Origin of the sequence: Pseudoduganella sp. LjRoot289, from assembly GCF_964252925.1 — a bacterium.
In the GTDB taxonomy this organism is placed as follows: domain Bacteria; phylum Pseudomonadota; class Gammaproteobacteria; order Burkholderiales; family Burkholderiaceae_D; genus Rugamonas.
Window position 1 is genome coordinate 3,693,897 of sequence record NZ_CAXUPN020000001.1, and the last position, 230,686, is coordinate 3,924,582.

Below are 230,686 nucleotides of genomic sequence, written 5' to 3' on the forward strand. Positions count from 1 at the left end.
GATCACGACGGCGGCAACGCCCAGCGTCAGCATCAGGCTGCGCGCGCTTTCAAAGCTCTGCCTGGCCTCCTCCGCGCTCAGCTCCATCTGCTTCTTCTGGAACGCCACCAGCGCCTTGACGTCGCTTTGCAGCGCGTCGAGCGCCGGCAAGGTTTCCGCATTAAGTGCGCGCACCGCTTCGTCGCGCTTTCCAGCCTCGAGCAATTGCCGCAGGCGCGTAAAGGAGACGACATAGGCGGCCCGCTCTTCCTTGATTTTTACCATCAGGGCCTTGCCCTCCGGCAGATACACGAGGGCATCGAGTTTCTCCAGCGCCGCCGAGATGGTCTTCTTGTTGGAATCGATGTATTCCAGGATCTTGGCCGCTTGCCCCTTGTCTGCCGCGACAAACAGTTCCATGGTCCGGCGCGCGTTGGCGCGCGCATAGGTATCGACTGTCGTCGCCGCCTCGGCCTTCGCCCAGTCCTTGCCCGCGATTTTTTCCGTGACGCTGTTCAGCTGTTCCAGACGGCCGATAGCGATCACGATCGTTGCCGCCAGCAGCAGCAATACGATTGCGAACCCGAGTCCGAGACGGACGCCCAGTGTGAGGAATTTGGACATGATCAAACGCTCCCTTGATGTACTCCAGGCGGCCTGGGCTCAGGCGACCGATGGTGCAGTCGGTGATGCAATTCGATGGTAAGCATGAAGAAGGCGGTACCGCAGGTATCAGCACCATGTAGCTGTTGCGAGCCCCTGTGTGGCGTAGCCCGGCAGGCCAACGCCATGGACATAATCTATTGTGCCGCAGAAATTTCGCTCAATTCTCTCCAATTATTACTTTGCAAGCCAGCGGATGCGGCGCTGTCGTCTGCAGTCGGCTCGCTCCGCGCGCAAATTGGCAGTTGCATTTCCGCCACAGCCCGGTCGGCGAACAACGCGCCGACCGGAGGCACGATGAACTCTCCGCGCACTGTCAATTAAGAAAACCTTGGCCGCGACCTAGGACCGCCGCGACCACGGTTTGCACTTGGTTCAAATTTAAGCGCGCGGCTTGTTACATCGGGAACACAACGCACACGCGGGACATGCGATGCTCAGAAGCGATAGCGCAGCGCGACGCTGGCGGTGCGCGGCGATTCCGGGCGGAACGAGGCCACGCCCCCCGCGCCCACCACCGCGCCCAGCCTGCGCACGTCGGCCAGCGAGCCCTGATCGATGCCGCCGGATGGTGTGATCTTGTTGAACAGATTGCTCACGTTCAAGCCCAGGCTCAGTTCCGGCGTCAATTCATAGTTCAGGAATGCGTTCACCAGCTGGCGCCCCTTGACCTTGAAGTTGTTGCCGTTGTTGGACCACACCGCCGTCTGCCCCACAATCACGGCGCCCAGGGTGAACGCGCCGGCCGAATAACGCGGCGCGATGGTATACAGCCAGTCCGGCGTGCCGCCCGGAACGCCGCCCACCGTGCTGGCGCCGCTGGCCTGCCCCACCAGGTCGCGCGTGATCTTGGCCTTGGTGTAGACGGCGTTGGCGTTGAGGCTGAAGTTGCCGGCGCTCAGCACGCTTTCCAGTTCCAGGCCGTCCGCCTTGTAGCCGATCAGGTTGAGCTTGGGACCGACCGTGCGCGTCTGGTCATAGTCGTACTCGTTGACGGTGGCATGGAACACGGTGGCGAACACGCCGTACTTGCCCCAGCCTGCGCTGCCCCGCAGCTTGGCTCCCAGTTCGCTTTGCTTGACGGTGGCGACGGCGGCCTCCTGCGCGCCGGGGGCCAGGGTGCCTGTCACCGGGTCGATATTGGACGAGTACAGCAGCCGGTCCGCGATCGCGCGCCCGCCCTTGCTGGTGCGGGCGAACACGCTCAGGTCGCGCGAGACGCGCCAGTTGGCGCCCAGCGAATGCGAGGTGTAGCCGACCGCGTAGGCAACCGGACGCGCGTGGGCCACGTCCGCCACCAGCACGTTGCGTTCGGCGCCGGCGATCCGCCCGTCCCCGTCGACGTCCAGCCCGCCGGCCAGCGGGACCGGCACGGCGTACTTGCCCGAAGCGCGCATGCGGTCATGGCGCAGGCTGGCGTCGAAGTCGAAGTCGCCCGCCTCCATGTTCAGGGACAGATAAGGCGCATTGACCTTGTAGTGCGCATCCACATCGCGCGCGCAGCAGCCGCCCCACTGGTTGTTGTAGCCGGTGAGACCCATGCTGGTGAGCGGGGTGCCGGCGGCGTTGCGCACGTCGATCAGCGCGCCGTCGCGCCCCACTTCCGTCAAGCGCTCGCTGATGGCCCATTGCTGCACCACGTCCTGCCGCGCGTGGTACAGGCCGGCACGGGCGTTCAGCTTGCTGCCGCCCAGGCTGAATTTCTTCGACAGGCTGATGTCGTTGGCCATATGGTCCATCTCCGGCGCCAGGGTGTTGATGGCGGCGTTCTGCGACATGTAGCCGGTGGCCAGGTTCGCTTGCGTGACGGCCTGTCCGGCACGGGGGCCGTTCGCGTACACGGCGGACGACCCGGCGCCAAAGCCGGCCAGGATGTCGGCCAGCGAGTTGAGGTTCAGGAACTGGGTCTGGAAGGACGACGCGTTGCGGGACAGCTTGAATTTTTCGTCGAGCGTGAAGCCGTGGTCGAATTCATTGTGCAATTCAAGGCCAACGGCGCGCGATCTCATCGTAATGCCCTTGCCCAGGCTGGCGGCACTGATGGCCGTGCTGCCCGGCCCCACCACCGGCACCGTGCTGTTGAACGGAGAAGACACAGCGTCCTTGCTGACATCGAGGCCGGGGATGGCCGAGAAGCCGCCGACTGTATTGCCGGCGATGCTGACGAAGGCCGGCATGGAGGTATAGGTGGGCGCCTTCTCGTCCAGCAGCTTGAAATTGAGACGCACGTAGCCCTTGCCGCCATTGAAATCGTGCGTGAGGTTGCCCTTGAGCTGGTAGCCTTCCAGCGCAGTGTAGCCGGTGCGGCGCGGCCCTTCGCCGCTGCGGTAATAGCCGCCGACGTGGTAGCGCAGGTGGTCCGACAGTTTGCCGCCGACATCGCCGTCCACCCGGGTTTCCTTGTAATTGAGGCCGCGCGTCATGCCGATGGTCCCGCCCTCCTCTTCCCCGGTCTTGCTGATGAAGTTGATCACCGCGCCCGGCGCGTTGGACGCGAAGGTGGAGGCGGAACCGCCGCGCACGGTCTGGATGCGGTCGACATTGGCGTCGTAGCGGATGAAGTAGTCGTTGTTGGCGAAATTCATGTCGCCGAATTCCACCACCGGCAGGCCGTCTTCCTGCAACTGCACGTATTTGGAGCCGCCGGACGAGATCGGCAGCCCGCGTACCGTGATGTTCGAGTTGCCGCCCGGACCGGCCGAACTCTCGGCCCGCACACCCGGGATCAAGTGCAGCACCTCGGCCTCGCTGCGCGGACCGAAATCGGCGACTTGTTGGCTTTCAACATCCGAAACGGAGACCGAACTGCGCATTTTCGACTTGCCCGCCGGGCTGGCTGTCATCACCACGGTGTCAAGCCGCAGCGCATCCGGCGCGGCGGTGGCCGGCGACTCCTGCTGGGCGTGCGCCGGCACGGCGATCAGGGCGGCGAAAGAAGAGGATGCAAGCAGTGCTGCAATCGGTTGCAGACGCAAAGCGGGACGGCGGCCTGGTGGATGGGTAGTCATAATGGTCTCCTTGATTAGATTAGTTATGGTGGTTCGTTATCGAACAAACACAGATTAGCGCGCATGCTCGTGGATTGCAATCGATTGCAGTGAGCTATCCATAATCGTCATAGCTTAGTTAAGAAGACATATAGCTCCCCGTTTTTGGCTGGGGTAGGATATCCATATCGATATACAATCGATTGCAAAATCCAATAAAGGAGACCCCATGACCACACTACGCCACTGGATCGCGTGCCTGAGCGGCACCATCCTTCTGCAGCACGCTTATGGCGCGGCCGGCGCCCCGCCCGGCCGCATTACCATGCCGCAAGCACGCTTCGCCACCGGCGACGACCCGCGCCGCGCTCAACCAGACTTCGACGACAGCAGCTGGGCCACCATCGACACCAAGCGCAACTATGAGAAACAGGGTTTCGAAGGCTACGACGGCTATTCGTGGTACCGCATCCACGTGACCATCCCCTCCTCGCTCAAAGCCAGCAGCGACTGGCCCCAGCGGCTGCGGGTCTACCTCTCCGGCATCGACGATGCGGACGAGACCTGGCTGAACGGCGTACCCATCGGCAAGACCGGCCGCATGCCGGATGCCCCCGGCGGCTTTGACGGGCGCTGGCAGGCCGTGCGCGACTATCACGCCGACCTCTCGAAAGTGCCGCTCCGCTGGGACCGGGACAATGTGATCGCCATCCGCGTTTATGACGGCGTGGGCGGTGGCGGCTTCCACCGGGACGTGCCCTCGATCAGCATCCCCAACCGCGCGGACGGCCTGCGCTTCGGTCCTGAACGGGCGCAGTTCGATTTCCGCCGGGACGGCAAAGTGGCTGTCTCGCTCAACGCCGCGAACGACTTCCCCACCCGTCAGCGCGGCCGGATGGTAATGGAGCTGTTCGACCAGCGCAGCGGCAAGACGCTGCAGCGCCAGGCCCAAGCATTCACCCTCGCCGCAGGCCAGTCGCGCACGTTGAACTGGGTGCTGCCCACCGGTCCCGGGGTGGAGGCGCGCCTGCGCTACGTGGACGCGCAATCCGGGCACAGCATCGCCTCCCGGCTGCCGCTGCCCTACCTGCTGACGCCGCCGGACAGCGCCGTGCCCGCCATTCACGGCGCCAGCGTGCTGGGCGCGCGGCCCGGCACGCCGCTGGCGCACCGTATTCCCGCCACCGGCAAGGCGCCGCTGCGCTACTCGGCCGCCAAGCTGCCCGCCGGCTTGACGCTCGATGCCGCCACCGGCGTCATCGCAGGCACCGTGCCCGCCGCCGGCAGCTATCCCATCGAACTGCGCGTGGAAAACACGGCAGGCGCGGCCAGCCAGGTGTGGACCCTGGAAGCGGGAGACAAACTGGCACTGACGCCGCCCATGGGCTGGAACAGCTGGAACGCTTTCGGCGTGAACGTAAGCGACGCGCAAGTGCGCGCGAGCGCGCGCATCCTGGTCGAATCAGGGCTGGCCGCAAAAGGCTGGTCTTCGGTGAACATCGACGATGGCTGGCAAGCCGCCGCCCGCGCCAGCGATGGCGAACTGCCCGGCAACGAGCGCTTCCCGAACATGCCGGCCCTGGGCCGCTACCTGCACGGCCTGGGCCTGCGCTTCGGCATTTACTCGTCGCCGGGACCGGCCACCTGCGGCAAATACCTGGGCGCCTACGAGCACGAGGCGCAGGACGCCGCCACCTACGCCAGTTGGGGCGTGGACTTCCTGAAATACGATTTGTGCAGCTACAGCGACATGATCGCCAAGACGCCGACCCGCGCGGCGCACATGCTGCCCTACCAGAAAATGGGCGAGGCGCTCAAGGCGCAACCGCGCAGCATCGTCTACAGCCTGTGCCAGTATGGCGAGCAGCAGGTGTGGGAATGGGGCGCGGACGTGGGCGGCCAGGCTTGGCGCATGACGGGCGACATCCTCGATACCTGGGACAGCGTGCTGGAAACAGGCTTCAGCGCGGCGCCCTACACCCAGCACGTGGCGCCCGGACGATGGAACGACCCGGACATGCTGGTGGTGGGCCATGTGGGCTGGGGCGATCCCAAGCCATCACGGCTGACACCCGACGAACAGTACAGCCATATCAGCCTGTGGAGCATGCTGGCGGCGCCGCTATTGCTGGGCAATGATTTGACGAAGCTCGATGCCTTCACCATGAACCTGCTGGGCAACACTGAAGTGCTGGCGATTAACCAGGATATCCTGGGCCGCGCCGCGAGGCGGGTGCAGGACGGGGACGACTGGCAGATCTGGGTCAAGCCGCTGGCCGACGGCCGCAAGGCGATCGGCGTCTTCAACATGGGCGACAAATTCCGCCGCATGCGCATCGACCCGGCCCTGTATGCCAAAGGGCAATCCGGCCTGCCCTACCAGGCGCGCGACGCCTGGCGGCAGCAAGCGCTGGCAAGCACTGGCGGCGCCATCGACGTCGAGCTGCCAGCCCACGGCGTCATGCTGCTGACCGTGCGGTGATCGCGCAGGGCATGCCAGGCCAAGACAGGCCTGGCGCGCCCTGCGGTTGCCGACGCCCCGAACCTTGCCTGCATGCCGCCCAGGGCCCGCTGGCAATCGCTGGCCGCCGAGCGGCCAGCTACATCACCATCAAACCCATCTCCCTGAGCACGCTGGCCGCCTGCGCGTGCGAGATGACGGCGCCTCTGAACATCTTGGCGTCGTTCAGCTTCAAGCCGCCGATCTCGGCGCCGCGCAAGTCCGCGTTATCGAATTTGGCGAGCTTGAGCAGCGCATCGCGCAGGCTGCCGCCTTCAAACACCGCGTCCCGGAAGTCGCACCCGGACAGGTCCGCATCCGAGAAATCCAGGTTCTTCAGCTCGGCTTTTCTGAACGAGAATCCGCGCAGGTCGGCGCCCACCAGCAGACTGTCTTCAAACGTGGTGCCCAGGTGCGACACTTCCTCGAACGAGGCGCCGGTCAGCTTGCAGCCGCGATAGCTGGCCGAGGCCAGCTTGGCCCTGCGCCACTTGGTATTGTTCAGGTCGCAGCCCTGGAAGCGCGCGTCGACCAGGTCGGCGGCCTCGAAGTCGGCTTCGGCGGCGCGGCAGCGCAGCCAGCTGCTGTGCGACAGCTTGCAGGCATACAGCACCGCCGCGTTGAACGTGCAGCGCTCGAAGGTGCACGATTGCAGGTCGAGGCGTGACAGGTCGGCGTCGGTGAAATCGCAGTTGGCAAAATGCCGGATCGATTGCGCGAGGTGCTGCGACAGCTCCTCGCGGCTAAGGGTGAGGTCGGAAATCATGGTGGCACCGAGTATGCCCGCAAGCGAGACAAGCCGCCAGTCTAGCCAAATCGCGGGATTTCTGAGCAAATCGCGTCATGCCTCGACGGCTTTCGGCCAGGGGCGAGCGCCATCGCGCGACATGCGTTACTATTTCAACAAGCAACCCGGGAGTTCCTTGTCCCGCCCCGACCTACCCTGACTTTTGGAAATCACCTATGCCGATTGAATTGATGCTCGCATCGCCGGTTGCGCTTCCAGCGCAGTCCGGCGTCATCCACACTTACGAATCGGTGAATCTCGCCGATGCGTTCGCGATTCAGCTGCCGCTGGACGCTTCCACCGACCCGGATTTGCTGGCCCGCTTTATCTTCGAGCACCAGCCTGCCTGGATCGGAAAACTCATGAACATCCGCGACGCGATCGTGGCGGGCTTCGGTCTGAAAACCGCCAGTGACCTCGCCGCGCTCGGCGGGGAGGCAAATCCAGGCCGCGTCGGCATCTTCAAGGTCTACAGCACCAGCGGGACGGAGATCGTCCTGGGGGAAGACGACAAGCACCTCGACTTCAGGTTGTCGATCCTGTGTTCCAGCGGGCCGGCGCCCGACAGCAAGCGCATGCTGACCGTCACGACGGTCGTGCACTGCCACAATCTGCTGGGACGCGCTTACATACTCGCCATCGCACCCTTCCACCGCCTGGTCGTCAAAGCCAGTTTGCGGCGCGCCGCGCAAATCGGCTGGCCTCGGCGTCATCCGGACAACTGACGAAAAGGACGCGCGGCCGCTTTAGCGCTTCTTGAGTATCGACCCCAGCACGCCACGGATAATTTCGCGGCCGACTTGGGAGCCGATGCTGCGCGCGGCCGACTTCACCATGGCCTGCACCGCCGTGTCGCGCTTGCCGGTCTTACCGAACAGGCCGCCCAGCACGTCGCCGAAGATCGAACCGCCGTCCTCCGATCCAGCCGGCGCGTCTCCCTGCCGAGGCGCCGGCGCCGGGGCTTCGCGCCGCGCCGGCGCGGCGGGCACGTTCTCCGCCGGCTCCGCGCGGGTGGCAAGGCGGCTGTTCAGCTTTTCGTAGGCCGACTCGCGGTCCACCGTCTTCTCATAGACACCAGCGACCACCGAGGCGGCGATGGCAGCCTTGCGTTCGTTCGCGTCGATCGGCCCGAGCTGGCTGGCCGGCGGCAGGATGAAGGCGCGCTCCACCATCTGCGGCGCGCCCTTGTCGTCCAGGAAGGACACCAGCGCCTCGCCGACGCCCAGCTCCGTGATCACCTGCGCCACGTCGAGCGCAGGGTTGGGCCGGAAAGTCTCTGCGGCGGCCTTGACGGCCTTCTGGTCGCGCGGCGTGTAGGCGCGCAGCGCGTGCTGGACGCGGTTGCCTAGCTGGCCCAGCACGGTGTCCGGAATGTCGAGCGGGTTCTGCGTGATGAAGAACACGCCCACGCCCTTGGAGCGGATCAGCCGCACCACCTGCTCGATCTTCTGCAGCAGCGCCTTGGGCGCCTCGGCGAACAGCAGGTGCGCCTCATCGAAGAAGAACACCAGCTTCGGTTTGTCCAGGTCGCCCACCTCGGGCAGGTTCTCGAACAATTCGGACAGCATCCACAGCAGGAACACCGCGTACAGGCGCGGCGAATTCATCAGCTTGTCGGCGCACAGGATATTGACCACGCCCTTGCCGCCGGCGTCGGTCTGCAGCAGGTCGTCGATGTTGAGCATGGGCTCGCCGAAGAACCGGTCGCCACCCTGCTCCTCGATGCCGATCAGCCCGCGCTGGATGGCGCCTATGCTGGCGGCGCTGATGTTGCCGTAGCTGGTCTTGTAGTCGGCCGCGTTGTCGCCGACGTGCTGCAGCATGGCGCGCAAGTCCTTGGTGTCGAGCAGCAGCAGGCCGTTGTCGTCGGCGATGCGGAACACCAGTTGCAGCACGCCTTCCTGCGTGTCGTTCAGGTTCAGCATGCGCGCCAGCAGCAGCGGGCCGAGGTCGGACACGGTGGCGCGCACCGGATGGCCCTGCTGGCCGAACACGTCCCAGAAGGTGACCGGGCACGCGGCCCACTGCGGCGCCTCCAGTTTCAACGCCTCCAGCCGCTTGCCCATCTTCTCGCCCAGCGTGCCCGCCTTGGCCATGCCGGACAAATCGCCCTTGACGTCGGCCATGAACACCGGCACGCCGATGTCCGACAGCGACTGCGCCAGCTTTTGCAGCGTGACGGTCTTGCCGGTCCCGGTCGCGCCGGTGATGCAGCCATGGCGGTTCACCAGGCTGGACAGCATACCCAGCGTCAGCTGGCCGTTGGTGGCGATCGGAAGGGAGGTCGGCATGATCATTCTCTGGAAATGACGGGAAAAATGATCATACATCAGTAGGCGCCGGCGCTGGAAAACACGTTCCCACCCATTGCTGCCGCAGTGATCGGCGCCGCGAAATCAGGCGATGCCGCCGGCGCTCTCGCGCACCGCGCCGCACGCGCCGTTCACGCCGTGGACGCGGTTGCGGCCCTCGTTCTTGGCCCGGTACAGCGCCGTGTCGGCCGCCAGTATCAAGTCATCGATGGCGGCGCCGTCCGCAGGGATGCAGACCGCCACGCCCAGGCTGAGCGTGACCACGGGCGCCACCGGCGAGGCAGGGTGGGCAATGGCCAGGGCCTCGCACGCGGCGCGCACTTCCTCGGCGATGGCTTGCGCGGCGGCGCGCTCGGTGCCGGGGATCAGCAGCACGAACTCCTCGCCGCCGTAGCGCGCCGCCAGGTCGCCCGCGCGCCTGGCGTGGCTGAGGAACACCCCCGCCACGGCCGCCAGGCAGCGGTCGCCCTCCTGGTGGCCGAGCGTGTCGTTGTAGGACTTGAAGCTGTCGATGTCGGCGATCACCAGCGCCAGCGGGGTACGGCTGCGGCCGGCCCGGTTCCATTCCTCGTGCAGCACCTGGTCGAAGCGGCGGCGGTTCGCCAGCCCGGTCAGCGCGTCCATGAACGACAGGCGCGACAGGTGCTCGTTGGCCTGCCTGAGCGCTTCGGTCTTTTGCGCCACCAGGCGTTCCATCTCGGCGTGCCGGACGCGCAACTGCCGTACCCGCAGCCGGAACAGCGCGAACACCAGCGCCGACAGCGCCGACAGCGACAGCGCGATGAACCAGTAGGTCTGATAGAAGAATGGCTGCACCGTGATCGCCAGCCCCGCCCCCGGATCGCTCCAGCGCTTACCGTCGATGGAGGCGATGACGCGGAAACGGTAGGCGCCATGCGCCAGGGCGGGGAAGGAGACTTCGCGGCTGGCGCCCGCGTCGATCCAGTCCTTGGCCAAGCCCTCCATCTGATAGCGGAAGCGCACGCGCTCGGCGTTGAGCAAGGTCTTCGCGCTGTACTGGATGGAAATCGTGGCCGGGCCGGGCGGCAAGGTCAGCTGTGGCGCAAGGCCGGCTTGCGCCTGCGGCGCCACTTGCCGGCCGGCGCCATTGGCGACCAGGCGCTCCAGCCGCACGGCGGGCGGCTGGTCCATATCCGGCAGGTGCCGCGGATCGACCGTCACCAGGCCCTTGGCCGACGGCAGCAGCAAGCGGCCTTCGCTGTCGATGGCGCTGGCCGGCTGCAAGCCGCCCGCGAACGTAGTACTGCGCATCGATTCGCCGGGGCCGAAACCCACCGACGTCACGCGCGCCAGCCGGCCTTCGGCGAAGGCGTCCAGCTCGCTGCGCGCGACGCGGTAAAAGCCCCGGTTGCCGGTCACCCACAAGTGGCCGCCGGCGTCTTCCGCGATGCTCAAACTGGTGCCGTCCCACAGCCCGTCGGCGGGCCGGATGCCGCTCAGGCGCTCGCCGCGCAGGCGGTTCAAGCCGTCGCCATTGCTGCCTATCCACAGCGTTCCCGCCGCGTCCTGGTACAGCGACATGATCCAGTTCGACAGCAGGCCGTCGGCCATGGTCAGGGTCTTGAAGGCGCCGTCGCGGTAGCGCACCAGGCCTTCGCCCGTGGTGCCGAACCACAGCGTGCCGCGCTTGTCCTGCAGGATGGACGAGACGCCGCCCGACGGCGCGCCGGCATCGCGCACGGCCGCGAAGCGCTTGCCGTCCAGGCGCGCGATGCCGGACTGGGTGCCGGCCCAGACCATGCCCTGCTTGTCCTGGAACAGGACCCGCACTTCCGAGCTGGGCATGCCCTCCTCGCTGCCGTACAAGTCCACCTTTCCCGCGTGCAGCCGCGCCGCCCCGCCGGTGTAAGTGCCAATCCACAGCGCACCCTCGCGGTCCTCCATCAGGCTGGAGATTTCCTCGCTGGGCAGGCCGTCTTTTTTCCCCAGCGCCGTGATGCCGCCGGCGTCGATCCGGTTCAGGCCGCCCCCGGCGGTGGCCGCCCAGACCACGCCGTTGCGGGCCTGCAGCACGGAACGGACATTGTCGTGCGACAGCCCTTCCGGTATGCCCAGCACGCCGAACGCCCGCTCGCGCAAACGGGCCAGGCCGTTCACCCAGGTGCCGACCCAGACGCTGCCCTCGCCATCGGTCTGCAGCGACCAGATGTGGTCGCCGGCCAGGCCGTTGCTGCTGGCCAGCGCGCTGAAGCGCTCGCCCACCATGCGCACCACGCCCGCGCCCCAGGTGCCTATCCACAGCGTGCCGTTGCGGTCGCGCGTCAGGCCGGTCAACTGGTCGGTCGGCAGGCCGTCGGCCACGGTGTAGACCTTGATCTTGCCTTGCTGGACGCGCGCCAGGCCGCCGCCGGCGGTGGCGGCCCACACGCCGCCGGCCGGATCGGCCAGCACGGAGCGCACCTGCAGGTGGGGGAAGCCGTTGTCCGGATTCAGGGTCTCGAAACGGCCGCCTGCGTACGACACCAGGCCGCCGCCCGAGGTGGCGATCCACAACACGCCGTCCCGGTCGAAGGTCAGCGCGCGCAGGCGGTCGGTGGGCAGGCCGTCGGCTTGCCGGAAATGCTTGGCGACGCCCTTTTCCCAGCGCACCAGGCCGTTGTTGGTGGCGGCCCACACGGCGCCGTCCGGCGCTTGCGCAAACGCCCACACCCGCTGGTCGCCCATCGGCGCGGCCGTGAAGACGGCGCGGAACTTGCCGTCGCGGTAAATGGCCGCGCCCTTGTTATGGCCTATCCACAGGTTCTGCTGCGCATCCTGCATCAGGCCGAGCACGGGCTGGGACGCGAAATCGGCGAATTCGGCGGCGCCAAACGTGGTGAAGCGCGCGCCGTCAAAGCGGGCCAGGCCGCCGAGGGTACCTACCCACAAATAGCCGTCGCTGGTCTGCAGCAGCGCGGCCACCGCGTTCTGCGGCAGCCCCTGCTCGATCTGCCAGCCATCGAGCCGGAACTGGCTCAGCGCCTTTTCCTGCGCCAGGGGAGAATCCGAAGACGAGGCGGACGCCGCCGGCGCGGCACCCGCAGCGCCAACCGTGCCCAGCGCGCAGGCGCAAGCAAGCGGCGCAGCCAAGGCCCGCAAGTTGAATTTGAGCCATGCCAATGCTGCGCGCAAACCGTCTCCTTTATGTATAGCAACATGATACCGTATGGCGGCGGCATCTACACAGAGACGTAAGGCTAGCTTTGCAAGGCCACCACAGGCTTGAGGCGCATGGCGATGCGCGCGTGGCGCGCGCCGGCCAGCGCCACGATGGCCGCGCCGATCGCGAAAGCGAACGCCAGCGTCCACAGCCCGATCGCCGCGTGCTCGGTGTACCCGGCCAGGTAGCGCATGATCGCCACGGCCGCGACCGGCAGCCCCAGCGCGGCCGGCAGCACCAGCATGACGCCGAGCTGCCTGGCGATCAGCTTGCCGATGTCCCGCCGCCGGGCGCCGTACAGCTTGCGCAGGGCGATCTCCGGGGTGCGGCGCTGCACCGCGTCGGCGGCCAGCACATAGGCGCCGATGGCGGCGATCAGCAGCGCGATCACGGTCGCCACCGCCAGCAGGCGGGACAGGCGCCCGTCGTCCGCGTAGTTGGCCGCGAAGATGTCGCTGGCCGCGCGCATCTCCAGCGGCGAATTGGGGAAGTACCTGGGCCACACGGCCCGCACGGCGCGCTCCACCTCGGCCAGCGGCGCCGTGGTGCGCACCGTCAGCGTGGTGCCGCCGGTCGACAGTTCGTAGGCCGCAGGGTGCGGCGCCTCGCGCAGCGAGTGGAAGCGCAGGTCGGGCGCGATGCCGACGATGCGCCTGGCCTTCAGTTCGCCGTTCGGGCCGCCGCTGGCCGCCCTCGACAGCAGCAGTTGCCCCACCGCCTTCGCCGGCGACCCGAAACCGAGCCGCTGCGCGGCAAGCGCGTTGATGACGACCGTGCCGGTGCTGTCGTCCGTGTCCGCCTCCGCGCTGAACAGCCTGCCGCTCACGGGCAGCACGCCGTGCAAGGCGAAAAAGTTCGCGCTGACCGGCCGCACGTCAACCTGCACGCTCTCGCCGCCTTCCCGCTTCATGCCCGTGCTCCACTGGTTCCTGCCGCGCCCCACGGCGTCGGTCGAGACAGCGACGCCGGCAACGCCCGGCTCGCGCGCCAGCGCGGCCATGAAGCCGCGCGCCTGGGCGCTGCGCTTCACCATGTGCATCTCCGGCAGGTCCAGCACCAGCAGCGGCGCGGGATCGAAGCCGGGCGAGGCGCCGATGGCGAAACCGGTTTGCCATGCCACCGCCATCGTGTAGCCGGCCAGTCCCATCGCGGCGGCGATCTGCACCGTCGCCAGGCATAGGCGCAGGCGCCGGCTGCCCGGCGGCTCGGCGTCCGGCCGCCCTGAGAGCGCCTGCGACGGCCGCACGCGGAAGGCGACCCATGCCGGATAGAGCGCTGTCAGCAAGCCCAGCGCCACGCCGATCAGCACGGCGCCGGCGGCATTGTCCATCGACAGCATGCCGTTCAGGTCGCGCTGCATCAGCACGGAAAACAGCGGCAGCGCCAGCCAGGCCAGCAGCAAGCCGACGGCCGTCGCCAGCAGCGACACCAGCAGCGATTCGGCGACGAACTGCAGCGCCAGCCGCCCCGTGCCCGCGCCCAGCACCTTGCGCATGCCGATCTCGCGCTGGCGCCGTATCACGCGGATGGTGGCCAGGTTGGCGTAGTTGATCCCCGCCAGCAGCAGGATCAGCAAGCCGACGGCGGCCAGGCCCGCCACCACGGCGGCGTCGCCACGGTCGGTCTCCAGGGAAAAGAAATTGGCGCCCGCGTCGCGGTCGAAGTAGGCTTCGCGCAGCGGCGACAGCTGGACCTCCATCACCTTGCGCCCGGCCAGGCGTTCCCTGGCGTCCGGCGGCACGTTCTGCACGGCGGGCGCCTGGTCGGCTGCCCGCTGCAGCGCGGCTGTCACCGTCGCCAGCGGCGCGCCCGGCTGCACCCGCACCAGCAGCATGCCCCACCAGCCGCCCGCCCCCGTCAGCGCCTCGTCCTTCGCCTCCTTCGGCACCACCACGGACGCGGCGCCGTTCAGCGCTTCGAAGCGGATGGTGGTGTTGGATGGCGGATCGCGCAGCACGGCGGCGATGCGCAGCGTGGCCACCTGCTCCTGCACGCTGCTGGCGCGCACCGTCCGCCCCAGCACGTCGGCGGTACCGAACAGGCGGACGGCGGCCCCTTCCGTGATGGCGAAGCTGCCGGGCTGCTCCAGCGCCGCGCGCAGATCGCCCTGGATGGCCTGCAAGCCCATCATGCCGGCGAAGCCCGGCAGCACCGTCAGGCTTTTCAGCTTGCGCGGCAGACCGTCCGCCTGCACCGTCAGCGGCAGCCAGTTGACATAGCCGCTGACGCCGGCGACGCCCGGTGCCGCCAGCGCGGCATGGCGCAGCAGCGTGGGCGCCTGGTCGAACCAGGTGCCGCCTTCGCTGGTGTTCTGGCGCTGCTTGAGCACATACACGTTGCCGGCATCCGGCACGTGCGCGTTGTACTGCCACGAATAACGGGCAAAGCCAAGCAGCAGCAGGCAAGCCGCCAGGCCGACGCCCAGCCCCAGCACGGAGACCAGCGAAAACGCCGGATCCCGCACCAATATACGCAAACCTATCCGAAAATCCTGTCGCTTCATCATCCCTCCGGCATCGCGTCCAAAACCATTTCCTGAGCAAAGGCCGTGCCAAGGCTGCAGGGCGCGCCGCGCCGGGCGTTCCGCCGGCCGCGCCGCGCACAGTGTCCGGATTCGGACATGGTCCAGCGTCCGCTTTTGAACAAGGCATCATAATGCAAGCGCAGCTGCAGGTAGAATGGCAGCAAGAGCATGCGTACAAAGGAGATCGAATGGTCAGCTTATTCCGCCGCCTGGCGTGCTACCTGCTGCTACTGCCACTGCTGTGCGCACAAGCTGCGCGCGCAAGCGACGCCGCGCCGCTGCAGATTGTCACCGGCGACCTGCCGCCCTTCGCCATCGAAGGCCAGCCGCAGCGCCCCGGCCTGCACGTCGAGATCGTGGAGCAGTTGCTGCGCCGCGCCGGCAGTCCCGCGAAAGTCGGCTTCTATCCCTGGGCGCGCGCCATCGCGCTGACCCAGCACACGCCGCGCACCGCCATCGTGCCGCTGACCCGCACTCCCGAACGCGAAGCGCACTTCACCTGGCTGATGAAGCTCGACACCCAGCATTTCGTGTTCATCAACCGCGCCGGCGCGCCGCCGGTCGGCTCGCTGGAGCAGGCGCGCAAACTGCGCATCGTGGTGCTTCGCGGCTCGCCCAACCTGGCCCAGCTGATGAACCGGCAGTTCACCGAGGCGCAGATCGTCCAGGTCGCCAAGGTCGAGGACATGATCAAGATGGTCGAGCGCGGCGTCGTCGACGCGCTATACGGCGGCAACGTCATCAACATGGAAAAGATCCGCTCCAGCGGCCGCAACCCGGCCGACTTCCAGGTCGGCATGCTGGTCGAATCGGCCGACATGTGGCTGGCCGGCGGCAAGGACTTCGGCGACGCCGGACAAGCCGCCTGGCAACGCGCCTACGACGCCATGCTCAAGGACGGCACGCTGGCCCGCCTATACCGCAGCTATGGGGTCGCACTGCCCTAGCCCTTGTGGCTGCGTGCGCATTGCCAAGGCGGTCTTGCCCGCCGTGGCGCGGCATCCCGCGGCGCATCGGGCGATGCGCCGCTAGTCTCCTCGCTTAGTACCCCACCTGCTTCAGGTATTCGGCGCGCGCGGCGAGCGCGGTGTCGGCGAAGTCCGAGAACAGGCCGTCCACGCCGAGCGCATAGAACTGCTTGTACTCGGCCTTCGGGGCGCCCTTGTAATCGGCCGCCAGGCGGCGCTGCTCGTTGCGGAAAGTGTAAGGATGGACGAACAGTCCGGCATTGTGGGCGTCCGTCACCAGGGTGGTGGGCGCCAGGGTGCTGGTGTCGGCCTCGTTCACCTTGCCGTCGCCATTCACGTCCGCCACTTTGCCGTCCGCACCGACCGTGCCCCTGACGCTGACGATGTAGCGTTTCCAGGGGCCGATACCATCGGCATAGGTCTTGATCTCGGCCAGTCCGGCAGGCGTGACCATGGCGCTGAACAGGCGCTTGTCGCCCGCCTGCGCCCAGTCATAAGGCCGGTCATACGGCGCCGCGAAGGTCAGCGCGCCGGTTTTCAGGTCCACGTCGTCCGCATCGATCAGCTGTACCAGCTTCACCGTGGATCCCTTGCCGCGCAGGTATTTCAGGCTGCCCGGTTCGAAGCTCTGCAGGTATACCGGCGCGCTACGGTCATTCCAGCCGGCGGCGGTCAGCAGCGCCAACAGCTTGTCCTCCAGCGGCAGGCCCTGCTGGCGGTGGAAGGTGGGGTTCTTGGTTTCCGCGTACAGCGCGATCGGGCGTCCACTCTTCTTGATCATGTCGATCACTTCCTGGATGGTCGCGATCTTGTACTTGCCGTTGAATTCCTGCGGGCGCTCGGCGTCGGTGGAAATGCCGCCCAGCGTCTTGATTTCGGCCAGCGTGAAGTCACCCGCGAACCAGCCCTCCTGCACCTCGCCGTCCACGCTCAGCGTGCGCTTGCGGTCGGCGAATTCAGGGTGCTTGGCCACATCGGTGCTGAACGCCAGGTTGGGGTCGTGACGCGCGATCAGCACGCCGTCCCTGGTGGAGACGATGTCGGGTTCGATGGCATCCGCGCCCTGCTCGATGGCCCTGGCGTAGGCTTCGACGGTTTCCTCAGGCAGCGTGCCGCCCGCGCCGCGATGCGCGACCACCAGCGCCGGCTTGCCGTCCAGCGTAGGCAAGGAAACCCAGTCGCCGCTGCCGCAGGCGCTCAACACGGCCGCCATGCACGCGGAGGCGAGGCCCGGGTTCAGTTTGCGCAGCTGTACATATAACATTTCCACCCCTTGATAAATTGTTAATGGGGCGGATTTTAAGGATGCAAAATGACAGGCGCGTGAAATGCGTTATCGTGCGCGCAAAAAAAAAGGGGGGCAGCGCGAAGCTGCCGCCCGGATTTAGCGCAGCGCGGCGGCGCTGACGACTTTCGCCTCGCTCCAGCTACCGTCGGCCATGCGCTGGCGCGGCTGCGCGATCAGCACTTCGCCGCTGGCGTCGTCATCGCCGATGAGCTTGATCGTCACCTTCAGCGCGCGGTCTGCCGCGACGAAAGTGTTCGGCGAGGCGGCCACCATCTTGTGCATGCCTTCCTCGTCGATCTCGCCGTACAAGGCGCTGCCGTGGCCGAAGCTGCGCAGGTGCAGCACCTTGCCGTTCGACAGCGAGTAACCGCCGCGATAAGGGCTGGTCTCTTCGCGCGACAGGTGCAGCGGGGCGGCAGGCAATTCGATTTTCAGCATGCTGCCTGGTACGTTCACCGTCTCGTCCTGGCCGGTCGTTTGCGCGGCGGCGGTCAGGGAAATAGCGCCCAGCATTGCGGCGAGAAGAAATTTTTTCATGATGTGGCCCATCCATAGAATAGTGTGATTCGATGAGAACTGCTCGGGCCGGCGAACATCTGCGTGTGGCCGGGTTGATGTCACTTTAGACAGGCAGCCGTACCGAAACAAGCCGCGCGGGATGGAATGCATTTTTGGGGGGATGAACTGCACGAAACGCCGCCCTGGCGGAAAAACCAGAGGCGGCGCCGCCTGCTTATTTGAAGCGCTTGGGATGGCGCTTGCGGTTGACCGTGTTCTGCTCCTGCAGCATGGAGTCGACCCGCTCGGAGGCCTGGCGCGACAGCTGCTGCGCCAGCTCGATATCGGGGAAGAACTCCGGCAGGCGGTAGCCCAGCCAGGCATAGGCGGAGTACAGGCGGCAGGTATCCTCCACCTCCTGCAGGGACAAATAGGACAGCGCGAAATCGTCCGCCTTCAAGCGCGTCTGCTTCGCGCGCGACAGCGACATGGCCCAGTGCTCCCAAGCGCGCTGCAAGGACATCACCTTGCTCGACACTGGCACCAGCGACAGCGTGAACTTGTCGGCCACCGACAACGGCAAACTGTCGAGCCACTCGGCGCGCGTGCTCTGGTCCTCGGTGATGCGCGGGTAGAAGAAGCCGTCCGGCACGTCGATGTTGTGGACGAAACGTTTCAGCAACTTGGCCAGCGCGGTTTCGCTGGTGACGGACGCGATGCGGTGCAGATGCTCGAGCGTGGGCGCGACCGAGAAGCCGCTGGTGTTCAGCGGCGCCAGTTTCTCCTTCAGCAGCGCGCGCATCACCTGGTGCGTGTCGTCGTCGTAGCCCGCCACCAGGCCTTCCTCGTGGATGCCGTAGCGCCCCGCCCTGCCGGCGATCTGGCGCGCCAGCGCGGCCGAGATCTCCTCTTCCTCGACACCGTTGTATTTGACGCTGGTGGTCATCACGATACGCGAAATCGGCATGTTCAGCCCCATCGCTATCGCATCCGTGCCCACCACCACGTCGGCCTGGCCGTCGCGGAAACGCTGCGCCTGCGCGCGCCGCACCTCCGGCGACAGGTTGCCGTACACGGTGGCCACGGACAGGCCGGCCTCGGTCACCATGTCGCGCCACATCAGCACTTCGCGGCGCGAGAAGGCGATCACCGCGTCGCCCTTGCGCAGGTTGCGGATCTTGCGCACCGACGTCGACTCCATCGACAGCGGCGCCTTGCGTTTCAACACGTGCACCTCGAGCGGACATTCGAGCCGCTCGGCCAGCGCCTCGATGGCGCGCCGCGCTTCCGGCGCCCCCACCAGGTAGACCGTGCGGGCCGGCGCGCCGCAAACGGCGGCGGTCCAGGCGGCGCCCCGGTCGCGGTCGGCCAGCATCTGGATCTCGTCGATCACCGCAACGTCCACCGGGGTGCGGGTGTCGAGCATCTCCACCGTGCTGGCGACGTGGGTCGCGTCCTCGGCCAAGCGGCGCTCCTCGCCCGTCACCAGGCTGACGGCGAGCGGTTTGCCGTGCTGGGTGAACGCCTGCAGCCGCTCGTAGTTTTCCAGCGCCAGCAGCCGCAGCGGCGCCAGGTAAATGCCGCTGGGCGCCTTGGACAGCGCCTCGATGGCGCGGTGGGTCTTGCCCGAATTAGTCGGCCCCAGCAACGCGATGAAGCGGCGCGGCATGCGGCGCGCCACGTCGAAGGAATCCGGATACTCTGCCAGGTTGATGCTTTGCTTGGTGCGCTCGGCGTGGCGCTCCTCGGTCTGGCGTTCGATCGCATGGTCCAGGCGCTGGCGGATGCGGTCGAACACCTCGCCCGCCATGAGCGAGGTCTGCATGTCGGCCAGCGTGTGCAGGAAACTCATCGCGTCCAGGCTGTAGTCCTCGGCGGCCGCCGCCATCTCGTGCGCGAAGGCCAGCACGTGCTCGCGCAAATCGCCGATGGCCTTGTCATTGCTGCGTTCCCGCAGCAATGCGCTGCGCGCCTCGGTGTCCATCTTGCGCCACTTGGACGGCTTGGCCAGCACGCCTTGCGCCGGCACCAGCTCGTAAGGCACGGACAGGCCCTCGGCCTCGACCACGCCGGCGAAGCGCAGGAAGACCCGGCCCTCCATCTTCACCAGGCTCACGCCCTTGTCCGCCAGGCCCAGTTGCCGGACCAGCAGGTCGTCGTCGCCCGCGTCGTGTTCTTCCATGGAGCTGCTCATAGTCTGTCGCTAGTGGTGGTTGAGGCCGAGTATACCAAGGCTGTACAATCCCGCCATGCCATACACCATTGCCGCCGCCGTTCACCACGAATTGATCATCAAGAAGAGCCGCTTCATCGCCTGCGTCCAGCCTATGCCGGACCGTGCTTCCGCACAAAAAGTGGTGGCCGGATTGTGGGCCGAGCATCCAGGCGCGGCCCACGTCTGCTGGTCGCTGCTGGCCGGCGGCCAATCGGCAGCCGTGGACGACGGGGAACCGAGCGGCACCGCCGGCCGCCCCATGCTGGACGTGCTGCGCCACCAGGACCTGGAAGGCGTGCTTGCCACCGTGGTGCGCTACTTCGGCGGCGTGAAGCTCGGCGCGGGCGGCCTGGTGCGCGCCTACACCGATTGCGTGGCGCAAGCCTTGCTGGGCGCCGAAAAAATCGCCATCGTCAAGCTGCGCACGCTGCGCTGCGAAGTGCCGTACGCGCTGGAGGGCCTGATGCGGCGCGAGATCGAACTGGCCGGCGCGCGCCTGGACGGCGTCGAGCACGCCGATCTGGTGCGCTTCGAATTCAGCCTGCAGGACAGCGCAGCCGTGGCCATGACGGCGCGCCTGGGCGAGACCGGCGGCGGCCGCATCGCCTGGCTGGACGAAGCTGAAACCGACGAGGATTGAAATGCCGAGGGTGAACGATGCGAGTTGAACTGGTCTCCGAGCCGCAGTACGCGTCTCTTGTCGCACTGCTATGCGAACTGCACACTTATTACAATGAAGGCTCTTCGGTTTCGCCCGAGACTGTGCGTTCTTACCTGGTCGAGGAGCTGCTCGCCGCCCACTCGCCGCTGCGCCTGGCCGTCGCCTTTCAGGACGACGGCCAGGTACTCGGCTTTGCGGCGGTCTCGCTAAGCTACTCGCTGGTCGATCCCAGCCCGGGGAAGCGCCGGCAGTGCTGGCTGAAGGAGCTGTATGTGCTGTCGTCCGGGCGTAGCCTGGGCGTGGGCAAGGCGCTCATGCAGTGGGTGGCACGGTACGCGCTTGAGAACGGCTGCTGCCGCATCGACTGGCCGGTCAAGGCCGGCAACGCCAGGGGCATCGCCTTCTACGAAAGTCTGGGCGCGGAACGGGTTGCCGACAGGCTCAGCTACAGGCTGTCCGGACCACGCCTCGGCGAACTCGCGGGCACAGGCTAAAAATTCGACTTGAAAACAATCCTTGTCGAATCGCGCCAGCCGGTCTATAATGCCGCCTCTTCGGGTCGTTAGCTCAGCTGGTAGAGCAGCGGACTTTTAATCCGTTGGTCGCAGGTTCGAATCCCGCACGGCCTACCACGAATACAGGGCGCCTCGAAATACCTGTCGTTCCGCATCGGCGGACCGCCGCGCAGGCGGGAACCCATACTTCGCATGCTCAGAGGCGTAGCATGGATTCCCGCTTGCGCGGGAATGACAAATTAGCGGTTATTCGAGGTTCCCTACAGTTGTACAGATCAGGCTTACCTGCTTCGGCGCGTAAGCCTTTTTTGCGCCCAGGCATAAAGCAAGCTATGAAAAGCATTCGTTTAGAGAAAATAAATTTTCGGGCCACAAGAGAGCGTGGGGATGAATTGGAGCAGCATCAATTGGCGGAACGGGCATTCAAGGTACTACGCCCGCTCTATGGCCATCTGACAGACACCGAATACACCACGATATTGGACCATGTGATCCGCGACACAACACCGGTGGTCTTTCGCGGACTCTTCATGATTGATGATGATGAGCGCGATCTGGGCTTGATTGGCGTGCGCATTGGCGAGACCACTTACCACGGCCAGACCATTGCGCATTTGACAGTTCATCTTGGGCTGCACCCTGGGGCCAGAGGTGAAAAACATACTGCAAAACTGATCTGGCAAGAAATCTTCCGGTATCGATTAAGACATCCTCTTCGCCCGTTTTTTATTATCGACACACCCATTTCCGCTGCCAGTTACCGAAAGATGCACAAAGGAACGGCGCAGATTTTTCCAACGCCAGGCAATCCGATACCCGAACATCTTTGGCCCTTGTGTGAGTTTATTGCAAAGGAAAAAGGATGGCTGCCTATTGAAGGATGTCCAAAAGAAGCGCGCTTTGTCAATCGCCCTCTCACAACTTTGTCGGTCAACGACACCCGCCCGGAATCTCAAGACTATCGTTCTACTGCACGCTGGTTCAACGAAACGACTCAAGGTGTGCCGGGTAGTTCAGTCATGGTGATTGTTCCCATCACCGTATCTAACATGGTGATGTCCACGCTTAAACAGATAAAGAATTACATCCAGAAAAAATAAGTCCCTACCGCTGGAGGCGCGCGGGCGGCTTCGTGGACATCGATTTGTTCCGCGCGCTACGCCGATGCGCGCTCGTCCTCCGGGAATAGGCACTTACCATTGCGCAGCATTTTCTCAAAGGCTGCGGCGGGCACCGGCTTGCTGAAGAGATAGCCCTGCATTTCGTCGCAGCCGTGCCGGTTCAAATAGGCCAGTTGATCGGGCGTCTCGACGCCTTCGGCAATGACGTTCAGCTTCAAGCTATGCGCCAGCGAAATAATCAACGCCACTATCGCCGCGTCGTCCGTGCCTGTTGCAATGTCGCGTACGAAGGACTGGTCGATTTTGAGCACATGGATGGGGAATCGCTTCAGGTAAGACAGGCTGGAGTAACCGGTGCCGAAGTCGTCGATGGACAACTGCACCCCGATCTCATTGAGCTCGTCCAGCACGCCGACCGCGCGTTCGACATCGGTCATGACCAGGCTCTCGGTCAATTCGATTTCCAGGTCCTGGGCCGCCAAGCCGGTTTCGTCCAGGGTGTTCATGATGGACTCGGCCAGATTTTTTTGGGCAAACTGGCGCGCTGACAGGTTGACCGCGACCCGTAAGCGGCCCAGGCCGGCGCGCTGCCATGCCAGGTTCTGGGCGCAAGCGGTGCGTATCACCCAGGCGCCTATGGGCACGATCAAGCCGGTTTCCTCGGCCAGGCCGATGAAGCGCGCCGGAGGGACCATGCCGAGCTCTGGATGGTTCCAACGGATCAGGGATTCCATGCCGACGATGCGGCCGCTGCGCAAGTCCACCTGGGGCTGGTAATGGAGTTCAAATTCATTACGTTCCAGCGCATGTCGCAATTCGCCCTCGAGCCGCAAGCGTTCAAGGTTGCGCGCATCCATGCCCGGGGCATAAAACCGGAAGTTGTTGCGCCCGACTTCCTTGGCGGAATACATGGCGATGTCTGCGTGCGTCATCAAGGTTTCCCCATCGGCGCCGTCGTGCGGGTGGACCGCGATGCCCATGCTGCAAGTCGTCACAAATTCGTGCCCTTCGATCATCATCGGCTGTGCCACGGTATCCAGGATACGTTGCACCACAGTTGCGGACAGGCTGCCGCTACCGTCGATCCGTTCGGGCAGGACCAGCACGAATTCATCGCCCCCCAACCTGGCCACCGTGTCCGATTCCCGTACCGCGGACTGCAGCCGCGCCGCGACCTGCTTGATCATGGCATCGCCGGCCTTGTGGCCCAGACTGTCATTGACCAGCTTGAAACGATCGAGATCGACGAAGATGATCCAGATCGGCGACGGGGAGCGCGTGGCCGTCGCGATGGCCTGTTTCAAGCGATCCTGTAGCAAGGCGCGGTTGGGCAAGCCGGTCAGCGTGTCATGGCCGGCCTGATGCTGCAGCAACGCTTCCAGCCGTTTATGCTCGTCGACGGAACGCACCAGGCTGTCGTTCATGTCTTTCAGCGCTTGCAGCAACTGGCCCGTTTCATCGTGTGAGGTGACCTCGATGCGGCTGGTCAGGTCGCCGGCGGCAACGGTTTGGGCGATCTTGAGCGCTTGCTGCAGCTGCCGCAACAGGGCGCGCGCAATGACGATCCCGAAGCCCAGCGTCAAGCAGAGGCTGAGCACGCCGATGGCGATCCCGGTGCTCACGGCCCCGTCGGCATCGCTGGTGGCCTGGCCGATGGTGCCGGTGAAGCGTTTGTCGGCGCGATCCCTGAAGGCGAACAAATCCCGGCGGTACGTGTCGAGCTTGGCCGACATCGCTTGCAGCGACTGCGGATCAGGCGCGCCGCTCTTGTTCATCATCCGTTCCGCAACTTCGCGGGCGGCGCCGTAGTACGTATCAAATTCGGCGGTCAATCGCTGAAATTCTTCGGCATGGTCGGCATCGATGTCACGCAACCTGGCATAGTTGGCGCGCACCTTGACGGCGATCGCCGCTGCAGCATCGAACGGGTCTGTTTCTCCGGAGCTTGCGGCATCGTTGAGTTGTTCGATGATCTTGTCGAGGGCGCCGACATTGTCCGTGGTGATTTCCAAGACCGGGAACTGCACGTCGCGCAGGTTGGCCAGCCGGCTGTTGTTGTGCTTGAGGACGACGGTGGACGAGCCCAGATAGACCAGCAGGCAAATCGCAGCGATTGCAAGCGGGAACAGCATTTTCCACAACAGTGGCAAGCGTCGCAGGATTTTCACGGCAGCGCCCATATCGCAGGCATCCCCAGCTTCACGGCCGTGGATGAAATCGTTTTCACGTCCGGCCGGTTCTTGACCGTCGTTTCCTTTACCTCGGCCGCAAACGCCGGTATCTGTTTCTTCTTCATATTCCTTGCTTCCCAAAAACAGCGTGAATTTTACGCTACATTGCAAAGTGGAATTGCGGGAAGATGACCGTTTTGAGCTTGCTCCCGCAGCAAGGATGTCCTTTATCCATATGGCCTACGTAGTTTCCTTACATGAAGGTAAGGATGGGCTGCCGCTTGCCCTACAGCAGCCCGAATGACTGCGAGCTCCCGGTTGCAACCATGAGCCCGGACGGCTTCGTGGACGTCGATTTCTTCCGCGCGAGCGACGCCATCAACGCAGGGCGACGTTGACGGCGCGCCCGTCGTAGTCTAGTTCGACGGCCTTGACTACCGCCGCGGTGCCCACGCCCACGCCGGGCCCGACCAGGACAACCTTGAATCGCCGCTTGGCCGCCATGCCCGGATACTTGCCTTGCCTGGCCCCGATCAGGAGCCGGCCGTTGCGCTGGTCCCAGCGCATCCCGACCAGGGCATACTCCCCGCGCTCGTAGCCCCATCCCTCGTCCGCGTCTTCATACAAGGTGTAGCTGCCGTCGCTGCCGGGATAGACGCGCAGTTCGACCGGCATATCGCGCTGTTGCGCCGTATGCTGAACCTCCGGCCCCATCGGGATGATGGTGCCGGCACGGACATGCAGGGGCATGCGGCCGATCGGCGCATCGGCCTGCACCGTGCGTCCGCCGGAAAGCGCCTGCCCGGTCCAGAAATCGATCCACCGGCCTCGCGGCAAGTACACCTCCCGCGACTTGGCCACGCCATTGACGGGCACCGAGTCGGCGCCGTAATACATCGGGAAGGTGACCGGGCTGACCATCATGCCTTCGCCGAAAAGCATCTGCGATGCCAAGCCGTGCGTGCGCTTGTCGTCGGGATAGGCAAACGCCACAGGACGGATGAAGGAGTCTCCCTTCAGGTACACCAGCCCGGCTTGCGAATAGACATAGGGCAGCAGGCGATAGCGCAGCCGGATGGCGTCCAGGATCGCGTCATGGAACGGCGTACCCGGCTCGCCGAAGTGCCACGGCTCGCGCGGGGTGTCCGTGCCATGGCTGCGGAACATGGGCAGGAAAGCGCCGAACTGCATCCAGCGCGTGTACAGTTCGCGGTAGCCAAGGTCGGCCACACCGCCCGGATAGTCGCCCTTCCAGAACCACTGCTCGCGCGGACGGACAAAGAAGGCGCCGATGTCGACCGAGACGTACGGCAGTCCGGAGGCGCTAAAGCTCTGCATTGCAGCGACTTGCTGCGCGAACACGGGCCAGCGGGCCGCGATGTCGCCGGTCCAGATCATGGCGCCGGTGGCCTGGCTGCCGGCATAACCGGAGCGGGTCAGGTTGACCATGCGCTTGTCGGGGGCGGCCTGGCGCCAGTTGCGCAGCATGCCCTGGGAGGCGGCCAGCGCATACGCGTTAAGGTATTGCGGATCGATCACGCGCGACAACGCGGCTACATTGATCTGGTCGGCATCGCGCGGACGCGTGCTGCCGCCCCAGTCGCCCACTTCCGGCTCGGTGGAATCGGTCCACCAGCCATCCATGCCGTGGCGGCCCAGGTAGTGCCATACATTGCGGAAATAGACGTCGGCCGCCCTGGGCTGGAAAAAGTCGACGTAGTTGCTGCCCGCGCTGGTGTAGCCCCCATCCTGGAGCTCTTTGCCGGGCGGGTCGAGCGGACTGGGATTGGGCCAGATCGAAATCATGACTTTGGCCTGCAAGTCGTGGACCGCCCCCGTCATGGCGGACAGGTCGGGATAGTGCTGCGCGTCCGGCACCGGGCTGCCCCAATGGCCGGGTTGCCAGTAGTTCCAGTCCTGGACGATCACGTCGAGTGGAATCCGGCGCTGGCGGAACTGCTTGACGGTGGCGACCACCTCGTCCTGGCTCTGGTAACGCTCCTTCGACTGCACGTAGCCGAACGCCCATTTGGGCAACGGCACAGCGGCGCCGGTAAGCTGGCGGAAACCGCCTACCGCCTGGTCCATCGACGGCCCCAGGACGAAGTAGTAGTCCAGGTCGTCGACCACGTCGCTGCTCACGGCCATACCGTCCTTGCCGTCGGTGAAGGACATGGCGCTGTAGGTGTCGAACAGGATGCCGTAACCGCGGGTGGAGACGATGAACGGCACCACCACCCGCAAGTTGTGCTGGTACAAACGCTTGCTGGTGCCGCGCAGGTTCAAATCGGCAGTCTCGTCGAAGCCCAGACCGTAGAGGGCCTCGTCGTCGTCCAGACGGAAACGGGCCGTGGCCTTCCAGGCCATGCGGTCCTGCTTCTGCTGGTAAGTGCCGGCCACCTGACGCTCGCCGTCGACCGTATGGACGGTTTGCACGGTAGCAGGATCGGCCACCGATTTGATCACCGGCACCGCTTCCAATGCGCGCGGCGCCGCCGCGTCCTCGCGCAGCAGCCGGCGGCCGGCGCCATCGGAAAAGCGAATGGCGCCGGTCGCGCGATCGAACGCTACGCTCAGCCGGGCGGACTGCAGGATGCGCTCCGCCCCTTCGTCGCGCAAGGTGATCCGGCCCGGCCGCTCGGCCACGTCGGCGCGCATCCGGCTGGGCTTGGCGGACCACTGGGCGTTGCGCGAGGCCGCCACGTGCACGATCCGGTCCGTCACGAAGCCGATCTTGATCCGCGTGTCGCCCACTGTTTGCTCGATCGTGGGCGCCGGGCCCGCTGCGGCCTTCGCCTGCAAGGACAAGGCAAGGCCCAGCGTGAACAGCACGCGCATCCATCGGTTCTTCATTCATTTTCCTTTAGGGGGTCCAGCGGGGGGATCACGCGCCAATGGTATTATATAAATAAAAAACAATCAAGCACGATCGAACGCCCGCCGGCATGGCGTCAGGAGCGCTCGATGATGGCGCCCCCCGCCTCTTCCCATTCCACCAACGGCTGGTGTAGCAAATGCTGCACGGCTTCCAGGTCGTCCGCCTGCACCGCCGTCACCCCGTACCACCCGTTACGGCCGCCGCTCTTCACCAGATACAAGGCCGCATCGGCAAGCTCTCCGACGGCCTGCCAGTCCAGCATCTTGGGGAAATGGCAGGCGAGCGGGAAACAGGCATAACCGATCGAACAGGTTTTCGTCAGCGCGCCGCCGTTCGGCAGCACAAAGGGCTCGTCGGCGACGGCCGCGCGCGCGCGTTCCGCCAAGCCCGCCGCGCGCTCGCGCCGGGTGCCGCGCGCGACCACCAGGAATTCCTCGCCGCCCCAGCGGATCACATAGTCGCTCTCGCGGAAGATGGTCCGCAAGCGGTGCCGCATCTGGCACAGCACCGCGTCGCCCGCCACATGCCCATGCTGATCATTGACCAGCTTGAAATGGTCGATGTCGATCAGGAAAAAGATCAGGTCGCCATCATCGGTTGGGCCCTCGGGCCGGCGCCTGCGGTCCTCATGGCGGCGTACGGACAGCGCGATGTCCGCCTCGATATGCTCGGTAAGAAAGCGCCGGTTGTGCAGGCCGGTCAGCGGATCGGTCAGGCTGGCCAGTTCCAGCGCCTGCGACTTCAGCGCCAGCGCGACCGTCACTTCCTGCAACTCGGCGGTCCGTTCGGCCACCCGCAACGCCAGCTCCTCCTCCCGGCCCCGCAGGTGCAGCGTGCGCCACTGCACCACGCCCAGCACGGCGGCGCCGGCCAGCCCCAGCATGCCCAGCCTGGCCCACCATGTTTCCCACCAGGCCGGCAAAACGTTCACCGCCAGCGACGCCACCGCATCGCTCCACATCCCGCTGCGGTTGCTGCCCTGCACCTGCAAGGTGTATTCGCCGGGCGGCAAGTTGTCATAGCTGGCCACGCGCAAGTTCGCGCCCGTCTCGCGCCAGCCGGCTTCATACCCTTGCAGCCGGTAGCGATAGCGGTTGAGTTCGGGGTAGCTGTAGTCGAGCGCGGAAAATTCGGCGCCGAAGGAACGCTGCGGCGGCGCGATGTCTATCCTTCCCGCCGCGGGCAAGTCCACCGGCTGCGCGCGGACCGACAAGGCAGTCAGCACCACGGGCGGACGATACGACCAGGGCGTGTACTTATCCGGCTCCACCAGCAGCACGCCGGCCGAGCCGCCGAACAGCATGCGGCCGTCGCGCAATTGCGCGTAGGCGCGGAACCAGCCGGTCCCGATATCGACGCCGTCGGCAACGTTCAGTTCGTCATAACGCCGGGTGGCCGGATCATGCACGCCCCGGTGGGTCCATATCCTGCCGGACCGGTCGCGCAGCAAATTGGCGCCGATGGCATGCCCATCCGGCCCCTGGTTGTCGATGACCAGTGTGTAGCGCGCCTGGTCGCCGTCAAACCGGTCGACCCGGTAACGGCCGCCATCGCCATCGATCCACAGCCCGTCCGCATCGGCCAGCATGCCTTTCACGGCGTAGTTGCTGTCGGCCGCGCCCCCCGTGGCCGCCAGTTTGTGCGCCGTGCCGCTGGCGGTGTCGATCCGGAAAATGCCGGCGGCGTTGCCGGCCCAAAGGCGTCCCGCCGGATCTTGCGCCAGGGCGTCGACATTGCCGCGCATCGGGCCGCCGCGCGCCAGCATCACCGGTGTCAAGACGGCCTCGCCCCGCGCTTTGCGCAGCATTCCGTTGCCGCTGCCGACCCATAAAGTGCCATCGCGATCGAACAGCACGCGCCGCACATTATGCCCGACGATGTCGTGGCGGCGGATGAAACGGCGGTCCTCGTCGAATTCATACAAGGCCCCTTCACTGCCGATCCAGGCATGACCGTCAGGTCCCTGCGCCAGAGCGCTCACCCTGGCGGGCGAACCGCCGCGTGCGGGCTGGCCGGGAAGCACGAAGTCGCCGGCGCGCCGCAATGCCCGGTCGAGCACGGATATGCCACGCTCGCCGCGCCCCAGCCAGATTTCTCCATTCCGCATTTCGGCGATGGCGCGGACGGGAATACCATCCCATGGATCGTCGGGCGCCGACCTCAACACCGAAATGCCGGGCCGCGGCGGCACATAGCGCTGTACACCACCGCCATACATGCCGATAAACAGCACGCCCGACCGGTCGCGCACAATGGCCTGCACACCCGACGACGCCAGCGAACCTATCCGTCCGGCCATGTGCCGTATCCGTTGCTGCACCGCGCCGCTGTCGGCAGCCCGGATTTCAATCCCGTTCGACCGCCCTATCCACATCTGCCTGCCATCGGCGTCTTCGATGGCGCTGACCGTGCCGTCCAGCTCAGTGCCCCCCTCCGCCAGCCATTCGGCCTGCCCGGATGCCGGATCCACGATCAGCAAGCCGCCAGTCACCGTGCCGACCCACAAGCGGCCCGTGCGGTCTTCGCGCAGCCTGGATACACCCTGCCGCGCCAGCTTCGCCTCGTCCCTGGGATCGCGCAGCACCGGCTCGCAGCGTTCGGCCGCGCGCGCCTTGCGCACCAGTCCTTTCGCCCCGCCAACCCACAGGTCGCCGCGGCTATCAAGCAGCAATGCTGCAATCACGTCGCCCGGCAGGCCGTCTTGCGCGGCGCGCCTGTGGACAAACGTGCCCGTGGCCGGATTGAAATGATCCAGTCCACCGCCCTGCATGCCGATCCAGTAACCTTCGGCACCGTCGGAGATGATGGTGCGCACCGAACCTTCGGCCAACGACCGCGGGTTCTTCGGCTCGTGACGGTAAAACACGGAGCGCCCGGTGCGCGGATCCAGCGCCGCCAGGCCGACCGTCGCCAGGCCCAGCCAAACCCGGCCATCGCGCCCGCCCGCGATCGCCCCGACCGAACCGATGACCTCGGCAGCGCCATCATGCTCCTTCAGCGGAAACCTGACGAAGTGATAACCATCATAGCGGGCGACGCCGGTCGCCCCGCCCGCCCAGACATAACCTTGGGCATCGAGCGCCACCGCCGTGACCACCCCATCCATGATGCTGTTGTTCGTGAGCGCCTGAATGAATTGGGGCTCGGAAAGATGCTGAGCGCTGGCACCTGCCATGGATGCCTGGAAAATCACGGCGAACAGCAGCGGCCGCATCCAGCGGGCCGCCCAGCCTCCGGTTCCGATCGTGTATTGCCCTCTTTCAGTCTGCACTCTTCCTCCGCAAATGGCGCATGCGTCAGCCTTGCACGCACACTGTATCCCATCTGCACATTGTGAAGGAAACCGTTGCCGCTCACAACGGTGCTTGCCTTCCCGCCCCTACGCGCCGGCTTCGACGGTAATGCGGACGAACAATTCGTCCGTGACCGAAGGCACATACTTGCCGACGCCGAAGTCGGACCGCCGCAGCATGGCCTCGGCATCGAAGCCGGCCTTGGTTTTCTTCGTGACCGGGTCGGTGCTGATCTTGTTGATTTTCCCGTTCAGCACCACCGGCCTGGTCACGCCGTGCACGGATAGATTGCCGCTGATTTTCAGCGTGCCCATCGGCCCCTTCTCGATGCCGGTGCTCGCGAACGTCACCTCGGGATATTTCGCGGCGTCGAGGAATTCATCGGTCTTCAGGTGCTCGTCCAGCGCTTCGACACCGGTCCGCAAGCCGTCCAGCGCCAGTCTCACGGTGACCGATGATTTCGTCAGGTCTTTATCGTCGAGCACCAGCTTGCCTTCGATCTTTTCAAACCGGGCGACCGGATTGGAGAATCCGAAATGGTTCCATTGAAATACCACGGCGCTATGGCGGGAAACGATCGCCAGGTCTTCCGCGCCGAATGCGGGCAAGCCGGAAAGTAAAGACAGGGACAGCGGCAGAGACAGAAAAACAGCTTTCATTAAATACTCCTGGTTGTATTGAACTACGAAGCGCGCACGCATAATGCACGGGTACCATATGGCGCGAATTTGAATGTCTGATTGCGCGTTCCATTGACCAGCAAGACGCCCCAGACCAGGACAGGCGACGCTTCGCTGCTGTCCTTTTTCAAATCGGTGCCGCTCCAGTACCAGTTGCCGCTCAATGTAAACAAGGGCGGCACCTTGCAGCTGGCGTTGCCGCAGGCGGCGCTGTCGCCGTCCCTCCGCGCCTGCTCGTACAGACCGGACAACTCGTCCACAAGGGGGAGCCGCCAGCCCGCCCCCAGCCTGGCGCAGTACGCCTTCGCCTCCTCCCAGTTCACTTCCTGGCCGTTATCGGTTTTTGTCCAGCTTAGCTTGGTCGAGTCCTGCGCGAGGACGGCATTGCCGAGATCTTTCCAGCCAGCCATGCCTTCCGCCTGGCTGCTGTTCGCAGTGCAGGAGAAGGCCAAGCCTAGACAGCTGACCCAACGGGAAAAATTATTGACGGACATACTCTGGCTCCTGTTCGTAAGGTGAGCCGGTACGATGCCGCCTGGCCATCCGGAAGTCCTGAAATTGCCCTGAAATTGCGCTGAATTGCCCTGAAATTTCCCTGAAACTGTCTGAAATCGGCGCGCGCGGGCTGGGCTATAATGGCAAGCTGCCAAAATAACAAGAAACCACGGGACCGGATGGACACTTTAACTATTGCAAAGCTGCGCGTGGGCGCATGGTGCGTCGATACCGCGCTCGGCGAAATGACGCGCGACGGCGCAAGCGTGCGGCTGGACCCGCGCACCTTGCGCCTCTTGCTCTGCCTGACCGGGCGCGCGGGGGAGACTGTCAGCGCGGACGAACTGCTGGGCCAGGTCTGGCCCGGAGTCGTCGTCACGCCCGATTCGGTGTACCAGGCGATCGCGTCGCTGCGTCGCCTGCTGGGCGACGATGCCAAGCAAGCCAGCTATATCGTCACCGTGCCGCGCCAGGGCTACCGGATGGTGGCGGCGGTCGGCCCGTGGATAGAGCCGGGCGAGCTTGCACCTGGCGACATTGACGCAGTGCTCCCGCCGTCCGCGCAGCACGCCGGTGTGGCCGCACGGCCGCTGCCCACCCCACGTAGCCGCCGCGCATTCATGCTGGCGGCGAGTATTCCGGTCGTGGCCGGCATTGCATTCTGGATGTCCGGCACGCAGCCGACCAAAGCGGTCCCTTCGGCCAATACCCAAGCGGCGCAATATCAGCAATCCATCGCGGTACTGCCGTTTTCGGATTTAACGGACGGCATGGGACATGAAACTTTTGCCGATGGCATGACCGAAGAACTGATAGGCCGCTTCAGCAAGATTCCTGGCTTCAGAGTGCCGGCGCCGACCTCCTCCTTTTATTACAAGGGCAAGCAAAAGCCGGTCGCTGACATAGCGCGGGAATTGGGCGTCGCCTATATATTGGATGGCAGCGTGCGCAAATCGGGCAGCACTCTGCGCGTCGCCGCCCGTTTAATCAAGGCCGATAACGGTTTTATCATCTGGTCCGAAACGTACGACAAACCGGTCGATGATTTATTGATGGTGCAGGACGACATCGCCGGCGCGGTAACGAAAGCCTTGAAGGCGACCATCAGCAACGGCGCCGGCGCAGCGCAGAGCGGAACGGCGCCGGCATCGTGAAACGCCGGCGCCGCCGAAGCTAGGCCGGAATCCGCGCCAGCAAGCCGACGGGCCGGACACCGCCTGTCCCGCCGCCCAGGTCGAAGCGCGCCACCGCGCGGGCCAGCAGGACCGACTGTCCGCGCAGGCTTTCGGCCGCGGCGGCGGCCTGCTCCACCAGCGCCGCGTTCTGCTGCGTCATATCGTCCATGTGGTCCACCGCCCGGCTGATCTGCCCGATGCTCACGCTCTGATCCCGGCTCGCCTCCGAGATCTGGTCCACCAGCGCGGCCACCCGCTGCACCGAGTCCTCCATGTCGCTCATCGTGGTCGCCGCCTCGTCGGCCAGCTGGTGGCCACGGTCGACCTGCGTCACCGAGGCGGCGATCAGCAGCCGGATTTCCTTGGCCGCGTCGGCGGCGCGCTGGGCCAGTGCGCGCACCTCGGCGGCCACCACCGCGAAGCCGCGCCCGGATTCGCCCGCGCGCGCCGCTTCCACGGCCGCGTTCAGGGCCAGGATATTGGTCTGGAAGGCGATCCCGTCGATGACCGAGATATGGCCGGCGATCTTGTCCGAGCTGTGCTTGATCGCGCCCATGGTGTCCGACACCCGGGCCGCCACCACGCTGCCCTGCATGGCGCGCGCGCGGGCCGCGCCGCCCGCCTCGCTGGCCTGGCGCGCGTGGTCGGCGTTGCCGCTCACCGTGGCAGCCAGCTCCTGCATAGCCGCAGCCGTCTCCTGCAGCGATCCGGCCTGGCGCTCGGTGCGCACCGACAGGTCGGCGTTGCCGGCCGCGATCTCGCGCGAGGCCAGCAGCACCGCCGAACTGCTGCGGCTGATCTGCGCCATCGCGTCCGCCAGCGTGGTCTGCATCAGTTTGAGCGCGCGCATCAGCTGGCCCGCCTCGCCGCCGCCGGACACCTCGCCGATAGTCTCGTTCAGGTCGCCGGCGGCGATGGTGTCGGCGATGCGGGCGGCATGGCGCAGCGGCGTGGTGATGGAGCGCGTGATGTAGAGCGCACAGGCCGCGCCGGAGCACAGCGCCAGCAGGCCGGCCGCCAGCATGCCGGCCCGCGCCGTCTGGTAATGCGCGCGCGACGCGTCGCGGGTGCGCGCCATGGCCGCCTGCTCGCTGTCGGCCAGCGTGCCGAGCCGGCCTATCCAGCGCGCGTGCAGCGGCGCGAAGTCGGATTTCAGCAGCGCCGCCGCGTCGAAGTAGTTGCCGGCCGCGACCGCGCCCTGGACGCTGGCCAGCGCCGGCGCCAGGTCGGCCCGGCTTTGCCGCGCCGCCGCCAGCGCCGCCGCGTCGGCGGCCGCGCCCCGCAAGGCGCGCTCGGCGCCGTCGTAGGCGGCCAGCAGGCCGACCACTTTGCCGGCCGCCTCGGTGCCTTCCTGCGCATCGGTCGGCGCCGCCAGCTGGCGCAGCGCCAGGGCCAGCGCCGCGCCGTTGTGGCGCATCTGCAGCGCCCCGTTCAGACTGCCGAGCCGTTCGCCAACGATGTGCTCCGTGTCGCCCTGCAGCGCGGCCATGCGCCACAAACCGATGAGCAGCAAGGCGCAGGCGCACAGCAGCACCAGGCCGAAACCGAGCGCCAGACGCGCGCCTATGGTGAGATTCGAAACGATACGCATAATCATCTCCCTTGGCGCCGCGCTGGCGGCGCCGTGCTTAGCCTGCGAGGAACCTCAATTGACCACGATGGACACGCCGCGCCCGTGCATGCCCAGGCTGATCGTTTCGCGCGGCCGGCGCTGCCGCTCGACGTGGGGGCAGACCACGAACAGTTCGCCGATTTCGGTTTCCAGCGTGTACTCGTAGAAGCCGCCGAGATAGGTCGACTTGAGCACCTGGGCCTTCAGGCCGAACTCGCCGGACTCGCCCACCCGCCACGCCTCGGGACGCACCGCCACCTGCACCGGCCCCGGCAGCAGCGAGTCGGGCGCGCGCCATTCGAGCGGCCCCAGCTGCACGAAACCGGCGCCCGTCACGCGCGCCGGCAGCAGCAGGGCCTCGCCCATGAAGCCGGCCACGAACTCGCTGTTGGGCCGCTCGTACAGGTCGGCCGGCGTGCCGGCCTGGGCGATGCGGCCGTCGCGCATGACGATGATCTGGTCCGACACCGCCAGCGCCTCGCTCTGGTCGTGGGTGACGTAGGCCACCGTCAGGTTCAGGCGCTGCTGCAGCGCGCGGATCTCGTCGCGCATCTGGCGCCGCAGCCTGGCGTCCAGGTTGGACAGCGGCTCGTCGAACAGCAGCACGGCCGGCTCCAGCACCAGCGCCCGCGCCAGCGCCACGCGCTGCTGCTGGCCGCCGGACAGCTCGCCCGGCCAGCGCGCCTCGTAGCCGCCCAGGCCCACCGTGGCCAGCGCCACGTCGACCCGCTGCTTCATGCTGGCGCGCCCCACCCCGGCCACCGTCAGGCCGTAGCCGACGTTGTCGAAGATGTTCATGTGCGGGAACAGCGCGTAGCTCTGGAACACCAGGCTGACGTGGCGGTCCGCCGCCGACATGGTGGTGACGTCGGCGCCGTCGATGAGGATCTGCCCGCTGCTCGGGCTCTCCAGCCCGGCGATCATGCGCAAGGTGGTGGTCTTGCCGCAGCCCGAGGGCCCCAGCAAGGTGGTCAGCGTGCCCTTCGGCACCGTGAAGTCTATGCCCTTGACCGCCAGCGGCCCGCCGCTGGTATAGCCCTTGGTGATGCTCTTGAATTCGATTCCCGGCTTCATATCGTGCTCCTGTCTCGTCTCGTTGTTGTTGTCCTGCGCCTTACACCGCGGTCGCCGCCAGCGCCGGCCCCGCCTCGGCCTTGGCGCCGGTCCCTGCCGGCGCCGTGCGCCGTCCCAGCTTGCGTTCGCCCACCAGCCACTGCACCAGGCCGGTGGCCGACAGCATCAGCACGGTCAGCACGGTGCAGTAGGCCAGCGCCACGCCGTACTCGCCGTTGCCGACGCGGCCGATGATGAAGGTGGTGGCCAGCTCGTACTCGGCGCTGACCAGGAAGATCACCGACGACACGGTGGTCATGGCCCGCACGAAGCCGTACACCAGCGAGGCCACCAGGGCCGGGCGCAGCAGCGGCAGCATCACGCGCCGCATCGTCGTCAGGGTCGATGCGCCCAGCATGGACGAGGCCTCGTCCAGGCTCTTGTCGATCTGCTTCAGGGCCGCCGAACCGGCGCGTATGCTGACCGGCAGGTTGCGGAACACGAAGCACAGCAGGATGATCAGGCCGGTGCCGGTCAGCTCGAACGGCGGCACGTTGAAGGCCAGCACATAGGCCACGCCGAGCACCGTGCCCGGCACCGCGAAGGCCAGCAGCGCGCCGAACTCGAACAGGTTGCGGCCGCGGAACTGCACCCGCGCCAGCAGATAGGCCATCAGCAGGCCCAGCACGGCGGTCAGCGGCGCGGCCATGCCGGCCAGGCGCAGCGTGGTCCACAGCGAATCCCAGCCCGCGCCCAGCCAGACGATGCCGTGGTCCCACTCGAAGCCGAAGGCGGTGCGGAAATGCTCCAGTGTCAGGCTGAAGTCGCGCCCCCACAGCTTGACGAAGCCGCCGGCGAAGGCGAACAGGTAGATGACAGCGGTAAAGCCCAGCCACGGCATGGCGATGCCCATCGCGACCCGGCGCACCGGCGCCGGCAGCGGCGGCGGAATGCCGTTGTCGCCCTTGCCCGACATGCTGGTGTAGCTGCCCTTGCCCAGCGCCATGCGCTGCAGCACGAACACGGCCAGCGCGAAGGTGCTCAGGATCAGCGCCAGCGAGGCGGCGCGGCCCTGGTCGAGCTGGGCGCCGACGATGGCGAAGAAGATTTCGGTCGACAGCACCGAGAATTGCCCGCCCACCACGATGGGGTTGCCGAAGTCGGCCATCGATTCGATGAAGCCGACCAGGAAGGCGTTGGCCAGGCCGGGGCCGAGCAGCGGCAAGGTGACGGTCATGAAGGCGCGCATCGGCTTGGCGCGCAGGGTCTGGGCCGCCTCCTCCAGGGTAGGCGCGATGGACTGCGCCACGCTGCGCATCATCAGGTAGGCGATCGGCGTGAAGGCGATCATCTGCGCCAGCCACACGCCCTTGGCGCTGTAGAACCAGCGCGACGGCTCGATGCCGAACAGCTGCTCGAGCGCCTGGTTGACCAGGCCGGCGCGGCCGAACAGCAGGATCAGGCCCAGGCCCACCACGAAAGGCGGCGTGACGATGGGCAGCATGGACAGCACGCGCACCAGCGGCTTGGCGCGCACCAGCGAGCGCTCGGTCAGCAGCGCCAGCAAAGTGCCCAGCATCGTGGTGCCGGCGGCGGTGGCCAGCGCCAGCGCCAGCGTGTTCCACGCCACGCCGCAGCTGGCCCGCCCCTGCAAACAGCCCAGGTTCCAGGCCCGCTCGCTGGCCAGCCGCGCCCAGGCGTCGGCGGCGCTGAAGCGGCCGCCCTCGTCGAGGAAGGCGCCGGACAGCGATTTGAGCACCGGCGCGGCGATGAACAGCAGCAGCAGCGCCGAGCACAGCAGCACTGCGCCGGCGACGAATTCGTTACCCTGGAAAAAACCCAGGCGGGCGATGCCGATCGCCATCAGCATCAGCAGGGCCAGCAGCACCAGCGCGCCGCCCCAGCCGAGGCCGAACTGGCCCACCGGCAGCGCCAGCGCACCGGCCTGCAGCGAAGGCCAGACCCAGCCCTGCGGGCCGATCGCGAAGCCGGTCCCCAGCAGGCCGGCCAGGCCGGCGCCGCCGCTGAGCGCGAGCAGCAGGCCTTGGGCGCGGCGGCTGCGGCACAGCAGCGCCGGCAAGGCCGCCCAGGGCGCCGCGAGCGGCAGCCACAGCCAGTGGCGCTGGTGCACCGTGGCCTGCAGCCAGCCCATGGCCGCGTCCATGCCGCCGAACACGGCGCTGTAGTTGTGGAGCCAGGTGCTGTCCTGCATGGCGTACCATGGCAGCAGCAGCGAGGCGGCGATGGCGAGCACGGCCCAGCCTAGCGCCGTATCGCTAAGGAGTTTGTTCTGTTTCATTTGTGTCTTCCCGAGTGCAGGCCTGGGCCTGGTATTGCCTCGCGGCGCGGCGCCGGTGGCGGCGCCGCTCCCTCAACGACCGCTCAGTTGGCGCCGCCGTTGACTTCCTTCTCCCAGCGTTCAAGCAGGCGCTTGCGCTCGGCGGCTTTGCCGTATTTCTCGAAGTCGTAGTTGATCAGCTTGATGCGCTTGACGTCCGGCACGCGCGCATCGACCTTGGCGTCCTTGTTGGCCGGCAGCTGGAACTGCTTGGCGGCCAGGCCCAGCTCCTGGGCCGGCGCCGTCAGCGCCCAGTCGTAGAACTTCTTGGCGTTGACCAGGTTGCGCGCGCCCTTGATGATGGACATCGAGCCGACCTCGTAGCCGGTGCCCTCGCAGGGCGCCGAGCTCTTCACCGGGAAGCCCTGCATCACCTCGCCCGGCACGTCGTGGATCCAGCCGACCGCGATGGTGTTCTCGCCGTGCGACACGTTCTTCAGCGGACCCGAGCCGGAGCGCGGGTACTGGCTGATGTTCTTGTGCAGCGCCTTCAGGTAGGCGAAGGCCTTCTCCTCGCCGGTGATCTGGACCAGGGTGGCGATGGCCATATAGGCCGTGCCGGACGAGTTCGGATTGGCCATCTGCACCTCGCCCTTGTACTGCGGCTGGATCAGGTCCATCCAGCACAGCGGCGCGGCCAGTTTCTTCTTGGCCAGCAGCTCGGTGTTGTAGGCGATGCCCAGCGGGCCGGAATAAATGCCCACCGTCTTGTAGCCGGACTGCTTGGCCTGGTTCACCGCCCACTCGCGCAGCAGGTTGATGTTGGGCGACTGGTAGGCCAGCGTCAGGTCTTTTTCGGCCGCCTGCAAATGCGGGTCGCCGGTGCCGCCGAACCAGACGTCGGTCTTCGGATTGGCGCTCTCGGCCGAGATCTGCGCCAGCGCCTCGCCGCCGCCCTTGGCCACCAGGTTGACCTTGATGCCGGTGGTGCGTGAAAAGGTGGTCTGCACCAGGCTGCACCATTCGGCCTGCACGCCGCAGATCACGTTGAGCGTGCCGGCGTCGGCGTAGGCGGGGGCGGCGGCCAGCGCCAGCAGCGGCGCGCCGAGCGCGCTGAAGAGTATCTTGTTCATATCGTCTCCTGTTATCGGTGCAACGCTTAGAACGCGTAGCGCAGGCCGGCGCCGATGGCGCGCGACTTGGCGCCGGTGGCCGGGCCGACGCCGCCGGCGTCGAAGTCGTACTTGCCGCGCGACTCGTTCTTGACGATGGCGGCGAAGGTTTCGAACAGCATCTGCGGGTTGATCAGGTACTGGTAGGCGATCACGGCGTTGGTGGCGCCGGTGTCGGCGCCGTTGCACGCGCTGCCGTTGCCGTAGGCGCAGCGCACATCGCTGCCCACGCCGTAGCCGCCGTACACCACGTGCTCGCCGAACACGTGCTTGGCGCCGAGCACCACGCCGCTCTTGCTCAGGCGGGTCTTCGCCGTGCCGGTGGCGTTCGGGTCGCTCAGGCGCATGCGGTCGTAGCCCAGCGCCAGGATGGTGCCGGTCGGCAGCGTGTAGCGCATGCCGAAGCGGAAGTCGCGGTCGCGCGTCTTGCGGTCGGTCGAGCCGTTCAGCGTGCCCTTGTCGTCGCGCACCTCGTGCGAGAAGCGCAGGTCCAGCGGGCCGGTCACGTACTGCAGCCCCAGGCTGTAGCTCTTGTCGTCCAGGTGCGGGCTGGTGGCGGTGCCGGCCGCGCTCTTGTTCTCGTTGGCGCTGAAGTAGACGCGCGCCGACAGGCCGTGGAAGCGGGCCGACTCGAAGCCCAGCGTGTTGTCGAAACGGACATTGAACTGCGGGCCGGTGACCGACTGGCCGCTGTTACCGGACAACATGCCCTGGTTGTCCTGCACGCCGGCGCCCATGGGCGAGAAGTCGGCGGTGCCGCTGTTCCAGCGCGCCGCCGCCGTCATGCGGCCCAGCTTGACGGTGCCGATGTCGGCGAAGGAAATGCCAACGAACACATCCTTGGCGCTGCCCCACATGCCGCCCGTGGTGCCGCCATTGGCGTTGTCGATCGAAATGCCGGTGGTGTATTGCGCCAGGCCGGTCATGCCCCGGCCCAGCGGGATGGAAGCCTTGATGCCCAGTTCCGAGCTGACGTTGCTGAGGCGGAAGCGGCCCGGCTTGTCCTGCGCCGGCACGGCCGCGCCGACCGCGTCGATATGTTCGAACTGCGCGTCGGCCACGCCGTACACGGTGGTTTGCAGCCCCGACTGGGCCTGCGCCCCTTGGGTCGTTGCCAGGCATACGGCCACGGCGGCGCCGGCCATCATCAAGCTTTGCTTTTTCATTTTTTGTCTCCAAGCATGGGACGCTCTCGGCGTCCTCTAGTCCATTCGAAGCGTCGGACGCCAGGGCGGCCGACCGGTGATCGCTGCGTCCGCCGAACCCGGCGAGCCACACGATTGAACGGAGTCTAGGGCAGCCCGGCCGAAATTGCGAACCAGAAAGTTGCAAAACAGCCCCGAATCTTGCAGCCCGCTTTCAGCTTCCTTTCAGATCGCTTTCAGTCCGGGCCGCCGGCCGCGCCCCCGGCGCCGCCCGGGATTAAGCTGCATGGCAGACAAAGATAGTGCTAACAGATAATATTCGAAGGCATACAATATGAGCGCCCCCAGCTATCGCAGCCACTTCACCCCACCGGCCACCACCATGAAGATTTTGCTTGTTGAAGATGATGCAGACATGTCCAAGGCGCTCACCCGGGCGCTGGAAAAGCGTGGCTTCCAGGTCACAGCCTGCGGCGACGGCACCCAGGCGCTCAAGCTGATACGCGACGAAGTGGGCGACCTGGTGATACTGGACTTGAACATCCCCGGCCTGGACGGCCTGCACATCCTGCAGCGCAGCCGGGCGCAGGGCATCGCCACCCCGGTCATCGTGCTCACCGCGCGCGGCGCCGTGGGCGACCGGGTGGCAGGCTTGAACGCGGGCGCCGACGACTACCTGGCCAAGCCCTTCGACCTGGAGGAACTGGAGGCGCGCATCCGCGCCCTGCTGCGGCGCAAGGGCGGCGAGGAGCCGCAGCAGAAATGCGGCCAGTTGCGCTTCGAACGCAGCTCGGGCGCCTTTTACCACGGCGAACTGCCGCTCGAATTCACGCCGCGCGAACAGGCGCTGCTCAAAGCGCTGATGGTGCGGCCCGGGCACGCGGTCAACCGCGAACGCCTGCTGCAGCTGGTGTTTCCGGACGACGCCAACGTGCAGGTCGAGGCGATCGAGGTGGTGATCCACCGGCTGCGCAAAAAGCTGGTGGTCACGCGCACCGAGATCATGACCCTGCGCGGCCTGGGCTACCTGCTGCGCCCGCAAAGCGCGCCGGCCGCATGAGGCCCGCGGCGCAACCGCGTTCGCTGCGCCGCTACCTGCTGGCCGGCATCATCGCGCCGATCGCGCTGTTCATCGCCGTCGACGCGGTCAACCTGTACCGCAGCGCGCTCGACTCGGCCAACACCGCCTACGACCGCATGCTCGTCACCACCGCCTACTCGATCGGCGACCAGACGGTGATCGCCAACGGGCGCCTGCTCTCCGAGGTGTCCTTCGCCACGCTGGAGGTCTACGAGGCCGGCTACTCGACCCGCATGCTGTACCGCATCAGCGACCGCCAGGGCCGCTACATCGCCGGCGACCGCGACCTGCCGGCCTTCCGCCCCGCCCAGCGCAGCTGGCCCGCCGTGCCGGCGCTGCTGAAGGTCTACGAGGGCCGCTACGGCAACGCCGAAGTGCGCATCGCCGCCGTGGCGCAGCCGTCGAAGGGACACCTGCCCGAGGACGACGTGGTGATCCAGATCGCCGAACCGCTGGCCTTCCGCCAGGGCGTGGTGCGCGACATCCTGTGGGGCACGGTGCTGCGCCAGACCCTGCTGATGCTGATCGTGGCGGCGGTGACGCTGGTGGTGGTCGCGCGCGCCCTGCGCCCGCTCGACAGCCTGCGCGCGCAGCTGAACGCGCGCCAGGAGGACGACTTGTCGCCGCTGAGCACGCCCCTGGCGGCGCGCGAGCTGCAGCCGGTGGTGGCCGCCTTGAACGAGCTCATGAGCCGCCTGCACCGGACGGTGGACCTGCAGCAGCGTTTCGTCGCCAACGCCTCGCACCAGCTGCGCACGCCGCTGGCCGTGCTCAAGATGCAATTGCAGTCCGGCGTGCGCGGCGACGTCGCGCCCGAGCTGGCGCTGCGCGAAATGGGCGGCACGGTCGAGCGCGCGACCAACGTTGCCAACCAGCTGCTGTCGCTGGCCCGCATCGAGCAGATGCGCGGCAAGGGCACCAGCGAACGCTGCGACCTGGCCGTCATCGCGCAGGAGGTGGCGATCGACCTGTCGCCGCTGATCTCGGACAAGAACCTGGACTTCGAGCTGGAGGCCGGCACGGCCTGGGTCGACGGGCGCGACTGGATGGCCAGCGAGATGGTGTCCAACCTGCTGCACAACGCCATCCGCCACACGCCGCCCGAATCGCGCCTGGGGATACGGGTGGCGCAGCTGGCGGACGGCGTCGAGCTGTGCGTGTGGGACAGCGGCCCGGGCATCGCCAACCAGCACGAGCTGCGCGTGTTCGAAGCGTTTTCCGGCTGCCACAGTTCGCAGGGCGGCGGCCTGGGCCTGACCATCTGCGCCGAGATCGCCGACTCCATGGGGGCCGGACTGATCCTGTGCAACCGCGGCGCGCCCGGCCAGGTGCAAGGCCTGGACGCGCGCGTGCGCTTCCAGCGGCGCGGCGACGGCATTCGGTCCGCCGCCTGAGGCGGGACGTCTGCCACGGCCTGCGGCAGACGTGAAAAGGGCCGCAGGTTTTTCAACGCTGCGGCCCGACTGTGCCCCGGTGTGATCTCGCGGCGCGGCGCCGTCTCCGGCGCAGCCCCGCGCGTCAAGCTCAGCGCGAGATCGAGTTGCTGCTCATGACATTCAGGCCCGCATCGTAGGTATAGCCGGCCGCGGTGATGCCGGTGATGGTGAACTTGAAGGTGCCGGTTTTCTTGCTCGCAGCCGAATCGATGGTGGCCACGCCGCTGGCGTTCGTCAGCCCGGTTTTCGCGCCACTCACCAGGCCGCTCCAGCTGCCGGCCACGGTCGCGTTCGGAATCACATTGCCGGCCGCGTCCTTGACGGTGACTTTAGCCTGCGCATAGCCCTGCATGCGGTTCGGCGACACCAGCGACATCGCGATGGCGCTGGCGTAGATCTTCGGCTGCACCGTGGTCGCGCTGATGGCGACCGTGCTGCTGCCGCTGAAGCCGGCGCTGTTGGTGACCTTCAGCGACGCGGTGTAGCTGCCGCCCACGTTGTACACATGGCTGGCCGTCATGCCGGCCGCCAGCGGGGTGCCGTCGCCGAAATTCCACTCGTAGCTGACAATGCCGGCGGCGTCGCTCGAGGCCGCACCGGAGAAGGACACGTTCAGCGGCGCGGGGCCGGAAGTCGGGCTGGCGCTGATGACGGCGACCGGCGCGCCGCCCACCGTCAGCGGCGCCGACAGCGACACCGAGTAGCGGCCGATGCTGCCGTAGGCGCTGTAGCCGGTGCCCAGCGGATCGCCCAGTCCCGAGCCCTCGATACTGAGGAAGTAGGTGCCGGCGGCGGCCAGGTTGACGGCGATGCTGCCGTTCAGCGCGTCGGCCGGGTTGGCTTCGGCCACCAGGTTGCCCGCCGCGTCGCGCAGCTGGATCAGGATGTCGAGGTTGGGGCTGAGCTGGAAGGGCTTGGCGTTGATGGTCACCGTGCCGGCGCCCGAATTGAAGCTGAACATGTCGACGTCGGACGGCGTTTCGATCACGCCCAGGATGTCGTAGGTGTTCATGCCGCTGACGGCGGTCGGCGACAAGGTGGCGGCAGTGGCGATGGTGTTGCCGAAGTCATCGGCGGCGAACGTCACACCGTTGTTTTGCATGACCAGGTAGTCGTCTTCGGTGTTGTTCGCGTTGAGGTATTCGCCCTTGCTGAACTGGACCAGTTCCTTGTTGTAGCCCACGCCCATGATAGGCGCCCAGCCGGTCGCGCCGCTGCCGTGGCCGGCGTAGTAGCCGACCGTGCTGGTGCCGTCGTGCGACAGGCCGAGGTTGTGGCCCACTTCGTGCGATGTCGCTTCGGCGATCGCTTTCTCGCCGTTGCCCAGCTTGTCCTGGAAGATGAAGGCGGGCTTGTTGGCCTCGCTGGTCGCGTCGAACACGCCCACATAGGCGAAGCCGCCGCAGCCGCAGTCGCCCTGGACCGTGCCGGCGGTGAAGTTCTTGGTGATCACCGCGCGGGTGCCGTAGGTGTCGTCCAGCGACGAGGTGCGCGTCATCTGGTCGACCGGCGGCTCCTCGGTGGTGACGTCGACGTCGAACGCCGCGTAGTCCTCGGCCACCCGGCGCCAGATATTCTGGATCACCGTCAGTTCGGTGGCGCTGAAGGTGCCGGGCAATCCGTCGAGGTCGAAGGCGGGGCTGACGATGCTGGTGATGCCGTAGCTGGTGTTCCAGGCGGTGCCGGTGGTGGTGTGTCCGTTGAAGTCGAGGTAGATCTTGCGCTTGGAGCTTTTGCGGGAGTGGAGCAGAAAGGTCTGGTCGGCCGGGTACACCGCGCCGCTCTGGGCCACATCGGACGGCGACGCTGTCAGGCCCTGCTCGATGAAGAACAGTTTACCGTTCTTGTCGATCCAGGCCGAACGGTCGCTGCGCAACTGGGCGCGCAAGGCGTCGGCAGTCTTGCCGTAGTGGGCGGCGACGGCGGGCAGGTTGGCGCCCAGGTTGGCGATGGCTTTCTCGCCATTGCTTTTGGCGGGCAGGTTCAGCAGCGGCATCGGCGGCTTGGCCGGATGGGCCTGGTTCGAACGCTTGGCGGCGGTTTGCGCCAGGGCGCTTTCCGGCAGCGCCAGCGTGCCCAGTGCCAGGGCCGCCAGAGCGGTGGCGACAATCTTTTTCGTAACAGCCTTCGGCATGGTGAGCTCCCTCGGTAATGCTGCAATTGAACGACTTCAGGCGGCTAATATACCAAGGAAAAGTATCCGCAAGGCAATAAATATCGAGAAATTGTGAAATTTTCGCGCGAGTGTGCACTCATGAGTTCCCTTTCAATATAGACCAAAAAGGTCACGCTGTTGTCGCCAAATCACGAGAATTGACAAGGTGCTATGATGTTCTGGGAGTCATTAAAAACAGACTGAGCGAGGAAACATGCACTACGTACTGATCTACGATTACACGGCCGACTATATGGAACGGCGCGCCGAATTCCGCGATGCGCATTTGAAATTGGCCTGGGATTCGCACGCGCGCGGCGAGCTGCAAGTGGGCGGCGTGCTGGCCGAGCCGGTCGACGGCGCCCTGCTGTGGTTCAAGGCCGCTTCGGCCAAGGTGGTGGAGGATTTCGTCGCGGCCGATCCCTACGTGGCTGCCGGACTGGTGAGCAAGTGGCGCGTGCGCCCATGGCTGACGGTGGCCGGCGCCATGGCCGACCAGCCGGTCTACCCGGGCTAGAACACCCGGCCCTCGCGGCGCGCGGCGGCCAGCAAGTTAGCCAGCAAATTAGCCAGCAAAATACAGGCCCCGGCCAGCAGCATGGCGTAGCTGGCCGGTTCCGGTATGGCGCTGATGTACAGCACCAGCTGTGTGCTTTCATCAAACGACAGGCCCTGCCAGTTCACATACGCGGCGTTGCCGGAAATGGCAACGTTCGCCAGCGAAAAACCCGCCATATTGGTCTGGCGCCCCAGCGCGGCAAGGGGATGGAAGGCGTGATCCAGATTGCTCACCACGAAGCCATTGTATGAACCCGGCAACCAATAGGCGCTGGTATTGAAATGATTGATGATGATCTGCGTGTCGGTGACCGTCAAATCGAATACTCCGGCGACATTGCTGAACAAGGCGCCGTCGCTGTCGACCAGTTGCGCGGCGAAGCTTGCGGTGGGCGTCGCCAGGTCGGGATAATAATAGCGGAGGGAAACCTGGTCGCCCGCCGTGCCGGCATGCGCGCTGAAACTGCAAAAAAGCAAGACCGCGTACAGCAGGCGTTTCAGCGTCGTCATGGCGACCTCCAGTCAGGGAACTGGCATTTTATGCTTGCGGAACCGGCCTCGGCGCCACCTTGCCTGCCGGCCATGCCGGTTTGGCTTTTCAACGCCGATCTGTTACCTTTGCGGCGCCGCACCATACTGACCTGACCACGGAACACCATGCCGCCCACTTTATTTACGGCCGACCAGATAGCCGCTCTGCTGAAAGCGCTGCCCGACCCCGCTTTCCTGCTGACTCGCAGCGGACTGTACTCGGCCATTTTCGGCGGCGCCGACATCCGCTATTACCACGAGAGCAGCTACTTGATCGGCAAGACCTTGACCGAGGTGCTGGTGCCAGCCAAGGCCGAGTGGTTCCTCGGCGAGATCCACAAGGCGCTGGCCACGCGCAGCCTGCACGTGGTCGAATACGGGCTGACCGGCAGCGACGTCAAAGGCATGGAGAACGAGGGACCGTTGCAGGCGATCTGGTTCGAGGGCCGTATCCAGGCGCTCGATTTCCAGGTCGATGGCGAGGACGCCGTGCTGTGGGTCGCCAGCAATATCACTGGTCGGCATCAACTGGAACAGCAGCTGCGGCTGCAAAGCGAGAGCGACGAGCTGTCGGGCCTGTTCAACCGGCGCAAGCTGATGGCGACACTGGGCGAGCAGCACAGCGTGTTCAAGCGCTATGGCACGCCGACCGCGCTGCTGATCTTCGACATCGACCATTTTAAAAACATCAACGACCAGTACGGCCACCCATTCGGCGACAAGGCCATCCGCGCGGCGGCCGACGTCTGCCGCGACGAGCTGCGCGCGACCGACTTCCCGGCCCGCCTGGGCGGCGACGAGTTCGTGGTGCTGATGCCGCACACCGGCCGCACGCAGGCCGAACCGATCGCCGAACGGCTGCGCCTGCGCATCGCCGAGGCGCTGCTGCGGCTGGGCGCGCTGGACGGCGGCGCCACCATCAGCGGCGGCCTGAGCGAATTTTTGCCCGGCGACGCCAATGCGGAGGAAGTCCTCAAGCGCGCCGACGAGGCGCTGTACCGTGCCAAGCGCGGCGGCCGTAACCGGATACTGAGCGTATAGTGACTCCATGACTCCATCAAGACTGGCGCATACGAAGGCGCAACACGGGAGAGCGACATGAAATGGGAAGGCAACCGGGAAAGTGACAACGTCGAGGACAGGCGCGGCGATGGCGGCGGCGGCGGGGGCGGCTTCGGCTTCGGCGGCCGCTCGATCGGCATCGGCACCGTGGTGCTGGCCCTGATCGGCTCCTATGTGTTCGGCGTCAACCCGCTCACCATGCTGAACCTGCTCAGCGGTGGCGGCGGCCCCGTGCCGGTGCAACAGCAGCAGCAGGGACAGCCGCAGGCCCATCCTGCCGACCGCCAGGGCAAGTTCGTCTCCACCGTGCTGGCCGACACCGAAGACGTGTGGTCCGCCATCTTCCGCGCGCAAGGCGCCAGCTACGTCAAACCCAAGCTGGTGCTGTTCAGCGGCAGCACGCCGACCGCCTGCGGCACCGGCCAGTCTGCCGTGGGGCCGTTCTATTGTCCCGGCGACCAGAAAGTCTATATCGACCTGAGCTTCTACCGCACCATGGAGCAACGCTTCCACGTCAACGGCGAATTCGCCCAGGCCTATGTGATCGCGCACGAGGTGGGCCACCATGTGCAGCACCTGAGCGGCATTTCCGACAAGGTAGACCAGCAGCGCCGCCGCGCCTCCGAGCGCCAGGGCAACGCGCTGTCGGTGCGGCTGGAACTGCAGGCCGACTGTTTCGCCGGCGTCTGGGCCTTCCACGCCAACCGCGCGCGCAGCATCCTGGAACAGGGCGACATCGAAACGGCGCTCAGCGCCGCCACCGCCATCGGCGACGACGCCCTGCAGCGCCAGTCCCAGGGCCACGTGGTGCCGGACTCGTTTACGCACGGCAGTTCCGAGCAGCGCGTGCGCTGGTTCAAGCGCGGCATTGAAAGCGGCGACACCGGCCGCTGCAACACCTTCGAGACGCAGCAGTTGTAGCGGCCCCAAGCCCTAACGCAGGGCCACCCGCATCAGCCGATCCGGCGCCGGCTGGCCTGCGATGCTTTTGCCCGGCACCACCATCAGCAGTTCGCCGCCGACGTCGCCGTCGCCGTCGAACTCCAGGCGCACCTGCAGTTTGCGGTCCAGCGCCACGAAAGTGTCCTTGCCGGTGACGATGATCTGGTGCGCGCCCTCGGCATCGACTTCCGCAAACATCCTGGTGCCGGAGCGGCTCAGCGTCAGCGTCTGCCCGTTCGACAAGGAATAGCCGCCCTTGTAGCGGCCGAATTCGGCCGGATCCATATACCGCCCCGGACCGGGCGCGGCAATCTGCAGCGGCGCGGGCGCCGGTATCGTCACGGTATCGCCTTGCTGCGTCGTCTGCGCGCCGGCCAGCGGCAGCGTCGCGCCTGCGCAAGCGCCCAGCAGCGCCACCAATAGTATTTTTTTCATGATATGCACCATCCCTAGATAGCCAGATTGAAAAAGCGGCGCCGGCCTTGCTGCGGCCGGTCGAAATCAGTGTAAGCATTCATTATTTTCCGCGCGTCATCCAATCGGATGAGGCATGCACAGCGTCGCGGTGGAACCATGTATCAACGCGACCAGCTCGCCTTGCCGCCCGGTCCCCGTCTTGCCGTAGACCCGGTGCAGATGGGTCTTGACGGTGTTCACGCTGACGCCGCTGGCGGCGGCGATCTCCTCCAGCGAGTCGCCGGCCGCCAGCGCCCGGCTCACCGACGCTTCCGCCGGCGTCAGGTCGAACAGCTGGCGCAGCACTTCGGCCGAGGCGGTCACCGCTCCGGGGTCGCGCGCCATGACGATGGCGCAGGGCTTATGGCCCAGCGTGCCGTCGGGCAGCGCAAACGGCGCCACGGTCAGGGTCAGCGGCAGGCGGCCGTGGCGCGGCAAACTCAGCGATTGCGGGGGCGGCGCCTCCGCCGGCACGCCGGGCGCGCGGCCGCGCATGGCCCCGCGCACCATGCGCGCCAAGGTGCGCGCGCCGTGCGAAGCGGTCTGCACCAGTTGCGCGCCGCGCAGGCACAGCGGCGCCTCGGCGCCGAACAGCGCTGCCGCGCTGGCGTTCGCGTACAGCACCGTCAGGTCGGCGTCGAGCAGGAACACGGCGGTGGCCAGCGCGTCCAGCGCCGTCACGCTGCAGTGCTCGGCCAACCCCTGGTGCGCCAGGCGGCTGCGCAGCTGCAGCGCCCGCTCCAGGTGCGGCAGGAAAGCCCGCACACAGGCCTTGTCCTCCTCGGCGTAGTTGCCCAGCGCGCCGGCGCGGTGGATGCCCAGCACGCCCAGTTCGGTAGGCGACACCGCGAATACGGCGCCCACCACGTAGCACGCCCCGGCCTGTTCGCTGGTGGCGGCATAAAATCCGGTGGGATCCAGGGCCGTGTCGCCGGGGATGTCGGCGCTGGCGAATACCTGGGACAGTTCGAGCTGCCGGGCCTTCTGGGCCCCTAAGCCGCACTGCCAGTCTTGCTCCTCGTAGGCGGTCAGCGCTACGTCGTCGAGATTCGCGCTGCGGTCCAGGAAGCGGGCTTCGCTGGCGGCGGGCTGGACCATCACCGCCGCGCTGCTGGCGCCGAAGGCGGCGGCGATATCGTCGCACAACCCGGGCCAACGGTCTTCATGCAGGGCCGCGTCGTACAGGCGGCCGATCAACTCGTACTGCAAAGCCAACTGCTTCTCCAGCATAAGCACCTCCTTGCCGCCAGTCACTCAGCAACTTATAGCTTAGGCCGCGCTGCGGCAAACATCCACCTTAAAAGCATCCAAGCGTATTTCTTTTGATGATGGCGGGCGGGCCGGCGCACCGCGAACCGTATATGTGGCACCGGCGGCTGCGCCAGCGCTCGCACCAGCTCGCGAAGCCGTGCATACTGTTGCCATCGATAACACAGCAGGCATGCCGCGCGCATGCCCCACACCGCCATGACCGCCGACACCACGCCCCCGTCCGCCCATACCTTTGCCGCGCTGCGCCCGCGCCTGTTCGGCATTGCCTACCGCATGCTCGGCATCCGCGCCGACGCCGAGGACGTGGTGCAGGACGCGTGGCTGCGCTGGGACCGCGGCGAGCAGTCCAGCCTGCAGTCGGCCGAGGCCTGGCTGGTGACCATCGTCACCCGGCTGGCGATCGACCGCCTGCGTGCCGCCAAGGCCGAGCGCGAAGCCTATGTCGGCTGGTGGCTGCCGGAGCCGCTGGTCGAACTGGACGAGCGCACGCCCGAGGCCCAGGCCGAGCTGGCCGGCGAGCTGTCGGTGGCCTTCATGTGGGTGCTCGAGCGGCTGGCCCCGGAGGAACGCGCCGCCTTCCTGCTGCGCCAGGTGTTCGACCACGACTACAGCGAGGTGGCCGCCCTGCTCGGCAAAAGCGAGGCGGCCTGCCGCCAGATGGTGCACCGGGCCCAGCAGCGCGTGCAGCAGGAGCAGCCGCGCCAGCAGGTCGGCCGCGACGCCCACCGCAGCCTGCTGGCCAAATTCCTCGAGGCCGCCCGCAGCGGCCAGCCGGACGCCATCCAGGCGCTGCTGGCGGAAAATATCGAGCTGGTGGGCGACGGCGGCGGCAAGGTGCCTTCGTTCCTGGAAATCGTGCACGGGGTCGAACGCATCGCCGAACTGTACTGGGGCATGCTGGCCAAATTCCCCGGCCAGGTGGCCTACCGCGGCGCCACCGTGAACGGCGAGCCGGGCTTCCTGCGCTACGTCAACGGCAAGCTCGAATCGGCCCAGGCCATCCGCACCGACGGCAGCCGCATCACCGGCATCTACGCGGTGCGCAATCCGGACAAGCTGGCCGGCGTGCCGCAGACCTTGCCGGCGTAAGAACTTGCGCCAGCCGGGCCCGGCCGCCATATTCTCTGCTACACTGCGCGGCCATGCTCATTTAACAACTGATTCCGTATTTCATGCCGACCGACGACTACAGCGCCAACACATCCACCACCGCCAGCCTGCAGCCGGGCGGCCAGGCCAGCGCCGCCTTCGAAGCACAGTTCGACAGCGACTGGTTCCGCGTCAGCCTCACGGCGGGACGCTTCTACACCTTCGGCCTGGACGACGGCGGCAGCCGCAGCGCTTTGCAGCTGGCCATGGTCGACGCATCCGGCAACTACCAGTCCTTCAGCTCGACCAGCACGACGACAGGTGTCACCGGCACCTTCCGTCCGTCCGCCAGCGCCGACTATTTCCTCGCCGCCAGCAACTACAGCGCCTTCCTGCAAAACGTGCCCTACACGATCACCGCCAGCAGCGGCACGCCCGACGACACCGGCGACACGCAGGCGGCCGCGCGCGCCATCGCGCTCGACGAAAGCGTGAGCGGCGCCTTCGAGGGACCGCAGGACGTGGACCAGTTCAAGCTCGCGCTGCAGGCCGGCACCACCTACACCGTCAGCACCACCTGGGCCTCGGACAACGGCAGTTCCTGGTATGGCGGCATTGCGGTCAGCGGCCCCGACGGCGCGGTGCAGTCCGGCTCGCGCAGCAACTTTAACCAGGTTTCCTTCACCACCGGCAGCGCGGGCGACTATTACATCAGCGCCGGCAGCGCCTGGGGCACGGCGCTGGGTAGCTACACCCTGCTCGCCAGCGCCGCCGCCGACGACCATGGCGCCACCGTCGACAGCGCCGGCGCGCTGGCGATCGGCACCAGCACCGCCGGCAAGCTCGAACTACCCTACGACCGCGACTGGTACGCGGTATCGCTGCAAGCCGGCAAGACCTATTGGTTCACCCTGAGCGGCGGCGCAGCCAACGATTACATCGGCGGCACCCAGCTCAAGCTGCTCGACGGCGCGGGCCAGGCGCTGACCACGCTGAGCGGATCGCTCGGCTATCTCGGCTCGGTGCTGATGCCCTGCGTGGCCAGCGCCAGCGGCACCTATTACGTGGAAGTGGCGGACCAGTCTTCCGGCAGCGGCGGCTACACGCTGAAGGCCCAACTGGGCACGCCGGACGACCGCGGCAACACCGTCGCCGCCGCCGGCACCCTGGCGCTGGGCACGGCGTTCAGCGGCAAACTGGAAATCCCGGCCGACAAGGACGTCTTCAAGCTGGCCGTCAAGGCCGGCACCAGCTATGTACTGGAACTGACGGCGCAAAGCGCAGCCGACGCCGCCGGCTACACGCTCGACGCCCAGGATGCCAACGGCGGCTACGTGCAGACCCTCGCCTACAGCTCGGCCACGGCCTCGGTCTACAAGACCTTCACCGCCGGCTACACGGGCGACTTCTACCTGACGGTGGACCGCTACGCCGACGACCGCGCCAGCGCCTACACGCTGAAGGCCAGCCTGCCGGCCGCCGACGACTACGCCGCCAGCAGCGCCACCGCCGCCGTGCTGCAGCCCGGCGGCGCCTTCAGCGGCAAGACCGACTACGCCGGCGATGTCGACTGGGTCAAGCTGAGCCTGAACGCCAACGATAAAATCGTGTTCCAGCTGCAAGGCCTGGCGGGCACGGCGCTCGAGGCGCGCAGCGCCGCCGGCTCCTACGCCTATCTGAACACGCTGTACGGCGCCGGCCCCGGCTATTACTCGCTGACCGCCGACGTCGCGGGCGACTATTATCTGGCGGTCACGCCGCCGCAGCAGGAGAACACGGCGCGCACCGGCGCCTACACGCTGCAAAGCTATGTGCTGACGAGCGACAAGACCGGTCCGGCCGTGCTGTCCTACAGCCCGGCCAGCGGCGCCGCGAACGCCAGCCTGACCGGCAAGATCGTGCTCAACTTCGACGAGCGCATCATGCTGGGCCAGAGCGCCATCACCCTGCTCGACAGCACCGGCGCCGCGGTGGAGACCTATTACGGCTCCTACGACAACCACCTGCAGCTGAGCGGCAGCACGCTGCTCATCGACCCGGAGGCGCCGCTGCGCGCCGGCACCACGTACACGCTGCAACTGGGCGCGGGCGCCATCACCGACCTGGCGGGCAACAACCACGTCGCCAGCACCGGCTACAGTTTTTCCACCGCCGCGAGCGTGCCGCAGGGCGGCGCCGGCAACGACTACCTGACCGGCCTGGGCACCGCGCTGCGCCTGGAGGGCGGCGCCGGCGTCGACACGGCGGTGTACGCCGGCTCCCTGTACAACTACCGCGTGGTCCACGTCAGCAACGAATCGAAAGTGACCAACCTGGCAAGCAGCCCCAACGGCAACGGCGGCGACGTGCTGACCGGTGTCGAGCGCCTGCTGTTCCGCGACAGCGCCGTCGCGCTCGACCTGGACGGCGCGGCCGGCCAGGCCTACCGCATGTACCAGGCCGCGCTGAACCGCACCCCGGACAAGGCCGGCCTGGGCTACTGGATCGCCCAGCTCGACAGCGGAATCACGCTGGCCCAGGTGGCCGACGGCTTCATCGGCAGTGCCGAGTTCAAAACCCTGTTCGGCAGCGCACCGGGCGACGACAGTTTCGTGCGCAGCCTGTACACCAACGTGCTGCATCGCGCGCCGGACCAGGCCGGGCTCGATTTCTGGCTCGGCAGCCTGAGCGGCGGCCTCGGCCGCGCCGACGCCCTGGCCAGCTTCAGCGAGAGCGCGGAGAACCAGGCTGCCGCCATCCAGGTGATCGGCAACGGCTTCGAATACACGCCCTTCGGCTGAATTCGGTGACATTGGGAGAGATTTAACCGGAGGCAACGTTGCTATAATTCAACGTTACCCTTCACTCTCTCCGCAGCCATGGCCCTGACCGACGACTACCCAGCAAATTCCACCACCGCCGGCGCGCTGCCCGCCGACGGCCAGACCAGCGGGGTGTTCGAAACCGTTGGCGACAGCGACTGGTTCAAGGTCACGCTGACGGCCGGCTCGCTGTACACCTACAACCTGGCGGCGCCGTCCACGTCGGGCACCTACACGGTGACGACGCTGAGATTGCTGCGCGCCGACGGCAGCTACGTCGCCGGCGGCTCGGAACTGAGCGGCGGCGCCGTACTGTATTACAAGCCTGCCGTCAGCGGCGACTACTATGTACAGGCCGGCAAGCAGTACGGCGCCAGCGACGAACTGGCTTACACCTTGAAGTCGAGTTCGGTCATCGACAGCGTCGGCGACACCGACGCGGCCGCCCAGGCGATCGCGCTGGGCCAGAGCGTGAGCAGCGCGCTCGAAGGGGGATCGGACGTCGACAAATTCGGCTTCGACGTGCAGGCCGGCGTCACCTACACGGTCAGCGCCAGCCCGGCCGCCGGCGGCAACCCGCTGTCCATCAGTGGCCCGTCCGGCACCACGGCCGGCGCCACCGGTAGCGGCAGCGGCAGCTACTCGTTCACCGCGTGGACCAGCGGCACCGCCTATGCCGCCATCAGCCCTTACTACTCTTCCAGCACCGGCGTGCAGCCGTACACCATGACGGTCACGGCGGCTGCGGACGACTACAGCGCCAACACCTCTGGCGCCGGCAAGCTGACCGTGGGCGCCAGCACCGGCGCCAAGTTCAACACCATCAACGACCGCGACTGGTTCGCCGTCGACCTGCAGGCCGGCAGCAACTACTGGTTCACGCTGACCGGCGGTTCCAGCTACTACAGCAAGCTGAAATTGTTCGACGGCAGTGGCAAGGAAATGGCAGCCACGGTCACCACCGATCCCCTCAGCGGCGTGCCGCTGCTGGCGGTCACCGCGTCCCAGGCCGGCACCTATTACCTGGAAGCGAGCGACACCGGCTCCGGCATCGCCAGCTATGCCGTCGCGGCGCGCCTCGGCGCCCGCGACGACCACGGCAGCAGCAGCGCCACCGCGACCGCGCTCAAGGCCGGCGTCGCCGCCAGCGGCAAGCTGGAACTGGCCAGCGATACCGACGCTTTCAAGCTGGCGATGAAAGCCGGCACCACCTATATAGTCGAACTGGCGGGGGACGCCGCGAGCGCCAACAACCTGACCCTGGGCGGCAAGACGAACATCTCCGCCCTGGACTGGTATACCTATTCCGTGGCCGGGAAGGCGGCCTACCGCGTCTTCACCCCCAACCAGGACGGCGACGTGCTCTTGACGGTCGGCGAGAACAACACCTACCGCGCCACCGCTTACACTTTGAAAGCCTATATCCCGGCCAATGACGACTATATGGCCGGTAGCGGCACCTCCGGCGTGCTGGCGATGGGCGGCAAAGCCAGCGGCGCGCTGGACTTCGCCGGCGACCAGGACTGGATCAAGGTCAGCCTGATCGCCGGCGGCAAATACATGTTCCAGCTGGCCGGCGCCGTCGGCGGCGGCGGCACGCTGGAAGTGGACAGCTACGCTGGCACGCTGGCGCTGTACGACGCCAGTGGCAGCTTCCAGCCCCTGGCAACCATGAGCGGCATGAAAGCCGGCTACTACAGCGCCACCGCCAGCAAGAGCGGCGACTACTACCTCAACGTCGCCCCCTATCGGTACAGCAGCACGCCGCTCACCGGCAGTTATACGCTGCACGCGACCGACCTGAGCGGCGACACCACCGGGCCGGCCGTGACGGCGTTCTCGCCCGCCAAGGGCGGCACCGGCGCCAGCCTGAGCGCCAACATCGTGCTCGGCTTCGATGAGGCAGTGCGGCGCGGCGACGGCCTGATCCGCCTGCTTGACAGCAGCGGCGCCGCGGTGGAAACCTTCAACAGCTACAGCGGCGGCACCGCCACCGTGTCCGGAAACACGCTGACTATCAACCCCGCCGCGCCGCTACGTCCGAACACCGAATACACGCTGGAACTCGCGAACGGCAGCCTGATCGACTTGGCCGGCAATAAATACGCCGGCAGCAGCAACTACAGTTTCACCACGGTGGCGGCCGTCGCTGTGGGCGGCAGCGGCAACGACACCATGGTAGGTCTGGGCAACGGGCGCCGCCTGAACGGCGCCGACGGCATCGACACCGTGGTCTACGCCAACAGCAGTTCGAACTACACGGTGATCCACATCAACAGTGAAACCAAGGTCAGCCAGTACAGCGGCGGTGCGCTGGGCGACATGCTGTCCAATGTGGAGCGGCTGCTGTTCTCCAACACCAGCGTCGCGCTCGACATCGACGGCAGCGGCGGCCAGGTCTACCGCCTGTACCAGGCCGCCTTCAACCGGGCGCCGGACAAGTCCGGCCTGGGCTACTGGATGGCGCAGATGGATGCCGGCGCGCCCCTCAAGGACGTGGCCGGCGCCTTCATCGGCAGCGCCGAATTTCAGAAACTGTACGGCAGCGGCCAGAGCGACGCGGCCTACATCACCAGCATGTACAGCAATGTGCTGCACCGCGCACCGGACCAGGCCGGCGTGGCCTTCTGGGGCGACAGCCTCGCGCAAGGCACCTCGCGCGCCAATATGCTGACCGACTTCAGCGAAAGCGCCGAGAACCAGCTGGCCGCGCTCAAACTGATCGGCAACGGCTTCGAGTACACGCCGTACGGCTAAGTCCGGTCAATGGCATGCGCTGCGCCTATGCCGACGCGTATCCGGACTTGCCAGTCGCGCTGAAATAAACAGCGGTGCACAGGCGGGTTGCGCTGCGCGTTCGTAACAATTGCAAGAATTATTTTGCGGCTGGTGACAAAGCGCGCATTTTGCCGCCCCCCGTTTGTCATATCCTTACAGCAATTCTGTTACATCGCTGATATTGCATGCCAAACTCTTCCGAACTGACGGCCGCCAGGCTGCCCTCCAGCTACCGCGTCATAGCGCAAGGTCCGCAGCCCGGCCACACGCCCGAGCAGGTGACGCAGCGGCTGGCGGCGCTGTTCAGGCGCAGCGGCGAACAGATGCGCGCCCTGCTGACGGCGCCGCGCGCCATCATCAAGAAGCAGGTCGACTACGCCAGCGCGCTGCGCTACCGGGAGGCGCTGGAGAGTTGCGGTTGCGTCTGCGTCATCGAAGCCGAGGCGCCCGACTTCAGCGCGCTGGTACTGCAACGCTTCGCCAGTCCGGGCATCGGCATCGTCCTGAATGCGCCCGAAGCCTGGCGCGCCAGCAGCGAAGGCCACGTCTACCATCTGTTCGATCTGGACCATGGCAGCCAGTTCAGCGCGATAGGCGTACCCAACAGCAGCCTGACAGTGCAAGACTGGAGCGAGCTGCGTGTGCGCAAAGTAGCCGAGGAGATGCCCTGGCTGAAGCAGGTCAAGCGCCCCTACAAGCTGGAAGGCGAGAATTGGGGCGGGCACACGCAAGGCCTCGCCGCCGAATACCGCGGCACCTTCCCCGGCAAGGACGAGCCCAGCCACTATCTGTTGCTCAGCCTGTGGACGCGGCGGGCGCTGTCCTGCCTGACGATCACCGCCCCGGCGGCCGCCTTCGACGCCGACGACGCGCTCTACCGCTGGCTGCTGCAGACCCAGCTCAGCGTACAAGAAACCCCGCCCGGCCCGGTCCGCGACGAAGCCATGGCCCGCTGGCTCAAGTACAACAAGCTCCCCGTCCCCGCCAACACTGCACGTATGCAGGCCTGACCCCACCCCTGGGGTCAGGCCTGCATTCGTGCATTTTCAGGCATGTTCATCTATCAGGAACCTGGCATCTGCCTTGTTTTTTCGGCTGGGGTCAGGCCTGCAATCGTGCAGCGTTGGCGCAGTCGGGGGCATACCATGCGCGAAAACGCACGAATGCAGGCCTGACCCCAGGGCTTAATGCATCCGGAGTTGGCCGGGGTGGGGGGCGCCTGGGGCCACGCGGAACACGCTGACGATGCGGCTCAGCGTGGCGGCCTGCTCCTGCAGGGCGGAAGCGGCAGCGGCCGCTTGCTCGACCAGCGCGGCGTTTTGCTGCGTGACGTTGTCCATCTCGACCACCGCCGTATTGATCTGCTCGATGCCGGCACTCTGCTCGGCGCCGGCCGCCGCAATCGTGGCCATGATGCCGGTGACGCTGCGCACGCTGGCCACCACTTCATCCATCGTACTGCCCGCTTGCTGCACCAGCTTGCTGCCGGCGGCGACCTTGCCGACCGAGTCGCCGATCAGCTCCTTGATCTCCTTGGCGGCCGAGGCGGAACGCTGCGCCAGGGTCCGTACTTCGCTGGCGACCACCGCAAAGCCCCGCCCCTGCTCGCCCGCGCGCGCAGCTTCCACCGCCGCATTCAGGGCCAGGATATTGGTCTGGAAGGCGATGCCGTCGATGACGCCGATGATGTCGACGATCTTCTTCGACGAGTCGTGGATCGAGTCCATGGTGTGCACCACCTGCCCCACCACGTCGCCGCCCCGCACCGCCACGTCGGACGCCGCCGTCGCCAGCTGGTTGGCCTCGCGCGCGTTGCCGCTGTTCTCGCGCACCGCGCTGGTCAATTCCTCCATCGACGAGGCCGTCTCTTCGAGCGCGCTGGCTTGGCGCTCGGTGCGCTCGGACAAGTCCTGGTTGCCGCTGGCGATCTGGCCGGTGGCCACGGCGATGGTGTCGGTGCTGCTGCGCACCTGCGTCACGATCTGCACCAGGCTGTCGCGCATCAGCTTCATCGCGTGCATCATGCTGCCCTGGTGCGCGGCATCGGTCTCGACCTCGACCGTCAAATCGCCCGCCGCGATGCGTCCCGCCACCATGGCGGCGTAGTCGGGCTCGCCGCCCAGCTGGCGCAGCAGCTTGCGCGCGATGATCAGCGCCGCTGCCACGCCCACCAACACCGCCACCGCGCTCAAGCCCAGCATCAGCCCGCGCGCCGCCGCGTAGGCGCGCGCCGCCTCGTCCGCGTCCTCATGGTTGCGGCGCTTTTGCAGCGCCACGTCTTCGTCCATCGCGTCCTGCCAGCGCTGCGTCGCGGGACCGGCCTGCTGCACCAGCACCGCGGTCGCCTCGTCGTCCTTGTGGGCCAGCGCCAGCTGCGCCACCTGGTCGTTCAGGCGCCGCGCCACGGCGCCCGCCTCGTCGACGCGGCTGCGGATGGCCTTGGCTTCGGCTATGCTGGGCATCTTGTCGAGTTCGGCGGACGCGGCGGCATAGCGCTCGCGCGCCGCTTTCATCAGCGCCAGTTCGGCCCGGATGGCCGCCTCGTCCGTGAGCAGCACCGCCGTGCGCGTCACGCGCGCGACCACGTGCACCGCCTCCGACATGTCCTGCACCAGCGCCAGCTTGGCGACGTTGCCGTGCACGATACGGTCCAGCCGCTCGTTGATGCGGCCCATGCTGAACACGCCCAGCGCGGCCACCAGCACCAGCAGCGCCAGCACCATCCCGAAGCCCAGCGCCAGCCGGGTGCCCACCTTCATATTCGCTGCAGCCATAGTCGCCTCCTGAAAACAAATATGGAAATGCTGAAATATTCCGTGCGGCAGCCCTGCCGTGCCGTGCGGCGCGCCGGGTTTGCCATTAAAATGGCCCGGCGCCGCTTTCCCAATAATAACAACCTCGTTCACACACCATGGCAATTAATGTAGCTATCAACCTGGCAGCAGCAATCGCCCTGCTCGCTTTCATGGTCCGCCAGCAAAGCCGGCACGCCAGCTTCACCGTGCGCGTATTCACCGGCCTGGGCCTGGGCGTGCTGCTGGGCGCGGGGCTGCAGGCGCTCTACGGGGCGGCCGATCCGGTCGTCAAGACCACCGGCGAGTACCTCGACATCGTCGGCACCGGCTACGTCAAGCTGTTGCAAATGATCATCATGCCGCTGATCATGGTATCCATCATCGCGGCCATCCTCAAGCTGAAGAACGCGTCCTCGCTCGGCAAGATCAGCGCCCTGACCATAGGCACACTGATCGCCACCACCATCGTGGCGGCCGGCATCGGCATCCTGATGGCCAGGCTGTTCGACCTGAGCGCGGTGGGCCTGGCGGCCAACGCGGCCGAGGCGGCGCGCGGCGCCTATCTGCAGGGCAAACTGGGCGATGCGCAAGCCATCTCGCTGCCCAATATGCTGATCAGCTTCATCCCCGCCAATCCCTTCCTCGACATGACGGGCGGGCGCAAGACCTCCACCATCGCGGTGGTGGTGTTTTCCATCTTCATCGCCGTGTCCGCCATCGGCATCCACGACAAAAAGCCGGACCTGTTCGCCTCCTTCGAACACTTCATCCAGGTCGCGCACGCCATCGTGATGCGCATGGTGACCCTGGTGCTGCGCCTGACCCCGTACGGCGTGTTCGCGCTGATGGCCACGCTGGCGGCCACCTCCAGCTACGCCGACATCCTGCACCTGATCAGCTTCGTGCTGGCCTCCTACAGCGCGCTGATCCTGATGTTCTGCGTGCACCTGGCGCTGGTCTCGGCCGCTGGCCTCAATCCGCTGCGCTACGCGCGCAAGATCTTCCCGGTGCTGGCCTTCGCCTTCACCTCGCGCTCCAGCGCCGGCGCGATACCGATGAGCGTGCAGACGCAGACGCGCCGCCTCGGCACGTCCGAGGGCATCGCCAACTTCGCCGCCTCCTTCGGCGCCACCATAGGCCAGAACGGCTGCGCCGGCATCTACCCGGCCATGCTGGCGGTGATGATCGCCCCCACCGTCGGCATCGATCCCTACACGCTGGGCTTCATCGCGCCGCTGCTGGCCATCATCGCGGTCGGCTCGGTGGGCGTGGCCGGCGTGGGCGGCGGCGCCACCTTCGCCGCGCTGATCGTGCTGTCGTCGATGAACCTGCCGGTGGCGCTGGCCGGCCTGCTGATCTCGATCGAACCGCTGATCGACATGGGCCGCACCGCGCTCAACGTCAGCGGTTCCATCGCGGCCGGCGCTGTCGCCAGCCGCGCGCTGGGCGAGACCGATATGGCCGTGTTCAACGGCGACGCCGACCTGGGCGAGGAAGCCGACAGCAAGGCGGCGTAGGGCTAGCCCACCTCGTTATACACAAGTCGGCCCCATGACGTTGGCCGCTGGAATTTCCGTTTACATTCAGTGAGTTAGCGCCGGGCTTGTAAACTGCCGCGAAATCGCGTTTACTCTCGTCTTTTGCGTGGCGCAATTGGCAAACGGATCGACAAGCTGGACGGAAGCGGAATTTGGGCAACTCGATCTGGGCGATGCGCGCCTGAACCGGCGAGCGAGGACACTGATGGAAAGTATGGCTGCGGCCCCGACGGCAAGCGTGCCGAAGGCGTGCAACGGATGGGGCGAAACGATGGCAGCATATCGCTTCTTCGACAACGACAGCGTGGAATGGCAAGCGGTGCTGGAACCCCACTGGCAGCAGACCGAGCAGCGGATGGCGGCAGAATCGGTAGTGCTGTGCCTGCAGGACACGACGGAATTGGACTTCAATGGCCAGCAGGCCAAAGGCCTTGGCCCACTGAGCTACGAGGCGCAGCGCGGCATGTACCTGCACCCGACCTACGCGGTAACGACGGCGCGCGAACCGCTGGGGATTTTGGACGTATGGATGTGGGCGCGCGAACCAAAGAAGGAAGATGGCAAGCGCGGCGGGCCGAAAGAGAGCCTGCGCTGGATCGAGGGTTACGAGCGGCTGGCCGAACTGGCGCCGCGTTTGGCATCGACGCGCCTGGTGTATGTGGCCGACCGCGAAGCGGACATGATGCCGTTGATGGCGCGCGCCCAGCAACTGGGCATGCCGCTCGACTGGCTGGTGCGCGCGACGCACAACCGCTGCTTGCCCAACAGCGAGAAGCTGTGGCCCCACACTACGGAAGGGGCGGCGCTGGGCGAGATCGAATTCATGCTCGCAGCCCGGCCAGGCAACAAAGCGCGAATCGTGCGCCAGCACCTGTGGGCGCGCCGTGTCGAACTGAAGGCGGGTAAGGGTAAAACGGTGCAAGCGACCTGCATTGTGGCGCGTGAGTACGGCGCGCTGGCTGGCACGAAAGCCATCGAATGGCGCCTGTTGACGAACAGAGTGGCCACCACGGCGGCCGAGGTGGCTGAACTGATTGACTGGTACCGGGCTCGCTGGGAGATCGAGATGCTGTTCAACGTATTCAAGGCCGGCTGCAAGGTTGAGCAACTGCAGTTGGGCAGGATCGAGCGCATCGAGCGCGCGCTCGCGCTGTACTTGGTGGTGGCGTGGCGGATCGCTTATCTGATGCGTATGGGCCGCACATGCCCCGACCTTGACGCCAGCCTGTTCTTCGATCCCGATGAAATACAGGCGGCCTATTTGCTCAACAAGAAGCGACCGCCGACGGCACCAACACTGAACGAAGTCGTACGTATGATTGCTCGCGCCGGGGGATTCCTGGCGAGAAAAGGCGACGGTGAACCGGGGGCCAAGACCATTTGGGAAGGCATTTGCGATGTTCGGGCCTCGGCTCATACGATCAAGACATTACGCGAAATGGGGATGCTGGCAAGTTGTGTATAACGAGGTGGGGCTAGCCAGGCACGCCTGCGCCATCCTTTTGCAAATTCGACTAGCATGGACCGCACTTCATCAGTATCGGCGGAGCGGTCGGCATGGAACAAAAGTGGCCTCAACAGATCTGGCTCGTACGGCATGGGCAGAGCGCGGGCAATGTGGCGCGCGAGGCCGCCGAGGCCGCGTCGCAATTCCTGATCGACATCGCGCACCGCGACGTCGACGTCCCGCTGTCCGAACTGGGCCGGCGCCAGGCCGGCGCGCTGGCCGCCTGGTTCGCCGCCCTGCCGGCCGGACAGCAGCCCGAAGTGGTGCTGCACTCGCCCTATGTGCGCGCCCGCGACACGGCCCACGCCGTCATCGGACAGCTGGGCAGCGAGGGGCTGACCGTGGTGGCCGACGAGCGCCTGCGCGAGAAGGAGTTCGGCATCCTGGACCGGCTCACGCCGCTGGGCATCGCCGACAAATTCCCTGAACTGGCCGAGCAGCGCAAGCATGTCGGCAAATTCTATTTCCGTCCGCCCGGCGGCGAGAGCTGGTGCGACGTGATCCTGCGCCTGCGCAGCGTGATCGACACCATCACCCGCGAATACCGGGGCGAGCGCGTGCTCATCGTCGGCCACCAGGTCATCGTCAACTGCTTCCGCTACCTGCTGGAGCGCATGGACGAAACCGCAATCCTGGCGGTCGACCGCGCGGCCGACGTGCCCAACTGCGGCGTCACCTCCTACGTGTTCGACGCGGCGGCGGGCAAGCACGGCAAGCTGGTGCTGCAGAGCGCCAACTTCGTCGCGCCGCTGGAGCAGACCGGTACGCCCATCACCGCCAGGCCGGACATGCCGGCCGCCCCGAAGTCCTGATTGCTGCCCGGGAGCGCCATGGCCAACAGTAAAACCTACGCCATCGACATCAGCATGCGGACGCTGCGCGAGTGGCCGCTGCCCATGCCCCATTTCGACGGCGACAAGGAAGTGCGCGGCCACGTGCTGATCGTCGCGGGCTCGCGCGAGATGCCGGGCGCGGCCCTGCTGGCGGCGACGGCGGCCTTGCGCGCCGGCGCCGGCAAGCTGACCGTGGCGACGGCAGCCAGCGTGGCGCCGCACCTGGCCATGGCGCTGCCCGAGGCGCGCGTGATGGCGCTGGCCGAAACGGCGGCGGGCGGCTTTTCCATCGAGGCGGCGCGCAGGCTGGGCGAGCTGGCGCACAAGGTGGACGCGTTGCTGGTCGGCCCGGGCATGCAGGACGAGGCCGCCAGCGCCGAGCTGGTGCGCGCCCTGCTGCCGCGCTTCGCGGGCCGCAAGGTGATACTGGACGCGGCCGCGATGGAACTGCTGCGCCCGCCCGCCGAACAGCCGCTGCTGGCCGACCCGGTGGACTGCGAGCATTTCCGTTTCGAGGAAGCCGTGCTGTTGACGCCGCACGCGGGCGAACTGGCACATCTGTGCGGCATGGACCGGCAAGCGGTGATGGGCGACCTGCACGGCACGGCGCAGCGGCACGCGCGGCGCTGGAACGCGGTGCTGGCGCTCAAGGGGCCGCTCACCGTGGTCGCCGCGCCCGACGGCGAACTGTGGGAGCACCAGGGCGGCAATATCGGCCTGGCCATCTCCGGCTCGGGCGACGCGCTGGCCGGCATCATCGCCGGACTGGCGGCACGCGGCGCGGTGCTCGAGCAGGCCGCCGCCTGGGGCGTGGCGCTGCACGCGGCGGCCGGCGAGCAGCTGGCGCTGCGCTATGGGGTGCTGGGCTACCTGGCGCGCGAGATTTCGGCCGAAGTCCCGGCCCTGCTACGCACGCTGGCGCCCGCCTGAATTTTTGCGGAACCTAAAACGTCGGCACAAGTCCAATTTACGGGTTGAACTCTGGGTGACCACTCTATTTCACTTACCATGAAAGGAAGCACCATGAAAACATTGAGCACCACCACCGCGCTGCTGCTGAGCGCCGTCCTGGCCACGGCCACGCTGGCAGGCTGCAAGAACCGCAGCGCCGATTCCACCGGCACCACGGACAGCACCGCCGCGCCGGCGACCACGCCGTCGACCGTGACGCCCAGCACCACGCCGGGCATCACCACCCCAAGCACGACGCCAAGCACGACGCCCGACACCACAACGCCGTCGACCACGCCGACAGACCAGAACGCGACGCCGACCACGCCACCCAGCAGCGGCACATCGGGCACTTCCGGGACTTCGGGAAGCTCCGGCTCGGGCACATCAGGCACTTCAGGCACATCCGGAACCTCGGGCACGTCCGGGACCTCGGGTACGTCCGGGACTTCGGGCACGTCCGGCTCGGGCACCAGCGGCACCAGCGGTAACAACTCCACCACCACGCCGCCACGTAACGGGAAATAATAAAAAAGCAGGCTGCCCTTGTGGGACAGCCTGCTTCGCCGCGTCCTGAAAAAACCGCTCAGTACCGGTATGGCCCACCGCGCCCGGCGCTTGCAAACGGGGCAGGCCATGCAAACGGGTCTGCTACGTGCCGGGCCTGCGCACCAGGACCCGAAGGCCCTGCATCACGAGTTCAGGCGACCGGTTTCAAGCCGGAGCCGCCACGCCCCGTCAGCTTCAGCACCACCCACTTCAGCATGCGGTAGACCATGCGCACGAACACCAGCGTCAGCAGCGCTTCGACCAGCGTCATGAAGAAAGCCACGATGGCCGGCCAGCGTGCCGCGCGGCGGCCGAACTTGGCCATGGCGCGGTCGCGGGCGATCTCGATGCTGTCGTAGAAGGTCGGCACCACCAGCAGGGTCAGGATGGTCGAGGTGATGGTGCCGCCGATGATGGCGACCGCCAGCGGACGGTAGAACTCGCCGCCCTCGCCCAAGCCCAGCGCCACCGGCAACATGCCTGCGATCAGCGCGAACGTGGTCATCAGGATGGGACGCAAACGCATGCGGCCGGCGTGCATCAGCGCGTCTTCCCGGCCGTAGCCCTCTTCCTCGCGCTTGCGCGCCGCGTCCAGCAGCAGGATGGCGTTCTTGGCCACCAGGCCCATCAGCATGATGATGCCGATGAAGCTCATCAGGTTCAAGGTGCCCTTGGTCAGCAGCAGCGCCAGCACCACGCCGATCAGCGACAGCGGCAGCGACAGCATCACGGCGATCGGCGCGGTGAAGGAGCCGAACTGCATCACCAGGATCAGATACATCAGGCCGATGCCCGCCAGCAGCGCGACCGTCATCGCGGTGAACAGTTCCTTCTGGTCCTTGCCTGCGCCACCCAGCGACAGGCCATAGCCCGGCGGGAAATCGATTTCCTTGGCCAGCTTCATGGCGTCGGCGGTCACTTCGCCGGTGGAGCGGCCCTGCGCGTTGGCGGACACGGCGATCAGGCGCTTGCCATCCTTGTGCGTGATGGTGGCCGGGCCCTTGCCCATGGTGACGCGGGCGATCTGGTCCAGCGGCACCATCTGGCTGGTGCCGGTGACGGCGATCGGCAGGCGTTCGATGTTCTCGGCGCCGGTGCGGTCCTCGGGGTGCAAGCGCACCGCCACGTCGCGCGATTCGCCGGTCGGATCGACCCAGTCGCCCACTTCGATGCCGGCGAAGGCCACGCGCAGCGCTTGCGCCGCGTCGCCCGCCGAAATGCCCATGGAGTTGGCCAGGCCGCGGTCCAGTTCGATCTGCAGCTCGTCCTTCGGGTCCTGTTCGGACAGGCCGACGTCCACGGCGCCCGGCACCTGGCGCAGCTTGTCCATATAGGCGCTGGTGATGGCCATCAGCTTGCGCGTGTCGGGGCCGGTGAATTCGACCTGGATAGGCTTGCGGCTGCCGTTGCTCAGGTCGTCGAGCACCACGTATTCGGCGCCCACCAGGCCGGCCAGCTTCTCGCGCAGCTCGGCGGCGGCTTCGGCGGCCGAACGCTTGCGCTCATGCTTCTTGCCCAGGTCGACGTAGATGCGGCCGCCGCTCAGGTTGATATAGCTGTTGGTCTTCGGCTTTTCAGCCAGGGTGCGCGAGATCTCGGCGGCCCGTTCCACTTTCAGGCGCGAGTATTCCAGGCTGCTCGAGGACGGCGTGCGCACATCGATCATGATGGTGCCGTAGTCCGACTGCGGCAGGAAGCTGGTGCCGCCGAACTTGGCGTGCAGGCCGATCGCGCCGGCGAAGGTCAGCACCGCGATGGCGGTCATCCAGCGGCGGTGGTGCAGCGCCCAGCCGATCACATTGCCGTAGCGGTCGGCCTGGTGGTCGAACCAGTCGTTGAAGCGGGCCAGCACCTTGCTGATGCCCTTCTTCGGCGCGGTGTGGTGGTCAGGCGGATCGCCCCAGAAGGCCGACAGCATCGGGTCCAGCGTGAAGGAGATGAACAGCGAGACCAGCACCGAGCAGGTGACGGTCAGCGCGAAGGGACGGAACCATTCGCCCGACACGCCCGGCATCACGGCCACCGGAATGAACACGGCCATGATGGAGAAGGTGGTGGCGGCCACCGCCATGCCGATCTCGGCCGTGCCTTCCAGCGCGGCCTTGCGGCGGTCGGACCCCATCTGCATATGGCGCACGATGTTTTCCCGCACCACGATGGCGTCGTCGATCAGCACGCCGATCGCCAGCGACAGGCCGAGCAGGGTCATGAAGTTCAAGGTGAAGCCGCACAGCCACACCGCGATGAAGGCGGCGATGACCGAGGTCGGCAGCGACAGCGCGGTGATGAGCGTGGAGCGCCAGGAGTTCAGGAAGGCGTACACCACGAAGATGGTCAGCACGGCGCCGAACACCAAGGACTCGATCACGTTGTCGAGGTTGTTTTCCGATTCCTCGCCGCCGTCCTGCGTCACTTCCATCTCGGTGCCGGCCGGCAGTTCCAGGTTGATGGCCTTGACCATCTCGCGGATCTTGTTGGCCACCGAGACGGTGGACGCGTCGCGCGAGCGGGTGACGGAGATGCCGACGTTGGGCTTGCCGGTGCGGATGCTGACGTTGTTGATGTCGGCGAAGCCGTCCTCTATCGTGGCCAGCTGGCCCAGGCGGATGATCTCCTCGCCGCGGCGCTTGACCACCACGGCCTGGAAGTCCTCGGGGCGTTCGATGCGGCCGACCAGGCGGATGCTCTTCTCGTCGAGCGCGCCGCGCACCTTGCCGACCGGGGCGTTGGTGTTCTGCATGCGCAGCGCGTTGACCACCTCGCCCACCGACACGTTGTACTCGCGCAGCTTCTCGGCGCGCAGCAGCACGCTCAGCTCGCGCCGCAGCGAACCGTTGACCGTGACGTTGGCCACGCCGTCGATGCCGCGGAAACGGTCGGCCAGCTGGTCTTCTGCGATGCGCGAAATGGCCGCGTGGCTCTGCGTCTTCGACGACAGCGACATCTGCATGATAGGCTCGGCCGAGATGTCGAGGCGCTGCACGATGGGTTCGCGCATCTCGGTCGGCAGCTTGTAGCGCACCGAGGCGATGGAGTTGCGGATCTCGTCGGTCGCCTCGATCAGGTTCTTGCTGAAGGTAAACTTCATCTGGATGCGGGCCTGGCCTTCGGACGCGGTGCTGCTCACCTCGGTCACGCCGGTGATGCTCTGCATCGACTTTTCCAGGCGGTTGACGATTTCGCGCTCGACCGTCTCGGGCGAGGCGCCCGGGTACGGCACGGTGACGAAGATCATCGGCACCTCCACGTCCGGGCGCTGGTTGACGCGCAGCTTGGACAGGGCCATCAGGCCCAGGCACATCAGCGCGATGATCACCACGATGGTGGCGATCGGCCGCTTGATACTGAAATCGGATAAGAACATGGCTTAGTTTCCTTTGCTGACGGCGGCCGGCGTGGCCGAGGCCGAGGCCACCGCCTTGGGCGCCGCCATTTCCACTTTCTGGCCGTCCTTGAAGTTCGAGCCCGGCGTGCGCATCACCACGTCGCCGCTGGACAGGCCGGACTTGATGCTCCAGTAGCCGCTGCGGTCGTCGCGCTGGCCGACCGTGATCGGGGTCTTGACCAGGGTCTTGTCCTTGACGCGCCAGGTGTAGCTGTTGTCGCCGTTCAGCACCAGGGCCGAGTTGGGCACCATCAGGGTCGAGGTCAGCTCGGCCTCGACGCGGCCTTCGGCGTACAGGCCGGCCACGCGCGGCTGCGATTTCTCGTTGAAATCGACCAGCACTTCGACCTGGCGGGTGACCGGGTTGGCGGCCGGGTCGACGCGCTTGACCTTGCCGGTGAAACTCTGGCCCGGATAGCCGTTGATGCGGAAGGCGACCGGCTGGCCGATCTTGACCACGCCGATCTTGTCGGCCGAGACCAGGCCCTCGAAGCGCATGCTGGTCGGGTCGATCACCTTGATCAGTTCCTTGCCGATCTGGGCGGTGTCGCCGTTCGACACCTTGCGCTCGCTGACCACGCCGTCGAACGGCGCGCGCACCTCGGTGCGGGCCAGCTGCTGGCGGGCCGTGACGGCGCGCGCCTTGGCGGCGGCCAGGTCGCTCTGGGCGTTGTTGCGGCGGATTTCAGCGTCCTCCATGGCCTGGGCCGAGGTCATGCCCGAGGCGCGCAGCGTCTTCTGGCGCTCGAGCATACGGTTGGCCTGCTCCAGCGACTGGGTCGACGCGCGCAAGGCTTCGTCGGCCGAGGTCATGCCGTCGCGGATCGAGGTCGCGTCCAGGCGCACCAGCAGGTCGCCCTTCTTGACGGTCTCGCCGTTTTCCTTCAGCACCTGCAATACGATTGCGCTCACCTCGGCGCGCAGGTCGGCCTTGCGCTCCGGCTGCACCGAGCCGGTGATGACCGGGCCGGACGCCAGCGAATTCGACTCCACCGTCGCCAAGTCTTCCGGCGACGCCGACAGGACGGCCGGCGCCTTTTTGTCGGCGGCCTTGGCGGCAGCCGGGGCGTCCGCCTTGGCCGGTTCCTTGTCGGCCTTGCCGCAGGCAACCAGTGCTGAAGCGACGGCTAAGGCCAGGAGGGTTTTGCGCAACATAGAGAGTTCTCCGAAAATATTGTATAGGTGCGGAATTTACAAAAAACCACAAGTGGCGAAGTATGTGGAGTGCAACTTGTGATGTCAATCAGAGTGGGACGGACTGCGGGAATCTACGGCTGAAATGCAAAAAACGGGAGTGAACGGCGGATGTATCGCGCCGGACGCAGCACTTTCACCGATTGAAGAGCAGATTGATCAGGTGCCCCATGGCAATGCCGGTGGCCAGGCCGCCGCCGATTTCAACCAGCGTGTGGCCCATGCGTTCGCGCAGCCAGGTGTGGGCCCCGTCGTCCTTGGCCAGGCGGTTGATGGCGGCGGCCTGGCGGCCCACGTGCTGGCGCAGGCTGTTGGCGTCGATGATGACGATGAAGCACAGCGTGACAGCCACGCCGAAGGCCGGATGGTTCATGCCCTCGCGCAGGGCGATCAGGGTCGCCATGCTGGACACCACCGCGCTGTGGTTGCTCGGAAAACCGCCGTTGCCGACCAGGTTGAAAGCCCATTTACGCGCCTTGGCGCTATTGATCAAAAATTTGATCGGACCGACAGCGGTCCATGTCATGACAGGAGTAAGCAGGTAAGCGAGATCCATCGTGAATTCCTTTGTGGCAATCCGTCCATTATCGCAGAATGACTGTGGACGGCGGTAGCAAGTAATATAAAATCGGCACGCTCATATTTAAGGAACCACATGAAACATTTCAGAATTTCTTTCTTCGTCACCGTCGTGCTGATGGCCGTGGCCGGCTGGTGGGGCTATAGCCGGGGCGGCAGCGCCGGCCTGTTGTCGGCCCTGTGGATCACCGCCGTGCTGGGCGTGATGGAGGTCTCGCTGTCGTTCGACAACGCGGTGGTCAACGCTGCCGTGCTCAAGGACTGGAACGCCTTCTGGCAGAAGCTGTTCCTGACGGTCGGTATCGTGGTCGCGGTGTTCGGCATGCGGCTGCTGTTCCCGCTGCTCATCGTCTCGGTCGCCACCGGCCTGGGGCTGGGCGACGTGTGGAACATGGCGCTCACCACGCCGGACGAATACTCGCGCTACCTGACCGGCGTGCACGCCGAGGTCGCGGCCTTCGGCGGCGCCTTCCTGCTGCTGGTCTTCCTCAACTTCCTGTTCGACGAGGAAAAAGAGCTGCACTGGCTGGGCTGGCTCGAAGCCAAGCTGGGCAACTGGGGCAGCAACGGCCTGGCCACCCTGCTCGCCCTGCTCTCCGTGTTCGCCTGCGTGGCGCTGGTGCCGGAAGCGAAGAAACTGAGCGTGCTGATGGCCGGCGTGGTCGGCGTGGCCGTCTATGTCGGCGTCGACTGGATCAGCGGCCTGCTGGAGGACGAGGAGCACGACCCGGCCACCGGCGTGGCGCTGGCCAAGGGCGGCATCGGCGGCTTCATGTACCTGGAAGTGCTGGACGCCTCCTTCAGCTTCGACGGCGTGATCGGCGCGTTCGCGATCACCTCGGACGTGGTCATCATCATGCTGGGGCTGGCCATCGGCGCCATGTTCGTCCGTTCGCTGACGGTATTCCTGGTGCACAAGGGCACGCTGGACGAATTCGTGTTCCTCGAGCACGGCGCGCACTACGCCATCGGCATCCTGGCGCTGATCATGCTCGCCAGCGTGAAATACCACATTCCCGAGTGGTTCACGGGCTTGTCCGGGGTCGCTTTCATCGGCGTGTCGCTGTGGTCCTCGATCCGCCACCGCCGCAGGACGGCGGGGGAATGATAAGATCGCAAGGTTGCCACCAAATCAGCAAAAACACATGAACAAACCTTCACGCATCAAATACGTCCTGCTGGCGCTCGTCCTGGGCGCCGGCCTGCTGTTCGCCGGCTACACCTGGATCGCCTTGCAAGTCTCGTACTCCGAGGGCGAGCGGGCCGGCTACCTGCAGAAGTTCTCGAAACGGGGCTGGATCTGCAAGACCTGGGAAGGCGAGCTGCTGCTGACGTCGATGCCGGGCGCCATCCCGGAGAAGTTCCAGTTCAGCGTGCGCGACCCCGAGCTGGCCAGGCAGCTGATGGCCGCCACCGGCAAGCGCGTGCTGCTCAGCTACGCGCAGCACAAAGGCGTGCCGACCGAATGCTTCGGCGAGACCGAGTACTACGCCGAACGCGTGCAGGTGCAGCAGCAGCCCTGACCGCCAGCGGCTACGGGCCCGCCAGGGTCCGCAGCGCCGCCTTCATCTCCAGGCAAGTGTCGCGCAGCGCAGCCGCGAAGCGCGCGACACTGGCCGACTCCGGCCGGTGGCTGGGCAGCACCAGGCTCACCGCATACGGTATCGACACCGAAAAGCGCCGGATCGCCAGCCCGCGCGGCGCATACTCCAGCGCCGTCAGCGGGTTGACGATGGCTATCCCCACCCCCAAGTTGACCGTCGCGCACACCGCGCTCGCGCTGTGCGTCTCCACCACCATGCGGCGCGCCACGCCCAGCTCGCGGAACAGGCTGTCCGTGCGCAGGCGGTAGGGATCCTCGGGCGCCAGGCACACCACGTCCTGCCCCTCGAAGTCCCGCGGCGCCAGCACGGCGCGTCCGCACAGGGGATGATACGCAGGCAGCACGCACACCACATCCTCCAGCAGCAAGGTTTCAATGACGGTGCCAGGCGGGGCCGCCAGGTCCTCCGTCAGGCCGAGGTGATAGCGCTGCGCCGACAGCGACTCCTGCAGCGCCGGCGCCTCCTGCGGCGCGATGCTGACGCCGATGCCGGGATGGCGTTGCCGCGCCAGCTGGCACACCTGCGGCAGCAGGCCGTGCGAAAACGCGGGCAGGCAGGTGATGCTCAGCTGGCTGTGGCGGTGGTGCCGTATGCCGTCGGCCGCGCTGGCGATGCGCTGCAGGCCGACATAGCTGCGCTGCACCTCCTCGAACAGCAAGTGGGCCTGCTCGGTCGGCACCAGCTTGGCGCCGGCACGCTGGAACAGGGTCAGCCCGGTGACGTGCTCGAAGCGGCTCAGTTCACGGCTGATGGTGGGCTGCGAGGTGCGCAGCACGGCGGCGGCGGCCGTGGCGCTGCCGGTGGACATCACCGCCCGGAAGATCTCCACATGTCTGAAATTGAAATTCATGCGCCAAAGCATATCAGATATGAATAGGATGCCGATAACTTGATATTTTTAAATCAAGACGCGTCCCGCCATACTTTCCCCATCATTGAAGCACCAACCAAAGGGAAAACATGGATCACTTCAGCTATATCGACGGCCGCCTGCACGCCGAGGGCGTGGACGCGCACGGCATCGTCGAACGGTACGGCAGCCCGGTGTACGTCTATTCGGCCCGGACCTTGCGCGACCACGTGGCGGCGCTGCGGCTGGCCTTCGCGCCGATTGCGCCCCTGATCTGCTTCTCCGTGAAAAGCTGCGCCAACCTGAGCGTGCTGCGGCTGCTGTCCGAGGCGGGCTGCGGCATGGACGTGGTCAGCGGCGGCGAACTGTACCGCGCGCTGGCGGCAGGCGTGGCGGCGGACCGCATCGTGTTTGCCGGCGTCGGCAAGTCGGAAGACGAAATCCGTTACGCCGTCGAACAAGGGGTCTACCTGTTCAACGCGGAATCGGAAGGCGAACTGAGCCGGCTGGACCGGGCGGCGCTGGCGGCCGGCAAGCGGCTGCGCGTGGCCGTACGGGTGAATCCGGATGTGGCCGACGCCAGTACGCCGGCCAAAACCGCCACCGGCGGGCGCCAGACCAAGTTCGGCGTGCCGCTGTCGCGCGCGGCTGCGTTGTTCGCCCCCGGCCGCTACCCCGGCATCGACGTGTGCGGCGTGCACGTGCACCTGGGATCGCCCATCCAGGATGTGCAAACCTATCTCACCGCGATCGGCCGCATCGAGGAACTGGTGGCCGAAGTGGAGCGCGCCGGCGGCCGCATAGACACGGTCAATATGGGCGGCGGATTTCCGGCGCAGTACGGCAGGCCGGCTGCCGGGCAGCGGGAAGCCGGGCAGGACGGGACCGCGCCGGGCGCCGGGCACACCGCAGCGCAGAAGGTCGGGCTGGCTGGACTGGAAGCCGGGCAGGAAAGCGCGGCGGCGGACGCCAGCGCCTTGGCCGCCATGGGGCGCGCGATCTGCGAACGCCTGCGCCCGCTGCAGGCGCAGGGCAAACGCTTCATCATCGAACCGGGACGCTCCATCAGCGCCAACGCCGGCGTGCTGCTGACGACCGTGGAATACGTGAAGCAAGGCTGGGACGCCCTGATCACCGTGGTCGATGCCGGCATGAACACCCTGCTCAGGCCCAGCATGTACGGCGCCGAACATTTCATGTGGCCGGCGCAGCACGGCAACCATAGCGGACACTGGAGCGCGCTGGCCGGGCCGAATGGCTACGACGCCGTCGACGTCGTCGGGCCGATCTGCGAAACCGGAGACTATTTTGCGCTGGGCAGACCGATGCCGCCTATGGCGAGCGGAAGCGTGCTGGCGGTGTTTTCCTGCGGCGCCTACGGCATGAGCATGGCGAGCCAGTACAACGCGCGCGTGCGGCCGGCCGAGGTGATGGTGGATGGCGCGGAAGTGCGCGAGATCCGGCGGCGCGAGACCTGGGCGGACCTTGTCGCGCACGAGCTGGACGGCCTGAACGGCCCGGCGCGGGCCTAGGCAAGGTTCAACGCGCGCGCCATACCGACGTTACCGACTCCGCCGTTTCCTTCAGGCGGCCGATCACGTCGCGGGCCATGGATTCGGACTGCTCGTGCTCGGCGCGTGCGCGCGCCGCAGCCAGCGTGGCGGCGAAGGCATTTTCTTCAGTCGCCGCGCCTTGCGCCGCTCCGGCTTCCATGGCGGCGGCCACTTTTTCTTCCAGCGCATTGAGCGCGTTCTGCGCGGCGTGCTGGCGGCGGGTTTCCAGTTCCAGCAGCTTCTGCTTGGCCGCCGTCATCGCCTGCGTGGTGTCGGCCAGCTTGCGCTGCATCGCGGCGTGTGCCCTGGCCGCTACGACCAAGGCTTTCTGCTCTTCGGTCTTGTCTTGCGCCGCCTGGGCGGCGGCCTGTTCGGCCTGCTCGCGCTGGCGTGCCAGTTCAGCCTGCTCGTGCTCGGCATCGGCGCGGGCGCGCAGCGCGGCGGTGGCGGCCTGCTCGGACTCCAGACGGCTTTCGATCGATTTGGCGGCGCGCGCCTCGGCCGCGTTGGCGAGACGCTGCTGGGTCAGCTTCTGCTCGATCACGGCCAGCGACCGACGCTCGGTTTCGACGAATTCCTGCTCCGCTTTCAGCAGTTCGGCGGCTTGCGCGGCCTTCTCTTCTTCCACGCGGGCGCGCTGCACGTGCACTTCGCTCAGTTCGACCGCCAGGCGGGCCTGGGCGGCGACGGCTTGCGCCGCCAGGGCTTTCTGTTCGGCTTCGACGGCAGCCTGCCCGGCCAGCGCCTCGATGGCGGCGGCTTCCTTCTCGGCGGCGTCGGCCAGCGCCTGGTCGGCGCTGCGCTGCAGGCGCTGCGCCTCGGCCTGCTTCTGTTCGGCGGCAACGCGCGCGGCGGCGGCCACGGCGGCGGTTTCCTCGGCTTCCAGGCGGTCTTTCAGGGCGGCGATGGCTTGCTGCTCGACTTCGGCGCGGGCTTGTTCGGCGGCCAGCAGGTCGGCGGCGCGGGCGGCTTTTTCCTCGGCCAGCGCGGTGGCGGTGTTCTGCGCTTCGACCTGGGCCGACAAGGCGGCCACTTCGGCTTGCTGGGCGGCGTTCTGGGCGGCGGCCAGTTCGACGGCGGCGCGCGACAGCGCAGCACGCTCATCGGCCAATTGGGCGGCGCGCTGCTGCTCCAGGCTGTCGGCACGGGCGGCTTCGGCCGCGGCTTGCTCGGCAACCTGGCGCAGATGAGCCTGCTCCATCGCCTGCGACTCGGCCTCCAGCTTGGCCAGGGTTTCCAGTTCAGCCTGCTGCTCGGCGTCGAAACGCGCCAGCGCCACGGCGCGCAGCTGGCGGTCCACTTCGATGCGTGCTTCGGTGGCGGTGATGATGCGCGCGTCGGCGTCGCGGCGCGCCTGTGCGCTGGCGGCGGCGACCGCTTCCAGCCGCTCGCGCTGCACGGCGGCGTCGCGGATTTCCTTTTCGGTCTGCAGGCGCAGGTGCAGCGATTGCGCCGCGCTGCGCTCGGATTCGGCCTTGGCCAGCGCGATGGATTCGCGCTCCTGCTCCAGGTGGGCCAGCGCGCGGGCTTCTTCCAGCGCGCGCGCCTCGGCGGCGGCGCGGCTGAAGGCCGCTTCCAGCGCGATCTGGTCGGCGCGCTCGCGCTGCACGGTCAGTTCCAGCGCTTCGGCTTCAGCGGTGGCCAGCGCGTCGGCGGTCTGGCGGGCGCCGTAGGCGTGGCGTTCGCGTTCGCGCGCCAGGGTCGCCAGGCGGGCGTCGGCCGAGGCGATGCCGACCATTTCTTCGCGCGCCGCCTGCACGGCGGCCAGGCGTTCGGCCGCCTGCAGGCGGGCTTGCTCGGTTTGTGCGCTCAGTTCGTCGGCGGCGCGGGCGGCCTGCTCAGCCAGTTCGGCTTCGGTGGCGATCTGCTCGGTGGCGCGCTTGCGGCTTTCTTCTTCAGCGCGGGCGCGCTGCTCGGCGGCGATGCGGATCTGGGTGTCGGTGACGGCGCGCGCGCGCAACTCGGCGGTTTCCTGCTTGACCGCTTCCAGCCGGGCCACGCTGGCCTGGGCAGCGGCGCGCAGGCTTTCCAGGCGCTCGCGGTTGGCGGCGATGGCTTCCTCGGCGACCTGGGCGCTTTGCTGGGCGGCGGCGGTGGCGGCGGCGTCGATGGCGGCGCGGTCGTCTGCCAGGGAGCGGGCGCGCGCTTCGGCGTGGGCGCGGCTTTCGGCGGCGCAGGCAGCCTTCGCTTCGGCTTCGACCCGGGCGATGGCTTCCTTGATGGCGCTCATGTCCATCGGGCCGCGCTGGGCGGTATCGGCGGCCTCATGCATCGGCAGTGCGGGCGCGTCGTTTGCGGACGGTGCGACTTCGATCGTTTGTGCCAGTTGTGCTTGCATGAGAGTTCTCGCTAGTTCGACGGTTGATTCGGGATTTCCGAGTCATCATTATCGAATAGCGGGGGGCGCGGCAAGACCGCGAGCAAGGCGGGGATTTCCCGCCAATTCGCCGCTTAGACCGGCAGCGGCGCCTCGTCCATGAGCGCGACCTGCTCGCGCAGCTCCAGCACCCTGTCCTGCCAGTAGCGCTGGGTATTGAACCAGGGGAAAGCGACCAAAAAGGCCGGATCGTCCCAGCGGCGCGCGATCCAGGCCGAATAATGGATCAGCCGCAGCGTGCGCAGCGCCTCGACCAGGTGCATCTCGCGGCTGTCGAAATCGCAAAAATCCTCGTAGCCGGCCAGGATGTCGCCCATCTGGCGCACCTGGTCGTGGCGCTCGCCGGACAGCATCATCCACAAATCCTGTACCGCCGGCCCCATGCGGCTGTCGTCGAAGTCGACGAAATGCGGGCCCGCATCCGTCCACAGCACGTTGCCGCCGTGGCAATCGCCGTGCAGGCGCAAGGCGGCCACGTCGCCCGCCCTGTCGTAGCAGTGCCGCACGCCGTCCAGCGCCTGCGCGCTGACGCTGCTGTAGGCCTCCAGCAGCTCTGGCGGGATGAAGTTGTTGGCCAGCAAATAGTCGCGCGGCTCGACGCCGAAAGTGGCCGGGTCCAGCGCCGGCCGTTCGCTGTAGCGCGCCAGCTTGCCGACCGCGTGGATGCGGCCGATGAAGCGCCCGGTCCACTCCAGGGTGGCCGGATCGTCCAGTTCGGGCGCGCGGCCGCCGTGGCGCGGGAAGACGGAGAAGCGGAAGCCCTGGTATTCATGCAAGGTCTTGCCGTTGACTGTCAGCGCCGGGACGACGGGGATTTCGCGCTCGGCCAGTTCGGCCACAAAGGCATGCTCTTCGAGGATGGCGGCGTCGCTCCAGCGGCCCGGGCGGTAGAACTTGGCCACCAGCGGCTTGCCGTCGTCGATGCCGACCTGGTAGACCCGGTTTTCATAGCTGTTCAGCGCCAGCAGGCGGCCGTCGCCGTACAGGCCGATGCTGTCGAGGGCGTCGAGCACGCAGTCGGGACTGAGGGCGGCGTAGGAGTGGGTGTGGTCGCTTGTCATGCCCCCATTGTAAGCGCCGCCGCATTCTTCCGCCCGGAAGAGTGCGGCGCAGCGTATACTGGCGGCTTCAAATAGAAGGATTAAGTATATGCACCTCGAACAGCCTCTGAGCGAAAAAGAATTCGACGAATTGGACAATTTCCTGCTGTCCGACCGCAGCCCGGAAGATTCCATGACCATGGATCACCTGCATGGCTACCTGACCGCGATCGCCATCGGCCCCGAGCCTATCATGCCGGCCGAGTGGCTGTCTCGCGTGTGGGGCCCGGACGGCAAGGATGCGCCCAAGTTCAAGAACGCCAAGGATGAGGAACGCATCGTCAACCTGATCATGCGCTTCATGAACGAGGTGCTGGTGACGTTCGAAGTGGCGCCGAAAGAGTTCGAGCCGCTGTTCGTCGAGCACGAGGTGGACGGCCAGGTGCTGATCGACGCAGAAGCCTGGTGCTGGGGCTTCTGGGAGGGCATGGAGCTGCGCCCGGGTTCGTGGGACGCGATCTGGGACTCGGAAGTGGGCGACCTGATGCGCCCCATCTACCTGCTGGGCGCGGACGAGATCGAGGAAGACGAACTGCCGCTGGTGGAAGATCCGGTCAAGGCGCACAAGCTGGGCCAGGAACTGGAAGCGAATTTGCCTGCCATCCACAAGTTCTGGGTGCCGCGCCGCAAAGCGCCGGTCACGACCCTGGTGCGCGACGAGCCGAAAGTCGGCCGCAACGACGACTGCCCTTGCGGCAGCGGCAAGAAGTACAAGAAGTGCCACGGCGCCGAAGGCGCGACCGACACCGGTGCTGAATAGTCCCTGGCCTTAGCCTGGGTTCAGTTCCAGCTTAGCCTTACCTCACCCGCCGGCATCGCCGGGCTGCGCTCGCGGCCCGCTGCCCGGCGGGTTTTCCCCGCCTGACATTTCTTGCCTCCCCCTCACCCGAGCTGACAATTTTTGTCCGTTCCGCCCTTCCCCCCCGCCCTTGTTGAATGTTCAAGCTGCAAATTTTCGTCACTTTTTGCGTGGCATGCAAATTGCTGTTTGGAAACAAGCATCCAACAACAAGGAGAACCTCATGCAACGAACACAATGCCGGGCCTGGGCTGCGGCCTGCCTGATGAGTCTGGCGGCCAGCAGCTGGGCCGCCACCGCCACACTGGAGCATACCGCCCGTGGAGAAGTCGCGCTGGGCAGCAAAGTCTGGTTCCTGGGCAAAGTCGACGGCGTCGGCACCTTCATGAAATTCAGCGTCAACGGCGTGGCAGGCGGCAATGCCGTGTACGGCACGCTCAATTCGCAGAATGGCGAATACAAGGCGCCGGCCGCAATGCCGGAGAACCGCTATATCACCATCACCGGCACTACCTCGGACAAGCTCACCGCAAGCGCGACGCTGAAGCTGAAGATGACGTCCACCACCACGACCAGCCCGACGCCTACGCCTACGCCGACGTCTACCCCAACGCCTGCGCCCGTGCCGGTCCCGCTCGGCGAGCAGCCGGCCACCGATCCAGCCACCATCGCCGCCGCGCGCCTGCTGGAGCAGGCCACCTTCGGTTCCACCACGGCCGAGATCGCCAAGCTCAAGGCCCTGGGCCAGGCCGCCTGGCTGGCACAGCAGTTCGACATGCCGGCCAGCGCCCTGCCCGTCGCCGCCGACCTGAACGCGCTGCGCGCGAACTGGTATCAAAACATGGCCGGCGGCCAGGACCAGCTGCGCCAGCGCATGATCTTCGCGCTGTCCCAGCTGTTCGTGGTCTCCGCCGACAAGAATCCCTACGCCAGCGAAATGCAGCCCTGGCTGACGACGCTGTCCGCCAACGCCTTCGGCAACTTCAACACCCTGCTGCGCGAAATGTCGCTCAACCCCTCCATGGGCAAATACCTGGACCTGGGCAACAGCAAAGCCCCGGCGCCGAATGAAAACTACGCGCGCGAAGTGATGCAGCTGTTCACCATCGGCCCTGTCATGCTGAACCAAGACGGCAGCGTGCAGACCGACCGCAACGGCGACGCCATCCCCGCCTACGACCAGAACCGCATCGGCGACATCTCGCGCGCCCTGAGCGGTTGGACCTACGCCGGCACCAACGCCACCGGCGCCAACTGGGAAAACTTCAGCGGCCCGCTGCAGCCGCGCGAGCGCCTGCACGACAAGGCCGGCAAGACGCTGCTGATGGGCACCGTGCTGCCCGCCGGCCAGAGCACCGTGCAGGACTTCGACGCCGTGATGGACAACCTGTTCAACCACCCCAACCTGCCGCCCTTCATCGCCATCCGTCTGATCCGCTCCTTCACCAGCAGCAACCCCAGCCCGGCCTACATCGAGCGCGTGGCAAACGTGTTCGCCAGCGGCCCGGCCGGACGCGGCGACCTGAAAGCCACGCTGAGCGCCGTGCTGACGGACGCCGAAGCGCGTCAGGATACGCCCAGCGCCAGCCAGGGCAAGCTGAAAGACCCCGTGCTGCACTCGCTGAGCCTGTTCCGCGCGCTGGACGCCACGGTCGTCAATCCCACCAATGCCTTCTGGGAATACGGCCTGCTGGGGCAAAAGCTGCTGAACGCGCCCAGCGTGTTCAACTTCTATTCGCCGATGACCGGCCTGCCAGGCACGCCAGGCCAGTTCGGCCCCGAGTTCCAGGTCTACGCGCCAGCCCTGGCGATCGCCCGCGCCAACTTCCTGTACCGCTTCCTGTCCGACGAATACAAGGGCATGGTCGCCATCGACATCGCGCCCTACGTGGCCGCCGCCGGCGACGTCACGACCTTGCTGAACCTGGTGGACGCCAGGCTGCTGCAGGGCCGCATGTCGCCCGCCGCGCGCACCGCCATCGCCTCCTCGGTCAGCGCCACCACCGACAAGACCCAGCGCGCCCTGACCGCGCTCTATTTGACCGCCGCCACTGCCGAATTCGCAGTCCAGCAATAGGAGAACAAAATGAGCAAACAAAACCTGTCACGCCGCGGCTTCCTCGGCATGGGCGCGCAAGCCGGCATGCTGGGCGCGCTGTCCTCGCTCGGCCTGTTGAATGCCACGCCTGCGCAAGCCGCCGTCGGCGACTACAAGGCGCTGGTATGCCTGTACATGTTCGGCGGCAACGACGGCAACAATATGATCGTGCCGCTCGACAGCGTGAACTACGCCAAATACAGCGCCATACGCGGCGGCCACGGCCTGGCCCTGTCGGTCGCAGCCAAGACCCTGGTCGGCGAACGCAGCGCGCGCCTGCAGGCGGTGGCGAATCCGGTCGAGCAGCCTTTCGGCTTCCACTACGGCATGCCGGAACTGGACGCGCTGTACGCGCAGGGCCAGGTTGCCGCCGTGCTGAACGCGGGCAGCCTGCGCCAGCCGCTGACCAAGGCGCAATACCAGTCCGGCCTGTCAGTCCCGCCGCAATTGTTCTCTCACCCGGACCAGCAATTGCAGAACCAGGCCGGCACGCCGTCGCTGGCCGGCACCGGCTGGGGCGGCCGGCTGGTCGACCTGCTCGGCACCGGCGGCGACCTGGACGCGGTCGCGCTGGGCGGAGGCGGCCTGTTCGTCGAAGGCGTCAAAACGCACGGCAACCTGATCCCCGCCAACGGCCAGCTGAACCTGGCGGGCATGAATTTCTGGCCGCAGGCCGAGGCCGACAAGCGCCGCGCCGCGCTTGTGGCGCTGCTGTCGGCCAACAATGCCAACATGATGGCCGGCGCCGCCAACCGCACGCTGCTCAACGGCATGGAACTGGTGTCCGACCTGAAAGCGGCCACAGGCGGCGCGGCGCTGGCCACCACCTTCCCCGGCTACAATCTGGCCCAGCAACTGAAGACGGTGGCGCAGTTGATCCGGTTGCGCGCCACGCAAGGGCCGGGACGGCAAGTGTATTTCGTATCGCAGGGCGGCTTCGACACGCACGGCGGCCAGGCCTACCAGCAGTTCGACATGCTGCGCCAGGTGTCGCAGTCGGTGGCCGCGTTCCAGCTGGCATTGGCCGAGATCGGCGCGCAGCAGCAGGTGACGACGTTCACCATGTCCGATTTCGGCCGCAGCCTGCAGCCGAACAGCGGCGGCACCGACCACGGCTGGGGCAACCACCACCTGATCGTCGGCGGTGCGGTCAAGGGCGGGCTGTACGGCCAGTTCCCCGACTTCACGCTGGGGGGCAAGGACGACGCCACCGGGCGCGGCGTCTGGATACCGCAGATCTCCAACCAGCAATACGGCGCCACCCTGGGCCGCTGGTTCGGCGCCGACGACGCCATGCTGGAAACGCTGGTGTTCAAGAACGAGCTGAGCAATTTCCCGCTCAAAGACCTCGGCTTCATGGGCTAGTCCAACTTGCTTGAGTGGACCCGGTACGCCGGGGCCACTCAAGTGACCGTTACAGTACACGTGAACAAAATACGCCTGGCGTCATGATCACTGTGCGGCCGAACCGCCCAAGTTGCAGCAGACCAGCTCGGCGATCCCCTGTGACCAGGTAGTCCGCATCGCCCGCCTTCGCCATGGCGAGCAGGAAGGCATCATCGGGATCGTCCGTCTCAATGTCATCGCCAAGGTATTCAAGAACCAGGGCGCGATGCAGTTTATTGATCATTGTTCCCACGCGGGAAGGCTGCAGAATCTTGCGGAATTTCGGATAACGGCTGGCTCGCCGCATTTCATTTAGCTGTACCTGCGACGTAACCACTTCAAACTTGGCAGCTCGCCATGCCCGGTAAATGGCATCTGGAGCACCATGTGGGGAAATAAGTGCCGACAACAAAACGTTGGTGTCGAGCACGACACGCATCAGCGCCTACGTGCCCATTGCACAGCTTCATCGACGGCTGCTGCCAAATCACGTTCGCTAACATTGGCGTTGGACGCCTTGGCCTGTTCAGCAGTCAACTCCAATAGACGCACGCGGACGGCTTCTTCGACAAAGCGCGCCAAGTCACCACTGTGATCTCCACCGTAGCTGGCCAGGAAAACCCGAAGTGACTGATCGGTATCTGCCGAGACCTCGATGCTCCAACAAACCTGTTCCATTCGACACTCCCATAGTCCGACATCGGGTGCGGACGTTTATATGGTTATACACCGTGGCAATCGTACTCTCAATAGGTTCGCAGCATTTCCAGGCAACGGCGCATCTTGGCTTGCGCAGCATCAAATCGGCTGTCTGCGGCCGGCGGTTTCTAATCTGCGCCCCCTCGCCGCGCGCAGGCATACAATCGCTGTAAGGGCAACTTCCGGCGAGTGTGCGATGGGGCATGACGATTATCAGCAGCGCAAGCAGCAGTGGCTGGCGCAGATCGAGGAGTTTTACAGCCAGGTGCAGCTGTGGCTGGAACCGTACGCCATCAAGCACCAGGTGAAGTACGACTTCCACAGCGTGCTGCTGGCTGAGGAACTGCTGGGCAGCTATGCCACGCGCAGCATGGGAATCAAGCTGGGCCGGCAGCACGTGGTGCTGCGCCCGGTGGGGGCCATGCTGGGCGCCAGCGGCGGCCGCATCGACCTGGAGGGCCACCGGGGCAAGGTGTGCTTCGTTCAGCCGAACTTCGGCACCGGCTGGAAAATCGCCACCAAAGACGGCGAATTCCCAGCCTATGAGGATTTTAACGAGGACAACTTCTTCGAGGCGCTGCTGGAAGTATCCAGCGACTAAGACCAGCGCCCGCTCCCTGTCTCACTTGGCCTCACTTAGCCTTACTTGGCCGGGGCCAGCACGATGGCGCCGCCCTTCCACATGGCCATCAGCGCCATGCCCGCCTTGATGGCCTCGTGGTCGTCCTTGGCGTAAGGCTTGGTGTAAGTGGTCACCGCACCGCCCACCGGGGCCGCCAGGTTCTCCAGCGCCTCCTTGATTTTCACGCCGTCCGTGCTGTTGGCCTGCTTGATCGCGGCGGCGAGCAGCAGGATCGCATCGTGCCCGCCGGCGGCTGCCGTCGGATTGACGATGTGGGCGCGCTTGTACTCGCGGCGGTAGGCCTCCTCGAAGGCGCGCGCGGCCGGGGACGCCGCGCCTTCGACGAAGGTCTGCGGCGAGGCGGCGCCGTTGCCGGCCGCGCCTGCAATCGACAGGAAGGATTCCATCGCGTTCGGCCACGAACCGACCAGAGGCAGTCCCATGCCCAGCTTGGCGTTGCCGGTGGCGATCTGCCCCTGTTCCGGGCCGATGCCGTACACCAGCAACACTTGCGCGCCGGCTTCCTTGGCCTTCAGCAACTGAGCCGTCATGTCGGTGTCTTTCAGATTGAAGGTCGCGTCGGATACGGGGCGCAAGCCGTGGCTGGTCAACTGGGCCACCATGTCGCCGTGCCCGCCCACGCCGTACGGGGTGGAATCGGACAGCAGCGCGATCTTCTTGTAGCCTTTCTCGAGCGCGTAATTGACCATCATCTGCGCCTGCAGCGTATCCGACGCCTGCACGCGGAAAGTGTAGTTGCCTTCGGGGGCCGCGGCGTAGGTCCGCGTCAGCTTGGTGCCGGCCGACGCCGGGATCACGTTCGGGATCTTGGCCGCCTGCATGTCCTTCTGGTAAGACGCCACCACGCCGGTGTTGACGCCGCAGGCGCAGGCGACGATGCCTTTGGACATCAGGCTCTGCATGTTTTGCGAGGCCTTCTCCGGCTTGGCCTCGTCGTCCAGCTCCACCAGTTCCAGCTGCCGTCCCAGCACACCGCCGGCGGCGTTGATGGTCTTGACGGCCAGGCGCTGGCCGTCGCGGACCGACACCCCCATATTGGCGGAGCCGCCGGACAGTGGCAACAGCGCGCCGATCTTGATAGTCTCGGCGGCGCTGGCAGCGCCCGCCAGGCAAAGAGCGGCGATGGCGAGGGTGGTTTGCGTGCGTTTCATAACGTATCCTTTTGCGTTGTGGTTAGAAGGTGCTGCGGGTACGACGTGGATGGCGGGCATGGCGCTGCCCTCATGACAAATACGAGGCGACCAGGCCAGCATCGGAGCCCAGTTCGGCCGAGCTGCCGGACATGACAACCGCGCCGCGCGCCAGCACGTAGCCGGAGTCGGCGATGGCCAGCGCGCGGCGTGCGAACTGCTCCACCAGCACGATGGTCAGGCCGTCTTCTTTCAGGCCTGCGATGATCGCGAACACGTCGTTGACGATGTTCGGGGCCAGGCCCATGGACGGTTCATCGAGCAGCAGCACGCGCGGGCGCAGCATCAGCGCGCGCGCGATGGCCAGCATCTGCTGTTCGCCGCCGGACAAGGTGCCTGCCAGCTGGCCCGAGCGTTCACGCAGGCGTGGAAACAGGGTGAACATGCGTTCCAGGTCGGCGGCAATGCCGTCATGGTCGTTCCGGGTGAACGCCCCGAGTTCGATGTTTTCCCGCACCGACATCGGGCCGAACACCTGGCGCCCTTCCGGGCAATGGGCGATGCCGGCGGCAGCGACCTGGCAGGCGGCCTTGCCGGCCAGTTCCTGCCCGTCGAGCATGATGGAACCGGTGGTGTTGCGTATCTGGCCCGAGATGGCGCGCAATGTCGACGACTTGCCGGCGCCGTTGGCGCCGAGTATCGCCACGATGCTGCCTTGCGGAATGGCGAGCGTGATGTCGTGCAGCACGTGGTTGTCCTCGTAGCTGGCGTTGACGCCGGTAAGCGTGAGCGCGTTGGCCGGCGCATGGACGGGCGCGGCATAGCGCGCCGCGGGCGCCATGGATGGCAGTGGCTGCAGTTGCAGCGCCGGGTTCATGTTGGCATTCATGCTGGCATTCATACTGATATCCTCTGAGTTGCCGCTGCGGCAGCGGCTGGGTTGGCTTGGCGCGCGCTTCAGGCGCCCAGATAAGCTTCCTGCACGGCCTGGTTGGTCTGGATCTCCTGCGCGCTGCCGCGCGCCAGCACCTGGCCGAAATTGAGCACGGTGATACTGTCGGACAGCTCCATGACCACGTCCATGTGGTGCTCGATCAGCACGATGGCGATGCCGTGTTCGCGGATCTGGCCGATCAGGCGTTTCAGCGCCGCCAGGTCGGCGCCGCGCAAGCCCGCCGCAGGCTCGTCGAGCAGCAGCAGCTTGGGATTGGTGGCCAGCGCGCGCGCGATTTCCAGGAAGCGCTGCTGCCCGTAGGACAAGTTCCTGGCCAGGCCGTGCGCGTGGGCTGCCAGGCCAACCGTCCCCAGCAGCGCCATGGCGCGCGCCGTGGCATAGGCATCGATCGAGTGGTGCATGCCGGCCAGCACGTTGTCGAGCACCGACAGGTCGCCGAACACTTGCAGGTTCTGGAAGGTGCGCGAAATGCCCAGCGTGGCGATGCGGGTGGTGCCGGCGTCGGTCAGCGGGACGCCGTCGAACAGCACGCTGCCGGTGGTCGGCTGGTACAAGGCCGTGAGCACATTCATCGTGGTCGATTTGCCGGCGCCGTTGGGGCCGATCAGGCCCATCACGCTGCCCGAGCGCACCGAGAACGACACGTCCGTCATGGCCTGGAAGCCGCCGAAGGCCATGGTCACGCCGCGCACCTCGAGCAGCGGCTCGTGCGCCGCCGGCGCGACCGCGCGGATGCCGCTGCCGTCCTCCGGCGCTACCGATTTGTGCGCCGGCACATAGGCCGGCAGCAAGCCCATGACGCCGTTGCCGAGATAGGACACCACCATCAGCACGATGGCGCCGTAGATCGCCAGCCGGTGCTCGTTCAAGTCCTCGACGCCGTAGGCCAGCGCCACCAGGCCGGCCGCAAACGCCAGCGGCACGGCCATGCTGCCCAGGCCGGCCGCGCCGCGCCGGCGCCAGCGGGCCGCGCCGACGCCGGCCAGCACCCCCAGCACGGCGATGGCCAGCGCGCGGAACGCGACATGGCTGCCCAGCAGGTCGGGGAACACCACCACGATGGCGGCGCCCAGCAGAGGGCCCGACATCGACTTCTTGCCGCCGAACAGGGCCGCCATCAGGAACATCAGACTGGTCTCGAAGCCGAAGGTGTCCGGGAACAGCACGCCCTGGCTGTACACGTAGAGCAGGCCGGCCAGGCCGCCGAAGGCGCCCGACAGCACGAAGGCCAGCTGCTTGTGGCGCGCGGTGCCGATGCCCATGCAGTCGGTGGCGATCGGCGAGTCGCGCAGCGCCTCGAAGGCGCGCCCGGTCCGCGAATGGACCACGCGGTGCGCCACCCACAGCGCCAGCGCCAGGCATGCCAGGATCAGGTAGTAGAAATGCCAGGCGCCCAGGCTGTGGCCGAACAGCGTTTGCGGCTCCAGCTGCATGCCGCTCTGTCCGCCGGTCACCTCGGCGGTCTGCGACAGGAACACATAGACGATGCGGCCGAAGGCGAAGGTGGTCAGCACCAGGAAGGGGCCGTTCACGCGCAGCAGCGGGAAGGAGATCAGCCAGGCCGACAGCGCGCCGACGCCGATCGACAGCGGGAAGGCCAGCGCCAGCGGCAACCCGGCGTGCAGGTTCATCCAGCCGGCCGCGTAGGCGCCCATGCCGAACAGCGCGGCGTGGCCGACACTGACTTCGCCGGTGTAGCCGGTGACGAAGTCCAGGCCTTTGAGGGCGATCGCGTACATGCCGATCAGCGACAGCACCGTCACCACGTAGCCGGACGGCTGCAGCACGGGCAGCGCGAGGGCTGCCAGCACCAGCGCCACCATCGTGACGCCGATATCGTAAGGGAAATTTTTAAGGGTCATCGTATGCTCGCTCAGACTTTTTTGATGACGGCCGAGCCGAACAGGCCGGTCGGACGGAAGGACAGCATCAGCAACAGCAGCACCAGGCCGGGGATCTCCTTGTACAGCGAGGACACCGAATAAGCGGTGACCGCGTCCAGCACGCCGATCACCAGGCCGCCCACCAGCACGCCGCGCGCCGAGGTCAGGCCGCCCAGCACCGCCACCTGGAAAGCCTTCAAGCCCAGCACCACGCCCATCGAGGCGCTGGTCGTGGTCAGCGGCGCGATCAGCAGGCCGGCGATGGCGGCCAGCGCGCCGGACAGGGCGAACGAGCCGGACACCACCCACGCCGCGCGGATGCCCATCAGTTCGGCAGTCGAGCGGTTGATCGCCACCGCCGCCACCGCCTTGCCGTAGCGGGTCCGGGCCATGAACCACGCCAGGGCCAGCACCGCCGCCCCGACCGCGCCCATGGTCAGCAATTCCATCGGCAGGATGCGGATGTCGAACAGCACGAAAGGCGTGGAAGAGAACGGCGCGGCCACGGCCAGGTCGTCCTTGCCCCAGATCGCCTCGAACACGTTTTTCAGCACCAGCGGGCCGAGCGCGATGGTGCCCAGTATCCAGCCCGACTCGGAACCGCGCTTGAGGGCCGGAGCCACGGCCGCGTGGTAGGTGAACAGGCCGAGGGCCGCGCCGGCGATGGCCACCAGCGGCACGGCGCCCCAGTAGCTGACCAGCGGCGCCAGCGTGAAGGCCAGCAGGCCGCCCAGGGCCACCGCCTCGCCCTGGCCGAAGTTGAGGGTCTTGGAAGTGCTGTAGGTGGCCTGGTAGCCCAGCGCGATGACGCTGTAGATCAGCCCCAGCACCATGCCTGAAAAGACCACTTGCAATAGATTGCTCATCGTTGCTCCTTGTGACGGGATGCACCGCTCCGCGCGGCCGGCGTGACGCCGCCCGCGTCCCGATGGCGCAGACCCGAAGGTGAGGTGAAGTTGAAGGCGCGCTAGCCGCGCTGGCGCTTATTTATAGATGCCGGAGCCGACGATCAGGTCGCCATGGCGCTGCACATAGCCGGCCTTGCTGTCGACCGACTTGGTCACCGGATTGGGCCATTGGTATTCCACCCAGCCCTTGCCGGCGGGGCCGCTGGCGGTCTCGATGAAACTCTTGACGATGTATTTGCCGGCGCCGTCGCGCAATTCGAGCAGATTGCGGCCGACCATCTTGGGATTGACGCCGTGGGCGACGGCGGTGCCCTGCATGTCGTACACGTAGATGTACAGGTCGCGGTCGTGGAAGGTGGTGTTGGCGGGGTTGGCGAATTCGGCGTAGGCTTTTTCCTTGCCGTTTTCCTTGAGGTAGGCGATGGCCTTCTGGGTCATGGCGACCGCCTCGGCGGCGGTGCCCTTGTCGGCCGCGGAGGCGGGTGCCAGCGCGCACAGCGAGACACCCAGCGCGGCTGCGCAGATGAGCTTCTTCATATCGTTGTCTCCATGTCGGATTTATTTTTATGGGTGCTTTTTTGCAACCCTGTTCCGAGTATGAAGCGATATTCCGGCTGTGTCGTCAGTAGCAATACGCAGACGACGCGCAGACGATGCGCAGACAATACGCAGACAATACGCAAACGCCCAGGTCTGCGTACGCCATGCTTTACAGCTTGATGAAGTGCTCGCGGTAGTACTTCAGCTCTTCGATGGACTCGGTGATGTCGGCCAGCGCGGTGTGCTTCTGGTGCTTCTTGAAGCCGGACACGATCTCGGGCTTCCAGCGCTTGCACAGCTCTTTCAGGGTCGACACGTCCACGTTGCGGTAGTGGAAGAACGCTTCCAGCTTGGGCATGTACTTGACCATGAAGCGGCGATCCTGCCCGATGGTGTTGCCGCACATGGGCGATTTGCCGGACGGGACCCATTTCTTCATGAAGGCGATCAGCTCGGCTTCGGCCTGCTCTTCGGTCACGGTGGACGCCTTGACGCGCTCGGTCAGGCCGGAACGGCCGTGGGTGCCCTTGTTCCAGTTATCCATCTTGTCCAGCGTTTCATCGGATTGATGAATTGCAAACACCGGGCCTTCGGCCAGGAAATTCAGATGCATGTCGGTGATGATGATGGCCACTTCGATGATGCGGTCGGTTTCCGGTTCCAGACCCGTCATTTCCATGTCCACCCACACCAGATTCATCTCATTTGGACGCTGCTGTGGAGTAGTAGTTGGGATTTCGGTCGCTTGTGACATAATTCTCTCTTGGCCTAAACAATCCGCCATTTTCTCACAGGCATAGAATGTATTCACACGCGTTTTCGATTTTGTTCGTTTCTTTCCTCGTTCTGACGCTGGCCGTACGGTTCTGGCTGGGCTCGCGCCACATCCGCCACGTGCTCACCCACCGCGCCGCCGTGCCCCCCGAATTCGCTGAAAAAATCCCCCTGCACGCCCACCAGAAGGCGGCCGACTACACCATCGCCAAGACCAAGTTCGGCATGCTGGGCATGCTGGTCAACGCCGCCGTGCTGATTGGCTTCACCCTGTTTGGCGGCCTGCAATGGCTGTCGGTCGAGGTCTACAAGCTGGCCGGCCCGGGCATGGGCTACCAGATCGGCCTGCTGGTGGCCTACGCCGCCATCTCCGGCCTGATCGACCTGCCGTTCGACTATTACAAGCAATTCCGCATGGAGCAGCGTTTCGGTTTCAACAAGATGAGCCGCGCGCTGTTCTTCATCGACATGGCCAAGGGCGTGGCGCTGGGCGCGGCCATCGGCCTGCCGCTGGTGTGGGTGGTGCTGACCCTGATGGACAAGAGCGGCGGCCTGTGGTGGCTGTACGCCTGGCTGGTGTGGAGCGGCTTCCAGCTGTTGATGATGGTGCTGTTCCCGACCGTCATTGCGCCGCTGTTCAACAAGTTCACGCCGCTGGCCGACGAGTCGCTCAAGGCGCGCATCGAAGGCTTGATGCAGCGCGTCGGCTTCGCCTCCAAGGGCCTGTTCGTGATGGACGGCTCCAAGCGCAGCGCGCACGGCAACGCCTACTTCTCCGGCTTCGGCGCCAACAAGCGCATCGTCTTCTTCGACACCCTGCTGTCGCGCCTGGCGCCGCAGGAAATCGAGGCGGTGCTGGCGCACGAACTGGGGCACTTCAAGCTCAAACACATCATCAAGCGCATCGCCATGATGTTTGCCATCTCGCTGGCCTTCCTCGCGCTGCTGGGCTGGCTCAAAACCCAGCTGTGGTTCTACACCGGCCTGGGCGTCGATCCGCTGGTGCTGCCGGGCGAGAGCAACAGCGCCATGGCGCTGCTGCTGTTCATGCTGGCGCTGCCGGTGTTCACCTTCCTGCTCGGCCCGCTGACCTCGCTCAGTTCGCGCAAGCACGAGTTCGAGGCGGACGCCTTTGCAGCCCGCCACACCGATGCGCGCGACCTGGTGTCGGCGCTGGTGAAAATGTACGAGGACAACGCCTCCACGCTGACGCCGGACCCGCTGCATTCGGCCTTCTACGATTCCCACCCGCCGGCCAGCGTGCGCATCCGGCAATTGAACCTGGCATCCCAGTGAACCTGGCGGCCAGTGAGGACAACATGATGACTACCTCGACGATACTCTCCGCAAGCGAACTGCAGGCGCTGCATTGCGCGCCCGCCAAGGACGCGCTGGATCCGGAAGAAGCGCGCCGCCTGGCCGCCCTGCTGCCCGCCTGGCGCCTCGAGCACGGCAAGCTGTGCCGCAACTTCGGCTTCGCCAACTACTACCGGACGCTGGCCTTCGTCAACGCGCTGGCCTACGTCACGCACGCCGAAGACCACCACCCCGAACTGACCGTGACCTACAAGGACTGCATGGTGCGCTACGATACCCATTCCGTGAACCAAGGCCAGGGCGGCCTTTCGCTCAACGACTTCATCTGCGCCGCCAAGGCTGACGCATTGGCGGAGCGCGCATGAGCAAGCAGGTCAGCAAGCAATCCCAGGAAACCGGTCTGACCGGCATCGTCATCGCCGCCCACGGCCGCCATTACCTGGCCGACGTGAACGGCGAGCGCGTGCAGTGCGTCACGCGCGGCAAAAAAACCAATGTGGCGGTGGGCGATATCGTCCAGCTCGCCATGACCTCGCCCGACCAGGCCGTGATCAACGCCATCACCGAGCGCAAGACCCTGCTGTACCGCTCGGACCAGTACAAGTCCAAGCTGCTGGCGGCCAATGTGACGCAGCTGTTCATCGTCGTGGCCACCGAACCCGGCTACACCGACGACCTGGTCTCGCGCGCCACCGTGGCGGCCGAGGCGGCCGGCATCGAGGTGCACCTGATCCTCAACAAGGTCGATGTGACCGAATCGCTGGAGCGCACCCGCGCCCGCCTGACGATGTACTCCAAGCTGGGCTACCCGGTGCACGAAGTGTCCGCCAAGGGCAATCCCGCGCACGCCGTGGCCACCCTGCAGCCGCTGCTGAAGGGCAATTCGTCCATCCTGATCGGCCAGTCCGGCATGGGCAAGTCCTCGCTGATCAACCTGCTGGTGCCGGGCGCCGACATCGCCGTGCGCGAAATCTCGGCCGCGCTCGACACCGGTAAGCACACCACCACCTTCACCCGCCTCTACACCATGCCGGACCTGGGGCCCGACACCGCCATCATCGACTCGCCCGGCTTCCAGGAATTCGGCCTGTACCACCTGAGCGAAGGCATGCTGGAACGCGCCTTCCGCGACTTCAAGCCCTACCTTGGCGGTTGCAAATATTACAACTGCCGCCACCTGATCGAGCCCAGCTGCCCCATCCTGGACGCCGTCAAGGCCGGCGAGATCTCCCGCATCCGCCACGATCTGTACGGCCAGCTGCTGCACGAATCGGCGCAAACCTTGTATTAAAAAAACAATTGAATTGACAACTACTCAAAAAGTCCATTGCGCCTTTCAATGCTCTGGAGCATGATTGGAACGATAGACACCAATCTAGGGTAGTGACATGGACATGTTCGCAGCCGACGACGACGTTGCGCAGTGGGAGGTATCGCTCCTTCCCTTGCGCGGCGCCGCGCGCCTGCCGGTCCTGGTGCCGCTGGCCTGGCATTTGCGGCAGCGCGACAGTGAGCGCGCAGACGCCCTCGCCGCCGAGGCGCTGGCGCTGCTGCCGCAAACCCATCTCGACCCGCCCCCCCAACTGTCCATCGCCGCCCGCCTGCATCTGGTGCAGGCCGAAGTGCTGTGGCTGCGCGGCGCGCTGGACGCGGCCGAAGCGCTCGCCCATGACGCCTTTGCGCAGCTGTGCGCGCTGGACAACCACGCCGGCTGCGCCGATGCCCACTGGCTGCAGGCCTGGATTGCCGTCGACCGCGGCGACCACGCGCGCCGCGACCGCGAACTGGAACTGGCCATGGCCGCCGCCGGCGCCGCGCGGGATCCCGAGCGCGCCGGCATCGCCGAAGCGGCCATTGCGCGCTGGGCCATCCTGCGCGACCCGCACTGCGCAGCACAGTGGGACATGCGCATCGGCAAAGAGGTGCTGGCACCTTCTCCGGCCGCCGCTGCCTGGATCAGCGACTACCTCGGCATCGCCGCCAGCCAGGCCAGCGATTTCGGCAGTGCCGCCGGCCACTACATCCGTTGCTACGAGTCGGCGCTGGCAAGCGGCCAGCTGCGCGCCGCCATCACCGCAGCCACCAACATCGGCGAAGACTTCACCATCCTCAACGACCACCACGCCGCGCTCGAATGGATGCAGTGCGCGCTCGACCTGGCGCGGCCCACCGGCTGGCCGCGTAGCGTGGGCGCAGGCCTGATGCACACCGCCGACACCATGCGCCGCCTGGGCCGCCTGGATGCGGCCGAGGAACTGCTGCAGGAGGCGCTCGAGATCATGGCGCCGCTGTCGGGCGCGCGCAGCTACGCCATCGCCTTGCAGTACCTGGGCGACCTGAAACTGGACCAGGGCCAGCCCGCCGCCGCGCTGGACGCCTTCCAGCGCCTGGCCGGCCGCGCCGACGCGCTGCAGCAGGCCGACTTCCAGACTGTGGCGCGGCGCGGCCAAGCCCACGCGCTATCGAGCCTGGGGCGCGCCGAGGAAGCGCTGCAGGCGGCGCACGAGGCGGTGCGCCTGGCGTCCGAACAGCACAATGCTCACAACCACATCGCCGCGCTGCGCGTACTGTCCATCATCCACAGCCGCCACAGCCTGCCCAGCCCCGACGGCATGACGGAGCTCAACGCCACGCTGCACTATCTGCACCAGGCGCTGGCGGTGGCGTCCACCATCGACGGCTACACCCTGCCCGGCGACCTGCTGGACGCGGTGGCGCACGAATATGCCGGCGCCGGCAGCTACCGGCAGGCTTACGAGATGGCGCTGGCGGCCAGCGCCGCGCGCGAAAAAACGCATAGCCAGGAGGCGACCAACCGCGCCGTCGCCATGCAGGTGCACCATCAGACCGAGCACGCGCGCGCCGAGGGCCGCTACCACCGCGAGCTGGCCGCGTCCGAAGCGCGCCGCGCCGAAGTGCTGCAGCAGACCAGCGCCACCTTGGAGCGCTTGTCGGCCATCGGTCAGGAGATCACCACCCACCTCGACGCGGCCGCCGTGTTCCAGGCGCTGGACCGCCACATCGCGGCACTGCTGCAGGCGGACACCTTTGCCATCTACCTGTGCGATCCCGGCTGCGAGACCTTGACACGCGCCTACGGCATCGAAGCCGGCAAGCCCTTGCCGGCCAATGTCATCCCCATGTCGCACCCGCATTCCTACTCCGTTTTATGCCTGAGCGAGCGGCGCGAAGTCTGCGTGGACGACCTGGCCAAGGGCGAATACAGCTACGTCATACCCGGCACCTGCCCCAACCACAGCGCGCTGTTCGTGCCGCTGCTGGTGGGCGACCGCGCGCTGGGCGTGATGACGGTGCAGTCGCTCGCCGTGCGGGCCTACGGCGAACGCGAACGCTTGATCTTCCGCACCCTGTGCGCCTATGGCGCCATTGCGCTCGACAACGCGGAAGCCTACCGCCAGCTGCAGGACGCGCAGACCCAGCTCGTGTCGCAGGAAAAGCTGGCCGCACTGGGATCGCTGATGGCAGGCGTTGCGCACGAGCTGAACACCCCGATCGGCAACAGCCTGCTGATCGCCAGCACCTTGCAGCAGAAGACCGCCGAGATCGAAGCGCAGATGAACGGCCCGGGCCTGCGCCGCTCCGAACTGGCGGCGTACGTGGCCGACGCGCAGAAGGCGTCCGAACTGGTGATGCGCGGGCTCACCAGCGCGGCCGACCTGGTCAACAGCTTCAAGCAGGTGGCGGTGGACCGCACCACCGAGCAGCGCCGCATGTTCAACCTGCAGCAGGTGACGCACGAAGTGGTGGCCACGATGATGAACCGCATCCGCAACGCCAACCACAGCATCGAATACGACGTGCCGGACGCGCTGGCGATGGACAGCTATCCCGGTCCCTTCGGGCAGGTGCTGGCCAACTTCATCAACAACGCCCTGCTGCACGCCTTCGACGGCCGCCAGCACGGCCACATGCGGCTGGCCGCCAGCGCCAGCGAAGGCCGCGTGACGATCACCTTCAGCGACGACGGCGGCGGCATCGCGGCCGAACACCTGTCGCGCATCTTCGATCCCTTCTTCACCACCAAGCTGGGCCAGGGCGGCAGCGGCCTGGGGCTGTCGATCAGCTACAACATCGTGACCTCGCTGCTGGGCGGCCAGATCAGCGTCGCCAGCAGCCCCGCCGGCACCGCCTTCACCCTCGACCTCCCCCTCACCGCGCCAGAGCACGACGACAGCGGCCCGGTGGCGATTTACCACTGAGCCGGTACGGGCGCCAGCGCCAGAGGCTCCGTTTCACGGCATCACGTGGGTGTGGTAGATCTTGCTGACTACCGTCCACTTGCCTTCGACCTTGAGCAGGTTGAAGAAATCGGTGAAGCAGAATCCCGACACATCGTTGCTGTCGATGCGCGCGCTGGCGGCAGTACCGGCGATGTCGATGCTGGCGATCACGCTCCGGGCTTCGGGCGACGCACGGAAGTCACTGTCGATGGCGTCGAACAGGCCCTGGATCGCCCCGCCGCTCAGTTTGCCGTCGGCACCAATGCCAAAAATGGTCGCCTGCTCGCTGAAGGCCGGCTTCATGATACTGCCGCTGGCCAGCTGGCACCCCTCGATATACTGATTCAGCACCTCGACGACGGCTTTGTACTCTTGGACATAAATAGGTTTGTTCATGATGTTGCTCCTTGTTGATGGGGAAAAGACCGCTACGCTTACTTTTTCAAAAGCGGTGCCGGATGCCCATATTGGCCAAGCGCTCATTGCCCTTGCGTTCATGCGACATCCAGGCCGCGCTGGTGTACAGGGCTGTGCGTTTCGACAAGTCGTGGATATAGCCCAGCCCGAACTGATGCGCGTCGGCCTGCGCGGACCTCCTGTCGCGCAGCGTGACGTAGGACACCCTGATACTGCCGGCGCCGGCTGCAGGAATACTCGCTCCCAGCAGTTGATTTCGCATGTCCGTACCTGGCGCAATAAGGCCGCCGGGCGCGGTGACATTCCGGTTCCAGGCGTAAGCCGCGTAGAGCCTAATGCCGCCGAAATTGACGTTGCCGCCCACCAGCGCGGTGCTGCCGCGCGCATCGCCCGCCGCGTTGGCGGTGCTTTGGTAGGTCGCCACCGTATCGAGCTTGCCGCCCCGGTAGCCGCCGTAGCCCGCCAGCGTGCGCCCCGCCGCGCTATTGCCCGCAGCCTCCCCCGGCGCATACTGCAACTGAGCGCGCCAGCCGCCCGCCTCCAGGCCGTAGCTGAGCAGATTGTTGGTCCGGCTGCCGGAGTAATTGATCAGCCGCACACTGTCCGGCGCCAGTCCATTGCCAAAAGGATCGAATACATCGTTGTTCGCATACACCGGCGTGCTCTGCCTGCCCAGCTTGAGCATGCCGTAGGGCCCCGCCAACCCGACAAATGCCTGGCGCCCGAACAGCAGGCCGCCCTGCCCCATCGCGCCGGTATCGGCGGCAAAGCCGTTCTCCAGGGTGAAGAAGGCAGTCACGCCATTGCCCAAGGCTTCCGTCCCTTTGAAGCCGAGACGGCTCCCGTTCAGCAGGCCGCTGTTCAAGCTGGTGACAGTACCGGTCCCGTTGCGCGTATGCGACCAGCCCATATCGACCACGCCGTACATGGCGACGTTGTCCTGGGCCACGGCGTGACCGGCGACGGCCACATACGCCGCCACAACAAGCATCCGGGCCGTCATAGCGCACCGCTCCCGGCACGCTGCACCTCGGGCCGGCACAGGCTCACCTTCTCCCAGCGCGCGATCACCAGCGGGGCGATGGCGTTGCCCAGCACATTGAGCGTCGTGGTGCCGCTATCGATGATCCGGAAGATGCCGGCGATCAGCGCCACGCCATCCAGCGGCAGCCCGGCCGAGGCCAGCGTGGCCGACAGGATGATGATGGCGAAGCCCGGCACCCCTGCAGCGCCCTTGGATGTCAAGACCATCGTAATCACCAGCAGCGCCTGCTGGGTCAAGCTCAGGTCGATGCCGTACAGTTGCGCGATGAAGATGGTTGCCACCCCCAGGAAGATCGAGGCGCCGTCCAGGTTGAACGCGTAGCCGACCGGCACCACGAAGCTCACTATGCGGCGCGGCACGCCATACCCTTCCAGCCTGGCCATCAGCTGCGGCATGACCGCCGCCGACGCCGCGCTGGAAAACGCCAGTATCAGTTCGTGCCGGAAGTAGCTGATCAGCTTGAACAAATTTTCGCCGATCAGATGGCAGACCGCGCCCAGCACCACCACGGCGAAGATAATCAACGCCAAGTACACCACGCCGATCAGCTTCAACAACGGCAGCAGCGAAGCGAAGCCGAAAGCGCATACGGTTGCGCCTATCATGCCGAACACGCCTACCGGCGCATACGCCATGACAATCCGCACCACCTTGAACATGGTGTCGAGCACGCCCTGCAGCAGCGCCAGCACCGGCGCGCTGCGCTCCCTGGGCAGAGAATTGAGCGACAGTCCGAACAGCACCGCGAAGAACAGGATGGACAGCAGCTTCCCTTCCGACAGCGCCATGAAGATGTTGTCCGGCACGATGTTTTGCAAAATGACCAGCGCGCCCTTGGGCGGCTCCGTTTTCATGGCTGCGGCGCCGTGCGCCATGCCTGAAATGTCCGTGCCCACGCCCGGCTGGAACAGGTTCGCGAGCACCAGGCCAACCACGATCGCCAGACTGGTGATGGCGAAGAAATAGGCCAGCGATTTGGCCCCCATGCGGCCGAAAGACTTGTTGTCGCCGCCGGCTATGCCCAACACCATGCAGCAGAAGACCAAGGGTACGACCACCATCTTCATCATCCTGAGGAATATGTCGCCCAAAGGCCTCAGCACTTCGGCGCTGACCCAGGCCTGATGCTGGGCGTGCGTATTGAAATACCAGCCGACCGCGATGCCAAGCACCAGGCCGACAACAATCTGGCTCACCAATGAAATCCGTTTCATGCCTGTCCCCGTTTATGTTTTTTTATCTGAACTGGCACAGGCTTGCGCCCGTGCCGCACGCCTTACTTGGCGAACAGTTGGCCAATATCCTTGAACGCCTTGAACTCCAGCGCGTTACCGCACGGATCGAACAGGAACATGGTGGCTTGCTCGCCAACCTCGCCCTTGAAGCGGATGTAGGGCTCGATCACGAACTGGGTGCCGAACGATTTCAGGCGCTCCGCCAGTGCCTCCCACTGCTGCCAGCCCAGCACCACGCCGAAGTGGGGGACCGGCACGTCGTGGCCGTCGACCGGATTGGAGTGCACCGCTTCCTGCGATGCGGTCCTGGGGTGCTCGTGGATGACCAACTGGTGGCCGAAGAAGTCGAAATCGACCCACTGGGTGCTGGAACGGCCTTCGGCCAGCCCGAACACGTCACCGTAGAAGCTGCGGGCGGCGGCGAGGTCGTAGACAGGAATTGCCAGGTGAAAAGGCGAAAGATTCATCAATATCTCCATTGTGCTTGATTGAACTTGGGTGAATAGCTTGCGGAGGTATTGTAGAAGTCGCGAATTGAAAATAAAATCAATATAAATTTTTGAAATTCATCAATAAAAATTATGAATGAAGGTTGTAGATGATACGTGAGCTAAAAACGCTGGTGGCAGTGGCCAGGGAAGGCACTTTTGCCGCCGCGGGCGACAAGATCGGCTTGACGCAGGCGGCAGTCAGCGCCCAGATGCAGCGCCTGCAAGCCGAACTGGGCTGCGCCCTGTTCGACCGCGCAGGCCGCTCGGCCCGCCTCAACAAGATGGGCCACCAGATACTGGACCAGGCGCAGGAACTGCTGCGCCTGTACGACAGCCTGGGGTCGGCGACGGCAGGGGCGCCCGCCACCGTGGTGCAAATCGGTGCCATTGCCTCGGTGCAGCGCTCCCTGCTTCCCGATGCGCTGGCCGCGCTGCACCGGCAAGCCCCGGGCTGCCGCACGCGCGTGGTGCCGGGCTTGTCGATGGAGTTGCTGAACATGGTCGATGCCGGCGAAATCGACATGGCCGCCCTCATCCGCCCGCCGTTCGCCATGCATAGCGACCTGCGCTGGACCACGCTGGCGCGCGAGCCATTCCGGTTGATCGTACCGCGCTCCGTCAGCGGCGATGACTGGGCGGAACTGCTATCCACCCAGCCCTTCGTTCGCTACGACCGCGCCTCGTTCGGCGGCCGGCAAGTCGACCGTTTTCTCAGACACATGCAATTACCGTTGCGGGAAGTGTGCGAGGTGGACGAGCTGGACGCGATCGTCAAGCTGGTGGCCAACGGCGTGGGCGTGGCATTGATACCGCAGACAGCTTCCCATCGCCGCTGGCCGGCAGCCGTGCGCGCCCTCGATCTGGGCACCCACACCTTTCATCGCGATATCGGATTGGTGCACCGGCCGCAGGCCAGCCTGAGCGCGCCCGCGCGCTTGCTGGTGCAGCTAATTCTGGACATGGCACAGGCTGAGACAAAGGACCATTGATTCTTGCACCGGGCGAGCCAAGCCGCTTGAACCGCATCATGCCGGCTGCCATGCTGGCAGCCACATCGCTACGCCAGCAGTTTAGCCGTATAATGTTTTGCTAAGCTGGCGCTTCCGGCACCCCCGCCTCTGTCAGCCCAACGAATCGTTGTCATTATGTCTACCAAAAAACCGATCAGGCACTACCTGCAGTTTTCCGACTTGACGTTGGACGAATATGAATACGTGATCGAGCGCGCCCACATCATCAAGCGCAAGTTCAAAAACTACGAGATCTACCACCCGCTGGTCGACCGTACGCTGGTCATGGTGTTCGACAAGAACTCCACCCGCACCCGCCTCTCCTTCGAGGCCGGCATGCACCAGCTGGGCGGCGCCGCCATCTACCTGAACACGCGCGACTCCCAGTTGGGCCGCGGCGAACCGGTGGAAGACGCCGGCCAGGTCATGTCGCGCATGTGCGACGTGCTGATGGTGCGCACCTTCGGCCAGGACATCATCGAGCGTTTCGCCGCCCATTCGCGCGTGCCGGTGATTAACGGCCTGACCAACGAGCACCACCCATGCCAGGTGTTCGCCGACATCTTCACCTACTACGAGCACCGCGGCTCCATCGCCGGCAAGACCGTGGCCTGGATCGGCGACGCCAACAACATGCTGTACTCCTGGCTGCAGGCGGCCGAGGTGTTCGGCTTCCACGTCAACGTGTCCACGCCCAAGGGCTACGACATGGACATGTCGCTGGTATCGACCGACCGCTACACCTTCTTCGCCAACCCGTCCGACGCCTGCGCGGGCGCGGACCTGGTCAACACCGACGTGTGGACCAGCATGGGCTACGAGGACGAGAACGCGGCCCGCCTGAAGGCCTTCGAGGGCTGGATCGTGGACGGCCCGAAAATGGCGCGCGCCAAAGCGGACGCGCTGTTCATGCACTGCCTGCCCGCGCACCGCGGCGAGGAAGTGTCGGCCGACGTGATCGACGGCCCGCAGTCGGTGGTCTGGGACGAAGCCGAGAACCGCCTGCACATCCAGAAGGCGCTGATCGAGTACCTGCTGCTGGGCCGCCTGGACGGCAAATAAACATTTAAATTTTGACCAAGAATGGAACGACCATGAGCGACATCAAAAAAGTAGTCCTCGCCTACTCGGGCGGTTTGGACACCTCCGTGATCCTGAAGTGGCTGCAGGATAACTACCAGTGCGAAATCGTCACCTTCACGGCCGACCTGGGCCAGGGCGAGGAACTGGAACCGGCACGCGCCAAGGCGATCAAGTTCGGCATCAAGCCTGAGAACATCTACATCGACGACGTGCGCGAAGAATTCGTGCGCGACTTCGTGTTCCCGATGTTCCGCGCCAACACCGTATACGAAGGCGAATACCTGCTGGGCACCTCGATCGCGCGTCCTTTGATCGCCAAGCGCCTGATCGAGATCGCCAACGAGACCGGCGCCGACGCCATCTCGCACGGCGCCACCGGCAAGGGCAACGACCAGGTGCGCTTCGAGCTGGGCGCCTACGCGCTCAAGCCGGGCGTAAAGATCATCGCGCCGTGGCGCGAGTGGGACCTGCTGTCGCGCGAAAAACTGCTGAAGTACGCGGAAGACGCCGGCATCGACATCGACATGAAGCACAAGAACGGCGGCGCGCCGTACTCGATGGACGCCAACCTGCTGCACATCTCCTTCGAAGGCCGCCACCTGGAAAATCCGAGCGCCGAAGCCGAGGAAACCATGTGGCGCTGGAGCGTGAGCCCGGAGGCGGCGCCGGACCAGGCCGAGTACCTGGACATCGAATACGAAAAAGGCGACATCGTGGCCCTGAACGGCGTGCGCATGTCGCCGGCCACCGTGCTGACGGAACTGAACCGCCTGGGCGGCAAGCACGGCATCGGCCGCCTGGACCTGGTGGAGAACCGCTACGTCGGCATGAAGTCGCGCGGCTGCTATGAAACCCCGGGCGGCACCATCATGCTCAAAGCGCACCGCGCCATCGAATCGATCACCCTGGACCGCGAAGTGGCCCACCTGAAAGACGACCTGATGCCGCGCTACGCGTCGATGATCTACAACGGCTACTGGTGGGCGCCCGAGCGCGTCGCGATCCAGACCCTGATCGACCACACCCAGGCCACCGTCAACGGCTGGGTGCGCGTCAAGCTGTACAAGGGCAATGTGATCGTCGTGTCGCGCGATTCGAAGACCGATTCGCTGTTCGACATGACCATCGCCACCTTCGACGAAGACGGCGGCGCCTACAACCAGGCCGACGCCGGCGGCTTCATCAAGCTGAACGCGCTGCGCATGCGCATCGCCGCCAACGCACGCCTGAAGCGCGGCCAGTAAGATCGTCGTTCCCGCTTTGCGGGAATGGCTAGCCATCTCCCGAAACGGGCCGCCCAGTGCGGCCCGTTTCTTTTTTACGCTGCCAGACGGGCCCGGCGCGTGGCAGAATGGCGCATTGCCCCACCGCTATGGAGATCCCATGCTCAAAGACCTGAGTATCAAGACGAAACTGTACTTCGGCTTTGGCGCCATCCTCGCCATCATGCTGCTGCTCCTGGTGGTGGCCTACAATAATTTCACCCGCCTGTCCGAGGCCAACGCCTGGGACAGGCATACGATGGACGTGCTGCTGTCGATCGACGGCGTCAGCAACGCCATCCTCGAGGTGCAGGCCGAAACGCGCGGCTACTACCTGACCGGCGACCCGGCGCGCAGCGCGCGCGTCAAGGCCGACCTGGCGGCGCTGCCCGCCGTGCTGCAGAAAACGCAGGCGCTGGTGCGCGACGATGCCGCCCAGCTGGCGCGCCTGAACACGGTGCGCGGCCAGCTCGACAGCTGGATACAGGACGTGGCCACGCCGCAGATCGCACTGCGCCAGCAACTGGGCGACGCCCCCGGCGCGGCCGACGCCATCGGCCGCTCGTCATCCTCGCAGCTCAAGCAAGGCAGCCCCTTGATCAGCGCCATCTACCGCGGGCTGGACGCGGCTTCGGCCGAGGAACGCCGCCTGCTGGCCGAACGCACCAAGGCATCCGCAGAACTGCAGCGCTCCATGCTGGCCGTGCTGCTGGGCGGCGGCGCGCTATGCCTGGCGCTGGGCACGCTGATCGCCTACCTGCTGTCGCAGGCCCTGCTGGCGCCGCTCAACAACCTGATGCAGGCGGTCGGGCGCATCGCCGCCGGCGACCAGGGCGCGCGCGCGGCCGTCATCTCGGGCGACGAGCTGGGCCGGGTGAGCACCGAATTCAACAGCATGGCGCAGGCGATCCAGGACAGCCAGGCCAAGGAACTGGCCGACACCAACCTGCTGCGCGCGAAGGTCGACGCGCTGCTGGCGGTGGTGTCCAAGGCCGCCTCGGGCGACCTGACCGGGCAGGTCACCGTGGGCGGCGGCGACGCCATCGGCCAGCTGGGCCACGGCCTGGCCACCATGTTCGACAATTTGCGCGCCCTGCTCAACAATATCCAGAAGGCCGGCATCCAGGTCACCACCTCGGCCACCGAAATCGCCGCCTCGGCCAAGCAGCAGGAAGCGACCGGCGTCGAGCAGGCCCAGACCAGCGTCGAGGTGCTCAGCACCACCAGGGAAATCTCCTCCAACACGGCCCAGCTGCTGCGCACCATGGAAGGCGCCACGGCCGTGGCCGACTACACCACCAGCGCCACCGCCGAGGCCCAGGGCAACCTGAAGCGCATGGACGAAACCATGCAGCACATGGTCTCGGCCACCGACTCGATCAGCGCCAAGCTGGCCGCCCTGTCCGAGAAGGCCAGCAACATCAACAGCGTGCTCACCACCATCACCAAGGTGGCCGACCAGACCAACATCCTGTCGCTGAACGCGGCCATCGAGGCCGAAAAGGCCGGCGAGGCCGGGCGCGGCTTTTCGGTGGTGGCCACCGAGATCCGCCGCCTGGCCGACCAGACCTCGGTGTCGACCTGGGACATCGAGCAGATGCTCAAGGAGATGCAGTCGGCCGTCTCGGCCAGCGTGATGGGCATGGACAAGTTCTCCGAGGAGGTGCGGCGCAGCGTGGGCGAGGTGCGCCAGGTGACGGACCAGCTGTCCGGCGTCATGGACCAGGTGCAAAAGCTCGCGCCGCAGTTCGACGCCGTGCTGCAGGGCATGCAGTCGCAGGCGGTCGGCGCGCAGCAGATCACCGAGACCATGACCCAGCTGAACGACGCCACCCAGCAGACCGTCGAATCGCTCAGGTCCACCAGCGAGGCGGTGCACCAGCTGCAGTACGCGGCCGGCGACCTGCAGGCCAGCGTGGCCAACTTCGCTGTGGCCGCATAAACACGGTTTCACCGCCATGGCGGCGAGCCCATGGCAGAATGGAACATTTCCACCGATTTAGGAATCCCCCCATGCTCAAAGACCTGAGTATCAAGAAGAAGCTGTACTTCGGCTTTGGCGGCATCCTTGCCATTTTGCTGGCGCTGCTGGTGGTCGCCTATAACAATTTCATCGCCCTGACCGACGCCAACCGTTGGGACAGGCACACCATGGAAGTGCTGGTCGAAGCGGACCGTATCGACAACACCACGCTGGAAATCCAGTCGCTGGCGCGCGGCTTTTTCCTCAACGGTAACGAAACGGGATTGCAGCCGCTGGGCGGCCTGGAGGACAAGGTGCGCGGCCATATTGCCAAGGCGATCAGCCTCACGTCCGATAATCCGCAGCAGCAGGCGCGCTTCAAGCAACTCGACAGCCTGATCAACGACTGGCTGGGCAACTATGTGCACAAGCTGATTGAATTGCGGCGCTCGCTGGCCGGGCAGCCCGACGCGGCCGACCAGCTGGGCCGTTCGCCGCTGCTCAAGGACGCGTTCAAAGTCATCAGCGGCATGAACCGGGTCGTCGACGCGGCCGCCACGGAGGAAACCCGGCTGTCCGAAGTGCGCGCCGAGACCACCGCCGGCCTGCGCGAAAAGATGCTGATCGTGCTCTCGGCCGGCGGCGCCGCCTGCCTGGTGCTGGGAGCCCTGATCGCCTATCTGCTGTCGCAGGCCCTGCTGGCGCCGCTCAACAACCTGATGCAGGCGGTCGGGCGCATCGCCGCCGGCGACCAGGGCGCGCGCGCGGCCGTCATCTCGGGCGACGAGCTGGGCCGGGTGAGCACCGAATTCAACAGCATGGCGCAGGCGATCCAGGACAGCCAGGCCAAGGAACTGGCTGACACCAACCTGCTGCGCGCGAAAGTCGACGCGCTGCTGGCGGTGGTGTCCAAGGCCGCCTCGGGCGACCTGACCGGGCAGGTCACCGTGGGCGGCGGCGACGCCATCGGCCAGCTGGGCCACGGCCTGGCCACCATGTTCGACAATTTGCGCGCCCTGCTCAACAATATCCAGAAGGCCGGCATCCAGGTCACCACCTCGGCCACCGAAATCGCCGCCTCGGCCAAGCAGCAGGAAGCGACCGGCGTCGAGCAGGCCCAGACCAGCGTCGAGGTGCTCAGCACCACCAGGGAAATCTCCTCCAACACGGCCCAGCTGCTGCGCACCATGGAAGGCGCCACGGCCGTGGCCGACTACACCACCAGCGCCACCGCCGAGGCCCAGGGCAACCTGAAGCGCATGGACGAAACCATGCAGCACATGGTCTCGGCCACCGACTCGATCAGCGCCAAGCTGGCCGCCCTGTCCGAGAAGGCCAGCAACATCAACAGCGTGCTCACCACCATCACCAAGGTGGCCGACCAGACCAACATCCTGTCGCTGAACGCGGCCATCGAGGCCGAAAAGGCCGGCGAGGCCGGGCGCGGCTTTTCGGTGGTGGCCACCGAGATCCGCCGCCTGGCCGACCAGACCTCGGTGTCGACCTGGGACATCGAGCAGATGCTCAAGGAGATGCAGTCGGCCGTCTCGGCCAGCGTGATGGGCATGGACAAGTTCTCCGAGGAGGTGCGGCGCAGCGTGGGCGAGGTGCGCCAGGTGACGGACCAGTTGTCCGGCGTGATGGACCAGGTTCAAAAGCTCGCGCCGCAGTTCGACGCCGTGCTGCAGGGCATGCAGTCGCAGGCGGTCGGCGCGCAGCAGATCACCGAGACCATGACCCAGCTGAACGACGCCACCCAGCAGACCGTCGAATCGCTCAGGTCCACCAGCGAGGCGGTGCACCAGCTGCAGTACGCGGCCGGCGACCTGCAGGCCAGCGTGGCCAACTTCGCCGTTTCGGTCTAGGCCGGCGCGATGAAATTGCTGGTATTCCACATCGGCCAGGACCGCTACGGTTTGCGCCTGGGCGTCGTGCAGCGCGTATTGCCGCTGATGGAGCTCAAGCGCCTGCCGCTGGCGCCCGCCGCCGTGGCCGGCCTGATGAATCTGCACGGGCAGCCGGTGCCGGTGATCGACCTGGCGCTGCTGGCCGGGGCCAGCCCCAGCGCGGACCAGGTCGACACCCGCATCGTCGTCGTCGATTACACGCCCCCGCAGGAAGCCGGCGATGCGCAAGCCATGCCGCCGCGCTACGCGCTGGGCCTGCTGGCCGAGCGCGTGCTGGGCGTGCAGGAAGTCGACGACGGTGCGCTGGCCGAGAGCGGCGTGCAGGCCGCGCCCTTCCTGGGCGCCGTGGCAGGCGACCGCGCCGGCATCGTCCAGCTGGTCGAGCCCGCGCACCTGCTGCCGCCCGAACTGCGCGCCGCGCTGTTCCAGCACGCCACCGGGACCGGGGACGCCGCGCCATGAGCGCGCAGGCGATGCTGCGCCGGGTCACCGGCCTGACCGTCTCCAAGTCGGCCGCCGACCGCGCCATCCGCCAGCGCATGGAGCAGACCGGCCTGGTCAACCGTGAGGAATACCTGGCCGCGCTGACGCCGCAGGAACTGACCGAACTGGTGGAGCTGGTGGTGGTGCCGGAATCCTGGCTGTTCCGCGACCAGCAGGCCTTCCACGTCGCCGTTGAACTGGTGCGCGCCATGCTGGCGCGGCCGGCGGCCAGCCAGCGCCCGGTGCGCATCCTGTCGGTTCCGTGCGCCGGCGGCGAGGAGCCCTACTCGATGGCCATGGCCTTGTGCGACGCGGGCGTGCCGCGCACCGCTTTCAGCATCGACGCCTACGACCTGAGCCCGGGCTGCGTGGCGCGCGCGCGCAGCGGCGTGTATGGCCGCAACGCCTTCCGCGCGCGCGACCTGGCCTTCCGCGACCGCTATTTCACCCCTGTCGGCAACGACGACTACCAGATAGCCGCGGCGCTGCGCGCGCAGGTGCGCTTCAGCCAGGGCAATCTGCTCACGCTCGTTACCGCACACCGGGTGTACGACATCATCTTCTGCCGCAACCTGCTGATCTATTTCGACAAGCCGGCCACCAAGGCCGCCATCGAGCGCCTGTCGGCGCTGCTGGCCGACGACGGCGTCCTGTTCGCCGGTTACGCCGAAGTGCCCTCGTTTGCGCAGAACGGCTTCACGCCGCTGCCGCACCGGCAGGCTTTCGCGCTGAAAAAAAAGCCGGCCGCTGCTACCGCTGCTGGCGTGGCAACGGGGCGGTCCGCCGCTGCGGCCCATACGCCGCCGGCCAAGCCGCGCGGCGCCGAGCGCGGCGGCGGAACGCCCGGTCCGCGCGAGGACGGCACGCAAGTGCAACCTGCGAGGTCACGCGCCAGCGCACCATCCGCCAGCGCCGAACGGCGCAAGGCGGAGCGTGACGCCGCGCTCACACCGGGCGCAACGCATGGGGGCGGGCCAGCGGCAACGCCAACAGACATGCGCGGCCCTGCGCGGCCGGGCCTAGCCGGCGCCGTGGCCGCAGGCGCAGGCGCAGGCGCAGGCGGGGCAACGCTGCCAGCCGGGCGCGGCACGGCGGCTGGCGGCGCCAAGGCTCCGCCATCGGCCGCAGACCTGCTGGCGCAGGCGCGCAAGCTGGCCGACCTCGGCAAATACAAGGAAGCGGCAGCGGCCTGCCAGGCCGTGCTGGCGGCAGCCCCCGACAGCGCCGACGCCTATTTCATCCTCGGCATGCTAAGCGAGCATGCCGGCCAGGCCGAACAGGCCGAACAGCAATGGCGCCGCTGCGTCTACCTGCAACCCGACCACTATGAAGCACTGTGCCACCTCGCCCTGCTGGCCGAGCATGCCGGCGACAGCGGCGGCGCGGCCACGCTCAAGGCGCGGGCCGCGCGCATCTACCAGCGCCAGCAAACCGGCGCCGGCAACCCGAGAGCTGAACCATGATGACCATCGCCGAACAGTCCATCCAGGACATCAACGACTGCTGGAACCGCATCGGCGTGGCCGGCGACCACAGCTGCGGCAAGCTGCAGCAGTTCGTCCACTGCCGCAACTGCGACGTCTACGCCGGCGCCGCGCAGCGCAACCTGCAGCGCCCGGTGGATCTCGCCTACAAGCGCGACTGGGCCGAGCATTTCCGCCAGCCGGCCGGCACCGGCGCACAGCTCGACAGTTCCTGCATGGTATTTCGCATCGGCCAGGAATGGCTGTCGCTGCCCACTGCCGTGTTCCTGTCGGTGGCGCCGCAAGCCACACCGCACCGCCTGCCGCACCGCAATGCGCGCGGCCTGGCGGGCGTGGTCAATGTCGGCGGCAAGCTGTATCCCTGCATCACGCTGGCCGCCCTGCTCGACATCGACGAGAGCGAAGGCGCAGCGCGCAGCGGCCGCCATACCTTCGCGCGCCTGCTGCTGGTGCAATGGGAAGGCCAGCCCTACGCGCTGCCGGTGGCCGACCTGCACGGCATCCTGCGCTATGCCGCCGCCGAGGTACAGGCGCCCGCCGCCACCATCAACAAAGGCCTGTCGCGCTACCTGGCCGGCGTGATCAGCCATGAAGACATGCAGATCGGCTGCCTCGACTCCGGCCTGCTCGGCTACCAACTTGCGAGGACACTGCGATGAGCCAGGACAAAGACGGCGACTTGAGCCAATTCTCCATGCAGGAACTGTTCCGCATGGAGGCCGACGCGCAGACTGTGATCCTGACCGACGGCCTGCTGGCCATGGAGCGCCACGGCGGCGACGCCGGCGCGGTCGAGGCCATGATGCGCGCGGCCCATTCAATCAAGGGCGCGGCATCCATCGTCGGGCTGGACGTGGTGGTGCAGCTGGCGCACGGCATGGAGGACGCGTTCATCGCCGCCCAGCACGGCAGGCTGAAACTGACGCCGAACCGGGTCGACGTGCTGCTGGCCGGCGTCGACCTGATACTGCAGGTGTCGCGCCTGGACGACAAGGGCGTGGCTGCCTGGCTGGGCGCAAACGGCGCGCAGGTCCAGCGCACCATGGACAGCATTTCCAGCATCGCCTTCCTGCCCGAGCCTGCGCAAAGCTACGCGCTCCCGCCAGCGCCCGCCGCGCCGCCGCCATCAGCGCCGTCCTCCTCGTCCTCCTCGTCCTCCTCGTCCTCCCCATCCGCCTCACCCGCACGCGCCGCCGCGCCAGCCATTCCGACGCCGCCGGACATCGCCGCCTTGCTGGCCGATATGGAGGCCGGTTCGGTCGCGGCCGAAGGACAGCCCGGCCCGGCCCCGGGGCTGCCCGCCGACGGCGACGAGCCCGCCGCCGCCCCCGGCGCGCGCGGCATCGGTCCGATGAAGACCGCGCAGAACTTCGACCGCCTGCTGTCCCTGGCCAGCGAGTCGCGCATCAACGCGCACCAGATGCCCCCCTTCCTGCAAGCCATGCAGCGCTTCAAGCGCAACCAGGCCAGCCTCTTCACGGTGATCGAGCAGCTGCATGAAGCCGTCTCCAGCAGCACCAATGCCGGCCTGAAGGAAAAATCGCTGCTGGCGCTGCAGAAGACGCAGCCGCTCAAGCAGTCCGTGCTGGAGCAGATCGCCGACTTCGAAAACTGGGAGCGGCGCCTGCTCACCGTCTCGCAGAACATGGTGGACGAAGTGCTGGCGCTGCGCATGCGCCCCTTCCGCGACGGCGTGCAGCATTTCCCGCGCATGGTGCGCGACCTGGCGCGCAGCTTGGGCAAGGACGTCCACCTGCGCATCGAGGGCGGGGACACCCTGGTCGACCGCGACATCCTGGCCAAGATAGAAAGCCCGCTCAACCACATGCTGCGCAACGCCATCGACCACGGCATGGAAACGGCGGCCGAGCGCCTGGCGCTGGGCAAGCCGGCCACCGGCTCCATCGTGCTTGAAGCACGCCACCGCGCCGGCATGCTCAGTATCGAGATCGGCGACGACGGCCGCGGCGTCGACGTGGAGCGCATCCGCGCCGCCGTGGTCGAGCGCAAAATGGCCAGCGCCACCATGGCCGCCGCCATGTCGCATGGCGAGCTGCTCGAATTCCTGTTCCTGCCCGCCTTCAGCCTGAAGGAAAGCACCACTGAAATCTCCGGGCGCGGGGTCGGCCTGGACATCGTGCACGACACCATCCGCCAGCAAAACGGCACGGTCAGGCTGGACTCCGAACTGGGCACGGGCTTCCACAGCTACATCACGCTGCCGCTGACGCAATCGATCGTGCGCGCGCTGGTGGTCGACATCAGGGGCGAGGCCTACGCCATCCCCATCGTCAAGGTCGAACGCGTGATGAAGGTACCGCAAAGCGACATCCACACCTTGGAGAACAAGCAGTTCTTCGATCACGCCGGCGAGCACCTGGGCCTGGTCTCGGCGGCCCAGGTGCTGGAACTGGGCGACAGCAGCGCCACCGATGCCGAACTGCCGGTGGTGCTGATCGGCAGCGGCGCGCGGCGCTACGCCATGGTGGTGGACGCCATACGCGGCGAGCAAAGCCTGGCAGTGCAGGCCATCGATCCCATCTTCGGCAAGATGCGCGACATCTCCGCCGCCGCCCTGCTCGATGACGGCGAGCCGGTGCTGATCCTGGACGTGCCGGATCTGCTGCTGTCGGTCGACAAACTGCTGCACGAAGGCGGCCTGCACCAGCTGGCACGCGGCACGCGCGGCGAAAAGCGTAAGATGAAGCGTATCCTGGTGGTGGACGATTCGCTCACCGTGCGCGAAATGGAGCGCAAGCTGCTGGTGGGCCGCGGCTTCGAAGTCGACATCGCGATCGACGGCATCGACGGCTGGAACGTGGTGCGCAGCGGCGACTACGACCTGGTCATCACCGACGTCGACATGCCGCGCATGGACGGCATCGAGCTCGTCACCCTGATCAAGAAAGACCTGCACTTGCACAAACTGCCCGTGATGATCGTGTCGTACAAGGACCGGCCGGAAGACCGCGCGCGCGGCATGGCCGCCGGCGCCGACTACTACCTGACCAAGGGCAGCTTCCACGACGAGACCCTGCTCGACGCGGTGTCGGACCTGATAGGAGACGCCCACCAATGAAAATCGCCATCGCCAACGATGTCGCCATGGCTGCGGAAGCGCTGCGCCGGGTAGTGGCCAGCACAGCGGAGCACCAGGTGCTGTGGATCGCCCGCACCGGCGTGGAGGCGGTGCGCATGTGCGCCGAGCACCGGCCCGACCTGGTGCTGATGGACCTGAACATGCCGGAGCTGGACGGCGTGGAGGCGACGCGCCAGATCATGGAGCAAAGCCCGTGCGCCATCCTGGTGGTGACCGGGCGGCCGCAGGACAATGTGAACCAGGTGTTCCGCGCGCTGGGGGCCGGCGCGCTCGACGTCACCGCCACGCCCATGCTGCAGGGGAAGGCCGGCGGCGCTGCCGAGCTGCTGGCCAAGATCAAGACCATGGACAAGCTGATACGCCACAGCGGCGGCAGCCAGGCCATGCAGCCGCGCACCAGCCTGGCCGCGCAGGAGCGCCGGGACGCGGTGGTCACCAAACTGGTGGCGATCGGCGCCTCCACCGGGGGGCCGCTGGCCGTGTCCAAGATCCTGGCCGGCTGGCTGCCGCCGCCCGGCTGCGCCATCGTGGTGGTGCAGCACATCGACGAGCATTTCGCCGACCACTTCGCCAAATGGCTGGGCGAACAGCTGCAGATGCCGGTGCGCGCCATCGAGCACGGCGACGAACTGCTGGCCGGCACGGTGCTGGTCGCCAAGAGCAACGACCATCTGGTACTGGATAAAGACTACCGCCTGGGTTACGATGCGGCACCGAAGGACTATGCCTACCGTCCCTCGGTCGACGTATTTTTCCATTGCGTGGCGCAGCACTGGCGCGGCGATGCGGTCGGCCTGCTGTTGACCGGCATGGGCCGCGACGGCGCCGAAGGGCTGCTGGCCATGCGCCGCGCCGGCCACACCACCATCGCGCAGGACCAGGCCAGCAGCGCGGTGTACGGCATGCCGCGCGCGGCGGCCGAGCTGGACGCGGCGCAGATGATACTGCCGCTGGATAAGATAGGCCCCATGCTGCGCAGCACAACCGGCGGCCGGGGCTAGAACATAGAGAGTGCAATGTCAGACAGCTTCACCGTTCCCAGCGCGCTGGAACCGGCCCTCACCGCCTTCAAGGTGCGGGTCCTGCTGGTCGACGACCAGTTGATCATCGTCGAAGCGGTGCGCCGCATGCTGAGCGACCAGCCCGACATCGAGTTCCACTACGTGACCGACGCCACGCTGGCGCAGCAGACCGCGCTGCAAATGCAGCCGACCGTCATCCTGCAGGACCTGGTGATGCCCGGCATCGACGGCTTCGGGCTGATCCAGGCCTACCGCGAGGACGAGCTGCTGCGCAACGTGCCGGTGATCGTGCTGTCGGCCAAGGAAGACCCCAAGCTCAAGGCGCACAGTTTCGCCGTCGGCGCCAACGACTACATCGTCAAGCTGCCGGACAAGCTCGAACTGTTGGCGCGCGTGCGCTACCACTCGGCCGCCCACATCAGCCGCTTGCAGCGCGACCAGGCGTTCCGCTTCCTGCGCGAGAGCCAGAAGAACCTGGCCGACGCCAACATCGAACTGCAAAAACTGGCCGCGCTGGACGGCCTGACCGGCATCGCCAACCGGCGCCGCTTCGACGACGCCATGCGGGTCGAATGGCAGCGCGGCCAGCGCGAACGGCAGCCGCTGTCGCTGCTGCTGTGCGACGTCGACTTCTTCAAGGCCTACAACGACAGCTTCGGCCACCTCACGGGCGACTTGTGCCTGAAGAAGACCGCCGCCGTGCTGACCGAGCACCTGAAGCGCCCGGCCGACCTGGCGGCGCGCTACGGCGGCGAGGAGTTCGCCATCGTGCTGCCGGACACCTCGCTGGAAGGGGCGCGCAAGGTGGCCGAAGCATGCGTGCTGCACTTGGAAAAGCTGGGGATAGAAAATCCGCAGGCGGCGCCCTACGGCGTGGTGACGATGTCGGTCGGCGTGGCCAGCGTGGTGCCCTCGCCGCACTCCAGCGCCGAGGCGCTGATCGAAAGCGCCGACCGCGCGCTGTACGAAGCCAAGAAATCCGGCCGCAACCGGGTCTGCAGCGCTTGAGTTTCATCATTCCGCATCGGCGGCCCGCCGATGCGGAATGACACCGCTACACGAACACCGGCTCCGGCTCCAGCCACACGCCGAAACGCGCCTCGACGTCGTCCTGGATCGCCTGCGCCAGGCGCTGCACGTCGGCGCCGGTGGCGCCGCCCCGGTTCACCAGCACCAGCGCCTGCTTTTCGTACACGCCGGCCGCGCCCAGGCTGCGGCCTTTCCAGCCGCACTGGTCGATCAGCCAGCCGGCCGCCAGCTTTTCACTGCCGTCGGCCTGCTTGTGGTGCACCAGCGCCGGGAAGCGCGCCAGCAGCTGCGCGCACTGCCCGCCGCTCACCACCGGATTCTTGAAGAAGCTGCCGGCGTTGCCGATCTCGGCCGGGTCCGGCAGCTTGCGGCGCCGCACGGCGATCACCGTGTCGGCCACCTGCTGCGCACTGGCTTGCGCCATCCCCTGCTCGGCCACGGCCTGCGCCAACTCGGCGTAGCGCAGATTGGGCCGCCATGCGCGCGGCAGCGCGAACGTCACGTCCATGATGATCAGCCCGCGTCCAGCCTCCTGCTTGAACACGCTGTCGCGGTAGGCGAAGCGGCAGGCGGCGGCGTCCATCACGACCAGCTCGCCGCTGGCCGGGTCGTAGGCCGTCAGACTGTGGAAAAAGTCCTTGGTTTCGGCGCCATAAGCGCCTATGTTTTGGATAGGCGCGGCGCCCACCGTGCCCGGGATCAGCGACAGGTTTTCCAGCCCCGGCACACCCTGCGCCAGGCTCCACTGCACGAACTGGTGCCAGTTCTCGCCGGCCGCCGCACGCACGTGGTGGTGCAGTGCGTCACCGTCCAGCACCTCCCTGCCCTGCAGCGCGATGTGCAGCACCAGGCCGGGGAAGTCGCCGGTCAGCAGCAGGTTGCTGCCGCCGCCAAGTACCAGGCGCGGCAGCGCGGCCAGCGCCGGATCGGCCAGCGCGGCCCGCAACTGGGCAGTCGATTCCACGCGCAAATAAGTGCCTGCGCACGCATCGATACCGAAAGTGTTGAGTGAGCGCAGGGAGAAATGATGACGCAGGGGCAGGTTCGAGTGCATGGCTGGGCTAGGATTTTGGTCGATTATAGTAGGAAAGTAGGAAAATCGCGGCAAAAACGACCGAGCGTTCGGGCCGTTGTCCGTTAAAATGGCACATCTTTTTACGCGGCGCTGCACCATAGGCGCCCTTGTACTAACTAAAGGAAAGCAACATGCCGTCGTTTGATGTAGTCTCCGAAGCCGATATGATCGAAGTGCGCAATGCCGTCGATCAGGCCAAAAAGGAAATCACCACCCGTTTCGACTTCAAGGGCAGCAGCGCCAATGTCGAACAGAAGGAAGCCGAACTGACCGCCTACGCGGATTCGGACTTCCAGCTGACCCAGGTTAAAGACGTGCTGATCAACAAACTGGGCAAGCGCAGCGTGGACGTGCGCTTCCTGGACGAGGGCAAGATCGAGAAGATCGGCGGCGACAAGGTCAAGCAGGTCATCAAGATCAAGAACGGCCTGGAAACCGAGGCGGCCAAGAAGATCACCCGCATCATCAAGGACAGCAAGATGAAGGTGCAAGCGAGCATCCAGGGCGAGTCCGTGCGCGTGACCGGCGCCAAGCGCGACGACCTGCAGGCCGCCATGGCCATGCTGCGCAAGGAAGTCCAGGACACCCCGCTGGAATTCAACAACTTCCGCGATTAATCTCGATACCGACCCGGTGCGCCCCGCGCACCCAGCCACGGGCCGGCCGGCCCGGCGGCGCCACGTAAGGACAGCAATGAAACGAGTAGACGACTTCCGCCTGCGTTTTGGCGACAAGGAATATGTGCCCATCATGATAGGCGGCATGGGAGTGGACATTTCCACCTCCGAGCTGGCGCTGGAGGCGGCCCGGCTGGGCGGCATCGGCCACATTTCGGACGCGATGGTGGAAGACGTGTCGGACCGCAAGTTCGACACGACCTTCGTCAAGGACAAGACCAAGCTCTACAAGTACAACATCTTCAACATGGACAAGGCCGTGGTGCAGTTCGACCTCGAGCGCCTGGCCGACGCCCAGCGCCGCCACATCGGCAGCACCATGGCCGCGAAAAAAGGCCCCGGCCTGATCTTCGTGAACTGCATGGAAAAGCTGACCATGAACGGTCCGAAGGAAACCCTGCGCACCCGGCTGAACGCGGCACTGGACGCGGGCATCGACGGCATCACGCTGTCGGCCGGCCTGCACTTCGGCTCCTTCGCGCTGATGGCTGACCACCCGCGCTTCCGTGAAGCCAAGCTGGGCATCATCGTCTCGTCGGTGCGCGCGCTGCAGATTTTCCTGCGCAAGAACGCCAAGCTGAACCGCGCACCGGACTACGTCATCGTCGAAGGTCCGCTGGCCGGCGGCCACCTCGGCTTCGGCATGGAAGACTGGAAAGACTACGACCTGCACACCATCGTCGCCGAGGTGCTGGCCTACCTGAAGAACGAAAACCTGGACGTCCCGGTGATTGCCGCCGGCGGCGTGTTCACCGGCAGCGACGCGGTGTCCTTCCTGGAAGCCGGCGCGGCTGGCGTGCAAGTGGCCACGCGCTTCACGGTGACCAAGGAATGCGGCCTGCCGGACAAGGTCAAGCAGGAATACTACAAGGCCGGCGAAGAGGACATCATCGTCAACGGCGTCTCGCCGACCGGCTATCCGATGCGCATGCTGAAGAACACGCCGGCCATCGGCGCCGGCATCCGTCCCGGCTGCGAATCCTACGGCTACCTGCTCGACGCCACCGGCAACTGCTCCTACATCAACGCCTACAACCGCGAAGTGGTCGCCAACGGCGGCAGCGACAAGGGCATTTCGGTGATGGACAAGACCTGCTTGTGCACCCACATGCGCAATTTCAACTGCTGGACCTGCGGCCACTACACCTACCGCCTGAAGGACACCACGCATGTGAAGGAAAACGGCGAGTACCAGCTGCTCACCGCCGAGCACGTGTTCAAGGACTACCAGTTCAGCACCGACAACCAGGTCGCCCTGCCGGAAAAAGAATAGAAAAAAAGGGCCAGGGTTAATTAATTTAATTAACCCTGGCCCCATTATCGGACAAGGCGCCCGTCGGCGCCTTTCTTAGCCTTCGTGCGTGATGCGGGCGATCAGCGCGCCCAGCACATCGTCGGCCCGTTCATTGTCCACCTGGCAGGTACCGGCGTTCTCATGCCCGCCGCCGCCGTATTCCAGCATCAGCGCGCCGATATTGGTCTTCGACGTCCGGTTCAGGATCGACTTGCCGGTGGCGAACACGGTGTTCTGGTTCTTCAAGCCCCACAGCACGTGGATGGAGATATTCGTTTCCGGGAACATCGCGTAGATGATGAAGCGGTTGCCGGCGAAGATGGTTTCTTCGTTGCGCAAGTCCAGCACCACCAGGTTCTGGTGGATGGTCGCGCAGCGCTTGATCTGCTCCTTGCACTTCTCGCTGTGCTCGAAATACAGTTCCTTGCGCTCCCTGACGTCCGGCAGCTCCATGATCTGGTTAATGTCATGGTTCTTGCAGTAGTCGATCAGGTCCATCATCAGGTTGTAGTTCGAGATGCGGAACTCGCGGAAGCGGCCCAGGCCGGTGCGCGCGTCCATCAGGAAGTTGAGCAAGTCCCAGCCCTGCGGATTGAGCACTTCTTCGCGGTTGAACTGGGCCGAATCGCCCTTGTCCACCGCCGCCATCATGTCGTCCCACGAGGCCGGGAAGGCCTTCAGGCCGCCGTAATAGTCGTACACCACGCGCGCGGCCGACGGCGCCTCCGGATGGATGATATGGTTCTTGCGCTCGCCCGTGTTGCGGATGGTTTCGGACAAGTGGTGGTCGAACGCCAGATGCACGCCGGCCACGAAGGGCAGATTGGTCGTGATGTCCTTATCACTGATTGCAATCTTGCCGTCTTGCATGTCCTTCGGGTGGACAAACAGGATATCGTCGATCATGTCCAGGTGCTTCAGGAGTACCGCGCACACCAGGCCGTCAAAGTCGCTACGGGTCACCAGGCGATATTTTTTTGCTTCAGCTGACATGAAAACACCTTTTAGTTGAGAGTACAAACACCAGCGCATCCCGTAAAAAAGATGCAATGATGAATAATACAACCCAACTCCCCGCCTTGCACGTACTTATGCGGCCGTCATGGCGGGGCTGCGGCGGGCGGCCCGGAAGCGGGTATGCGCGGCCAGCAGCGCGGTCAGCACGGCGCACGCTATCCACATGGTCCACAGCGTGTGCGTCAGGAAATGGGCACCGCGCATCTGTTGCATCCAGCCCACGACAGCGCCGAAGGCCAGCGCCGCCAGCCCCACGTCGGCCGCCTTGCGCGGGTCGTGCGGCAGCCAGAACACGGCCAGCCCCACCAGCCACAGGGCGCTGGAGGCGTGGCCGCCCGGCAGGCAGTGCCCGGCCTCGACCCAGCCCGGCACGTGCTCGAGCAGACGGTAGTAAGGCTGGTAGCCGCCGTAGCGCTCCAGCTCCCACGGGCAGTGCGACACGCTGGCGCGCTTGAGCAGCGAAGTGATCGCAGGCACCAGCAGCACGCACAGCGACAGCAGGCGCAGCCGCAAACGCCACCAGGCCGGCAGTGCGCGGCCGTGCCGCAGCCGGTCCGGCAAGCTATCCCAGGCGCAGGCCGCCACCGGCAGCGTGGCCAGCAGGGTCAGCACGGTCTTCAGCGTGCCGTGGCTGAAGTGCTCGGTCAGCCAGGCGTGCTGCCAGGGGAATTCGTGGATGTGGAAATCGAACATCCAGTCGGCCAGCAGCAGATCCACCGTGCCCATGCCCAGCAGCACGATGATCGCGGCCGAGAGCGCCAGCATCCAGGCCGCGCGCCGCAGCGCCGGCCGGCCCAGGAGTTCCTCATCCATGGGTGCAGGCGTTGAAAATGTCCAGCTTGGGGTTGTAGACCGCCGTGCTCACGTCCAGCATGCCCAGCACCGAATGGAATACATTGTCGTGCGAGAACGGCTGGCTGGCGCTCGCGGCCACGCAGCGGCGGTCGATCTTGAAGCGCTCGGCGTAGCGGTCCGAGAACCACAGCATGAAGGGCACCCGGCGCTGCTCGGGCGGCGAGATGATGTAGGGCGCTCCGTGCAGATACATATTCTTCTCGCCCAGCGATTCGCCATGGTCGGAGAAATACAGCATGGCGGTATCGACGCCGTCCTCGTCGCTGCTCTGCCGCAGCAGCTTGATCACCTTGTCGAGGAAGTAATCGGTGTACAGGATGGTGTTGTCGTAGGCCGCCGTGATGGCCGCTTGCGAGCATTTTTCCAGCTCGTTGGTCTCGCACACGGGGCCGAACTGCCGGAATTGCTTGGGGTAGCGCTTCCAGTAGGCCGGGCCGTGGCTGCCTTTCTGGTGCAGCACGATCACCAGGTCGTTTTTGGCCGCGCGGATCAGTTCGGGCAGCCGCTCAAGCAACTTCTCGTCATAGCATTCCTCGCTGTTGCACAGCGGGTCGTTGGCCACCGGCTCCGACCAGTCTTCGTATTCAACACGGGCGCACACGCCCTTGCAGCCGGAATTATTGTCGCGCCACAGCACGTCGAAGCCGGCGTGCTTGAGCACGTCGAGCAAGCCCTCCTGCCCCTGCGCCTTGCCGTCCGAGTAGTTCTCGCGGCCCAGCGCGGAGAACACGCAGGGCACCGAAACGGCGGTGGCGGTGCCGCAGGAAGACACGTTGCTGAAATTGATCAGCCCGGCTTGCTGCGCCAGGCGGGGATTGGTGTTGCGCTCGTATTTGTTGAGCGAAAAGTTCATGGCGCGGGCGGTCTCGCCCACCACCAGCAAGGTGACCGTGCGCTGCGGGTGGCCGGCCCAGGTCACGCCCTTGAGGGCGTCGCGTCCCAGCGGCGCCACCACTTGGGGCTTGGTCCACTTCTGTTTCAGGTAGCTGTTGGTGGCCTGGATGTAGTTGGTCGGCGTGAGCAGGAAACGCAGTTCGCGGTGCTCGCGCAGCGCCGGCGCGTAGCTCTTGAAAAACAACAGCAGGATGGCGGCGGCCAGCAGCAGCGAGCCGACCACCACGCCGGCATTGGTCAGCAGGTGGCGGCGGCGCGGCGCGAACGTCAGCGTGGTGCGCGCCACCAGCAGCGCCGGCAGCACGCCCAGCAGCGCGACGGTCAGCACCAATTTCAAGCTCAGCAGTTCACCGGCTTCGCGCGCATCCGTTTCCACCACGTTCTGTATCATCGCCTTGTCGATCTGCGTGCCGTACTGATTCATGAAGTAGGCTGCGGCCGACGTGGCCACCAGCAGCACAATGACGACCGGCTTGATCAGGTGCCGGTAGTTCACCAGGCTCAGGCAGGCGTTAAAAACCAGCACCAGCAACACAAAAGTGGCGCCCAGCAGCGGCAAGTTGCCCAGGCTGAAACCGCCGGTCGCAAACAGGAAGCGCTGCCAGAAACTGTAGTTGTAGGCCAGGACCAAGAAGGCCGAGGCTGCCAGCGTGAAGAGGGGGGCGCTAAGGCGCGGGGCAAATTTGACGGTCACTGAAAATCCAATTATGTTGCATAGCTGACATACGCCACTATAGACTACCAGTCGCCAAGCCGGCGTCAACCCGGCGTGAAGAAAGCGTTAAATCGAAGGGAAGCCGATGACAAAAATGCTGCCGCCACCGGGGCGCTCGCGCAGCGCCAGGCTGGCGCCCAGATAGCCGCAGATGCGCCGCACCAGCGCCAGGCCGAGGCCGGTTCCGGCGGAACCGCCGGCGCCAGGCAAGCCGTTTGCGGCGGACGCCCCGCCCTGCCCTTCCAGCGCGGCGCGCACGGCGGGCGGCAAGCCGGGCCCGCTGTCCTCGACCAGCACGGTGCGCCCCGCCAGCCGCACGGTGACTTCGCCGCTGCCGGTATACTGGCACGCGTTGCGTACCAGGTTGCCGATCGCGGCCAGGCACAGTTCGCGCGGTGCACGCACGGCGAAGCTCAGGCCGCCGTCGAAGGACAGTCGCACCGGCTTGCCCGCCACCATGTGCTGGTAGCGTTCGGTTTCGGCCAGGCACAGCTGACCGATGTCGACTTCGGGCAAATCGCTCAATTGGGGCGCCCGCGCCAGCAGCAGCAGCACCGTCACGCAGTCGGCCGCTTCCTGCGCCGCGCGGTAGATGCGCGCCGCCGCCGGATAGCCGGGACTGGCTTCGCCCTGCGCCATCAGCACCTCGGCCGCACCCATGACGACGGTGAGCGGGCTGCGCAGCTCGTGGCTGACGTCGCCGGTGAAGAAACGCTCACGCTCCAGCACTTCGCGCAGCTGCGCGGTGTGGGCGGCAAAGGCGCGCGCCAGCACGCCCAACTCGTCCCTGCGCTCCTGCAGCGGCAGGGATGGCTGGTCGGCATTGACGGCGGCGGCCAGCTCAGTGATGGGGGTCACCAGCCGCCGTGCCATATAGCTGGCCAGCACATAGGAGAACAGCAGGAAACCGACGAAGGCGACCGCGAACATCGAGTACACCGCCAGCTCCACTTTCTCGTAGTCGCTTTCATGGTCGACCGCAACATAGTCGCCGAAGTCGTCGTGCCCGGCCAGCACGTGCAGGCCGATACCGTCGACGGTTTTCTCCTGCACACCTGGCGGCAGGTTGCGCAGCGACAGCGGGATGTCCTGATTGCGGTGAAAGCTCAGGCCGGCCGGCATTTCGACCGGCAGGTTGGCAGCCTGGCGCGGCGCCGCCCAGGCCGCCACCTCGCGCATGCGGTTGTCGACCAGATGCTCCTCGATGCCCTCGACGGCAAAGGCGGCGATCACCGCGAAAAACAGCACGAAGCCGAAGGCGTACCAGGTGTAGGCGGTGACGATGCGCCGCCTCAGCGAGTCAATGGGCGTCATCGTGGCTCAGCAGTTTGTAGCCGATGCCGGGCACGGTGCGCAGCATGGCGAAGGGAAAGGGTTTGTCCAGGGCCTGCCGCAGCGCGTGCAGATGGGTGCGCAGCGCGTCGCTGTCAGGCCGGTCGTCGCCCCACACTTCCTGCTCCAGCATGTCGCGCGGGACCAGGCGCGGCGCTTCCCGCATCAGGCAGCGCAGCAGCACATAGCCGGTCTTGGTCAGCACAACCGGTTTGCCCGCGCGGGTGGCGGTGTAGGTGCTGGTGTCGAAACTGAGTTCGCCCACGCGCAACACGGTCGACGCGGTGCTGCTGCCGCGCGCGCGCCGCACCAGCGCCTTGAGCCGGATGTCCAGTTCCACCAGCGAGAACGGTTTCACCAAGTAGTCGTCGGCGCCGGCATCAAAGCCGCTGACCTTGTCGGCCAGCGTATCGCGTGCCGTCAGCATCAGCACCGGGGTGGCCAGGTTCAGTACATTACGCAGCTTCTGGCACAGCTCCAGCCCGTTCAGGCCGGGCAGCATGAGGTCCAGCACCACGGCGTCGTACTGGTGCTGGGCGGCCAGGCCCAGGCCGGTATAACCATTCGAGGCCGAATCCAGCACATAGCCCTTCGGTTCGAAGAATTCGTACAGGTTGGCGACAATGTCGGGATTGTCTTCAATGATGAGGAGGCGCATGCGCGTATTCTAACTTCCACCCCGTGTGTAATGAAACTACAACAGACTTTTGCACAGTCGTTGACGAAGCAAGGATAGCAGCGTAGATTTTCACAGCCGCACCGTAGTTTAAGTACATACAAAAACAACCGGAGACCTTATGAAAATACGCCGCACCACAAGTGCCGCCATGGCAGCGCTCGCCCTTTCCTCCCTGGCTACCGCCATCACCGCCGCCCTGCCGGCCACCGCCCACGCCGCCATCAACGCCAGCCAGTTGGGCGCGGCCTATGACGCGGGCAAGACCAGCGTCAACTTCCGCCTGTATTCCAGCCGCGCCACCCGCATCGAACTATTTCTCTACAGCACTGCCAGCGGCACCCAGGAAAAAGCACGCCTGGTACTGACCAAGGGCACCGGCAACATCTGGAGCGCAAACGTGACGGCGGCAGCGCTGGCCGGCTACGGCATCAGCGGCACCGTGTACTACGGTTACCGCGCCTGGGGCCCGAACTGGCCGTACAACGCGGCCTGGACCAAGGGTTCGGCGAGCGGCTTCATCAGTGACGTGGACACGGCCGGCAACCGCTTCAACCCGAACAAGCTGCTGAGCGACCCGTACGCACGCGAACTGAGCCACGACCCGACCACACCTGCCATGACCGACGGCACCATTTACGCGAGCGGCGCCCTGTACCGCAACATCGACAACGGCGCGGCCGCGCCCAAGGGTATGGTGCTGGCGGGCGACACCCAATCGACCGGCACCAAGCCGACCCGGGCATTAAAGGACGACATCGTCTATGAAGCCCATGTGCGCGGCCTGACCAGCAACGACACCAGCATCGCCGCAACCTATCGCGGCACCTATAAAGGGGCTGGCCTGAAGGCAGCCTACCTGGCCGGTCTGGGCGTCACCGCCGTCGAATTCCTGCCGGTGCAGGAAACCCAGAACGACACCAACGACGTCGACGCCGCCAGCACGACCGGGGACAACTACTGGGGCTATATGACGCTGAACTACTTCGCGCCGGACCGCCGCTACGCCGCCGACAAAACGCCGGGCGGCCCCACCCGGGAATTCAAGGAAATGGTGAAAGCCTTCCACGACCAAGGCATCAAAGTGCTGATCGACGTGGTCTACAACCACACAGGCGAAGGCGGCGCCTGGTCCTCCGGCGATCCGACCACCTACAACCTGCAGAGCATGCGCGGCCTGGACAACCCCACCTATTACTCGCTGACCAGCGACATGCAATCGTCCTGGGACAACACCGGCGTGGGCGGCAACTACAACACCCGCAACCCGGTCGCGCAAGACCTGATCATCGACTCGCTGGCCTACTGGCGCGACACCCTGGGCGTGGACGGCTACCGTTTCGACCTGGCTTCGGTGCTGGGCAATACCTGCGAACACGGCTGCTACAACTTCCTGAAGACCGACAGCGCGAACGCCCTGAACCGCATCGTGGCCGAACTGCCGCCGCGCCCGGCCGCCGGCGGCAGCGGGGTCGACCTGATTGCCGAACCCTGGGCCATCGGCGGCAACTCCTACCAGGTGGGCGGCTTCCCGGCCGGCTGGTCCGAGTGGAACGGCCTGTACCGCGACCTGGTGCGCGAAAGCCAGAACAAACTCGGCTCGGTCACCGTCACCACCGGCGCCATGGCCACCCGTTTCGCCGGCTCCAGCGACCTGTACGCAGACGACGGCCGCAAACCGTGGAACTCGGTCAACTTCATCACCGCGCACGACGGCTTTACGCTGAAAGACCTCTACAGCTGCAACAGCAAGAACAACACGCAGGCCTGGCCATACGGCGTCAGCGACGGCGGCGAGGACAATAACAACAGCTGGGACCAGGGCGGCATCGCGGCCGACCAACGCAAAGCGGCGCGCAACGGCCTGGCGCTGATGATGGTGTCGGGCGGCGTGCCGATGATGGTGGGCGGCGACGAGGCGCTGCGCAGCATCAACTGCAACAACAACCCATACAACCTGGACTCGAGCGCGAACTGGCAGGGCTGGAGCTGGACCGCGGACCAGAGCAATTTCCAGAACTTCAGCAAAGGCATGATCGCCTTCCGCAAAGCCCATCCGGCCCTGCGCCCCGCCAACTTCTACTCCAGTGTCGACAACAACGGCAACGTGATGGAGCAATTGCGCTGGTTCAAGCCCAACGGGCAAGTGGCGGACGCGAGCTACTTCAACGACGCGGCCAACCACGCCATCGGCTGGCGCATCGACGGCAGCGAGCTCGGCGACACGGCCTCGGCCATCTATGTGGCGTACAACGCGTGGAGTGCACAGGTCAACTTCGTGCTGCCATGGCCGGGCGCGGGCAAGATCTGGTATCGCGTGACGGATACCTGCGGTTGGGCCGAAGGCGCCGGCCAGGTGCGCACGCCGGGCAGCGAAGACGTGGTCGGCGGTGAAAACACGTCTTACGGCGTGTGCGGACGCGGCACGCTGGTGCTGATCGCGAAATAACTGCAAACGCAAAAAACCCCCACCGGATCACCGGAGGGGGTTTCTCTTGTAACTAGCTTGACGATAACCTACTTTCACACTGGTTGCAGCACTATCATCGGCGCAAAATCGTTTCACGGTCCTGTTCGGGATGGGAAGGGGTGGGACCGATTTGCTATGGTCATCAAGCTTTGACTTGTACAAGCAACAGTTCCCGGTTGGGCAACTGCGCTTTAAAATTCGGAAGAAGTCCCCTGTCATTCCCGCGGATGCGGGAATCCATACTCAGCATGGGTTCCCGTTTGCACGGGAACGACAAGGCAGATTTATTATTGTAGCGATTGCGTATCAACTACTCACAACATGCGCACTTCTCGCCTACAACCATCAATGTTATAGGGACAAGCCTTACGGGCAATTAGTACTGGTTAGCTTAATGCATTACTGCACTTCCACACCCAGCCTATCAACGTCCTGGTCTCGAACGACCCTTCAAGGAGCTTAAAGCTCCGGGAAATCTCATCTCAAGGCAAGTTTCCCGCTTAGATGCTTTCAGCGGTTATCTCTTCCGAACTTAGCTACCCGGCAATGCCACTGGCGTGACAACCGGTACACCAGAGGTTCGTCCACTCCGGTCCTCTCGTACTAGGAGCAGCCCCCTTCAAATTTCCAACGCCCACGGCAGATAGGGACCAAACTGTCTCACGACGTTTTAAACCCAGCTCACGTACCACTTTAAATGGCGAACAGCCATACCCTTGGGACCGGCTACAGCCCCAGGATGTGATGAGCCGACATCGAGGTGCCAAACTCCCCCGTCGATATGAACTCTTGGGAGGAATCAGCCTGTTATCCCCAGAGTACCTTTTATCCGTTGAGCGATGGCCCTTCCATACAGAACCACCGGATCACTATGTCCTACTTTCGTACCTGCTCGACTTGTCGGTCTCGCAGTTAAGCACGCTTATGCCATTGCACTATCATCACGATGTCCGACCGTAATTAGCGTACCTTCGAACTCCTCCGTTACACTTTAGGAGGAGACCGCCCCAGTCAAACTGCCTACCATGCACTGTCCCCGATCCGGATTACGGACCAAGGTTAGAACCTCAAACAAACCAGGGTGGTATTTCAAGGTTGGCTCCACGATGACTGGCGTCACCGCTTCAAAGCCTCCCACCTATCCTACACAGATTGGTTCAAAGTCCAATGCAAAGCTACAGTAAAGGTTCATGGGGTCTTTCCGTCTAGCCGCGGGTAGATTGCATCATCACAAACACTTCAACTTCGCTGAGTCTCGGGAGGAGACAGTGTGGCCATCGTTACGCCATTCGTGCAGGTCGGAACTTACCCGACAAGGAATTTCGCTACCTTAGGACCGTTATAGTTACGGCCGCCGTTTACTGGGACTTCAATCAAGAGCTTGCACCCCATCATTTAATCTTCCAGCACCGGGCAGGCGTCACACCCTATACGTCCACTTTCGTGTTTGCAGAGTGCTGTGTTTTTATTAAACAGTCGCAGCCACCAGTTTATTGCAACCCTTTCGCCCTATCACAGTAAAGTGACCAAGCTACCGGGGCGTACCTTTTCCCGAAGTTACGGTACCAATTTGCCGAGTTCCTTCTCCCGAGTTCTCTCAAGCGCCTTAGAATACTCATCTCGCCCACCTGTGTCGGTTTGCGGTACGGTCTCGTATGACTGAAGCTTAGAGGCTTTTCTTGGAACCACTTCCGATTGCTTCACGCACTAGTGCGCTCGTCCCGCTCCCTTGAATTACGCACCCGGATTTGCCTAAGTGCCTTCTATGAAGCAGAAACTGACTATTCCAACAGTCAGACAACCTTCCGCGATCCGTCCCCCCATCGCATCATACGACGGTGCAGGAATATTAACCTGCTTCCCATCAGCTACGCATCTCTGCCTCGCCTTAGGGGCCGACTCACCCTGCTCCGATGAACGTTGAACAGGAAACCTTGGGCTTACGGCGTGGGGGCTTTTCACCCCCATTATCGCTACTCATGTCAGCATTCGCACTTCTGATACCTCCAGCATCCTTTACAAGACACCTTCGCAGGCTTACAGAACGCTCTCCTACCATATGTGCAAGCACATATCCGCAGCTTCGGTGACTGGCTTAGCCCCGTTACATCTTCCGCGCAGGACGACTCGATCAGTGAGCTATTACGCTTTCTTTAAATGATGGCTGCTTCTAAGCCAACATCCTGACTGTTTTAGCCTTCCCACTTCGTTTTCCACTTAGCCAATCTTTGGGACCTTAGCTGGCGGTCTGGGTTGTTTCCCTCTTGACGCCGGACGTTAGCACCCGACGTCTGTCTCCCAAGCTCGCACTCATCGGTATTCGGAGTTTGCAATGGTTTGGTAAGTCGCGATGACCCCCTAGCCATAACAGTGCTCTACCCCCGATGGTGATACTTGAGGCACTACCTAAATAGTTTTCGGAGAGAACCAGCTATTTCCAAGTTTGTTTAGCCTTTCACCCCTACCCACAGCTCATCCCCTAATTTTTCAACATTAGTGGGTTCGGTCCTCCAGTGCGTGTTACCGCACCTTCAACCTGGCCATGGGTAGATCACTTGGTTTCGGGTCTACACCCAGCGACTAGCGCCCTGTTCGGACTCGATTTCTCTACGGCTCCCCAATCTGGTTAACCTTGCCACTGAATGTAAGTCGCTGACCCATTATACAAAAGGTACGCAGTCACGGAACAAGTCCGCTCCTACTGTTTGTATGCACACGGTTTCAGGATCTATTTCACTCCCCTCCCGGGGTTCTTTTCGCCTTTCCCTCACGGTACTGGTTCACTATCGGTCGATTACGAGTATTTAGCCTTGGAGGATGGTCCCCCCATATTCAGACAGGATTTCTCGTGTCCCGCCCTACTTGTCGCACGCCTAGTTCCACACATCGCATTTCGTGTAAGGGGCTATCACCCTCTATGGCCGCCATTTCCAGGGCGTTCCACTATGCGTCATGCTAAAACGTGCAGGCTCTTCCCATTTCGCTCGCCACTACTTTGGGAATCTCGGTTGATTTATTTTCCTGCAGCTACTTAGATGTTTCAGTTCGCCGCGTTCGCTTTGCATGCCTATGTATTCAGCATGCAATGACCTAAAAGGCCGGGTTTCCCCATTCGGAAATTCTCGGATCAAAGCTTGATTGTCAGCTCCCCGAGACTTATCGCAGACTTCTACGTCCTTCATCGCCTGTAATCGCCAAGGCATCCACCATGTGCACTTATTCACTTGTCCCTATAACATTGATCCCTTGCGACTAACAAAGAACCGTTATAAAGCAAGAAGTACTACGTTGTTGCGTTTGTTGATATTGCAATCACTACCCAACGTTCGACCTTGCGATCGAACGAAAAATAATAAATCTTTACTTCTTCCAAATTTTTAAAGAACGGTACTACTCAAACCTAAACGTGGCGCCAAGATGGCGTCGCTTACATTTGAACAGTAATGGTGGAGGATGACGGGATCGAACCGACGACCCCCTGCTTGCAAAGCAGGTGCTCTCCCAGCTGAGCTAATCCCCCATGGTGCTACCAATGAGACTGGTAGGGCTGGTTGGACTCGAACCAACGACCCCCGCGTTATCAACACGGTGCTCTAACCAGCTGAGCTACAGCCCCAATGCTGTTCTTTAATCTTCAACAGTTGATAAGTGTGAGCGCTTGGCGTGTTGCCATACTCTAGAAAGGAGGTGATCCAGCCGCACCTTCCGATACGGCTACCTTGTTACGACTTCACCCCAGTCACGAATCCTACCGTGGTAAGCGCCCTCCTTGCGGTTAAGCTACCTACTTCTGGTAAAACCCGCTCCCATGGTGTGACGGGCGGTGTGTACAAGACCCGGGAACGTATTCACCGCGACATGCTGATCCGCGATTACTAGCGATTCCAACTTCATGCAGTCGAGTTGCAGACTACAATCCGGACTACGATACACTTTCTGCGATTAGCTCCCCCTCGCGGGTTGGCGGCGCTCTGTATGTACCATTGTATGACGTGTGAAGCCCTACCCATAAGGGCCATGAGGACTTGACGTCATCCCCACCTTCCTCCGGTTTGTCACCGGCAGTCTCATTAGAGTGCCCTTTCGTAGCAACTAATGACAAGGGTTGCGCTCGTTGCGGGACTTAACCCAACATCTCACGACACGAGCTGACGACAGCCATGCAGCACCTGTGTTACGGCTCTCTTTCGAGCACGCCTCGATCTCTCGTGGCTTCCGTACATGTCAAGGGTAGGTAAGGTTTTTCGCGTTGCATCGAATTAATCCACATCATCCACCGCTTGTGCGGGTCCCCGTCAATTCCTTTGAGTTTTAATCTTGCGACCGTACTCCCCAGGCGGTCTACTTCACGCGTTAGCTGCGTTACCAAGTTAATTAAAACCCGACAACTAGTAGACATCGTTTAGGGCGTGGACTACCAGGGTATCTAATCCTGTTTGCTCCCCACGCTTTCGTGCATGAGCGTCAATCTTGACCCAGGGGGCTGCCTTCGCCATCGGTGTTCCTCCACATCTCTACGCATTTCACTGCTACACGTGGAATTCTACCCCCCTCTGCCAGATTCTAGCCTTGCAGTCTCCATCGCCATTCCCAGGTTGAGCCCGGGGATTTCACGACAGACTTACAAAACCGCCTGCGCACGCTTTACGCCCAGTAATTCCGATTAACGCTTGCACCCTACGTATTACCGCGGCTGCTGGCACGTAGTTAGCCGGTGCTTATTCTTCAGGTACCGTCATTAGATGGGGATATTAGCCCCACCCGTTTCTTCCCTGACAAAAGAGCTTTACAACCCGAAGGCCTTCTTCACTCACGCGGCATTGCTGGATCAGGCTTGCGCCCATTGTCCAAAATTCCCCACTGCTGCCTCCCGTAGGAGTCTGGACCGTGTCTCAGTTCCAGTGTGGCTGGTCGTCCTCTCAGACCAGCTACTGATCGATGCCTTGGTAGGCCTTTACCCTACCAACTAGCTAATCAGATATCGGCCGCTCCAGGAGCACAAGGCCTTGCGGTCCCCTGCTTTCATCCGTAGATCGTATGCGGTATTAGCGTAACTTTCGCTACGTTATCCCCCACTCTTGGGTACGTTCCGATATATTACTCACCCGTTCGCCACTCGCCGCCAGGGTTGCCCCCGCGCTGCCGTTCGACTTGCATGTGTAAAGCATGCCGCCAGCGTTCAATCTGAGCCAGGATCAAACTCTTCAGTTCAATCTCTGTTTTACGATATTGCTATCGTGGTCGCTCTTCAAAATAACTGACGATTCCTTCTTTCGAAGGTCACGTTTATTTCTTTTGTTGAGCGTTTAAATAATTTGAGTCGCGGCTTGCGCCGCGGGCTCCATCACCAAACGCCCACACTTATCAACTGTTAATTTTTAAAGATCTGCGGCATTTGACAAAGCGTTTTGTTTGTCAGCCGCGAAGAAGGAAGATTATGGGGCTTTTCGTTACTGCCGTCAACCCCTACTTTTCTTTCTGTCCTGCGCTGCGTGTGTTCAGCAGCGCGGGGTGCGAATTATAGCCGTGCCCGCGCCGCCTGCGCAAGCCTTAATTTTCACTCAGTACTTTGCGTTGGTACGCCGGATCGGAACGGATCTGATCGTCGGTGAATGGCAGCCTCGCCAGTGTCTTGCGCGAGTACAGCGGCAACTGATCAGCGTAATGCGCCGACTTCGGATCCACGGACTGGCCGTATACCAGCAGACCTTTAGCCACCGGCCCTACCCGGTCGAAGCCAACCACTTGCAAATAGCTCGTTCCCCAAGCCACATCCCGGTAACCCGTCGGCGTCAGATCGCTGGCCATATTGATGGAATTGTAGGAACCGTCTATGTCGCCGATCGCGCCGTGCAGCTGGTAGCGCTTACCGTTGCGGGTCTCTGTCTGGTAATCGCCCAGACGGCCATACAGCGGCACGCCCTGTGCGTTCAGTTTATCGACCGCCGCGCGCAAGGCCTGCAGCATCGCAGGTTTGGCGGCCGGCGCCAAGCCGCGCGGCGTATTCACAGGATCGGCTGCATCGAACGGCACCTTCCATTTGCCGGGAATCCCCGCCGCCGCATTCCAGAACTCGCGGAACAATACGGCGCCCCGGCTGTCCAGGTCGGCCTTGCGATCCCAGGTCATCAGCACCGAGCAGGCCAGCAACAAGCCGCGGTCGTTGGAGGCCAGGCAGGCCGGGACCAGTTCGGGCAGGATCAGTTCCGCAGCATGCACGCGGTTGGCAAACATCAGGCGCTGCACGTCGTCGGCGTCCAAGTGCCGCTGCTCCGCCAAAGCCGCTTCCAGCTGCTTGAAACCGATACGGGTGCGCAGCGTCTGCTCGACATCGGTCGAACCGTACAGCGGCGAATAACCATAAGGCGCCGGGCCGCTTAGCAGATGGCGTACATTGCTGAGCCAATAGCTATCGTTCGAATTGCCCACATAGTCCTGGCGTTCCAGCATCGGCATATTTGCGCCGCCGAAAACGCCGTCCGGCGTGCCCTCGTCCTTGCCCCACGCGCATGCGCTGCGCGTGCCATCAAAGCCAAACAGTTCCGGCACGACCAGGCAGTCCGACGCGAATTTGTCCGTGCCCATATTCGGCACGGCGCTGCCGTCCATATAAAGCGTATTGCCGTCACGGTCGGCCGCGACGGTATTCACCCACGGCAATCCGGCGAGCGCATTCATACTCTCTTTCAGTGCGCCGACGCTGTTAGCCTTGCCCATCGCCAGCCACTGCTCAACCAGGCGCGTATTGTTGCGGTTGGCATCAGCCAGCACGATCGCGCTGGACGCAGTCCATTCCACACCCGGCATCACGATGACAGCGCCCTGCCTGCTGAAGTAAAAGGTCTTCTGCCTGGTCGTCAGCGTGCCGTCCACCTGCAGGCTCTCCACCGCGACGGTACGTGAACTCATCTTGAGCGCTTCGCCGTCATAGAAATAAGTGGTGCCACTTGGGTCGGATGGATCTAGGGCCAGCGCGAAGGTGGTGAAGTGTATGGCCTTGGTCACGGTATGGGTCCAGGCCAGATTTTGATTAAAGCCGATTACCACGGCGGGCATGCCGCCCAGGCTGGCGCCCATGGCGTCGTATTTCCCAGGCACGGTCAGATGGATTTGATAGAAACGGTCGGCGCTCGTCCACGGATAGTGCGGATTGCCCAGCAGGATGCCACGGCCGTTGGCACTCGCCTCTTTGCCGATCGCCAGGCCGTTGCTCCCCAAACCGGCCGGCATACCCATAGGAAGCTTGCGGCTCGCCAGCGGAACCGATTTCGCCAGCGCTACGGTAGCCGAAGAATCGCGCGCGGCCGCGACGATCGCGTCGGCAAATACTTCACCCGTCGCATGCAGGGCTTTCTCGGCGATCAGCAAGTACAGATCATCGACGCTCATCGGCTTCACCCAGGCGGCGCCGCGGCAAGCGGCGGGCAGACGGCTGACGCTGTCGCGCAAGTAGCGGTTATAGCCGGCGACGTAGCCGGCCAGTACGTCACGCACCTCCTGGGTGCTGGCCGCATAACCGGCGCGCAGCTGCTCGATGTCGAGGTAGCCCTTGAAGAAAAAGTCGCTGTCCTCGTTGCGCAGGTTCACGTACTCAAGGGCCGCACCGTACTCGCCGTTCTTGGGCTTGGTGGCTTTTGCGTCCGGTCCGAAATAGCGGGAACGTTCGCCGCGCACGGTCAGCAGCGTATCGGCCAGCATGCAGATATTGTCTTCTGCATAGGCATGCGCCAGGCCGTAACCCAGGCTGCGGAAATCGGCAGCCTTCACATGCACCACGCCGTAACTGGTACGCGTCACTTCACTGCTGACCGGCGCGGCAAGCGCGCCTGCCGTCAGCGCCGATGCAGCCAGAACCCAAAGCGCTTGCGTCATCATGCCCACTCCCTTGTTTATTGATATTGCAAAAATAATATCAGATAATAAAAGGATAACAGTTGTTTTTTTGAGCATGAACGCAAAAAACCCCGTTCAGATCACTGAACGGGGTTCTTCTTATAACTAGCTTGACGATAACCTACTTTCACACTGGTTGCAGCACTATCATCGGCGCAAAATCGTTTCACGGTCCTGTTCGGGATGGGAAGGGGTGGGACCGATTTGCTATGGTCATCAAGCTTTGACTTGTACAAGCAACAGTTCCCGGTTGGGCAACTGCGCTTTAAAATTCGGAAGAAGTCCCCTGTCATTCCCGCGGATGCGGGAATCCATACTCAGCATGGGTTCCCGTTTGCACGGGAACGACAAGGCAGATTTATTATTGTAGCGATTGCGTATCAACTACTCACAACATGCGCACTTCTCGCCTACAACCATCAATGTTATAGGGACAAGCCTTACGGGCAATTAGTACTGGTTAGCTTAATGCATTACTGCACTTCCACACCCAGCCTATCAACGTCCTGGTCTCGAACGACCCTTCAAGGAGCTTAAAGCTCCGGGAAATCTCATCTCAAGGCAAGTTTCCCGCTTAGATGCTTTCAGCGGTTATCTCTTCCGAACTTAGCTACCCGGCAATGCCACTGGCGTGACAACCGGTACACCAGAGGTTCGTCCACTCCGGTCCTCTCGTACTAGGAGCAGCCCCCTTCAAATTTCCAACGCCCACGGCAGATAGGGACCAAACTGTCTCACGACGTTTTAAACCCAGCTCACGTACCACTTTAAATGGCGAACAGCCATACCCTTGGGACCGGCTACAGCCCCAGGATGTGATGAGCCGACATCGAGGTGCCAAACTCCCCCGTCGATATGAACTCTTGGGAGGAATCAGCCTGTTATCCCCAGAGTACCTTTTATCCGTTGAGCGATGGCCCTTCCATACAGAACCACCGGATCACTATGTCCTACTTTCGTACCTGCTCGACTTGTCGGTCTCGCAGTTAAGCACGCTTATGCCATTGCACTATCATCACGATGTCCGACCGTAATTAGCGTACCTTCGAACTCCTCCGTTACACTTTAGGAGGAGACCGCCCCAGTCAAACTGCCTACCATGCACTGTCCCCGATCCGGATTACGGACCAAGGTTAGAACCTCAAACAAACCAGGGTGGTATTTCAAGGTTGGCTCCACGATGACTGGCGTCACCGCTTCAAAGCCTCCCACCTATCCTACACAGATTGGTTCAAAGTCCAATGCAAAGCTACAGTAAAGGTTCATGGGGTCTTTCCGTCTAGCCGCGGGTAGATTGCATCATCACAAACACTTCAACTTCGCTGAGTCTCGGGAGGAGACAGTGTGGCCATCGTTACGCCATTCGTGCAGGTCGGAACTTACCCGACAAGGAATTTCGCTACCTTAGGACCGTTATAGTTACGGCCGCCGTTTACTGGGACTTCAATCAAGAGCTTGCACCCCATCATTTAATCTTCCAGCACCGGGCAGGCGTCACACCCTATACGTCCACTTTCGTGTTTGCAGAGTGCTGTGTTTTTATTAAACAGTCGCAGCCACCAGTTTATTGCAACCCTTTCGCCCTATCACAGTAAAGTGACCAAGCTACCGGGGCGTACCTTTTCCCGAAGTTACGGTACCAATTTGCCGAGTTCCTTCTCCCGAGTTCTCTCAAGCGCCTTAGAATACTCATCTCGCCCACCTGTGTCGGTTTGCGGTACGGTCTCGTATGACTGAAGCTTAGAGGCTTTTCTTGGAACCACTTCCGATTGCTTCACGCACTAGTGCGCTCGTCCCGCTCCCTTGAATTACGCACCCGGATTTGCCTAAGTGCCTTCTATGAAGCAGAAACTGACTATTCCAACAGTCAGACAACCTTCCGCGATCCGTCCCCCCATCGCATCATACGACGGTGCAGGAATATTAACCTGCTTCCCATCAGCTACGCATCTCTGCCTCGCCTTAGGGGCCGACTCACCCTGCTCCGATGAACGTTGAACAGGAAACCTTGGGCTTACGGCGTGGGGGCTTTTCACCCCCATTATCGCTACTCATGTCAGCATTCGCACTTCTGATACCTCCAGCATCCTTTACAAGACACCTTCGCAGGCTTACAGAACGCTCTCCTACCATATGTGCAAGCACATATCCGCAGCTTCGGTGACTGGCTTAGCCCCGTTACATCTTCCGCGCAGGACGACTCGATCAGTGAGCTATTACGCTTTCTTTAAATGATGGCTGCTTCTAAGCCAACATCCTGACTGTTTTAGCCTTCCCACTTCGTTTTCCACTTAGCCAATCTTTGGGACCTTAGCTGGCGGTCTGGGTTGTTTCCCTCTTGACGCCGGACGTTAGCACCCGACGTCTGTCTCCCAAGCTCGCACTCATCGGTATTCGGAGTTTGCAATGGTTTGGTAAGTCGCGATGACCCCCTAGCCATAACAGTGCTCTACCCCCGATGGTGATACTTGAGGCACTACCTAAATAGTTTTCGGAGAGAACCAGCTATTTCCAAGTTTGTTTAGCCTTTCACCCCTACCCACAGCTCATCCCCTAATTTTTCAACATTAGTGGGTTCGGTCCTCCAGTGCGTGTTACCGCACCTTCAACCTGGCCATGGGTAGATCACTTGGTTTCGGGTCTACACCCAGCGACTAGCGCCCTGTTCGGACTCGATTTCTCTACGGCTCCCCAATCTGGTTAACCTTGCCACTGAATGTAAGTCGCTGACCCATTATACAAAAGGTACGCAGTCACGGAACAAGTCCGCTCCTACTGTTTGTATGCACACGGTTTCAGGATCTATTTCACTCCCCTCCCGGGGTTCTTTTCGCCTTTCCCTCACGGTACTGGTTCACTATCGGTCGATTACGAGTATTTAGCCTTGGAGGATGGTCCCCCCATATTCAGACAGGATTTCTCGTGTCCCGCCCTACTTGTCGTATGCTTAGTACCACCGGTCCGATTTCGTGTACGGGGCTATCACCCACTATCGCTGCCATTTCCAGGGCATTCCACTATCGGTCCGACTATCACATACAGGCTGTTCCCATTTCGCTCGCCACTACTTTGGGAATCTCGGTTGATTTATTTTCCTGCAGCTACTTAGATGTTTCAGTTCGCCGCGTTCGCTTTGCATGCCTATGTATTCAGCATGCAATGACCTAAAAGGCCGGGTTTCCCCATTCGGAAATTCTCGGATCAAAGCTTGATTGTCAGCTCCCCGAGACTTATCGCAGACTTCTACGTCCTTCATCGCCTGTAATCGCCAAGGCATCCACCATGTGCACTTATTCACTTGTCCCTATAACATTGATCCCTTGCGACTAACAAAGAACCGTTATAAAGCAAGAAGTACTACGTTGTTGCGTTTGTTGATATTGCAATCACTACCCAACGTCCGATCTTGCGATCGAACGAAAAATAATAAATCTTTACTTCTTCTGAATTTTTAAAGAACGGAACAATCGATAAGTGTGAGCGCTTGGCGTGTCGCCATACTCTAGAAAGGAGGTGATCCAGCCGCACCTTCCGATACGGCTACCTTGTTACGACTTCACCCCAGTCACGAATCCTACCGTGGTAAGCGCCCTCCTTGCGGTTAAGCTACCTACTTCTGGTAAAACCCGCTCCCATGGTGTGACGGGCGGTGTGTACAAGACCCGGGAACGTATTCACCGCGACATGCTGATCCGCGATTACTAGCGATTCCAACTTCATGCAGTCGAGTTGCAGACTACAATCCGGACTACGATACACTTTCTGCGATTAGCTCCCCCTCGCGGGTTGGCGGCGCTCTGTATGTACCATTGTATGACGTGTGAAGCCCTACCCATAAGGGCCATGAGGACTTGACGTCATCCCCACCTTCCTCCGGTTTGTCACCGGCAGTCTCATTAGAGTGCCCTTTCGTAGCAACTAATGACAAGGGTTGCGCTCGTTGCGGGACTTAACCCAACATCTCACGACACGAGCTGACGACAGCCATGCAGCACCTGTGTTACGGCTCTCTTTCGAGCACGCCTCGATCTCTCGTGGCTTCCGTACATGTCAAGGGTAGGTAAGGTTTTTCGCGTTGCATCGAATTAATCCACATCATCCACCGCTTGTGCGGGTCCCCGTCAATTCCTTTGAGTTTTAATCTTGCGACCGTACTCCCCAGGCGGTCTACTTCACGCGTTAGCTGCGTTACCAAGTTAATTAAAACCCGACAACTAGTAGACATCGTTTAGGGCGTGGACTACCAGGGTATCTAATCCTGTTTGCTCCCCACGCTTTCGTGCATGAGCGTCAATCTTGACCCAGGGGGCTGCCTTCGCCATCGGTGTTCCTCCACATCTCTACGCATTTCACTGCTACACGTGGAATTCTACCCCCCTCTGCCAGATTCTAGCCTTGCAGTCTCCATCGCCATTCCCAGGTTGAGCCCGGGGATTTCACGACAGACTTACAAAACCGCCTGCGCACGCTTTACGCCCAGTAATTCCGATTAACGCTTGCACCCTACGTATTACCGCGGCTGCTGGCACGTAGTTAGCCGGTGCTTATTCTTCAGGTACCGTCATTAGATGGGGATATTAGCCCCACCCGTTTCTTCCCTGACAAAAGAGCTTTACAACCCGAAGGCCTTCTTCACTCACGCGGCATTGCTGGATCAGGCTTGCGCCCATTGTCCAAAATTCCCCACTGCTGCCTCCCGTAGGAGTCTGGACCGTGTCTCAGTTCCAGTGTGGCTGGTCGTCCTCTCAGACCAGCTACTGATCGATGCCTTGGTAGGCCTTTACCCTACCAACTAGCTAATCAGATATCGGCCGCTCCAGGAGCACAAGGCCTTGCGGTCCCCTGCTTTCATCCTTGGATCGTATGCGGTATTAGCGTAACTTTCGCTACGTTATCCCCCACTCTTGGGTACGTTCCGATATATTACTCACCCGTTCGCCACTCGCCGCCAGGGTTGCCCCCGCGCTGCCGTTCGACTTGCATGTGTAAAGCATGCCGCCAGCGTTCAATCTGAGCCAGGATCAAACTCTTCAGTTCAATCTCTGTTTAATGTCCGTTAGGACATGTCTTGATTTCATGCCTAAGCATAAAATCACTCACTCAAAATACTGACGATTCCTCTTTCGAGGTCACGTTTAATATATTGTGCGAGCGTTTAAATAATTTGAGACGCGGCTTGCGCCGCGGGCTCCATCATCAAACGCCCACACTTATCGATTGTAATTTTTTAAAGAACCTGCCGTTTTTGGTTGACGAAGCGTTTTGTTCGTCAGCAGCAGAGAGATGAGATTATGCAGTGTTTCGCTTTCTTCGTCAACTTTCTTTTTTTCTTCCCTACGTTCGCATCTGCATGCGGCGCGTCGGGAGGCAGAACTATATAGAGGCTTGCGCGGCTTGGCAAGGGCCTTTTTTCAGACTGCTTCGCCGCCACCCCGGCCCAGGTCCCGATTTGTGCAGACTGTCGCAAGGCGATGGCGAATCCGGCGCAGCTTGCGTAAAGTTGCACCATTCGAGAAATCTGAAGGCACTGCATGTTTCCCCAACCCAAAGTACAAGACACGCTGAAGACCATACTTGCTTGGCTGCATAAAGGATTCGATGCGACCGCGACCTGGGTCACCCAACTGTCCTGGTGGAAGTTCTTCCTGTTTGCGGCGCTGGCCCTGATCGCCGGCTCCATCCTGCAGGATGAGCTGTTCTCTTCGAGTCCGGAGGAGGAACACGTCAGCAGCGAGCGCAAGCGCTCACGCCCCGGCGGCGATACCAATATCCTGATCGACGACAGCGGCATCCACTTCAACCCGCGCGGCAGCAAGATACGCAAGGACGCGCCGTCCGCCAGTGGCGAAGCCGCTCCGGCCGCCACGCCGGAACTGCCGCAAGCGCCGGAGGCGGCCGCGCCCGCCGAACCGCCCGCCCCGCCTGAAACGCCAGCAGCCCCCACGCCGCCTGCCAAAGCCGCTTCCACAAGCGCCGCCGGCAAGGCCGGCCGCACCGGACGCACGCCAGCCGCCCCGGCCGCCCCCTCCCTGCCGGGCGAAGAAGTCCATATCGAATTGCCGCCGCAAATCGGCGAGGAACTGTCGAATGCCATCGAGGAAGCGGTGGACGACGCCGCCGAACAGAAAGTGTCGCGCTATCACAAGCAGGCATCGACCTGGTTCAAAAGCTTCGTCTCGCTGCTGGTGCTGGCCCTGTTCGCCACCAAGGCGCTGATGAGCGGCAAGAAGCGCGCCGAAGCTGAAACCATGTCCGCCAACGCCGCCGCCGAACGCGAATCCATGCAGCGCCAGCTGAGCGAAGCAAAAATGCAGATGATGCAGGCCCAGGTCGAGCCGCACTTCCTGTTCAATACGCTGGCCTCGGTCGAGCATCTGATAGAAACCGATCCGCCGCGCGCCTCGGCCATGCAGCGCAGCCTGATCAAATACCTGCGCGCGGTACTGCCGCAAATGCGCGACAGCAACCTGATCACCAACCTGGGCCGTGAATGCGACATGGTGGTGGCCTACCTGGCCCTGCTGAAAATGCGCATGGAAGAGCGCTTGACCATCGACTTCGACGTGCCGGACGGGCTGCGCTCGGCCGCTTTTCCGCCGATGATGCTGCAATCCATGGTGGAAAACGCCATCAAGCACGGCCTGGAGGGCAAGCCCGAAGGCGGCACGCTGAAGGTGCGCGCGGAAGTGGCGCACAACAAGCTGCGCGTGATCGTGGCCGATGACGGCCTCGGCTTCGGCGCCAAGCCCAGCGACGGCACCGGCCTGGGCCTGACCAACATCCGCGAACGCCTGAAACTACTGCACGGCAAGCAGGGAGCGCTGAATATCGAACCCAACAAGCCCAGCGGCGTGATCGCCACCATCGAAGTGCCGTACCAGCTCTCCAAATAAGCTGCCTGCGCCAGGACAAGGAATCGATTGCGCTACGCGTCGATTCATTGAATAATTGGCACCTACTTTTAACAAGAACAGACTATGCCAACTGCAATTCTTGCCGACGATGAAAGACTGATGCGCGATCAGCTGCGCATGCGACTGGGCCAGGTGTGGCCGGAACTGGAGATCGTCGGCGAAGCCAAGAATGGCGAGGAAGCGATCGACCTGGTCGATCAACTCAAGCCCGACTTCGCCTTCCTCGATATCCGCATGCCGGGCAAGACCGGCATGGAGGCCGCCGCTGCCATCGGCAACAAGAGCAATGTCGTGTTCGTCACCGCCTACGACGTGCACGCGGTGGAAGCGTTCGAGCGCGGCGCGGTGGACTATGTGCTGAAACCTGCCGAACCCGAGCGATTGCAAATCACGGTGGAGCGCCTGAAGCACCGCATGAATACGCCGGCCGGCGCCGGCGGCCCGGACGTGAACGCCAGCGTCACGGCCATGCTGTCGCAGCTGGCGGAAAAGATCGCGGCGCCGAAGAAAACCTATCTGCAATGGATACAGGCCAGCATCGGCCAGGACTTGCGCATGATACCGGTCGAGGAAATCCTGTTTTTCCGCTCGGACGAGAAATACACTTGCGTGCAAACCGCCAAATACGAAGCGCTGATCCGCAAGCCGGTGCGCGACCTGGCAGACGAGCTCGACCCAGATCTGTTCTGGCAGATCCACCGCGCCACGCTGGTGAATGTGAACGCCATCGAAGGCGTGACGCGCGACATCCGTGGCCGCCACCTGGTGCTGATCAAGGACCGTAGCGACAAACTCGAAGTGTCCCGCAGCTTCCTGCACCTGTTCAAACAGATGTAAATTGCACAACCCTGCGCCAGATCAACACTGGGCTCGGTGGGTTCCCTATTGTGTAGCCTTGGGCCGGCATTCCGGCGGCGAGGGTGCGCATGGACAATCAGGGAAAAGTGGCATGGAAGTGGGCGGCGCCGGTGGGTGCGGCGGTGCTGCTGCTGTCCGCGCGCCGCTTGCGGCGCCGCGCCAGGACGCTGGCAGCCGGCGCGGTTGCCGCGCACTCGCGCCGCGACGGCCAGGCGCTCGGCCGCCGCGCCAGCGACCGCACCAGCTCCTACGAACAATTACGCGACCTGTCGGCCGCGTTGCAAACCATCCGCGAAGAAGAGCGCGCCCATATCGCGCGCGAACTGCATGACGACCTGGGCCAGCTGCTGGCCACCTTGCGCGTCGACCTCAGCTTGCTGCTGCAGCAGCCCTATGCCACGCCGCTGGCCGTGCGGCAGATGCGCGGCATGGACAAGCTGCTGCTGCAGGCGATCACGTCGCTGCGCCGCATCGCCTCCAACCTGCGTCCGTCGGCGCTGGATGAAGGCGGCCTGTACTACGCGCTGCAAACGCTGTGCGACGAATGGGAACAACGGCACAATGTCGCATGCCAACTCGACGCGCAGGAAGATGAACTGATCCCGGACGACCGCTACAGCACGGCGGTGTTCCGCATCGTGCAGGAATCACTGACCAACATCGCGCGCCATGCCCATGCCAGCCACGTGTGGATCTCCGTGCGCAAGCGCGACAGTTGCTTGCAACTGCGGATAGAAGACAACGGCCGAGGCATCGCCCCTCCCGACCTGGCCAAGGCGCACTCCTTCGGCCTGCTTGGCATGCGCGAACGCGTGTGGGCGCTGGGCGGCGAGATCGACATCGGCGCCCAGCAAGGCAAACGAGACGGCGCCGGCAGCGGCGCCCTCATCGCCATCGATTTGCCCTTGCCGCGCGAATGAAAAAAGCGCCCCGCAGGGCGCTTTCGGCATGCTGAAAATCAGGCGATCAGAACGCGTGGCGGAAGCCCACGTTAAAGGCTTTGTCGCCCGAGCCTGCTTCGTTGTTGTTGCCAACGGTATAGCCTGCGCCGTTCTTGTTCTTGATCTTGGCGTAAGCGACGTAGGTGCTGGTGCGCTTCGACAACGGGTAGGTGTAGCCCAGCGCGATCTGGTTGGCATCCTGGTTGTTGACGGTCTTGTCGTCCTTGCGGATGTAGGAAGCCAGCACGCTGCCGGTGCCCACGGGAACGCTCACGCCCAGCAGCATGTCGTTGCTGTCGATCGACGCCTTAGGCGCGACCTTGAAACCGTAGGCATTGGCGACCGGGATCGGAGCGCTGTTCAGGCCCTTGTCCACGCTGTAGGCGAAGAAGGCTTTCACAACGGTGAAATCGTAGTTGACGGCCAGCAGCGTGTTCTTGGCCTTGTCCTGGATCTTGGCCGGGGTGGCGCCGACGGCGGCGGTGTCCTGGTTGCGGTTGTTGTGCACCAGGCGCGCGTTCAGCGGACCTTGAGCGTAGTTCAGGCCGAAACCGAACTGGCGGCCTGCGGTGCTGCTGCCAGCCTGCTCGCCCAGGGCATACAGCGCTTCAGCCGAGAAACCGGATACGACCGGGCTAGCGTACACCATCGCGTTGCTGACGCGGGTGTTGGCGCCGGCGGTCGGGAACAGGTTCTTGATCGAGCCGGCATAGCCCGCGCCGAACGGGTCGGCGACCTGGCTCATGGCGTTGTACAGCATGGTGTACTGGCGGCCCAAGGTGAAGGAACCCAGTTCCTTGCTCTTCAGGCCGACGTAGGCCTGGCGGTTGAACAGCGCGCTGTTGGCGTTGTCCAGCGTGCCGTCGTCGACCTTCAGGCCGGTTTCCAGCGCGAACACGGCCGACAGGCCGTTGCCCAGGTCTTCAACGCCACGGAAACCCAGGCGCGACTGGCTGCCGATGCCGCTGGTAACCTTGGTGACGCTGCCCGCAGCGCCGCCGCTTTCCTTGACCAGGCCCGCGTCGACCAGACCATAGATGGTCACGTTCGATTGTGCTTGTGCGCTTGCCGAGAACGCGCCGATGACCAGTGCTGCCAGAGTAAGTTTTTTCACTTGATGATCCATTGTTGTTTGTTGAGGAGAGCGTCGCTTGCAACTTGACGGGACGAATCTTGCCTAACAAATGCTTCAACAATATGACATCAACAACCCGTTGCTGATCCGCAACGAAAAATGGGGCCAGGGTTATTTATGCGAAACATATACGAATCGCATAAATAACCCTGACCCCTTTTTCAGGAGCGGCTAGCGCAGGCGGCAGGTGGCGAGCCAGAAGTGTTCCAGGCGCTCGACACGCACTTCCTTGGCGGCCGTGGACAGGCGCTTGCGCAGCCAGCTGTCGGACGGGTAGCTTTGCGCCACTTCGTAGCGCTCGCCGTTCGGCGCGGTGATGATCTGGAAGCTGTTGCCGTCCAGGTCGGTGCGCGCGATCGGCTCGCTGTGCCCCTCGACATAGGTCCGGTCGAGCAGCACCAGCAGCACGTCCTTGCCCAGTTTCAGGCGCAGCTGGGCCAGGTATTTGTCCTGGTCCGAGCGCCGCACCTGCGACCACAGGCCGGACGCGAAACAGGCCGTGAAGTCGCCCGGCGCCACGCCGGCCGGCAGGTTGAAGGCGTCACCCTCGGCGAATTCGACGACATCGTCGTCCAGGCCGCGCTCGCGCGCCGCTTCCAGCATCTGCGGGCTGTTGTCGATGGCGTGCACCGAAACCGCCGTGTCGGCGATGATTTCGGTCCAGTAGCCGCTGCCGCAGGCCAGTTCCAGCACCTTGTGGCCGCTCAGCAGCTCGCTCAGATGGTCCTGCAGCTGCTCCAGGTCCTCTTCCAGCTCGGGCTGCTCGTACTGCAGGTCGTAGGTGGCGGCGACAGCCGCGTAATATTCTGCTTGGGTCTTCATGCTTGCTCTTCTTGTACTTTACAACTCGTAATGGTCTTTTTCACCGCTCATGGCCTGCTCGATCAACTTGCGGTTGAGCGTGGGGGCCAGCAATTCGATGAAGGTGTAGATATAGCTGCGCAGGTAGGCGCCCTGCTTGACAGCCACGCGCGACACGTTCATGCCGAACAGGTGCCCGGCCGGGATCGCGCGCAGGCTGCGGTCGCGCTCGGTATCGAAAGCCATGCCGGCAATGATGCCCACGCCCATGCCCAGCTCGACGTAGGTCTTGATGACGTCGGCGTCGATGGCTTCGAGCAGCACGTCCGGCTTCAGGCCGCGCAGCGCGAACGCGTGGTCGATCTTGCTGCGGCCGGCGAAGGCGCCATCATAGGTGATCAGCGGGAAAGCGGCAATCTCCTCCAGCGTGATCGCCTTCGATTTGAGCAGCGGATGGTCGGGCGCCACCACCACCACATGCTCCCATTGGTAACATGGCAATGTGATCAAATTATCAATGCCGGCGATCGATTCCGTGGCGATCGCCAGGTCGGCCTGGTCGCGCTGCACCATCTCGGCGATCTGGCGCGGGTTGCCTTGCAACAAAGACAAGCGCACCTTCGGGAACTTCTGCATGAAGGCCTGCACCACCTTCGGCAGCGTGTAGCGCGCCTGGGTGTGGGTGGTGGCGATGGTGAAGCTGCCGCTGTCCTGCGCCGCGTACTCCTTTCCGATGCGCTTCAGGCTGTCGATCTCCTGCATGATCATTTCCACCGAGGACAGCACCAGCCGGCCCGGCTCGGTGAGCCCGCGGATGCGCTTGCCGTGCCGCGTGAAAATGTCCACGCCCAGCTCCTCTTCCAGCTCGATAATGGCCTTGGATACACCGGGCTGTGACGTAAACAAGGCTTTCGCGGCGTCGGTCAGGTTATAGTTCTGGCGCACCGCTTCACGGACGAAACGCAGTTGATGAAGATTCATTGTTGTTCTCGGACTCTTGTTGGGGCTGTTCTAACCGTATTTTACGCTGATGCTTATACCCAATACGTATATAAGCAAATAAAGACTAAGTCGTTTGGAATAAAGGTGAAGTTTATTACCATTGTCACTAGTTTGGGATACTTTGAAAGAGCCAGCCCTGCCGGCCAGCGATTTTTTTTGGGAATGATATGTATCAATACGATCAATACGACCACCTCATCGTCCGCGAGCGCATCGCGCAGTACCGCGACCAGGTACGCCGCCGCCTGAGCGATGAGCTGACCGAAGCCGAATTCCTGCCCCTGCGTTTGCAGAACGGCCTGTACATGCAGCGCCACGCCTACATGCTGCGCATCGCCGTGCCTTACGGCCTGCTGGCCAGCAAGCAGATGCGCATGTTCGCCACCATCGCGCGCAAGTACGACCGCGGCTACGGCCACTTCACCACGCGCCAGAACATCCAGTTCAACTGGATCGAGCTGGAACAGACCCCGGACATCCTGACCGAGCTGGCCTCGGTGGAGATGCACGCCATCCAGACCTCGGGCAACTGCATCCGCAACACCACCACCGACGAATTCGCCGGCGTGGCAGCCGACGAGATCATCGATCCGCGTCCCTACTGCGAAATCCTGCGCCAGTGGTCCACCTTCCACCCCGAGTTCATCGCGCTGCCGCGTAAATTCAAGGTCGCCGTCAACGGCGCCGTGGAAGACCGCGCCGCCATCGCCGTGCACGACATCGGCCTGACCGTGGTCTACAACGAAGCCGGCGAGATCGGCTTCAAGGTCATGGTCGGCGGCGGCATGGGCCGCACCCCCATCCTGGGCAGCGTGATCCGCGAGTTCCTGCCGCGAGAACACCTGCTGACCTATGTCGAAGCCGTGATGCGCGTCTACAACCAGTACGGCCGCCGCGACAACAAGTACAAGGCCCGCATCAAGATCCTGCTGAAGGCCATCGGCGCCGAGGAATTCACGCGCCAGGTGGAAGCCGAGTGGGAGGACCTGAAGGACAGCGCCGAAACGCTGACCCAGGAGGAAATCGACCGCGTCATCGCCTACTTCGAGCCGCACCCGTACAAGGCGCTGGCCGCGATCGACCCGCTGGCCGGGCACCCTGACGACAAGGCTTTCGCCAACTGGCTCAAGCGCAACGTGCGCGCGCACAAGCAGCCCGGCTACGCCGCCGTGGTGCTGTCGCTGAAGAAGACCGGCGTGCCGCCGGGCGACGCGACCGCCGAGCAGATGGACTTCATGGCCGACCTGTCGGACCGCTACAGCTTCAGCGAGCTGCGCGTGACGCACGAGCAAAACATCGTGCTGGCCGACGTCGAGCAGACCCGCTTGTTCGAGCTGTGGAAGGAAGTCAAGGCGCACGGCCTGGCCACGCCCAACATCGGCCTGCTGACCGACATGATCTGCTGCCCCGGCGGCGACTTCTGCTCGCTGGCCAACGCCAAGTCGCTGCCGATCGCCGCCGCCATCGCCGAGCGCTTCGACAACCTGGACTTCCAGCACGACATCGGCGACATCGAACTGAACATTTCGGGCTGCATCAACGCCTGCGGCCACCACCACGTCGGCAACATCGGCGTGCTGGGCGTCGACAAGGACGGCAGCGAATGGTATCAAGTGTCGATCGGCGGCGCGCAGGGCAACCACTCGGCCATCGGCAAGATCATCGGCCCGTCGTTCTCGGCGCTGCAGATGCCGGAAGTGATCGGCCGCCTGCTGCAGGTCTATGTGCGCGAACGCGTGGAAGGCGAGCGCTTCGTCGACACCACGCAGCGCATCGGCGTCGCGCCGTTCAAGGAATTTGTATACGCCACGCCTATCGTCGACGCGGGCCGCCTGGTTGGAGAAGATGAATATGTCTGATAAAAATTTGATCATCAAGAACCGTGAAGTGGCCGAGGACAGCTGGACCGTCCTGCGCGCCGCCGAAGGCGAAGACGCGGCCACGCTGGCCGTGCCCACCGGTAAAGTGATCGTGCCGCTGAAAACCTGGCTGGCGCAGTCCGAAGCGCTGGCCGCCGGCCGCGCCGCCGGCGAAATCGGCGTCTGGTTCGCCAGCGACGAACGTCCGGAAACGCTGAAGGGCGAACTCGACGCCTTCGCGGTGGTGGCGGTCGACTTCCCGAAATTCACCGACGGCCGCGGCTACTCCATCGCCTACAACCTGCGCACCCGCCTCGGCTACGCCGGCGAGCTGCGCGCCATCGGCGACGTGCTGCGCGACCAGCTGTTCTCGATGCAGCGCGTGGGCTTCAACGCCTACGCCGTGCGCGCCGACCGCGACATCAACGACGCGCTCAAAGGCCTGTCCGATTTCTCGGAGACCTACCAGGCGTCGGTCGACCAGAAGGTGCCGCTGTTCCGCCGCGCACAGCGCGCCGCGCCGCAAGCCGACGGCGGCGACGCCGGCTACGGCATCTAAGGAAGGGAGATCGCCATGAGCGAGTTAGATTCACTGGTCCAGTCCACGCAGCAGACGCTGGAGCGCATCGTGCGCGACTTCACGCCGGCGGTGTTCGCCTCCAGCCTGGCGGCCGAAGACATGGTGCTGACCGACCTGATACTGAAGGCCGGCCTGCCGATCACCATCTTCTCGCTGGAGACCGGTCGCTTGCACGCTGAAACACTGGCCATGCTGGACAAGGTCAAGCAGAAATACAGCTACGATATCGCGCTGTACCGTCCGCAGCCGGAGGCGGTGGAAGCCTACGTCGCGCAAAATGGGCTGAACGCTTTTTATGATAGCGTAGAGATGCGCAAGGAATGCTGCCGCATCCGCAAGGTCGAGCCGCTGGGGCGCGCCCTGGCCGGCAACCAGGCCTGGATCACCGGCCAGCGCCGCGCGCAGTCCGCGACCCGCACTTCGCTGATGATAGAGGAGGACGACCCGGCCCACCTGATGACCAAGTTCAATCCCCTGGCCGACTGGTCGGAGGAAGACGTGTGGAACTACCTGCGCGAGAACGAGGTGCCGTACAACGCCCTGCACGACAAGGGTTTCCCGTCGATCGGCTGCGAGCCGTGCACGCGCGCCGTGGAACCGGGCGAGGACGTGCGCGCCGGCCGCTGGTGGTGGGAGAATCCGGAATCGAAGGAATGCGGCCTGCACGTGGTAGACGGCAAGCTGATACGCATCAAATCCGTGGCTGCATAAGTCACAACTAAACAATAGGCACAAGCCATGAATACTGTAGTTGACCGTTACGCCTCCCCCATCGGCCTGAGCGCCGTGAATGCGCGCCACCTGGACACGCTGGAATCCGAAGCGATCCACATCCTGCGCGAAGTGGCCGCCGAATGCAGCAACCCCGCGCTGCTGTTCTCGGGTGGTAAAGACTCCGTGGTGCTGCTGCGCCTGGCCGAGAAGGCTTTCCGTCCGGGCAAGTTCCCCTTCCCGCTGGTGCACATCGACACCGGCCACAATTTCGAGGAAGTGATCACCTTCCGCGACAAGCGCGTGGCCGAACTGGGCGAACGCCTGATCGTCGGCTCGGTGGAAGACTCGATCAAAAAGGGCACGGTGCGCCTGCGTAACCCGCTGACCGATTCGCGCAACAGCGCGCAGGCGGTGACGCTGCTGGAAACCATCGCCGAACACGGCTTCGACGCCTGCATCGGCGGCGCCCGCCGCGACGAGGAAAAGGCCCGCGCCAAGGAGCGCATCTTCTCCTTCCGCGACGAATTCGGCCAATGGGACCCGAAGGCGCAGCGCCCGGAACTGTGGGACCTGTATAACACCCGCGTGCATCCGGGCGAGAACATGCGCGTGTTCCCGATCTCGAACTGGACCGAACTCGACGTGTGGCAATACATCGCCCGCGAAAAGCTGGAACTGCCGCCGATCTACTTCGCGCACGAGCGCCAGGTCATCCCGCGCAACGGCCTGCTGGTGCCGCTGACCGATCTGACCCCGGCCCGCGACGGCGAAACCGTCGAAACCCAGGTGGTGCGCTTCCGCACCGTGGGCGACATCTCCTGCACCTGCCCCGTGTCCTCGGACGCGGAAACGGTGGAAGCGATCATCGCCGAAACGGCCGTCACCCAGATCACTGAACGCGGCGCAACCCGGATGGACGACCAGACCTCCGAAGCCTCCATGGAAAAACGTAAGAAAGCAGGTTACTTCTGATGAACGCACGCATAGACAATACCGACAACCAGGCAGGCCTGCTGCGCTTCATCACCGCCGGCTCCGTCGACGACGGCAAGAGCACGCTGATCGGCCGCCTGCTGTTCGACAGCAAGGGCATCTTCGCCGACCAGCTGGCCGCCGTGTCGCGCGCCAAGAACAAGCGCACCGTGGGCGACACCATCGACCTGTCGCTGCTGACCGACGGCCTGGAAGCGGAACGCGAGCAAGGCATCACCATCGACGTGGCCTACCGCTACTTCGCCACGCCCAAGCGCAAGTTCATCATCGCCGACACGCCGGGCCACGAGCAGTACACCCGCAACATGGTCACCGGCGCCTCGACCGCCGACGCCGTCATCATCCTGATCGACGTGTCGAAAGTGAAGCTGCGCGAAGACGGCGGCGTGGATCTGCTGATCCAGACCAAGCGCCACTCCACCATCGCCCACCTGCTGCAGATCGAGCACGTGGTGGTGGCCGTGAACAAGATGGACCTGGTGAACTACGACCAGGCGATCTACGACCGCATCGTCAAGGCCTACCAGGAATTCGCGCAGACGCTGGGCCTGAAGGACATCACGCCCATCCCGCTGTCGGCCCTGAGCGGCGACAACGTGGTGGACGCAGGCGAGAACATGCCTTGGTATAAAGGTCCGACCCTGATCGAGCTGCTCGAATCGCTGTCCGTGTACGACGAAGCGCACCATGCGCCGTTCCGCTTCCCGGTGCAGCTGGTGGCGCGCCACAACGGCCACGAGGCGAACGACTTCCGCGGCTACATGGGCCGCATCGAAGCGGGCAATGTCTCCGTCGGCGACAAGCTGGTGGTGCAGCCTTCGGGCCAGAGCGCCACGGTGAAGGACATCCTGACCCTGGAAGGCTCGCACCAGTCGGCGTCGGCCGGCCAGTCGGTGACCCTGCTGCTCAACGAATACCTGGACATCTCGCGCGGCGACCTGCTCGCCAGCAGCGAGCATCCTGCCACCTTGCTCAAGACCCTGAACGCGGATGTATGCTGGCTGTCGGAAGACGCGCTGGACCTGCGCCGCAAGTACTGGATCAAGCACGGCACCAAGCAGACCGCCGCCAAGATCACCGGCGTCGAGTCCCTGCTCGACATCAACACGCAGGAACGCAGCAGCGCCGAAACGCTGAAGCTGAACGACGTGGCCCGTATTTCGCTGACCGTGCAGCAGCCGCTGGCCGCAGACGATTACACCGACAGCCGCGCGACGGGCGCCTTCATCCTGATCGATGAAGTCACCCACCAGACCGTGGCCGCGGGTATGATTCGCTTAGCCTGATCCATTGGCACCATGGACCGGGGTCAGGTTCGCGCGCGGCGCGAGCCTGACCCCTTTTCGTTGGCGCCGGCGGGTTCGTTTCAATCTATACGGAGTACAGCATGTCCCAGCTTGGCAAGGTATATCTCATCGGCGCCGGTCCCGGCGCGCAGGATCTCATCACGCTGCGCGGCGCGCGCCTGCTGGCGCAAGCCGACGTGGTGCTGCACGACGCGCTGGTGACCGACGAAATGCTGGAACTGTGCCCGCAGGCCGAGAAAATCTCGGTCGGCAAGCGCTCCGGCCAGCGCTCCACCGCGCAGCACGCGATCAACGCCCAGCTGGTCGACAACGCCGGACGCCACAAACTGGTGGTGCGCTTGAAAGGCGGCGACCCTATGCTGTTCGGCCGCGCCGACGAGGAATTGCGCGCGCTGGAGGAAGCCGGCATCGAGGTCGAAGTCGTCCCCGGCATCACCACCGCGGTCGCGGCGGCGGCGGCCACCAAGCAGCCGCTGACCAAGCGCGGCATCTCGCGCAGCGTGGCCTTCTTCACTTCCAGCACCGCCCCCGAACACCCGGCCGACGTCGACATGCCCGACAGCGACACGCTGGTGCAGTACATGGGCGGGCGCGAAGCCATCATCACCGCGCAGCGCCTGCTGGACCAGGGACGCTTGCCGGAGACGCCGGTGGTGGTGATCGAAAACGTCAGCCGCGCCGACCAGCGCATCGTGCGCCTGACCCTGGACACGCTGGCGCACGGCCTGGCGCCGTCGCACGGCCCGGTGCTGGTCATGCTCGGCCACGCCATGGCCCGCCGCCCCCACCAGGCCGCCGACTGAGCATGCCGGCTTACTCCCACGGATTCCGCGCCAGCCGTAGGGCGGGTTAGCGGGGGGACGCCGAGTCCGCAGCCGGCGTAACCCGCCAAAACGCCGCCAGCAGCCGCCTGGCGCCCGTCGCCCCCGTGCAAACGGGGGCCCATGCTGCGCCGGCGCCCGACGCCGATTGCATTTCCAACAAGCCCCGCCGTAGAATAGCTGCTTCGACTCACCGGAGCACTGTCCATGCGCAAATTCGCCCCTCTCCTGCTGGCCGCCAGCATCGGCACCGCCTTCGCCCAAACGCCGGACGCGCCGCTGGCCGCCCTGCCCTACACCCCCGGCCTGGATGTGACGGCGATGGACAGGAGCGCCGACCCTTGCCAGGACTTCTACCAGTACAGCTGCGGCGGCTGGATGCGCAACAATCCCATTCCCGCCGACCAGAGCGCCTGGAGCGTGTACGGCAAGGCCGCACTGGACAACCAGCGCTTCCTGTGGGGCATCCTCGCCACGCTGGCCAAGGGCGGCCCGGAACGCAACGCCGCCCAGCAGAAGATCGGCGACTATTTCGCCGCCTGCATGGACGAGCAAGCCGTCAATGCCCGAGGCGCGGCGCCGGTGCAGCCCTACCTGGACCTGATCGCCGGCATGACATCCAAACAAGACCTGCCGCGCGTGCTGGCCAAGCTCCACCTGGAGATCGCCAACGGCATGTTGTTCGGCTTCTCCTCCAACCAGGACCTGGGCGACTCCGCGCAAGTGATCGCCTTCGCCACCAACGCCGACGCCGGCCTGCCGGACCGCGACTACTACATCAAGAACGACGGCAAATCGAAAACCATGCGCGCCAAATACGTCGAGCACATCGCCCGCATGCTGGAACTGGCGGGCGATGCGCCGGCTGCCGCCAGGCGCGCCGCCGGCAGCGTGCTGCGCTTCGAGACCGCGCTGGCGAAGGCTTCGCTGTCGCGCGTCGATCAGCGCGACCCGTACAAACTGTTCCACAAGACCGGCCTGAAAGGCGTGCAGGCGATGACCCCGGCCTTCGCGTGGACGGAATATTTGCACGCCATGGGTCTCGACGGGCTGGACTTTTTCAACGTCAATGAACCAGCCTACATGCGGGCGCTGAACAAGGGGCTGCAGCAACTGAGCCTGGACGACATCAAGGTGTATCTGCGCTGGCATACCACGCGGGCCATGGCGCCCTTCATGTCGGAAGCTTTCGTCGGCGAGAACTTCGGTTTCTACAAGAAGACGCTGCTGGGCGTGCCGGAACAGAAACCGCGCTGGAAGCGCTGCGTGCAGCTGGTGGACCAGCAACTGGGCGAAGCGCTGGGCCAGGAATTCGTCAACCGCGCCTTCAGTCCGGAGCTGAAGGAGAAGACGCTGCACATGACGCGCCAGATCGAAGCTGCGATGGAGCAGGACATCAATGCGCTGGCCTGGATGAGCGAAAAGACCAAGGAGAAGGCGCGCGAAAAACTGCACGCCGTGGCCAACAAGATCGGCTATCCGGACGTCTGGCGCGACTATGGCTCCTACCAGGTGCTGCGCGACGATTTCGCCGGCAACGTGGTGCGCGGCACCGTGTTCGAAGTGCGCCGCCAGCTGGACAAGATCGGCAAGCCGCTGGACCGCGCCGAATGGGGCATGACGCCGCCCACGGTGAACGCCTATTACAACCCGCAGATGAACGACATCAACTTCCCGGCCGGCGTGCTGCAGCCGCCGCTGTTCGACGCGAAGATGGACGACGCGCCGAACTACGGCAACACCGGCGGCACCATCGGCCATGAGCTGATCCATGGTTTCGACGACGAAGGCCGCCAGTTCGACGCCAAGGGCAACCTGAAGGACTGGTGGGCAAAACAGGACGCCAAGGCCTTCAACCAGCGCGCGCAGTGCATCGTGGACCAGTATGCGCAGTACACCATCGTCGACGACATCAAGATCAACAGCAAGCTGACCCTGGGCGAGGACGCGGCCGACCTGGGCGGCCTGGTGCTGGCGTGGATGGCGTGGAAAACGGAAATCGCCGGCAAGGTGCTGGCGGACCGCGACGGCCTGACGCCCGAACAGCGCTTCTTCGTCGGCACCGCACAATGGACCTGCGAGAACGAACGGCCGGAGGCGCTGCGCGTGAACGCACTGACCAACCCGCATTCGCCGGGCAAGTACCGCATCAACGGCGTGGTGGTGAACATGCCCGAATTCGCCAGGGCCTTCTCCTGCAAGCCCGGCCAGCCCATGGTGAAACCGAAGGAAAAGGTCTGCCGCGTGTGGTAAGGGGTTAAAATACTGCCTTCGATTTTCAAGGAGGTGATATGCAACAGCCCAATGAAGTGTTTGAACGCGCCCGCGAATCCCGGCTCGCGGGCCGTTACCAGGAGGCGCTGAAGGATCACCTCTGGCTGCACGACCACGCCCTTGAGGTGGCGCCCGACTGGCGCGGCGTGCGCCTGTCCTTCGCCCTGCGCGACTGGATCTACCTGGCCGACGCCTTCCCGCCCGCGCGCGCCGCGCTGCAGAGCATCCGCGACCGCGAATCGTCGCGCATGCTGCTGGGCGCCGCCACCGTCGAGCGCTTCCGCGAAGTGGCCGCCATCAACGAAGCGCTGCGCGAAGTGCAGGCCACCCACCTGCTGTTCCTGAAACTGGACGAACTCGACTCCGCCCTGGCCGAGCAGTGCGCCGAACTGGCCATGACGGCGCTGGTGAAATGCGAGGACTTCCAGCTGGCGCGCCGTTTCCTGCCCTCGCCTTCGGGCCGCATCGCCGCGCTGGCCGAGCGCCTGAACGACGGCGCCGACGCGCTGGCAAGCCAGCCCGCATCGGCCGCGCCCACCTTGCTGGCCTACGTGCTGAACTATGCAAAGGAAGTGCGCCTGGTACTGGGCGTGCTGAACGGCCTGGAGGAAGAAGGCGAAGCGGACAATATGCTGAAGCTGGCGCTGGACCAGATCCGCTCCGACGGCCTGCGCGCCATCATCCAGCGCGAGCTGGAAATGCCGGGCTCGACGCTGTCGGCCATGGCGGCCCAGTCGGAAGCCGGATCCGACGGCGAGTAAGAGGCTAGCCGGACGCCAGCGACGACACGCAATAGTCGGCGATGGCGTTCAGCACGTCCGGATTTTCGCCGACGGCTTGCGCCACGCTGAAGCGCACCTGCGGCAGCCGGGCGCGCAGCTCGTCCAGCATCAGCGGCAAATCGCGCAGCACGTGGCCGCCCTGGCCCAGGAACACCGGCACCACCGTGATGGCAGTGACGCCCCGCGCAGCCAGCGCGGCGGCATGCTCCGGCAAGCGCGGCGACATCAACTCCAGGAAGGCCAGCGAGACGTCCACCTGCGGCAGGCGTGCCTGCGTCAGCGCCCGCAGGCGCTCGAAGGGCTCGGCCCAGCTGGCCGCGCGCGCGCCGTGCGCGAACAGCACCATAGCTTGTTCAGTCATCAGTGCCTCTCCACCCACCACAACGCGCCCATGGCCAGCAGCAGGTACAGCACGCTGGGCGCGGCGGCCGTCAAGACCGGCGGCCAGGTGCTCAGCATGCCCACGTGCGAAAACAGCGTATTCACCAGAAGGAAACTCACGCCTATCATAACGCCAACGAACACCTTCAGGCTCACGCCGCCGCTGCGCGCGTGCAGGTAGGCGAACGGCAGCGCCAGCGCCATCAGCACGAAGATCGCCAGCGGGTCGATCAGCTTCTTCCAGAACGCCACCTTGAAGCGGTTCGTTTCCTGCTTGTTCTCCTGCAGGTGGCGGGTGTAGACCGCCAGCTCGTTGGCCGACATGCGCTCCGGGTCGCGACGCGACACCGACAGGATCTTGGGCGTGATCTCGGACACCAGGTCGCGCGTCGCCATCTTGATCGTGTCGACCTTGCTGGTTTCCTGTGCGAAGTGGTTCTGCGCGTTGGCCGTGGCGCCTGCAGCCAGCAGGGCCGGATTGCTGAAGCGGGTCTCGGTCACGTCCTCCAGGCGCCACACGCTTTTGCCCTGGAAGGTGGCGCGCCTGGCCACGATCAGGGAGCGCAGGCGGAAGCTGGTGTCGAACTCGTAGAGCTTGACGTCGATCAGCTGGCCGTCGGGGCGCACTTCGCGCACATTGAAGAAGCGCGAACCCAGCACTTCGCCGGTCAGGCCCTCGCTCTTGATGATGTCCTTGGTCCACAGGCCCGAGCGGAACTCGGCCGACACCGTGGCGCCCTGCGCCGTCAGGCGCACTTTCTCGGCCAGCGGCGCGGTGCGCGGCACGATCAGTTCACCGAACACGAAGGCGATCGCCACGATCACCACGCCTATCCTGAACAGCATGCCGACCGCCATGCGGGTCGACAGGCTGGCTGCGCGCATGATGGTGAATTCGGACGACGAGGCGAATTGCGCCATGATGTAGATGGTGCCGATCAGCGTGGCCACCGGCAGCACGCGGTAGACCCGCTCGGGCACCATCAGCACCACGTACAGCAGCGCGTGCTGCAGGCTGTAGCCGTTCTTGCCCACGGCCGGCAGTTCGCCGGTGAGGTCCATGAAGGCGGTCAGGCCCAGCAGCGCCAGCAAAACGAAGGCCACCGCCTGCGCGATCGAGCTGGCGAAATAGCGTTGCAGAATACTCATTTGACGGTTGCTTCCTTGGCCGCGCCGCGTTTGAACGCGCTCCACAGCACACGCGGGTGGTAGCGGTGGTTGACGTTGAGGCGCCAGGCGAACAGCATGACCACCACGATGGCCAGGCACAGGTGCAGCGGCCACCACGACAGCGCGAAGTTCATGCGGCCCTGCCGCACGCTGCCTTCGAATACCTTGATCAGGTTGTTATAGCTGAAGAAGACCAGCAAGGCCACGATCAGGTTGGCCGAACTGCCGCCGCGCGGATTGACGAAGCCGAGCGGAATCGCCAGCAAGGTCAACAGCAAACAGGTGATCGGCAGCGACACGCGCCACAGGATCTCGCCGTGGATGATGGGGCCGGTACCCTTGAACAGCAGCGCGCTGGGCATGGCGTCGACGTTGTTGCTGGCGCCCAGCTCCTGCGCTTTGTTGGCCACGCGCATGCTGTAGCGCTCGAACTCCATGGTCTGGAACTCGGCGCTGCCGGGCGTGCCCTGGTAGCGCCGGCCGTTCTTCAGCACCAGGTAGCGGTCGCCCTCGGCCGAGGTGCTGATGATGCCTTCCTTGGCCACCACCGTCGCCGTGCCCTTGTCGTCGACCGTATTGACGAACACGTTGTGCACCACCGCGCTCTGGCCGGACACGCCCTCGACGAAGAAGATGCGGTTGGCCGACGCCGATTCGCGGAACTGGCCGGGAGAAACCTGCTGCAGGTCTTCGCGCTTCTGGAAGCGATCGGCGTACTCGCCGCTTTTCTGCTTGGCCCACGGCGTGGCGTAAAAGCTGAGCGCCCCGGTCAGCAGGACGATGGGCAGCGCGAACGTCAGCACCGGACGGATCCAGCGCGTCAGGCTCAAGCCGGAGGCGAACCACACCACCATCTCGGAATCGCGGTAGCTGCGCGTGACCACCATCAGCACTGAAATAAAGCTGGTGAGGATCAGGACAGTTGGCAGATAATTCAGGGCCGCGAACGCTATCAGCGCGATCACGTCGCTCGACGCGACCTTGCCGCCGGCGGCTTTGCCGAGGATGGAAATCAGGGTCCAGGTGACGATGAGCGTAAACAGCACCGTGAAAGTGGCCCCGGCAGCACTGGCCAGCTCGCGTTGAAGGGCACGTTGAAAAATCATTCGAAGTTTATAATTCGGTCGTCAAGTTAAGTAAGTATCAAGCCTACACGGAGAAATCTCATGGACTTTAGCATAAAAGCATTCGACGCAAAAAACACCATTGCATCGGCAAAAACCGGCTGCGTCGCTGTCGCGGTATTCGAAAACAAGAAGCTTTCGCAAGCGGCCAAAGCCCTCGACAGTGCTGGTGAGATCACGGCTGCGCTGAAGTCCGGCGACATCACCGGCAAGCCAGGTACGGCCCTGCTGCTGCGCGGCCTGAAAGGCGCCGCGGCCGACCGCGTACTGCTGGTAGGCCTGGGCAGCGACGAAGCGGTCAGCGAGAAAAGCTTCGCTTCGGGCGTGCAGGCTGCGATCAAGGTGTTCTCCACCCTGGGCGCGGCGGACGCCATTATCGCACTACCCATGGAAGAAGTGAAAGAACGCGACGCGGCATGGGCGATCCGCACCGTGGTGCAGGCCGGCCGCGAGAGCATCTACCGCACCGACAGCCAGAAAAGCAAGAAGGATCCGGCGCCGGCCGGCGTGAAGAAGCTGGCCCTGGCCGTGGCCAACAACGCAGCCAACAAGCTGACGCTGTCGCAGGCGGTCGCCATCGCCAACGGCATCGAGCTGACCAAGGACCTGGGCAACCTGTCCGCCAACGTCTGCACCCCCACCTACCTGGCCAACACGGCCAAGAAACTGGCCAAGGACTTCGCCTTCGACGTCGAGATCCTGGACCGCAAGCAGCTCGAAGCGCTGAAGATGGGCAGCTTCCTGTCCGTCACCAACGGCAGCGAGCAGCCGCCCAAGTTCATCGTCCTGAAGCACAAGGGCGGCAAGGCCAAGGACGCGCCGGTGGTGCTGGTCGGTAAAGGCATCACCTTCGACACCGGCGGCATTTCGATCAAGGCCGGTCCCGGCATGGACGAGATGAAGTACGACATGTGCGGCGCCGCCTCGGTGCTGGGCACCTTCCGCGCCATTGGCGAGATGGGCCTGAAATCGAACGTGATCGGCGTGATCGCCGCCTGCGAGAACATGCCTTCCGGCCGCGCCACCAAGCCGGGCGACATCGTCAGTTCCATGAACGGGCTGACCATCGAGATCCTGAACACCGACGCCGAGGGCCGCCTGGTGCTGTGCGACGCGCTGACCTACGCCGAGCGTTTCAACCCGGCCGCCGTGATCGACATCGCCACCCTGACCGGCGCCTGCATCGTGGCCCTGGGCCACCACAACAGCGGCCTGTTCACGCGCGACGACGCGGCCCACAACGCGCTGGCCGAGGAACTGCTGGCGGCCGGCAAGGCCAGCGGCGACACCGCGTGGCGCCTGCCGATCGGCGAGCAGTACAACGAACAGCTGAAGTCCAACTTCGCCGACCTGGCCAACATCGGTTCGCCGGGCGGCGCCTCGTGCACGGCGGCTGCCTTCCTGGAGAACTTCACCCGCAAGTACAACTGGGCCCACCTGGACATCGCCGGCACCGCCTGGAAGTCCGGCGGCGCCAAGGGCGCCACGGGCCGTCCGGTGCCGCTGCTGGCGAACTTCCTGATTAACAGGGCTTCATAACAGGACTTAATCACAGGGTTCAATAGCAGGACTTAAAACACCAACGGGCCGCAAGGCCCGTTTTTCATTCAGTACACCGTGCGGCCCGTGTCCGGCGCCGCGTGCGGGTCGCCCGGCGGCAACCGCTGCATCACCACCGTCAGCACTTCCGGATAATCGAAGCCCTGCCCCGTGTTGCGGTCGACCACATAGCCTATGCCCGCCGTCAGGGCGATATTTCCCCACAGCGTGCTGTTTTCCCTGGAATCGATTTTTTCAAACGCCCACGCGGCATTGTCCTTGCGGCAGTCGACGCGCAACTGGCCCGAGCTCTTGCGTATGGTCACGCGCGCCGGCGTGGTGACGAACCATTTACCGGCGTCGTTGTACAGCAGGCAGCCGGCGCCAGCCACTTCGCGGTGGTCGAGCACGGTCTGCACCAGCACTTGCTGCGTGGGGGATTCGGTCAAGGTGCCGCAGCCGGCCAGGGCGGCCAGCATGGCGACGCAGCCGAAATAGCCGGAATGGCCGGAATAGCGGACGTGGAGGGACATCGCGGTCCTTTAGACGAGACGGCAACGGCCAAGGCAGCACCAAGTGGTGCTGCCTGTCCGTGCCGTTCGGGGCGTATCAGCGTTCGATGGCCTTGCTGTCCACCGCACGCTCAACGGTACCCGGCTTGGCTGGCTTCTTCAGGTTTTGGATCACCTGCAGAATGTCTTCCAATCCGGATTCGCCGTTGAGCCGCGAAAACGCATCCAGTACCTCGTTGAGCACCTGATTGCGAACCACAGCCTCGTCCTGATCCAGGACGGGCGCGCGCTGCAAGCTCGACGAACGCGCGGCGGCGGCTTTCTCGGCGGCAGCTGCTTCCTTCTGCGCTGCCGTCTTTCGCCCCGCCGGCGTTTTGCCGTGCTCCAGCGCCGCCTGCCAGATCACCCAGCGGCGTTGCGTTTCGAATACCAGGTACTCCTCTGGCTTGTCTTCACGGCGGCGGACGATGTGGCCATCACGCTGCGCCCATGCTTCAAATGCAGATCGCATTTTATTCCTTTACAAATGCTTCGCGCATATCTCACTGTTTAAACAACAACTATTTCCCAATAGTACCATTACTTGGTGGATCTCAATACACATATGTTACTTTATACACCAAATCTGTTGCTTTTGGGAAAAATCAGTGTCATCCCGGCTTGTTTCAGTATATTTCTGTTTTCGGCAGCCGTTTATGGAATCTTAGTACTAATTTGATAACAATGAAGCACTATCGGCAATTATTTTTTTTATTGTTACATTTTGCAAACAGCTTGGCTCCAAAAAGGGCAATTCCGCGGGTCTTTTAGCCCAGGCCGTATAATGCAGCCTAGTTTAAATTACCGCCAACACAATAGGACTTCCTACATGAAACTTGCAACTTGGAATGTCAACTCCCTGAATGTCCGTCTGCCCCACGTGCTCAAATGGCTGGAGGAAAATCCAGTCGACGTGCTGTGCATTCAAGAGACCAAGCTGACCGACGACAAATTCCCCATCGCCGCCATCGAGGCGGCCGGCTACCACGTGGTGTTCAGCGGCCAGAAAACGTATAACGGCGTCGCCATCCTGTCCAAACTGCCGATGACGGACGTGGTGCGCAACAACCCGCACTACGAAGACGCTCAGCAACGCATCCTGGCTGTCACCATCGACGGCGTGCGCGTGGTCTGCGCCTATGTGCCGAACGGCCAGGCCGTGGGCACCGACAAATACGAATACAAGCTGGGCTGGCTGGCCTCGTTCCGCCACTGGCTGGAACTGGAGGCCGCGCTCCACCCCAAGCTTGCCGTGCTGGGCGATTACAACATCGCCCCGGACGACCGCGACGTGCACGACCCGGTGGCCTGGGCCGGCCAGGTGCTGTGCTCCGAGCCCGAGCGCGCCGCGCTGCAGTCGCTGTTCGCGCTGGGGCTGGCGGACTCCTTCCGCATGTTCGAGCAGGCCGAGAAAACCTTCAGCTGGTGGGACTACCGCATGCTCGGCTTCCAGAAAAACATGGGCGTGCGCATCGACCACATCCTGCTGTCGGCGCCGCTGGCCGCGCGCTGCACCGCCTGCGTGGTGGACCGCGCACCGCGCAAGTGGGAGCAGCCGTCCGACCACGCACCGGTGATCGCCACCTTGAGCGAATAGCGTTGTCGTCCGCGCGCATGCGCGGACCCATGCCGGGCACGCTCCGTGCGGATGCCCGCTTCCGCGGGCATGGCTTCAGCTCCGCTTTTCCAGCATGTGCTGCGCGTTCTCGCGCGGCACCGGCTGCGAAAACAGATAACCCTGCGCGTACTGGCAGCCCTGCCGCTGCAGCAGGGCGAACTGCCCTTCCGTCTCCACCCCTTCCGCCACCACTGGCATCTGCAGGCTGTCCGACAGCGCGATGATGGCCGCCACGATGGCGCGGTCTTCCGAACTTTCCTCCAGGTCCTTGATGAAGGCGCGGTCGATCTTGATCTTCTTCACCGGGAAACGCTTCAGGTAAGCCAGGCTGGAATAGCCGGTGCCGAAATCGTCGATCGACAGGCGGATGCCCATGGCATTGATCTGGCCCAGGATTTCCATGGTGTGCTCGCCGTGCTGCATCAGCGCCGTCTCGGTGATCTCGAACTCGAGCATGGCCGGGTCGATGCCGGTTTCGTCCAGGATGCGGCGGATCGACTCGACCAGGCCGCGGTGCATGAACTGGCGCGGCGACAGGTTGACCGCCAGCGGCACCGGCTGCAGGCCCATGCCCAGCCATTCCATGCTCTGCTCGCAGGCGCGCCGCATCACCCACTCGCCGATCGGCACGATCAGCCCGTTCTCCTCGATCAGCGGGATGAAACAGTCCGGCATCACCAGGCCCAGGCCCGGACGGCGCCAGCGCAGCAGCACCTCCATGGTGTGCACGCGGCGCGTGGCGATGTCCATGATGGGCTGGAAATGCGGCTCGAACTGGCCCAGCGCCAGCGCGCTGCGCAAGCTGTTCTCCAGCTCGAAATGCTGGGCCGCCGCCACGTTCATCTTCTGCGTGAAGAACTGGTAGTTGTTGCGGCCCGACGCTTTCGCGTGGTACATGGCGCCGTCGGCGTGGCGCATCAGCGTCTCGACGTCCTCGCCGTCGTCCGGGAACACGCAGATCCCGATCGAGGGCGTGATGTGCAAGGTGCGCCCTTCCAGCGGAAAGGGCACGGCCAGCGATTCGATGATCTTCTCGGCCACGCGGCTGGCTTCCTCGATCGAACGGATGCCGGGCACCAGCACCACGAATTCATCGCCGCCCAGGCGGGCCACGGTGTCGCTGGCGCGCACCGCGCGGCACAAGCGGCTGGCCACCTCTTTCAGCAGCTGGTCGCCCGTCATGTGGCCGAGCGAATCGTTGATGGTCTTGAAACGGTCCAGGTCCAGGAACATCACGGCCAGGCGCCGGTTCGAGCGCTGCGCGGCCAGCATGGCGCGGTCCAGGCGGTCGGCCAGCAGCGCGCGGTTGGGCAAGCCGGTCAGGCTGTCGTGGTAAGCCATGTGGTGCACGCGCGCCTCGGCCTGGCGCCGCTCGACGATCTCGCCCTGCAGCATGGCGTTGGCGCCCGCCAGCTCGGCGGTGCGCTCCAGCACCCGCACCTCCAGCTCGTCGCGCGCCTGGCGCACGGCTTCGGCGTCGGCGCGGCGCTCGGTGATGTCGTCCACCAGCCACACCGAGCGGCCGTTGGGCTGCGCCAGGTCGAAGGGACGGCCGGACAGGCGCGCCCAGAAGCGGCTGCCGTCCTTGCGCACCAGCTGGTACTCGGAGGTGTTGACCAGGCCGGCGTGGAAGTCGCGCGCGGTCTCCTTGCGCGCCGCGTCCCACGCCTCCAGGTCGGCGTAGAACGCTTGCACGCTCAGGCCGTTCATCTCGCCCGGCGCATAGCCGAACAACTCTTCCATCTTGCTGTTGCAGCGCAGGTTGCAGCCGCCCTCGCACACCGAGATGCCCAGCACGGCGCTGTCCAGGATGGCCTGGTTTTCCAGCAGCGCGTTGCGCAGCGAGCCCTCGGCCAGCTTTTGCTCGGTGCGGTCCTCGACGATCCAGATCGTGCCCTGGGTGGTATCGTCCGGATTGACCACGTAGGCGATCAGCTGGGCCCAGAAGGTGCTGTCGTCCTTGCGCCGCATCTCCACTTCGGTCTGGAAGGGCTTACCCACCAGCAAAAAGGGCGAGGCGGCCGCGCCCAGGCGCTCGTAGGCGGCCTGGCTCGGATACAGCGAGGCGCCGGGCAAACCCAGGCCCTCGTCGCCCTGGTAGCGGAACATCTCGGCGAAGCCGCGGTTGTAGCGCGTGATGACGCGGTTCTTGGTGAACAGGATGCTGATCGAGGCGTTGGTCATGATGGCTTCGACCTCCATCTGCGTCTGGCGCGAGCGGGTGATGTCCTCCATGATCCAGATGGTGCCGCCGTCGCGCACATCGTGGCTCACCGCCTGCGCCCGCACATGGCACCACAGCAGGCTGCCATCCTTGCGCTTGAACTCGAATTCCTTTTTTTCGAACGGCAGCCCGCTGCCCAGCAGCGGACTGGCCTCGCGCCCGAACTCGGCGTAGGCTTCCGGCGAGGTGAACACCTCGACCGAGGGCCGGCCGTACAAGTCCTCGCGCGTGTAGCCGAACATCTCGGCCAGGCGCGGATTGCAGTTCAACAGCGTTTGCGATTTGGTGAACAATATGCCGACCGACGCGTTGTCCAGGATCGCATTCTGCTCCAGCAGCAGCTGGCGCGTGGCTTCCTCGGCCGCCTTCTGCTCGCTGATGTCCTCCACGATCCAGACCGTGCCCTCGGCGGCATCGGACGGATCGATAGCGCGGCCGTAGATGCGGCCCCAGAACAGCACGCCATCCTTGCGGCGCAACTGCGCTTCGGACTTGAAGGATTGTCCCTGCGACAGCAGCGGGCTGGATTCTTCGATCACGCGCCGCTGCACGTCCTCATTGGCATACAGCATGCGGCCGTGGGTCCCTTCCAGCTCGCTGCGCGCGTAGCCGAACATGTCGGCGGCGCGGATATTGCATTCGAAGACGTAGCCGCCCTTGCCGAAAATGATGCCGACCGCCGCGTTTTCGAGGATGGCTTTCTGTTCGAGCAGTGTCTTGCGCAGCGCCCGCTGGTCGCGCTGGAACCCGCTGATGTCGTGGAACACAATCACTGCGCCGGTGGCCGCGCCGCCCGGCAGCGGCTTGAGCGTGGCCTGCACGGGGATGTACTGGCCGTCGGCGCGGGCCAGGCAACTGTCCCAACGCGACGGCGGACCCGCCGCGGCGTCGGCCAGGGCTTCCTCCAGCCTGGCCGCGCTGTCGGCGCGCGCATGGCGCGCGAACACGTCCGCCATCGGGCGTCCGGCCGAAACGAAACCCAGCAGTTCATCCAGTTCAGGATTGGACGCGAGCACGCTGCCGTCGCTGGCGCAAGCGCACGCGGGCAGGCCGATCAGCTGCAAAGCCTCGGCCACGGAATCCGGATGGGGCGGAACACGACTCATGTACACCTGGGTACCTTGTAGGGAACGATGCCTGTCAATTGCAGCAGCGTAGTTGGCAGATCATAAACCACAATGCCACGCTTTTGCCATTTCGCACGCCGACTGCCCCCTCTAAATGCGGCTATGCCCGGACTAGCCGGGCATAGTTACAACAAAGCAAGGACAATATCCTAGAAACTATCTCCGGGAACCCGTACCCAGCCCTCCATCAGCACGCGCGCGCTGCGGCTCATGACGGCCTTGGTGACGCGCCATTGGCCGTCTTGTTGCGTGGCTTCGGCGCCCACGCGCAAGGTGCCGGACGGATGGCCGAAGCGCACCGCGCCGGACGTGCCGCCGCCGGCGGCCAGGTTCACCAGGGTGCCCGGCACGGCGGCGGCCGTGCCGATGGCCACCGCCGCGGTGCCCATCATGGCGTGGTGCAGCTTGCCCATCGACAGCGCGCGCACCAGCAGGTCGATATCGCCCGCAGCGACCTGTTTGCCGCTGGAGGACACATAGGCCGCCGCCGGCGCCACGAAGGCCACCTTGGGCGTGTGCTGCCGCTGCGCCGCCTCGTCGATATGCTGGATGAGGCCCATGCGCAAGGCGCCGTGGGCGCGGATGGTTTCGAAGCGCGCCAGGGCCTGGGGGTCGCCGTTGATGGCATCCTGCAGTTCCATGCCGGTGTAGCCGATGTCTTCCGCGTTGACGAAAATGGTCGGGATGCCGGCGTTGATCATGGTGGCCTTGAAGCTGCCCACGCCCGGCACTGCCAGTTCGTCGACCAGGTTCCCGGTCGGGAACATCGACTTGCTTCCACCCGCGCCAGCCCCCTCCTCGTCCGCCGCCGGGTCCATGAACTCGAGCTGCACTTCGGCTGCGGGGAAGGTGACGCCGTCCAGTTCGAAGTCGCCCGTTTCCTGCACTTCGCCGTCCGCGACCGGCACGTGGGCGATGATGGTCTTGCCAATGTTGGCTTGCCAGATGCGCACCACGGCCACGCCGTTTTGCGGTACGCGCTCCGCGTCCACCAAGCCGCCGCTGATGGCGAAACCGCCCACGGCGGCGGACAGGTTGCCGCAGTTGCCGCTCCAGTCGACGAAGGCCTTGCCGATGGCGACCTGGCCGAACAGGTAGTCGACGTCATGGCCGGGCCTGGCGCTTTTCGACAGGATCACCGTCTTGCTGGTGCTCGAGGTGGCGCCGCCCATGCCGTCGGTCTGCTTGCCGTACGGGTCCGGGCTGCCGATCACGCGCAGCAGCAGAGCGTCGCGCGCCTTGCCGGGCACCTGGGCCGCTGCAGGCAGATCCTGCAAGCGGAAGAACACGCCCTTGCTGGTACCGCCACGCATATAGGTGGCGGGGATTTTGATTTGAGCTTGATGAGCCATAAATAGTCCTCACAGCGTCATTCCCGCTTGCGCGAGGACGACAGATTACGCGGCCTTGGCCGACTCCAGGAAGTCCTGCGCGAAGCGCTGCAGCACGCCGCCCGCTTCGTAGATCGACACTTCCTCGGCGGTGTCCAGGCGGCAGATCACCGGCACCGTCAGCTGCGCGCCGTTCCTGCGCGTGATGACCAGCGCCAGCGTGGCGCGCGGCGTGCGTTCGCCTGTGACGTCGAAGGTCTCGGTGCCGTCGATGCCCAGGGTCAGGCGGTTCACGCCCGGCATGAACTCCAGCGGCAGCACGCCCATGCCCACCAGGTTGGTGCGGTGGATGCGCTCGAAGCCTTCGGCAACGATGGCTTCCACGCCAGCCAGGCGCACGCCCTTGGCGGCCCAGTCGCGCGAGGAACCCTGGCCGTAGTCGGCGCCGGCGATGATGATCAGCGGCTGCTTGCGCTCCATATAGGTCTCGATGGCCTCCCACATGCGCGTAACCTTGCCTTCCGGCTCGACGCGCGCCAGCGAACCGGCCTTGACCTTGCCGTCTTCAACCACCATTTCGTTCTTCAGCGTCGGATTGGCGAAGGTGGCGCGCTGCGCGGTCAGGTGGTCGCCGCGGTGGGTGGCGTAGGAGTTGAAGTCCTCTTCCGGCAAACCCATCTTGTGCAGGTACTCGCCGGCCGCGCTGTCCATCATGATGGCGTTCGACGGCGACAGGTGGTCGGTGGTGATGTTGTCGCCCAGGACCGCCAGCGGACGCATGCCCGACAGCGAGCGCGCACCGGCCAGCGCGCCCTCCCAGTACGGCGGACGCCGGATATAAGTGGTCTGCGGACGCCAGTCGTACAGCGGGCTCACCTTGATGCCGTCGTCTTCCTGCTTGGCGAACATCGGAATGTAGACCTTGTGGAAGTGCTCGGGCTTGACGCTGGCGGCCACCAGCGCGTCGATTTCCTCGTCCGCCGGCCAGATGTCGGCCAGGCGCACTGGATTCCCCTGGGGATCCAGGCCGAGGACATCCTTCTCGATATCGAAACGGATGGTGCCGGCGATGGCGTAAGCGACCACCAGCGGCGGCGAGGCCAGGAAGGCTTGCCTGGCGTAAGGGTGGATGCGGCCGTCGAAGTTGCGGTTGCCCGACAGGACGGCGGTGGCGTACAGATCGCGCTCGATGACCTCTTTCTGGATCACCGGGTCCAGCGCGCCGGACATGCCGTTGCAGGTGGTGCAGGCGTAGGCGACCACGCCGAAACCCAGCTTTTCCAGCTCGGGCATCAGGTGCGCGTCCTCCAGGTACAAGGTCACGGCCTTGGAACCGGGGGCCAGCGAGCTTTTCACCCATGGCTTGCGGACCAGGCCCAGCCTGTTCGCGTTGCGCGCCAGCAGGCCGGCGGCGATCATGTTGCGCGGGTTGTTGGTGTTGGTGCAGCTGGTAATCGCGGCAATGATGACGGCGCCGTCGGGCATGAGGCCAGGCTCGTTCTCGACCACGCCCGAAATGCCGCGCGCGGCCAGCTCGGATGTCGGCACGCGCTTGTGCGGATTCGACGGGCCGGCGATGTTGCGCACCACGGTCGACAGGTCGAAGCGGATCACGCGCTCGTATTCGGCGTGCTTGAGCGTGTCGGCCCACAGGCCGGTTTCCTTGGCGTAGGTCTCGACCAGGTCCACCAGCGCGGCGTCGCGGCCGGTCAGCTTCAGGTACTTGATGGTTTGATCGTCGATGTAGAACATCGCGGCGGTGGAGCCGAATTCCGGCGCCATATTGGAGATCGTCGCGCGGTCGCCCAAGGTCAGGTGCGAAGCGCCCTCGCCGAAAAACTCCAGGTAGGACGACACCACCTTCTCCTTGCGCAGGAATTCCGTCAACGCCAGCACCGTGTCGGTGGCGGTGATGCCCGGCTGCGGCTTGCCGGTCAGCTCGACGCCGATGATGTCCGGCAGCCGCATCCACGAAGCGCGGCCCAGCATCACGCTTTCCGCTTCCAGGCCGCCCACGCCGATGGCGATCACGCCCAGCGCGTCCACCATCGGGGTGTGCGAGTCGGTGCCGACCAGGGTGTCCGGGTAGGCCACGCCGCCCTGCACCTGCACCACCGGCGACATGCGTTCCAGGTTGATCTGGTGCAGGATGCCGTTACCCGGCGGGATCACGTCGACGTTCTTGAACGCCTTCTTGGTCCAGTTGATGAAGTCGAAACGGTCTTCGTTGCGGCGGTCTTCGATGGCGCGGTTCTTGTCGAAGGCGTCCGGGTCGAAACCGCCGCACTCCACCGCCAGCGAGTGGTCCACCACCAGCTGGGTAGGCACGACGGGATTGACCAGCGCCGGGTCGCCGCCTTGCAGGGCGATGGCGTCGCGCAGGCCGGCCAGGTCGACCAGCGCGGTCTGGCCCAGGATGTCGTGGCAGACCACGCGCGCCGGGAACCATGGGAAGTCCAGGTCGCGTTTGCGCTCGATCAGCTGGGACAGCGAGGCGTTCAGCGTCGCGGGATCGCAGCGGCGCACCAGGTTTTCAGCCAGCACGCGCGAGGTGTAGGGCAGCTTGTCGTAGGCGCCGGGCTGGATTGCGTCGACGGCGGCGCGCGCGTCGAAGTAATCGAGCTTGGTGCCCGGCAGCGCCTTGCGGTGGGCGGCGTTCATAGGGATGCTCATTATTGACGGTCCTTGATCTGCACGAATTTCAGGTCGTCCGGGCCGACGTAGTTCGCGCTGGGGCGGATGATCTTGTTGTCGATGCGCTGTTCGATGATGTGCGCGGCCCAGCCGGAAGTGCGCGAAATGACGAACAGCGGCGTGAACATCGCGGTCGGCACGCCCATCATGTGGTACGACACGGCGGAGAACCAGTCCAGGTTGGGGAACATCTTCTTGATGTCCCACATCACCGTTTCCAGGCGTTCAGCGATGTCGAACATCCTGGTCGAACCGGCTTCCTCCGACAGCTTGCGCGCCACCTCCTTGATGACCACGTTGCGCGGGTCGGAGATGGTGTAGACGGGGTGGCCGAAACCGATCACCACTTCCTTGTTTTCCACGCGCTTGCGGATGTCCGCTTCGGCTTCGTCGGCGTTCTCGTAGCGCTTCTGGATTTCGAAGGCGAATTCATTGGCGCCGCCGTGCTTCGGACCGCGCAGCGCGCCGATGGCGCCGGTGATGGCCGAGTGGATGTCCGAACCCGTGCCGGCGATGACGCGGCCGGTGAAGGTCGACGCGTTGAATTCGTGTTCCGCGTACAGGATCAGCGACACGTGCATGGCCTTGACCCATGACTCGCATGGCTTCTCGCCGTGCAGCAGATGCAGTATGTGGCCGCCGATCGAGTCGTCGTCGGTTTCGACTTCGATGCGCTTGCCCGAATGGCTGTAGTGGTACCAGTACATCAGCATGGAGCCGAAGGAGGCCATCAGGCGGTCGGCGATGTCGCGCGCACCGGGAACGTTGTGGTCGTCCTTCTCGGGCAGCACGCAGCCCAGCACGGACACGCCGGTGCGCATCACGTCCATCGGGTGCGCCGACGCCGGCAGCGCCTCCAGCGCGGCCTTCACCGCCTGCGGCAGGCCGCGCAGCGATTTCAGCCTGGTCTTGTAGGCGTTCAGTTCGGACTGGGTCGGCAGCTTGCCGTGCACCAGCAGGAAGGCGATTTCCTCGAATTCGCTGGTGGTGGCCACGTCCAGGATGTCGTAGCCGCGATAGTGCAAATCGTTGCCGGTCTTGCCGACCGAGCACAGTGCGGTATTGCCGGCGGTGACGCCGGACAGGGCGACGGATTTTTTAGGCTTGAAGCTTGGGGCTTGTTCGGTCATCTCGGTCTCCAGGTATCTCGGATAATGTCAGCTATTTTTTTTCGCGGCGAACAGGGCATCGAGCTTCTGTTCGAAGTCGTGGTAGTTGATGCGCTCGTAGAGTTCCATGCGGGTCTGCATGGTGTCGAGCACGTTCTGCTGGGTGCCGTCGCGGCGGATCGCGCCGTACACGTTTTCGGCGGCCTTGTTCATGGCGCGGAAAGCGGACAGCGGATACAGCACCAGGCCGACGTCGGCGCTGCGCAGCTCGTCCACGGTAAACAGCGGCGTCGCGCCGAATTCGGTGATATTGGCCAGCACAGGCACGCCGACCGCCTTGGCGAACTGCTTGTACATGTCCAGCGTGACCATCGCTTCCGGGAAGATCATGTCGGCGCCGGCTTCCACGCAGGCCACGGCACGCTCAATGGCGGCGTCCAGGCCTTCGACGGCCAGCGCGTCGGTGCGGGCCATGATGACGAAGTTCTCATCGGTACGGGCGTCGACGGCGGCCTTGATGCGGTCCACCATTTCAGACTTCGATACGATTTCCTTGCCCGGGCGGTGGCCGCAACGCTTGGCGCCGACCTGGTCTTCGATGTGGATGGCGGCGGCGCCGAACTTGATCATGGACTTGACGGTGCGCGCCACGTTGAAGGCGGAGGAACCGAAACCGGTGTCCACGTCCACCAGCAGCGGCAGGTCGCACACGTCGGTGATGCGGCGCACGTCGGTCAGCACGTCGTCCAGGCTGGAGATGCCCAGGTCCGGCAGGCCCAGCGAACCGGCCGCGACACCGCCGCCGGACAGGTAGATGGCCTTGAAGCCGGCGCGTTTGGCCAGCAGCGCGTGGTTGGCATTGATCGCGCCGACCACTTGCAGGGGAGATTCTTCCTGGACGGCTTTGCGGAACGCGGCGCCTGCGGAATATTGGCTCATGTAATGCCCTTTCAGTTAGGTTGCATGCAGTAATGCAAACGCTGTGCCAGCGGGTGAAACACAGCAAAATCAAGCACTTGGCACTATGTGGCACCGACTACGCCGTTTCAATCTGAAACACTGAAACAAGTTTGAAACGCAATTGAAACACCCGGCCTGCGCCTTGCACTATAATTTGAAACATGCGACATTCCACGCCCCTGCCCTTCGACATCGCCGACAAACCCGTGATCTGGACGGTGGCCGTGTCGCGCCTGTCCGAACTGTTCCGCGACATCACGCTGGAATACGACGAACTGGCGACGATAGAGCCGATCAACCTCGGCTTCGACGAAGCGGCGCGGCACATCCGCGAGCGCATGGCCACCGAGCGCTGCGACGCGGTGATCGCGGCCGGCTCGAATGCGGCCTATCTGAAGGGCCGCCTGTCGGTGCCGGTGGTGATCGCCAAGGCCAGCGGCTTCGACGTCATGCAGGCGCTGGCGCGGGCGCGGCGCGTGTCCGAGCGCATCGGCGTGATCACCTACCAGGACAAACTGCCGGAGCTGGCCGAATTCGCCGCTACGTTCGGCTTCGACGTGGCGCAACGCACCTACGCCACCGAGGAGGACGCGCGCGCCCGGATCAACGACCTGAAGGCGTCCGGCGTGCGCGCCATCGTCGGCGCGGGCCTGATCACCGACCTGGCCGAGGAAGCCGGGCTGACGGCGGTGTTCATGTACTCCGCCGCCTCGATCCGCCAGGCTTTCGACGACGCGCTGGAAATGGCGCGCCTGACCCAGCTGGAAGCGAACCGCGGCCGCGGCCGCGCCGGCGTGGTGGCGGACACGCTGCGCGCCAAGCACGGCCTGAACGACCTGCGCGGCGACTCGGCGGCGATGGAGAAGATGCGACAGGCCGTGGTGCTGTACGCGAAGTCTCCCGCCACGGTGCTGATCCAGGGCGAAACCGGCTGCGGCAAGGAGCTGGTGGCGCAAGCCATCCACCGCGAGAGCCCGCGCAGCCTGGGCGCGAACCGGCCTTTCGTGGCCGTCAATTGCGGTGCCATCGCCGAGTCGCTGCTGGAATCCGAACTGTTCGGGCACGAGGAAGGCGCGTTCACCGGCGCGCGGCGCGGCGGCCACGCGGGCCTGTTCGAAGCGGCCAACCGGGGCACGCTGTTCCTCGACGAGATAGGCGAAATGCCGCTGACGCTGCAAACGCGGCTGCTGCGGGTGCTCGAGGAACGCGAGGTGGTGCGGGTGGGCGGCACGCGGCCGATCGCGGTCAGCGTGCGCATCATCAGCGCCACCCACTGCGACCTGGAGCAGCGCGTGCGCGAAGGCCGCTTCCGCGCCGACCTGTTCTACCGGCTGGCCGTGCTGCGCCTGGCGCTGCCGCCGCTGCGCGAGCGGGCCGACGACGTCGTGCAACTGGCCGAATGGTCGCTGAAGAACGCGCTGGCGGCGCTGGGCGCGCGGCCGCATCCCAACCTGCGCGCCGAGATCATGGCCTGCGCCCCGCTGCTGCTGCGCTACGGCTGGCCCGGCAACGTGCGCGAACTGCGCAACCTCACCGAGCGGCTGGCGCTGTTCCTGGCGGCCGAGCCGCTGCAGGCGTTGACGCCCGGCTTCGTGCTCGGCGTGGCGCCCGAGTTGGGGGCGGCCGCGCCGGCCCGGCAGTTCGCGGCAGCAATGGCCGATGCCGCCTATGCGGCCGATGACGCTCACGACATTCCTGGCATGCGCGCAAGCGCAGGCACACCGGCAGCGCTCGGCATGCCCGCCCTCGCAGCGGCCTCGGCGCGCCCGCCTGATTCCGCCAATACCACTGACAGGGCCACCCCGGCCGCCGGCCGCCGCGCCGGCCGCGAAAGCGTCGCCGCCGTGCTGGCCCGCTTTGACGGCCGGCGCGACGCCGCCGCCGACCACCTTGGCATCAGCCGCACCACGCTGTGGCGCCGCCTGCGCGCCGAACAAGACGCCTAGTGGCATGGAATGGCGCATGGAGGCTGAGGCTGGGTTCCCGCCTGCCCGGCGGTCCGCCGATGCGGAACAACAAGCAAACTGTCGTTCTCGCGAAAGCGGGAACCCATACTGAGCCAAATGCACGGCGCCAATCGCTTACCTTGACGGCACTGGATCTGACCCCAGCGACTAAAAAAGCGGCAGAGACTGCTTGCTTGGCGCATGGGGGCAGCCCTCAAGGCCAGACGGGGACGCCGTGCCCCCGAATGCAGGCCAGGCCGGCTCGCTGCCAAGTTGCGCGCCACGCGCGCTGAGGGAACGCTAGAATCGCCGCATCGGGAGGGGCTATGGATCAGCAGGTGGAGACGGAGTCGCTGAAGGAGCAGATGGGCCGCATCATCGAGGAGGCGCGGATGCTGCTGCCGGGCATACAGGCGCTGTTCGGCTTCCAGACCATCGCGGTGTTCAACGAGCCGTTCAAGCAGTTGCCGGACGTCGTGCAGGATTGCCACGTGGCGGCGCTGGCCCTGGTGGTGCTGGCCATCGCCCTGGTGATGCTGCCGGCCGCCTACCACCGCCAGGCCGAACCCTTCCGCATCTCGCGCCACACCATCTCGCTCTCGTCGCGCTGCATCTGCTATGCATTGGCGCCGCTGGCGGGCGCCATCTCGCTGGACGTGTTCGTGGTGCTGCAAATGGTGACCGGGGCCACCATGCTGTCCGCCCTCAGCGCGGGCGCCGCCTTCCTGCTGCTGATCTCCGTGTGGTTCGGCTACCCGCAGCTGATGCGGCGCAAGTTCGGGCGCGCGAAATAGCTACCTGGACTTGTCCGGGAAGGCCGGCCGCAGCGGCCGCAGCGGCGGGTTCTTCACCAGCTCGGCCTTGATCACCTCGATCGCCTTCTCCAGCTGCGGGTCGCGGCCGGCGATCACCAGCGCCGGGGTCTGCTCGACTTCGATGTCCGGCGCCACGCCCTCGTTTTCCACGCCCCAGCCGCCGTCGCGCGTCCAGAACGCGAGATTGGGCGCCATGATGAAGCCGCCGTCCATCAGCACCGGGAAGCCCAGGATGCCGACCAGGCCTCCCCAGGTGCGCTTGCCGATCAGCGGCCCCATGGCGTTCTTGCGGAACATCCACGGCAGCAGGTCGCCGCCGGAACCTGCCGTCTCGTCGATCAGCATGGCGCGCGGGCCCTGGATGGACGCGGACGGCGTCTTCATGTCGGCGCCGTAGCGCATGGTCCACCAGGCGATCTCCTTCTTCTGCAGGATCTCGATGTAGTAGTCCGCGACGCTGCCGCCGCCGTTGAAGCGCTCGTCGATGATGACGGCGTCCTTGTCGGCCTGCGGGAAGAAATAGCGCTTGAAGTAGGTGTGGCCCAGCGCCGCCGTATTCGGCACGTAGACGTAGGCTACCCGGCCATTGGTGGCGGCGTGCACCTTGCGGATATTGCCCTCCACCCAGTCGCGGTTGCGCAGCGCGTCCTCGTTGGCCACCGGCACCACGGTGATGGTGCGCGACTTGCTGCCGTCCGGGTTGGCTCCCACCGTGATATCGATGGCCTTGTTGGCGGTGTTTTCAAATGCGCTGTAGAGATTCGTCGGCGGCAGCAGCGGCCGGCTATCCACCGCCAGCAGGTACTCGCCCGCTTTCACGTTCAGGCCCGGCTCGGTCAGCGGCGCGCGCAGCGACGGGTTCCAGTTCAAGCCTCCGTACACTTTCCTGAAGCGGTAGCGGCCATTGGCGATCTCGTAGTCCGCGCCCAGCAGGCCGCCGGGAACGGCGCGGCTGTCGACGAAGGTGTCGCCGCCGCCGCCGCGATGGTGGCCGACAGCCAGTTCGCTGCACATCCACTGGATCAAGCGGTTCAGGTCCGCCCGGCTGGACAGCTCGGGCAGGAAGGCGGCGTACTTGGCGCGCATCTTGTTCCAGTCCACGCCGTGCATGCCGGGGTCGTAGAAAAAGTCGCGGTTGATGCGCCAGGCTTCATTGAAGATCTGCGTCCATTCGGCGCGCGGCTCGGCGCGCACTTCGATGTTGTCCACCTTGATGCGGCCTTCGCCGGCCGGCAGCGCCTTGCCGGCGGCCGAACCCATGGACCACACGTCCTTCATCTTGTAGAGCAGCTTCTTGCCGTCGGCCGAGATGTCGTAGCCGTCCGCCTCGGCCACCAGGGTTTCGGCCTTGCGCTCTTTCAGGTCGAAGCGCTGCACGGCCTTCTTGCCGTCCGCTTCGCGCAGGAAGAAGATCTGCCCGGCGGCGCCTGACTCCAGGTCCGATATCTGCGCGGCCGGTATCGGCAGGTCGATGATGCGGGTCTCGATCCCGTCGAAGTCGATGGCGACCGGCGCCACCGCCAGCAGCGCCACCTTGGGATCGTCGCGGCCGGTTTTCGGATCGACCTTGGGCGGCTCGGCCGCTTCTGCTTCCGCCTTGGCGGTCTTGGCGGCATCCTTCTTCTCCGGCTCCTTCGGAGGGGAGGCCGGCGCGCCCTTCTCCTCGTCGCTCTCCTTGATCAGCGGCGAAGGCAGGTCGCGCCGCAGCACCGCCATCCAGACCGTGCGTGTGACGAGATTGTCCTGGTTCTGCTGCGAGAACCAGTTGTTGCTCGGTCCGGCGTCGGTCGAGGCGAAGAAATACAAATACTTGCCGCTCTTGTCGAACACGGGATTGGCCACGTCCGACAGGCCGTCCGTCACCGCATACGATTTACCCTGTTCCAGCGAATAGATGTAGGCGCTGCGGGTGTAGGACATCGAATTGAGGGTGTAGGCAATCCAGCGCGAGTCGGGCGCCCAGGCCGCGCGCAGCGTCTTGTTCACACCGTACAGCGGCTCGGATGCGACTTTCTTGACCGCGCCAGTGGCGATGTCCAGCACGTGCATGGTCCAGGCGTTGTCGGTGTAGGCGATCTTCTTGCAGTCCGGCGACCACACGAGGTTGTCGTAATAGCCCGCGCCATTGAGCTTGAACTTCTTCACCGTTCCCTTGCCGTCCTGCGGGCGGATGTGCAGCTCATACTCCCCGGACTCGTCGGACACGTAAGCGAGCGAGCGGCCGTCCGGCGACCAGGCGGGATTGCGCTCGTGCGCGGACGAGGTCTGCGTCAGGTTGCGCACGTCGCCCTTGTCGGCGGGGATGGTGACGATCTCGCCACGGAACTCGAACGCCACGCGCGCGCCGGACGGCGAGATGGAGGCGTTGCGGATGTATTTCGCGCCGCGCACCCAGCGCTCGCGCGACAGGCCAAGGTCGGTGCTGACGCCGACCGTGAGCTTGTGCGCCTGGCCGGCGCCGGCCAGGTCCAGCGCATGCAGGTAGCCGGCCTGTTCGTACACCAGCGTATTGCCGGAGGCGGCGATATTGAGCACCGGGAAGTCGCCGTGCTTGGTAATCTGGCGCACCGTTTTTGTCTTCAAGTCGTAGGCGTGCAGATTGAATTCGCCGCTGCGGTCGGAACGGAAGTAGACGGTTTCGCCCATCCAGACCGGATCGACGTCGTTGGCGTGCGTGGCCGGTTGCGGGATTTTTTCCACCGACTTATCGCCGAAGCTGTACAGCCACAGAACGGAGTTGGTGCCGCCGCGATAGCGTTTCCATTGCATGAAGGCGGGAGAGAACGGGTTGTAGGCGACGCGCTTGCCGTCCGGCGAATACGCCGCGCGCGCCGCGTTCGGGATTTCCAGTTCCGTTTCCACGCCGCCGTTCACCGGCACCGTGAACAGTTTGCGGTAGCGGTTGTTGAAGGCCGCGCGCGGGGACGTGAACAACACCGATTTACCATCCGGAGCAAAGGCCTGCGCGATGTCCGCGCCGGGGTGGTAGGTCAGGCGCTTGGGCACACCGCCCTCCACCGGCAGCACGTAGACGTCCGCGTTGCCGTCCAGTTGCGCGGTGTAGGCCAGCAGTTTGCCGTCCGGCGAGAACACGGGATTGGACTTTTCGCCCAGGTCCGATGTCAGGCGGCGCGGGCCGCTGCCGTCCAGATTGGCCAGCCACAAATCGCCCGCATACATGAAGGCGATATGGCGGGCCGACACGGCCGGCTCGCTCAGCATGCGGGTGTCGCTGGTGCTGGGCAGGGCGGCGGCGGTTTGCGACAGGAGCATGGCGCTGGCGGCGGCCAGCGGGAGGACGGTCGATTTCAGGCGGTCTAGGTTCAAATGGCGCTCGCTCGGTGAGGGGTGGACTTCGCATGGCATGGTTGGCAAATATACACCTGTCCGCACCGCCGTTCATCCTCATTTTTTACCGTTCATCCCAAGCCCGCGGTTGCCGGCGCGCCGCGCCGATAACATGGCTTTCATCGCAACCGACAAGAGGATACGCACCATGTTCAAACAACTGATCCGCAGCACCGTGTTTGCCGCCGCAGCCCTGGTCTCCGCCCTGCCCGCCTGCTCCGCGCACGCCGCCGGCCACCCCGCGTTCAATGTCAAGGTGACCGGCGCGGGCGCGCCCGTCATCCTGATTCCCGGCCTGGCCTCGCCCGGTGAAGTGTGGGATGGAACCGTGCAGCGCTTCTGCGTTACGCGCCAGTGCCACGTGCTGACGCTGGCGGGCTTCGCCGGGACGCCCGCTATCGAAGCGCCGCTGCTGCCAGCCGTGGAGCAGCAACTGTCGGCCTACATCGCCGAAAACAGGATGGACCACCCGGTACTGATCGGCCATAGCATGGGCGCTTTCCTGGCGCTGAAGATGGCGGCTGACCATCCCGAACAAGTCGGGCGCGTGGTGGTGGTGGACACCCTGCCGGCGCTGGGCGCAAGGCAGACGCCGAACATTACGGCGGAGCAGCTGGAAGCGATGGCGGCACAGATGCGCGACCGTTTTCTGCAGACAGACAACGCGGCCTTCGCCGCGCAGCAGCGCCGCACGGCCGGCACCATGGTGACCTGCGAAGCGGACGTGGAGCGCGTGGTGGGCTGGAGCCTGAAGTCCGACCGCAGGACCATGGCCACCGCGATGTACCAGATGCTGGCGGACGATCTGCGTCCCAGCCTGGCACGCATCAAGGCGCCAACGCTGGTGCTGGGCGGCGTGGCAAGCTTCAAAGCCTTTATGCCGCGCGGCGACGTGGAGGCCATGTACCGCAGCCAGTACCAGAACCTGAGCGGCGTGAAAATCGAACTGGCCGACAGCGCCCGCCACTTCATCATGTACGACGATGCCGATTGGATGTATGCTCGCATCGGTCAATTTTTGAACTGATGGAACGCATGGACAAAGCAAAGCGCCCCTGGCTGACGCGCCTGAACTGGTACACGATACTGCAACTGGCCGGATGGATGAGCGTCGGGATGTTTTTCCTGGCGCTTTACAGCTGGACGCTGCACCTGAAAGGGGTTGCGCTGACCAGCGCCTGGACCGTCGTCAGCGGCCTGCTGATCTCCCATCTGTGGCGCCGCTTCTTCAAGCAGCGCGGCTGGCACGCGCCCCGCCTGCGCTGGCAAATGCTGGCGCTGCCGGCGCTGGTGCTGGCGCCGTTGCAGATCATCAGCGTCACGCTGGGCATCAAGCTGTTGCAACATGGCAAAGTCGACGATTTCCGCTGGCTGCCGATGGCGCTGATTTTCTGGTCGCTGATTTTCCTCAGCTGGACCGGCTTCTATCTGATGGTGAAGTCCATACAGCGCGCCGCGCGCTTCGAAGCGGAAACGCTGCGCCTGGAAGTGGTCTCCAAGGAGGCGGAACTGCGCGCGCTGCAAGCGCAGGTCAATCCGCACTTCTTCTTCAATAGCCTCAATAGCGTGCGCGGCCTGATCTACGAAGACCGGGACGCCGCAGCGCAAATGATAGACCAGCTGGCAAGCCTGATGCGCTATGCGCTGCAGTCCGGCCAGGCCGATACGGTGACGCTGGCGGCCGAACTGGAGGCGGTGCAGGCCTACCTGGCGATCGAACGGATCCGCTTCGAAGAACGCTTGCGCGCCAGACTTGATATCGAGGCCGGCACGGAACAGGCGCGCGTGCCGCCGATGGCCTTGCAGACGCTGGTGGAGAACGCGGTGAAATACGGCGTCGAGAGCAGCACCACGGGCTGCGACATCACCATCAGCGCGCGGCGGGTGGCGGGCGGCGTGCGGATCGAAGTCGCCAACACGGGCGCGCTGCGGCAGTTCAGCAATTCGACGCAAGTCGGCTTAGCGAACGCGCGCAAGCGGCTGACGCTGACCGTGGGGCCGGCCGCCAATCTGGAGTTGGCCGAGAACGGCGGCTGGGTGCGCGCGACATTGACCCTGCCGGCGGCGGCATGATGCGCGTGCTGCTGGTGGACGACGAGCGCCTGGCGCGCGCCGAGCTGCGGCGCCTGCTGGCCGCGCATGCCGGTGTGGAGATCGTCGGCGAGGCCGTCAGCTCGGCCGACGCCATGGGGCAGATCGCCGCGCTGCAGCCGGACCTGCTGCTGCTCGATGTGCAAATGCCCGGCGGCAGCGGCTTCGATTTGCTGGCATCGCTCGACACGGTCCCGGACGTGATCTTCACGACCGCCTTCGACCGTTACGCGCTGCAGGCCTTCGAAGTGAACGCCCTCGACTACTTGCAGAAGCCGATACAGGCGGCCCGTCTGGCTACGGCGCTCGCGCGTGCCGCGCAGCGCCGCCAGGCGCAGGCGGCGCTTGCTGCTGTCGCTGCCGCCGCTGCCAAAGCCGCGCCGCATGCGCCCGCTACGGCTGCCGTATCCGTGCCGGCCGAAGCCGCCGCCTTGCCGCCGGACCTTGCGGCGGCACTTGGGACGCCCCCGGCGCCGACCCAAGCCGTTCCCGTTCCCGTTTCCGCCCCGGCTCCCGCCAAGCTATTCATCAAAGATGGCGAGCGCTGCTGGTTCGTCGCCCTGCACGACATCCGCCTGTTCGAATCCGAAGGCAACTACACGCGCGTCTATTTCGACCGGCAGCAGCCGCTCATGCTGCGCACGCTGACGCAACTGGAGGAGAAGCTGGATCCGCAGCGCTTCTTCCGCGCCAACCGCCGGCACATCGTCAATCTCGACCATGTCAGCGGCATGGCGCCGAACGACGCCGGTGGCCTGGACCTGGCGCTGCGGGACGGTCCGGCGGTCGAAGTCTCGCGCCGCCGCGCTGCGCAATTCAAGACGCAGTCCAGCCTATGATGCCTATGGTTCTGGTCCCCGGCTACATGCTGGACGAAACGCTATGGGACGACGTGCTGCCCTTGCTCCCGGCCGTGCCTGTCGTCCACGGCAGCCTGCGCGAAGGCGGCACCGTGGAGGACATGGCCCGCCACATTCTCGCCGCGTGCCCGCCACGGTTTGTCCTGGCTGGTTTTTCGATGGGCGGCTATATCGCGCGCGAGATGGCAAGGCTTGCGCCCGCGCGGGTGCAGTCGCTGGTGCTCATTTCCACATCCAGCCGGCCGGATACGGCGCAGCAGCGCGAGCAGCGCGCCAAGGCGGCGCTCAATACGCCGGTCGGGCCGTTCCGCGGCTTGAGCCGCGGCGCCATCGTTACGTCGCTGCATCCAGGGCACGCAAGCAAGGAAGCGCTGATCGCCCGCGTGCGCGCCATGGGGTCCGGACTGGGGCGCGAGGTGTTCATCCGCCAATCGCTGCTGGAGCGGGGCGACACGGCACGGCTGGGCGAAATCGCCTGTCCGACCCTCGTCATCGCCGCAGCCCAGGACCAGATGCGCTCGCGTGCCGAGGCCGAGGAACTGCGTGAGGGCATCCCCGGCGCCACATTGGCGGTCGTGGAGGACAGCGGGCATTTGATACCGCTGGAACAGCCCGCCGCGCTGGCGGCGCTGATACATCGGGCTAGCTACGAAATCCAGGGTCCGTAGGGCGGATTAGCCGGGGGCGCCGAGCCGGAACGGCGTAACCCCCATCACGCGGCGCGTAAAAAAACCCGCTCTTGCGGAGCGGGTTCCTGGCGCGTTGAACAAGCAGGGCTTATTCCACTTCCACCGTTTCCGGCGGCTGGCTCGGCGCGGCGTCCGATTCCGGGAACTCCAGCACGACCTGGTCCTTCTCGTCCAGCTCCACGGTCACGCGTCCGCCGCTCACCAGGCGGCCGAACAGCAGCTCGTCGGCCAGCGCCTTGCGGATCATGTCCTGGATCAGGCGCGACATCGGGCGCGCGCCCATCAGCGGATCGAAGCCCTTCTTGCCGAGGAACTTGCGCAGCTTGTCGGTGAAGACCGCTTCCACCTTCTTCTCGTGCAGCTGCTCTTCCAGCTGCATCAGGAACTTGTCCACCACGCGCAGGATGATCTCCTCGTCCAGCGCGCGGAAGCTGATGGTGGCGTCGATGCGGTTGCGGAACTCCGGCGTGAACATGCGCTTGATGTCGGCCATCTCGTCGCCCGCCTGCTTCGAATTCGTGAAGCCGATGGTGGCCTTCTGCAAACTCTCGGCACCCGCGTTGGTGGTCATGATGATGATCACGTTGCGGAAATCGGCCTTGCGTCCGTTGTTGTCCGTCAGCGTGCCATGGTCCATCACCTGCAGCAGGATGTTGAAGATGTCCGGATGCGCCTTCTCGATCTCGTCCAGCAGCAGCACAGCGTGCGGCTTCTTGGTGATCGCCTCGGTCAGCAGGCCGCCCTGGTCGAAACCGACGTAGCCCGGCGGCGCGCCGATCAGCCGGCTCACCGCGTGGCGCTCCATGTACTCGGACATGTCGAAGCGGATCAGCTCGATGCCCAGGATGAAGGCCAGCTGCTTCGCCACTTCGGTCTTGCCGACGCCGGTCGGGCCGGAGAACAGGAAGGAGCCGATCGGCTTGTCGGTCTTGCCCAGGCCGGCGCGCGCCATCTTGATGGCCGACGACAGCGCCTCGATCGCAGGATCCTGGCCGAACACCACGTTGCGCAGGTCGCGGTCTATGGTTTGCAGCTTGCTGCGGTCGTCCTGGTTGACGGTTTGCGGCGGGATGCGCGCGATCTTGGAAATGATTTCCTCGATCTCGGTCTTGCCGATGGTTTTCTTCTGCTTGGACTTCGGCAGGATGCGCTGCGCGGCGCCGGCTTCATCGATCACGTCGATGGCCTTGTCCGGCAGGTGGCGGTCATTGATGAAGCGGGCCGCCAGTTCGGCTGCGGTCGACAGCGCCGACGCCGAGTATTTCACGCCGTGATGCTCCTCGAAGCGCGACTTCAGGCCGCGCAGGATCTGCACGGTCTGTTCGACGGTGGGCTCGTTGACGTCCACTTTCTGGAAGCGGCGCGACAGCGCGTGGTCTTTCTCGAACACGCCGCGGAATTCCGTGTAGGTGGTCGCGCCGACGCACTTCAGCTGGCCGTTGGCCAAGGCCGGCTTGAGCAGGTTGGACGCGTCCAGCGTGCCGCCCGACGCCGAACCGGCACCGATGATGGTGTGGATCTCGTCGATGAACAGGATGCCGTTCGGGTTGTCCTTGAGCTGCTTGAGCACCGCTTTCAGGCGCTGCTCGAAGTCGCCGCGGTACTTGGTGCCGGCCAGCAGCGCGCCCATGTCCAGCGAGTAGACCACGGCGTTCTGCAGGATCTCCGGCACGTCGCTCTGCGTGATGCGGTACGCCAGGCCTTCGGCAATGGCGGTCTTGCCCACGCCCGCCTCGCCCACCAGCAGCGGATTGTTCTTGCGGCGGCGGCACAGGATCTGGATCACGCGGTCCACTTCCTCTTCGCGGCCGATCAGAGGATCGATCTTGCCTTCGGCGGCGGCCTTGTTCAGGTTCTGCGTGAACTGGTCGAGCGGGCTTTCCTTCTGCTGGCCTTCGCCGCCCGGAGCGCCCTCCTCCACGCCTTCCGAGGCCTTGGCGGCATCGGTCTGCTGGTCCTTGCGCACGCCGTGCGAAATGAAGTTGACCACGTCCAGGCGGGTCACGCCCTGCTGGTGCAGGTAGTAGACCGCGTGCGAATCCTTCTCGCCGAAGATGGCCACCAGCACGTTGGCGCCGGTGACTTCCTTCTTGCCGTTGGAAGCGGACTGCACGTGCATGATGGCGCGCTGGATCACCCGTTGGAAGCCCAGCGTAGGCTGGGTGTCCACTTCGCCCGTGCCAGGCACGGTCGGCGTGTTGTCGCCGATGAAGTTGGTGAGGGTTTTCCGCAGGTCCTCGATGTTGACTGCGCACGCACGCAACACTTCGGCCGCCGAAGGATTGTCCAGCAACGCCAGCAGCAGATGCTCTACCGTGATGAATTCATGCCGTGCCTGCCGAGCTTCGACAAACGCCATGTGCAAACTTACTTCCAATTCCTGCGCAATCATACTTCCTCCATCACACACTGCAGGGGATGGCCTGCCTTGCGTGCATGCGTTAATACAAACTCCACTTTGGTACTCGCGATATCTTTCGAGAAGACCCCGCACACGCCCTTGCCGTAGCGATGCACGCTCAGCATGATCTGGGTGGCCGTCTCACGGTCCTTGTTGAAGTACTCCTGAATGATGGCCACCACGAACTCCATCGGGGTGTAGTCGTCATTCAGCAACGCCACCTGGTACAGGGGAGGCGGTTTGAGCGTCTGCCGTTCCAGCAGCTGTTCGGTGTCATGCTTGGTTGCCATACGCTTATATTCTAATGCTTTCGGTGTCGTTGCGAAGTGCTTTGTGGACGTAAATCCATTTGTATTCCATCTTACGCGTTTTCCCGACTTGGCGCAGATGGCGCCCGTCACCGCAAAATCAAGAGTTGCTTTTTTGACGGCCCCGGCAGCTGTTGCAAGAAAAGTACTATTCAGCCTGCGAAAGCGCTTGACATTAAAAATTGTTCCGCCAACAATGCGATATCGACTTGTGCAGAAATGTACATGTTGATAAGAAGTGAGGCGTCGAGGAGGGGGCAGGAAGCTTCTTGCTTTTATGGCTCGTGTGATTCGTTTTTAATTGAAAGTTCTTCTTATTATGGCAACAGGTACTGTTAAGTGGTTCAATGACTCCAAAGGCTTTGGCTTCATCACTCCAGATGATGGCGGCGAGGATTTGTTCGCACACTTCTCCGCAATCAACATGAACGGTTTCAAGACCCTGAAAGAAGGTCAGAAAGTTCAGTTCGAAGTCACCCAAGGCCCTAAAGGCAAGCAAGCTTCCAATATCCAGTCGACCTGATAGGCGACCGCTGTTGCGGAAGTGAAAAACCCTGCAAAGCGTGGGGTTTTTTTTCGTCCCTGCCCGGCGCGGGAGGGGCCCTGCCTGAGCACGCTCAAGCGCCCGCTTCTTCACGGCCCTGTAAGCGGCGTTCTGCGCACCGCAAAATTCGGCCTCCGGTGCCGATACACGCGCTATTTTGAGGCGGAATTGACTTCGCGGTTGAACGCAAGCATGGCGTCGCCGATGCGCTTGCTTTCCTTGTCGGTGAAGATGCACTCGCCGCAGGCGCCGCAAAACTCGCCCGTGACAGCGGGGATCACTGTCGATTTACCTTCGTAGTGGTAAGGCATATCCTTGGTCTGCCGCACCAGGCTGCCCTCTCCGCAAAATGGACACTGCATATTTACTGCTCCTAATTAGCTCGTAGCTCCAGCATACACCGTACTGTTGCCGCAAACAAACAGCCATGCACGGTTACATAGCGCGCGGCCACATGCAGGCCGCAGCGGGAAACAACACTTGCGTATCAGTAGTATCAGTTCGGTGTCGCCAAATGAAGGGTATCTCGAAATACCTGTCGGTCCGCATCGGCAGACCGCTGCGCAGGGCTCGCCCCCCCCCCCCCCGCGGGAACCAATACGTCGCATGCTCAGAGAGGTAGTATGGATTCCCGCCTGCGCGGGAATGACGAATTTGGGCCATGGAGGCGGAATTGAAAAAGCCCCACTCTTCGACGAGAATGGGGCCTCAGGCTTGCCGGCGGCGGGCCGCCACAGCACTACATGTTTTCGATCATCACATCGCCGAAACCGGAGCACGACACCTGGGTGGCGCCTTCCATCAGGCGCGCGAAGTCGTAAGTCACTTTCTTCGAGGCGATCGAGTTTTGCATCGACGAAATGATCAGGTCGGCCGCTTCCAGCCAGCCCATGTGGCGCAGCATCATTTCGGCCGACAGGATCAGCGAACCCGGGTTCACGTAGTCCTTGCCGGCGTACTTCGGCGCGGTGCCGTGGGTGGCTTCGAACATGGCCACCGAGTCGGACAGGTTGGCGCCCGGCGCGATGCCGATGCCGCCCACTTGCGCCGCCAACGCGTCGGAGATGTAGTCGCCGTTCAGGTTCAGGGTGGCGATCACGCTGTACTCGGCCGGGCGCAGCAGGATCTGCTGCAGGAAGGCGTCGGCGATCGAGTCCTTGACGGTGATCTCGCGGCCGGTCTTCGGATTCTTGAACTTGCACCATGGGCCGCCGTCGATCAGCTGCGCGCCGAATTCCTTCTGCGCCAGGGCGTAGGCCCAGTCGCGGAAGCCGCCTTCGGTGTACTTCATGATGTTGCCCTTGTGGACAATGGTCACCGACGGCTTGTCATTGTCGATGGCGTACTGGATCGCCTTGCGCACCAGGCGCTCGGTGCCTTCGATCGACACCGGCTTGATGCCGAGGCCCGAGGTTTCCGGGAAGCGGATCTTCTTGACGCCCATCTCCTTGATCAGGAAGTCCATCAGCTTCTTGACGCCTTCCGAACCCTGCTGATATTCGATGCCGGCGTAGATGTCTTCCGAGTTTTCGCGGAAGATGACCATGTCGGTCTTCTCCGGCTCCTTCACCGGCGAGGGCACGCCGGTGAAGTAGCGCACCGGGCGCAGGCAGACGTACAGGTCCAGCTCCTGGCGCAGCGCCACGTTCAGCGAACGGATGCCGCCGCCGACCGGCGTGGTCAGCGGGCCTTTGATCGACACCACGTAGTCCTTCAGGACCTTCAGCGTCTCTTCCGGCAGCCACACGTCCGGGCCGTACACGGTGGTCGATTTCTCGCCCGCGTAAATTTCCATCCAGCTGATCTTACGCTGGCCGCCGTAGGCCTTGGCCACCGCCGCGTCGACCACCTTGATCATGACCGGGCTGATGTCCACGCCGGTGCCGTCGCCTTCGATGTAGGGGATGACCGGATGGTCGGGAACTGTCAGGGAAAAATCGGCATTGACGGTGATCTTCTGGCCGTCGGCTGGAACTTTGATATGTTGAAACATCGTAATCTCCGGGTGAGTGGGGTCATGCGTCGCTACTAGAATTCAGGTCTTCTATAAGACATAAGACATGTGTTTCACATTATGCACCAGTATTTTGCCGGGCGCCACGGTACAATTCGTTATGCCGCTCATCTTATTCAATAAACCATTCCAGGTATTGTGCCAGTTTTCCCCGCAGGCGGAGCGCGAAACGCTGGCCGACTACGTCAAGGTGCCCAACGTCTATCCGGCCGGCCGCCTGGACGCGGACAGCGAGGGTTTGCTGCTGCTGACCGACGACGGCAAGCTGCAGCACGACATCGCCCATCCGGACCGCAAGGAAGCGAAGGTCTATCTGGTCCAGGTCGAGGGCGTGCCCGACGCGGCCGCGCTGGCCCGGCTGCAAGCCCCGCTCAACCTGGGCGACTTCATCACCAAGCCCTGCCAGGCGGTGCGCATCGCCGAGCCCGGATGGCTATGGCCGCGCAAGCCGCCGATCCGCAGCCGCGCCGGCGTCCCCACCGCCTGGCTCGCCATCACCTTGCATGAAGGGAAAAACCGCCAGGTGCGGCGCATGACGGCCGCCATCGGCCACCCTACCCTGCGCCTGGTGCGCAGCGCGATCGGCGGCATCTCGCTGGCCAGCCATCCTTTGCTGCCGGGCGAGTGGATGGAAGTGTCGCCAAAAGACCTGCGCCCGGCATAAATCGCTGGCAAATATGCAATCTGTTTGATGCAGCGCAATACGTTTTACCGTATATTTGAGGACATGGAGACGCCGCTTTGCAAGGAAGGGCCGTTCTATGCCGGACATCGACGCAAGCAGCACGCCGCAGGCCCCCGTCGGCGAGAACCCGCATTACTTGCAGGCAGTTGCCGAACTGGGCAATGAGCGCAGCGTCGTCGCCCACCAGGACATCTATTCCTCCACCGGCATCAAACTGGTGGCCAAGGGCGCCCGTCTCACGCCGCAGCAATTCGAACGCCTGACCCAGCACAAGCTGAGCGCGCCGCTGGACCATATGCTGGAGAGCGAACGCCCGGTCGACGCCAACGCCCTGGCGGCCGCCGCCGCGCGCATCCTCGACCATGAGCCGGTGTATGCGCGCCTGGCCGCGCGCACCGGCGATCCGCTGGCGGTCAAGCACGCGCTGGCGGGCGTGAAGCTGCCCAAAGCGCTGCTGATGCGGCTGACGGTGATGCGGGAGCGGCGCAGCGAGATGTTCGAACATTCCATCCGCGCCGGCATGATCGCCCACGCGCTGGCCCAGCGCATGGGCTTGCCGGCCACCGAGCGCTACAACCTGCTGATGGCGGCCCTGTGCCACGACTTCGGCGAGATGCACACCGACCCCGCCCTGCTGGCGGCCGGCCACGACATCACGCCCGAGGAACGCTGCTACATCCATGTGCATCCGGTCACCAGCTATGTGCTGCTGCACGACCTGGCCGGCTTTCCACAAGTGGCCGCGCTCGCCATCCTGCACCACCACGAGCGGCTCGACGGCAGCGGCTATCCGCACGGCTTACGCTGCGACAAGATCGCGCCGCTGGCCAAACTGCTGGCGGTGGCCGACGTGGCCGAGACCATCATCCGGCGCTTCGACCTGCCGCGCCTGGACGTGCTGGTGCGCCTGAACCAGACCCGCTTCGACCATCGCGTCGTCAACGCCCTGCGCGACCTGATCCACGCCTCGCCGGAAGACGCGCTGGCCAAACCCAACGAGCACGGCGCGATGACACAGCTGAGCCATCTGGCCGATCTGCTGCAAGCCTGGCCGGTGCTGCGCGGCAGCTTCGCGGCGGCGGTGGCCCCGCGCGATCCGGACGACACGCCGCTGGCCTTCCTGTTCGAACGCATGGCCAACATCCGCGGCCTGGTGCTGCAGGCCGGCTTCGACCCCGACCACGTGGACACCATGCTCAGCATCGCGCGCGAGGACCCCGGCATCCTGGGCGAACTGCGCGCCTTGCTCGACGAGCTGGAATGGCTGCTGCAGGACCTGGCCAATGAAATCGGCCGGCGCGAACCCGAGCTGGTCGACATGCCGCACACACCGCTGAACGGCCTGGTTTCGCATCTGCGGCAGGGCTGAAAAGCGCTGGCATTGATGCGTCGCAGCAAAAATAGTGTCCGCTTTTGCGAAAAATCATGTCAACTGGAATGTGTTTTCCGCGTTTATTGAAGCAGATTCATCCGAATCACCGAGTGTTCAAAAACCACTAAAGGAAAACGCCATGTCCAAACTCATCGCTGCTCTGGTTGCATCCCTGTTCGCTGCCTCGGCTTTTGCCGCAGCGCCCGCCGCTTCCGCATCCGCTTCGGCCATGGCGTCCGCTCCTGCAGCGTCCGCGCCTATGGCATCGGCGTCGGCTTCGATGGCCGCCTCCGCTCCCAAGGCGAAGAAAGCCAAGAAGGCATCCGCTTCCGCCTCGGCAGCCGCTTCCGCAGCATCGGCCGCATCGAAATAATCCAGGCGCAAGCACAAAAACCCGCAATGGCTTGCGCCATGCGGGTTTTTTTGCTTTTACTGCCAGGCGGCGCGGACGCCGCCAGCGGAATTAAGCGGACAGTGCTTTCAGGGCAGCTGCCAGACGGCTCTTATGGCGAGCTGCCTTGTTTTTGTGGATGATCTTCTTGTCGGCGATGCTGTCGATGGTCGACACGGATGCCTGGAAGATTGCGGTTGCAGCCGCTTTGTCGCCAGCCTGGATCGCTTTACGAGCCGCTTTGATCGCGGTGCGCAGGGTCGAACGCTGGGACGAGTTGTGTGCGTTTTGCTTGACTGCTTGACGAGCGCGTTTGCGCGCTTGTGCGGTATTTGCCATGGAAGTTCCTAATCGTTGTCAAAGTTCGTTTGCAAACAATAGCGTTTGCCAAACAGGTGTTTGTTCAGTCTGTCTGCCTAACCATGTAAGCCAAGGGACGCTGGCAAAACATTAGTGTCTGCGATACTGAAATCTGTACAGCCTTAAATTATAGCGGGCTTTTGACGCCAGGGCAATTCCCAATACCGCTAATTGCCCTTTTCACACGATCTTAAGTCTGTGCGCATGGGGCTGCCGCTATAATCGGCGCCCATGAACCTGCTCAAAACCCTCGCCGCCATCTCCAGCATGACCATGCTGTCCCGCGTTACCGGCCTGCTGCGCGAAAGCCTGTTTGCGCGCGCCTTCGGCGCCGGCGCCTACACCGACGCCTTCATTGTCGCCTTCCGCATCCCCAACCTGCTGCGCCGGCTGTTCGCCGAAGGCGCGTTTTCGCAAGCCTTCGTGCCCATCCTGGCCGAATACAAGAACCAGCACGGGCAGGAGGCCAGCAAGGAGCTGGCCGACCACGTGGCCACCACGCTGGTGTGGGCCACGGTGCTGGTGAGCGTGCTCGGTATTATAGGCGCCCCGCTGTTCGTCTACCTGATCGCCACCGGCCTGCGCACGACGCCCGAGGCGTTCGACGCCTCGGTCTGGATGACGCGGCTGATGTTCCCCTACATCGCCTTCATGTCCTTCGTGGCGCTGGCCGGCGGCATCCTGAACACCTGGCGCGAGTTCAAGATCCCGGCGTTCACGCCGGTGCTGCTGAACCTGAGCTTTATCGCCGCCGCGCTGTTGCTGGCGCCGCGCATGGCGCAGCCCATCTACGCGATGGCGATCGCGGTGTTCGTCGGCGGCGTGCTGCAGGTGGCGATCCAGGTGCCGTCGCTGATCCGCATCGGCATGCTGCCGCGCATCTACCTGAATCCGGCGATCGGCCTGCGCGACGGCGGCGTGCGCCGCGTGCTGAAGAAGATGGGGCCGGCCGTGTTCGCCGTGTCGGCGGCGCAGATCAGCCTGATGATCAACACCAGCATCGCCTCGCGCCTGGCTGAAGGCAGCATTTCCTGGCTGTCCTACGCGGACCGCCTGATGGAGTTCCCGACCGCCATGCTGGGCGTGGCGCTGGGCACGATCTTGCTGCCCAGCCTGGCCAAGGCCAACGCGGACGCCGACCACGAGGAATACTCGGCGCTGCTGGACTGGGGCTTGCGCCTGACCTTCCTGCTGGCGCTGCCGGCGGCGGTGGGCATGGCGGCGCTGGCGGTGCCGCTGATCAGCACCCTGTTCCACTATGGTAAGTTCTCGGCCGAGGCGGCCACCATGTCGGCCCAGCCGCTGATCGCCTACAGCGCCGGCCTGATCGGCATCATCCTGGTGAAAACGCTGGCGCCGGCGTTTTACGCCAAGCAGGACATCCGCACCCCGGTGAAGATCGCCGTCGGCGTGCTGATCGCGACACAGGTGATGAATCTGTTGTTTGTTCCCTACATCGCCGTCGCGGGACTGGCACTTTCAATCGGACTCGGGGCCTGCATCAATGCCGCTTTCCTTTACATGGGGCTGCGCAAACGCGGCGTGTATCAACCGAAAGCCGGCTGGGGGAAATTTTATTTGAAACTTTTGGTTGCTGTCAGTTTGATGGGCGCGGCCGCCTGGTTCGGCCAGTTGCAGGTCGACTGGCTTGCAATGCAGCAGCATCCTTTCCTGCGGGCAGGAGCGCTCATGCTGTTAATCACGAGCTGCGTGGCAATATATTTCTTGGCGTTATTTATAATGGGCTTCCGCTTCCGCGATTTTAAACGCCGTTCCAAATGACAATCTAAAAAAAACCCGCTTGCGCGGGTTTTTTTAATGCTGGATCCCGCTTCAAGCGTCGGTATTTTTTTTGCGGCGAGCCAGGAAGCCCAGGATGCCCAGGCCACCCAGCAGCATGCCGTAGGTAGCTGGTTCCGGTACCGCCGACACCGTCACTTCGCCGCTGTATTTGGCGCCGGTCATGCCGGTGCCGAACAGGTTCAGCACGAATGGCGCGGCGCCGGTGTGCTCAACACCGAAGAAGCGCAGCTTGCCGCCGCCATAGGTGGCGCCGGTGGTGCCGTTCAGGTTCGACTGGGTGCCATCGAAGGTCAGGTTCTGGCCGGAGATCGTCACGACGATCTCGTACAGGCCTGGTGCCAGGCCGCCAAAAGTGATCACGTCGGAACCGCCCGACAGGACGTCGTCGGTAGGCGATTTAACGGATTGGAAGAAGTTGTTTGCCAGTGGATTGTCGTCCAGAATGACCAGCTGGTCGGCTGCCATGGCGGAGAAGGATGCTGCGGCCATCACGCTCGCAACAATAAGTTTCAATTTCATAGATTATCCTTAAAAAGTTGATGTTATTGGTCGATGAGCTAACCAACGTTGATCGGGACTGCGAAAACAGCATAGCATAATAGTCCAAAAAGTCTTGTTCTTTTGATTATATTTAATTTCCAATAATAAAGTAATTTATGCAAGAATATTTCTAATGTTGCAACGCAATATTTCACAAATTAAACTAAAAATTCCTAACTGAAAATTACGGGCAAAAAAAGGCCCGGCATGCAGGGCATCCGGGCGAGGAAGGCGTTATTTTTGCGGCTCGGGCGGCGGGTCGGGCTCGGGCTTGGCATCGTCCGCCGGCGGCGGCTCGGGCGCCGCGGCCGGCTCGGGCTCGGGCTCGGCCGGCGGCTCGGGCGGCGGCGCTGGCTGGGCCGGAACCGGCTGCATGCCAGGCACGGCCGGATCGGGCGCGCCGGACGGAGGAAGCTGCCCGGGTTGCAGAGGCTGCCCTGCTTGCTGGGGCTGCCCCGGCAGCGGCGGCTGCCCCGGTTTGCCCGGCTGGGGCGTCGGCGCGATGGCGTCGCCGGTGCGTACGAAACGCCACTCGGACAGGCGCCGCTTGCCCGCGAAGCCCTGGAAGCGGGCCGGGAAGTTGGCGACCTTGATGGGCTTGGCGTCGGACAGGCTGTACACCGCCAGCACGCCGGTGGTGCCGGACGCGTACTGGATGCCCCACTCGGCCTTGCCCGTCATGGGGTCGACGAAGATCTTGCGCAGGTGGCGGCGCATGCTGGGGAAACGCTTGTCGTGCAGCAGTTCCTTCAGCGACGGCGGCTGCGTGGGCTGTCCCGGCGGCGTGGCCTGGGCGTAGCTCTGCAACGCGTCGCTGAACTGGGCGCCGATATTGAGCAGCTCGCGCTCGGCTGCGCTGCGGTGCATCAAGACGCCCACCTTCAGCGTGGTGGCGCTGACCAGGCCGATGATGGCGATCAGGATGATCAGGCTGAGGTAGGTGAAGCCGGCGCTGCTTCCGCCGCTCCGCCTGGGGCCCGGCCTACCACTCCGCGTAGGGCTTGCCATGGCGGTCATTGCCGGGCGCTCCGCTCTTGAGGTCGGCCACGCCGCCTTTGCTGCCTTCCGCCGGCGCGATCAATATCCAGCTGGTGCTGCTTTCGGTGATGGGATCGACCGGCAGTGCGCGCAGGTATTTTTTCTCGACCAGCTGGTCCAGCGTCTCCGGATAGCGGCCCGTGTCGCCGAAGTACTGGTCGATGGTGGCGCGCGTGTTGCGCAGGTTGTCGGCCAGGATGGTTTCCCTGGCGCTGTCCACGCTGGGGAAATAGCGCGGCACGGCCAGCGTCAGCAGCAGCGCGATGATGCCCAGCACCACCAGCAATTCGATCAGAGTGAAGCCCTTGTTCTTCATGCTTACCATTTCCGGTAGGGGACGCCGTTCAGCCCCGTTTGTTCGGACAGCGAATACACATCGTACACATCTTCGCCCTCGCGCGGCTGGTCGGCCTCGCTGGCGTAGCTGCGCTTGCCCCAGCTCTGCGCCTCGGTCGCCTCGGCGTCGGCACTGAAGGGGTCGCGCGGCACGCGGCGTAAAAAGTAGATCTTGCTGTGCTTGGGATTGCGCTGGTCCGGCACGCCTTCGACCAGCAGCTCCAGGTTCTTCGGATAGCCGGTGCCGACCACGCTCTTGGCAATCCGGCCCTCGTCATAGGCTTGCTTGTAGGCGTCGATGGCCTGGCGGATCTCGTTGAGCGAACGGCGCAGCTCCTGCTCGTTGCGGCGCTGTATCGTCACCTGCGCCACCGGAATCACGAGCGTGCCGAGCAGGCCGAGGATGGCCAGCGTCACCAGCAGCTCGATCAGCGTGAAACCGCGGCGCCGTGCGTTCATTTTGCGGGCGGCTGCGGCTGGGCCGGATCGACCGTGGAAGGCTGGGGCTGCGCTTGTTCCGGCTGCGGCGCGGCGACGCTGGACGCCGGGCCCGGCTGCACGTTGGACAGCGGCACGCCGGCCGGCGCGGCGGGGTTGGCAGGGGTGCCGGTCTCCGGCGCCATCTGCCCTGGCATGGGCACCGTCAGCGGCTGCGCGCCCTGCGCCGGCGGCGGCAACTGCGGCGCCGACGGACGCACCGGCGCACCGGGTGCGCCGGGTGCGCCTACCGTCGGCGGCAGCACCTGCACCCGCGCCACCGGATCGGGACGGCGGCGGAAGTTGCCCTCGGTGCCGGCCGAGAATTCGGCATTGGCCGCTTCCGGCCGCTGCACGTTGCGGATCAGGTGCGGCGTGATCGACAGCACGATCTCGGTCTTCTGCTTGTCGTCCGTCGTGCTGCCGAACAGGCGGCCGAGGATGGGCACGTCGCCGAACAGCGGCACCTTGCTGCCGTTGCTGCGGTCTTCATTGTTGATCAGGCCCGCCAGCACCTGGTTCTCGCCGTCCTTCAGCTGCAGCATGGTGGAGGCCTGGCGCGTGCCGATCTGGTAGGCCTTGGTGCCGGACTTGGTCTCGACCTGGCTCACCAGGTTGCTGACCTCGAGCGCCACGCGGATCGCCACCTCGTTGTTCAGGTAGATGGTCGGCTCGGCGTTCAGGGTCAAGCCCACGTCCACGTAGCTGACCGACTCGCTGGCGAAGCCGCCGGTGCCGGGCGAGATGGTGGTGGTGATCACCGGCACCTTGTCGCCGATCAGGATCTTGGCCTTTTCCTTGTTGCGCACGCGGATGCGCGGGTTGGCCAGCAGATTGCTGTCGCCGTCGGTCTTGTTGGCGTTGGCCTTCAGGTTGATGGCCGAGACGCCGATGCTGCGCTGGTTCAAGTGGTTCAGGTCGTTAATCGTCAGCACCGTGCCGCCGCTGGAGATCAGCGGGCCGAAGGTGACGCTCGACGGCCAGGCTATGCCCAGCTCCATGAGGCGCGTGCGCTTCACTTCCAGGATCTCCACTTCCAGCATCACTTCCGGCTCGGCCACGTCCTGCAGCGCCACCAGGCGCTCGGCCAGGCGGATCGCCTCGGCGTTGTCGCGCACGATCAGCAGGTTCAGTTTTTCGTCCACCACCACATCGCGCGACTTGAGGATGGTCTTGAGCGTGTTGGCGACGGATTTGGCGTCGGCATTGGCCAGGAAGAAGGTCTTGATCACCATCTCCTGGTATTCCTTCAGCTTGGCCGCCACGTTGGGGTAGATCAGGATGGTGTTGCCGTCCAGGACCTGCTGCTCCAGCTGGTTGGTCATCAGCAGGTAGTAGACGGCCGCTTCGACGGTGCTGTTCTTCAGGTAGATGGAGGCTTTCTGGTCGGTCTTCACGTCCTTGTCGAACACAAAGTTCAAGCCGGAGCGGCGCGCGATCACCTCGAACACCTGCTTCAGCGGCGCGTCGCGGAATTCGATGGTGATGGGCTGCTTGAACGATTTCGCCAAGCCCACGTCGGCCGAGGGCTGGGCGCTCTTGTCGTTCACGTCGCGCAGCATCAGGCGCGCTTCCTCGTGCGACGGTTTTTCCTGCAGCACGGCGCTCAGGCGCTGCTTGGCGCCGTCGTAGTCCTTCTTCGCCGCCAGCTCGGCGGCGGCGGCCACCATCTTGTCGAGCCGCTCGGACGACTCCACCGCGCGCACGCCGGCGCGGGCACGCTCGTTCATCGGATCGAGCCCCTGCGCGCGCTGGTAGCCCTGCAGCGCCTGCGTGCGGCGGCCGGCGGCCAGGTCGCGGTCGGCCTGGTCCATATAGCGGATCGCCGCGCGGTCGCGCGTCTGCAGGTAGGCGGAACGGTACTTGGCGTTGTTCGGGTCGGCCGAGATCGCCTCCTGGAATTTCTGCAGCCCTCCCTCGGGATTGTTCTGCTCGACCAGCGTACGGCCTTCGCTGAAGGCCATTTGCCCGGCACAGCCGGCCAGGGCCAGCGCCACCAGCGAGGCCATGGCCGTGGTTTTCAAGATGCGGTGTGGTGTGCGGGCCATCAGTCGGGAACTCCAATATTGAGCTGCTGGGTTTGATTCAGCGGCAGATAGGTTAGCGTCAGCATGGGCGGCGCGATGGTGTCGACGCGGTAGACGCCGTCGATGACCGTCTTGTTGCGCACCAGGTAAGTCTTGTCGGCGCGGACCAGGAACACTTCCCATGCGCCGTCGGCGGCGGCCTTGCCGATGTAGGTGAAAGGCAGCGGCGGCGCTTGCGGCGGCGGCGGTGGCGGCGGCGGTGCCGGCGGCGGCGGCGGCGGTGGCGGCGGGGTCCAGCTCTTGCTGCCGAACAGCCCTTCGCCGCCGCCGAAGCGGCCCTCCGATTCGCCCAGCAGCTCGTCGCGCGGCGCCAGGCGCAAGATCTGCACTTCGGCGGACGCGGCGCCTTTGCCAGCATTGGCGGCCGAATTGGCGGCTGAATTGGCGCTGGCGTTCGCCGCCGGCGCAGGCGCAGGCTGCGCGGCAGCAACGGTTGCGGTGCCTGCGGCATTTGGTAAGCCTGCCGCGCCTGGACTGGCAGCGGCGCCGCTTGCCGGGGCGGCTGCGGGCCGCGCGCGCGCAATGGATGTGGTCGACCCGGCGGCAGACACGGTCACAGCCCCGGCGGCGGGTGCGCGGCGCTCGCTTGCCTCGGCCACGTCGCTGCCCGCCGGCGTCTTGTCGCCGAACCATACCAGGCCGGCGGCGGCGATGAGCGCCGCGCCCATCAGAAGGTGGCGCGGCTTCACGGCTGGCCCGGCATGACACCGTCCTTGAGGTAGAGCGTGAAACGCATGCGCGCTTCGACCTGCGTCGCGTTGACGTTCTCGCGGCGAAAGCCGATATCGTCCAGCGCGGCGAACGGCAAGGCGCGCAGGGCTTCCAGCGCGAACTGCCAGATGTCCTGGTAGCTGCCCTTCACCGGCAGCACGATCTGGTAGCTGGTGACGCGGCTTGCTTTGTCGTAGACGAATTTGTACTCGCCCTGGTTCAGGCTCAGATGTGCTTTCGCGGCCAGCCCGAACAACACCTTCACGTGCTGCTCGCTGTGGCGTTTCTCGCCCAGCGTTTCATGGAACAGCGCCAGGTTTTCATTGGCGGACGGCGGCGGCGCCACCACGGCCAGCGCAGCGGGGACCGGCAGCGGACGCGCGAGCGCTTGCTGCTGCACGGCGCGCTGCGGTATCAGCCAGGCCCACGCACCGGCACCCAGCACGCACAGGCTTACCGCCGCACAAGCGCCGGGACCCACCCGCGCCGCCGCCAGGCGGGCGCGCAGCAGCAAAGCCGATAATGGCACTTGCTTCATCGCGTCCCCCACTGTGCTTCAACCTGGAAGCGGATCGGACGGTTCGGGTCCAGGTCGCTGACCTCGTGCCGTACCAGCGCGGCGCCGGTGAAAAATTCCTGCTCTTTAAGCTGTTCTATGTAGGCGATCATTTCGTCCGCGTTCTTGGCTTCGGCGCTGATCTTGAGCAGCTGCTTGTTCGGATCGGGCTCCAGCGCCAGCAAGGCGATGGCGGGCGGCGTCGCGGCGGCGATGGCTTCCTGCACGTCGGCCCAGGGCAAATTCAGTTGCAGCACGGCGGTGTTGACGGCCTTGCCCAGCGCGTCGGATATCTGTGTCTTGGCGGCGCCGCCGGCACCGGGCGCGCCTGGTGCGCCTGCGCGCTGCTGCACTTGCAGTCGGCGTTGCTCGCGCTCCATCCGGCTCACCTGCTCAGCGCGCGCGCGCTGCAGGGCCACCATCCGGTAGCCATACAGCGCGGCGCCTGTGCACAGCGCCAGTCCCAGCACGCAGCCGGCCAAGGCGGCGGGATGCAGCTGGTACAGCGAGCGGCGCCAGCCCGGCGCGGCGAAATCGATGCGCATCTTCCTCATGCCGCCAGCCCTCCGCGCGCCAGCACGCTGGCCAGCGACCACTTGTCCTCGCCCGGCAAGCCCGCGCCCAGCGCGACGCAGGAAACCTGGTCCGCGTTGGCGGCGGGCTTGGCCAGCAGCGCCGGCACCTGGCCGCACAGCTGCAGCATGTGCGGCGCATCCAGGCCCGCCAGCAGCGCTTCGCGCTTCAGCGTCTGCGCCAGCCAATACGGGTCGGCGCCGCGCGGCAGCGGCAGCGCGCGTACTGCGCGCAATTGCTTGTTGTCGATAACAGCCAAAGTCAGCAAATTGTCGTGCACCTGGCCGAACCAAGCCCCCGCTTTCACGGCGCCCTGCCAGCGGTTCCACGCCGTGACGAAATGCGGCAGCACCTCCACCACCGCCATGCCATGGTCGGCGGCGGCCTGTTCCAGCGTGGCCAGCAAGGGACGCTGGATGGCGGCGGCGAAGAACGGCGCACGCGCATCCCAGTCGGCGACGATTTTCCAGTTGGCGGCGGGCTCGCCGTACAAGCTGAAGAAACGCAGCGCGGCGGCCGCCTCCAGGTCGGCCTGGCGCGCGGCCAGTTCCGGCGGCGTGACCTGCCACATGCGCGCCAGTTCGTCGGCCAGCACGAAGCCGACCGGCCAGCCCTGCACGTCCTGCCCGGCCAGCAGTTCGCGCAGCGCGAGGCCGATGGCGTGGTGGGCATGTTGCGCGCTCGCGTCTTCCGGTGAGAAGGGCTGCTCGGCCAGCAATTCGGCCTTGCCGCCGAACCACCGGCTCGTTTTCAGCAGGCTCACCGCGAAGCCCGACACGCCGATGCGCAATGCCTGTCCCGGCAGTCTGTTAAAAAGCTTAGGCATGCAATGTCACCCGTTTGATTTCGGACAGCGTGGTGCCGCCCCGCTTCACCAGTTCCAGCGCCGCCAGGCGCAGGCTGCGCGTGCCGTTGGCATAGGCGGCGGCCTTGATCTGGCGGATGGGTTTTTTGTCCACGATCAGTTCCCGGATTTCGTCGTTCAAGGTCAGGATCTCGGCGATCGAGCGGCGGCCCTTGTAGCCGGTGCCCCGGCAGTCGCCGCAGCCCTTGCCTTCCATGAAGCGGTAGTCGAAGACATCGGCGCGGCTCAGGTTCACGCTGGCCAGTTCCTGGTCCGACGGCGTGTATTCGGCGGCGCAGTGCGGGCAGTTGATGCGCACCAGGCGCTGCGCCCAGATGCCGTTGAGCGCCGACACGAAGGCATAGGGGTCGATGCCCATGTGCGTGAAGCGGCCGAATACGTCGAACACATTGTTGGCGTGCACGGTGGTGAGCACCAGGTGGCCGGTTAGAGCGGACTGCACGGCGATTTCGGCCGTCTCGCGGTCGCGGATCTCGCCGACCATGATTTTGTCCGGGTCGTGGCGCAGGATGGAGCGCAGGCCCTTGGCGAAAGTCAGGCCCTTCTTCTCGTTGACCGGGATCTGCAGGATGCCGGGCAGCTGGTATTCCACCGGGTCTTCGATGGTGATGATTTTTTCGCGGCCGTTGTGGATCTCGGTCAGCGCGGCATACAGCGTGGTGGTCTTGCCCGAGCCGGTGGGCCCGGTCACCAGCAGCATGCCGTAGGCTTCCTGGGCCAGCACGCGCAAGGTGGCCAGCGAGGGCGCGTCGAAACCGAGCGCCTCGAGCGTGAGCGAACCATAGGCTTCGATCATGGCGCGCTTGTCGAGGATACGGATCACCGCGTCCTCGCCGTGGATGCTGGGCATGATGGAGACGCGCAGGTCGATCTCGCGGCCGCCGGCTTCGACGCGGAAGCTGCCGTCCTGCGGGATGCGGCGTTCGGAAATGTCCAGTTCGGCCAGCACCTTCAGGCGCGAAATGATCTGCTCGGCCACGTCGATGCCGTTGACGGAGGTGGCGTGATCGAGCACGCCGTCCACCCGGTATTTGACGGCCAGGCCGCCGGCGGTGCTTTCCAGGTGGATGTCGGAGGCGCCGGCCTTGAGCGCGTCGTACAGCGTGGAGTTCACCAGGCGCACGGCCGGGCTGGCCGCTTCCGAGACGGAGGCGAACGAGAGCACGGCCGCGGTCTTGCCGTCGCGCCGCCCTTCGCTGGCGCCGGGCAGCAGGCTGTCGACCGCGCGCACCGATTCCTCCTGCTTGGACAGATAGGCCTGGATGTCGGCCTGCAGCGCCAGCCGGGTTTGCAGCGGCGCGTGCGGCGTGGCGCGCGCCTGTGCGCCCAGCCAGGTTTGCAGGTCGAGGTCGAAGGGGTCGGCGATCACGCCCACCAGCAGGCCGTCGTGCGCGCGCAGCAGCACGCAGCGGCGCGCCATCGCCTGCGACAGCGGCAGCAGGTCGAAAGCCGGCGTGAAGCCCAGCATGTCCACCGTTTCCAGCACGGCCAGGCCGAAGGGCTGGGCCAGCGAGCGTACCACCAGGCGCGGCTCGGCGCCGGTCAGCGCCTCCAGCTCGTCCACCAGGGAACGCTTGGTCTGTTCGCAACGCGCTCGGGCGCGGGCCAGCATGGCGCTGTCGATCGCCGCAGTCGCGGCGGTCGCCGGGGTTGGCGTCATGACATGTCTCCAGCGAGGTCGAAAATAGGCATATAGAGTAACACTACGATGGCACCCACCACCAGGCCGATGCAGGCCATCAGCAGCGGCTCGAAGGTGCGCGTGAAACGGTCGATCCAGCGGCTGATCTCGCCGTCGTAGAACGCGGCGGACTGGGTCAGCATCGGGCCCATGTCGCCGGTGCGCTCGCCCACGCGCAGCATGCGCAGCGAAATCGGCGTGGTCAGGCCGTTGGCCTCGAAGGCCGACGACAGCGGCAAGCCGCTTTCGATGGCCAGGCGCGCGGCCTGCAATCCCTCGCGCACCATGGGCGAGACCATGCCTTGCACGGTTTCAATCGCGTGCACGATGGTGATGCCGCCTTCGCTCAGCATACCCAGCGTCAGGTAGAGGCGGGACAATTCATAGATGCGCACGCGTTCGCCGATGCCCGGCATGCGCGACATCAGGCGCAGCAGGCCGCCGTTGGCCATCAGACGCCGCACGCCTATCACCAGCGAACCGAGCACCAGGGCCAGGCCGCCCAGCAGCGCGGTGGTGTTGCCGGCGGCGAACTGCCCCCAGCTCAGCATCATCTGCGACATCCATGGCAGGTTGCGGCCGGCGCCCTGGTAGACCTCGGCGAAACGCGGCACCACATAGGTGATCAGGAACAGGCTGACGCCGCCGCCGACCAGCAGCAGGATGGATGGATAGATGGCGGCGCTGACGATTTTGGCGCGCACGATGTCGATGCGCTGCTGGTAGTCGATGAAGCGCGACAGGGAGCGCGGCAGGTCGCTGGTGCCTTCGGCGGCCTTGACGATGCCGACGTAGAGCGGCGGGAACAATTCGGGCTGGTCGGCCAGCACGGCCGAAAAACGCTGGCCTTCGCGCAGGCCCTCCAGCAAGCGCCCCAGCACGCTGCGCGTGGCCGGGCTGGTTTCCTTTTCGAGCAGCGCTTCGAGCGCTTCGACCACGCCCAGGCCGGCGGTGAGCAGCGCCAGCAATTCCTGGCTGAACAGCACCAGCGACAGTGATTTGCCCTTGCCCTTGCCCAGTTTCAGACCCAGGCCGGCGCCGGCCGGATGGATGGCGCTGACGAACAGGCCGCGCGCCTCCACCTGGCGGCGCGCATCCGCTTCGTCGCGGCCATCGATGACCTGGCGGCCGATCACCATTTCCGGCGACAAGGTACGAACTTCAAACTGCATGGCGGGACCGCTGCTGTACTGGTGGTTTAGACTGGTGGTTCAGGCTGGCTTACTGGGACGAGATGTCGGCGTTTTCGCCTTCGCCGCCGGGCTGGCCGTCCTTGCCCAGCGACAGAATTTCATACTCGCCCTTGGTGCCGGGCGCGCGGTACTGGTAAGGCTTGCCCCACGGGTCGGGCGGCACGCCCTTCTTCAGATAGGGACCGTTCCACTTGGCGCCGGCCGACGCGGGCGCGGACAGCAGCGCGGCCAAGCCTTCCTCGGCGCTCGGATAACGGCCCACATCGAGGCGGTAGGTGTCGAGCGATTTTTCGAACGCTTCGATCTGGGCCTTGGCGATGGTGACTTCCGATTTGCCCAGCTGGGAGAAGTACTTGGGTCCGACATAGGCTGCCAGCAGGCCGATGATGACGATCACCACCAGCAATTCGAGCAGCGTGAAACCCTGAATGCGGCGTACCGCCTTGCGACCTGAAACCTGTGCTGCCTGCATCCGAACGACTCCTCTATGCACTGCTGAAACTGGGTGTATGTTTTTCTAGGCTACCACGAGCTTTGAGGTTTCTACAATCTTTTCTTCAAGAGAAACGATCATGTGACAAACATGCATTTTACGCAATGCGGCATGCGCCGATCCGGCCCGCCTTCAGTCGGCACGGCCGCCGGGACCCAGCGGTGGCCGCGGCGCGGTGCGGCAGTGGCCGGCATGGCAGACCGCCCCCGGGTCCGGTGTGACGGCGCAGGTGGAGGCGACGCCGCTCTCGGCGTTGGCTGCGCGCCGCACCTCGGCGTGGCGCTCGGCCAGCCGGGCCGCTTCCGGCAACTGGGATTCGGAGACAGCCAAATAGGCTTCAGGCCCGCCGCAGGCCTTGGCGCCGACCGGCACCGTGCGGCATTGCGCGCTATTGGCGCAGCTGGCCGACGCGCTCAGCGCGCGCAGGCGGGCCATCAGTTCGGGCCTGGCGGCGTTTTCGGGGGCGGGCGCGGAGACCGAGGGCGCGCAGGCACTGCAGCCCAGCAACAACGGCAGGATCAGGTGGCGCATGGCGGCGGGTCCGTGGATGCAATGCGGCCATCATGGGCCTGGCGGGTGGCAGCGTCAAGCGGCGCGCCAGCGCGGCCAGACCGGCTCTGAGCGGCTCAGTGCGGCGCGCCGCTGCGGCTGCCGCCACCGCTGCCATGGTTGCCATGGTTGCCGCCACTAAGGTTGCCGCTGCCGTGGCTGCTAGCGCCGTCCAGCAGGCGCAGCGCCATGCCGCGCGCCACCGCCTGGGTACGGTTGCTGACACCCAGCGTCTTGTAGATGCGCTGCAGATGGTTTTTCACGGTCAGTCCGCTGATGCCGAGAATCTGGCCGACTTCCTCGTTGCTCTTGCCTTCACCTACCCAATGCAGGATTTCCATCTCGCGCCGGCTGCAGGGGCGCTCCCCTGCCCTGGATCCGGCCTGCGGGCCGGCCGTGGCCAGCCGCAGCAGCGCCAGGTGCAAATGCGGCAGCAGCGCTTCGCCATGGCGCACCAGGTGGAGCTCGGGCCGGTGCTCGGGCATGTGGCTGGGCTGCTGGCCGGGCCGGGGGCGCGGCTGGAGGGCGGGCTGGGCGGCGGAATGAGGGTTCGGCCGCGCGGCAGGCTGCGGGTTCGGCTGAGCAACGAGCTGGGGGGCGAGCTGCGGGGCGGACCGCAGGCCCGGCTGGGTGACGGCTTGATGGCAGGGCTGGCCGCCGGCGCTCGACATGGCGAAGCGGTAGCCGCTGCCGCGCACAGTCTCGACGTGCCCGTGATGGCCGCTCGGCTGCAGCGCACTGCGCAGGCGGCCGACGTGGGCGTCCACGGTGCGCTCGTCCAGGCAGGCGTCCGGCCCCCACACCAGGTCCAGCAACTGGGCCCGGCTGTAGACGCGCTCCGGGTGGTGCATCAGGAAATCGAGCAGGCGGAATTCGATCCGGCCCAGGCTCAGCTGACGGCCTCCTGCCGTCACCCGCAGGGTGCCCGGGTCGAGCCGCAAACCGGCTGTCTGGACACTGCCATGGTCGCCCGTGGCCGCATGCGGCTGGTGGCGGCGCAGCACGGCGTGCATGCGGGCCAGCGTTTCGCGCGGACTGAAAGGTTTGCTGACGTAGTCGTCGGCGCCGCTTTCGAAGGCGAGGATTTTGTCGGCCTCGGCGTCGCGCGCGGTGAGCATGATGACGGGCAGGTCGCGCGAGCATTGCCGGGCGCGCAGCCGGCGCAACAGCGACAGGCCGGACTGGCCGGGCAAGTCCCACTCCATCAGCAGCAGCGCGGGCCAGTCGGTTTCCATCATCCGCAGCGCGCTTTCAGCGTCCGGCGCGCACAGCGGCCGGTGGCCGGCCTGGCGCAGGTTCAGCGCCAGCAATTGCTGGACCTTGGGGTCGCTGTCGATAGTCAGGATGGTGGCCGGCATGGCATGCGTCACTTATCTGGGATGCAAGCTTCACTATGCATCATCCCGAATGGCACGCACTAATACAATTTAACCGCGCGATTGATACGTTTTTCGACTAAATTTCCAGGCCCACTATGAAAAACGCCGCCCCGAAGGGACGGCGCCTGGCCTTCCATACGCAGAAACAACAATGTTTCAGACAGCTAACAACCGGCCCGATTGAGCGGCCGGCGCGGTGGCGCGGCGGCGCGCCAGCAGCACCATCAGCGCCAGGCCGGTGCCGGTCAGCAGCCAGCCGGACGGCTCGGGGATGGCACTGACGGCAGCCGGGTCGCTGATGCCGATGGCGACGCCGCCGCTGCCACCCTGGACCGAGGCGGGGGTCCAGGTCAGGCTGGCCAGCGAGCCGTCGGCGCCGTAGTTGCCCAGCAGCGTGGCCTTGTCCTCGGCGTAGGCGGAAATGGTGAACAGCGACTGGCTGACGAAGGCATTCAGGTCGGCCGCGCCGTCGAAGCTCAGGTCGAAGCCGAGCGAGCCGCCGAAGGCCACCGCATGGAACAGATCGTTCCAGCCCGGCGCATTGCTGAGCAGGTAACCGGACGCCAGCGAACCGCTGACGTCGCCGCTCAGCTCGACCAGCGCGCCAGCGTCAAAGCCGCTGAAGTTGGACACCAGCACATGCGCCAGCTCTGGCGTTTCGCCAGGCGCCGCGTTGAACTGCATGTCCAGCCAACCGGCGCTGCCGAAGCCGCTGCTGGTGTCGATGGCGACATGGACGGTGCCGGCGGAGGCCAGGCCGCCGCAAGCCGCCAGCGTCAGCGCCAGCACGGTGTTGCGCAGAGCGCGGAGGGAAGTCGGTGCGTACATGGTCGTATCCTTAGAAGGTGCCGCTGTAGATGGTGGCTTTGTAGCTCATCGCCCCTTTGGAAGGGTTGGTGAACGTCAGCGGTATGGTGATCGTGGCGCCCGGCGCCAGCGAACTGGCATTGACGGTCACGTATGGCGAACCAGCGTGGCTGCCGCTGGCGTTGTCCAGCGTGACGCCGGCCGTCAAACCGGTCAGTTCGTACTGGAAGGGGCCGGCCAGCGCGCCGGCGCCGCTGTTGGTGAGCTTCACGCTGGAGGTGAACTTGCCGGTGGCGCGGTTGTACACGGCGCCGCTGGCGACAATGCCGAAGCCGCTGGTGACGTCGACGAACGCCGGCTGCAGGTTCAGGCTGATGACCACAGGGTCGTGGTCCGAGGCGCGGTATGGCAGCGCGTTGTACAGGTCCTGCGGCTTGCCGTCGGTGTTGTAGTCGATCACGGTCGGCTCGTCGGCGTTCAGATGCCATTCGGCGGCGCCGGCCACTTGCGGGCTCAAGGTGGCGCTGGCCAGCGCGTGGTCCAGGTAGCCGCTGTTGCTGCCGAAGACGTAGGAATACGGCGTGCCGTGCGGCCGCACGAAGCGCTCGAGCTGGTTGACGTAGCCCGCGTCGGTCATGACGAAGACCGGATCTTCCATGCCGTAGGAGTTCATGTCGCCGATCAGCAGCACGTCCGGGTCGCCGGCGGCGGACACCACCTGCGGCACGAACCCGTTCACCAGGCGCGCCGCCTGCTGCTTGCGGGTCTCGTTCCAGCAGCCCTGGCTGTCGCCGCGGTCGCTGTCGAGGCCGGTGCCGGACGGGCAGCTGCCCTTCGATTTCAGGTGGTTGACCACCAGCGAGAATTTCTCGCCGTTGCCGGCCTGGAAGGTTTGCGCCATCGGCGGACGGTTGTTGATGGCATCGGCGTCGGACAGCGCGCCGCCTACCAGGCTCAGCTTGGCCGGCTTGTAGATCATGGCGACGCGGATGGCGTCGGTGCCGGCGGCGGACGGCGCCGGCACCACGGCGTAGACGTTGGCGCCGATGGCCTCGTTCAGGGCCTGGGTCAGGTAGCTGACCGCGTATTCGCCGTTGTTCTGGATTTCCATCAGGCCGTAGACGTCGGCGTCGAGGGCTTTCAGCTCGGCCACGATCTTGTCGCGCTGGCGCACGAACTCGACCATGTTCTGCGCACCGCGGCAATTGCTGGCGGTGGTGGTGGCGCCGACTTTGCAGCCCTGCCCGGTCTGCCCTTCGACGTTGCCGCCGTTGGCGAAGGTGGTGAAGAAGTTCAGCACGTTGGCGCTGGCCACTTTGACGTTGCCCGCAGCCAGCAACGGCGCGCCTTCACGCGGATTGCTGCGCGAGAAGGACGGCGGCGCGATGGGTTGCAGCTTGAACGAGGTGGTGTTGCCGCCGACGGCGCCAAAGTCGACCACGCCGGTCAGCTTGGTGACCGTATCGCCCACGCGCACGGTGCCGTCCTGGCCTATGTAGGGAATCACGGTCGGGGTGACGAACAGGCCGTCGTCCAGCACGATCATGCCGGCCGCGTTGGACGCCGCCAGCGCGATGGCTTCCGGCGTGCGCGCCGGGTGGCGGTTGGTCGGCACTTCCAGGCGGCCGTTGGCCAGCGTCAGTTCGCCGCGGTCGCCCAGGAACTCGGCCTGGTTGACGGTCAAGGTATTGGTGATGTTCACCAGCATGCCTTCGACTTGCGCCAGGTTGGCGCCCAGTTCGATGTTGACAGGTGTGATGGCCGGGCCGGCGCCCATGGGCACGACCGCGCTGACGTCCTTGAATTCGGTGTAGGAGCGCTTGGCGCCGGTCGGCGCGTATTCGGTCACCAGGCCGGTGACGCGGGCGATCTGCCCCACTTGCACGGTGGGTGCGGAGGCGGTGTAGACGAAGATGCCGTCCGAGCTGGTCGGGTCGTTGTCGCCCACGGCGTCCTGCATGAAGAAGCCGTTGGACACTTTCAGCGTGACCACGCCTTCGGCGGTCTGCACCGTGTTGGCGTGCGGGCTGGGCGTGTCGCCCGTGCTGGCGCCCTGGATTTGCGGAATGGTCTTGGTCACCTTGGCCAGGCCGCTGATCTGGACGGTGACCGGGCAGGACTGGAACTGGCCGGTGCTGTTGCTGAACTGCACAGACAGCGGATAGCTGCCCACGGCCAGGCTGGATGCCGCGGCCAGGCTGACGCTGGCGGTCCCGCCCACGCCGGCGGCGGCGCTGAAGCCGCTCAGGCTGATGCCTTCGACGCCGCCGGACTCGATCACGGCGGCGCTGACGATGCTGTCCTCATCGGTGGCGCTCAGTTCGACGCTGCCGGCGTAGCCCTGCGCCAGGGGCAGCATGGCGGGGCAGTTCGGAACGATGGGCTTGTCGGCCGGCGCGCCGCCGCAAGCCTGGATCACCAGCGTGTTGCGCGGCGCCGGTTCGCCCAGCGTGAAGTCGGCGCTGTTGTCGTTGCTGTCGTCGCAGCCGTTGTTGTTGCGCCTGGCGGCCAGCAGGTTGCCCAGGTTGCCGGTCGGCGCGCTGCCTTCGTAGAAATTGGCGGTGGCGCCATAGCCGACGAAGTCGACCACGGCGGCGCCGCTGGGGTTGGTGCCGGTCAGCGCGGCGGTGCTGTTGCTCAGCGCGACCTTGCCGGCCGCGCCTGCCATGGCGGTGCCGTTCGTCTTGTCGGGCGCGACGGTGCTGGCGGTGCCGCCGGCGCCGGCCGCCAGCTGGATCAGGTAGAACTGGCCCGGCTGCAATGTGCCGCTCAGCGCGGTCGGCGCCCAGCTGCTGCCGGCGGCGGACGCGTATTGCACGCTCCAGCCGGCCAGCGACACCGGCGCACTGCTGCGGTTGAACAGTTCGATGAAATCGTTCTTCAGCACGGCGGCGGTGGCGCCGCTGCCGTTGCCGCCCGCGCCGTAGACCTGGCTGATGACGACGGCGGCCTCGGGCACGGCGACCGCCGCCACGGCGGGTGCGGAGAGGCCGGCCAGCAAGGCGGCCAGGATGGTGAGGCGGCCGGGCGCGGCGTGGGCGTGATGTGTCTGCGATGTCATATGCGGTCCTGGGTAGGCGATAGCGTTAACAAAATAACTTCATAGTTGCTATCCGCATATTAATATAATCACATGACAGATTGATGACGCGTCCTTAGTCCGAACGGACTAAAGTTGTATCGATCCAACAAATGTCCGCATGGCAATGTCAGCGTCCGGCTTCACGCCGGTACGGGGTGGCCAGCGGTTCGCCGATGAACACGCCCTGCCCCGGCCAGGACACGCTCTTCCAGTAGGCCTCCAGCGCGCTGTCGCCATTCAGGTAGTGGCGCAGCAGGACGGCGGGATGGGGGAATTTCTGCCAGTAGTTGCACGGTTCGCTCACGGTGCCGTAGCTGGCGGTGGCGCCCGCCTCCAGCCAGCGCAGGCTGCTCATCTGCGTGGTGCCGTAGAGGTCGCCACCGAAAGAGGTCAAATGGTCGGCCAGCGCGCCGGGCAGGAATTGCAGCGTGTCCAGCTTGTCGACCTTGGCCATGCCGGTCTGGTAGACCATCACGTCGCGCGCGCCCTCCAGCGCGTCGGCGCGCTGGTTGTGGATGGTCAGCTTGCGCTGGGCCAGCACGCCGGCGCGCGGAAAATACGGCGCCCGGCTGTTGCGCTCCTTCTCGCTGGTGGCCAGATAATAGGCGCCCGCTGTCGGCACCCGGAAGCCGCTGGCCACGCCGCGCGCGATCAAGGCCTTGGCCTCTTCCACCGAGTCGGTCGGCAGCAGCATGGCGGGACGCAAGCCCAGTTCGCTGAACGGGCGGCTGACGGCGGCGTTGAAGTAGCTGCTGGGCTTGCCGACCGCGCACCTGTTGGCGCACACCGCGCTGTCGTAGCCCAGCGTGTAGGCGGCCGTGATGGCGTTGCACTCGACCGCGTAAGGCGCGGTCCAGACCATCAGCACGGCCTGGATCTGCGGCCCCAGCCTGGCGTCGATGTCCTCCTTGAGCTGGCGGAACTGGCCGGCGCTGAGCTTGCGCGGCTTGTCCGGGATGCGCACGTGCACCATGTTCTCGGCCGGGATGCCGCGCTTCTGACGGTAGAACTCGCCGATCTGCACGCTGTGGGGGTCGTCGTCATTGATGACCACGGCCAGCTGGGCCGGCTGCAAGGCGGCCTGCGCGATGCCGCAGCCGAGGCCGGCAACGAGGCCGGCAATGCGGCCAAAAAGGAGACCGGCCGGGGCCGGGGAGCGTCGGAAGTTAGGCAAATTAGTGGCGGTTGGATTAATCGTATGCCCAAGAAAAAACGGAAGCCGAAGCTTCCGTCTGGATTATAGCGCCCTGCGGCGCCGCATCGCGCTACCTTGCCGCGCCTGCCAGGCTGCTTAGGCCTGCTTGCGGCGGCGCGCCAGGAAGCCCAGTACGCCCAGGCCGCCCAGCATCATGCCGTAGGTGGCCGGCTCCGGTACCGGGGCCAGGGTCAGGTGGCCGGCATAGCTGGCGTCGGCGCCGGACAGCACGGTGCCGCTCACTTGCAGATAGTAGTTGTCAGCGGTCAGCGGGGTCTTGGACTTGATGGTCCAGACATCGGCCGCGCCGTTGCCGTGGCTGATGCCGTCGACGACCAGGCCGGACGCGTTGTACAGCGCCAGGTCGGTGATGTCGATGTTGCGCAGCGGACCGGCGCCCGGCGAGACGGAGATGACGCCGCCGACGAACTTGCTGAGGCTGGCGCTGGTGAAGGAGTAGCGGTCGGTGAACAGATCGCCTGTGCTGTAGACGGTCAGGTCGCGGCCGAAATGGGCCGTGTTGCCGGTCAGCGCGGCGGCGGTGGTCTGGCTGATGTCGGCTGCGTGCGCCAGGTTGGCGCCGGCGGCGGCGCCAGCCAGGGCCAGCGCGGCCAGGATGGTTTTGGTTTTGGTCATGTTTACCCCGATAAAAAAGGTTGGGAGACTGGAAAGCTGTCGAGTGCGCACAACACTGCACGCCAGACTGCCTGACCATCCTAGCATGGTGAAAACGAAACATTAACAAGGAAATATGTAAAAATTTCCGTTCAAAAACAATGCCTTACGTAAATTATTAGGCCAAATCGGTCGGCGAGCCCGGCTGTAAGCGGCTGTCCGGCGCGCCCCCCAACCGGGGTAGGAATGAGCCTACAAAGATGCAAGCCGTAGAGGAAGGCCTGTAGGACGATGGCGGGGCGAAAAAAAAGGGCCGCAGCCCTTTTTTCGCACCGCATCAAGTGCGCTGGTAGACGTCCTCGAAGCGCACGATGTCGTCTTCGCCGAGGTAGCTGCCGGACTGCACCTCGATCAGGTGCAGCGGCAGTTTGCCCGGATTTTCCAGGCGGTGGTTCATGCCGATCGGAATGTAGGTCGATTCGTTTTCCGTAAGCAGCGTGACCTTCTCGCCGCAGGTGACGCGGGCGGTGCCGCTGACCACGATCCAGTGTTCGGCGCGGTGGTGGTGCATCTGCAGCGACAGCTTGCCGCCCGGATTCACGGTGATGCGCTTGACCTGGAAGCGCTCGCCGATGTCGATGCCCTCGTAGCAGCCCCAGGGACGGTACACCTTGGTGTGGTGCAGGTGTTCGGTGCGGTCCTTGGTCTTCAGGTGCTCGACGATCTGCTTGACGCGCTGCACCTGGTCCTTGTGGGCCACCAGCACGGCGTCGTTGGTCTCCACCACAACCAGGTCCTGCACGCCGACCACGGCCACGATGCGGCTCTCGGCGCGCACCAGCGTGCCCTGCACATCGTCGAGGTAGACGTCGCCGCGCGTGACGTTGCCGGACGCGTCCTTGGGCAGCACGTCGTGCAGCGCGGACCAGGAACCGACGTCGTTCCAGCCTATGTCGGCCGGCACCACCACGGCCAGCTTGGTCTTCTCCATCACCGCGTAGTCGATCGAGTCGGACGGACAGGCGGTGAAGGCGGCTTCGTCCAGGCGGCAGAAGTCCAGGTCGCGGTAATCGTTCTGCACGGCGGCTTCGGCGGCGGCGGCGATGGCCGGCTGGAACTGCGCCAGTTCGCGGATGTAGGCGTCGGCGCGGAACAGGAACATGCCGCTGTTCCAGAAGTAATTGCCGGCCGCGACGAAGTCCTTGGCGGTCTCGAGGTCCGGCTTCTCGACGAAGCGGTCCACCTTGAAGCAGTGCTCGGCGCCGGCGCCCGGGCCGCTCTGGATGTAGCCGTAGCCGGTTTCCGGCGCCGTCGGCACGATGCCGAAGGTGGCCAGCGAGCCGTCCTTGACCAGCACCAGCGCGCGTTCGACGGCCTGGTGGAAGGCGTCCACGTCCTTGATCACGTGGTCGGCCGGCAGCACCAGCATGATGGCCTCGGCATCGATCGCCGTCAGGTAGTGGGCGGCGGCGGCCACGGCCGGCGCGGTGTTGCGGCCGACCGGCTCGAGCAGGATGCCCAGCGGCTTGAGGCCGATCTCCCGCATCTGCTCGGCGACCATGAAGCGGTGTTCGTTGCCGCACACGACCAGCGGCGCCATCAGTTCGGCGGCGCCGGTGGCGGCGCGGCCGGCCACGCGCAGCGCGGTTTCCTGCAGCATGGTTTTATCGGTCACCAGCGGCAGCAGCTGCTTGGGCAACACGGCGCGCGACAGCGGCCACAAACGGGTGCCGGCGCCACCGGACAGTATGACGGGATAGATTCTCATGCGTGCTTGATCCAATTTTTAACCAATTTTATTTATAAAGTAGTTCTTCTTCCTGCCTCCGGCGGCGACGACGGTCGCGGGCGTTCGCCCATTCGCCTGTTTCGTACTCGGAAACATGCTTCATTTCGCCAGCCCGGTCGACACTATAATCCTTGAAGACGATTAATTCTTCCAAGGTAACATCCGGTAACACGCGAGTATATTCGAACAACACGCTTCGCACCACCTCCGCGCCGCTGCAGATGTGGCTACCGTGGCCTATCCACGTCGGTCCGATGATGCAGGCGCCGGCGTCGACCTTGGCGCCGGAGCCGATATAGACCGGGCCTTCGATGCGGGTGCCGCCGCTCCAGTCTATGCTGGTGTTGAGCCCGACCCACAGGCCCTCGTCGACCTGGATGCCTGGCACCTTCATGTTTTCCACCTCGCCCAGCAGCACGCTTTGCAGCACTTCCCAGTAATCCTTGACGCTGCCGATGTCGATCCAGTTGAACTTGCGCTGCTGGGCGTAGAACGGCAAGCCCTTCTCGGCCAGCAGCGGGAACAGTTCGGAACCGATGTCGAAGGGACGGTCGGACGGGATCAGGTCGATCACCTCGGGCTCGAAGATGTAGATGCCGGTGCTGGCGAAGTTCGACAGCGCCTCTTCCTGGCTGGGTTTTTCCTGGAAGGCGCGGATGCGGCCGTCGGCGTCGGTGACCACCACGCCGTAGCTGGGCACCTTGTCCCAGGGCACTTCGCGCGTGATGACCGAGGCCAGCGCGCCCTTGCGGCGGTGCTCGAACAGCGCCGACTTGATGTCCAGGTCGATGATGGCGTCGCCGCACAGCACGATGGTGGTGTCGTCGAAGAAGCCGCCGAATTCCTGGATCTTCTTGATGCCGCCCGCCGAGCCCAGCGGCTCGGGCACGACTTCGCCCTCGTTGTTGGTGTAGCCTTCGAAGGAATAGCCGATCTGCACGCCGAACTGGTGGCCTTCGCCGAAGTATTCCTCTATCTTTTCGTGCAGGTAGCTGACGTTGACCATGATCTCCGTGATGCCGTAGCGCGCCAGGTGCTCGACCAGGTAGGCCATCACGGGCTTGCCCAGGATGGGGATCATGGGCTTCGGTAAATCATAGGTCAGGGGCCGCACGCGGGTCCCCTTGCCGGCTGCCAAGATCATCGCTTTCATACTTTGCTCCTCTATTCTTTTGGGGTGTGCTGCCAACGCCAGGCATCGGCGCACATTTGCGCAATGCCGCGCTCGGCCTTCCAGCCCAGCTCGCGCTCGGCCAGGGTGGTGTCGGCGTAGCTGGTGACGATGTCGCCGTCGCGCCGCGCGACGATGCGGTAGGGAACCGGACGGCCGCTGGCCTGTTCGAAGGCCCGCACCATTTCCAGCACGGAGTTGCCGCGCCCGGTCCCCAGATTGTAGGCGCGCACGCCCGGCGGCGTCGCCGCCTTGGCCAGGTGCTCCAAGGTGGCCACGTGGCCCAGCGCCAGGTCGACCACGTGGATGTAGTCGCGCACGCCGGTGCCGTCCGGGGTGGCGTAGTCGCCGCCGTAGACGTTCAGGCAGGCGAGCTGGCCGTGCGCCACCTGGGCGATGTAGGGCAGCAGGTTGTTCGGCACGCCGCCCGGCTCTTCGCCGATCAGTCCGCTTTCATGGGCGCCGGCCGGGTTGAAGTAGCGCAGCAGCGCCACGCTCCACGCCGGATCCGAGCGGCCCAGGTCGCGCAGCATGTCCTCCACCATCAGCTTGCTGCGGCCGTAGGGCGTGAGCGCCGACAGCGGCGCATCCTCGCGCACCGGCACCACCTCGGCGTCGCCGTAGATGCTTGCCGAGGAGCTGAACACCAGGCGCTTGACGCCGGCCTCGGCCATGCACTCGAACAGCGCCAGGCTGCCGGTGACGTTGTTGTCGTAATAGGCCAGCGGCTGGCTGACCGACTCGTTGACCACTTTCAGGCCGGCGAAATGGATCACCGCGTCGATCCGGTGCTGCGCGAACACGGCGCGCAGCGCGGCGCGGTCGCGGATGTCGGCTTGCACGAACTCCACGGCGCGCTCGGCGATGCGCTCGATGCGCTGGCGCACCGAGGGCTTGGCGTTGCTCAGGTTGTCCAGCACCACCACCTCGTGCCCCTGCGCCAGCAACTCGACGCAGGTGTGCGAGCCGATGTAGCCCATGCCGCCGGTAACCAATATCTTCATGCTTTTCTCCACGATGAAAAAAGGGCCTTGCCAGCCCTTTGTTTTACTACAGGCGTATGCTACGGGTTTGCTACAGGCGCCAGACGCACAGTCCGGCCTCTTGCAGCGCCGCCGCGTCGAACGCCGCCTTGACGTCGATGAAGCAGCCGCCCTTGATCAGTTTTTTCTGGATCTCCTCGACCGGACGCGCCAGCAGTTCGGCGTGCGACACGGCCGCCACCACCGCGTCCGCGCGCGGCAGCTGTTCCCAGCTGTGCAGGCGCACGCCGTATTCGTGCATGGCCTCGTCGGCGTCCGCGTACGGGTCGTGCACGAACACCTCGATGCCGAAGTCGCGCAGCTCCTTGATCACGTCGCCCACCTTGGAGTTGCGCAGGTCGGCGCAGTTTTCCTTGAACGTCAGGCCCAGCACGTTGACCCGCGCGCCCTTGATGTAGCTGCCGGCCGCGATCATGTTCTTGACGGTCTGCTCGGCGATGTACTTGCCCATGCCGTCGTTGATGCGGCGCCCGGCCAGGATCACCTGCGGGTTGTAGCCCAGCTGCTCGGCCTTGTGCGTCAGGTAGTAGGGGTCGACGCCGATGCAGTGGCCGCCCACCAGCCCGGGGCTGAACTTGAGGAAGTTCCACTTGGTGCCGGCCGCCGCCAGCACCTCGGAGGTGTCGATGCCGATCTTGTCGAAGATGATGGCCAGCTCGTTCATCAGCGCGATGTTCAGGTCGCGCTGGGTGTTCTCGATGACCTTGCAGGCCTCGGCCGCCTTGATGCTGCTGCAGCGGTGCACGCCCGGCACCACGATGCGCTCGTACAGCTGCGCCACCTGCTCCAGCGTCTCGGGCGTGTCGCCCGCCACCACTTTCAGGATGGTGGTCAGGGTGTGGTGCTTGTCGCCCGGGTTGATGCGCTCGGGCGAGTAGCCGACGTTAAAGCCCTGCTTCCACTTGCGCCCCGAGGCCTGCTCCAGCACCGGGATGCACACCTCCTCGGTGGCGCCCGGATAGACGGTCGACTCGTAGACCACGATGGCGCCGTCCTTCATGTGCCGGCCCACGCTGCGGCTCGCGCCCACCAGCGGCGTGAAGTCCGGGTTGTGCGCGTTGTCGACCGGGGTCGGCACCGCCACCACGATGATGTCGGCCTGGCCCAGCATGGCCGGGTCGGCCGTGTATTCGGCGTGCGGCGAGGACGCCATCTGCGCGTCGCTCAGCTCGCGCGACGGGTCGCTGCCGTGGCGGCAGGCGTCCACTTTCGATTGCGCGATGTCGAAACCGATGGTGCGGCCGTGCTTGCCGAACTCGATCACCAGCGGCAGGCCCACATAGCCCAGGCCGATTACGGCTACTGTCGTCATGGCGCTTACCCCAGTGCCGGCGCTGGCGCGGGGCTGGCCGCCGGCCAGTAGCGGTCGACCAGTTCGCGGGTGTTGCGGATATTGCCGCGGCTGGAGGCGCCGAACACGATGGCCTCGATGTTGGGCTGCTCGCAGACCCACTCGATGGCCTCCTTCGGCGCGATGGCGCCGGAGGCGAACACCGACATGGCGATGGCGCGGAATTTCTTCTCGCGCAAGGCCTTCTCATAGGCCTCGAAGCCGCCCGACATGCGGAAGCCCATCTTGTTGATGTTGGAGCAGACGATGGGGTTCTCGATGCCCAGCTCTTCGAGCACGTCGAGCAGCTTGGGCATATTCATCGTGATGAAACCCGGCTCGGCGTTGTAGCGTTTCTTGACGTGGTTGGCGAAAATGAGGAAGGCCTCTTTCATGCCCAGGCCCAGCACCAGGTCGACCACCACGTTCTGCAGGAAGATCACCGGCGTGTTCAGGCCGGCGAACATCTTCATTTCGGCGTCCACCAGCAGGGTGATGATGCCCTCGATGTCCTTGGTCGCCAGCGACATGCCGCCGCGCATGGCGGCGTTGAGGAAGCCCTCGTCGGGCATGAAGCGCTTGAGCGCGCCCAGCATGCCGTCCTCGGTGACGGCGTTGGCGTACTTGTGCGCGTACGGCATGCACGGCAGGAACTTGAAGTCCTGGTAGCGCTGCGGGTTGGCGCGCATGTGGTCGCACACCAGCGCGATGCGGTCGTGCGTGGTGCACATGAAGGACTTGACGCCTTCGTCGTAGGCGTTGTCGAGCACCTCGATGACGGCGCCGATGTCCTGGAAGCGCATGGCCTGGGCGCGCGCCTTTTCCTCCGACATGTGGTTGACGCCGAAGAACTGATTATCACCAAATAACAAACGATCCATTTCCTGCTCCAATATGAATACTTAAGTCGGGTTGTGCCTGGGCCGCTTAGCGGCCGCCAAAGAAGAAGCCTTTTTTGCGCTTCTGCACTTCCGGCAGGGCGTCCTCGGCCATGACCGACGGACCTTTTTCCGCGTCGGCGATCATCATCGAGATGACGCGGTCGGTGCCCATGGCCGACTCGAAGGAGTTGACGTTGTCGCCGCCGCGTTTTTCCTCGATGCAACGCACGAAGTAGTCGAGCTGGGCCGAGTATTCTTCGCCGCGCAGGTAGAAGTCAACCGGGTCGGTCAGCTCGGTGGTGTAGCGCACGTTCCAGCCGGCCTTGTAGGGCGCCGGCGCGGCCGACGCGTCCCGCAGGTAGACCTGCACTTCCTGGCGGTCGGCGCAGATGCGGCCGTTCTTGCCGAAGATGGTGATCTTGGTGCTCATCTTGCGGTAGGACTCGTCGCTCCAGTTGACCGAGATCTGCGCGCTCTTGCCGTCCTCGTAGTACAGCGTGGAGAACACCTCGTCGTCGGTGTCGGCCGAGAAGATCTTGTTGAGCACCGAGCCGCCGACGCCGCGCGGCGCACCGAAGTACCAGTTCAGCAGGTTCAGCGGGTGGGCCGCGTAGTCGTACAGGCAGCCGCCGCCCTCGGAGCGCTGGGTGCGCCAGGTCGACCCCTTCGGTTTCAGCACCACCGGGCCGTAAGCCTCGGCCAGCATGTGGGTGACGTCGCCGATGACGTTGGCGTCCAGCAGGCGCTTGACTTCCTGGAAGGCGCCGACGAAGCGGTAGTGGTAGCCGACCTGGTTGACCAGGCCCTTGGCGTTGGCCAGCGCGGTCACTTCCTCGCCTTCCTTGTTATCGAGCGTGAACGGTTTTTCGCAGAACACGTGGATGTTCTTCTCCAGCGCCGCCTTGACCATCTTGGCGTGCATGGACGACGGCGTGGCGATGATGATCGCGTCGAGCTCGCCCTCGTTGAGCATGGCGTTGAAGTCGGTGTAGGTCTTCACGCCGGTGTATTTATTGAGGACGTCGAGCACGTAGCCGGTCGAGTCGCAAATTGCCGCCACCTGCACGCGCGGGTGGGCATTGATCATGGCGTAGTGGGACAGACCCATTTTACCCAGGCCTACTACTGCGAGCCGTATCATATCGATGGTTCCTTAAATGAAAGCGTTGTGTTAAAAGTTCAGTGAAAAATCCGGTGGAAACTAGGCGCGGGCCTGCAGCAGCTGGCGCTTGACCATGTCGTAGGCGCTGCGGCCCTTTTCCAGCAGGCCGCGGTTGGGCGGCTTCTGCGTGGCCGTATCGAGGTAGGCCAGTGCCTGCTGCGCGGTCAGCGCCGGCAAGTGCTCGAAGGCGCCGGCCTGCAGCAAGTGCAGGTCGACGTCGAGCAGCTCGTCCTGGTAGACCGAAATGGTGGGGATGCCCAGCACCGCCATCTCGCGCGTCATGGTGCCGCCGGCGCCGATGAACAGGTCGCAGTCGGGCGCGATGTCGGCGATGTCGAGCGCCGTCGTCACCACCCGCACGCCGGCGAATTTCGGATCCTGGTAGTGCACGCCCTGGTCCTTGCCGCGTGGCAGCAGCACGACGTCGACGTGGTCCTTCATGCCCAGCACCAGCTTGTCGAGGAAGTTGCGGCTGCCCTTGTAGTACTGCGCCGTCCACGGCTCGGGCCGGATGTAGACCACGCGCCGCGCGCGCGGGGCGCGGGTGGCCGGGCGCGGCGCCAGGCGCGCGTCGAGCTCCCACAGGTAGATGCCTTCCTTGACGCCGGCATAGTGCAGCACCTTGCGCGGATTGGCCCACTGCTTCCTGAGCTTGTCCATGCCGAGGAATTCCGGCACCATGATGGCGTCGGCGCACAGGAAGGCCGGCACGTTGCCCATCGCGTGTTCATTGTCGTTCATATAGATCGAGCGCACGCCCATCAGCCGCGCCGCCACCGGCGAATGGAAGGAGCTTTGCGAGATGGCCACGTCGATCTTCTTTCCCGCCAGGAACTTGCACAGCTGGTAGACGCGGATCGGGAAGCCGAACAGCTTGGCCGAGAGCTTGCCGCCGTAGTGCAAGCCGACCACCTCGTACTTGAAACCGTGCAGGTCCAGCAGGTCGATGGTATTGGCCAGCGGACGGCAGGTGATGACGACCTCGTGGTCGCGCTCGAGTTCGCGGATCATCGCCGCGAACATATTGATGTGGGGTGAGTTTGTCAGTTCGAACCAGATGCGCATAATTCCTGCCTGCCTAAATACGATGAAATGAAACGGCCACTACAGACGCCAGACGCACAGTCCGGCCTCTTGCAGCGCCGCCGCGTCGAACGCCGCCTTGACGTCGATGAAGCAGCCGCCCTTGATCAGTTTTTTCTGGATCTCCTCGACCGGACGCGCCAGCAGTTCGGCGTGCGACACGGCCGCCACCACCGCGTCCGCGCGCGGCAGCTGTTCCCAGCTGTGCAGGCGCACGCCGTATTCGTGCATGGCCTCGTCGGCATCCGCGTACGGGTCGTGCACGAACACCTCGATGCCGAAGTCGCGCAGCTCGTTGATCACGTCGCCCACCTTGGAGTTGCGCAGGTCGGCGCAGTTTTCCTTGAACGTCAGGCCCAGCACGTTGACCCGCGCGCCCTTGATGTAGCTGCCGGCCGCGATCATGTTCTTGACGGTCTGCTCGGCGATGTACTTGCCCATGCCGTCGTTGATGCGGCGCCCGGCCAGGATCACCTGCGGGTTGTAGCCCAGCTGCTCGGCCTTGTGCGTCAGGTAGTAGGGGTCGACGCCGATGCAGTGGCCGCCCACCAGCCCGGGGCTGAACTTGAGGAAGTTCCACTTGGTGCCGGCCGCCGCCAGCACCTCGGAGGTGTCGATGCCGATCTTGTCGAAGATGATGGCCAGCTCGTTCATCAGCGCGATGTTCAGGTCGCGCTGGGTGTTCTCGATGACCTTGCAGGCCTCGGCCGCCTTGATGCTGCTGCAGCGGTGCACGCCCGGCACCACGATGCGCTCGTACAGCTGCGCCACCTGCTCCAGCGTCTCGGGCGTGTCGCCCGCCACCACTTTCAGGATGGTGGTCAGGGTGTGGTGCTTGTCGCCCGGGTTGATGCGCTCGGGCGAGTAGCCGACGTTAAAGCCCTGCTTCCACTTGCGCCCCGAGGCCTGCTCCAGCACCGGGATGCACACCTCCTCGGTGGCGCCCGGATAGACGGTCGATTCGTAGACCACGATGGCGCCGTCCTTCATGTGCCGGCCCACGCTGCGGCTCGCGCCCACCAGCGGCGTGAAGTCCGGGTTGTGCGCGTTGTCGACCGGGGTCGGCACCGCCACCACGATGATGTCGGCCTGGCCCAGCATGGCCGGGTCGGCCGTGTATTCGGCGTGCGGCGAGGACGCCATCTGCGCGTCGCTCAGCTCGCGCGACGGGTCGCTGCCGTGGCGGCAGGCGTCCACCTTCGATTGCGCGATGTCGAAACCGATGGTGCGGCCGTGCTTGCCGAACTCGATCACCAGCGGCAGGCCCACATAGCCCAGGCCGATTACGGCTACTGTCGTCATATCTTTTTCCCCGGTATCTTGCGCCCGCTCATGCCGCGCGCGCCACGTTGATTTCACCGTGCAATTCGCGTTCCAGCACGCCCACGATACGCTCGGCCGCTTTGCCGTCCCACAGGTGCGGGCGGCGGCCCTGCTTGCCTTCGCCGCGCAGGATCTGCGTGGCCGCGGCGATGATGGCGGCCGGCGCGGTACCGGCCAGCACGTTGGTGCCCTCCTCCACCGTCACCGGGCGCTCGGTGTTCTCGCGCAAGGTGACGCAGGGCACGCCCAGCGCCGTAGTCTCCTCCTGCAAGCCGCCGCTGTCGGTCAGCACCAGGGCGGCGTCCTTCCACAGGTCGAGGAAGGACATATAGCCTTGCGGACCGACCAGGGTCACGTCGGGGCCCAGGCTGATGCCGAATTTATCCAGGTTGGCGCGGGTGCGCGGGTGCACCGGGAACACCAGCGGCAGTTCGCGCGCGATCTCGCGCAGCGCACCGGCCAGCTGGCCCAGCATGGCCTGGTCGTCGACGTTGCTGGGGCGGTGCAAGGTCACCACGCCGTAGCGGCGGCCGGCCAGGCCGGCCTTGATGGCGACGCTGTCGAGCGTGCCGGCACCCGCGTTCGCCAGCTTGTTGGCCTGGTACAGCACGTTGTCCACCATCACGTGGCCGACGTAGTGCACGGCGCTGTCCGCCTTGCCTTCGCGGCGCAGGTGTTCGACGGCGCTCGGCTCGGTGACGAAGAACCAGTCGCTGATGCTGTCGGTGACGAGGCGGTTGATTTCCTCGGGCATGCTCATGTCGCCGCTGCGCAGGCCCGCTTCCACGTGCGCCACCGGGATGGTGAGTTTTTTTGCCACGATGGAGCACGCCAGCGTGGAATTGACGTCGCCCACCACCAGCACCGCGTCCGGGCGCTGCGCGACGCACAATTCCTCGAAAGCCAGCATGATCTTGGCGGTCTGCTGCGCGTGGCTGCCGCCGCCGGCGGCCATGAACAGGTCAGGCTGGGGGATGCCGAGCTCTTCAAAGAAGACATCGTTCATCTCGCGGTCATAGTGCTGGCCGGTATGAATGATTTTGAACGACAGGCCGCCGTGCGCCTGCAGCGCGCGCACGATGGGGGCGATTTTCATGAAGTTCGGACGCGCACCGGCGACCAGATAAATCATAGCCATAACATTCCTAAACGAGAAAAAGATCAAAGAGACAACATTCTATGGCGCTGCAGCAAAAGCTGTCGCACGGCTGAGCTGGCCGAACTGGCCGAACTGGCCGAAACAAGACCTCAGGCCGCCCGCGCCAGTTCGGGCGCGTCCAGCGGCGTGCCCAGTTCGGCGTACACCGTGCGCAGCTGGGCCAGCACGGTATCGAACGCGTATTCACGGCCCACGCGCAGGTAGGCCGCGCCGCGCAAACGGCTGCGCAGCGCCGGATCGCCCAGCACGGCGAGCAGGGCCAGCGCCAGCGCCCCGTGGTCGCCGGGCTCGACCAGCAAGCCCTCGACGCCTGAGTCGATGAAGTCCGGCGTGCCGCCGACCGGGGTGCTGACCACCGGCACGCCGGCCGCCATGGCTTCCAGCAGGGCCACGCTGAGCGCTTCGAAATAGCTGGGCAGCACGAACACGTCGGCCTGCTCCAGGTGGCGCTGCTTGGCCGCGCCGTCCACCCAGCCCGGCAGCGACAGCGCGTGCGCCACGCCCAGTTCCTCGGCCAGCGCCTGCACCTCGCGGGTGGCGCCGTCGCCGGCCACCACGAAGCGCGTGCCCGGCAGCGCCGCCAGCACCGCCGGCATGGCGCGCACCAGGTCGAGCACGCCCTTCTTTTCATGCACGCGGCCCATGAACAGCACCGTCACGGCCTGCGCCCGCAGCGCCGGCAGCGCGGGCGGCACTTGCACCGGGTTGCCGACCACGGTGATGCGCGCGGCCGGCTCGATGGCCAGCACGCCGGCGCGCCAGTGCGGCGACACCACCACCACGCGCGCCGCCCGGCGCAGCACGCGCCGCACCCAGGCCCGGGCCGGTGCGCCGCATTCGCGGGCGTAGAACAGCGGAAATTCGCTGCTATGCAAATGGAAGACATAGGGCACGCGGAACAGGTCGGCCAGCGCGCACATCAGCGACTTGCGCCAGAAACTGCCGCGCGAGGCGCTGTGCACGTGCAGCACCGACACCCGGCGCGCGGCAAGCATCGCGCCGGCGCGCAGCAGCGCCGCACCCATGGTGCGCAACTGGGTGGCCAAGCCCTTGCCTTCGTAGGTCGACACATAGGTGACGCCCCACTGCTCGAACAGCCGGACCGCCACGTAGGAGCGGACCACCGAACTGATGCCGCCGTGCGCGTCCAGCCCCGTGCCTATCATCAGGATGCGGCGCGCTGCGCCGGCTTTTGTTGTGTTCATGAAATAAAAACATGCTTAAATTGAATGCTTCCATCATAACAGCGAGGTATCACATCGCTGTCGCGCCTATCGTGCAGAGGGCGCACGATACGATGTTTTTCGAGCAAGCTTGCGTTTTGTCCATGCTAGAATCAAAAATATGAAAATCACTGTTGTTGTCCCCGCCTACAATGCCGCAGCCTTCATCGGCACGGCGCTGGCGTCTTTGCGCGCGCAGACCCACCGCAACTGGGAAGCCCTGGTGGTCGACGACTGCTCCAGCGACGACACGCGCGCCGTGGTGCGGCAGTGGACCGAGGAGGACGACCGCATCCGTCTGCTGGAACTGCCGCAGAACGGCGGCCCGGCCGCAGCCCGCAACGCCGGCTTCGACGCCGCGCAGGGCGAGTGGATTGCGCTGCTGGACGCGGACGACGCCTGGGAAGCGGAGCGCCTGGCGCGCTTCCTGCCGCACCTGTCCCCGGGCAAGCTGGACCTGGTATGGGACCGGCTGGCGCTGTACAACGCGGCGCAGGAAAAAGTGGTGGCGCACAGCTGGCCGTGGGTGCGCCAGCCGCGCACGATCGGCCCGCTGCAGCTGCTGCTGTGGGACCTGCCGGGACAGCGCGCGCCGCTGGGCTGGGCCAAGCCGCTGCTGCGGCGCGCCTGGCTCAACGAGCACCGCCTGCGCTACCTGCCCGCGCTGCGCGCCGGCGAGGACTGGCGCCTGCTGATGGACGCGGTGATGGCCGGCGCGCGCACCCAGGTGCTGCCCTTCGCCGCCTACCGTTACACGCTGCGGCTCGAGGAAAAGAATTTCAGCCAGACCAAGGTCGATTTCAGCGGACCGCAACGCCTGAACAGCGCGGTGCGCCTGGAATACGGGCCGCGCTGGCCGCTGGCCACGCGCGCCGCCGCCGTGCTGCGCGGCTGGCTGATCGGCGGGCTGGCGGCCAAGGCCCGCCTCAAGCCGGCGGTGCGCGGCAAGCGCTGGGGCGACCTGGCCAAACTGCTGCTGACCAGCCCCCGCTGCTGGGCCATCGTACTACTGAACCAGTTCGAAAAAGCCATCTGGTACCGCTAGCGGCCAGCCGCAAGGCGCGCTGACCGGCGCGCCCTGCCAGGCCGACCAGGCCGGCCATGCCATGCCCTACCCTGCCCAGCCATCCCCTCCGTCGCAACCGTTCCAGCCGTTCGAGCCGTTCCAGCCGTTCCAGCCGCTCCAACAGTTCAACCGCTCCAACGGTTCCAGCCGCTCCGGGCACGCCTGTCATTCAAGACTATGCAGCCATTCCAGCCGCTGCGGCCCTCACCGTCTTTACGGCCATGCCAGCGTGGCCCGGCGGCCGCCGCATGCCGCGGCGTTCGGGGCAGTCCGCCCGGCCTTGATCACGCCGCCCGCGGCAGCACCGTCACGCCCATCGCCGCCGCGCCGAACTCGGCCTCGTGCCTGGCCGCCAGCGCGGCGGCTTCCTCGCGCCGCAGCCTGAGCGAATACGCGAACGCCATGCCGAAGAACATGAAGGGCAGCGCCACCGCGTTCGGGTCGCCGTAGATCGGCGCGGTCAGCGAGCCGGACAGGGCCAGGAAATGGCCGACGAAAGCCAGGCGCCACAGCAGGCGCTCGCGCGCTTCGCGCACGGTCCAGGCCCGCTGCAGCGCGTAGAAGGTCATCAGCACGCCCAGCAGCAGCACGGCGCTGCCGCCTATCCAGCCCGCCTCGGCGAACAGATTGGGCCAATACGTGTCGAGCAGGTAAAGGTCCTGGCGATACCACCAGTAGCGTGCGCCGTAGCCCAGCGCCTCGTAGACGGAACGGTCGAACAGGCGCGCGGCCTCGCCGGCGAACTTGCCGAAGCCGATGCCCAGCGGGAAATGGCTGTTGGCCAGCTGCACCGCGTCCACGTAGAACACCGTGCGCGGCGAGGCCAGCGCCTGGTAGGACGGGGTCAGGCCCCACTGCATCGCCAGCTCGGCCCGGTTGTCCGGCCCCAGCAGCAGCAGCACCGCGCCGGCCACCAGGGCCATGCCCAGCAGCGCGATCAGCACCGACAGGATGCGCGGCCTGGTGCGGGACGAGAACAGCAGGATGGCGCAGGCCGCCATGGTGTCGAGGAATTCCTGGCGCTGCCCCGACAGCAGCAGCACCAGCAGGAAGCCGCCGCACAGCGCGACGTTGCCGAGGCGGCTGCCCTGCCCGCTCAGCCAGCGCGCGAACACGCAGCACAGGAACAGCGCCGCCATCGAGGCCAGCACGCCGGGGTGGACGAAGGGACCGGTGGCCAGCGGCAGGCCGGGCAGCAGCGGGTTGCCGTTGTGGGCGGCGGTGGCGTTGCGGGCGATCAGGCGGTGCACCGAAGGGGCGGCCAGCTCGAGCGCCAGCGCGGCCAGGCACAGCACCAGCACGATTTTCACCAGCAGCCAGAAGCGCTGTTCTCCTTTTTCGCCCAGCGCCACGCAAAAGCCGGCCAGCAGCATGATGGGCAGCTTGAGGTCGTAGCCGACCTGATAGGCGAAGGCATGCCAGTGGATGTGGCCGGCGCGCAGCGAACTGAGCGCGCCGAGCGCGAAGAACAGCAGGAACACCGCCACCAGCACCTTGCCCAGCCAGGAATGGGCGGCGAAGACGAACATGCCGCGCAGCGCGTAGATAGCCAGGCCCAGCAGCGCCACCGTCATCAGGCCGCGGGTGCGCACCGGCGAGACGGTGTCGGCCAGTGCGGTCAGCACCGCCAGCCCGGCCACCAGCCAGAACACGCCTTCGCCGCCGAAGCGGAAACTGGCGAAGGAGTTGGTGAACAGCAGCAGGCCGAGCACCAGGAAGGGAACGATGAGCAGCAGCGCGAACACGCCCGCGCCCAGCCCGGCCAGGCCGCCGAAGAGCAGCGCGCTCAACAGGCCGATCAGGATCAGCGGCAGCAGGGGCATGCGCGCGCGCATGGCCGCCATCCGGCGCGGCTTGGGGGTAGACGTCATGTTGTTACCGTTAGAATCTGTAGTAGCGGTAACTTATCATAAAGCCAAAAAAAAGCCCGCGCGATTGCACGGGCTTTGACCTGCGGCAATGCGCCATGCCGCTATGGCGCCTTCGTCAGCGCGGCGCGCACGGCGTCTGCGCCATCATCAGGTCGTAGGTGCTGGTCGGGCCGCCCAGGTACACAAAGTCGGCGTAGATGCTGCGTTGCGGCACCGTCATCGTCCCCGGCATATACATGCCCACCTTGGGGTAGTTGCCCAGCCAGGTTTCATAGCTGTTGTAGGTGTTCCTTGAGTTGAACACCTCGTTGCCGTTCATCCAGACCTGGACGCCGCCCGCCCCCGGCTTGTACGACCAGTCGGCGCGCACCACGAAGCAATACCAGCGCCCCAGTTCCACATTGCCCAGCCGGACCGACTCGGCCACCGAGTTGGCCTTGGTGGCCGGGTCGGTCGCGCCGCTGACGGTCGAGCGGTGGTTGAAATTGAAGTCCAGCGCGAAGGTGCGGTTGCTCACCGTCAACGACATCGGCGGCGACACCACGGCCGTCTGCTGGCTGGTGTGCAGCTGCGCCACGATGGTGGGCGCCGGGTGGAACACCCAGTTGGTGGGGAAATACATGCTGAAGGTGTACCAGCGCAAACCCTCCTTCACGTAGTCGTTGCGCGGCGATACCTCGGTGCGCGAGCCGCCCAGCACCGGCGCATCGGTGCTCTTGAGCGTCATGAAGAATACCTTCTTGCCGCTGCCGGCCGGATCGTCGACCAGGCTGACGTTGGACGGGCTGGCGCTGTTGAGCGTGTAGAAGTCCGGGAAGTAGCGGGTGGTGGCCTTGGCGTTGGCGTCGAGCAGCCAGGCGATGTATTTGTAGGTGACCGGATTGGTCGCCATGGTGGTCACCGGGCCGCCACGGGCCGGATCGATCTGGGCCTGGGCCCCGGCGGCGGCGGCGCACAAGGCCGTCGCGGCGATAATTTTAGTCCATTGCATAATGCACCTCTCAGGTCTTTATTTCACCAGCGCGGTGGTGGCGGTGGTGGTCTTGCACGGCGTTTCGCCCAGGATCTGCTCCAGCGTCGTGGTCGGCCCGCCGAGGCGGATGAAGTCGGTGTACACATTGCGCTCGGCCACGCCGACCAAGCCCGGATACATCTGGCCCACGCGCGGCACACTGCCGCCGGCGCCGGGATAGGAATTGATATCGCGCTGGCCTTCGAACACCTTGTCGCGGTTCTGGTACACGATCAGCGAACCGCTGCCCAGCACCGGCGACCATTCGGAACGCACGGCGAAGCAATACCATTTGCCCGTCTGCAGCGGCCCCAGCTTAAACACCTTGATCGCCGTGTTGGCGGCCGTGGCGATGTCCCCGGTGCCGCTCAGCGGGCGGTGGTTGTAGGCCAGGTTCATTTCCAGCGCCGAGCCGCGCACCACGATGGCCAGCGGCGGCGGCAAGCCGGTCGGCTGCTGCTGGTCGACCTGGGCCACCACCACCGGATTCGGATGCACGGTCCAGTTGGTGGGGAAGTACACGCTCAAGCCATACCAGCGTATGCCGGTCTGGCTGGCTTCGCCCTTGGGCAGGAAGTCGGTGCGCTGCACGCCGCCGACCTTGGCGTCGGTGGCGCGCACGCGGCTGCGCAGCACCACGCGTCCGCTGCCGGCCGGGTCCCTGTCCCAGGTCAGGTTGCCGACATAAGCCGTCGACAGCACGTAGCGGGTGCCGAAATCGGCATAGCTGACGGTGCCGCCCAGCGTGGTGTCGATCTGGCTCCAGGCAGCGCCGCAAGCCAATGAAGAAAGAATAAGAAAACTTAGTTTAGTAAATCGCATAGCAGTATCCCCCTGTGTTCGCTATTTGAGGACGATAGCATAGACTTGCGGACTTTTGCGTAGCCTGACGCCAACTTGTTTATATTAATTCGCGGGCGATCCTTATTCACTTTTTTCCTGCAATCAAAAGTTAATTGATAAAGCCATTACGCCTGTTTGCATTTATTATTGCCTGTCGTTAAACAGGCCATACCTTTATATCAACTGGAAATGGCGGGTCCGCGGCGCAGGAAACGCAGCGCCCGGGCCGGCAGCAGCGCACGCTCGGCCGGCGTCAGCGGCGGCAGCAGGAGCAGCACACCCCAGCTGACGCCCGTGGCTACGCCCAGCGCCAGCAGCAAACGGGCGGCGTCGGCGCCGGCCGGCAGGCCGGCCAGCACCATGGCCGCCAGCAGCCCGGCCACGGCAAAACGGGCCAGTCCGCTCCAGTGAAAGCGGAAATGCCAGTCCGGCGTGCGCAGGCGGCGCAGCACCAGCGCGTTGTAGGCCACTTCGGCCAGCATCAGCACGCCGAACAGCAAGATCCAACGTTGCTGTGGCGCAACGAACAGCAACAGCGGCGGCGCGAACAGCGTCATGAAATTGACCCGGGTGGTGACAACGGACTGGCCCAGGGTGAAGGCCATCAGGTCGGTCAGGCGGCGGTGCGCGACCAGCACCAGCACCGCCAGCCAGCCCGTCAGCAGCCAGCCGGCCTCGGGATAACGGCCCTTGCTGAGGAAACTGGTCAAGTCGCCGCCGCGCACGGCGCACAGCACCAGCAGCGGCAACAGGCACAGCAGATTGGCCTTGTAGATCAGGCCCACGCGCAGGCCCAGCTTGCCACGGTCCTGGTCGGCGGCATACCGCACCACCAGCAAGGTGCGGACGATGCCGAGCAGGAATTCGCTGGGCAGGTATTTGCGCACCTGCTCGGCCAGGTTGCGGGCGAAACCGAGCGGCGCTGCCGCCGCCGGCCCCAGCGTGCGGGTGGCCAGCAGCACTACGGCCTGCCAGCTCCAGCTCATGGTGGCCAGATTGCTCAGCCAGGCGTTACGCCCGACGCGCAGCATGGCGCGCCAGCCCGGCGGCAGCCAGCCCGGCTCGGCCGCGGCCTGGCCGCGCGCCAGCGCCAGGTGGCGCTGCAGCGCCCAGGCCGCCAGCAGCAGGCTGCAGCTGCTGGCGAGGATCTCGCCCAGCGCCAGCGCCTGCGCGCTGCGCCATTCCGGCTGGCCGAACGGCGCACCGAACACCAGCAGCGCATAGCCTGCCAGCGCCACGTTGCGCAGCAGCTGTGCTGCCTGGCCGGCCTTCTGCAGCAGCAAACAGGACAGCAACTGGTCGCGGAAGACGCGGCTGACGCCCTCGATCAGCATGACCACCGCGTACAGGCGCAGCACGCTCTCGGCGCCGGCCAGGCCCAGCCAGGGCGCCAGCAGCGGCGCGGCCAGGAACAGCAGCAGCGCGCTGCCGGCCAGCAGCGCCGTCTGCAGCGCGGCGCAGTGCCAGACGAAACGCGCCAGCATGGCGCCGCTGCCTTTCATCCGTATCTGGGGAATATAAATGCCGGTTACCCATTCCATGCCGAAAGCGGAAAAGACTATACCCAATTCGACGATGGAATAGGCGGCAATATAATTAACATATTGCAACTCCGGAAGCTGGCGCGCTATCCAGATTAATATAAAGAAGGCGGCGATCGCATTTAAAAAGCGGCCGCCGACATAATTGACGATACCCTTGTTAAATGCCTTGCCCGAATAATGCTCAGACATGGATCAACCGCCCTGCGCCGCCGGCGGCCGCGCCGGGCTGCCGACCAGCTTGGCAGCGTCGCGCGGGGCCATGGCTTGCACCAGGTCGGCGATGAACACATCCTGCAGGGCGTAGCCGGCGTCGCGGTCGGGGCCGATGCTCGAGACGCGGAACAGCAGGCCGTCGGGGATCTGGCCGTTCAGGCTGAAGCGCAGCTGCGTCAGGCGCTGGGCCAGGGTGCCGCTGACGGTTTCGTCGCCCACCCGTATCCAGTAGGTGATCGGCTCGTGCCGCGCGCCCAGCGCCGCGTACAGGCGGTTGACGGTGACGTTGGCGCCGCCCACCCGGCGCTGCTGCTGGGCCACCTTGTCGACCCGGAAGCCCTGCGCGGAGTAGCATTTCTCGGGACGGTGCACGCGCAGGCGCCCGGTCTGGTCGCCGCCGTAGGCGATCGACAGCATGACGCGCTGGCCGAGCGCGTTGACATAGGTGCGCCCCAGCGTTTCATCGTACAGTTTGCCGACCATTTCCTCGACTTCGGGCGGCGGCTGCACCGGCACCACGCTGTGGTCGATATGCCAGCCGTTGAACTCGGCCGGGATCAGGCTTTCCAGGCCCAGCTTTTCCATCGCCGGGCCCTCGTGCTTCTTCGGTTTGAGCAGGGCGGCGGCGGCGCTGGTGCCGCCCATCAAGGTGGCCAGCACGGCGGCGGCGGCGGTTCGGCGTTTCATGGTGCACTCCTGTTGCGGGTCCGCGCGGCGCCGCGCAGCAGCGTGTCGACGCCGATGATGAGCAGCAGCGCACTGATGAACAAGACCATGCCGGCGAAACCGTGCAGGAAACCCTGGCCGGCGGCGTCGCCGAAATGGTAGGTGATCAAGGTGAGCGTGATGACGCGGATGATGTTGGCGGTGAAGGAAATGGGGACGATCAGGATGGCCAGGCCGACGTTGCGCAGGAAGGAGCCGTGGCGCACGATGTTCAGGTACAGCAGGCCCAGCGCCTCGAGCGTAAACAGCGTGTGCAGGCCGGCGCAGGCGTCGGCCACCAGCAGCTGGTATTGGCCGACCTGCAGCACCACGCCGCTGCGCGCGATCGGATAGCCGACGGCGAACAGGATGTGCTCGGCGCACCAGGACACCGCCATCTTCATCGGCATGGTCACCGCGTCGACGAAGGGGCCGGGCAGCGGCAGCATGAACAGCATGAAAAACAGCGGGAACCACTGCACCCGCAGCGCGGCCGGCCCCTGCAGCAGCAGCATCGCGGCCACCACCGTGCACGGGAAGGAAAACATTTCGATGACCTGGATCTCGAGCACCCGGCCCAGCAGGTAGCTCAGCAGGCCGGCGGCCAGCACCGGCCAGCCCCAGGCGCTGCCGCGGCCGGCGCCGGCCGCCAGCATGGCCGGCCAGTTGCGGTAAAGCAGCCACAGCGATACGCCCAGGATGATGGGGCCGTGCGCCTGTTCTTCCCTGCCCCACACTTCGCGCAGCGCGTCGTAGAAGGTGGGGACGTAGAGGGCCAGCAGGCCCGCCAGGGCCAGCAGCCACTCGAGCGGCCAGCGGCTGGCGGCCGATTCGCGCGCCGGCGGCAGCGGGGAGCTGGCAGAGAGCATCATCAATGCTCCACCATGACCGAGCCGACCACGGCGATGCCGGCGTGCTGCAGCTGGTCCACGCTGGCGCTGATGGCGGCCAAGGTGGTGCGGTTCTTGCGCGCCACCAGCAGCACCCCGCCCACGCGCGAGGCCAGCGCCAGCGTGTCCGAGCCGAGCACGCAAGCCGGGGTGTCGTACAGCACCACGTCGTAGCGCGATTCGACATTGAGGTTGAGGCCGGCGAACGCCGGCCGCGCCAGCAGTTCCTGCGGATTGGGCGGCAAGGTGCCCGACACCAGCACCGACAGGTCGACCAGTTCCGGGATCTTCTCCACCACGTCGAGCTGGGCGCGCCCGGCCAGCACGTCGGACAGGCCGGCGCGCTGCTTGATGCCGAAGATGTCCTGCTGGCGCGGCGTGCGCAGATTGGCGTCCACCAGCAGCGTCTGCTCGCCCAGCTGGGAGAACACCACCGCCAGGTTGGCCGCGAACAGGCTGGCGCCGTCGCCCGGCTCGACGCCGGCCACCGCCAGCGCCTTGCGCCCGCGCGCGAACCAGCGCAGCATCAGCTGGCTGCGCACGGCGCGCAGCACTTCGACCTGCGGCGAGAACGGCTGGTAGGCCGCCACCAGCTGCGGCGACAGGTTGCCGTCGCCCGGCGTCAGGTAGGGATAGTCGAACTGGCGCGCCAGCACTTGCTGGATGTCGGCCTCGGAAATGAGGCCCAGGCGCTGGGCCGCTTCGCCGAAGCGGATGCCCAGCTCCTGCTGCATGCGCAGCACGCGCTCGGCGTTTTCGGGGCTGAGCTTGCCGGAGGCCAGCAGCAGGCCGCCGATGCTCGAATCGACGGCGGGCGGCAGCGCCGCGGGTGTCATGGCAGGGTGGTTCATATGCATATCCATATCCATATCAGGTCAGGCGCACGCGGCGCGGCATCAAGGCCATGCCCAGCTTGGAGCGGGCACGGGCCGGGCCCCAGTGAATTTCGCCCAGCACAGGGATCTGCACCAGGTCGGACAAGTCGTCGCGCGAGCGCACCCGGCGGTCCAGCATTTCGGCCAGCAGGCCGAAGCCCAGGCCCAGCATGGTGCCCATGAACAGCGCCAGCGCCGTGTTCAGCAGCAGGCGCGGCGAGGACGGCTCGACCGGCGCGACGGCCGGGTTGAGCACCGCGATGTCGCTCTGCTCGGACTGCCCTTCCATGCGCGTCTGCGACAGGCGCAGCGCGGCCGCGTCCATGGCGCGCTGGGCGCCCTCGACGTCGCGCTGCAGCACGTTCAGTTCGTCGCGCGAGCGGTTGATCTCCAGGATGCGGGTCTTCTGCTCGGACAGGGCCTCGCGCAGCGCCGACTCGCGCGCGCCCAGGATCTGGGCATTGTTGCCGACGCTGTTGGAGGTGGTCGACACGGCCGAGTTCAGGCTGGCGCGCAGCTGGTCCGCCTCCGCCTTCGCGCTCTGGTACTGCGGGTGGTTGCGGCCCAGGCGCTGGCCGGCCTCGGCCAGCTTGGTCTCGGCCATGCTCAGGCTGGCGCGCAGGTTCTGCACCAGCGGGCTGGCCGCCACGTCGGGCGAATCGAGCTTGCGTCCGCTGGCCACGCTGCGCCGGGAATTGGCTTCCATCTGCTGCGCCTGCGCGGCCACCAGCTGGGCCGACAGGTCGTTCAGGCGGTTCGACTCGACGTCGAGCCGGTTGTCCAGGCTGACGATGCCGTTTTCCTGCTGGTATTTCGAGAGCCGGCTCTGGGCCGCCTCCAGCTGGTCGCGCAGCACCTTGATCTGCTCGGTGAAGTAATTGGTGGCCTTCTTCATCGGGTCGGCCTTGAGCTGGATGCTCAGCCGCTGGTACTCGTCGGCGAAGGCGTTCGCCACCGCCGCCACGAAGGCCGGGTCGGAGCCCTTGAAGTTAATTTCGATCACGCTGCTCTCGCGCGAGGGCACCACGTCGAGCTTCTTGAGCAGCAAGGCGGCCAGCCAGTCGCGCACCGTGCCCTTGCCGCCGGTGTCGGACTGGAACTGCTCCTGCACCGCCGGGTTGGCCGCCAGCTTGAGGTGGTCGACCACGCGCAGCGCCACGTTCTTGCTCGAGATCAGGTCGATCTGGGTGGCCACGTAGCTGGGCATGAGCTGGCCGGGCATGGTCATGCCGGTGACCGGGTCGACGCCCTTGGTGTTGAGCAGCACCGACGACGAGCCTTTGTAGGTGGCCGGCAGCAGCAGGCTGACCAGGATGGTGATGGCCACCGTGGCGATCAGCGTGCCGAGCACGATTTTCTTGCGTGCCTGCAGTATCAATAGGAATTGGGCGAAATTCATGGCATATCCTTAGAACAGGCTTTCCTTGACGTACACCACGTCGTCCACCTGGATCACGTCGTCGTGCTTGACGCTCAGCACCTGCAGCTGGCCGCTGGCGTCCTTGCGCTTGATGCGCATGCCGCGCTCGGTACCGCGCGGGGTCAGGCCGCCGCCGGCCGACAGCGCCTGCAGCACCGTCATGTTGCGCTCCAGGCGCACCGCACCGGGATGCTGCACTTCGCCGTAGATGTAGAAGCGCGGCGCGCGCTCGACGTAGATGATGTCGTTCGGCTGCAGCGCGTAGTCGCGGTTGAAATCGGCCGCCTGCACCATCTGGATCACGTCGACCACTTCGCGCGTGGTCTTGCCGTCGCGGGTGCGTATCAGCGACACGGTGTCGCCGCCCTCGGGGCCGATGCCGCCGGCCTGCGCCAGCACGTCCATCAGGTTGCGCTTGCCGTCCACCGGATAGCGGCCGGGCCGGTTCACCTGGCCCAGCACCGAGATCTGCTGGCTCTGGATCTGGGTCACCAGGATGTTGACCTGGGCCCGCTTCACGTAGCCGCCGCTCTCGAGCATGCCGCCGATTTTCTTCTCGGCCGCCGGCACGGTCAGGCCGCCCACGGTGACCTGGCCGATCAGCGGAAAGGTGATGGCGCCGCTGTCGCTGACGCGGGTTTCCAGCGCCAGGTCGGGGCTGCCGTACACGGACAGTTTCAGCACGTCGCCGGCGCCGAGCACGATGTCGGCGGCGCCGGCCGGGCGCAGGACCAGCGCCATGCACATGGCCATGGACATGGCCAGCCACAGGATGAGTTTTTTCATGATGAGCTCACTTATTGGAAGGTGGATGGACTGCGCTTACTTCAGGCCGGCCACGCCGCGCGCGGCGGCATCGTCGGCGACCGCTTGCGGAGCGGCGGCCTGGGCCGGCGGCGGCGCGGCGGGCGCGGCGCCGCCACCGGGAGCCGGGGCCGCGCCGGCGGTGGCTGCGGCCGGGCCGGCGGCGGGCGCGGCGCCCGGCGCGGCCTTGTTGAAGTACTCGATCTTGGCGGTCGAGCGCAGGCGCTTGACCTCGGCCTCGGCGGCCTCCTTGTTCTTCTTGTTGAACAGGAACTGCTCGATCTGGGCGGTGGCCGCGTCCAGGCTGAGCGGGCTGTCCTTGATCTCGGCGATCTGGATCAGCATGCTGCGGTCGCCTTCGCGGATGATGAACAGCTGGCCCTTGGGCATGGCGGCCAGGCGCGCGCCCAGTTCCGGCGGCAGATCGGTGCTGGTGCGCGTCAGCTGGGCGCGCGCGAACTTGATCTGGTGCTGGTCCAGCCAGGCGGCCGCGTCGTCGAGCGACTTGACGGTGTCGAGCTGGGCCTTGAGCTGGTCGTTGACGTCCTTGGTGGCCAGCACCAGCTGGCGCATGTCGAACTGCTTGCGGTTGGCGAAAAATTCCGGGTGCTGCGCGTAGTACTGCTCGACCTCGCCCTTGGCCGGACGGGCCTGGCTGCCGATGCGCTTCTGCATATAGGCCTGCGCCACGATCATGGCCTTGGCGCGCTCGATCGCCTGCATCACCTGCGGGTCGCGCTCCAGCTTGTCCTTGGTGGCCTCGTTCTGCAGCAGCTGGCGGTCGATCAGCCCTTCCAGCAGCTGCTTGCGGGCCGCCTCCTGCTGCGCCGACTGCACGCCGGCGCGCTGCATTTCCTCGTTCAGCTGCAACACGGTGATTTCCTCGCCGTTGACGCTGGCCAATGCCTGGCCGTTTTTCTTCGCTTTTTCGCCGCATGCCGTCAGGGACAGCGCCGCCAGCAAGGCCAACACGCCTGCGGCGGTGGCCGAACGGCTGGATGGGAATGCTTTTCTCATGATCGTTCCTTTATGAAAACTTTTCTTTACAACATTGTCATTAGACAAACATCTTATCGCAGCCATTGCAAGCGTGACGCACGAATGGATGCGGCCCCGGTCCCATACAGCTTTCGTCTTCGCCTGTCGCCCGCCTAATGTGCGTTCTCGCGCGCGGCCACCACCTTCACGGTACGGACCACGATCCACAAATCCATCCACAGCGACCAGTTGCGCAGATAGTCCAGGTCGTAGCGGATGCGGGCTTCCATCTTGTCCAGCGTCTCGGTCTCGCCGCGCAGGCCGTTGACCTGGGCCCAGCCGGTGATGCCGGGCTTGACCTTGTGGCGCAGCATGTAGCCCTTGATCAGCTTGCGGTACTGCTCGTTGTGCGCCACCGCGTGCGGGCGCGGGCCGACAATGCTCATGCGGCCCTGCAGCACGTTGATAAACTGCGGCAACTCGTCGAGCGAGGACTTGCGCAGGAAGGCGCCGACCCGGGTCACGCGCTGGTCGTTCTTCTTGGCCTGCACCACCTGGGCGCCGTCCTCGGCCACCGTCATCGAGCGGAACTTGTAGACGATGATCTCCTCGCCGTACAGGCCGTAGCGGCGCTGGCGGAAGATCACCGGGCCGGGCGAGCTGATGCGCACGGCGGCGGCGATCACCGCCATCACCGGCACCAGCGCCAGGGTGATCAGGCCGCCCAGCACGATGTCGCTGGTGCGCTTGACCAGGCTGTTGAAGCCGGTGAACGGGCTT

178 protein-coding genes, 3 tRNA genes, 6 rRNA genes and 1 pseudogene (2 of these 188 only partly in view) are annotated in these 230,686 nt (G+C 65.1%); 71 read left to right on the top strand and 117 right to left on the bottom strand.

Translation table 11 applies throughout. The features are described 5' to 3' along the window. Positions 1 to 603 carry the start of a methyl-accepting chemotaxis protein gene (locus ACSQ8Y_RS15810; RefSeq protein WP_436267400.1) on the bottom strand. The gene continues 1,050 nt to the left of window position 1, outside the view, so only the first 603 of its 1,653 coding nucleotides appear in the window; its start codon is at positions 601 to 603; the stop codon falls past the left edge of the window. Between the two features lie 476 nt (positions 604 to 1,079). Then, positions 1,080 to 3,650, bottom strand: coding sequence for a TonB-dependent receptor domain-containing protein (locus tag ACSQ8Y_RS15815; RefSeq protein WP_436267401.1), 2,571 nt, complete (start codon positions 3,648 to 3,650; stop codon positions 1,080 to 1,082). Between the two features lie 208 nt (positions 3,651 to 3,858). On the opposite strand from ACSQ8Y_RS15815, the gene ACSQ8Y_RS15820 reads away from it, so the two are divergent. After that, positions 3,859 to 6,111, top strand: a complete 2,253-nt coding sequence (locus ACSQ8Y_RS15820) for a putative Ig domain-containing protein (RefSeq protein WP_436267402.1) — start codon at positions 3,859 to 3,861, stop codon at positions 6,109 to 6,111. Positions 6,112 to 6,229: 118 nt separating this feature from the next. Here ACSQ8Y_RS15820 and ACSQ8Y_RS15825 read toward each other — a convergent pair whose 3' ends face one another. Continuing rightward, positions 6,230 to 6,895 (bottom strand): pentapeptide repeat-containing protein, encoded by a 666-nt coding sequence (locus ACSQ8Y_RS15825; protein ID WP_436267403.1) that lies wholly within the window; start codon positions 6,893 to 6,895, stop codon positions 6,230 to 6,232. Between the two features lie 197 nt (positions 6,896 to 7,092). Here ACSQ8Y_RS15825 and ACSQ8Y_RS15830 point away from each other — a divergent pair, with 197 nt between their 5' ends. Next, positions 7,093 to 7,641 carry a DUF2867 domain-containing protein gene (locus ACSQ8Y_RS15830; RefSeq protein ID WP_436267404.1) on the top strand — a complete coding sequence of 183 codons (549 nt, stop codon included), beginning with the start codon at positions 7,093 to 7,095 and terminating at the stop codon, positions 7,639 to 7,641. A gap of 21 nt (positions 7,642 to 7,662) precedes the next feature. Here the strand turns inward: ACSQ8Y_RS15830 and ACSQ8Y_RS15835 are convergent, their stop codons facing one another. The 3 genes from ACSQ8Y_RS15835 to ACSQ8Y_RS15845 form a co-directional block, all read right to left on the bottom strand. Beyond that, on the bottom strand, positions 7,663 to 9,207 hold the full coding sequence (locus ACSQ8Y_RS15835) for a helicase HerA-like C-terminal domain-containing protein (RefSeq protein WP_436267405.1): 1,545 nt from the start codon (positions 9,205 to 9,207) through the stop codon (positions 7,663 to 7,665). Between the two features lie 105 nt (positions 9,208 to 9,312). Next, positions 9,313 to 12,360: a two-component regulator propeller domain-containing protein gene (locus ACSQ8Y_RS15840; RefSeq protein WP_436267406.1), complete on the bottom strand. Its 3,048-nt coding sequence runs from the start codon at positions 12,358 to 12,360 to the stop codon at positions 9,313 to 9,315. Positions 12,361 to 12,425: 65 nt separating this feature from the next. Then, the gene (locus ACSQ8Y_RS15845) at positions 12,426 to 14,864 is read right to left on the bottom strand and encodes an FtsX-like permease family protein (protein WP_436267407.1); all 2,439 of its coding nucleotides are present in this window, start codon (positions 14,862 to 14,864) and stop codon (positions 12,426 to 12,428) included. Positions 14,865 to 15,100: 236 nt separating this feature from the next. On the opposite strand from ACSQ8Y_RS15845, the gene ACSQ8Y_RS15850 reads away from it, so the two are divergent. Beyond that, positions 15,101 to 15,859 carry a substrate-binding periplasmic protein gene (locus ACSQ8Y_RS15850; RefSeq protein ID WP_436267408.1) on the top strand — a complete coding sequence of 253 codons (759 nt, stop codon included), beginning with the start codon at positions 15,101 to 15,103 and terminating at the stop codon, positions 15,857 to 15,859. Between the two features lie 94 nt (positions 15,860 to 15,953). Here the strand turns inward: ACSQ8Y_RS15850 and ACSQ8Y_RS15855 are convergent, their stop codons facing one another. The 3 genes from ACSQ8Y_RS15855 to ACSQ8Y_RS15865 form a co-directional block, all read right to left on the bottom strand. Next, on the bottom strand, positions 15,954 to 17,144 hold the full coding sequence (locus ACSQ8Y_RS15855) for a glycerophosphodiester phosphodiesterase (RefSeq protein WP_436267409.1): 1,191 nt from the start codon (positions 17,142 to 17,144) through the stop codon (positions 15,954 to 15,956). A 120-nt stretch (positions 17,145 to 17,264) separates the two neighbouring features. After that, positions 17,265 to 17,705: a hypothetical protein gene (locus ACSQ8Y_RS15860; RefSeq protein WP_436267410.1), complete on the bottom strand. Its 441-nt coding sequence runs from the start codon at positions 17,703 to 17,705 to the stop codon at positions 17,265 to 17,267. A 196-nt stretch (positions 17,706 to 17,901) separates the two neighbouring features. Continuing rightward, the gene (locus ACSQ8Y_RS15865; RefSeq protein ID WP_436267411.1) at positions 17,902 to 19,848 is read right to left on the bottom strand and encodes a helicase-related protein; all 1,947 of its coding nucleotides are present in this window, start codon (positions 19,846 to 19,848) and stop codon (positions 17,902 to 17,904) included. Positions 19,849 to 19,915: 67 nt separating this feature from the next. On the opposite strand from ACSQ8Y_RS15865, the gene ACSQ8Y_RS15870 reads away from it, so the two are divergent. The 4 genes from ACSQ8Y_RS15870 to ACSQ8Y_RS15885 all read left to right on the top strand — a co-directional run bounded on the left by ACSQ8Y_RS15870 (position 19,916) and on the right by ACSQ8Y_RS15885 (position 22,157). Beyond that, entirely contained in the window at positions 19,916 to 20,521 is a 606-nt protein-coding gene (locus ACSQ8Y_RS15870) for an IMPACT family protein (RefSeq protein ID WP_436267412.1), read from the top strand. A gap of 17 nt (positions 20,522 to 20,538) precedes the next feature. Beyond that, positions 20,539 to 21,036: an N-acetyltransferase family protein gene (locus ACSQ8Y_RS15875; RefSeq protein ID WP_436267413.1), complete on the top strand. Its 498-nt coding sequence runs from the start codon at positions 20,539 to 20,541 to the stop codon at positions 21,034 to 21,036. 62 nt (positions 21,037 to 21,098) lie between these two features. Next, positions 21,099 to 21,174 (top strand) — tRNA-Lys (locus tag ACSQ8Y_RS15880). A 92-nt stretch (positions 21,175 to 21,266) separates the two neighbouring features. Beyond that, positions 21,267 to 22,157 carry a hypothetical protein gene (locus ACSQ8Y_RS15885; protein ID WP_436267414.1) on the top strand — a complete coding sequence of 297 codons (891 nt, stop codon included), beginning with the start codon at positions 21,267 to 21,269 and terminating at the stop codon, positions 22,155 to 22,157. Positions 22,158 to 22,213: 56 nt separating this feature from the next. Here ACSQ8Y_RS15885 and ACSQ8Y_RS15890 read toward each other — a convergent pair whose 3' ends face one another. From ACSQ8Y_RS15890 to ACSQ8Y_RS15910, 5 genes are all read right to left on the bottom strand, one after another. Continuing rightward, positions 22,214 to 24,520, bottom strand: coding sequence for a putative bifunctional diguanylate cyclase/phosphodiesterase (locus ACSQ8Y_RS15890; RefSeq protein ID WP_436267415.1), 2,307 nt, complete (start codon positions 24,518 to 24,520; stop codon positions 22,214 to 22,216). Between the two features lie 207 nt (positions 24,521 to 24,727). Continuing rightward, positions 24,728 to 27,202, bottom strand: coding sequence for a TIM-barrel domain-containing protein (locus tag ACSQ8Y_RS15895; RefSeq protein ID WP_436267416.1), 2,475 nt, complete (start codon positions 27,200 to 27,202; stop codon positions 24,728 to 24,730). A 98-nt stretch (positions 27,203 to 27,300) separates the two neighbouring features. Then, on the bottom strand, positions 27,301 to 30,333 hold the full coding sequence (locus ACSQ8Y_RS15900) for a diguanylate cyclase (protein ID WP_436267417.1): 3,033 nt from the start codon (positions 30,331 to 30,333) through the stop codon (positions 27,301 to 27,303). Positions 30,334 to 30,606: 273 nt separating this feature from the next. Beyond that, positions 30,607 to 31,179, bottom strand: coding sequence for a YceI family protein (locus tag ACSQ8Y_RS15905; protein ID WP_436267418.1), 573 nt, complete (start codon positions 31,177 to 31,179; stop codon positions 30,607 to 30,609). Between the two features lie 23 nt (positions 31,180 to 31,202). Then, positions 31,203 to 31,694 (bottom strand): Lcl domain-containing protein, encoded by a 492-nt coding sequence (locus ACSQ8Y_RS15910; RefSeq protein ID WP_436267419.1) that lies wholly within the window; start codon positions 31,692 to 31,694, stop codon positions 31,203 to 31,205. A 180-nt stretch (positions 31,695 to 31,874) separates the two neighbouring features. Between ACSQ8Y_RS15910 and ACSQ8Y_RS15915 the strand changes: the two genes are divergently transcribed. After that, the gene (locus ACSQ8Y_RS15915) at positions 31,875 to 32,849 is read left to right on the top strand and encodes a winged helix-turn-helix domain-containing protein (protein WP_436267420.1); all 975 of its coding nucleotides are present in this window, start codon (positions 31,875 to 31,877) and stop codon (positions 32,847 to 32,849) included. 19 nt (positions 32,850 to 32,868) lie between these two features. On the opposite strand, the gene ACSQ8Y_RS15920 is transcribed toward ACSQ8Y_RS15915, so the two are convergent. From ACSQ8Y_RS15920 to ACSQ8Y_RS15940, 5 genes are all read right to left on the bottom strand, one after another. Beyond that, positions 32,869 to 34,461 (bottom strand): methyl-accepting chemotaxis protein, encoded by a 1,593-nt coding sequence (locus tag ACSQ8Y_RS15920; RefSeq protein ID WP_436267421.1) that lies wholly within the window; start codon positions 34,459 to 34,461, stop codon positions 32,869 to 32,871. 54 nt (positions 34,462 to 34,515) lie between these two features. After that, a complete protein-coding gene (locus ACSQ8Y_RS15925; RefSeq protein ID WP_436267422.1) occupies positions 34,516 to 35,556 on the bottom strand; it encodes an ABC transporter ATP-binding protein in 1,041 nt (346 codons plus the stop codon). 40 nt (positions 35,557 to 35,596) lie between these two features. Beyond that, positions 35,597 to 37,834, bottom strand: coding sequence for an ABC transporter permease (locus ACSQ8Y_RS15930; protein WP_436267423.1), 2,238 nt, complete (start codon positions 37,832 to 37,834; stop codon positions 35,597 to 35,599). A gap of 83 nt (positions 37,835 to 37,917) precedes the next feature. Further along, a complete protein-coding gene (locus ACSQ8Y_RS15935; RefSeq protein ID WP_436267424.1) occupies positions 37,918 to 38,946 on the bottom strand; it encodes an ABC transporter substrate-binding protein in 1,029 nt (342 codons plus the stop codon). Positions 38,947 to 38,972: 26 nt separating this feature from the next. Then, complete coding sequence (locus ACSQ8Y_RS15940) at positions 38,973 to 40,151, bottom strand: porin (RefSeq protein ID WP_436267425.1); 1,179 nt, start codon at positions 40,149 to 40,151, stop codon at positions 38,973 to 38,975. Positions 40,152 to 40,512: 361 nt separating this feature from the next. Between ACSQ8Y_RS15940 and ACSQ8Y_RS15945 the strand changes: the two genes are divergently transcribed. Beyond that, positions 40,513 to 41,190 (top strand): response regulator, encoded by a 678-nt coding sequence (locus ACSQ8Y_RS15945; protein ID WP_436269841.1) that lies wholly within the window; start codon positions 40,513 to 40,515, stop codon positions 41,188 to 41,190. Beyond that, positions 41,187 to 42,605: a sensor histidine kinase N-terminal domain-containing protein gene (locus tag ACSQ8Y_RS15950; protein ID WP_436267426.1), complete on the top strand. Its 1,419-nt coding sequence runs from the start codon at positions 41,187 to 41,189 to the stop codon at positions 42,603 to 42,605. The genes ACSQ8Y_RS15945 and ACSQ8Y_RS15950 overlap by 4 nt, the downstream gene beginning before the upstream one ends. Before the next feature lie 130 nt (positions 42,606 to 42,735). On the opposite strand, the gene ACSQ8Y_RS15955 is transcribed toward ACSQ8Y_RS15950, so the two are convergent. Next, positions 42,736 to 44,781, bottom strand: a complete 2,046-nt coding sequence (locus ACSQ8Y_RS15955; protein ID WP_436267427.1) for a PKD domain-containing protein — start codon at positions 44,779 to 44,781, stop codon at positions 42,736 to 42,738. A 235-nt stretch (positions 44,782 to 45,016) separates the two neighbouring features. Between ACSQ8Y_RS15955 and ACSQ8Y_RS15960 the strand changes: the two genes are divergently transcribed. Next, positions 45,017 to 45,319, top strand: a complete 303-nt coding sequence (locus tag ACSQ8Y_RS15960) for a YciI-like protein (RefSeq protein WP_436267428.1) — start codon at positions 45,017 to 45,019, stop codon at positions 45,317 to 45,319. Here ACSQ8Y_RS15960 and ACSQ8Y_RS15965 read toward each other — a convergent pair. Beyond that, positions 45,316 to 45,870, bottom strand: a complete 555-nt coding sequence (locus ACSQ8Y_RS15965) for a hypothetical protein (RefSeq protein WP_436267429.1) — start codon at positions 45,868 to 45,870, stop codon at positions 45,316 to 45,318. The genes ACSQ8Y_RS15960 and ACSQ8Y_RS15965 overlap by 4 nt on opposite strands. Before the next feature lie 147 nt (positions 45,871 to 46,017). On the opposite strand from ACSQ8Y_RS15965, the gene ACSQ8Y_RS15970 reads away from it, so the two are divergent. Continuing rightward, on the top strand, positions 46,018 to 46,932 hold the full coding sequence (locus ACSQ8Y_RS15970) for a GGDEF domain-containing protein (protein WP_436267430.1): 915 nt from the start codon (positions 46,018 to 46,020) through the stop codon (positions 46,930 to 46,932). A gap of 57 nt (positions 46,933 to 46,989) precedes the next feature. Continuing rightward, complete coding sequence (gene ypfJ, locus ACSQ8Y_RS15975; RefSeq protein ID WP_436267431.1) at positions 46,990 to 47,874, top strand: KPN_02809 family neutral zinc metallopeptidase; 885 nt, start codon at positions 46,990 to 46,992, stop codon at positions 47,872 to 47,874. 12 nt (positions 47,875 to 47,886) lie between these two features. Here the strand turns inward: ypfJ and ACSQ8Y_RS15980 are convergent, their stop codons facing one another. Both ACSQ8Y_RS15980 and ACSQ8Y_RS15985 read right to left on the bottom strand, forming a co-directional pair. After that, a complete protein-coding gene (locus ACSQ8Y_RS15980; protein WP_436267432.1) occupies positions 47,887 to 48,330 on the bottom strand; it encodes a hypothetical protein in 444 nt (147 codons plus the stop codon). 96 nt (positions 48,331 to 48,426) lie between these two features. Further along, entirely contained in the window at positions 48,427 to 49,581 is a 1,155-nt protein-coding gene (locus ACSQ8Y_RS15985) for a helix-turn-helix transcriptional regulator (RefSeq protein WP_436267433.1), read from the bottom strand. A 237-nt stretch (positions 49,582 to 49,818) separates the two neighbouring features. On the opposite strand from ACSQ8Y_RS15985, the gene ACSQ8Y_RS15990 reads away from it, so the two are divergent. The 4 genes from ACSQ8Y_RS15990 to ACSQ8Y_RS16005 all read left to right on the top strand — a co-directional run bounded on the left by ACSQ8Y_RS15990 (position 49,819) and on the right by ACSQ8Y_RS16005 (position 57,301). After that, positions 49,819 to 50,712, top strand: a complete 894-nt coding sequence (locus ACSQ8Y_RS15990; protein WP_436269842.1) for an RNA polymerase sigma-70 factor — start codon at positions 49,819 to 49,821, stop codon at positions 50,710 to 50,712. Positions 50,713 to 50,795: 83 nt separating this feature from the next. Further along, positions 50,796 to 53,492 carry a DUF4214 domain-containing protein gene (locus ACSQ8Y_RS15995; RefSeq protein WP_436267434.1) on the top strand — a complete coding sequence of 899 codons (2,697 nt, stop codon included), beginning with the start codon at positions 50,796 to 50,798 and terminating at the stop codon, positions 53,490 to 53,492. 78 nt (positions 53,493 to 53,570) lie between these two features. Then, positions 53,571 to 56,270: a DUF4214 domain-containing protein gene (locus ACSQ8Y_RS16000; RefSeq protein WP_436267435.1), complete on the top strand. Its 2,700-nt coding sequence runs from the start codon at positions 53,571 to 53,573 to the stop codon at positions 56,268 to 56,270. Positions 56,271 to 56,476: 206 nt separating this feature from the next. After that, positions 56,477 to 57,301, top strand: a complete 825-nt coding sequence (locus tag ACSQ8Y_RS16005) for a hypothetical protein (protein ID WP_436267436.1) — start codon at positions 56,477 to 56,479, stop codon at positions 57,299 to 57,301. Between the two features lie 174 nt (positions 57,302 to 57,475). Here ACSQ8Y_RS16005 and ACSQ8Y_RS16010 read toward each other — a convergent pair whose 3' ends face one another. Beyond that, positions 57,476 to 59,065 (bottom strand): methyl-accepting chemotaxis protein, encoded by a 1,590-nt coding sequence (locus ACSQ8Y_RS16010; RefSeq protein WP_436267437.1) that lies wholly within the window; start codon positions 59,063 to 59,065, stop codon positions 57,476 to 57,478. 137 nt (positions 59,066 to 59,202) lie between these two features. On the opposite strand from ACSQ8Y_RS16010, the gene ACSQ8Y_RS16015 reads away from it, so the two are divergent. The 5 genes from ACSQ8Y_RS16015 to ACSQ8Y_RS16035 all read left to right on the top strand — a co-directional run bounded on the left by ACSQ8Y_RS16015 (position 59,203) and on the right by ACSQ8Y_RS16035 (position 64,443). After that, positions 59,203 to 60,603 (top strand): L-cystine transporter, encoded by a 1,401-nt coding sequence (locus ACSQ8Y_RS16015; RefSeq protein WP_436267438.1) that lies wholly within the window; start codon positions 59,203 to 59,205, stop codon positions 60,601 to 60,603. A gap of 136 nt (positions 60,604 to 60,739) precedes the next feature. After that, positions 60,740 to 62,089, top strand: coding sequence for an IS4 family transposase (locus ACSQ8Y_RS16020; protein WP_436269810.1), 1,350 nt, complete (start codon positions 60,740 to 60,742; stop codon positions 62,087 to 62,089). A 92-nt stretch (positions 62,090 to 62,181) separates the two neighbouring features. Then, complete coding sequence (locus ACSQ8Y_RS16025; RefSeq protein ID WP_436267439.1) at positions 62,182 to 62,943, top strand: histidine phosphatase family protein; 762 nt, start codon at positions 62,182 to 62,184, stop codon at positions 62,941 to 62,943. An 18-nt stretch (positions 62,944 to 62,961) separates the two neighbouring features. After that, positions 62,962 to 63,894 (top strand): NAD(P)H-hydrate dehydratase, encoded by a 933-nt coding sequence (locus ACSQ8Y_RS16030; RefSeq protein ID WP_436267440.1) that lies wholly within the window; start codon positions 62,962 to 62,964, stop codon positions 63,892 to 63,894. Positions 63,895 to 63,987: 93 nt separating this feature from the next. Beyond that, complete coding sequence (locus tag ACSQ8Y_RS16035) at positions 63,988 to 64,443, top strand: hypothetical protein (protein WP_436267441.1); 456 nt, start codon at positions 63,988 to 63,990, stop codon at positions 64,441 to 64,443. A gap of 172 nt (positions 64,444 to 64,615) precedes the next feature. Here ACSQ8Y_RS16035 and ACSQ8Y_RS16040 read toward each other — a convergent pair whose 3' ends face one another. The 3 genes from ACSQ8Y_RS16040 to ACSQ8Y_RS16050 form a co-directional block, all read right to left on the bottom strand. Beyond that, positions 64,616 to 67,828 carry an efflux RND transporter permease subunit gene (locus ACSQ8Y_RS16040; protein ID WP_436267442.1) on the bottom strand — a complete coding sequence of 1,071 codons (3,213 nt, stop codon included), beginning with the start codon at positions 67,826 to 67,828 and terminating at the stop codon, positions 64,616 to 64,618. Positions 67,829 to 67,831: 3 nt separating this feature from the next. Beyond that, positions 67,832 to 69,004, bottom strand: a complete 1,173-nt coding sequence (locus tag ACSQ8Y_RS16045; protein WP_436267443.1) for an efflux RND transporter periplasmic adaptor subunit — start codon at positions 69,002 to 69,004, stop codon at positions 67,832 to 67,834. A gap of 175 nt (positions 69,005 to 69,179) precedes the next feature. Further along, a complete protein-coding gene (locus ACSQ8Y_RS16050) occupies positions 69,180 to 69,599 on the bottom strand; it encodes a divergent PAP2 family protein (RefSeq protein ID WP_436267444.1) in 420 nt (139 codons plus the stop codon). Positions 69,600 to 69,698: 99 nt separating this feature from the next. Here ACSQ8Y_RS16050 and ACSQ8Y_RS16055 point away from each other — a divergent pair, with 99 nt between their 5' ends. After that, positions 69,699 to 70,730, top strand: a complete 1,032-nt coding sequence (locus ACSQ8Y_RS16055) for a DUF475 domain-containing protein (protein WP_436267445.1) — start codon at positions 69,699 to 69,701, stop codon at positions 70,728 to 70,730. Between the two features lie 37 nt (positions 70,731 to 70,767). Beyond that, positions 70,768 to 71,145, top strand: coding sequence for a hypothetical protein (locus tag ACSQ8Y_RS16060; protein ID WP_436267446.1), 378 nt, complete (start codon positions 70,768 to 70,770; stop codon positions 71,143 to 71,145). A gap of 10 nt (positions 71,146 to 71,155) precedes the next feature. Here ACSQ8Y_RS16060 and ACSQ8Y_RS16065 read toward each other — a convergent pair whose 3' ends face one another. After that, complete coding sequence (locus ACSQ8Y_RS16065; RefSeq protein ID WP_436267447.1) at positions 71,156 to 72,076, bottom strand: LysR family transcriptional regulator; 921 nt, start codon at positions 72,074 to 72,076, stop codon at positions 71,156 to 71,158. A gap of 110 nt (positions 72,077 to 72,186) precedes the next feature. Here ACSQ8Y_RS16065 and ACSQ8Y_RS16070 point away from each other — a divergent pair, with 110 nt between their 5' ends. Next, a complete protein-coding gene (locus ACSQ8Y_RS16070; RefSeq protein ID WP_436267448.1) occupies positions 72,187 to 73,608 on the top strand; it encodes a diaminopimelate decarboxylase family protein in 1,422 nt (473 codons plus the stop codon). Between the two features lie 7 nt (positions 73,609 to 73,615). On the opposite strand, the gene ACSQ8Y_RS16075 is transcribed toward ACSQ8Y_RS16070, so the two are convergent. After that, entirely contained in the window at positions 73,616 to 75,967 is a 2,352-nt protein-coding gene (locus ACSQ8Y_RS16075; RefSeq protein WP_436267449.1) for a hypothetical protein, read from the bottom strand. A gap of 113 nt (positions 75,968 to 76,080) precedes the next feature. Further along, positions 76,081 to 77,067 carry a serine/threonine protein kinase gene (locus ACSQ8Y_RS16080; protein ID WP_436267450.1) on the bottom strand — a complete coding sequence of 329 codons (987 nt, stop codon included), beginning with the start codon at positions 77,065 to 77,067 and terminating at the stop codon, positions 76,081 to 76,083. 88 nt (positions 77,068 to 77,155) lie between these two features. Between ACSQ8Y_RS16080 and ACSQ8Y_RS16085 the strand changes: the two genes are divergently transcribed. From ACSQ8Y_RS16085 to ACSQ8Y_RS16095, 3 genes are all read left to right on the top strand, one after another. Continuing rightward, positions 77,156 to 77,866, top strand: coding sequence for a UPF0149 family protein (locus ACSQ8Y_RS16085; RefSeq protein WP_436267451.1), 711 nt, complete (start codon positions 77,156 to 77,158; stop codon positions 77,864 to 77,866). A 262-nt stretch (positions 77,867 to 78,128) separates the two neighbouring features. Next, positions 78,129 to 79,982 (top strand): DUF1800 domain-containing protein, encoded by a 1,854-nt coding sequence (locus tag ACSQ8Y_RS16090; protein WP_436267452.1) that lies wholly within the window; start codon positions 78,129 to 78,131, stop codon positions 79,980 to 79,982. A 9-nt stretch (positions 79,983 to 79,991) separates the two neighbouring features. Next, on the top strand, positions 79,992 to 81,368 hold the full coding sequence (locus ACSQ8Y_RS16095; RefSeq protein WP_436267453.1) for a DUF1501 domain-containing protein: 1,377 nt from the start codon (positions 79,992 to 79,994) through the stop codon (positions 81,366 to 81,368). Between the two features lie 49 nt (positions 81,369 to 81,417). Here the strand turns inward: ACSQ8Y_RS16095 and ACSQ8Y_RS16100 are convergent, their stop codons facing one another. Continuing rightward, complete coding sequence (locus ACSQ8Y_RS16100; protein WP_436267454.1) at positions 81,418 to 81,828, bottom strand: putative toxin-antitoxin system toxin component, PIN family; 411 nt, start codon at positions 81,826 to 81,828, stop codon at positions 81,418 to 81,420. Further along, positions 81,828 to 82,067, bottom strand: a complete 240-nt coding sequence (locus tag ACSQ8Y_RS16105; protein ID WP_436267455.1) for a ribbon-helix-helix domain-containing protein — start codon at positions 82,065 to 82,067, stop codon at positions 81,828 to 81,830. The genes ACSQ8Y_RS16100 and ACSQ8Y_RS16105 overlap by 1 nt, the downstream gene beginning before the upstream one ends. A 217-nt stretch (positions 82,068 to 82,284) precedes the next feature. Between ACSQ8Y_RS16105 and ACSQ8Y_RS16110 the strand changes: the two genes are divergently transcribed. Then, positions 82,285 to 82,689 (top strand): hypothetical protein, encoded by a 405-nt coding sequence (locus tag ACSQ8Y_RS16110; protein ID WP_436267456.1) that lies wholly within the window; start codon positions 82,285 to 82,287, stop codon positions 82,687 to 82,689. A gap of 41 nt (positions 82,690 to 82,730) precedes the next feature. On the opposite strand, the gene ACSQ8Y_RS16115 is transcribed toward ACSQ8Y_RS16110, so the two are convergent. The 6 genes from ACSQ8Y_RS16115 to orn all read right to left on the bottom strand — a co-directional run bounded on the left by ACSQ8Y_RS16115 (position 82,731) and on the right by orn (position 88,901). After that, positions 82,731 to 83,882 (bottom strand): ABC transporter substrate-binding protein, encoded by a 1,152-nt coding sequence (locus tag ACSQ8Y_RS16115; protein WP_436267457.1) that lies wholly within the window; start codon positions 83,880 to 83,882, stop codon positions 82,731 to 82,733. Between the two features lie 70 nt (positions 83,883 to 83,952). Continuing rightward, positions 83,953 to 84,702, bottom strand: coding sequence for an ABC transporter ATP-binding protein (locus ACSQ8Y_RS16120; RefSeq protein ID WP_436269843.1), 750 nt, complete (start codon positions 84,700 to 84,702; stop codon positions 83,953 to 83,955). 116 nt (positions 84,703 to 84,818) lie between these two features. After that, positions 84,819 to 86,678, bottom strand: coding sequence for a branched-chain amino acid ABC transporter ATP-binding protein/permease (locus ACSQ8Y_RS16125; protein ID WP_436267458.1), 1,860 nt, complete (start codon positions 86,676 to 86,678; stop codon positions 84,819 to 84,821). Positions 86,679 to 86,689: 11 nt separating this feature from the next. Beyond that, complete coding sequence (locus tag ACSQ8Y_RS16130) at positions 86,690 to 87,565, bottom strand: branched-chain amino acid ABC transporter permease (protein ID WP_436267459.1); 876 nt, start codon at positions 87,563 to 87,565, stop codon at positions 86,690 to 86,692. A gap of 117 nt (positions 87,566 to 87,682) precedes the next feature. Continuing rightward, positions 87,683 to 88,144 carry a cache domain-containing protein gene (locus tag ACSQ8Y_RS16135; RefSeq protein ID WP_436267460.1) on the bottom strand — a complete coding sequence of 154 codons (462 nt, stop codon included), beginning with the start codon at positions 88,142 to 88,144 and terminating at the stop codon, positions 87,683 to 87,685. Between the two features lie 172 nt (positions 88,145 to 88,316). Continuing rightward, the gene (gene orn, locus ACSQ8Y_RS16140) at positions 88,317 to 88,901 is read right to left on the bottom strand and encodes an oligoribonuclease (RefSeq protein WP_436267461.1); all 585 of its coding nucleotides are present in this window, start codon (positions 88,899 to 88,901) and stop codon (positions 88,317 to 88,319) included. A 47-nt stretch (positions 88,902 to 88,948) separates the two neighbouring features. Between orn and ACSQ8Y_RS16145 the strand changes: the two genes are divergently transcribed. From ACSQ8Y_RS16145 to ACSQ8Y_RS16160, 4 genes are all read left to right on the top strand, one after another. Further along, on the top strand, positions 88,949 to 90,217 hold the full coding sequence (locus ACSQ8Y_RS16145; RefSeq protein WP_436267462.1) for a M48 family metallopeptidase: 1,269 nt from the start codon (positions 88,949 to 88,951) through the stop codon (positions 90,215 to 90,217). Between the two features lie 26 nt (positions 90,218 to 90,243). Then, positions 90,244 to 90,603 (top strand): 4a-hydroxytetrahydrobiopterin dehydratase, encoded by a 360-nt coding sequence (locus ACSQ8Y_RS16150; protein ID WP_436269844.1) that lies wholly within the window; start codon positions 90,244 to 90,246, stop codon positions 90,601 to 90,603. After that, positions 90,600 to 91,529 carry a ribosome small subunit-dependent GTPase A gene (gene rsgA / locus ACSQ8Y_RS16155; protein WP_436267463.1) on the top strand — a complete coding sequence of 310 codons (930 nt, stop codon included), beginning with the start codon at positions 90,600 to 90,602 and terminating at the stop codon, positions 91,527 to 91,529. Before ACSQ8Y_RS16150 ends, rsgA begins: the two co-directional genes overlap by 4 nt. Positions 91,530 to 91,626: 97 nt before the next feature. Beyond that, positions 91,627 to 94,458 carry an ATP-binding protein gene (locus tag ACSQ8Y_RS16160; protein ID WP_436267464.1) on the top strand — a complete coding sequence of 944 codons (2,832 nt, stop codon included), beginning with the start codon at positions 91,627 to 91,629 and terminating at the stop codon, positions 94,456 to 94,458. 33 nt (positions 94,459 to 94,491) lie between these two features. On the opposite strand, the gene ACSQ8Y_RS16165 is transcribed toward ACSQ8Y_RS16160, so the two are convergent. From ACSQ8Y_RS16165 to ACSQ8Y_RS16180, 4 genes are all read right to left on the bottom strand, one after another. Next, positions 94,492 to 94,875, bottom strand: a complete 384-nt coding sequence (locus ACSQ8Y_RS16165; protein WP_436267465.1) for a nuclear transport factor 2 family protein — start codon at positions 94,873 to 94,875, stop codon at positions 94,492 to 94,494. 46 nt (positions 94,876 to 94,921) lie between these two features. After that, positions 94,922 to 95,899 carry a porin gene (locus ACSQ8Y_RS16170; RefSeq protein ID WP_436267466.1) on the bottom strand — a complete coding sequence of 326 codons (978 nt, stop codon included), beginning with the start codon at positions 95,897 to 95,899 and terminating at the stop codon, positions 94,922 to 94,924. Further along, positions 95,896 to 97,137 carry a cation:dicarboxylate symporter family transporter gene (locus tag ACSQ8Y_RS16175; protein WP_436267467.1) on the bottom strand — a complete coding sequence of 414 codons (1,242 nt, stop codon included), beginning with the start codon at positions 97,135 to 97,137 and terminating at the stop codon, positions 95,896 to 95,898. The genes ACSQ8Y_RS16170 and ACSQ8Y_RS16175 overlap by 4 nt, the downstream gene beginning before the upstream one ends. Before the next feature lie 80 nt (positions 97,138 to 97,217). Then, on the bottom strand, positions 97,218 to 97,643 hold the full coding sequence (locus ACSQ8Y_RS16180) for a VOC family protein (protein ID WP_436267468.1): 426 nt from the start codon (positions 97,641 to 97,643) through the stop codon (positions 97,218 to 97,220). A gap of 131 nt (positions 97,644 to 97,774) precedes the next feature. Here ACSQ8Y_RS16180 and ACSQ8Y_RS16185 point away from each other — a divergent pair, with 131 nt between their 5' ends. The 11 genes from ACSQ8Y_RS16185 to ACSQ8Y_RS16235 all read left to right on the top strand — a co-directional run bounded on the left by ACSQ8Y_RS16185 (position 97,775) and on the right by ACSQ8Y_RS16235 (position 111,989). Then, complete coding sequence (locus ACSQ8Y_RS16185) at positions 97,775 to 98,656, top strand: LysR substrate-binding domain-containing protein (protein ID WP_436267469.1); 882 nt, start codon at positions 97,775 to 97,777, stop codon at positions 98,654 to 98,656. A 156-nt stretch (positions 98,657 to 98,812) separates the two neighbouring features. Further along, positions 98,813 to 99,739 carry an ornithine carbamoyltransferase gene (argF, locus tag ACSQ8Y_RS16190; RefSeq protein ID WP_436267470.1) on the top strand — a complete coding sequence of 309 codons (927 nt, stop codon included), beginning with the start codon at positions 98,813 to 98,815 and terminating at the stop codon, positions 99,737 to 99,739. 32 nt (positions 99,740 to 99,771) lie between these two features. Further along, on the top strand, positions 99,772 to 101,004 hold the full coding sequence (locus ACSQ8Y_RS16195) for an argininosuccinate synthase (RefSeq protein ID WP_020705696.1): 1,233 nt from the start codon (positions 99,772 to 99,774) through the stop codon (positions 101,002 to 101,004). Between the two features lie 139 nt (positions 101,005 to 101,143). Beyond that, the gene (locus tag ACSQ8Y_RS16200) at positions 101,144 to 102,964 is read left to right on the top strand and encodes a methyl-accepting chemotaxis protein (protein ID WP_436267471.1); all 1,821 of its coding nucleotides are present in this window, start codon (positions 101,144 to 101,146) and stop codon (positions 102,962 to 102,964) included. A gap of 71 nt (positions 102,965 to 103,035) precedes the next feature. Continuing rightward, positions 103,036 to 104,850, top strand: a complete 1,815-nt coding sequence (locus tag ACSQ8Y_RS16205) for a methyl-accepting chemotaxis protein (RefSeq protein ID WP_436267472.1) — start codon at positions 103,036 to 103,038, stop codon at positions 104,848 to 104,850. Positions 104,851 to 104,859: 9 nt separating this feature from the next. Beyond that, the gene (locus ACSQ8Y_RS16210) at positions 104,860 to 105,354 is read left to right on the top strand and encodes a chemotaxis protein CheW (RefSeq protein ID WP_436267473.1); all 495 of its coding nucleotides are present in this window, start codon (positions 104,860 to 104,862) and stop codon (positions 105,352 to 105,354) included. Next, complete coding sequence (locus ACSQ8Y_RS16215; protein ID WP_436267474.1) at positions 105,351 to 106,838, top strand: CheR family methyltransferase; 1,488 nt, start codon at positions 105,351 to 105,353, stop codon at positions 106,836 to 106,838. Before ACSQ8Y_RS16210 ends, ACSQ8Y_RS16215 begins: the two co-directional genes overlap by 4 nt. After that, on the top strand, positions 106,835 to 107,518 hold the full coding sequence (locus ACSQ8Y_RS16220; RefSeq protein ID WP_436267475.1) for a chemotaxis protein CheW: 684 nt from the start codon (positions 106,835 to 106,837) through the stop codon (positions 107,516 to 107,518). Before ACSQ8Y_RS16215 ends, ACSQ8Y_RS16220 begins: the two co-directional genes overlap by 4 nt. Beyond that, positions 107,515 to 109,938, top strand: a complete 2,424-nt coding sequence (locus ACSQ8Y_RS16225) for a hybrid sensor histidine kinase/response regulator (protein WP_436267476.1) — start codon at positions 107,515 to 107,517, stop codon at positions 109,936 to 109,938. The genes ACSQ8Y_RS16220 and ACSQ8Y_RS16225 overlap by 4 nt, the downstream gene beginning before the upstream one ends. Further along, positions 109,935 to 110,960: a chemotaxis-specific protein-glutamate methyltransferase CheB gene (gene cheB, locus ACSQ8Y_RS16230; protein WP_436267477.1), complete on the top strand. Its 1,026-nt coding sequence runs from the start codon at positions 109,935 to 109,937 to the stop codon at positions 110,958 to 110,960. Before ACSQ8Y_RS16225 ends, cheB begins: the two co-directional genes overlap by 4 nt. Positions 110,961 to 110,975: 15 nt before the next feature. After that, entirely contained in the window at positions 110,976 to 111,989 is a 1,014-nt protein-coding gene (locus tag ACSQ8Y_RS16235) for a diguanylate cyclase (protein WP_436267478.1), read from the top strand. A gap of 46 nt (positions 111,990 to 112,035) precedes the next feature. Here the strand turns inward: ACSQ8Y_RS16235 and murB are convergent, their stop codons facing one another. Further along, entirely contained in the window at positions 112,036 to 113,064 is a 1,029-nt protein-coding gene (gene murB, locus ACSQ8Y_RS16240; protein ID WP_436267479.1) for a UDP-N-acetylmuramate dehydrogenase, read from the bottom strand. A 152-nt stretch (positions 113,065 to 113,216) separates the two neighbouring features. Between murB and ACSQ8Y_RS16245 the strand changes: the two genes are divergently transcribed. Both ACSQ8Y_RS16245 and ACSQ8Y_RS16250 read left to right on the top strand, forming a co-directional pair. Continuing rightward, positions 113,217 to 113,702 (top strand): YajQ family cyclic di-GMP-binding protein, encoded by a 486-nt coding sequence (locus ACSQ8Y_RS16245; RefSeq protein WP_436267480.1) that lies wholly within the window; start codon positions 113,217 to 113,219, stop codon positions 113,700 to 113,702. 76 nt (positions 113,703 to 113,778) lie between these two features. Then, positions 113,779 to 115,035 carry a nitronate monooxygenase gene (locus ACSQ8Y_RS16250; RefSeq protein WP_436267481.1) on the top strand — a complete coding sequence of 419 codons (1,257 nt, stop codon included), beginning with the start codon at positions 113,779 to 113,781 and terminating at the stop codon, positions 115,033 to 115,035. Positions 115,036 to 115,110: 75 nt separating this feature from the next. Here ACSQ8Y_RS16250 and ACSQ8Y_RS16255 read toward each other — a convergent pair whose 3' ends face one another. The 5 genes from ACSQ8Y_RS16255 to ACSQ8Y_RS16275 form a co-directional block, all read right to left on the bottom strand. After that, positions 115,111 to 116,049 (bottom strand): exopolyphosphatase, encoded by a 939-nt coding sequence (locus ACSQ8Y_RS16255; protein WP_436267482.1) that lies wholly within the window; start codon positions 116,047 to 116,049, stop codon positions 115,111 to 115,113. A gap of 96 nt (positions 116,050 to 116,145) precedes the next feature. Then, entirely contained in the window at positions 116,146 to 116,886 is a 741-nt protein-coding gene (locus ACSQ8Y_RS16260; RefSeq protein WP_436267483.1) for a phosphatase PAP2 family protein, read from the bottom strand. After that, the gene (locus tag ACSQ8Y_RS16265) at positions 116,879 to 118,516 is read right to left on the bottom strand and encodes a phosphoethanolamine transferase (RefSeq protein ID WP_436267484.1); all 1,638 of its coding nucleotides are present in this window, start codon (positions 118,514 to 118,516) and stop codon (positions 116,879 to 116,881) included. Before ACSQ8Y_RS16265 ends, ACSQ8Y_RS16260 begins: the two co-directional genes overlap by 8 nt. Positions 118,517 to 118,603: 87 nt before the next feature. Further along, on the bottom strand, positions 118,604 to 119,851 hold the full coding sequence (locus ACSQ8Y_RS16270; RefSeq protein WP_436267485.1) for a sensor histidine kinase: 1,248 nt from the start codon (positions 119,849 to 119,851) through the stop codon (positions 118,604 to 118,606). After that, positions 119,838 to 120,527 carry a response regulator transcription factor gene (locus ACSQ8Y_RS16275; RefSeq protein ID WP_436267486.1) on the bottom strand — a complete coding sequence of 230 codons (690 nt, stop codon included), beginning with the start codon at positions 120,525 to 120,527 and terminating at the stop codon, positions 119,838 to 119,840. The genes ACSQ8Y_RS16270 and ACSQ8Y_RS16275 overlap by 14 nt, the downstream gene beginning before the upstream one ends. 139 nt (positions 120,528 to 120,666) lie before the next feature. Here ACSQ8Y_RS16275 and ACSQ8Y_RS16280 point away from each other — a divergent pair, with 139 nt between their 5' ends. Continuing rightward, complete coding sequence (locus ACSQ8Y_RS16280) at positions 120,667 to 122,994, top strand: glycogen debranching protein (protein ID WP_436267487.1); 2,328 nt, start codon at positions 120,667 to 120,669, stop codon at positions 122,992 to 122,994. Positions 122,995 to 123,049: 55 nt separating this feature from the next. Here the strand turns inward: ACSQ8Y_RS16280 and rrf (ACSQ8Y_RS16285) are convergent. The 9 genes from rrf (ACSQ8Y_RS16285) to ACSQ8Y_RS16325 all read right to left on the bottom strand — a co-directional run bounded on the left by rrf (ACSQ8Y_RS16285) (position 123,050) and on the right by ACSQ8Y_RS16325 (position 135,945). Next, positions 123,050 to 123,162: ribosomal RNA gene (gene rrf, locus ACSQ8Y_RS16285) — 5S ribosomal RNA — on the bottom strand. A gap of 208 nt (positions 123,163 to 123,370) precedes the next feature. Continuing rightward, positions 123,371 to 126,245, bottom strand: a 23S ribosomal RNA gene (locus tag ACSQ8Y_RS16290). Between the two features lie 214 nt (positions 126,246 to 126,459). Beyond that, positions 126,460 to 126,535, bottom strand: a tRNA-Ala gene (locus tag ACSQ8Y_RS16295). Positions 126,536 to 126,554: 19 nt separating this feature from the next. Further along, positions 126,555 to 126,631: transfer RNA gene (locus ACSQ8Y_RS16300), tRNA-Ile, on the bottom strand. Positions 126,632 to 126,695: 64 nt separating this feature from the next. Continuing rightward, positions 126,696 to 128,226: ribosomal RNA gene (locus ACSQ8Y_RS16305) — 16S ribosomal RNA — on the bottom strand. The 16S, 23S and 5S rRNA genes sit together here with 2 tRNA genes alongside, the layout of an rRNA operon. Before the next feature lie 339 nt (positions 128,227 to 128,565). After that, the gene (locus tag ACSQ8Y_RS16310; protein ID WP_436267488.1) at positions 128,566 to 130,890 is read right to left on the bottom strand and encodes a penicillin acylase family protein; all 2,325 of its coding nucleotides are present in this window, start codon (positions 130,888 to 130,890) and stop codon (positions 128,566 to 128,568) included. 126 nt (positions 130,891 to 131,016) lie between these two features. Beyond that, positions 131,017 to 131,129: ribosomal RNA gene (gene rrf, locus ACSQ8Y_RS16315) — 5S ribosomal RNA — on the bottom strand. A gap of 208 nt (positions 131,130 to 131,337) precedes the next feature. After that, positions 131,338 to 134,212 (bottom strand): 23S ribosomal RNA (locus tag ACSQ8Y_RS16320). Between the two features lie 202 nt (positions 134,213 to 134,414). Beyond that, positions 134,415 to 135,945, bottom strand: a 16S ribosomal RNA gene (locus ACSQ8Y_RS16325). A gap of 494 nt (positions 135,946 to 136,439) precedes the next feature. Between ACSQ8Y_RS16325 and ACSQ8Y_RS16330 the strand changes: the two genes are divergently transcribed. From ACSQ8Y_RS16330 to ACSQ8Y_RS16340, 3 genes are all read left to right on the top strand, one after another. Continuing rightward, the gene (locus tag ACSQ8Y_RS16330) at positions 136,440 to 137,801 is read left to right on the top strand and encodes a sensor histidine kinase (RefSeq protein WP_436267489.1); all 1,362 of its coding nucleotides are present in this window, start codon (positions 136,440 to 136,442) and stop codon (positions 137,799 to 137,801) included. Between the two features lie 84 nt (positions 137,802 to 137,885). Beyond that, entirely contained in the window at positions 137,886 to 138,659 is a 774-nt protein-coding gene (locus ACSQ8Y_RS16335; protein WP_436267490.1) for a LytR/AlgR family response regulator transcription factor, read from the top strand. Positions 138,660 to 138,748: 89 nt separating this feature from the next. Further along, entirely contained in the window at positions 138,749 to 139,600 is an 852-nt protein-coding gene (locus ACSQ8Y_RS16340; RefSeq protein ID WP_436267491.1) for a sensor histidine kinase, read from the top strand. A 46-nt stretch (positions 139,601 to 139,646) separates the two neighbouring features. Here the strand turns inward: ACSQ8Y_RS16340 and ACSQ8Y_RS16345 are convergent, their stop codons facing one another. The 3 genes from ACSQ8Y_RS16345 to ACSQ8Y_RS16355 form a co-directional block, all read right to left on the bottom strand. Further along, positions 139,647 to 140,711: a porin gene (locus ACSQ8Y_RS16345; protein WP_436269845.1), complete on the bottom strand. Its 1,065-nt coding sequence runs from the start codon at positions 140,709 to 140,711 to the stop codon at positions 139,647 to 139,649. A gap of 216 nt (positions 140,712 to 140,927) precedes the next feature. After that, the gene (locus tag ACSQ8Y_RS16350; protein ID WP_436267492.1) at positions 140,928 to 141,578 is read right to left on the bottom strand and encodes a class I SAM-dependent methyltransferase; all 651 of its coding nucleotides are present in this window, start codon (positions 141,576 to 141,578) and stop codon (positions 140,928 to 140,930) included. Positions 141,579 to 141,596: 18 nt separating this feature from the next. Then, a complete protein-coding gene (locus tag ACSQ8Y_RS16355) occupies positions 141,597 to 142,538 on the bottom strand; it encodes a CysB family HTH-type transcriptional regulator (protein WP_436267493.1) in 942 nt (313 codons plus the stop codon). Positions 142,539 to 142,726: 188 nt separating this feature from the next. Between ACSQ8Y_RS16355 and ACSQ8Y_RS16360 the strand changes: the two genes are divergently transcribed. From ACSQ8Y_RS16360 to ACSQ8Y_RS16395, 8 genes are all read left to right on the top strand, one after another. Then, on the top strand, positions 142,727 to 144,418 hold the full coding sequence (locus ACSQ8Y_RS16360; protein WP_436267494.1) for a nitrite/sulfite reductase: 1,692 nt from the start codon (positions 142,727 to 142,729) through the stop codon (positions 144,416 to 144,418). Continuing rightward, positions 144,411 to 144,977 carry a DUF934 domain-containing protein gene (locus ACSQ8Y_RS16365; RefSeq protein WP_436267495.1) on the top strand — a complete coding sequence of 189 codons (567 nt, stop codon included), beginning with the start codon at positions 144,411 to 144,413 and terminating at the stop codon, positions 144,975 to 144,977. The genes ACSQ8Y_RS16360 and ACSQ8Y_RS16365 overlap by 8 nt, the downstream gene beginning before the upstream one ends. A 15-nt stretch (positions 144,978 to 144,992) precedes the next feature. Next, on the top strand, positions 144,993 to 145,709 hold the full coding sequence (locus tag ACSQ8Y_RS16370; RefSeq protein WP_436267496.1) for a phosphoadenylyl-sulfate reductase: 717 nt from the start codon (positions 144,993 to 144,995) through the stop codon (positions 145,707 to 145,709). 27 nt (positions 145,710 to 145,736) lie between these two features. Continuing rightward, positions 145,737 to 146,684, top strand: coding sequence for a sulfate adenylyltransferase subunit CysD (gene cysD, locus ACSQ8Y_RS16375; protein ID WP_436267497.1), 948 nt, complete (start codon positions 145,737 to 145,739; stop codon positions 146,682 to 146,684). Beyond that, positions 146,684 to 147,991 (top strand): sulfate adenylyltransferase subunit 1, encoded by a 1,308-nt coding sequence (locus ACSQ8Y_RS16380; RefSeq protein WP_436267498.1) that lies wholly within the window; start codon positions 146,684 to 146,686, stop codon positions 147,989 to 147,991. Before cysD ends, ACSQ8Y_RS16380 begins: the two co-directional genes overlap by 1 nt. A gap of 101 nt (positions 147,992 to 148,092) precedes the next feature. Next, on the top strand, positions 148,093 to 148,815 hold the full coding sequence (cobA, locus tag ACSQ8Y_RS16385) for a uroporphyrinogen-III C-methyltransferase (RefSeq protein WP_436267499.1): 723 nt from the start codon (positions 148,093 to 148,095) through the stop codon (positions 148,813 to 148,815). 225 nt (positions 148,816 to 149,040) lie between these two features. Further along, the gene (locus tag ACSQ8Y_RS16390; protein WP_436267500.1) at positions 149,041 to 151,086 is read left to right on the top strand and encodes a M13 family metallopeptidase; all 2,046 of its coding nucleotides are present in this window, start codon (positions 149,041 to 149,043) and stop codon (positions 151,084 to 151,086) included. Between the two features lie 38 nt (positions 151,087 to 151,124). Further along, on the top strand, positions 151,125 to 151,868 hold the full coding sequence (locus ACSQ8Y_RS16395) for a hypothetical protein (RefSeq protein ID WP_436267501.1): 744 nt from the start codon (positions 151,125 to 151,127) through the stop codon (positions 151,866 to 151,868). A 4-nt stretch (positions 151,869 to 151,872) separates the two neighbouring features. Here the strand turns inward: ACSQ8Y_RS16395 and ACSQ8Y_RS16400 are convergent, their stop codons facing one another. From ACSQ8Y_RS16400 to lptF, 3 genes are read right to left on the bottom strand one after another with little or no spacing between them, the layout of a single operon-like run. After that, entirely contained in the window at positions 151,873 to 152,250 is a 378-nt protein-coding gene (locus tag ACSQ8Y_RS16400) for a sirohydrochlorin chelatase (protein ID WP_436267502.1), read from the bottom strand. Then, positions 152,250 to 153,419 carry an LPS export ABC transporter permease LptG gene (lptG, locus tag ACSQ8Y_RS16405; RefSeq protein WP_436267503.1) on the bottom strand — a complete coding sequence of 390 codons (1,170 nt, stop codon included), beginning with the start codon at positions 153,417 to 153,419 and terminating at the stop codon, positions 152,250 to 152,252. Before lptG ends, ACSQ8Y_RS16400 begins: the two co-directional genes overlap by 1 nt. Then, positions 153,416 to 154,546: an LPS export ABC transporter permease LptF gene (lptF, locus tag ACSQ8Y_RS16410; protein WP_436267504.1), complete on the bottom strand. Its 1,131-nt coding sequence runs from the start codon at positions 154,544 to 154,546 to the stop codon at positions 153,416 to 153,418. The genes lptG and lptF overlap by 4 nt, the downstream gene beginning before the upstream one ends. 60 nt (positions 154,547 to 154,606) lie before the next feature. Between lptF and ACSQ8Y_RS16415 the strand changes: the two genes are divergently transcribed. Further along, positions 154,607 to 156,103, top strand: coding sequence for a leucyl aminopeptidase (locus tag ACSQ8Y_RS16415; protein WP_436267505.1), 1,497 nt, complete (start codon positions 154,607 to 154,609; stop codon positions 156,101 to 156,103). A 68-nt stretch (positions 156,104 to 156,171) separates the two neighbouring features. Here the strand turns inward: ACSQ8Y_RS16415 and ACSQ8Y_RS16420 are convergent, their stop codons facing one another. Next, positions 156,172 to 156,636 (bottom strand): hypothetical protein, encoded by a 465-nt coding sequence (locus ACSQ8Y_RS16420; RefSeq protein ID WP_436267506.1) that lies wholly within the window; start codon positions 156,634 to 156,636, stop codon positions 156,172 to 156,174. A gap of 76 nt (positions 156,637 to 156,712) precedes the next feature. Next, positions 156,713 to 157,126 (bottom strand): hypothetical protein, encoded by a 414-nt coding sequence (locus ACSQ8Y_RS16425; RefSeq protein WP_436267507.1) that lies wholly within the window; start codon positions 157,124 to 157,126, stop codon positions 156,713 to 156,715. 357 nt (positions 157,127 to 157,483) lie between these two features. On the opposite strand from ACSQ8Y_RS16425, the gene xth reads away from it, so the two are divergent. After that, positions 157,484 to 158,251 carry an exodeoxyribonuclease III gene (gene xth / locus ACSQ8Y_RS16430; protein WP_436267508.1) on the top strand — a complete coding sequence of 256 codons (768 nt, stop codon included), beginning with the start codon at positions 157,484 to 157,486 and terminating at the stop codon, positions 158,249 to 158,251. A 75-nt stretch (positions 158,252 to 158,326) separates the two neighbouring features. Here the strand turns inward: xth and ACSQ8Y_RS16435 are convergent, their stop codons facing one another. The 5 genes from ACSQ8Y_RS16435 to prpB all read right to left on the bottom strand — a co-directional run bounded on the left by ACSQ8Y_RS16435 (position 158,327) and on the right by prpB (position 167,696). Continuing rightward, entirely contained in the window at positions 158,327 to 161,602 is a 3,276-nt protein-coding gene (locus tag ACSQ8Y_RS16435) for an EAL domain-containing protein (RefSeq protein WP_436267509.1), read from the bottom strand. A gap of 170 nt (positions 161,603 to 161,772) precedes the next feature. Further along, positions 161,773 to 162,975, bottom strand: coding sequence for a 2-methylaconitate cis-trans isomerase PrpF (prpF, locus tag ACSQ8Y_RS16440; RefSeq protein WP_436267510.1), 1,203 nt, complete (start codon positions 162,973 to 162,975; stop codon positions 161,773 to 161,775). A gap of 45 nt (positions 162,976 to 163,020) precedes the next feature. After that, the gene (acnD, locus tag ACSQ8Y_RS16445; protein ID WP_436269846.1) at positions 163,021 to 165,615 is read right to left on the bottom strand and encodes a Fe/S-dependent 2-methylisocitrate dehydratase AcnD; all 2,595 of its coding nucleotides are present in this window, start codon (positions 165,613 to 165,615) and stop codon (positions 163,021 to 163,023) included. Between the two features lie 11 nt (positions 165,616 to 165,626). Further along, a complete protein-coding gene (prpC, locus tag ACSQ8Y_RS16450; RefSeq protein WP_436267511.1) occupies positions 165,627 to 166,778 on the bottom strand; it encodes a bifunctional 2-methylcitrate synthase/citrate synthase in 1,152 nt (383 codons plus the stop codon). Between the two features lie 27 nt (positions 166,779 to 166,805). Further along, complete coding sequence (gene prpB, locus ACSQ8Y_RS16455) at positions 166,806 to 167,696, bottom strand: methylisocitrate lyase (RefSeq protein WP_436267512.1); 891 nt, start codon at positions 167,694 to 167,696, stop codon at positions 166,806 to 166,808. A 182-nt stretch (positions 167,697 to 167,878) separates the two neighbouring features. Here prpB and prpR point away from each other — a divergent pair, with 182 nt between their 5' ends. Both prpR and ACSQ8Y_RS16465 read left to right on the top strand, forming a co-directional pair. Then, positions 167,879 to 169,663, top strand: a complete 1,785-nt coding sequence (gene prpR / locus ACSQ8Y_RS16460; protein ID WP_436267513.1) for a propionate catabolism operon regulatory protein PrpR — start codon at positions 167,879 to 167,881, stop codon at positions 169,661 to 169,663. A gap of 326 nt (positions 169,664 to 169,989) precedes the next feature. Then, complete coding sequence (locus tag ACSQ8Y_RS16465; protein WP_436267514.1) at positions 169,990 to 170,457, top strand: DUF6328 family protein; 468 nt, start codon at positions 169,990 to 169,992, stop codon at positions 170,455 to 170,457. Here ACSQ8Y_RS16465 and ACSQ8Y_RS16470 read toward each other — a convergent pair whose 3' ends face one another. Continuing rightward, positions 170,458 to 173,805 (bottom strand): S41 family peptidase, encoded by a 3,348-nt coding sequence (locus ACSQ8Y_RS16470; RefSeq protein WP_436267515.1) that lies wholly within the window; start codon positions 173,803 to 173,805, stop codon positions 170,458 to 170,460. 169 nt (positions 173,806 to 173,974) lie between these two features. Between ACSQ8Y_RS16470 and ACSQ8Y_RS16475 the strand changes: the two genes are divergently transcribed. The 4 genes from ACSQ8Y_RS16475 to ACSQ8Y_RS16490 are packed head-to-tail and all read left to right on the top strand — an operon-like array spanning position 173,975 to position 177,445. Then, on the top strand, positions 173,975 to 174,853 hold the full coding sequence (locus tag ACSQ8Y_RS16475) for an alpha/beta fold hydrolase (protein ID WP_436267516.1): 879 nt from the start codon (positions 173,975 to 173,977) through the stop codon (positions 174,851 to 174,853). An 8-nt stretch (positions 174,854 to 174,861) separates the two neighbouring features. Then, entirely contained in the window at positions 174,862 to 175,899 is a 1,038-nt protein-coding gene (locus tag ACSQ8Y_RS16480) for a sensor histidine kinase (RefSeq protein ID WP_436267517.1), read from the top strand. Further along, on the top strand, positions 175,899 to 176,756 hold the full coding sequence (locus ACSQ8Y_RS16485; protein ID WP_436269847.1) for a LytR/AlgR family response regulator transcription factor: 858 nt from the start codon (positions 175,899 to 175,901) through the stop codon (positions 176,754 to 176,756). Before ACSQ8Y_RS16480 ends, ACSQ8Y_RS16485 begins: the two co-directional genes overlap by 1 nt. Then, a complete protein-coding gene (locus tag ACSQ8Y_RS16490; RefSeq protein WP_436267518.1) occupies positions 176,753 to 177,445 on the top strand; it encodes an alpha/beta fold hydrolase in 693 nt (230 codons plus the stop codon). The genes ACSQ8Y_RS16485 and ACSQ8Y_RS16490 overlap by 4 nt, the downstream gene beginning before the upstream one ends. 109 nt (positions 177,446 to 177,554) lie before the next feature. Here ACSQ8Y_RS16490 and clpA read toward each other — a convergent pair whose 3' ends face one another. Next, a complete protein-coding gene (clpA, locus tag ACSQ8Y_RS16495) occupies positions 177,555 to 179,858 on the bottom strand; it encodes an ATP-dependent Clp protease ATP-binding subunit ClpA (RefSeq protein WP_436267519.1) in 2,304 nt (767 codons plus the stop codon). Further along, on the bottom strand, positions 179,855 to 180,157 hold the full coding sequence (clpS, locus tag ACSQ8Y_RS16500) for an ATP-dependent Clp protease adapter ClpS (protein WP_056402670.1): 303 nt from the start codon (positions 180,155 to 180,157) through the stop codon (positions 179,855 to 179,857). The genes clpA and clpS overlap by 4 nt, the downstream gene beginning before the upstream one ends. Before the next feature lie 337 nt (positions 180,158 to 180,494). Between clpS and cspE the strand changes: the two genes are divergently transcribed. Then, the gene (gene cspE, locus ACSQ8Y_RS16505) at positions 180,495 to 180,698 is read left to right on the top strand and encodes a transcription antiterminator/RNA stability regulator CspE (RefSeq protein ID WP_019921881.1); all 204 of its coding nucleotides are present in this window, start codon (positions 180,495 to 180,497) and stop codon (positions 180,696 to 180,698) included. Between the two features lie 173 nt (positions 180,699 to 180,871). Here cspE and ACSQ8Y_RS16510 read toward each other — a convergent pair whose 3' ends face one another. Both ACSQ8Y_RS16510 and icd read right to left on the bottom strand, forming a co-directional pair. Next, entirely contained in the window at positions 180,872 to 181,081 is a 210-nt protein-coding gene (locus tag ACSQ8Y_RS16510) for a type II toxin-antitoxin system MqsA family antitoxin (RefSeq protein WP_436267520.1), read from the bottom strand. Positions 181,082 to 181,458: 377 nt separating this feature from the next. Continuing rightward, positions 181,459 to 182,712 carry an NADP-dependent isocitrate dehydrogenase gene (gene icd, locus ACSQ8Y_RS16515; RefSeq protein ID WP_436267521.1) on the bottom strand — a complete coding sequence of 418 codons (1,254 nt, stop codon included), beginning with the start codon at positions 182,710 to 182,712 and terminating at the stop codon, positions 181,459 to 181,461. Positions 182,713 to 182,833: 121 nt separating this feature from the next. Here icd and ACSQ8Y_RS16520 point away from each other — a divergent pair, with 121 nt between their 5' ends. Further along, positions 182,834 to 183,397: a pseudouridine synthase gene (locus ACSQ8Y_RS16520; protein WP_436267522.1), complete on the top strand. Its 564-nt coding sequence runs from the start codon at positions 182,834 to 182,836 to the stop codon at positions 183,395 to 183,397. Positions 183,398 to 183,494: 97 nt separating this feature from the next. Next, positions 183,495 to 184,787, top strand: a complete 1,293-nt coding sequence (locus tag ACSQ8Y_RS16525; RefSeq protein ID WP_436267523.1) for an HD-GYP domain-containing protein — start codon at positions 183,495 to 183,497, stop codon at positions 184,785 to 184,787. A gap of 117 nt (positions 184,788 to 184,904) precedes the next feature. On the opposite strand, the gene ACSQ8Y_RS16530 is transcribed toward ACSQ8Y_RS16525, so the two are convergent. After that, positions 184,905 to 185,174, bottom strand: coding sequence for a hypothetical protein (locus ACSQ8Y_RS16530; RefSeq protein ID WP_436267524.1), 270 nt, complete (start codon positions 185,172 to 185,174; stop codon positions 184,905 to 184,907). Positions 185,175 to 185,253: 79 nt separating this feature from the next. Continuing rightward, entirely contained in the window at positions 185,254 to 185,520 is a 267-nt protein-coding gene (rpsT, locus tag ACSQ8Y_RS16535; protein WP_436267525.1) for a 30S ribosomal protein S20, read from the bottom strand. A gap of 252 nt (positions 185,521 to 185,772) precedes the next feature. Here rpsT and murJ point away from each other — a divergent pair, with 252 nt between their 5' ends. Further along, entirely contained in the window at positions 185,773 to 187,323 is a 1,551-nt protein-coding gene (gene murJ, locus ACSQ8Y_RS16540; protein WP_436267526.1) for a murein biosynthesis integral membrane protein MurJ, read from the top strand. A 51-nt stretch (positions 187,324 to 187,374) separates the two neighbouring features. On the opposite strand, the gene ACSQ8Y_RS16545 is transcribed toward murJ, so the two are convergent. The 29 genes and pseudogenes from ACSQ8Y_RS16545 to ACSQ8Y_RS16685 form a co-directional block, all read right to left on the bottom strand. Continuing rightward, positions 187,375 to 187,863, bottom strand: a complete 489-nt coding sequence (locus ACSQ8Y_RS16545; protein ID WP_436267527.1) for an FxDxF family PEP-CTERM protein — start codon at positions 187,861 to 187,863, stop codon at positions 187,375 to 187,377. A 255-nt stretch (positions 187,864 to 188,118) separates the two neighbouring features. Beyond that, entirely contained in the window at positions 188,119 to 188,892 is a 774-nt protein-coding gene (locus tag ACSQ8Y_RS16550) for a type II secretion system protein (protein ID WP_436267528.1), read from the bottom strand. After that, positions 188,867 to 189,247 (bottom strand): type II secretion system protein, encoded by a 381-nt coding sequence (locus tag ACSQ8Y_RS16555; protein WP_436267529.1) that lies wholly within the window; start codon positions 189,245 to 189,247, stop codon positions 188,867 to 188,869. Before ACSQ8Y_RS16555 ends, ACSQ8Y_RS16550 begins: the two co-directional genes overlap by 26 nt. Then, positions 189,241 to 189,717, bottom strand: a complete 477-nt coding sequence (locus ACSQ8Y_RS16560) for a type II secretion system protein (protein ID WP_436267530.1) — start codon at positions 189,715 to 189,717, stop codon at positions 189,241 to 189,243. The genes ACSQ8Y_RS16555 and ACSQ8Y_RS16560 overlap by 7 nt, the downstream gene beginning before the upstream one ends. Beyond that, entirely contained in the window at positions 189,714 to 191,783 is a 2,070-nt protein-coding gene (locus ACSQ8Y_RS16565; protein ID WP_436267531.1) for a secretin N-terminal domain-containing protein, read from the bottom strand. The genes ACSQ8Y_RS16560 and ACSQ8Y_RS16565 overlap by 4 nt, the downstream gene beginning before the upstream one ends. Continuing rightward, on the bottom strand, positions 191,783 to 192,511 hold the full coding sequence (locus ACSQ8Y_RS16570) for a hypothetical protein (RefSeq protein ID WP_436267532.1): 729 nt from the start codon (positions 192,509 to 192,511) through the stop codon (positions 191,783 to 191,785). The genes ACSQ8Y_RS16565 and ACSQ8Y_RS16570 overlap by 1 nt, the downstream gene beginning before the upstream one ends. Beyond that, on the bottom strand, positions 192,508 to 193,071 hold the full coding sequence (locus ACSQ8Y_RS16575) for a hypothetical protein (RefSeq protein ID WP_436267533.1): 564 nt from the start codon (positions 193,069 to 193,071) through the stop codon (positions 192,508 to 192,510). The genes ACSQ8Y_RS16570 and ACSQ8Y_RS16575 overlap by 4 nt, the downstream gene beginning before the upstream one ends. Next, a complete protein-coding gene (locus ACSQ8Y_RS16580) occupies positions 193,068 to 193,643 on the bottom strand; it encodes a hypothetical protein (RefSeq protein WP_436267534.1) in 576 nt (191 codons plus the stop codon). Before ACSQ8Y_RS16580 ends, ACSQ8Y_RS16575 begins: the two co-directional genes overlap by 4 nt. Beyond that, positions 193,640 to 194,488 (bottom strand): hypothetical protein, encoded by an 849-nt coding sequence (locus tag ACSQ8Y_RS16585; protein ID WP_436267535.1) that lies wholly within the window; start codon positions 194,486 to 194,488, stop codon positions 193,640 to 193,642. Before ACSQ8Y_RS16585 ends, ACSQ8Y_RS16580 begins: the two co-directional genes overlap by 4 nt. After that, positions 194,481 to 196,187 (bottom strand): GspE/PulE family protein, encoded by a 1,707-nt coding sequence (locus ACSQ8Y_RS16590; RefSeq protein WP_436267536.1) that lies wholly within the window; start codon positions 196,185 to 196,187, stop codon positions 194,481 to 194,483. Before ACSQ8Y_RS16590 ends, ACSQ8Y_RS16585 begins: the two co-directional genes overlap by 8 nt. Next, a complete protein-coding gene (locus ACSQ8Y_RS16595) occupies positions 196,184 to 197,380 on the bottom strand; it encodes a type II secretion system F family protein (protein WP_436267537.1) in 1,197 nt (398 codons plus the stop codon). Before ACSQ8Y_RS16595 ends, ACSQ8Y_RS16590 begins: the two co-directional genes overlap by 4 nt. 49 nt (positions 197,381 to 197,429) lie before the next feature. After that, positions 197,430 to 197,873, bottom strand: coding sequence for a type II secretion system major pseudopilin GspG (gspG, locus tag ACSQ8Y_RS16600; protein WP_436267538.1), 444 nt, complete (start codon positions 197,871 to 197,873; stop codon positions 197,430 to 197,432). A 153-nt stretch (positions 197,874 to 198,026) separates the two neighbouring features. Continuing rightward, positions 198,027 to 198,425: a hypothetical protein gene (locus ACSQ8Y_RS16605; RefSeq protein ID WP_436267539.1), complete on the bottom strand. Its 399-nt coding sequence runs from the start codon at positions 198,423 to 198,425 to the stop codon at positions 198,027 to 198,029. 95 nt (positions 198,426 to 198,520) lie between these two features. After that, positions 198,521 to 199,114: a LuxR C-terminal-related transcriptional regulator gene (locus ACSQ8Y_RS16610; protein WP_436269848.1), complete on the bottom strand. Its 594-nt coding sequence runs from the start codon at positions 199,112 to 199,114 to the stop codon at positions 198,521 to 198,523. 3 nt (positions 199,115 to 199,117) lie between these two features. Next, positions 199,118 to 199,801: pseudogene (locus tag ACSQ8Y_RS16615) on the bottom strand (winged helix-turn-helix domain-containing protein); the annotation flags it as partial. A 177-nt stretch (positions 199,802 to 199,978) separates the two neighbouring features. Beyond that, entirely contained in the window at positions 199,979 to 200,650 is a 672-nt protein-coding gene (locus ACSQ8Y_RS16620) for an NF038129 family PEP-CTERM protein (RefSeq protein ID WP_436267540.1), read from the bottom strand. 10 nt (positions 200,651 to 200,660) lie between these two features. Further along, complete coding sequence (locus ACSQ8Y_RS16625) at positions 200,661 to 203,690, bottom strand: ExeM/NucH family extracellular endonuclease (protein WP_436267541.1); 3,030 nt, start codon at positions 203,688 to 203,690, stop codon at positions 200,661 to 200,663. Positions 203,691 to 203,838: 148 nt separating this feature from the next. After that, positions 203,839 to 204,885, bottom strand: a complete 1,047-nt coding sequence (locus tag ACSQ8Y_RS16630; protein ID WP_436267542.1) for a TIGR03790 family protein — start codon at positions 204,883 to 204,885, stop codon at positions 203,839 to 203,841. Between the two features lie 117 nt (positions 204,886 to 205,002). Continuing rightward, entirely contained in the window at positions 205,003 to 205,542 is a 540-nt protein-coding gene (locus ACSQ8Y_RS16635; RefSeq protein WP_436267543.1) for an FxDxF family PEP-CTERM protein, read from the bottom strand. Positions 205,543 to 205,858: 316 nt separating this feature from the next. Then, positions 205,859 to 207,289, bottom strand: a complete 1,431-nt coding sequence (locus ACSQ8Y_RS16640) for a mannose-1-phosphate guanylyltransferase/mannose-6-phosphate isomerase (RefSeq protein WP_436267544.1) — start codon at positions 207,287 to 207,289, stop codon at positions 205,859 to 205,861. Positions 207,290 to 207,317: 28 nt separating this feature from the next. Further along, on the bottom strand, positions 207,318 to 208,463 hold the full coding sequence (locus tag ACSQ8Y_RS16645; protein WP_436267545.1) for a sugar phosphate nucleotidyltransferase: 1,146 nt from the start codon (positions 208,461 to 208,463) through the stop codon (positions 207,318 to 207,320). A gap of 11 nt (positions 208,464 to 208,474) precedes the next feature. Next, the gene (gene galE / locus ACSQ8Y_RS16650; protein ID WP_436267546.1) at positions 208,475 to 209,485 is read right to left on the bottom strand and encodes a UDP-glucose 4-epimerase GalE; all 1,011 of its coding nucleotides are present in this window, start codon (positions 209,483 to 209,485) and stop codon (positions 208,475 to 208,477) included. Between the two features lie 70 nt (positions 209,486 to 209,555). Further along, complete coding sequence (locus ACSQ8Y_RS16655) at positions 209,556 to 210,836, bottom strand: nucleotide sugar dehydrogenase (protein WP_436267547.1); 1,281 nt, start codon at positions 210,834 to 210,836, stop codon at positions 209,556 to 209,558. 5 nt (positions 210,837 to 210,841) lie between these two features. After that, positions 210,842 to 211,735 (bottom strand): hypothetical protein, encoded by an 894-nt coding sequence (locus ACSQ8Y_RS16660; protein ID WP_436267548.1) that lies wholly within the window; start codon positions 211,733 to 211,735, stop codon positions 210,842 to 210,844. A 46-nt stretch (positions 211,736 to 211,781) separates the two neighbouring features. Continuing rightward, positions 211,782 to 212,876, bottom strand: coding sequence for a Gfo/Idh/MocA family protein (locus ACSQ8Y_RS16665; protein ID WP_436267549.1), 1,095 nt, complete (start codon positions 212,874 to 212,876; stop codon positions 211,782 to 211,784). A gap of 60 nt (positions 212,877 to 212,936) precedes the next feature. Then, positions 212,937 to 213,962 (bottom strand): DUF354 domain-containing protein, encoded by a 1,026-nt coding sequence (locus ACSQ8Y_RS16670; RefSeq protein ID WP_436267550.1) that lies wholly within the window; start codon positions 213,960 to 213,962, stop codon positions 212,937 to 212,939. Positions 213,963 to 214,001: 39 nt separating this feature from the next. Beyond that, complete coding sequence (locus tag ACSQ8Y_RS16675; protein ID WP_436267551.1) at positions 214,002 to 215,282, bottom strand: nucleotide sugar dehydrogenase; 1,281 nt, start codon at positions 215,280 to 215,282, stop codon at positions 214,002 to 214,004. 28 nt (positions 215,283 to 215,310) lie between these two features. Further along, a complete protein-coding gene (gene wecB / locus ACSQ8Y_RS16680) occupies positions 215,311 to 216,441 on the bottom strand; it encodes a non-hydrolyzing UDP-N-acetylglucosamine 2-epimerase (protein ID WP_436267552.1) in 1,131 nt (376 codons plus the stop codon). 110 nt (positions 216,442 to 216,551) lie between these two features. Further along, complete coding sequence (locus tag ACSQ8Y_RS16685; RefSeq protein ID WP_436267553.1) at positions 216,552 to 217,667, bottom strand: glycosyltransferase family 4 protein; 1,116 nt, start codon at positions 217,665 to 217,667, stop codon at positions 216,552 to 216,554. A gap of 139 nt (positions 217,668 to 217,806) precedes the next feature. Here ACSQ8Y_RS16685 and ACSQ8Y_RS16690 point away from each other — a divergent pair, with 139 nt between their 5' ends. After that, a complete protein-coding gene (locus ACSQ8Y_RS16690; protein WP_436267554.1) occupies positions 217,807 to 218,730 on the top strand; it encodes a glycosyltransferase family 2 protein in 924 nt (307 codons plus the stop codon). A gap of 305 nt (positions 218,731 to 219,035) precedes the next feature. Here the strand turns inward: ACSQ8Y_RS16690 and ACSQ8Y_RS16695 are convergent, their stop codons facing one another. From ACSQ8Y_RS16695 to ACSQ8Y_RS16745, 11 genes are all read right to left on the bottom strand, one after another. Further along, a complete protein-coding gene (locus ACSQ8Y_RS16695) occupies positions 219,036 to 220,622 on the bottom strand; it encodes a hypothetical protein (protein WP_436267555.1) in 1,587 nt (528 codons plus the stop codon). 115 nt (positions 220,623 to 220,737) lie between these two features. Beyond that, positions 220,738 to 221,613, bottom strand: coding sequence for a polysaccharide lyase (locus ACSQ8Y_RS16700; RefSeq protein ID WP_436267556.1), 876 nt, complete (start codon positions 221,611 to 221,613; stop codon positions 220,738 to 220,740). 18 nt (positions 221,614 to 221,631) lie between these two features. After that, positions 221,632 to 222,456 (bottom strand): heparin lyase I family protein, encoded by an 825-nt coding sequence (locus tag ACSQ8Y_RS16705; RefSeq protein ID WP_436267557.1) that lies wholly within the window; start codon positions 222,454 to 222,456, stop codon positions 221,632 to 221,634. Positions 222,457 to 222,656: 200 nt separating this feature from the next. After that, positions 222,657 to 224,018, bottom strand: coding sequence for a hypothetical protein (locus ACSQ8Y_RS16710; RefSeq protein ID WP_436267558.1), 1,362 nt, complete (start codon positions 224,016 to 224,018; stop codon positions 222,657 to 222,659). Between the two features lie 195 nt (positions 224,019 to 224,213). Continuing rightward, positions 224,214 to 224,921, bottom strand: a complete 708-nt coding sequence (gene epsI, locus ACSQ8Y_RS16715) for an exosortase-associated protein EpsI, B-type (protein ID WP_436267559.1) — start codon at positions 224,919 to 224,921, stop codon at positions 224,214 to 224,216. After that, positions 224,918 to 225,811, bottom strand: coding sequence for an exosortase B (gene xrtB / locus ACSQ8Y_RS16720; RefSeq protein WP_436267560.1), 894 nt, complete (start codon positions 225,809 to 225,811; stop codon positions 224,918 to 224,920). Before xrtB ends, epsI begins: the two co-directional genes overlap by 4 nt. Continuing rightward, complete coding sequence (gene epsG / locus ACSQ8Y_RS16725) at positions 225,811 to 226,680, bottom strand: chain length determinant protein tyrosine kinase EpsG (protein ID WP_436267561.1); 870 nt, start codon at positions 226,678 to 226,680, stop codon at positions 225,811 to 225,813. The genes xrtB and epsG overlap by 1 nt, the downstream gene beginning before the upstream one ends. Positions 226,681 to 226,699: 19 nt before the next feature. Next, positions 226,700 to 228,103, bottom strand: a complete 1,404-nt coding sequence (epsF, locus tag ACSQ8Y_RS16730) for a chain length determinant protein EpsF (protein ID WP_436267562.1) — start codon at positions 228,101 to 228,103, stop codon at positions 226,700 to 226,702. 9 nt (positions 228,104 to 228,112) lie between these two features. Then, positions 228,113 to 228,910 (bottom strand): polysaccharide export protein EpsE, encoded by a 798-nt coding sequence (epsE, locus tag ACSQ8Y_RS16735; RefSeq protein ID WP_436267563.1) that lies wholly within the window; start codon positions 228,908 to 228,910, stop codon positions 228,113 to 228,115. 36 nt (positions 228,911 to 228,946) lie between these two features. After that, on the bottom strand, positions 228,947 to 229,945 hold the full coding sequence (locus ACSQ8Y_RS16740; RefSeq protein WP_436267564.1) for an EpsD family peptidyl-prolyl cis-trans isomerase: 999 nt from the start codon (positions 229,943 to 229,945) through the stop codon (positions 228,947 to 228,949). Positions 229,946 to 230,079: 134 nt separating this feature from the next. Beyond that, on the bottom strand, positions 230,080 to 230,686 hold the 3' portion of the coding sequence (locus ACSQ8Y_RS16745) for an undecaprenyl-phosphate glucose phosphotransferase (protein WP_436267565.1). Its footprint extends 776 nt past the window's final position; the window shows 607 of its 1,383 coding nt (coding positions 777–1,383); its start codon lies off the right edge, out of view; it ends in the stop codon at positions 230,080 to 230,082.

Bases quoted from the DNA above. Each gene is read 5' to 3' on its own strand.
- ACSQ8Y_RS16485 (WP_436269847.1), top strand. From the start codon at position 175,899: ATGCGCGTGCTGCTGGTGGACGACGAGCGCCTGGCGCGCGCCGAGCTG.
- ACSQ8Y_RS16640 (WP_436267544.1), bottom strand. From the start codon at position 207,289: ATGAGAATCTATCCCGTCATACTGTCCGGTGGCGCCGGCACCCGTTTG.
- ACSQ8Y_RS16135 (WP_436267460.1), bottom strand. From the start codon at position 88,144: ATGAAGAAGCTCATCTGCGCAGCCGCGCTGGGTGTCTCGCTGTGCGCG.
- ACSQ8Y_RS16490 (WP_436267518.1), top strand. From the start codon at position 176,753: ATGATGCCTATGGTTCTGGTCCCCGGCTACATGCTGGACGAAACGCTA.
- ACSQ8Y_RS16225 (WP_436267476.1), top strand. From the start codon at position 107,515: ATGAGCCAGGACAAAGACGGCGACTTGAGCCAATTCTCCATGCAGGAA.
- acnD (WP_436269846.1), bottom strand. From the start codon at position 165,615: ATGAACGCCGCCCACCGCAAGGCGCTGCCGGGCACCAAGCTCGATTAC.
- ACSQ8Y_RS15830 (WP_436267404.1), top strand. From the start codon at position 7,093: ATGCCGATTGAATTGATGCTCGCATCGCCGGTTGCGCTTCCAGCGCAG.
- ACSQ8Y_RS16705 (WP_436267557.1), bottom strand. From the start codon at position 222,456: ATGCGATTTACTAAACTAAGTTTTCTTATTCTTTCTTCATTGGCTTGC.
- ACSQ8Y_RS16390 (WP_436267500.1), top strand. From the start codon at position 149,041: ATGCGCAAATTCGCCCCTCTCCTGCTGGCCGCCAGCATCGGCACCGCC.
- ACSQ8Y_RS16180 (WP_436267468.1), bottom strand. From the start codon at position 97,643: ATGAATCTTTCGCCTTTTCACCTGGCAATTCCTGTCTACGACCTCGCC.
- ACSQ8Y_RS16545 (WP_436267527.1), bottom strand. From the start codon at position 187,863: ATGAAATTGAAACTTATTGTTGCGAGCGTGATGGCCGCAGCATCCTTC.
- ACSQ8Y_RS16480 (WP_436267517.1), top strand. From the start codon at position 174,862: ATGGACAAAGCAAAGCGCCCCTGGCTGACGCGCCTGAACTGGTACACG.
- ACSQ8Y_RS15875 (WP_436267413.1), top strand. From the start codon at position 20,539: ATGCGAGTTGAACTGGTCTCCGAGCCGCAGTACGCGTCTCTTGTCGCA.
- ACSQ8Y_RS16415 (WP_436267505.1), top strand. From the start codon at position 154,607: ATGGACTTTAGCATAAAAGCATTCGACGCAAAAAACACCATTGCATCG.
- ACSQ8Y_RS16035 (WP_436267441.1), top strand. From the start codon at position 63,988: ATGAAAACATTGAGCACCACCACCGCGCTGCTGCTGAGCGCCGTCCTG.
- ACSQ8Y_RS16370 (WP_436267496.1), top strand. From the start codon at position 144,993: ATGAGCGAGTTAGATTCACTGGTCCAGTCCACGCAGCAGACGCTGGAG.
- ACSQ8Y_RS16555 (WP_436267529.1), bottom strand. From the start codon at position 189,247: ATGGTAAGCATGAAGAACAAGGGCTTCACTCTGATCGAATTGCTGGTG.
- ACSQ8Y_RS16610 (WP_436269848.1), bottom strand. From the start codon at position 199,114: ATGTCGAGCGCCGGCGGCCAGCCCTGCCATCAAGCCGTCACCCAGCCG.
- ACSQ8Y_RS16565 (WP_436267531.1), bottom strand. From the start codon at position 191,783: ATGGCCCGCACACCACACCGCATCTTGAAAACCACGGCCATGGCCTCG.
- ACSQ8Y_RS16675 (WP_436267551.1), bottom strand. From the start codon at position 215,282: ATGACGACAGTAGCCGTAATCGGCCTGGGCTATGTGGGCCTGCCGCTG.
- ACSQ8Y_RS16210 (WP_436267473.1), top strand. From the start codon at position 104,860: ATGAAATTGCTGGTATTCCACATCGGCCAGGACCGCTACGGTTTGCGC.
- ACSQ8Y_RS16710 (WP_436267558.1), bottom strand. From the start codon at position 224,018: ATGGAATGGGTAACCGGCATTTATATTCCCCAGATACGGATGAAAGGC.
- ACSQ8Y_RS16360 (WP_436267494.1), top strand. From the start codon at position 142,727: ATGTATCAATACGATCAATACGACCACCTCATCGTCCGCGAGCGCATC.
- ACSQ8Y_RS15980 (WP_436267432.1), bottom strand. From the start codon at position 48,330: ATGAAAAAAATACTATTGGTGGCGCTGCTGGGCGCTTGCGCAGGCGCG.
- prpR (WP_436267513.1), top strand. From the start codon at position 167,879: ATGCGACATTCCACGCCCCTGCCCTTCGACATCGCCGACAAACCCGTG.
- ACSQ8Y_RS16585 (WP_436267535.1), bottom strand. From the start codon at position 194,488: ATGCCTAAGCTTTTTAACAGACTGCCGGGACAGGCATTGCGCATCGGC.
- ACSQ8Y_RS16330 (WP_436267489.1), top strand. From the start codon at position 136,440: ATGTTTCCCCAACCCAAAGTACAAGACACGCTGAAGACCATACTTGCT.
- ACSQ8Y_RS16340 (WP_436267491.1), top strand. From the start codon at position 138,749: ATGGACAATCAGGGAAAAGTGGCATGGAAGTGGGCGGCGCCGGTGGGT.
- ACSQ8Y_RS15865 (WP_436267411.1), bottom strand. From the start codon at position 19,848: ATGGAAGAACACGACGCGGGCGACGACGACCTGCTGGTCCGGCAACTG.
- prpC (WP_436267511.1), bottom strand. From the start codon at position 166,778: ATGACCGAACAAGCCCCAAGCTTCAAGCCTAAAAAATCCGTCGCCCTG.
- ACSQ8Y_RS15995 (WP_436267434.1), top strand. From the start codon at position 50,796: ATGCCGACCGACGACTACAGCGCCAACACATCCACCACCGCCAGCCTG.
- ACSQ8Y_RS15870 (WP_436267412.1), top strand. From the start codon at position 19,916: ATGCCATACACCATTGCCGCCGCCGTTCACCACGAATTGATCATCAAG.
- ACSQ8Y_RS15905 (WP_436267418.1), bottom strand. From the start codon at position 31,179: ATGAAAGCTGTTTTTCTGTCTCTGCCGCTGTCCCTGTCTTTACTTTCC.
- ACSQ8Y_RS16510 (WP_436267520.1), bottom strand. From the start codon at position 181,081: ATGCAGTGTCCATTTTGCGGAGAGGGCAGCCTGGTGCGGCAGACCAAG.
- ACSQ8Y_RS16670 (WP_436267550.1), bottom strand. From the start codon at position 213,962: ATGCGCATCTGGTTCGAACTGACAAACTCACCCCACATCAATATGTTC.
- cspE (WP_019921881.1), top strand. From the start codon at position 180,495: ATGGCAACAGGTACTGTTAAGTGGTTCAATGACTCCAAAGGCTTTGGC.
- wecB (WP_436267552.1), bottom strand. From the start codon at position 216,441: ATGGCTATGATTTATCTGGTCGCCGGTGCGCGTCCGAACTTCATGAAA.
- ACSQ8Y_RS15825 (WP_436267403.1), bottom strand. From the start codon at position 6,895: ATGATTTCCGACCTCACCCTTAGCCGCGAGGAGCTGTCGCAGCACCTC.
- icd (WP_436267521.1), bottom strand. From the start codon at position 182,712: ATGTTTCAACATATCAAAGTTCCAGCCGACGGCCAGAAGATCACCGTC.
- prpB (WP_436267512.1), bottom strand. From the start codon at position 167,696: ATGAGCCAATATTCCGCAGGCGCCGCGTTCCGCAAAGCCGTCCAGGAA.
- ACSQ8Y_RS16075 (WP_436267449.1), bottom strand. From the start codon at position 75,967: ATGCAAGCACAACTGGCACAAACGATCGAAGTCGCACCGTCCGCAAAC.
- ACSQ8Y_RS16425 (WP_436267507.1), bottom strand. From the start codon at position 157,126: ATGCGATCTGCATTTGAAGCATGGGCGCAGCGTGATGGCCACATCGTC.
- ACSQ8Y_RS15835 (WP_436267405.1), bottom strand. From the start codon at position 9,207: ATGCCGACCTCCCTTCCGATCGCCACCAACGGCCAGCTGACGCTGGGT.
- ACSQ8Y_RS15925 (WP_436267422.1), bottom strand. From the start codon at position 35,556: ATGAAGCCGGGAATCGAATTCAAGAGCATCACCAAGGGCTATACCAGC.
- ACSQ8Y_RS16310 (WP_436267488.1), bottom strand. From the start codon at position 130,890: ATGATGACGCAAGCGCTTTGGGTTCTGGCTGCATCGGCGCTGACGGCA.
- ACSQ8Y_RS16125 (WP_436267458.1), bottom strand. From the start codon at position 86,678: ATGACCCTTAAAAATTTCCCTTACGATATCGGCGTCACGATGGTGGCG.
- ACSQ8Y_RS16560 (WP_436267530.1), bottom strand. From the start codon at position 189,717: ATGAACGCACGGCGCCGCGGTTTCACGCTGATCGAGCTGCTGGTGACG.
- ACSQ8Y_RS16095 (WP_436267453.1), top strand. From the start codon at position 79,992: ATGAGCAAACAAAACCTGTCACGCCGCGGCTTCCTCGGCATGGGCGCG.
- ACSQ8Y_RS16420 (WP_436267506.1), bottom strand. From the start codon at position 156,636: ATGTCCCTCCACGTCCGCTATTCCGGCCATTCCGGCTATTTCGGCTGC.
- ACSQ8Y_RS15930 (WP_436267423.1), bottom strand. From the start codon at position 37,834: ATGAAACAGAACAAACTCCTTAGCGATACGGCGCTAGGCTGGGCCGTG.
- lptF (WP_436267504.1), bottom strand. From the start codon at position 154,546: ATGATTTTTCAACGTGCCCTTCAACGCGAGCTGGCCAGTGCTGCCGGG.
- ACSQ8Y_RS15955 (WP_436267427.1), bottom strand. From the start codon at position 44,781: ATGCCGAAGGCTGTTACGAAAAAGATTGTCGCCACCGCTCTGGCGGCC.
- ACSQ8Y_RS16575 (WP_436267533.1), bottom strand. From the start codon at position 193,071: ATGAAGCAAGTGCCATTATCGGCTTTGCTGCTGCGCGCCCGCCTGGCG.
- ACSQ8Y_RS16200 (WP_436267471.1), top strand. From the start codon at position 101,144: ATGCTCAAAGACCTGAGTATCAAGACGAAACTGTACTTCGGCTTTGGC.
- ACSQ8Y_RS16050 (WP_436267444.1), bottom strand. From the start codon at position 69,599: ATGGATCTCGCTTACCTGCTTACTCCTGTCATGACATGGACCGCTGTC.
- ACSQ8Y_RS16655 (WP_436267547.1), bottom strand. From the start codon at position 210,836: ATGACGACAGTAGCCGTAATCGGCCTGGGCTATGTGGGCCTGCCGCTG.
- epsI (WP_436267559.1), bottom strand. From the start codon at position 224,921: ATGAAACGCCGAACCGCCGCCGCCGCCGTGCTGGCCACCTTGATGGGC.
- ACSQ8Y_RS16380 (WP_436267498.1), top strand. From the start codon at position 146,684: ATGAACGCACGCATAGACAATACCGACAACCAGGCAGGCCTGCTGCGC.
- epsE (WP_436267563.1), bottom strand. From the start codon at position 228,910: ATGAAAAAACTCATCCTGTGGCTGGCCATGTCCATGGCCATGTGCATG.
- xth (WP_436267508.1), top strand. From the start codon at position 157,484: ATGAAACTTGCAACTTGGAATGTCAACTCCCTGAATGTCCGTCTGCCC.
- ACSQ8Y_RS16260 (WP_436267483.1), bottom strand. From the start codon at position 116,886: ATGGATGAGGAACTCCTGGGCCGGCCGGCGCTGCGGCGCGCGGCCTGG.
- ACSQ8Y_RS16040 (WP_436267442.1), bottom strand. From the start codon at position 67,828: ATGTTCTTATCCGATTTCAGTATCAAGCGGCCGATCGCCACCATCGTG.
- epsF (WP_436267562.1), bottom strand. From the start codon at position 228,103: ATGAATTTCGCCCAATTCCTATTGATACTGCAGGCACGCAAGAAAATC.
- ACSQ8Y_RS16030 (WP_436267440.1), top strand. From the start codon at position 62,962: ATGGCCAACAGTAAAACCTACGCCATCGACATCAGCATGCGGACGCTG.
- ACSQ8Y_RS16060 (WP_436267446.1), top strand. From the start codon at position 70,768: ATGAACAAACCTTCACGCATCAAATACGTCCTGCTGGCGCTCGTCCTG.
- ACSQ8Y_RS15815 (WP_436267401.1), bottom strand. From the start codon at position 3,650: ATGACTACCCATCCACCAGGCCGCCGTCCCGCTTTGCGTCTGCAACCG.
- ACSQ8Y_RS16580 (WP_436267534.1), bottom strand. From the start codon at position 193,643: ATGAGGAAGATGCGCATCGATTTCGCCGCGCCGGGCTGGCGCCGCTCG.
- epsG (WP_436267561.1), bottom strand. From the start codon at position 226,680: ATGAACCACCCTGCCATGACACCCGCGGCGCTGCCGCCCGCCGTCGAT.
- ACSQ8Y_RS16605 (WP_436267539.1), bottom strand. From the start codon at position 198,425: ATGCGCCACCTGATCCTGCCGTTGTTGCTGGGCTGCAGTGCCTGCGCG.
- ACSQ8Y_RS15820 (WP_436267402.1), top strand. From the start codon at position 3,859: ATGACCACACTACGCCACTGGATCGCGTGCCTGAGCGGCACCATCCTT.
- ACSQ8Y_RS16635 (WP_436267543.1), bottom strand. From the start codon at position 205,542: ATGACCAAAACCAAAACCATCCTGGCCGCGCTGGCCCTGGCTGGCGCC.
- ACSQ8Y_RS16280 (WP_436267487.1), top strand. From the start codon at position 120,667: ATGAAAATACGCCGCACCACAAGTGCCGCCATGGCAGCGCTCGCCCTT.
- ACSQ8Y_RS15950 (WP_436267426.1), top strand. From the start codon at position 41,187: ATGAGGCCCGCGGCGCAACCGCGTTCGCTGCGCCGCTACCTGCTGGCC.
- ACSQ8Y_RS16165 (WP_436267465.1), bottom strand. From the start codon at position 94,875: ATGAACAAACCTATTTATGTCCAAGAGTACAAAGCCGTCGTCGAGGTG.
- ACSQ8Y_RS16590 (WP_436267536.1), bottom strand. From the start codon at position 196,187: ATGACGCCAACCCCGGCGACCGCCGCGACTGCGGCGATCGACAGCGCC.
- ACSQ8Y_RS16220 (WP_436267475.1), top strand. From the start codon at position 106,835: ATGATGACCATCGCCGAACAGTCCATCCAGGACATCAACGACTGCTGG.
- ACSQ8Y_RS15990 (WP_436269842.1), top strand. From the start codon at position 49,819: ATGACCGCCGACACCACGCCCCCGTCCGCCCATACCTTTGCCGCGCTG.
- ypfJ (WP_436267431.1), top strand. From the start codon at position 46,990: ATGAAATGGGAAGGCAACCGGGAAAGTGACAACGTCGAGGACAGGCGC.
- orn (WP_436267461.1), bottom strand. From the start codon at position 88,901: ATGTCACAAGCGACCGAAATCCCAACTACTACTCCACAGCAGCGTCCA.
- ACSQ8Y_RS16275 (WP_436267486.1), bottom strand. From the start codon at position 120,527: ATGCGCCTCCTCATCATTGAAGACAATCCCGACATTGTCGCCAACCTG.
- ACSQ8Y_RS15965 (WP_436267429.1), bottom strand. From the start codon at position 45,870: ATGACGACGCTGAAACGCCTGCTGTACGCGGTCTTGCTTTTTTGCAGT.
- ACSQ8Y_RS16085 (WP_436267451.1), top strand. From the start codon at position 77,156: ATGCACCTCGAACAGCCTCTGAGCGAAAAAGAATTCGACGAATTGGAC.
- ACSQ8Y_RS16365 (WP_436267495.1), top strand. From the start codon at position 144,411: ATGTCTGATAAAAATTTGATCATCAAGAACCGTGAAGTGGCCGAGGAC.
- ACSQ8Y_RS16740 (WP_436267564.1), bottom strand. From the start codon at position 229,945: ATGAGAAAAGCATTCCCATCCAGCCGTTCGGCCACCGCCGCAGGCGTG.
- ACSQ8Y_RS16025 (WP_436267439.1), top strand. From the start codon at position 62,182: ATGGAACAAAAGTGGCCTCAACAGATCTGGCTCGTACGGCATGGGCAG.
- ACSQ8Y_RS15935 (WP_436267424.1), bottom strand. From the start codon at position 38,946: ATGAACAAGATACTCTTCAGCGCGCTCGGCGCGCCGCTGCTGGCGCTG.
- ACSQ8Y_RS16465 (WP_436267514.1), top strand. From the start codon at position 169,990: ATGGATCAGCAGGTGGAGACGGAGTCGCTGAAGGAGCAGATGGGCCGC.
- rpsT (WP_436267525.1), bottom strand. From the start codon at position 185,520: ATGGCAAATACCGCACAAGCGCGCAAACGCGCTCGTCAAGCAGTCAAG.
- ACSQ8Y_RS15915 (WP_436267420.1), top strand. From the start codon at position 31,875: ATGGACACTTTAACTATTGCAAAGCTGCGCGTGGGCGCATGGTGCGTC.
- ACSQ8Y_RS16400 (WP_436267502.1), bottom strand. From the start codon at position 152,250: ATGACTGAACAAGCTATGGTGCTGTTCGCGCACGGCGCGCGCGCGGCC.
- ACSQ8Y_RS16550 (WP_436267528.1), bottom strand. From the start codon at position 188,892: ATGGCAAGCCCTACGCGGAGTGGTAGGCCGGGCCCCAGGCGGAGCGGC.
- ACSQ8Y_RS16255 (WP_436267482.1), bottom strand. From the start codon at position 116,049: ATGTCAGCTGAAGCAAAAAAATATCGCCTGGTGACCCGTAGCGACTTT.
- ACSQ8Y_RS15970 (WP_436267430.1), top strand. From the start codon at position 46,018: ATGCCGCCCACTTTATTTACGGCCGACCAGATAGCCGCTCTGCTGAAA.
- ACSQ8Y_RS15855 (WP_436267409.1), bottom strand. From the start codon at position 17,144: ATGTTATATGTACAGCTGCGCAAACTGAACCCGGGCCTCGCCTCCGCG.
- prpF (WP_436267510.1), bottom strand. From the start codon at position 162,975: ATGGCTCATCAAGCTCAAATCAAAATCCCCGCCACCTATATGCGTGGC.
- ACSQ8Y_RS16065 (WP_436267447.1), bottom strand. From the start codon at position 72,076: ATGAATTTCAATTTCAGACATGTGGAGATCTTCCGGGCGGTGATGTCC.
- ACSQ8Y_RS16010 (WP_436267437.1), bottom strand. From the start codon at position 59,065: ATGGCTGCAGCGAATATGAAGGTGGGCACCCGGCTGGCGCTGGGCTTC.
- ACSQ8Y_RS16170 (WP_436267466.1), bottom strand. From the start codon at position 95,899: ATGACGGCCCGGATGCTTGTTGTGGCGGCGTATGTGGCCGTCGCCGGT.
- ACSQ8Y_RS15910 (WP_436267419.1), bottom strand. From the start codon at position 31,694: ATGTCCGTCAATAATTTTTCCCGTTGGGTCAGCTGTCTAGGCTTGGCC.
- ACSQ8Y_RS16105 (WP_436267455.1), bottom strand. From the start codon at position 82,067: ATGGAACAGGTTTGTTGGAGCATCGAGGTCTCGGCAGATACCGATCAG.
- ACSQ8Y_RS15985 (WP_436267433.1), bottom strand. From the start codon at position 49,581: ATGCTGGAGAAGCAGTTGGCTTTGCAGTACGAGTTGATCGGCCGCCTG.
- ACSQ8Y_RS16115 (WP_436267457.1), bottom strand. From the start codon at position 83,882: ATGAAACGCACGCAAACCACCCTCGCCATCGCCGCTCTTTGCCTGGCG.
- ACSQ8Y_RS16660 (WP_436267548.1), bottom strand. From the start codon at position 211,735: ATGGATCGTTTGTTATTTGGTGATAATCAGTTCTTCGGCGTCAACCAC.
- ACSQ8Y_RS16625 (WP_436267541.1), bottom strand. From the start codon at position 203,690: ATGACATCGCAGACACATCACGCCCACGCCGCGCCCGGCCGCCTCACC.
- ACSQ8Y_RS15885 (WP_436267414.1), top strand. From the start codon at position 21,267: ATGGATTCCCGCTTGCGCGGGAATGACAAATTAGCGGTTATTCGAGGT.
- ACSQ8Y_RS16245 (WP_436267480.1), top strand. From the start codon at position 113,217: ATGCCGTCGTTTGATGTAGTCTCCGAAGCCGATATGATCGAAGTGCGC.
- ACSQ8Y_RS16090 (WP_436267452.1), top strand. From the start codon at position 78,129: ATGCAACGAACACAATGCCGGGCCTGGGCTGCGGCCTGCCTGATGAGT.
- ACSQ8Y_RS15860 (WP_436267410.1), bottom strand. From the start codon at position 17,705: ATGAAAAAATTTCTTCTCGCCGCAATGCTGGGCGCTATTTCCCTGACC.
- ACSQ8Y_RS15900 (WP_436267417.1), bottom strand. From the start codon at position 30,333: ATGGATGGGGTGGTCACGGCGGTGGCGCTCGATGCCCAAGGTTATGTC.
- gspG (WP_436267538.1), bottom strand. From the start codon at position 197,873: ATGCAGGCAGCACAGGTTTCAGGTCGCAAGGCGGTACGCCGCATTCAG.
- ACSQ8Y_RS16665 (WP_436267549.1), bottom strand. From the start codon at position 212,876: ATGATACGGCTCGCAGTAGTAGGCCTGGGTAAAATGGGTCTGTCCCAC.
- ACSQ8Y_RS15960 (WP_436267428.1), top strand. From the start codon at position 45,017: ATGCACTACGTACTGATCTACGATTACACGGCCGACTATATGGAACGG.
- argF (WP_436267470.1), top strand. From the start codon at position 98,813: ATGTCTACCAAAAAACCGATCAGGCACTACCTGCAGTTTTCCGACTTG.
- ACSQ8Y_RS15920 (WP_436267421.1), bottom strand. From the start codon at position 34,461: ATGCGTATCGTTTCGAATCTCACCATAGGCGCGCGTCTGGCGCTCGGT.
- rsgA (WP_436267463.1), top strand. From the start codon at position 90,600: ATGAGCAAGCAGGTCAGCAAGCAATCCCAGGAAACCGGTCTGACCGGC.
- ACSQ8Y_RS16005 (WP_436267436.1), top strand. From the start codon at position 56,477: ATGCCAAACTCTTCCGAACTGACGGCCGCCAGGCTGCCCTCCAGCTAC.
- murB (WP_436267479.1), bottom strand. From the start codon at position 113,064: ATGCACTCGAACCTGCCCCTGCGTCATCATTTCTCCCTGCGCTCACTC.
- ACSQ8Y_RS16015 (WP_436267438.1), top strand. From the start codon at position 59,203: ATGGCAATTAATGTAGCTATCAACCTGGCAGCAGCAATCGCCCTGCTC.
- ACSQ8Y_RS16250 (WP_436267481.1), top strand. From the start codon at position 113,779: ATGAAACGAGTAGACGACTTCCGCCTGCGTTTTGGCGACAAGGAATAT.
- ACSQ8Y_RS16130 (WP_436267459.1), bottom strand. From the start codon at position 87,565: ATGAGCAATCTATTGCAAGTGGTCTTTTCAGGCATGGTGCTGGGGCTG.
- ACSQ8Y_RS16335 (WP_436267490.1), top strand. From the start codon at position 137,886: ATGCCAACTGCAATTCTTGCCGACGATGAAAGACTGATGCGCGATCAG.
- ACSQ8Y_RS16700 (WP_436267556.1), bottom strand. From the start codon at position 221,613: ATGCAATGGACTAAAATTATCGCCGCGACGGCCTTGTGCGCCGCCGCC.
- ACSQ8Y_RS16215 (WP_436267474.1), top strand. From the start codon at position 105,351: ATGAGCGCGCAGGCGATGCTGCGCCGGGTCACCGGCCTGACCGTCTCC.
- ACSQ8Y_RS16070 (WP_436267448.1), top strand. From the start codon at position 72,187: ATGGATCACTTCAGCTATATCGACGGCCGCCTGCACGCCGAGGGCGTG.
- lptG (WP_436267503.1), bottom strand. From the start codon at position 153,419: ATGAGTATTCTGCAACGCTATTTCGCCAGCTCGATCGCGCAGGCGGTG.
- ACSQ8Y_RS16595 (WP_436267537.1), bottom strand. From the start codon at position 197,380: ATGCAGTTTGAAGTTCGTACCTTGTCGCCGGAAATGGTGATCGGCCGC.
- ACSQ8Y_RS16120 (WP_436269843.1), bottom strand. From the start codon at position 84,702: ATGGCGCCCGCGGCGCGCTATGCCGCGCCCGTCCATGCGCCGGCCAAC.
- ACSQ8Y_RS16350 (WP_436267492.1), bottom strand. From the start codon at position 141,578: ATGAAGACCCAAGCAGAATATTACGCGGCTGTCGCCGCCACCTACGAC.
- murJ (WP_436267526.1), top strand. From the start codon at position 185,773: ATGAACCTGCTCAAAACCCTCGCCGCCATCTCCAGCATGACCATGCTG.
- ACSQ8Y_RS16620 (WP_436267540.1), bottom strand. From the start codon at position 200,650: ATGTACGCACCGACTTCCCTCCGCGCTCTGCGCAACACCGTGCTGGCG.
- ACSQ8Y_RS15895 (WP_436267416.1), bottom strand. From the start codon at position 27,202: ATGAAGAACCGATGGATGCGCGTGCTGTTCACGCTGGGCCTTGCCTTG.
- cysD (WP_436267497.1), top strand. From the start codon at position 145,737: ATGAATACTGTAGTTGACCGTTACGCCTCCCCCATCGGCCTGAGCGCC.
- cheB (WP_436267477.1), top strand. From the start codon at position 109,935: ATGAAAATCGCCATCGCCAACGATGTCGCCATGGCTGCGGAAGCGCTG.
- ACSQ8Y_RS16355 (WP_436267493.1), bottom strand. From the start codon at position 142,538: ATGAATCTTCATCAACTGCGTTTCGTCCGTGAAGCGGTGCGCCAGAAC.
- ACSQ8Y_RS16150 (WP_436269844.1), top strand. From the start codon at position 90,244: ATGACTACCTCGACGATACTCTCCGCAAGCGAACTGCAGGCGCTGCAT.
- ACSQ8Y_RS16520 (WP_436267522.1), top strand. From the start codon at position 182,834: ATGCCGCTCATCTTATTCAATAAACCATTCCAGGTATTGTGCCAGTTT.
- ACSQ8Y_RS16045 (WP_436267443.1), bottom strand. From the start codon at position 69,004: ATGTTGCGCAAAACCCTCCTGGCCTTAGCCGTCGCTTCAGCACTGGTT.
- cobA (WP_436267499.1), top strand. From the start codon at position 148,093: ATGTCCCAGCTTGGCAAGGTATATCTCATCGGCGCCGGTCCCGGCGCG.
- ACSQ8Y_RS15940 (WP_436267425.1), bottom strand. From the start codon at position 40,151: ATGAAAAAGCAAAGCTTGATGATGGCCGGCGCCGCCGTGGCCGTATGC.
- ACSQ8Y_RS15945 (WP_436269841.1), top strand. From the start codon at position 40,513: ATGAAGATTTTGCTTGTTGAAGATGATGCAGACATGTCCAAGGCGCTC.
- ACSQ8Y_RS16195 (WP_020705696.1), top strand. From the start codon at position 99,772: ATGAGCGACATCAAAAAAGTAGTCCTCGCCTACTCGGGCGGTTTGGAC.
- ACSQ8Y_RS16695 (WP_436267555.1), bottom strand. From the start codon at position 220,622: ATGACGTCTACCCCCAAGCCGCGCCGGATGGCGGCCATGCGCGCGCGC.
- clpS (WP_056402670.1), bottom strand. From the start codon at position 180,157: ATGGCAACCAAGCATGACACCGAACAGCTGCTGGAACGGCAGACGCTC.
- ACSQ8Y_RS16110 (WP_436267456.1), top strand. From the start codon at position 82,285: ATGGGGCATGACGATTATCAGCAGCGCAAGCAGCAGTGGCTGGCGCAG.
- ACSQ8Y_RS16055 (WP_436267445.1), top strand. From the start codon at position 69,699: ATGAAACATTTCAGAATTTCTTTCTTCGTCACCGTCGTGCTGATGGCC.
- ACSQ8Y_RS16690 (WP_436267554.1), top strand. From the start codon at position 217,807: ATGAAAATCACTGTTGTTGTCCCCGCCTACAATGCCGCAGCCTTCATC.
- ACSQ8Y_RS16645 (WP_436267545.1), bottom strand. From the start codon at position 208,463: ATGAAAGCGATGATCTTGGCAGCCGGCAAGGGGACCCGCGTGCGGCCC.
- ACSQ8Y_RS16435 (WP_436267509.1), bottom strand. From the start codon at position 161,602: ATGAGTCGTGTTCCGCCCCATCCGGATTCCGTGGCCGAGGCTTTGCAG.
- xrtB (WP_436267560.1), bottom strand. From the start codon at position 225,811: ATGATGCTCTCTGCCAGCTCCCCGCTGCCGCCGGCGCGCGAATCGGCC.
- ACSQ8Y_RS16395 (WP_436267501.1), top strand. From the start codon at position 151,125: ATGCAACAGCCCAATGAAGTGTTTGAACGCGCCCGCGAATCCCGGCTC.
- ACSQ8Y_RS16525 (WP_436267523.1), top strand. From the start codon at position 183,495: ATGCCGGACATCGACGCAAGCAGCACGCCGCAGGCCCCCGTCGGCGAG.
- ACSQ8Y_RS16160 (WP_436267464.1), top strand. From the start codon at position 91,627: ATGGACATGTTCGCAGCCGACGACGACGTTGCGCAGTGGGAGGTATCG.
- ACSQ8Y_RS16270 (WP_436267485.1), bottom strand. From the start codon at position 119,851: ATGACGCCCATTGACTCGCTGAGGCGGCGCATCGTCACCGCCTACACC.
- clpA (WP_436267519.1), bottom strand. From the start codon at position 179,858: ATGATTGCGCAGGAATTGGAAGTAAGTTTGCACATGGCGTTTGTCGAA.
- ACSQ8Y_RS16100 (WP_436267454.1), bottom strand. From the start codon at position 81,828: ATGCGTGTCGTGCTCGACACCAACGTTTTGTTGTCGGCACTTATTTCC.
- ACSQ8Y_RS16475 (WP_436267516.1), top strand. From the start codon at position 173,975: ATGTTCAAACAACTGATCCGCAGCACCGTGTTTGCCGCCGCAGCCCTG.
- ACSQ8Y_RS16185 (WP_436267469.1), top strand. From the start codon at position 97,775: ATGATACGTGAGCTAAAAACGCTGGTGGCAGTGGCCAGGGAAGGCACT.
- ACSQ8Y_RS16685 (WP_436267553.1), bottom strand. From the start codon at position 217,667: ATGAACACAACAAAAGCCGGCGCAGCGCGCCGCATCCTGATGATAGGC.
- galE (WP_436267546.1), bottom strand. From the start codon at position 209,485: ATGAAGATATTGGTTACCGGCGGCATGGGCTACATCGGCTCGCACACC.
- ACSQ8Y_RS16000 (WP_436267435.1), top strand. From the start codon at position 53,571: ATGGCCCTGACCGACGACTACCCAGCAAATTCCACCACCGCCGGCGCG.
- ACSQ8Y_RS16205 (WP_436267472.1), top strand. From the start codon at position 103,036: ATGCTCAAAGACCTGAGTATCAAGAAGAAGCTGTACTTCGGCTTTGGC.
- ACSQ8Y_RS16235 (WP_436267478.1), top strand. From the start codon at position 110,976: ATGTCAGACAGCTTCACCGTTCCCAGCGCGCTGGAACCGGCCCTCACC.
- ACSQ8Y_RS16145 (WP_436267462.1), top strand. From the start codon at position 88,949: ATGTATTCACACGCGTTTTCGATTTTGTTCGTTTCTTTCCTCGTTCTG.
- ACSQ8Y_RS16080 (WP_436267450.1), bottom strand. From the start codon at position 77,067: ATGACAAGCGACCACACCCACTCCTACGCCGCCCTCAGTCCCGACTGC.
- ACSQ8Y_RS15850 (WP_436267408.1), top strand. From the start codon at position 15,101: ATGGTCAGCTTATTCCGCCGCCTGGCGTGCTACCTGCTGCTACTGCCA.